Annotated in this window: 182 protein-coding genes, 1 tRNA gene, 1 other RNA gene and 2 pseudogenes (1 of these 186 only partly in view); 81 read left to right on the forward strand and 105 right to left on the reverse strand. The window is 34.2% G+C overall.

Translation table 11 applies throughout. From position 1 onward, the window contains the following. On the forward strand, positions 1-1,158 hold the 3' portion of the coding sequence (locus FA045_RS04555; protein ID WP_136874919.1) for an MATE family efflux transporter. The gene continues 267 nt to the left of window position 1, outside the view; 1,158 of the gene's 1,425 nt are visible here — the last part of the coding sequence; the start codon falls outside the window, past its left edge; its stop codon occupies positions 1,156-1,158. Positions 1,159-1,496: 338 nt separating this feature from the next. Here the strand turns inward: FA045_RS04555 and FA045_RS04560 are convergent, their stop codons facing one another. After that, complete coding sequence (locus FA045_RS04560) at positions 1,497-2,480, reverse strand: D-alanine--D-alanine ligase (RefSeq protein ID WP_136874921.1); 984 nt, start codon at positions 2,478-2,480, stop codon at positions 1,497-1,499. Positions 2,481-2,600: 120 nt separating this feature from the next. Between FA045_RS04560 and FA045_RS04565 the strand changes: the two genes are divergently transcribed. The 6 genes from FA045_RS04565 to FA045_RS04590 all read left to right on the forward strand — a co-directional run bounded on the left by FA045_RS04565 (position 2,601) and on the right by FA045_RS04590 (position 8,160). Beyond that, positions 2,601-3,374, forward strand: coding sequence for a PASTA domain-containing protein (locus FA045_RS04565; protein WP_136874923.1), 774 nt, complete (start codon positions 2,601-2,603; stop codon positions 3,372-3,374). A gap of 9 nt (positions 3,375-3,383) precedes the next feature. Then, positions 3,384-4,439: an endolytic transglycosylase MltG gene (mltG, locus tag FA045_RS04570; protein WP_136874925.1), complete on the forward strand. Its 1,056-nt coding sequence runs from the start codon at positions 3,384-3,386 to the stop codon at positions 4,437-4,439. Next, on the forward strand, positions 4,439-4,849 hold the full coding sequence (locus FA045_RS04575; RefSeq protein ID WP_136874927.1) for an acyl-CoA thioesterase: 411 nt from the start codon (positions 4,439-4,441) through the stop codon (positions 4,847-4,849). The genes mltG and FA045_RS04575 overlap by 1 nt, the downstream gene beginning before the upstream one ends. After that, positions 4,850-5,839, forward strand: a complete 990-nt coding sequence (locus FA045_RS04580; protein WP_136874929.1) for a YihY/virulence factor BrkB family protein — start codon at positions 4,850-4,852, stop codon at positions 5,837-5,839. Between the two features lie 96 nt (positions 5,840-5,935). Next, positions 5,936-6,023 (forward strand) — tRNA-Ser (locus FA045_RS04585). 109 nt (positions 6,024-6,132) lie between these two features. Further along, a complete protein-coding gene (locus FA045_RS04590) occupies positions 6,133-8,160 on the forward strand; it encodes a tetratricopeptide repeat-containing sensor histidine kinase (RefSeq protein ID WP_136874931.1) in 2,028 nt (675 codons plus the stop codon). Between the two features lie 5 nt (positions 8,161-8,165). Here FA045_RS04590 and FA045_RS04595 read toward each other — a convergent pair whose 3' ends face one another. The 5 genes from FA045_RS04595 to rhaT all read right to left on the reverse strand — a co-directional run bounded on the left by FA045_RS04595 (position 8,166) and on the right by rhaT (position 15,456). Then, complete coding sequence (locus tag FA045_RS04595; protein WP_136874933.1) at positions 8,166-9,197, reverse strand: GntR family transcriptional regulator; 1,032 nt, start codon at positions 9,195-9,197, stop codon at positions 8,166-8,168. A 54-nt stretch (positions 9,198-9,251) separates the two neighbouring features. Then, a complete protein-coding gene (locus FA045_RS04600; RefSeq protein WP_136874935.1) occupies positions 9,252-10,631 on the reverse strand; it encodes an FGGY-family carbohydrate kinase in 1,380 nt (459 codons plus the stop codon). A gap of 9 nt (positions 10,632-10,640) precedes the next feature. Further along, entirely contained in the window at positions 10,641-11,924 is a 1,284-nt protein-coding gene (locus FA045_RS04605) for a sugar isomerase (RefSeq protein ID WP_136874937.1), read from the reverse strand. A 297-nt stretch (positions 11,925-12,221) separates the two neighbouring features. Next, positions 12,222-14,342, reverse strand: coding sequence for a bifunctional aldolase/short-chain dehydrogenase (locus FA045_RS04610; RefSeq protein WP_136874939.1), 2,121 nt, complete (start codon positions 14,340-14,342; stop codon positions 12,222-12,224). Positions 14,343-14,361: 19 nt separating this feature from the next. Further along, positions 14,362-15,456: an L-rhamnose/proton symporter RhaT gene (gene rhaT / locus FA045_RS04615; protein ID WP_136874941.1), complete on the reverse strand. Its 1,095-nt coding sequence runs from the start codon at positions 15,454-15,456 to the stop codon at positions 14,362-14,364. 227 nt (positions 15,457-15,683) lie between these two features. On the opposite strand from rhaT, the gene FA045_RS04620 reads away from it, so the two are divergent. The 6 genes from FA045_RS04620 to FA045_RS04645 all read left to right on the forward strand — a co-directional run bounded on the left by FA045_RS04620 (position 15,684) and on the right by FA045_RS04645 (position 21,579). After that, complete coding sequence (locus FA045_RS04620) at positions 15,684-16,442, forward strand: ROK family protein (protein ID WP_136874943.1); 759 nt, start codon at positions 15,684-15,686, stop codon at positions 16,440-16,442. Beyond that, on the forward strand, positions 16,442-17,050 hold the full coding sequence (locus FA045_RS04625) for an HAD-IA family hydrolase (protein ID WP_136874945.1): 609 nt from the start codon (positions 16,442-16,444) through the stop codon (positions 17,048-17,050). The genes FA045_RS04620 and FA045_RS04625 overlap by 1 nt, the downstream gene beginning before the upstream one ends. A 1-nt stretch (position 17,051) precedes the next feature. Then, positions 17,052-18,473 carry an NADP-dependent phosphogluconate dehydrogenase gene (gene gndA / locus FA045_RS04630; protein ID WP_136874947.1) on the forward strand — a complete coding sequence of 474 codons (1,422 nt, stop codon included), beginning with the start codon at positions 17,052-17,054 and terminating at the stop codon, positions 18,471-18,473. 60 nt (positions 18,474-18,533) lie between these two features. Then, a complete protein-coding gene (gene zwf / locus FA045_RS04635; protein WP_136874949.1) occupies positions 18,534-20,048 on the forward strand; it encodes a glucose-6-phosphate dehydrogenase in 1,515 nt (504 codons plus the stop codon). Positions 20,049-20,117: 69 nt separating this feature from the next. After that, positions 20,118-20,840 carry a 6-phosphogluconolactonase gene (pgl, locus tag FA045_RS04640; RefSeq protein ID WP_136874951.1) on the forward strand — a complete coding sequence of 241 codons (723 nt, stop codon included), beginning with the start codon at positions 20,118-20,120 and terminating at the stop codon, positions 20,838-20,840. A 130-nt stretch (positions 20,841-20,970) separates the two neighbouring features. After that, positions 20,971-21,579, forward strand: coding sequence for an alpha-ketoglutarate-dependent dioxygenase AlkB family protein (locus FA045_RS04645; protein WP_136874953.1), 609 nt, complete (start codon positions 20,971-20,973; stop codon positions 21,577-21,579). A gap of 99 nt (positions 21,580-21,678) precedes the next feature. On the opposite strand, the gene FA045_RS04650 is transcribed toward FA045_RS04645, so the two are convergent. From FA045_RS04650 to FA045_RS04660, 3 genes are all read right to left on the reverse strand, one after another. Then, complete coding sequence (locus tag FA045_RS04650) at positions 21,679-22,560, reverse strand: Ppx/GppA phosphatase family protein (protein WP_136874955.1); 882 nt, start codon at positions 22,558-22,560, stop codon at positions 21,679-21,681. A 2-nt stretch (positions 22,561-22,562) separates the two neighbouring features. Then, complete coding sequence (gene ppk1 / locus FA045_RS04655; RefSeq protein WP_136874957.1) at positions 22,563-24,620, reverse strand: polyphosphate kinase 1; 2,058 nt, start codon at positions 24,618-24,620, stop codon at positions 22,563-22,565. A 106-nt stretch (positions 24,621-24,726) separates the two neighbouring features. After that, the gene (locus FA045_RS04660; RefSeq protein ID WP_136874959.1) at positions 24,727-25,317 is read right to left on the reverse strand and encodes a hypothetical protein; all 591 of its coding nucleotides are present in this window, start codon (positions 25,315-25,317) and stop codon (positions 24,727-24,729) included. A 76-nt stretch (positions 25,318-25,393) separates the two neighbouring features. Between FA045_RS04660 and FA045_RS04665 the strand changes: the two genes are divergently transcribed. After that, positions 25,394-25,885 (forward strand): YajQ family cyclic di-GMP-binding protein, encoded by a 492-nt coding sequence (locus FA045_RS04665; RefSeq protein ID WP_136874961.1) that lies wholly within the window; start codon positions 25,394-25,396, stop codon positions 25,883-25,885. A gap of 113 nt (positions 25,886-25,998) precedes the next feature. Continuing rightward, a complete protein-coding gene (locus FA045_RS04670) occupies positions 25,999-26,436 on the forward strand; it encodes a GNAT family N-acetyltransferase (protein ID WP_136874963.1) in 438 nt (145 codons plus the stop codon). A 53-nt stretch (positions 26,437-26,489) separates the two neighbouring features. On the opposite strand, the gene FA045_RS04675 is transcribed toward FA045_RS04670, so the two are convergent. The 4 genes from FA045_RS04675 to FA045_RS04690 all read right to left on the reverse strand — a co-directional run bounded on the left by FA045_RS04675 (position 26,490) and on the right by FA045_RS04690 (position 30,466). After that, positions 26,490-27,452 carry a glycoside hydrolase family 43 protein gene (locus tag FA045_RS04675; RefSeq protein WP_136874965.1) on the reverse strand — a complete coding sequence of 321 codons (963 nt, stop codon included), beginning with the start codon at positions 27,450-27,452 and terminating at the stop codon, positions 26,490-26,492. A gap of 131 nt (positions 27,453-27,583) precedes the next feature. Beyond that, positions 27,584-28,540, reverse strand: coding sequence for a 23S rRNA (adenine(1618)-N(6))-methyltransferase RlmF (gene rlmF / locus FA045_RS04680; protein ID WP_136874967.1), 957 nt, complete (start codon positions 28,538-28,540; stop codon positions 27,584-27,586). Further along, complete coding sequence (locus tag FA045_RS04685; RefSeq protein WP_136874969.1) at positions 28,540-29,853, reverse strand: nicotinamide mononucleotide adenylyltransferase; 1,314 nt, start codon at positions 29,851-29,853, stop codon at positions 28,540-28,542. The genes rlmF and FA045_RS04685 overlap by 1 nt, the downstream gene beginning before the upstream one ends. 181 nt (positions 29,854-30,034) lie before the next feature. Continuing rightward, positions 30,035-30,466: an Hsp20/alpha crystallin family protein gene (locus FA045_RS04690; RefSeq protein WP_136874971.1), complete on the reverse strand. Its 432-nt coding sequence runs from the start codon at positions 30,464-30,466 to the stop codon at positions 30,035-30,037. A 76-nt stretch (positions 30,467-30,542) separates the two neighbouring features. Here FA045_RS04690 and FA045_RS04695 point away from each other — a divergent pair, with 76 nt between their 5' ends. After that, positions 30,543-31,028: an acyl-CoA thioesterase gene (locus FA045_RS04695; RefSeq protein WP_136874973.1), complete on the forward strand. Its 486-nt coding sequence runs from the start codon at positions 30,543-30,545 to the stop codon at positions 31,026-31,028. Here the strand turns inward: FA045_RS04695 and FA045_RS04700 are convergent. Further along, positions 31,025-31,384 (reverse strand): dihydroneopterin aldolase, encoded by a 360-nt coding sequence (locus FA045_RS04700; protein ID WP_136874975.1) that lies wholly within the window; start codon positions 31,382-31,384, stop codon positions 31,025-31,027. The genes FA045_RS04695 and FA045_RS04700 overlap by 4 nt on opposite strands. Before the next feature lie 125 nt (positions 31,385-31,509). On the opposite strand from FA045_RS04700, the gene FA045_RS04705 reads away from it, so the two are divergent. Genes FA045_RS04705 through FA045_RS04725 form a run of 5 tightly spaced genes read left to right on the forward strand, consistent with a single transcriptional unit; the run spans position 31,510 to position 34,530 of the window. Continuing rightward, the gene (locus tag FA045_RS04705) at positions 31,510-32,700 is read left to right on the forward strand and encodes an acyl-CoA dehydrogenase family protein (RefSeq protein WP_136874977.1); all 1,191 of its coding nucleotides are present in this window, start codon (positions 31,510-31,512) and stop codon (positions 32,698-32,700) included. A 6-nt stretch (positions 32,701-32,706) separates the two neighbouring features. After that, positions 32,707-33,093 (forward strand): SRPBCC domain-containing protein, encoded by a 387-nt coding sequence (locus FA045_RS04710; RefSeq protein ID WP_136874979.1) that lies wholly within the window; start codon positions 32,707-32,709, stop codon positions 33,091-33,093. After that, positions 33,093-33,449 (forward strand): DUF1801 domain-containing protein, encoded by a 357-nt coding sequence (locus FA045_RS04715; RefSeq protein ID WP_136874981.1) that lies wholly within the window; start codon positions 33,093-33,095, stop codon positions 33,447-33,449. Before FA045_RS04710 ends, FA045_RS04715 begins: the two co-directional genes overlap by 1 nt. 10 nt (positions 33,450-33,459) lie before the next feature. Beyond that, a complete protein-coding gene (locus FA045_RS04720) occupies positions 33,460-34,257 on the forward strand; it encodes a putative periplasmic lipoprotein (protein ID WP_136874983.1) in 798 nt (265 codons plus the stop codon). A gap of 57 nt (positions 34,258-34,314) precedes the next feature. Continuing rightward, on the forward strand, positions 34,315-34,530 hold the full coding sequence (locus tag FA045_RS04725) for a hypothetical protein (protein WP_136874986.1): 216 nt from the start codon (positions 34,315-34,317) through the stop codon (positions 34,528-34,530). 25 nt (positions 34,531-34,555) lie between these two features. Here FA045_RS04725 and FA045_RS04730 read toward each other — a convergent pair whose 3' ends face one another. The 3 genes from FA045_RS04730 to FA045_RS04740 form a co-directional block, all read right to left on the reverse strand. After that, positions 34,556-35,563: a glycosyltransferase gene (locus FA045_RS04730; protein WP_136874988.1), complete on the reverse strand. Its 1,008-nt coding sequence runs from the start codon at positions 35,561-35,563 to the stop codon at positions 34,556-34,558. After that, positions 35,544-36,707, reverse strand: a complete 1,164-nt coding sequence (gene lysA, locus FA045_RS04735) for a diaminopimelate decarboxylase (protein WP_136874990.1) — start codon at positions 36,705-36,707, stop codon at positions 35,544-35,546. Before lysA ends, FA045_RS04730 begins: the two co-directional genes overlap by 20 nt. Positions 36,708-36,885: 178 nt before the next feature. Beyond that, complete coding sequence (locus tag FA045_RS04740; protein ID WP_136874992.1) at positions 36,886-38,199, reverse strand: aspartate kinase; 1,314 nt, start codon at positions 38,197-38,199, stop codon at positions 36,886-36,888. A gap of 173 nt (positions 38,200-38,372) precedes the next feature. On the opposite strand from FA045_RS04740, the gene FA045_RS04745 reads away from it, so the two are divergent. The 12 genes from FA045_RS04745 (at position 38,373) to FA045_RS04800 (ending at position 48,723) form a co-directional block, all read left to right on the forward strand. Next, positions 38,373-40,106 carry a phospho-sugar mutase gene (locus FA045_RS04745; protein ID WP_136874994.1) on the forward strand — a complete coding sequence of 578 codons (1,734 nt, stop codon included), beginning with the start codon at positions 38,373-38,375 and terminating at the stop codon, positions 40,104-40,106. Positions 40,107-40,228: 122 nt separating this feature from the next. Then, a complete protein-coding gene (locus FA045_RS04750) occupies positions 40,229-40,624 on the forward strand; it encodes a hypothetical protein (protein ID WP_136874996.1) in 396 nt (131 codons plus the stop codon). A gap of 387 nt (positions 40,625-41,011) precedes the next feature. Beyond that, positions 41,012-41,851: an MbnP family protein gene (locus FA045_RS04755; protein WP_136874998.1), complete on the forward strand. Its 840-nt coding sequence runs from the start codon at positions 41,012-41,014 to the stop codon at positions 41,849-41,851. 5 nt (positions 41,852-41,856) lie between these two features. Beyond that, positions 41,857-42,900, forward strand: a complete 1,044-nt coding sequence (locus tag FA045_RS04760; RefSeq protein WP_136875000.1) for a cytochrome-c peroxidase — start codon at positions 41,857-41,859, stop codon at positions 42,898-42,900. A 1-nt stretch (position 42,901) separates the two neighbouring features. After that, positions 42,902-43,825 carry a transporter gene (locus FA045_RS04765; protein WP_136875002.1) on the forward strand — a complete coding sequence of 308 codons (924 nt, stop codon included), beginning with the start codon at positions 42,902-42,904 and terminating at the stop codon, positions 43,823-43,825. A gap of 9 nt (positions 43,826-43,834) precedes the next feature. Then, positions 43,835-44,272 (forward strand): hypothetical protein, encoded by a 438-nt coding sequence (locus FA045_RS04770; RefSeq protein WP_225871279.1) that lies wholly within the window; start codon positions 43,835-43,837, stop codon positions 44,270-44,272. After that, positions 44,269-44,898 (forward strand): SCO family protein, encoded by a 630-nt coding sequence (locus FA045_RS04775; protein WP_136875004.1) that lies wholly within the window; start codon positions 44,269-44,271, stop codon positions 44,896-44,898. Before FA045_RS04770 ends, FA045_RS04775 begins: the two co-directional genes overlap by 4 nt. A 203-nt stretch (positions 44,899-45,101) precedes the next feature. Further along, on the forward strand, positions 45,102-45,356 hold the full coding sequence (locus FA045_RS04780) for a YHS domain-containing protein (RefSeq protein WP_136875006.1): 255 nt from the start codon (positions 45,102-45,104) through the stop codon (positions 45,354-45,356). A gap of 87 nt (positions 45,357-45,443) precedes the next feature. Then, positions 45,444-46,091, forward strand: a complete 648-nt coding sequence (locus tag FA045_RS04785; protein ID WP_136875008.1) for an SCO family protein — start codon at positions 45,444-45,446, stop codon at positions 46,089-46,091. 1 nt (position 46,092) lies between these two features. Beyond that, positions 46,093-46,515, forward strand: a complete 423-nt coding sequence (locus FA045_RS04790; protein WP_136875010.1) for a c-type cytochrome — start codon at positions 46,093-46,095, stop codon at positions 46,513-46,515. Positions 46,516-46,634: 119 nt separating this feature from the next. Further along, positions 46,635-47,011: RNase P RNA component class A (rnpB, locus tag FA045_RS04795), an RNA gene on the forward strand. A 314-nt stretch (positions 47,012-47,325) separates the two neighbouring features. After that, entirely contained in the window at positions 47,326-48,723 is a 1,398-nt protein-coding gene (locus FA045_RS04800) for a sigma-54-dependent transcriptional regulator (RefSeq protein WP_136875012.1), read from the forward strand. Positions 48,724-48,815: 92 nt separating this feature from the next. Here the strand turns inward: FA045_RS04800 and FA045_RS04805 are convergent, their stop codons facing one another. From FA045_RS04805 to hxlB, 4 genes are all read right to left on the reverse strand, one after another. After that, positions 48,816-50,606: a chloride channel protein gene (locus FA045_RS04805; protein WP_136875014.1), complete on the reverse strand. Its 1,791-nt coding sequence runs from the start codon at positions 50,604-50,606 to the stop codon at positions 48,816-48,818. Between the two features lie 38 nt (positions 50,607-50,644). Beyond that, a complete protein-coding gene (locus FA045_RS04810; protein ID WP_136875016.1) occupies positions 50,645-51,367 on the reverse strand; it encodes an RluA family pseudouridine synthase in 723 nt (240 codons plus the stop codon). Between the two features lie 329 nt (positions 51,368-51,696). After that, complete coding sequence (gene hxlA / locus FA045_RS04815; protein WP_136875018.1) at positions 51,697-52,329, reverse strand: 3-hexulose-6-phosphate synthase; 633 nt, start codon at positions 52,327-52,329, stop codon at positions 51,697-51,699. Between the two features lie 19 nt (positions 52,330-52,348). After that, positions 52,349-52,978: a 6-phospho-3-hexuloisomerase gene (gene hxlB / locus FA045_RS04820; protein WP_136875020.1), complete on the reverse strand. Its 630-nt coding sequence runs from the start codon at positions 52,976-52,978 to the stop codon at positions 52,349-52,351. 201 nt (positions 52,979-53,179) lie between these two features. Here hxlB and FA045_RS04825 point away from each other — a divergent pair, with 201 nt between their 5' ends. Then, a complete protein-coding gene (locus FA045_RS04825) occupies positions 53,180-54,040 on the forward strand; it encodes a helix-turn-helix domain-containing protein (protein ID WP_136875022.1) in 861 nt (286 codons plus the stop codon). Positions 54,041-54,148: 108 nt separating this feature from the next. Here FA045_RS04825 and FA045_RS04830 read toward each other — a convergent pair whose 3' ends face one another. The 3 genes from FA045_RS04830 to gatB form a co-directional block, all read right to left on the reverse strand. Beyond that, on the reverse strand, positions 54,149-54,838 hold the full coding sequence (locus FA045_RS04830; protein ID WP_136875024.1) for a response regulator transcription factor: 690 nt from the start codon (positions 54,836-54,838) through the stop codon (positions 54,149-54,151). 104 nt (positions 54,839-54,942) lie between these two features. Continuing rightward, on the reverse strand, positions 54,943-56,049 hold the full coding sequence (locus tag FA045_RS04835; RefSeq protein WP_136875026.1) for a TlpA disulfide reductase family protein: 1,107 nt from the start codon (positions 56,047-56,049) through the stop codon (positions 54,943-54,945). A gap of 33 nt (positions 56,050-56,082) precedes the next feature. Next, on the reverse strand, positions 56,083-57,540 hold the full coding sequence (gene gatB / locus FA045_RS04840) for an Asp-tRNA(Asn)/Glu-tRNA(Gln) amidotransferase subunit GatB (protein WP_136875028.1): 1,458 nt from the start codon (positions 57,538-57,540) through the stop codon (positions 56,083-56,085). 146 nt (positions 57,541-57,686) lie between these two features. Here gatB and FA045_RS04845 point away from each other — a divergent pair, with 146 nt between their 5' ends. Further along, positions 57,687-58,052: a hypothetical protein gene (locus FA045_RS04845; RefSeq protein WP_136875030.1), complete on the forward strand. Its 366-nt coding sequence runs from the start codon at positions 57,687-57,689 to the stop codon at positions 58,050-58,052. Between the two features lie 20 nt (positions 58,053-58,072). Continuing rightward, positions 58,073-58,579 carry a hypothetical protein gene (locus FA045_RS04850; protein WP_136875032.1) on the forward strand — a complete coding sequence of 169 codons (507 nt, stop codon included), beginning with the start codon at positions 58,073-58,075 and terminating at the stop codon, positions 58,577-58,579. Positions 58,580-58,657: 78 nt separating this feature from the next. On the opposite strand, the gene FA045_RS04855 is transcribed toward FA045_RS04850, so the two are convergent. Together FA045_RS04855 and alaS are read right to left on the reverse strand one after the other, a co-directional pair. Beyond that, positions 58,658-59,845 carry an ATP-binding protein gene (locus FA045_RS04855; protein WP_136875034.1) on the reverse strand — a complete coding sequence of 396 codons (1,188 nt, stop codon included), beginning with the start codon at positions 59,843-59,845 and terminating at the stop codon, positions 58,658-58,660. A 251-nt stretch (positions 59,846-60,096) separates the two neighbouring features. Then, positions 60,097-63,042 (reverse strand): alanine--tRNA ligase, encoded by a 2,946-nt coding sequence (alaS, locus tag FA045_RS19035; RefSeq protein ID WP_225871280.1) that lies wholly within the window; start codon positions 63,040-63,042, stop codon positions 60,097-60,099. Positions 63,043-63,281: 239 nt separating this feature from the next. On the opposite strand from alaS, the gene FA045_RS04865 reads away from it, so the two are divergent. Next, entirely contained in the window at positions 63,282-63,617 is a 336-nt protein-coding gene (locus FA045_RS04865) for a MerR family transcriptional regulator (RefSeq protein ID WP_136875036.1), read from the forward strand. Between the two features lie 83 nt (positions 63,618-63,700). Here FA045_RS04865 and FA045_RS04870 read toward each other — a convergent pair whose 3' ends face one another. The 3 genes from FA045_RS04870 to FA045_RS04880 form a co-directional block, all read right to left on the reverse strand. Continuing rightward, complete coding sequence (locus tag FA045_RS04870; RefSeq protein ID WP_136875038.1) at positions 63,701-63,892, reverse strand: hypothetical protein; 192 nt, start codon at positions 63,890-63,892, stop codon at positions 63,701-63,703. 146 nt (positions 63,893-64,038) lie between these two features. Beyond that, positions 64,039-64,272: a M18 family aminopeptidase gene (locus tag FA045_RS04875; RefSeq protein WP_136875040.1), complete on the reverse strand. Its 234-nt coding sequence runs from the start codon at positions 64,270-64,272 to the stop codon at positions 64,039-64,041. A 67-nt stretch (positions 64,273-64,339) separates the two neighbouring features. Further along, positions 64,340-64,573, reverse strand: a complete 234-nt coding sequence (locus FA045_RS04880) for a hypothetical protein (protein ID WP_136875042.1) — start codon at positions 64,571-64,573, stop codon at positions 64,340-64,342. A gap of 171 nt (positions 64,574-64,744) precedes the next feature. Between FA045_RS04880 and FA045_RS04885 the strand changes: the two genes are divergently transcribed. After that, entirely contained in the window at positions 64,745-65,380 is a 636-nt protein-coding gene (locus FA045_RS04885; protein ID WP_136875043.1) for a DUF4142 domain-containing protein, read from the forward strand. Positions 65,381-65,453: 73 nt separating this feature from the next. On the opposite strand, the gene FA045_RS04890 is transcribed toward FA045_RS04885, so the two are convergent. The 3 genes from FA045_RS04890 to cmoA are packed head-to-tail and all read right to left on the reverse strand — an operon-like array spanning position 65,454 to position 67,818. Continuing rightward, positions 65,454-66,308, reverse strand: coding sequence for an NAD(P)-dependent oxidoreductase (locus FA045_RS04890; RefSeq protein WP_136875045.1), 855 nt, complete (start codon positions 66,306-66,308; stop codon positions 65,454-65,456). 41 nt (positions 66,309-66,349) lie between these two features. Continuing rightward, complete coding sequence (locus tag FA045_RS04895) at positions 66,350-67,072, reverse strand: methyltransferase family protein (RefSeq protein WP_136875047.1); 723 nt, start codon at positions 67,070-67,072, stop codon at positions 66,350-66,352. Between the two features lie 2 nt (positions 67,073-67,074). Further along, the gene (gene cmoA / locus FA045_RS04900) at positions 67,075-67,818 is read right to left on the reverse strand and encodes a carboxy-S-adenosyl-L-methionine synthase CmoA (protein WP_136875049.1); all 744 of its coding nucleotides are present in this window, start codon (positions 67,816-67,818) and stop codon (positions 67,075-67,077) included. 159 nt (positions 67,819-67,977) lie between these two features. Here cmoA and FA045_RS04905 point away from each other — a divergent pair, with 159 nt between their 5' ends. Beyond that, positions 67,978-68,358, forward strand: a complete 381-nt coding sequence (locus FA045_RS04905) for a YtxH domain-containing protein (protein WP_136875051.1) — start codon at positions 67,978-67,980, stop codon at positions 68,356-68,358. Positions 68,359-68,365: 7 nt separating this feature from the next. Here FA045_RS04905 and FA045_RS04910 read toward each other — a convergent pair whose 3' ends face one another. From FA045_RS04910 to FA045_RS04925, 4 genes are all read right to left on the reverse strand, one after another. Next, entirely contained in the window at positions 68,366-68,677 is a 312-nt protein-coding gene (locus FA045_RS04910) for a hypothetical protein (protein WP_136875053.1), read from the reverse strand. A gap of 174 nt (positions 68,678-68,851) precedes the next feature. Beyond that, on the reverse strand, positions 68,852-69,241 hold the full coding sequence (locus tag FA045_RS04915) for a response regulator (protein ID WP_136875055.1): 390 nt from the start codon (positions 69,239-69,241) through the stop codon (positions 68,852-68,854). Positions 69,242-69,512: 271 nt separating this feature from the next. Then, positions 69,513-69,890: a YchJ family protein gene (locus tag FA045_RS04920; protein ID WP_136875057.1), complete on the reverse strand. Its 378-nt coding sequence runs from the start codon at positions 69,888-69,890 to the stop codon at positions 69,513-69,515. Then, the gene (locus FA045_RS04925) at positions 69,890-70,339 is read right to left on the reverse strand and encodes a hypothetical protein (RefSeq protein ID WP_136875059.1); all 450 of its coding nucleotides are present in this window, start codon (positions 70,337-70,339) and stop codon (positions 69,890-69,892) included. The genes FA045_RS04920 and FA045_RS04925 overlap by 1 nt, the downstream gene beginning before the upstream one ends. A 152-nt stretch (positions 70,340-70,491) precedes the next feature. Here FA045_RS04925 and FA045_RS04930 point away from each other — a divergent pair, with 152 nt between their 5' ends. After that, on the forward strand, positions 70,492-71,286 hold the full coding sequence (locus FA045_RS04930) for a DUF3050 domain-containing protein (RefSeq protein ID WP_136875061.1): 795 nt from the start codon (positions 70,492-70,494) through the stop codon (positions 71,284-71,286). Positions 71,287-71,588: 302 nt separating this feature from the next. Here the strand turns inward: FA045_RS04930 and FA045_RS04935 are convergent, their stop codons facing one another. From FA045_RS04935 to FA045_RS04950, 4 genes are all read right to left on the reverse strand, one after another. Then, positions 71,589-71,780 (reverse strand): cold-shock protein, encoded by a 192-nt coding sequence (locus FA045_RS04935; protein WP_136875063.1) that lies wholly within the window; start codon positions 71,778-71,780, stop codon positions 71,589-71,591. A gap of 93 nt (positions 71,781-71,873) precedes the next feature. Then, positions 71,874-72,920 (reverse strand): endonuclease/exonuclease/phosphatase family protein, encoded by a 1,047-nt coding sequence (locus FA045_RS04940; protein ID WP_136875065.1) that lies wholly within the window; start codon positions 72,918-72,920, stop codon positions 71,874-71,876. Between the two features lie 10 nt (positions 72,921-72,930). After that, positions 72,931-74,169 (reverse strand): cation:proton antiporter, encoded by a 1,239-nt coding sequence (locus tag FA045_RS04945; RefSeq protein ID WP_136875067.1) that lies wholly within the window; start codon positions 74,167-74,169, stop codon positions 72,931-72,933. An 80-nt stretch (positions 74,170-74,249) separates the two neighbouring features. Next, positions 74,250-76,232 carry an ATP-binding protein gene (locus FA045_RS04950; RefSeq protein WP_136875069.1) on the reverse strand — a complete coding sequence of 661 codons (1,983 nt, stop codon included), beginning with the start codon at positions 76,230-76,232 and terminating at the stop codon, positions 74,250-74,252. A 178-nt stretch (positions 76,233-76,410) separates the two neighbouring features. On the opposite strand from FA045_RS04950, the gene FA045_RS04955 reads away from it, so the two are divergent. Continuing rightward, positions 76,411-76,773, forward strand: a complete 363-nt coding sequence (locus tag FA045_RS04955) for a response regulator transcription factor (protein ID WP_136875071.1) — start codon at positions 76,411-76,413, stop codon at positions 76,771-76,773. Between the two features lie 54 nt (positions 76,774-76,827). Further along, positions 76,828-77,007, forward strand: coding sequence for a hypothetical protein (locus FA045_RS04960; RefSeq protein WP_136875073.1), 180 nt, complete (start codon positions 76,828-76,830; stop codon positions 77,005-77,007). Between the two features lie 4 nt (positions 77,008-77,011). On the opposite strand, the gene FA045_RS04965 is transcribed toward FA045_RS04960, so the two are convergent. Together FA045_RS04965 and FA045_RS04970 are read right to left on the reverse strand one after the other, a co-directional pair. Beyond that, positions 77,012-77,695, reverse strand: coding sequence for a peptidylprolyl isomerase (locus tag FA045_RS04965; protein ID WP_136875075.1), 684 nt, complete (start codon positions 77,693-77,695; stop codon positions 77,012-77,014). A gap of 2 nt (positions 77,696-77,697) precedes the next feature. Further along, entirely contained in the window at positions 77,698-78,033 is a 336-nt protein-coding gene (locus FA045_RS04970; RefSeq protein ID WP_136875077.1) for a HopJ type III effector protein, read from the reverse strand. 70 nt (positions 78,034-78,103) lie between these two features. Here FA045_RS04970 and FA045_RS04975 point away from each other — a divergent pair, with 70 nt between their 5' ends. After that, complete coding sequence (locus FA045_RS04975) at positions 78,104-78,718, forward strand: hypothetical protein (RefSeq protein ID WP_136875079.1); 615 nt, start codon at positions 78,104-78,106, stop codon at positions 78,716-78,718. A gap of 279 nt (positions 78,719-78,997) precedes the next feature. On the opposite strand, the gene FA045_RS04980 is transcribed toward FA045_RS04975, so the two are convergent. Continuing rightward, positions 78,998-80,083 (reverse strand): AI-2E family transporter, encoded by a 1,086-nt coding sequence (locus tag FA045_RS04980; protein WP_136875081.1) that lies wholly within the window; start codon positions 80,081-80,083, stop codon positions 78,998-79,000. 240 nt (positions 80,084-80,323) lie between these two features. Between FA045_RS04980 and FA045_RS04985 the strand changes: the two genes are divergently transcribed. Then, positions 80,324-80,704 carry a response regulator transcription factor gene (locus FA045_RS04985; protein WP_136875083.1) on the forward strand — a complete coding sequence of 127 codons (381 nt, stop codon included), beginning with the start codon at positions 80,324-80,326 and terminating at the stop codon, positions 80,702-80,704. 80 nt (positions 80,705-80,784) lie between these two features. Here FA045_RS04985 and FA045_RS04990 read toward each other — a convergent pair whose 3' ends face one another. From FA045_RS04990 to FA045_RS05015, 6 genes are all read right to left on the reverse strand, one after another. After that, complete coding sequence (locus FA045_RS04990; protein WP_136875085.1) at positions 80,785-82,401, reverse strand: PAS domain-containing sensor histidine kinase; 1,617 nt, start codon at positions 82,399-82,401, stop codon at positions 80,785-80,787. A gap of 114 nt (positions 82,402-82,515) precedes the next feature. Beyond that, complete coding sequence (locus FA045_RS04995; RefSeq protein WP_136875086.1) at positions 82,516-82,821, reverse strand: hypothetical protein; 306 nt, start codon at positions 82,819-82,821, stop codon at positions 82,516-82,518. 382 nt (positions 82,822-83,203) lie between these two features. Next, positions 83,204-83,677, reverse strand: coding sequence for a hypothetical protein (locus tag FA045_RS05000; RefSeq protein WP_136875088.1), 474 nt, complete (start codon positions 83,675-83,677; stop codon positions 83,204-83,206). Between the two features lie 2 nt (positions 83,678-83,679). Further along, positions 83,680-84,285: a Panacea domain-containing protein gene (locus tag FA045_RS05005; protein WP_136875090.1), complete on the reverse strand. Its 606-nt coding sequence runs from the start codon at positions 84,283-84,285 to the stop codon at positions 83,680-83,682. Positions 84,286-84,353: 68 nt separating this feature from the next. Next, entirely contained in the window at positions 84,354-84,791 is a 438-nt protein-coding gene (locus FA045_RS05010) for a hypothetical protein (RefSeq protein ID WP_136875092.1), read from the reverse strand. Continuing rightward, positions 84,791-85,060: an ECs_2282 family putative zinc-binding protein gene (locus tag FA045_RS05015; RefSeq protein WP_136875094.1), complete on the reverse strand. Its 270-nt coding sequence runs from the start codon at positions 85,058-85,060 to the stop codon at positions 84,791-84,793. The genes FA045_RS05010 and FA045_RS05015 overlap by 1 nt, the downstream gene beginning before the upstream one ends. Before the next feature lie 90 nt (positions 85,061-85,150). Here FA045_RS05015 and FA045_RS05020 point away from each other — a divergent pair, with 90 nt between their 5' ends. Continuing rightward, positions 85,151-86,158: a helix-turn-helix transcriptional regulator gene (locus FA045_RS05020; protein ID WP_136875096.1), complete on the forward strand. Its 1,008-nt coding sequence runs from the start codon at positions 85,151-85,153 to the stop codon at positions 86,156-86,158. Positions 86,159-86,270: 112 nt separating this feature from the next. Here the strand turns inward: FA045_RS05020 and FA045_RS05025 are convergent, their stop codons facing one another. The 5 genes from FA045_RS05025 to FA045_RS05045 form a co-directional block, all read right to left on the reverse strand. Then, positions 86,271-86,921 carry a DUF4468 domain-containing protein gene (locus FA045_RS05025; RefSeq protein WP_136875098.1) on the reverse strand — a complete coding sequence of 217 codons (651 nt, stop codon included), beginning with the start codon at positions 86,919-86,921 and terminating at the stop codon, positions 86,271-86,273. A 714-nt stretch (positions 86,922-87,635) separates the two neighbouring features. Further along, positions 87,636-88,811: a DUF4236 domain-containing protein gene (locus FA045_RS05030; RefSeq protein WP_136875100.1), complete on the reverse strand. Its 1,176-nt coding sequence runs from the start codon at positions 88,809-88,811 to the stop codon at positions 87,636-87,638. Between the two features lie 711 nt (positions 88,812-89,522). Next, positions 89,523-89,888: a hypothetical protein gene (locus tag FA045_RS05035; protein WP_136875102.1), complete on the reverse strand. Its 366-nt coding sequence runs from the start codon at positions 89,886-89,888 to the stop codon at positions 89,523-89,525. Between the two features lie 689 nt (positions 89,889-90,577). Then, complete coding sequence (locus tag FA045_RS05040; RefSeq protein WP_136875104.1) at positions 90,578-91,465, reverse strand: helix-turn-helix domain-containing protein; 888 nt, start codon at positions 91,463-91,465, stop codon at positions 90,578-90,580. A gap of 8 nt (positions 91,466-91,473) precedes the next feature. Continuing rightward, positions 91,474-92,478, reverse strand: coding sequence for an aldo/keto reductase (locus FA045_RS05045; protein WP_136875106.1), 1,005 nt, complete (start codon positions 92,476-92,478; stop codon positions 91,474-91,476). A gap of 580 nt (positions 92,479-93,058) precedes the next feature. Between FA045_RS05045 and FA045_RS05050 the strand changes: the two genes are divergently transcribed. Further along, a complete protein-coding gene (locus FA045_RS05050) occupies positions 93,059-94,687 on the forward strand; it encodes an amidase (protein WP_136875108.1) in 1,629 nt (542 codons plus the stop codon). A 244-nt stretch (positions 94,688-94,931) separates the two neighbouring features. On the opposite strand, the gene FA045_RS05055 is transcribed toward FA045_RS05050, so the two are convergent. Further along, positions 94,932-95,222, reverse strand: coding sequence for a hypothetical protein (locus tag FA045_RS05055; protein WP_136875110.1), 291 nt, complete (start codon positions 95,220-95,222; stop codon positions 94,932-94,934). A gap of 221 nt (positions 95,223-95,443) precedes the next feature. Further along, positions 95,444-95,851: a methylmalonyl-CoA epimerase gene (gene mce, locus FA045_RS05060; protein ID WP_136875112.1), complete on the reverse strand. Its 408-nt coding sequence runs from the start codon at positions 95,849-95,851 to the stop codon at positions 95,444-95,446. A gap of 208 nt (positions 95,852-96,059) precedes the next feature. On the opposite strand from mce, the gene FA045_RS05065 reads away from it, so the two are divergent. The 3 genes from FA045_RS05065 to FA045_RS05075 all read left to right on the forward strand — a co-directional run bounded on the left by FA045_RS05065 (position 96,060) and on the right by FA045_RS05075 (position 98,206). Continuing rightward, positions 96,060-97,271 carry an IscS subfamily cysteine desulfurase gene (locus FA045_RS05065; protein WP_136875114.1) on the forward strand — a complete coding sequence of 404 codons (1,212 nt, stop codon included), beginning with the start codon at positions 96,060-96,062 and terminating at the stop codon, positions 97,269-97,271. Between the two features lie 108 nt (positions 97,272-97,379). Then, positions 97,380-97,793, forward strand: a complete 414-nt coding sequence (gene iscU / locus FA045_RS05070; RefSeq protein ID WP_136875116.1) for a Fe-S cluster assembly scaffold IscU — start codon at positions 97,380-97,382, stop codon at positions 97,791-97,793. Between the two features lie 86 nt (positions 97,794-97,879). Further along, positions 97,880-98,206, forward strand: a complete 327-nt coding sequence (locus tag FA045_RS05075) for a HesB/IscA family protein (protein ID WP_136875118.1) — start codon at positions 97,880-97,882, stop codon at positions 98,204-98,206. Positions 98,207-98,270: 64 nt separating this feature from the next. Here the strand turns inward: FA045_RS05075 and FA045_RS05080 are convergent, their stop codons facing one another. After that, positions 98,271-98,666 carry an MmpS family transport accessory protein gene (locus FA045_RS05080; RefSeq protein WP_169305016.1) on the reverse strand — a complete coding sequence of 132 codons (396 nt, stop codon included), beginning with the start codon at positions 98,664-98,666 and terminating at the stop codon, positions 98,271-98,273. Between the two features lie 192 nt (positions 98,667-98,858). On the opposite strand from FA045_RS05080, the gene FA045_RS05085 reads away from it, so the two are divergent. From FA045_RS05085 to FA045_RS05095, 3 genes are all read left to right on the forward strand, one after another. After that, positions 98,859-100,769 (forward strand): AMP-dependent synthetase/ligase, encoded by a 1,911-nt coding sequence (locus FA045_RS05085; RefSeq protein ID WP_136875122.1) that lies wholly within the window; start codon positions 98,859-98,861, stop codon positions 100,767-100,769. Positions 100,770-101,234: 465 nt separating this feature from the next. Continuing rightward, positions 101,235-102,944 (forward strand): lysine--tRNA ligase, encoded by a 1,710-nt coding sequence (gene lysS, locus FA045_RS05090; RefSeq protein WP_136875124.1) that lies wholly within the window; start codon positions 101,235-101,237, stop codon positions 102,942-102,944. A gap of 184 nt (positions 102,945-103,128) precedes the next feature. Next, the gene (locus FA045_RS05095; protein ID WP_136875127.1) at positions 103,129-103,341 is read left to right on the forward strand and encodes a hypothetical protein; all 213 of its coding nucleotides are present in this window, start codon (positions 103,129-103,131) and stop codon (positions 103,339-103,341) included. A 112-nt stretch (positions 103,342-103,453) separates the two neighbouring features. Here FA045_RS05095 and FA045_RS05100 read toward each other — a convergent pair whose 3' ends face one another. Continuing rightward, positions 103,454-103,996 carry a DUF2892 domain-containing protein gene (locus FA045_RS05100; RefSeq protein ID WP_136875129.1) on the reverse strand — a complete coding sequence of 181 codons (543 nt, stop codon included), beginning with the start codon at positions 103,994-103,996 and terminating at the stop codon, positions 103,454-103,456. 117 nt (positions 103,997-104,113) lie between these two features. On the opposite strand from FA045_RS05100, the gene FA045_RS05105 reads away from it, so the two are divergent. The 3 genes from FA045_RS05105 to FA045_RS05115 all read left to right on the forward strand — a co-directional run bounded on the left by FA045_RS05105 (position 104,114) and on the right by FA045_RS05115 (position 105,985). Continuing rightward, complete coding sequence (locus FA045_RS05105) at positions 104,114-104,656, forward strand: thioredoxin family protein (protein WP_136875131.1); 543 nt, start codon at positions 104,114-104,116, stop codon at positions 104,654-104,656. A 1-nt stretch (position 104,657) separates the two neighbouring features. Beyond that, the gene (gene ung, locus FA045_RS05110) at positions 104,658-105,335 is read left to right on the forward strand and encodes a uracil-DNA glycosylase (RefSeq protein ID WP_136875133.1); all 678 of its coding nucleotides are present in this window, start codon (positions 104,658-104,660) and stop codon (positions 105,333-105,335) included. A 239-nt stretch (positions 105,336-105,574) separates the two neighbouring features. Then, positions 105,575-105,985, forward strand: a complete 411-nt coding sequence (locus FA045_RS05115) for a GxxExxY protein (protein WP_136875135.1) — start codon at positions 105,575-105,577, stop codon at positions 105,983-105,985. Positions 105,986-106,029: 44 nt separating this feature from the next. Here FA045_RS05115 and FA045_RS05120 read toward each other — a convergent pair whose 3' ends face one another. Beyond that, positions 106,030-106,500, reverse strand: coding sequence for an Lrp/AsnC family transcriptional regulator (locus FA045_RS05120; protein ID WP_136875138.1), 471 nt, complete (start codon positions 106,498-106,500; stop codon positions 106,030-106,032). A gap of 136 nt (positions 106,501-106,636) precedes the next feature. Between FA045_RS05120 and FA045_RS05125 the strand changes: the two genes are divergently transcribed. Together FA045_RS05125 and FA045_RS05130 are read left to right on the forward strand one after the other, a co-directional pair. Next, positions 106,637-107,287 (forward strand): metal-dependent transcriptional regulator, encoded by a 651-nt coding sequence (locus FA045_RS05125; RefSeq protein WP_136875140.1) that lies wholly within the window; start codon positions 106,637-106,639, stop codon positions 107,285-107,287. Between the two features lie 2 nt (positions 107,288-107,289). Continuing rightward, positions 107,290-109,149 (forward strand): Nramp family divalent metal transporter, encoded by a 1,860-nt coding sequence (locus FA045_RS05130; RefSeq protein ID WP_136875142.1) that lies wholly within the window; start codon positions 107,290-107,292, stop codon positions 109,147-109,149. Positions 109,150-109,164: 15 nt separating this feature from the next. Here FA045_RS05130 and FA045_RS05135 read toward each other — a convergent pair whose 3' ends face one another. Then, positions 109,165-111,447: a TonB-dependent receptor gene (locus FA045_RS05135; RefSeq protein WP_136875144.1), complete on the reverse strand. Its 2,283-nt coding sequence runs from the start codon at positions 111,445-111,447 to the stop codon at positions 109,165-109,167. A 155-nt stretch (positions 111,448-111,602) separates the two neighbouring features. On the opposite strand from FA045_RS05135, the gene smpB reads away from it, so the two are divergent. Continuing rightward, the gene (gene smpB, locus FA045_RS05140; protein WP_205943097.1) at positions 111,603-112,052 is read left to right on the forward strand and encodes an SsrA-binding protein; all 450 of its coding nucleotides are present in this window, start codon (positions 111,603-111,605) and stop codon (positions 112,050-112,052) included. A gap of 66 nt (positions 112,053-112,118) precedes the next feature. Here the strand turns inward: smpB and FA045_RS05145 are convergent, their stop codons facing one another. Next, a complete protein-coding gene (locus FA045_RS05145; RefSeq protein WP_136875149.1) occupies positions 112,119-112,775 on the reverse strand; it encodes a protein-L-isoaspartate(D-aspartate) O-methyltransferase in 657 nt (218 codons plus the stop codon). Positions 112,776-112,995: 220 nt separating this feature from the next. Between FA045_RS05145 and FA045_RS05150 the strand changes: the two genes are divergently transcribed. After that, positions 112,996-113,676 carry a hypothetical protein gene (locus FA045_RS05150; protein WP_136875151.1) on the forward strand — a complete coding sequence of 227 codons (681 nt, stop codon included), beginning with the start codon at positions 112,996-112,998 and terminating at the stop codon, positions 113,674-113,676. Here the strand turns inward: FA045_RS05150 and priA are convergent. Both priA and FA045_RS05160 read right to left on the reverse strand, forming a co-directional pair. Further along, positions 113,673-116,150 (reverse strand): replication restart helicase PriA, encoded by a 2,478-nt coding sequence (priA, locus tag FA045_RS05155; RefSeq protein WP_136875153.1) that lies wholly within the window; start codon positions 116,148-116,150, stop codon positions 113,673-113,675. The genes FA045_RS05150 and priA overlap by 4 nt on opposite strands. Continuing rightward, complete coding sequence (locus FA045_RS05160; protein WP_136875155.1) at positions 116,150-116,536, reverse strand: DUF423 domain-containing protein; 387 nt, start codon at positions 116,534-116,536, stop codon at positions 116,150-116,152. The genes priA and FA045_RS05160 overlap by 1 nt, the downstream gene beginning before the upstream one ends. Positions 116,537-116,624: 88 nt before the next feature. Between FA045_RS05160 and FA045_RS05165 the strand changes: the two genes are divergently transcribed. Both FA045_RS05165 and FA045_RS05170 read left to right on the forward strand, forming a co-directional pair. Next, positions 116,625-118,199 (forward strand): hypothetical protein, encoded by a 1,575-nt coding sequence (locus FA045_RS05165; RefSeq protein WP_136875157.1) that lies wholly within the window; start codon positions 116,625-116,627, stop codon positions 118,197-118,199. Positions 118,200-118,207: 8 nt separating this feature from the next. Further along, positions 118,208-119,626 (forward strand): DUF5723 family protein, encoded by a 1,419-nt coding sequence (locus FA045_RS05170; RefSeq protein WP_136875159.1) that lies wholly within the window; start codon positions 118,208-118,210, stop codon positions 119,624-119,626. Positions 119,627-119,635: 9 nt separating this feature from the next. Here FA045_RS05170 and FA045_RS05175 read toward each other — a convergent pair whose 3' ends face one another. The 5 genes from FA045_RS05175 to FA045_RS05195 all read right to left on the reverse strand — a co-directional run bounded on the left by FA045_RS05175 (position 119,636) and on the right by FA045_RS05195 (position 125,379). After that, the gene (locus FA045_RS05175) at positions 119,636-120,298 is read right to left on the reverse strand and encodes a 3-oxoacid CoA-transferase subunit B (protein WP_136875161.1); all 663 of its coding nucleotides are present in this window, start codon (positions 120,296-120,298) and stop codon (positions 119,636-119,638) included. 119 nt (positions 120,299-120,417) lie between these two features. Then, positions 120,418-121,119 (reverse strand): CoA transferase subunit A, encoded by a 702-nt coding sequence (locus FA045_RS05180; protein WP_136875163.1) that lies wholly within the window; start codon positions 121,117-121,119, stop codon positions 120,418-120,420. A 154-nt stretch (positions 121,120-121,273) separates the two neighbouring features. Continuing rightward, positions 121,274-122,356: a PQQ-dependent sugar dehydrogenase gene (locus FA045_RS05185; protein ID WP_136875165.1), complete on the reverse strand. Its 1,083-nt coding sequence runs from the start codon at positions 122,354-122,356 to the stop codon at positions 121,274-121,276. Positions 122,357-122,400: 44 nt separating this feature from the next. Continuing rightward, the gene (locus FA045_RS05190; RefSeq protein ID WP_136875167.1) at positions 122,401-124,770 is read right to left on the reverse strand and encodes an endonuclease MutS2; all 2,370 of its coding nucleotides are present in this window, start codon (positions 124,768-124,770) and stop codon (positions 122,401-122,403) included. 6 nt (positions 124,771-124,776) lie between these two features. Next, complete coding sequence (locus tag FA045_RS05195; RefSeq protein WP_136875169.1) at positions 124,777-125,379, reverse strand: DUF4296 domain-containing protein; 603 nt, start codon at positions 125,377-125,379, stop codon at positions 124,777-124,779. 72 nt (positions 125,380-125,451) lie between these two features. Between FA045_RS05195 and FA045_RS05200 the strand changes: the two genes are divergently transcribed. Genes FA045_RS05200 through FA045_RS05220 form a run of 5 tightly spaced genes read left to right on the forward strand, consistent with a single transcriptional unit; the run spans position 125,452 to position 129,948 of the window. Beyond that, positions 125,452-126,141, forward strand: coding sequence for a YggS family pyridoxal phosphate-dependent enzyme (locus FA045_RS05200; RefSeq protein WP_136875171.1), 690 nt, complete (start codon positions 125,452-125,454; stop codon positions 126,139-126,141). Positions 126,142-126,201: 60 nt separating this feature from the next. Next, the gene (locus FA045_RS05205) at positions 126,202-126,672 is read left to right on the forward strand and encodes a GNAT family N-acetyltransferase (RefSeq protein ID WP_136875173.1); all 471 of its coding nucleotides are present in this window, start codon (positions 126,202-126,204) and stop codon (positions 126,670-126,672) included. Then, a complete protein-coding gene (locus FA045_RS05210; RefSeq protein WP_136875175.1) occupies positions 126,669-127,475 on the forward strand; it encodes a DUF3298 and DUF4163 domain-containing protein in 807 nt (268 codons plus the stop codon). The genes FA045_RS05205 and FA045_RS05210 overlap by 4 nt, the downstream gene beginning before the upstream one ends. Next, the gene (locus FA045_RS05215; protein ID WP_136875177.1) at positions 127,475-128,749 is read left to right on the forward strand and encodes an aspartate kinase; all 1,275 of its coding nucleotides are present in this window, start codon (positions 127,475-127,477) and stop codon (positions 128,747-128,749) included. Before FA045_RS05210 ends, FA045_RS05215 begins: the two co-directional genes overlap by 1 nt. Positions 128,750-128,769: 20 nt before the next feature. Then, complete coding sequence (locus FA045_RS05220) at positions 128,770-129,948, forward strand: class I SAM-dependent RNA methyltransferase (RefSeq protein WP_136875179.1); 1,179 nt, start codon at positions 128,770-128,772, stop codon at positions 129,946-129,948. Between the two features lie 212 nt (positions 129,949-130,160). Here the strand turns inward: FA045_RS05220 and FA045_RS05225 are convergent, their stop codons facing one another. The 5 genes from FA045_RS05225 to FA045_RS05245 all read right to left on the reverse strand — a co-directional run bounded on the left by FA045_RS05225 (position 130,161) and on the right by FA045_RS05245 (position 133,779). Beyond that, positions 130,161-130,358 (reverse strand): cold-shock protein, encoded by a 198-nt coding sequence (locus tag FA045_RS05225; protein ID WP_136875181.1) that lies wholly within the window; start codon positions 130,356-130,358, stop codon positions 130,161-130,163. An 88-nt stretch (positions 130,359-130,446) separates the two neighbouring features. Continuing rightward, positions 130,447-131,082, reverse strand: a complete 636-nt coding sequence (locus FA045_RS05230; RefSeq protein ID WP_136875183.1) for a peroxiredoxin — start codon at positions 131,080-131,082, stop codon at positions 130,447-130,449. A 46-nt stretch (positions 131,083-131,128) separates the two neighbouring features. Then, positions 131,129-132,052 carry a DUF72 domain-containing protein gene (locus FA045_RS05235; RefSeq protein WP_136875185.1) on the reverse strand — a complete coding sequence of 308 codons (924 nt, stop codon included), beginning with the start codon at positions 132,050-132,052 and terminating at the stop codon, positions 131,129-131,131. A 70-nt stretch (positions 132,053-132,122) separates the two neighbouring features. Beyond that, positions 132,123-133,211 carry a S1C family serine protease gene (locus FA045_RS05240; protein WP_136875187.1) on the reverse strand — a complete coding sequence of 363 codons (1,089 nt, stop codon included), beginning with the start codon at positions 133,209-133,211 and terminating at the stop codon, positions 132,123-132,125. A 1-nt stretch (position 133,212) separates the two neighbouring features. Then, a complete protein-coding gene (locus tag FA045_RS05245; protein WP_136875190.1) occupies positions 133,213-133,779 on the reverse strand; it encodes an RNA polymerase sigma factor in 567 nt (188 codons plus the stop codon). A 394-nt stretch (positions 133,780-134,173) separates the two neighbouring features. Here FA045_RS05245 and FA045_RS05250 point away from each other — a divergent pair, with 394 nt between their 5' ends. The 5 genes from FA045_RS05250 (at position 134,174) to FA045_RS05270 (ending at position 138,294) form a co-directional block, all read left to right on the forward strand. Then, positions 134,174-134,377 carry a hypothetical protein gene (locus FA045_RS05250; protein ID WP_136875192.1) on the forward strand — a complete coding sequence of 68 codons (204 nt, stop codon included), beginning with the start codon at positions 134,174-134,176 and terminating at the stop codon, positions 134,375-134,377. 96 nt (positions 134,378-134,473) lie between these two features. Continuing rightward, positions 134,474-134,668, forward strand: coding sequence for a hypothetical protein (locus FA045_RS05255; RefSeq protein WP_136875194.1), 195 nt, complete (start codon positions 134,474-134,476; stop codon positions 134,666-134,668). A 136-nt stretch (positions 134,669-134,804) separates the two neighbouring features. Next, complete coding sequence (purB, locus tag FA045_RS05260; protein WP_136875196.1) at positions 134,805-136,151, forward strand: adenylosuccinate lyase; 1,347 nt, start codon at positions 134,805-134,807, stop codon at positions 136,149-136,151. 153 nt (positions 136,152-136,304) lie between these two features. Beyond that, positions 136,305-136,856, forward strand: a complete 552-nt coding sequence (locus FA045_RS05265) for a NifU family protein (RefSeq protein WP_136875198.1) — start codon at positions 136,305-136,307, stop codon at positions 136,854-136,856. 172 nt (positions 136,857-137,028) lie between these two features. Beyond that, entirely contained in the window at positions 137,029-138,294 is a 1,266-nt protein-coding gene (locus FA045_RS05270; protein ID WP_136875200.1) for an Hsp70 family protein, read from the forward strand. Here the strand turns inward: FA045_RS05270 and FA045_RS05275 are convergent. The 3 genes from FA045_RS05275 to mtaB all read right to left on the reverse strand — a co-directional run bounded on the left by FA045_RS05275 (position 138,291) and on the right by mtaB (position 141,774). After that, positions 138,291-139,079 (reverse strand): inositol monophosphatase family protein, encoded by a 789-nt coding sequence (locus FA045_RS05275; RefSeq protein ID WP_136875202.1) that lies wholly within the window; start codon positions 139,077-139,079, stop codon positions 138,291-138,293. The two genes, FA045_RS05270 and FA045_RS05275, sit on opposite strands and share 4 nt — an antisense overlap. 2 nt (positions 139,080-139,081) lie before the next feature. Continuing rightward, positions 139,082-140,236 (reverse strand): prolipoprotein diacylglyceryl transferase, encoded by a 1,155-nt coding sequence (locus FA045_RS05280; RefSeq protein ID WP_136875204.1) that lies wholly within the window; start codon positions 140,234-140,236, stop codon positions 139,082-139,084. Positions 140,237-140,454: 218 nt separating this feature from the next. After that, positions 140,455-141,774 (reverse strand): tRNA (N(6)-L-threonylcarbamoyladenosine(37)-C(2))-methylthiotransferase MtaB, encoded by a 1,320-nt coding sequence (mtaB, locus tag FA045_RS05285; RefSeq protein ID WP_136875206.1) that lies wholly within the window; start codon positions 141,772-141,774, stop codon positions 140,455-140,457. 170 nt (positions 141,775-141,944) lie between these two features. On the opposite strand from mtaB, the gene FA045_RS05290 reads away from it, so the two are divergent. Both FA045_RS05290 and FA045_RS05295 read left to right on the forward strand, forming a co-directional pair. Further along, positions 141,945-142,292, forward strand: a complete 348-nt coding sequence (locus FA045_RS05290; protein ID WP_205943098.1) for a type II toxin-antitoxin system RelE/ParE family toxin — start codon at positions 141,945-141,947, stop codon at positions 142,290-142,292. After that, positions 142,276-142,581: a helix-turn-helix domain-containing protein gene (locus tag FA045_RS05295; protein ID WP_136875208.1), complete on the forward strand. Its 306-nt coding sequence runs from the start codon at positions 142,276-142,278 to the stop codon at positions 142,579-142,581. The genes FA045_RS05290 and FA045_RS05295 overlap by 17 nt, the downstream gene beginning before the upstream one ends. Positions 142,582-142,643: 62 nt before the next feature. On the opposite strand, the gene FA045_RS05300 is transcribed toward FA045_RS05295, so the two are convergent. The 21 genes from FA045_RS05300 to FA045_RS05400 all read right to left on the reverse strand — a co-directional run bounded on the left by FA045_RS05300 (position 142,644) and on the right by FA045_RS05400 (position 172,566). Next, positions 142,644-143,213 carry a UbiX family flavin prenyltransferase gene (locus FA045_RS05300; RefSeq protein ID WP_136875210.1) on the reverse strand — a complete coding sequence of 190 codons (570 nt, stop codon included), beginning with the start codon at positions 143,211-143,213 and terminating at the stop codon, positions 142,644-142,646. Positions 143,214-143,523: 310 nt separating this feature from the next. Beyond that, entirely contained in the window at positions 143,524-143,898 is a 375-nt protein-coding gene (locus FA045_RS05305) for a type II toxin-antitoxin system HicB family antitoxin (protein WP_136875212.1), read from the reverse strand. Between the two features lie 441 nt (positions 143,899-144,339). Beyond that, entirely contained in the window at positions 144,340-145,965 is a 1,626-nt protein-coding gene (locus tag FA045_RS05310; RefSeq protein WP_136875214.1) for an NADP-dependent glyceraldehyde-3-phosphate dehydrogenase, read from the reverse strand. Between the two features lie 3 nt (positions 145,966-145,968). After that, entirely contained in the window at positions 145,969-147,543 is a 1,575-nt protein-coding gene (locus tag FA045_RS05315; protein WP_136875216.1) for an MFS transporter, read from the reverse strand. Between the two features lie 98 nt (positions 147,544-147,641). Continuing rightward, positions 147,642-148,310 carry a beta/alpha barrel domain-containing protein gene (locus FA045_RS05320; protein WP_136875218.1) on the reverse strand — a complete coding sequence of 223 codons (669 nt, stop codon included), beginning with the start codon at positions 148,308-148,310 and terminating at the stop codon, positions 147,642-147,644. Next, the gene (locus tag FA045_RS05325) at positions 148,303-149,319 is read right to left on the reverse strand and encodes a sugar kinase (RefSeq protein ID WP_136875219.1); all 1,017 of its coding nucleotides are present in this window, start codon (positions 149,317-149,319) and stop codon (positions 148,303-148,305) included. The genes FA045_RS05320 and FA045_RS05325 overlap by 8 nt, the downstream gene beginning before the upstream one ends. Positions 149,320-149,322: 3 nt before the next feature. Next, positions 149,323-150,723: a glucuronate isomerase gene (gene uxaC / locus FA045_RS05330; RefSeq protein ID WP_136875221.1), complete on the reverse strand. Its 1,401-nt coding sequence runs from the start codon at positions 150,721-150,723 to the stop codon at positions 149,323-149,325. A 70-nt stretch (positions 150,724-150,793) separates the two neighbouring features. Then, entirely contained in the window at positions 150,794-151,609 is an 816-nt protein-coding gene (locus FA045_RS05335) for an SDR family oxidoreductase (protein WP_136875223.1), read from the reverse strand. A gap of 152 nt (positions 151,610-151,761) precedes the next feature. Next, on the reverse strand, positions 151,762-152,592 hold the full coding sequence (kduI, locus tag FA045_RS05340) for a 5-dehydro-4-deoxy-D-glucuronate isomerase (protein WP_136875225.1): 831 nt from the start codon (positions 152,590-152,592) through the stop codon (positions 151,762-151,764). A gap of 76 nt (positions 152,593-152,668) precedes the next feature. Then, a complete protein-coding gene (locus tag FA045_RS05345; RefSeq protein ID WP_136875227.1) occupies positions 152,669-154,312 on the reverse strand; it encodes a UxaA family hydrolase in 1,644 nt (547 codons plus the stop codon). An 8-nt stretch (positions 154,313-154,320) separates the two neighbouring features. Then, on the reverse strand, positions 154,321-155,817 hold the full coding sequence (locus FA045_RS05350; protein WP_136875229.1) for a tagaturonate reductase: 1,497 nt from the start codon (positions 155,815-155,817) through the stop codon (positions 154,321-154,323). 274 nt (positions 155,818-156,091) lie between these two features. Next, positions 156,092-157,129: a pectate lyase gene (pelA, locus tag FA045_RS05355; RefSeq protein WP_136875232.1), complete on the reverse strand. Its 1,038-nt coding sequence runs from the start codon at positions 157,127-157,129 to the stop codon at positions 156,092-156,094. 182 nt (positions 157,130-157,311) lie between these two features. Then, on the reverse strand, positions 157,312-159,237 hold the full coding sequence (locus FA045_RS05360) for a glycoside hydrolase family 88 protein (protein WP_136875234.1): 1,926 nt from the start codon (positions 159,235-159,237) through the stop codon (positions 157,312-157,314). Between the two features lies 1 nt (position 159,238). Then, the gene (locus FA045_RS05365) at positions 159,239-160,909 is read right to left on the reverse strand and encodes a glycoside hydrolase family 28 protein (protein WP_136875236.1); all 1,671 of its coding nucleotides are present in this window, start codon (positions 160,907-160,909) and stop codon (positions 159,239-159,241) included. A 212-nt stretch (positions 160,910-161,121) separates the two neighbouring features. Next, a complete protein-coding gene (locus FA045_RS05370) occupies positions 161,122-162,738 on the reverse strand; it encodes a glycoside hydrolase family 43 protein (RefSeq protein ID WP_136875238.1) in 1,617 nt (538 codons plus the stop codon). Positions 162,739-162,833: 95 nt separating this feature from the next. Continuing rightward, positions 162,834-163,787: a pectinesterase family protein gene (locus FA045_RS05375; RefSeq protein WP_136875240.1), complete on the reverse strand. Its 954-nt coding sequence runs from the start codon at positions 163,785-163,787 to the stop codon at positions 162,834-162,836. Between the two features lie 173 nt (positions 163,788-163,960). Beyond that, entirely contained in the window at positions 163,961-164,956 is a 996-nt protein-coding gene (locus tag FA045_RS05380) for a pectinesterase family protein (protein WP_136875242.1), read from the reverse strand. A 2-nt stretch (positions 164,957-164,958) separates the two neighbouring features. Then, on the reverse strand, positions 164,959-165,732 hold the full coding sequence (locus FA045_RS05385) for a rhamnogalacturonan acetylesterase (RefSeq protein ID WP_136875244.1): 774 nt from the start codon (positions 165,730-165,732) through the stop codon (positions 164,959-164,961). A 55-nt stretch (positions 165,733-165,787) separates the two neighbouring features. Next, on the reverse strand, positions 165,788-167,467 hold the full coding sequence (locus tag FA045_RS05390) for a DUF4957 domain-containing protein (RefSeq protein ID WP_136875246.1): 1,680 nt from the start codon (positions 167,465-167,467) through the stop codon (positions 165,788-165,790). Between the two features lie 12 nt (positions 167,468-167,479). Next, positions 167,480-169,318 (reverse strand): RagB/SusD family nutrient uptake outer membrane protein, encoded by a 1,839-nt coding sequence (locus tag FA045_RS05395; protein WP_205943099.1) that lies wholly within the window; start codon positions 169,316-169,318, stop codon positions 167,480-167,482. A gap of 11 nt (positions 169,319-169,329) precedes the next feature. Continuing rightward, a complete protein-coding gene (locus FA045_RS05400) occupies positions 169,330-172,566 on the reverse strand; it encodes a SusC/RagA family TonB-linked outer membrane protein (RefSeq protein WP_136875248.1) in 3,237 nt (1,078 codons plus the stop codon). A 228-nt stretch (positions 172,567-172,794) separates the two neighbouring features. On the opposite strand from FA045_RS05400, the gene FA045_RS05405 reads away from it, so the two are divergent. Continuing rightward, positions 172,795-173,796 (forward strand): LacI family DNA-binding transcriptional regulator, encoded by a 1,002-nt coding sequence (locus tag FA045_RS05405; protein ID WP_136875250.1) that lies wholly within the window; start codon positions 172,795-172,797, stop codon positions 173,794-173,796. Between the two features lie 98 nt (positions 173,797-173,894). Here the strand turns inward: FA045_RS05405 and FA045_RS05410 are convergent, their stop codons facing one another. The 3 genes from FA045_RS05410 to FA045_RS05420 all read right to left on the reverse strand — a co-directional run bounded on the left by FA045_RS05410 (position 173,895) and on the right by FA045_RS05420 (position 175,861). After that, a complete protein-coding gene (locus tag FA045_RS05410) occupies positions 173,895-174,131 on the reverse strand; it encodes a hypothetical protein (protein ID WP_136875252.1) in 237 nt (78 codons plus the stop codon). A gap of 158 nt (positions 174,132-174,289) precedes the next feature. Beyond that, a complete protein-coding gene (locus FA045_RS05415) occupies positions 174,290-174,718 on the reverse strand; it encodes a nuclear transport factor 2 family protein (protein ID WP_136875254.1) in 429 nt (142 codons plus the stop codon). A 57-nt stretch (positions 174,719-174,775) separates the two neighbouring features. Next, positions 174,776-175,861 carry an acyltransferase family protein gene (locus tag FA045_RS05420; RefSeq protein ID WP_136875256.1) on the reverse strand — a complete coding sequence of 362 codons (1,086 nt, stop codon included), beginning with the start codon at positions 175,859-175,861 and terminating at the stop codon, positions 174,776-174,778. 415 nt (positions 175,862-176,276) lie between these two features. Between FA045_RS05420 and FA045_RS05425 the strand changes: the two genes are divergently transcribed. From FA045_RS05425 to FA045_RS05440, 6 genes and pseudogenes are all read left to right on the forward strand, one after another. Beyond that, on the forward strand, positions 176,277-177,344 hold the full coding sequence (locus FA045_RS05425; RefSeq protein WP_136875258.1) for an endo-1,4-beta-xylanase: 1,068 nt from the start codon (positions 176,277-176,279) through the stop codon (positions 177,342-177,344). 2 nt (positions 177,345-177,346) lie between these two features. Further along, on the forward strand, positions 177,347-177,484 hold the full coding sequence (locus tag FA045_RS18815; RefSeq protein ID WP_169305017.1) for a hypothetical protein: 138 nt from the start codon (positions 177,347-177,349) through the stop codon (positions 177,482-177,484). Further along, positions 177,484-178,320: a sialate O-acetylesterase gene (locus FA045_RS05430; RefSeq protein WP_136875260.1), complete on the forward strand. Its 837-nt coding sequence runs from the start codon at positions 177,484-177,486 to the stop codon at positions 178,318-178,320. The genes FA045_RS18815 and FA045_RS05430 overlap by 1 nt, the downstream gene beginning before the upstream one ends. A 421-nt stretch (positions 178,321-178,741) precedes the next feature. Next, positions 178,742-179,931 (forward strand): annotated as a pseudogene (locus tag FA045_RS19040) (glycosyl hydrolase 115 family protein); the annotation flags it as partial. Between the two features lie 861 nt (positions 179,932-180,792). Continuing rightward, entirely contained in the window at positions 180,793-181,293 is a 501-nt protein-coding gene (locus tag FA045_RS19045) for a hypothetical protein (protein WP_262709606.1), read from the forward strand. Between the two features lie 13 nt (positions 181,294-181,306). Continuing rightward, positions 181,307-182,416, forward strand: coding sequence for a glycoside hydrolase family 43 protein (locus FA045_RS05440; protein ID WP_136875262.1), 1,110 nt, complete (start codon positions 181,307-181,309; stop codon positions 182,414-182,416). Positions 182,417-182,597: 181 nt separating this feature from the next. Here the strand turns inward: FA045_RS05440 and FA045_RS05445 are convergent, their stop codons facing one another. The 5 genes from FA045_RS05445 to FA045_RS05465 form a co-directional block, all read right to left on the reverse strand. Further along, entirely contained in the window at positions 182,598-183,629 is a 1,032-nt protein-coding gene (locus FA045_RS05445; RefSeq protein WP_136875264.1) for a LacI family DNA-binding transcriptional regulator, read from the reverse strand. A gap of 70 nt (positions 183,630-183,699) precedes the next feature. Continuing rightward, the gene (locus FA045_RS05450) at positions 183,700-185,382 is read right to left on the reverse strand and encodes a sodium:solute symporter family transporter (RefSeq protein WP_136875266.1); all 1,683 of its coding nucleotides are present in this window, start codon (positions 185,380-185,382) and stop codon (positions 183,700-183,702) included. 79 nt (positions 185,383-185,461) lie between these two features. Further along, the gene (xylA, locus tag FA045_RS05455) at positions 185,462-186,793 is read right to left on the reverse strand and encodes a xylose isomerase (protein WP_136875268.1); all 1,332 of its coding nucleotides are present in this window, start codon (positions 186,791-186,793) and stop codon (positions 185,462-185,464) included. Between the two features lie 126 nt (positions 186,794-186,919). After that, on the reverse strand, positions 186,920-188,401 hold the full coding sequence (locus FA045_RS05460; protein ID WP_136875270.1) for a xylulokinase: 1,482 nt from the start codon (positions 188,399-188,401) through the stop codon (positions 186,920-186,922). Positions 188,402-188,408: 7 nt separating this feature from the next. Further along, positions 188,409-190,064, reverse strand: a complete 1,656-nt coding sequence (locus FA045_RS05465; RefSeq protein ID WP_136875272.1) for a glycoside hydrolase family 43 protein — start codon at positions 190,062-190,064, stop codon at positions 188,409-188,411. Between the two features lie 189 nt (positions 190,065-190,253). Here FA045_RS05465 and FA045_RS05470 point away from each other — a divergent pair. After that, positions 190,254-190,997: pseudogene (locus FA045_RS05470) on the forward strand (transketolase); the annotation flags it as partial.

A 190,997-nucleotide genomic window follows, 5' to 3' on the forward strand; every position in this document is an offset into this window, starting at 1 on the left:
GCTATCGGTATGAGTATGGCTGCAACTGCAGTAGTAGCTCGTAGAATCGGAGAAAAAAACCCAGAAGCAGCAGCAAAAGCTGGAATGCAAGCCATTTTAATTGCTGTTGTTGTAAATGTAATTATCAGCATTGCTGGATTTATTTACGCAAAGGAAATTTTATTAATAATGGGTGCAACTGAAACTACGGCTGTACAAGGAACAACCTTTGTACAAATTATGATGGGCAGTAGCGTAATCATCATGCTCCTATTTTTAATTAATGGCATTTTTAGAGGTGCAGGCAATGCATCTATCGCCATGCAAAGTTTAATTATAGCAAATGTAGCCAACTGCATTTTATGCCCAATTTTTATTAGAGGTTTTGGTTTTATACCAGCCTATGGTTTAACTGGGGCGGCTATAGCTACCACAATTGGTAGGGGTCTAGGGGTTTGTTATCAACTATTTCATTTGGTGAGAGGTAATAGTGCCTTAAAAATTAAATTATCATATTTTAAACCTCACTTTGAGCAGATTAAAGCAATTTTAAAAATTGCTGCACCAGCTATTTTGCAATTTGTAATTGCCTCTTGTAGTTGGATATTTTTAGCAGAGTTAGTTGCCACAACTGGCGGAGATCATGGTTCGGCAGGCTACCAAACGGCATTGCGTTTAATGATGTTTTTTATGTTGCCTGCTTGGGGCTTAAGTAATGCTGCTGCAACATTAGTTGGACAAAATATGGGCGCTGGCCACATGGATAGAGCTGAACAATCTGTTTATACTACAATGAAATTCTCCGTAATTTTTATGGCATTGGTTACAATTCTATTTTTAACCTGCGGTAAATATTTTGCAGCCTTTTTTACTACTGATGAGCAAATTAAAGCGGTTGCTGTAGAAGCTTTACGAATTTTAAGTTATGGTTTTGTGTTATATGGCATTGGGATGGTTTTGGTTAGTGCCTTTAACGGTGCTGGAGATACTTTAACACCAACAAAAATTAACATTATTGCGTTTTGGCTATTTCAAATTCCATTTGCTTACTTTTTAGCTAAGTATTTAAATATGGGGCCAACAGGTGTGTTTATTGCCATCCCAGTTGCTGAAGTAGGCATAACCATTGCCTCTTTTATTTTATTTAAACGCGGTGGCTGGAAGAAAAAAGTGGTGTAAAGATAAACACAGATTTTAAGAACCTTGATGAGTTATCATCAAAAAATCTTCACAAAAAAGTCTCAAGAATATCACTTGAGACTTTTTAATTTAAAACTATTTGTAGGCGCTTTAAAAGCCAAAGAACCACTTGCTTTGTACTATAAACCCGATTGAAGTGGATGCCAACCCGATTTTATCGGGATTATTGGCAGAAACAAAAAGCGGGACTTCAAAAGCCAAGAATTACAGACCTTGTTTTACAAAAATTAAGAAATTGTTTAAAAATAATTCATAAAAGTAACTGTCAGTCTGAGCGCCTCACTAAGAAAGTTATTCGATTGAAATTTAAACAGATTCTAAATCGTCTCTTCGATTACTTGCGTATAAAAATCTTTTAATTCCATACCCATTGCCGCTACTTGTTGTGGTATAAAACTAGTAGCCGTTTGACCCGGAATGGTATTGATTTCGATAAAATAGAAATTACTGGTTTCTTTCTCTAAAAAATAGTCGATACGTACAATACCGTTGCAATTTAGTTTCTCATAAACATCGGCAACAACTTGCTCTACCTTATTTTTCTCTTCATCAGACATTCTGCCAGGTGTAATTTCTTCGGTAGCACCAGGCGTATATTTCGCTTCAAAATCAAAAAATTCATTTGCCGGAATTACCTCCGTTGCTGGCAAAACCACAATTTTGCCTTTTGTTTTAAATACACCTACCGAAAACTCTCTACCTTCTACAAATTCTTCAATCAAAACCTGGGTATCTTCCTTAAAAGCTTTATCTAACGCACTTTGTAAATCATCTGCATGTTTAACCTTGCTCATGCCAATGCTACTGCCACCATTATTTGGTTTAACAAAATAAGGTAATTTCAGTTCTGCTTTAATATCATCAACAGAAAAAGTAGTGTTTTTAAAAATTTGAACAGACTTGGCAACATTTAAATTTTTAATACCGTGTACAATAGCTTTAGTGTAGCCTTTGTTCATGGTAATGGCCGATGTTAATGCACTGCAAGTGGTATACGGAATGCCTAACATATCAAAATAGCCTTGCAATTTACCATCTTCGCCTGGCGAACCATGGATTGCAATAAAAACGCCATCAAATTTTATTTTTCTTCCATTTAACGTTAATGAGAAATCATTTTTGTCGATATCAATTTTAACAGAATCAGCAGGTTCATAAAACCAGCCATTTTCTGTAAGCATAATTTTATAAACATCGTACTTTGTAGTATCTAAGTTTTGAGCTATGGTAGCTGCGCTTTTAACTGAAACCACCCACTCGCCTGTGGTGCCACCTGTTAATAATGCGATCGTTTTCTTCATGGAGATAAATTTTTAAATCCAAAAATATAAATTTTGTTGATGCAGATTTGATTTTAATTGAGATAAAATATTTTTTTAACCTAAATTTGAACGCTTAACATCAATCCTAAAAGAAAATAAATGAGCAAATTTATTGCATATCTTAAAACAAAATCTTTCAGAAACAACCTTATTGCAGCTATTTGTACCGTTGCTGCAATTTTACTGATTGCTTTTTTTAGTTTACGTTATTATACAAAACATGGCGAAGGCTTAAATGTACCAGAACTAAAAGGACTAACACTTTCTCAAGCTGTTAGCAAACTAGAGGAACTTGGCTTGAGGTATGAGATTGATTCTGTTTTTATTATGGATAAACCGCCTGGAATTGTTACAGATCAAGATCCTGATGCGAATACATTTGTTAAAGACAATAGAACAATTTATTTAACAATAAACACATCTCAGGCGCCAAATGTAAATTTCCCTGATATTGAAAATAAATCGTTAAGAGAAGCTGTAGCAATTTTAGAAAGTTATCGTTTAAAGCTTGGGGACACTACGTACAAACCAGATGTTGCAAAAGATGTGGTATTAGAAACCTATTTTGGCGGACAATTGATTAGAACAGGAGAAGTGTTACCAACTGGGTCGAGAATAAACTTAACCTTAGGTGATGGAAGAGGAAATGAAGATGTTGAGTTGCCAAACTTGGTGGGCCTACCTTTAGATGAAGCTAAATTTTCATTAAGAGGAGCTATGCTTACTTTAGGCACCATTAATTACGAAGGGGAAATTACTGATACCGCTAATGCAGTTATTGTAGCACAGTTTCCCTTAGCAGCCGATAGCGTTGTAAAAGTTAAAATAGGTACACCAGTAAATATTACTTTAACCAATAAACCAAAAAATTAGATTGTAGAGATGACTGAATTGAATAAAAAAACCACTTCGAAAAGCACAAAAATTGTTTTAGTAATTGCTATAATAGTTTTAGCAATTGGCGGATATTTTGGTTTAAATATCTATAGAACATATTTGGCGGCAAATATTACTGGCAACCAAAAATACATTTATATAAAAACTGGTACAACCTATGATGAGTTTTTGAATTACTTAGAAACAAAAGATGCTTTAAATAGCATGGTTACTTTTAAAGAAGCCGCCGGAAAAATGAATTTGGCGAAAAGTTTAAAACCTGGTCGCTATGCAATAAAAGTAGGTATGAACAATAGAACTTTGGTAAATAAGCTAAAATCTGGCAATCAAGATGCTGTTCAACTGAAATTTCAGAACATTAGAAAAAAAGAAAACTTTGCAGCCTATTTAGCTAAAAACGTAGAAGCTGACTCTACTTCATTTATGCAGGTTTTAGATTCTGCTGCATTGATAGAAAAATATGGTTTCGACAAGGAAACGGTTTACACTATGTTTATTCCTAATACATACGAACTTTATTGGAATACTAGTCCGCTTGATTTTTTTGAGAAGATGCAAAAAGAATACAGCAAATTTTGGAATGCAGAACGTAAACAAAAAGCTGCTGCTTTAAACCTTACCCCTATTCAAGTTACTATTTTAGCTTCGATTGTTGATTCTGAGGCTTTGTACGATAAAGAAATGCCAACTATTGCTGGTTTATACCTTAATCGTTTAAACCGAGGTATTTTATTACAGGCAGATCCTACAGTAATTTTCGCAAATGATGATTTTACAATTAAGAGAGTGCTTAATTCGCATTTAGCCAAAAACTCTAAATACAATACTTACAAGTACGCTGGCCTGCCTCCTGGACCAATTATGATGCCGAGCATAAATGCTATTGATGCAGTACTTAACCCTGATGATAACAATTACATCTACATGTGTGCAAAAGAAGATTTCTCTGGCTACCATGCCTTTGCAGAAACTAGAGAACAACATGAGATTAATGCAAATAAATATAGAGCAGCAATGAACAAGCGTAACATTTACAAATAATGTTTGTATACGAAAGCAAAGTAAAAGTTAGGTATGTAGAGACCGATCAAATGGGCGTGGTACACCATAGTAACTATGCACAATATTATGAATTAGCCCGAACAGAATGTTTTGAAGCATGCTCTGGTATGAGTTACCAAACAATGGAAGATGAAGGTGTAATGTTGCCCATTTTAGAAATGCAATCTAAATTTTTAAAGCCAGCGCACTATAACCAAACCTTAACCATTAAATCTATTGTAAAAGAATTACCAGCAGTTAGACTTACCGTAGATTATGAAATATATAACGAAGCAGAACAATTAATAAATATTGGAAAGACTGTGTTGGTATTTGTAAACAGACAAACACGTAGACCATGCCAACCCCCAGAAAATTTCATGAAACAGGTTCGTCAATACTTTAAATAAATGAATTGGGTACATCAACAGTTATTGCGGTTAGCACCTTATCGGTTGTTCATAAAGTGGACTAAAGCTTGCGTATTACCTGGTTTTAGCCCATTACCTTTATATACTGTAGCCACTTTCTTTTTTAAAGAGATTGGAAAAGAAACTTTGGTAAACAAAGCATCTTCTTTGGCTTACAATTTCATGTTGGCAATATTTCCTGCTATCATATTTCTATTTACGCTTATCCCCTACATCCCTAAAAGTATTGGCTTTCAAAAAACATTGATGGATTTGTTGGCTTTGGTTTTACCAAATACTGCTTATTTAGCTTTTGAAACCACTATTAACGAAATTGTAAACATCCAAAATGGCAGTTTATTATCTGTTGGTTTTATACTTTCTATATTTTTCTCAACCAATGGCGTTCATAAATTGATGATTGCTTTTAATAAATCATCGCTAATTGTAGAAACCAGAACTTGGCTAAAACAGCGTTTGGTAGCTATGGTATTAACTTTCATTATAGCTGTATCTGTTGTTGTTTGTATTGCAGCAATGGCCATAGGCGAAATCTTATTAACTTATTTGCAAAATGAACTCGACTACAAAGGCGGGGTTACTTTATTTGCCATACAACTTACCAAATGGGCTTTACTGGGCATACTATATTTCATAACAGTATCAATTTTATACAGATATGGTCCGGCTCATGCCAAAAAATGGAAATTCTTTAGTGCTGGCTCTTGGTTAGCTACCATTTTAGCTTTTGTAACCATTTGGGGATTTTCGTTTTACATTAACAATTTCGGATCTTACAATAAACTTTACGGTTCTATTGGAACTTTAATTGTGGTGATGATTTGGCTATACCTTAATTCACTAATTTTATTGATTGGTTTTGAGTTAAATGCTAGTGTAGATTTATCGAAAAGGAGCGTAAAAATCATCCGTCCTAACTTCAATCTGTTCAAAAAACCACTTCCAACAGAAGAAAAACTAAAGAAATAAAAATTTTTATTCCTCTGTTTAAGGCGCTTAGCATATTTTTTGAAAAAAGATGCATTCACAGTTTGCAGATTTAATCAGAGTTCGTACTTTTGTCGCGGAGAGCTGGCAGAGTGGTCGAATGCGGCAGTCTTGAAAACTGTTGACTGTTATAGGTCCGGGGGTTCGAATCCCTCGCTCTCCGCCACTCAAAAAAATGCTACTAATTAGATATTAGTAGCATTTTTTATTTAATTATTTCTTTATAATTAAATCATTTAAAAAATCATTAACTTTCAATATTATTATCCCTGTTAATGAAGCTTAATTTAAATCTTCTAGCTATTTTCTGCTGTATTTTTTTGTTTTCATGTAATTCTGAAAGCGATGATAAAAAACACGCAGCATATATTGACAGTATTAAAAGCATAGCAGACCCAAAACTTCGTATTAATTTCGATAAAGGTTCAAAATATTACGATTCGGCTTACCGTGCTTATCCTAATTTAAAAGAACATGATGTTTTTAAAAAAGAATTTTTAATGGCATCTGTTAAATTACTTACTTACGACAGTCCTGATAGCGCACTAATGTTTATCAATAGTGCAATTGATCATTTAGATCAAAATAAATATCAAATCGATTTGATGAGAGCTTACATGCTAAAGGCAAATATTTTAATGGCTCAAGAAAATTATGGAGAAGCTTTTAATTATTTTTTCTTAGCAAAAACAATCTCTGAAAAAGAAAAAGCGGATTATAAGCAAAGAGCATGGTTAAGTGTAAGCCTAGCAAATATATTATTCAATCAGAAAAAGTATAATGAGGCTATAAAATATTATACCAACGCTTATCAACTTTATAGCAAAATTGAAACCAATAAGATTACTGAACGCCATGTTCCTTTACAGCAAAATTTAAATAATATTGCTTTAAGCTACGAAAGAATTAATAAAATTGATAGTGCAGAAAAATGGTATAAAAAAGCTATTAAGCTAATTGATGATGCTAATTTTCCAAATGATGAAAAAATTCTAACCAGGTTTAAATCGATAGTTTTAGGAAATCTTGGGTTTGTATACTATAAAAAGGGAGAATATGCACTTGCCGAAAAAACCCTTAAACAAAGTTTAGCGCTAAACAAATACGAAAAAGAAGATGAGTTTTTTACAAAAATAAAATTAGCTACACTTTACGCCAAGCAAAATAGAAATACAGAAATTGAAAGTTTGATTAAACAGGTTGAGACAGATAAACGCTTTAACCGTAAATCTTTTCACGAAGGAAGAAAAAGACTGTATGAACTTGCTTATAACCATTTTGAAAGAGTTGATAATTTAACTCGTGCCTATGGATACTATAAAAGGTTTCACTATATTAAAGACTCTCTAGATATTGCTAGTAGCCTATTGGCAAATAAAGATATCAATAGAGAATTCCTAAAGTTGTCTCAAAAAGTTGAAATTGAATCGCTAAAGAAAAAGCATGAACTAAAATCTCTTTATTTAGTTTTAACTGTAAGCCTTACCTTTCTCTCATTATTAAGCATATTTTTAATTCTTAGAAATATGAAAATCAACAAAGTGCACATTAAAAAACTAACTATTTTAAATGCTAAAATAAGTGGGCATAATGAAATGATGCAAAAAACTTTAGAAGCTTTAGAACAAAGTCAAGAAGAAAATACTAGGATTATGCAAGTTGTTGCTCATGATATGCGAACACCAATTGCAGGTGTTATTGGGCTAACATCATTAATGTTAGAAGAAGGTGATTTAAATGAAGAGCAACGCGAAATTATTACCATGATAAACACCTCTGGTGGTGATACGCTAAACTTTATTAATGATTTATTACAAGTACAATACGGCAAAAGCAATTTAATAAAAGAACCTGTTGCGTTACATACATTATTAAAATATTGCATTACTTTATTAGATAGCAAAGCAAAAGAAAAACAACAGCAAATTAAAATTATAAGTACCCCTATTACTTTAAAAATAAATAGAGAAAAAATTTGGCGAGTAATGAGCAATCTTATTTCTAACGCAATAAAATTTAGTGCTAAAGGAACAGAAATTAACGTAATTATGGAAGAGAAACCCTCAAGCGCATTAATTAAAATTAAAGATAATGGCATAGGTATACCAGCAAACATAGCTGATAAATTATTTACCATGAATGCTGAAATACAACGTGATGGCACAAGTGGAGAGAAAAGCTTCGGACTTGGGTTATCTATTTGCAAACAAATTGTAGAAGCTCATAATGGTTCAATCTGGTTTGAAAGTATACCAGGAAATGGCACAACTTTTTACGTCGAACTTCCTTTAACCGAAAATTAAGCTTGTTAAAGTGACTTTCTTAGTGTTAAATAAAATGGAATTTGTAGCTTGTCTGTTTTATTTTCTGTAATTAGTTCTGCTGCTTTTTTACCCAATTCATTAAAATCTGTAGAAATGGTGGTAATACCATTTAAAATAAATCGCTTTAATGGAGTTTCATTGTAGGAGATAATACCAACATCTTTTCCAATTATCAAATCTAAGGCAATTAAACGTTCAATTAAAATCACCAAATCATCTTCCATTAAATTGATGTAAACTTCACCTGCATTAATTTCTTCGGTTTTGATGTTGTGAATCACTTTGTGATTAAATGCATATTGCTGGCAAAAGCGATAAAAACCAGTTAATATTTCTTGCGGAAAATAACTGTCTTTCGGAAAGATGATTTTAAGTGTATCGTAATTCGCTAATCTCTCTAAAGCCTGCTCCAAAGCATTATAAATATCTTGTGTAAAATTTTCATAAGCAGCAGCATAATCCCCTGTTATGCCAGGCAAAAGCTTATCTAAAACAATCAACTTTTCTTTTGGTATGGTATTGATAATTTCATGTGCATTTTCGCCACCATCATTAAAATGAGGAATAATTACAAAATGGCTATAATCATCCTTTTTATTAATCAGGATTTTCTTGAATAATGCAAAATCATTATTGTAGATATAAAAATCAATCATCGCTTGCTCGCCAATTGATTTTACAAACGAATCGTAAATGATTTTTTTGTGTGTACTTAATTTATTGAAAAGCAAACAAATTTTAAGTTTACGAGCAAAATCTACATTTACAATAAAAAAACCCTTACCAGGAACTGATTCTACAACTCCCAATTTACGCAAATGTCGATACCCCTTTTCTGCGGTATCCCTAGAAATCTCTAACTTAAAGCTAAGCTCATTTATTGATGGCAGAAGACTATTTTTTTTTAATTTACCACTAGATATAGCCGATAAAATAGCATTTGTAAGTTGCTTATACTTAGGAGTTGATGAATATTCATCAACAACAATATGTGCTATTAAATCTTTAGGTTTCAATATAATTAATTATTAACAATGATGAAGATAGGATTTTTTTACTGAAATTAATCTTTACACTGTACGCTGTATTGCCGAAAAATACTTTAACTCGATAATATCTGTTGGCACAGGATTATTATTCCAAGCATCGTTAATTGCTAAAGCAGTACCTATTGCAGTTGCCTGTGATACCGATGAGGCATAAACTTCTATTTGTGGTAATGAAATAGCCAATAAATGCATATAAATTGCATTTTTTCCAAAACCTCCATCCACAAAAATTCGTGTTACACCAGTATTTAAGATTAATTTTAAGGAATAAACTTGCTGTTTTACTAAGTCGTAAATTAATTGATGATATGCTTCTTCAGCAGTTTTAAACATGGATAAATCACGATTTGCAAAAGCTGATACTGCTGTAAACGCTTTAACAGACTCTGCATTTTCTGGTACTTTAGCGGCTAATTTTAAAAACAAACCCGCATTAAATTTTAAATGTTTGAATATATAAGCGGCTCTATCAAAATAATCGGCAATTCGCTTTAATTGCTGTTCATGTTCATTGCCAGCAAAAATTCTAGATGCTTTTACAGCTTTGCCTTTAAAATGCATGTAACACAAACAATCTTGCTTTAGTTCTGCTTGTGTTAAAGGTTCTTGATTATACGGATTTAAAGCAATACACCAAGTACCAGTAGACAACAATACAAAAGGCGTGTTAAAGTTCTCGAGATAAGGAATTAGCGCTGCCGAACTATCATGTAAACCTACACCAACTTTATATTTTTTACCTTCATAGTCAATATCCAAACTAGTATCTGCGGCTGTAAACTCACCTAATTTTTCAATCAAACCCTCTTCTTTTACCCAATGGTGATAATCATTTTTATTAAAATCCCACAGTTGAGTATGACAGCCAATACTGGTAATATCTGCCAATGCCTTACCTGTAATTAAAAAACTTAAGTATTGTGGCAAATGAAGTGCGTATTTAACCTTAGCAAAAATTGCCGGATTTTCTTTTTTTAATCGATAAAGCTGCAAGCCAGAATTTAAACTCCCTAAAATTGGCGAAGCGGTTTCTTGTGCAATTTTATCTTCTCCACCATATTTAGCATAAAACTCTTTACTCAGCTCTGCTGGATATGCCTTTAAATAATTATAAAGTGGTGTTAAAGGCTTTCCATTTGCATCTAAATAAACAAAACTTGCTCCGTAAGTAGAAAAGTTAATTGCTTTAATTTCAAACTCCTCCATCTTTTGTACTTGATGTAATGAATCATAAACCGAAGAAATTAAACTTTCTAAGTTTTCGCAAGGCTCGCCATCTTCATCTAAAGTTTCAACAAATTTTGCAGATCTTTCGTAAACAATTTTATATTCTTCGTCAATTAAGAACAATTTTTTATTGGTTTTTCCAACATCAAATATGGCAATTACAGGTTTTGGCATAGCAAACAATTATAATCCTGTAGCTACAGTATTAGATCCACGTTGTGTTATTAATGTTTTTCTGCAAGCTAAATCTCTGTATAAGTTTAATGGCGCTAATGCTGCCCCAGCTCTCAATCTGGCTTCTGCAACAATAGCTCTTAAATCGCTTCGAAAAGTGTGTTGTAAAATTTCCTGACAAGCAACCACGTCATTGTTTTCTTGAGCTTTTACCAAAGCTTTTCTATCAACCAATAAAGCTTGTGCGTAAGCAATCATAATCGCTTCTATAGATTGCAATAAATCTTCTAAAGGATCTTTCACATTGTGAGATGCATCAATCATCCAGCCCAAACCTGTTGCATGATCCATTCCTTTTGCATCCATACCTTCAACCAATTCATTAAAAATTAAAAATAATTGATAAGGTTTGATACTTCCAGTAGTTAAATCATCATCTCCATATTTCGAATCGTTGAAGTGGAAACCACCCAATTTTCCTTCCATCAATAACAATGAAACGATCTGTTCGATGTTCGCATTTGGCAAGTGGTGACCTAAATCTACCAATGTATAAGCTTGTTTACCTAATTTATTAGCGTAAAGTAACGATTGACCCCAATCTCCAACAGTTGTTGAATAAAAATTAGGCTCGAAAGCTTTGTACTCTACAAACATTTTCCAATTTGCTGGCAAGGCCGAATAAATTTCTTGCAAACTGCTCAAGGTGTTTTCAAAAGCTGTTCTAAAGTTTAATTGACCCGGAAAACATGATCCATCTGCCAACCAAACCGTTAATGATTCTGAACCTAAAGCAACACCTTGTTTAATTACTTCGATATTGTGCTCAATTGCCTGTTTACGTACCGCTTTGTTTACATGTTGCAACGAACCAAATTTATAACTTACGGGCGCACCTGGCTGATCTTGAAAAGTATTTGAGTTCACTGCATCGAATTTTAAACCGTAACCCGCGGCTAAACTTTTAATCTGCTCATGATTTTGTGGAATATCCCAAGGAATGTGTAAAGAAATTGCACCACTTGAGTTGTTTAGTGCATGTAATAACCCTACATCCTCTATCTTTTGTTCCAAATTAGTTGGTTCTCCACCAGCTGTTGCAAAACGGCCAAAACGTGTTCCGCCGGTACCTAAAGCCCAACTTGGTATCGCTATTTGAAAATCTACCAATTTTTTAATCACAGATTCTAAATCGATGTGCGACCATTCGCTTTTTAAGTAATTTAGTTTTTGTTGGTGCTTGCTTATTAGCGTATCGTTATGTTGTGCTATTTGGTTTTTCTCGATGTTCATGAGTATTTGGTTAGGTTTTTAAAAAATATCGTCATTTCGACAAAGCGCAGCGACGAGAAATCTGTTCATTTTAATACCTTGTCAAACTTTTAGCAGCCTTTTCTGTAGTTTAACAAAGTTAAAATAGTTAAGCAATAAACTTTGTCAAACCAAAAGCAAGGTGTTTTAAAGGTTTGACAAAGTAACACCGTCATTTCGACAGAGCGCAGCGACGAGAAATCTGTTTATTTTACCGCTAGTCTGTGGCATAAGTTACAGATTTCTCCTCGTACCTCGTTCGAAATGACGGATTACATATTATCTTGCAAACGCCATGGCAACTCCACCATCAACATTTAGCATATTACCAGTTGATTTACTTAACAAGCCACCAACAAAGGCGAAACAGGCATTTGCAATATCATCTGGCAAAATAATTTGATTAAGCAAGGTACGTTTTGCATAATAAGCAGGCAACTCTGCAACGGTAACTCCGTAGGCTTTTGCTCTACCTTCGGCCCAACCGCCAGCCCAAATATTGCTATCGCTAATTACCGCATCAGGGTTTACAACGTTAACACGAATATTATCTGCACCAAGTTCTGCGGCATTTAATCTACTCAAATGCAACTGAGCAGCTTTTGCACTACCATAGCCAGCATTATTTGGACCGCTTACTAATGCGTTTTTACTTACAATGTTAATGATATCTCCACCAATTTCTTGCTTTTTCATGGTTGCTGCTGCAGCTTGCGTAATAAAGAATTGGCCTTTTACCAAAACATCGTATAACAAATCCCAATCTTTTTCGCCATGATCGGCAATGGTTTTAGAGATTGATAAACCTGCATTATTAATCACAATGTCTATCCCTCCAAAAGCTAATGCAGCACTATCAAATGCCGAGTTAATATCAGTAGCGCTTGTAACATCTAAAATAGCAGTGCTATAAGCATCTTTACCATATAATTTTTTAAACTCCTCTCCTGCTTCAGCTAAACGCTCAGCATTCATGTCGTTTAATATCACTACACCACCTTCGGCAACAAACTTTTTAGCAATTGCTTTACCAATACCACCTGCACTACCTGTAATTAAGGCAATTTTACCTGTTAATGGTTTAGGTTTAGGCATTCGTTGTAATTTTGCTTCTTCTAACAACCAATATTCAATGTTAAATGCTTCTTGGTGCGGTAATGAAGTGTATTCAGAAATTGCTTCAGCACCTTTCATTACATTAATTGCATTGATGTAAAACTCTGACGCCACCCTTGCCGTTTGTTTATCTTTAGAAAAAGTAAACATTCCGATACCAGGATATAAAATTACCACCGGATTTGCATCGCGAATTGCCGGACTATTCTCATGCTTGCAAGCTTCGTAATATTCGGTATACATTTGTCGGTAAGCTTCAAAAGCTGGTGTTAATTTTTCTTTTAAAGCAGCAACATCTGTTAAATCGGCATCAATTGCCAAGTCTAAAACCAAAGGTGAAATTTTGGTACGCAGGAAATGATCTGGACAACTAGTACCCATTGGTGCTAAACGACTTAAATCGTTTGAATTAATGAATTCCAGTACCCTTGTATCATCAGTAAAATGACCAATCATGTGTTGTTTAGATGAACATAAGCCTCGTAAAACTGGCGCTAAAGCAGCTGCTTGTTTCTTACGTAAATCTTCAGCTGCACTTTCTAATTTTTGTCCGCCAAAAACAGGACCTTTTTTAGCATAATTTGCGTTTAGATATTCAGAGCAAATCTCAATCACATCTAACGTATTTAAATAACTTTCGTAAGCGGTATTGCCCCAAGTAAATAAACCATGTGAACCTAACATTATCCCCCTAATACCCGGATTTTCATCTAAGCATTTCTTTAAAGATAAACCTAGTTCAAAACCAGGTTTCTTCCACTCAACCCAGCCAATTGTACCACCAAACAACTCTTGTGTAATTTTCTTTCCATCTTTAGCTGCCGCGATGGCAATAGCCGCATCTGGATGCAAATGATCGATGTGAGCAAACGGCAAAAAGCCATGCAGCGGTGTATCAATTGATGGTGCTTTAGAGCTTAAATCGTAAATGCAATGGTTAAATAACTCCACCATTTCATCCTCATGCTCAACACCACGGTAAATATTTTTTAAACTTCTTAATCTATCAACATAAAGTGCAGCTAATCCATTTTTTTTCAAAGTTCCTAAATCTCCACCAGAACCTTTAACCCACATTACTTCAGTTTCTGAACCAGTTAATGGATCTTTCTCCATTAATTTACACGAAGTATTTCCTCCACCATAATTGGTTAAACGTAAATCAGCCCCTAATAAATTTGAACGATAAATTAATAAGGCGACTTCATCTCCAGCTAATTTGGCAGCCTCTGCATCATCCCACAAGTAACTAACGTATTTATAACTCTTTGTATCGATTGACATTTGTATCTATTTTAATTTTTTAAACTTTAATTGAATTTCCGTACCCTACAATAAGTACAGATAATATGATGGTTGCAATACCGATAATAATTGTTCTGAGCGTGGCTTTCGAAACACCTTTCCATTCGTTTAGCACCAAACCCCAAACATTGGCAATTAATATAATAAACGCCATGTGTAAAATCCAAGAGCTTGCACCATTGCCCATTTTACTCTCGCCCATACCATAAAAGAAGAACTGTAAAAACCAAGTTGTTCCGGCAAATGCCGAAAAAATATAATTTTTTAGCAAAGGTGTTTTTGCATTGGTATAATCGCCAAATGTTTTGTTTCTGGCATTTAAAATCATGCACCAAATGAAATTAGTTGTTAAACCACCCCACAAAACAATTACATAAGTTACATTATTAGAGAAAAGAAAGTTTCCAGTTTCTGTCGGATTTAAGGTTTTCCAAGCTGCATTTGCTACATCAGCCATTGGTTTACCTGCCTCTATACCGAAATTAAAACAAGCACTTAACACTCCAGAAACTATACCAACAAATAGCCCTAAGCCAAATTTGTATTCAGTTTTAATTACCTCGCCATGCGGATCTTTAGCGTCTAATTTCAATTGTTTTTCCTTCATCATTCCGGCTTTGCCGCAAATCACAATACCAATTACACAAACAATTAAGCCTAAAAGTACCATTCGGCCCCAATCGGTAGTTAAAAACATAGTGAAAGTATCTTTACCTTCTTTAGGGTATACATCAAAATAAATGGAAGGCAAGATGGAACCTAAAACCATGCAAAGCCCTAAAATAATTGAACTACCTAAAGATACGCCCAAATACCGAACACCTAAACCGTATGTTAAACCGCCAATACCCCATAAAACACCAAAAAAATAGGTTAAGGTTAAAATGCTACCAGTTGTAGTTGCAATAATATCTGCAAAATTTGGTATGGTTAAAAAAGCTGCCAAAGGCGGAACAATTAGCCAAGAAAAAATACCTCCTACTATCCAATAACTTTCCCAAGCCCAACCTTTTACTTTTTTGTAAGGAATATAAAAACTACCAGAAGCAAAACCACCGATAAAATGAAAGATAACGCCTAAAAATGCTTGCATACAGTATATATTTGGTTCACTAAAATAGAAATTGCTTGAAAAATAACTGTTATGAACTGTTATGCAATAAATATAACAATTGTATCAGCGGCTTTTTACCAACACAAAAATGCCTTTGTTGAAAATTAACAACAATTAATTACATTAAAAATACCCTTAAGCCAACTTAATCCTTGTATTTTTGTTTAATTGATGAACATCATCATTCATCATAAAAAATAAAGCTTATGCCCGTAAAAACTAAGGTTCCACAAGGTGATATTTTATCAATCGATATTGGTGGCACTAACATAAAATCATGCTTATTAAGTCCGAAAGGCAAATTACTAACTGATTTTAAAAAAATACCTACACCAAAAAACTCAACTCCTGAAGAAGTATTAAAAGTGATTAAAAAGCTTTGTACCGATTTTAAAAAATTTGAAAAGGTTTCAATCGGTTTTCCGGGTTATGTAAAAAAGGGAATTGTACAAACTGCACCAAATTTAGCCGAAAACAAATGGTTAAATGTAGATTTAGCGCAGCAAGTTGCTGATATGTTTGGCAAACCCGTACGCTTAATTAACGATGCTGACCAGCAAGGTTTAGGTATTGTGAGTGGCAAAGGTTTCGAAATTGTTTTTACGCTTGGTACTGGCTTTGGTACTGCACTTTTGTTTGATGGCGAACTTTTGCCTCATTTAGAACTGGCACATTTACCAGTAAGTAAAACTGAAGATTTTGATGAATACATTGGAGATAGAGGTTTTCATAAAGTTGGTAAAAAGAAGTGGAATGAGCGTTTAAAGTATATTATTGAAATTTATAAAACCGTTTTTAATTACGATAAACTTTTCATTGGTGGAGGTAATTCTAATGAAATTAATTTCGATTTAGATAAAAACATCAAATTAGTATCTAATAAAGATGGTATAAAAGGTGGTGCCAAATTATGGCTTGCTAAAGAGAAATACCATGTCTTTACCACATATCCAAAGAAAAAATAATGAACAATATTAAACTACTTTTTTTAGATATTGGCGGCGTTTTATTGAGTGATGGTTGGAACCACGCCTCGAGATTAGAAGCCATACAAAAATTTGATTTAGACCCTATTCCATTTCAAAAAGATCACGCAACGGCATTTCCACTATTCGAAAACGGCAAATTAACATTAGATGAATACTTAGAATGTGTTGTATTTAATGTAAAAAGAGATTTCTCAAAAGCTGAATTTTCTGAATTTATGTTCTCGAGAACTAGCCAATTGCCAGATTTTTTACCTTGGTTAATTAATTGGAAGAAAGAAACGGGTATTAAAATCTTCTCCATCAATAACGAGGGAAAAGAGTTTAATGACTACAGAATTAAAACATTCGAATTGCATCGCGTTTTTGACGCATTTGTATCTTCTTGCGAGATTGGTTTTTCAAAACCCGATCCATCAATTTTTAAATTGGCACTCGGCATTGCGCAAGAAGAACCTCAAAACTGTCTTTATTTTGATGATAGAGCAATCCACGTTTCTATCGCTAAACACATCGGCTTAAATGCACACATTCACGAAAGTTTCGAAAAAAGTAAATCAATTTTAGAAAGTTTAAATAAACCATAAAATGAATAACGACAATAAAGCAAAATATGCCTTTGGCATGGTAGGTTTAGGTACCATGGGAAGAAATTTATTGCTAAATATGGCCGATAACGGTTTTGCAGTTACTGGTTATGATAAAAGTGAAAAAATGCTTCAATTTTTTGAAGAAGAAGGCAAAAAACATGACCTAAAAGGATTTGCCGACATTGAACAATTTGTGGGGAGTCTTCAATCGCCACGCACAATTATCCTTTTAGTTCCGGCTGGAGCAATAGTTGATAGTGTAATTTTAGAATTGCAACCACTTTTAGCCAAAGGCGATATCATTATTGATAGTGGAAATTCTCATTTTACAGATACAAGTAGAAGATATTTAGAATTAAAAGAAAAAGGCATACATTTCTTCGGAATGGGAATTTCTGGTGGCGAAGAAGGTGCTCGTTTTGGACCAAGCATGATGCCTGGTGGAGATAAAGAAGCTTATGCTGTTGTAAAAGATATGCTTGAAGCTGTTTCTGCCAAAGTAAATGGCGATCCATGTGTAACGTATATTGGAGCAGGAGCTTCAGGCCATTTCGTAAAAATGACACATAACGGTATCGAATACGCTATTATGCAGTTATTAGCCGAAGCTTATGATATCATGAAAAATGGGTTGGGTTATGATAATAATCAAATTCAACAGGTTTTCGAAAAGTGGAATAACGGTCGTTTAAAATCATTTTTGATGGAAATTACTAAAGATGTGTTTTTAGTAAAAGATGATAAAACTGATGCTTTTTTAATAGACGTAATTAAAGACGAAGCCAAATCTAAAGGTACAGGAAAATGGACGTCGCAGGTAGCAATGGATGTAGAAATGCCAATACCAACTATTGATGCAGCCGTTACTACCAGAAATTTATCTAAACTCAAAAATCTTAGGGTTGAGTTAAACGAAGCTTTTGGTGAAACAGAAAAAATTAAAGCTGATGCAGATTTTATTGAGGATTTAGAAGAAGCATTTTATTTTGCTATGGCAAACGCTTATGCACAAGGAATGCATTTGTTATGGAAAGCTTCGATTGATTTTGAATATGGTTTAAACATGGCAGAAATTGCCAAAATTTGGCGTGGAGGATGTATCATTAGAGCAGAATTTTTAGAAGATATTTATCAAGCTTATCAAAAACAACCTGATTTACAGCATCTTTTCTCTGATAAGAATGTACAGGCCAAAATTAAGAAAAGTTTAAAAGGGACTAGAAATGTGGTAACATCGGGAATAAATGCAGGTTTGGGCATCCCTTGCTTTACAGCTGCTTTAACTTATTTCGATACTTTAAAAACGGGAAGAATGGCCTCTAATTTAACGCAAGCTCAAAGAGATTTCTTTGGTGCGCATACTTTTGAGCGTATAGATAGTGAAGGAATTTTTCATGCCGATTGGAATAAAAATTTATAATTTATAATATACCCTATTACACTGAGCTTAGCTCAACAAATGAATACAAATTCATAAATCATGAAAAAAAAGAGTAATCTTCATCCTACTATTTTTGTAATTTTTGGCGGTACAGGCGACTTAAACAAAAGAAAACTAGCACCAGCTTTATATAACTTATATACAGAAGGTTATATGCCAGAAAAATATTCAATTATTGGTACGGGAAGAACTTCGTTTACGGATAAAAAATACCAAGAAGAAATTTTAAATAGTGTTAACCAATTCTCTAGAAACGGAAAAGTAAAAAAAGAACAATGGGCTGAATTTGAACCTAATGTACATTATTGCTCTGTTGATATTAGTGAAGAAAAAACATTCGAGAACCTAAAAAAAGAGATAGAAAAATACCAAAAAGAATTTGAAGAGAAAACACAAGTTGTCTTCTATTTAGCAGTAGCGCCAAATTTTTTCCCTTTAATTGCCGAGTGTCTTAAAAAATACAAGCTTACTGAAGATGAAGACAATTGCCGTATTGTTATCGAAAAACCTTTTGGGCATGATTTAGAAACTGCAAAAGAGCTTAATCAGTTATTGAGTAGAATTTTTACTGAGAAACAAATCTATCGTATCGATCATTATTTAGGTAAAGAAACCGTACAAAACATGATGGCCTTCCGCTTTGCGAACTCTTTATTTGAGCCATTGTGGAATAGAAACCACATCGAACATGTGCAAATTTCGGTTACAGAACAGTTAGGCGTTGGCGATAGAGGTGGTTATTATGAAGGTGCTGGAGCATTGAGAGATATGATCCAAAATCACCTATTGCAATTGTTATGTTTGGTTGGCATGGAAACTCCAATAAACTACGATGCAGATGAAATTAGACATCGGAAAGTTGAGGTTTTAAAGGCAATGCGTCCTTTTAAGCCAGAAGAAATAAGTACTAATGCCGTTCGTGGACAATATAGTAAAGGTTGGGTTGAAGGCAAAGAAGTACCAAGCTACCGTACAGAAAAAGGAGTAGATAAAAACTCTAATACTGAGACTTTTGCGGCAGTTAAATTTTTTATAGACAATTGGCGCTGGCAAGGTGTTCCGTTCTACTTAAGAACAGGAAAAAGATTAAATCAAACCTCATCAATTATTACCATCCAATTTAAAGATGTGCCGCATCATATTTTCTCAGCTGGTGCTACGGAAACCTGGACACAAAATCGTTTAATCATCAGCATACAGCCAGAAATGAGTATTCGTTTGCAAGTTCAGGCCAAAAGACCTGGTTTAAAAATGGTGCTAAACCCTGTTGATATGGTTTTTGATTATAAAGGAACTTACGATACAGATACGCCAGAAGCCTATGAAACTTTGCTTTTAGATGTGATGAACGGCGACCAAACATTATTTATGCGAGGAGACCAAGTTGAGGCGGCATGGGAATTGGTAATGCCAATCATCAATACTTGGGAAAGTAAAAAATCATTAAACTTCCCTAATTACCCAGCAGATAGTTGGGGACCAGAAGAAGCCGAAGCTTTGATCGCTAGAGATGGTTTTCATTGGTTTACATTGCCATTAAAGGATAAAGAATAATTTTGTTAATAGTCCATGGCTAATGGTTTATTGGCCATGGACTATCAACTACTAACTATCAACAATAACATGAACTTACTCGTATATAAAACACTTGATGAACTCAATAAAGATTTAGCAGACTATATCATCAAAATAGCAGAAATGTCTATAGAAGAAGATGATAAATTTGATTTTGTGCTTACTGGCGGAAGTTCTCCTAAAGCTTTGTATCAATATTTAGCTACCGAGTGCCAACATCGAATTGATTGGGGAAAAGTTTATTTTTTCTTCGGTGATGAAAGAAATGTAGCTTCAACTGATGAAAATTACAATGGTTTAATGGCTAAAAAAACGCTATTAGATCCCTTGAATATTAAAGAAGATCATATTTTTTATGTAAACACTTCTTTAGCTCCAGAAGACGCGGCTGCTGATTATAAAAAAGCTTTAGATAAACACTTTAAAAATCAAGAAATTAACTTCGATTTGGTTTTATTGGGCATGGGCGATGATGCACACACAGCTTCAATTTTTCCGGGTACTGATTTGGTAGAGAATAATAAAGCTACAGTTGCTGCTGTTTATGTAGAAAAGTTAAACACGCATCGCATTAGCTTAACCGCACCATTAATTAACCAAGCAGATCATGTTGCATTTTTAGTTTTTGGCGAAAATAAAGCAGAAGCGATTAAACATGTAATTGGCGATGAAGAAAAAGATTTTAGCAAATATCCTTCGCAACTGATTAACCCTGTGGATGGAAAATTAACTTGGTTTACAGATGAGGCAACAACAAGTTTGCTAACATAATTATAAATTAGCTTTGTCGATTGATGTAGCAAACTTTATGAAATTGGTAGAGCTAAAAATTAAACTTTTTTTATTATCATCCATTACTAACATACAATATTGTTGTTTAGTAACAAAAGATTAAATTCCTTTGGATTTGTTCAACTCGGCTCCTTCTCAAAGTATCAATCTACTTCCATTTGATGGAAAGGTGAATTACTATGGAAAGCTTATGCCACAAGAATTAGCTAACGAATTTTATAATTGCCTCCTGAATAATATTGAATGGAAAAATGATGAGGCCGTAATTTTTGGCAAACACATTATTACCAAACGCAAAGTTGCTTGGTATGGAGATCAAGCATTTGAATATACCTACTCTAACATCACAAAAAGCGCACTACCTTGGACTAAAGAATTATTAGATTTAAAAGCTCTAGCAGAACAAAATTCTGGAGAAACTTATAACTCTTGTTTATTAAACCTTTACCATAACGGCGATGAAGGTATGGCATGGCATAGTGATGGAGAAAAAGACTTAAAAAAAAATGGTGCTATTGCCTCTTTAAGTTTTGGCGCAGAGCGAAAATTTGCCTTTAAACACAAGGAGACCAAGCAAACAGTATCCCTACTATTAGAAAATGGTAGTTTATTGATAATGAAAGATGAAACGCAAACTCATTGGCTGCATCGTTTACCTCCAACAAAGTTGATAAACAAGCCTAGAATAAATTTAACTTTTAGAACGATTATTAAATAGTTTTTTGAGCGTCATTGCCAGCTTGACTGGCAATCGCAATGCTATAAAAATGCTGTTCCTATTCGCTTTACGATTCCCGTTTTCACGGGAATGACGAAACTATCCCTCCAAATTCTCCTCAATCAATAAATTAATAATCCCATCAACCATTCCAACTTTTGGGACATAAATTTGCTTAATTCCTGTCCATTTCATTAAGGTTAAATAAATTTCGCAGGCCGGAATAATTACATCTGCCCTATCTTGGTTCAATTTCATTAAGGTGATACGCTCTTTTAAAGAATAAGAATTTAGCTCATTGTACATCGCATTTAGCTTTGCGAAATTTAATGGCATATCTTCTTTCTCGCCAGACATACGGAACAATTTATTGATATTTCCGCCAGTTCCAATCCCAGCTAAATGCTTTAAATCTTTGGTGTAAGTTTTAACCCAATCTCTCATTTCGTCCCAAGTTTCATCTTTATCTTGGTTATCTAAAATCCGGATGGTACCGATATTAAAAGATTTTGATGCTAAAGGTTGTTTATTTACAAAAACAGAAAGTTCTGTGCTACCGCCACCCACATCAATGTATAAATAACTTTTGTTGGCATCTAAATTTTGTTCAATATGGTTAGAGTAGATGATATTTGCCTCACGCTGCCCTTCAATTATTTCTAAATCAATATTGGCTAGCTTTTTCAGCTTTTTAATAATCTCTTTTCCATTCTCTGCTTCACGCATAGCGGATGTAGCGCAAGCCAAATAATGCGTAACCTGATAAACATCCATTAAATTTCTAAAGGCTGTCATGGTTTTCACCAAATCTTCTATCTTTTTTGGCGAAATTTTATGGTCTAAAAATGCATCATCTCCTAATCTTAAAGGCACACGAACCAAGGTGTTTTTCTTAAATCCGTAACCTTTATCGTTATGTGTAATGTCGGCAATTAATAATCGAACGGCGTTAGAGCCTACATCTATGGCAGCGTATCTCATCGTTATTGATGTTTATTTTTTAAGTAATTATAAGTTTGTACTTGTGCTCTAACTTTAGTTCCTAATCTATTTTTGTGGTATTTATTATTATTTAGCTGATTAATGTCTCTAGCTTTTATATTGTCTTGTAGCTGAAAATCGATAATATCCTTAATCTCTTGCCTAACCTCATCATCTAAAACTGGGAAACCAACTTCCACCCTGTGTTCAAAATTTCGGCTCATTAAATCTGCCGATGAAAGGAACATTTCTTCTTTGCCATTATTGCCAAAAATAAATACCCTTGCATGCTCCAAAAATTTATCGATGATACTAATTACTGTTATATTTTCACTAAAACCAACAACACCAGGAACTAAGCAGCAAATTCCTCGAACAATTAACTTAATTTTTACACCTGCATTGCTTGCATCGTACAATTTCTCTACAATACCTTCATCAGCCAAGCTGTTTACCTTTAAAATCATGTAGGCGGGTTTACCACTTTTAGCAAACTTAATTTCACGATCTATTAACCCATAAATTTTATTTCTTGATTCTAGTGGCGATACAATTAAATGTTTAAAGCCCTTAACGACTGTTCTTTTATTGAGTGCGTTAAAGAGTTTCAATAAATCTGCGGTTATTTCTTTTTTAGCCGTAAAAATGCTATGATCGCAATAAATTCTGGCAGTTTTTTCATTAAAATTACCTGTTGCCAAATTAGCGTAATACACCGCTTTTCTTCTTTCAATTCGCTTAACCAAACAAATTTTTGAGTGAACTTTATAATCAGTTAATCCATAGTTTACGTTTACCCCTTCTTCCATTAATCTGTTCGTCCAAAAAATATTCGCTTGCTCATCAAACCGGGCTTTCAGTTCTACTACGCAATTTACTTTTTTACCATTTTTAACAGCGTTGATTAAGGCATTAACTACTTTAGAATTTTCGGCTAAGCGATAAAGTGTGATGTTGATTTCGGTAACTTTAGGATCAATTGCTGCTTCGCGTAAAAATAAAATAATGTAATCGTAAGATTGATAAGGTAAATTAACCAGATAATCTTTTTCAGCTAACTTATTGAAAATACTTTCTGTTCTATGCAAACCACGAACTTTTAAAGGCACATTTGGCGCATATTCTAAATCTTTACTGCCCACATTTGGAAATGCAATAAAATCGCCAAAACGATGATACCTATTTCCTGCAATCAAACCCTCTGCTTCTATTTTAAGCTTAGTTACTAAAACCCCCAACATCTCAAAAGGCATGGCAGTATCATACAATAAACGCATTGGTTTACCCTTTTTACGCTTATCTAAACTGGTTTTTAGTTCTTCAATAAATTTGTCGCTTACATTTTTATCAATATCCAGCTCGGCATCTCTAGTTAATTGAATAGAAAATGCTTCAATCTGATCGTAATTAAAAACGTAAAAAATATCATCTAAGCAATATTTGATAATATCTTCGGCCAAAATGATAAATTTTAGCTCATTTGTTTCTGGCAAAACCAAAAACCTAGGCAAAAGCACAGGCAATTCAACAAGTGCAAACTTTTCAGTCTTTTTATTCCCATTTTTTGATAATCGAACAAAGAAATATAATCTCCTGTCTTTTAGCTCAGGAAAAGGTTTATCCAAATCAATAAGAATTGGAACCAGATTAGATAAAATTTTATCTCTAAAATGTTCTCTTACAAACTCACCACGAGCAACGTTAAGCTGTGTATCATTTAAAATAAATATTTTGTTTTTCGCTAAGCCATTAATAAAAATATCCTGAAAAAGACTTTCGAATTTGCGCTCGTGCTTTACAACAATATTTTTGATTTCGTTGAGCACTTTTTTGGCATTAAAGCCTAACAACTCTTTAGTTTTATCATTTAGGTTTACCAACCTACTCAAAGTTGCTACCCTTACCCTATAAAATTCTTCTAAATTTGATGAAAAGATAGATAAAAACTTAATGCGCTCTATCAATGGCACGCTTTCATCTGCAGCTTCCTGCAAAACACGTTCATTAAAATATAGCCAGCTTAATTCTCTATTTAAAAATGGAAGTTTTTTCTTCGGCATGTAGTAAAATCAAAAAAATCCTCCATTGGGAGGATTTTCAAATCTGCAAATTTTAAAGTTAAATTAGTGTTAAATAAAAGCTAATTCAATTAAAAATTTAATATAATTATTTCTTTGTAGTAGTGCTTGTTTTTGTAACTGGTGCTGCTTTCTTTACAACAGCTTTAGGTGTTGCTTTTACAGCTTCTTTTTTAACTGCAGTAACAGCTTTTGTAGTTGCAGATACTGCTTTTGTGGCTGCTGTATTCGCTTTTACAGCAACCTTTTTAACAGGTGCCTTTGTTGCCAAAACAGTAGCTTTAACGGCTGCAGCTGGTTCTACCTTAACACTTGTTGCAACCGGCTTTGCTTTTTTAACTGCCTTTTTTACAACCTTTGTAACCGATTTATCTACTTTTTTCATCAGTTTAGAAGCATCTTTTTTAGCCAATTTTAACTTTTTAGGCGCCTCTTTTTTAGCCGATGACGTTACATCTTCAATTTTATACTCTACAGCAGATTTAACTTCTTGAAATTTCTTAGAAAGTTTCTTTGCTGCAGATTTACTCATTTTAGCAATATCATCTGCAATTACTTCGGCATTATGGCCTAAACCTTTAACTGCCTCTAAAAATTTATCGGTTAAACTTTGTTCTATTTGTTTTTTAACCGCTTTTTTAGTGGTTTTCTTTGTTACTTTACTTTTATTGGTTTTCATAATTATTTTAGCGTTTTTTGTAATGGTAATTATATTTTACTAAATCTATTAATTTTTAATCATTTAACTAAACATCATGCCATCTTTCGATATTGTAAGCAAAGTAGATGCCCAAACTTTAGATAATGCCATCAACAATGCAAAAAAAGAAATTTTAAATCGTTTTGATTTTAATAGCTCTAAAAGCACAATAGAATTGGATAAAAAGACAAATTCTATCACTATTGTAACTGAAGATGATATGCGTTTAAAAGCAATTACCGATTCAATTATTTCTCGTATGATGAAACAAAATTTAGACCCTAAAAGTTTGGATTTCGGAAAAGAACATGCAGCATCTGGCAACATGATTAGAAAAGAAATCAATATTAAAGAGGGTATTGAAAAAGAAGCTGCTAAAAAAATAGTCGCAAAAATTAAAGACAGTAAAATCAAAGTTCAAGCATCAATGATGGATGATCAAGTTCGTGTAACCAGCAAAAACATAGATGATTTACAAAAAGTAATTTCTTTATGCAGAGGCGAAGATTTTGGTCAGCCTTTGCAGTTTATAAATATGAGGAATTAATAATGAATGAATTTTGAATGATTGAAGGATTGAATAACCCGCTACCCCAACTTCTTGCATTTGCATTCTGTTAATTCTCTCATTCAAAATTCAATCATTGAAAATTATAAACTATGGAAATAAACGACAACGGTTTCATTTTTTCTGACGATGTAAATTTAGTTGATGTAAAAGCAGTACATCACTATTTAAGTACTCAATCTTATTGGGCGAAGGGAATTCCTAAAGAAACTGTACAGAAATCGATTGCCAATTCACTTTGTTTTGGCATTTATAAAGATGGTAAACAAGCAGGTTTTGCTCGTTGGGTAACAGACAGAGCTACTTTTGCCTACCTGTGCGATGTGTATATAGAAAATGATTTTAGAGGATTAGGTTTATCCAAAAAACTAATGTCATTAATGCTTTTTCATCCAGACTTGCAAGGTTTAAGAACTTATTGCTTGGCAACTTTAGATGCACATCAATTATATGCACAATTTGGTTTTAAAGCAGTTGCTAACCCAGAAAAGCTAATGGAAATTCGTATTAAGGATATCTATCACAAATAAAAAAGGGAAAATATATAATTTACATTTTCCCTTTTCCATCTTACTTTTTACCTCTACAACTTATTCTTCTTCACCCCTTCTTTTGTAATCTTAACAGGATTGATCAATCCATCTTTGTCAAAAGTCATCATATCTATACAAGTTACGCGATGATTACCATCTTTCTCTCCGATTGGTCTGCGGTGGTAAACGATGTACCACAAATCTTTTTTTGCATCGTTTATCACAGAGTGATGACCTGCACCTCTTGCAATTTCTGGATCTTGAGTTAATATTCTTCCAATTCTTTTAAACGGACCTAAAGGCGAATCAGCAATGGCATAAGCTACATAATAATTCGGGCCAGTCCAACCACCTTCACTCCACATAAAATAATATTTACCATTCTTCATAAACATAAAAGAGCCTTCTGTGTATCCTTCAGGCGTAATTTCCTTAAATGTTGATCCATCTTCAAATGGCACAAACCCAGTAAAATCATTGTTCAATTTTGCAATGTTACAATGAGACCAACCCCCATAAATTAGATAGTAAGATCCGTCTTTGTCTTTAAAAACGTACTGATCTATCGGCTGTGCCTTATTATAAAATTTATCAACTAAAGGTTTACCTAAATGATCTTTAAACGGACCTTGGGGTTTGTCTGAAACTGCTACGCCAATACCACCAACTTCATTATCGCTTTGTATATCATTGGCGCCAAAAAACAAATAATATTTACCATCTTTTTGAGTAATTGATGGTGCCCACATCGCTTTATTTGCCCACTTTATTGATGCTGTATCAATAATTCGTTCATGTTTTTTCCAAGTAATTAAATCTTTTGATGAAAAGGCATCCATAAAAACCTGCTCTCTATACTTTGCAGAATAGGTAGGATAAACCCAATAAGTTTTACTGAAAATTTGCGCTTCTGGATCTGCGTACCAACCTGGAAAAATTGGATTACCCGAAGTTTGTGCTTGCGATAGCATCGGAAACATCAATAAGAGATAGATAAATCGTTTTAGTTTCATAATGCAAGATAATAAAATGATTTAATAAATATAAACCTCATTGCTGAGGAACGAAGCAATCCTACAACTATCGCTATTTTTTTACATACCGCTTTTGGTGTACTTAGTTACATGAATGATTAAAAATTAAACTACCAACCCTTAACCCAATCTTCTTGCTGTTTTGCATTTAAGAAAGTCCAAGCTACAATACGTGTAATTTTGTTACCAGTTCTCATTTCACTTGTTCTAATTTCAGCTACTTCTGCCCTATCTAGCATAGCATAAATACCACCTAAGTTTTCGCTTTTTGAAACCAAACTAGTAAACCATAAACACTGATTTTTAAATAATTTACTTTCTGCAATCAATTGTCCAATAAAAGCCACTTCGCCACCTTTAGTCCATAACTCTGTATTTTTACCACCAAAGTTTAACACTGTGTTAGCGTAATTTTTATTTCCTAAATTTCTATTTTTTCTTTGCGAACCTGCACTTGCTTCTTCTGCTGATGCATGGAAGGGAGGATTGCAGATCGTTAAATCAAACTTTTCTTCTTTATGGATGATATGATTAAAAACCGCAGATTTTGATATTTGTAACCTAATCTCCACATTGTTTTTCAATGCTGAATTTATTTCAACAATGTTTTTAGCTGATTGCACTGCAATACTATCAATTTCTGAACCAACAAATTGCCAACCATATTCTTTGCAACCAATAATTGGGTATACACAATTTGCACCAACTCCAATATCTAAAACTTTAATCTTTTTCCCATTTGGGATATTTTGGGCATTACAAGATGCCAACAAATCAGCAGCATAGTGGATGTAATCGGCCCTGCCCGGAATTGGTGGACACAAATATCCTTCTGGGATATCCCAAAAATCAATTTGATAAAAATGTTTTAAAAGTGCTTTATTTAAGGTTTTTACTGCAGCAGGATTGGCAAAATCAATAGATTCATCATCATATTTATTTACAGAAACATATTGGGCTAGTTCAGTACATGATAAAACTAAAGTCTTAAAATCATACCTAGATTTATGTTTATTCCTTAGGTGTAAGCTGCTTTTTTCTGCTTCAAAGTTTTTCTTCTTCTCCATTAGGCAGTTTTTACATCATCTTCACTGTAATCTTTAATATCGGTAATGTATCCATTTAACAAAAGAAAATCGAACAATGGTTTTGCATCATCAGTAACAGGCATATTTGCTGTAGAAACCACTGTGTTTGTTTTTTTATCTAAAAACGGATAAGCAAAAAGTTTTACGTTTTGTGTAAACATATCACTTACATAAGCCAATAGCTGACTTGTATAATTTTCTCCAAAATTTTTGGAATTAAAAACGAACTTTAAGTTGTTAATATTTGTAGAAATGCCCACACTTTTAGGCTTGCATCTACTTAAATATTTTGCCAATCTATTGTGGCGGGTAAAATTAGAAACAATAACCAAGTTACCTGTTGCACACATTTCTTCTGCTCTTAAAGCAACTGCTTCCAAATCAATATCATCAGGAGTTTCTTGATCGTCTGTTAATACATTGGTTAGCAAAACTTCAATCATAACAGCCAAATTACCATCTTGAACTTGGTTGGTGCGCTTAAACTGATCTGTCGCTTTATTAAACAAATTAAAGTTTGGCAATGATTTCTGACCATATTTGGTACGCAAAATCATGATGTCTTTTTTGTAAAGTAAATCTTTCGCTTGTCTCGGGTGACTATCCTCATCAAATATTGCAGCTGCTGAAAAATCTTTCATGATTAAATAAAGATTAAGCAACATATTATTTACTCCTTCAAAAGCTGGTCCTTTAACTGATATCAAATCAATCTCAACCGAGCCTACAGTTAAATTATCAACCAACGATTCTATCATCACCTTTGGTTCGTGATAATGATAAAAGGCGGCATAAACCAAATTTACACCAATAATTCCCAGCACACGTTGTTGCATGTTTACATCGGTATCAAACAACCTTACATGAAAAAATATTTCGTTTGGCAAACCTCCAGGTTCTGTTTTAAAACAAATACCAACCCAACCATGTGGTTCATTTGTACGCTTAAAATTTAGAGTAGTTACGGTATTTGCGAATGCAAAAAATGTACGATGATCGTATTTTTCGCCAAGCAAGCGTTCGTTTAATAAGCTAAACTCATGCTCTAACATCCTTAAAAGCCTATTCTGACTTACATATCTACCAGAAGCTTCTGCTCCGTAAATGGCATCACTAAAAGTCATATCATAAGCCGACATGGTTTTAGCAACGGTACCTGCGGCTGCTCCAGCTGTAAAAAAGTTACGAGCTACTTCTTGCCCAGCTCCTATTTCTGCAAATGTGCCATAAATTTTTTCGTTCAAATTTATCTTTAACGCCTTACGCTTGGTATCAAGGATTTCTCTTTCCATACTGCAAAAGTAACAAATTGGTTCATTAGTTCATTGTTTCATTAGTTCATTTGTACGATTAGTTAGTCTGTTTACCCATTCAACCCAGTGAACAAATGACACCAATGAACTTGATAAAAAAGAAAAGGCGACACCTTTCGATATCGCCCTCTCAACCTTAAACTTAAATTAAACTATTGTGTTATGAAACTACAATTTCTTTATGCGTGTTTTTTGCTTCATCTTGCTTTCCAATGGTGATGGTTAAAATTCCGTTCACATATTCCGCACTAATTTTTTCTGCATCAACTCCTTCTGGTAAAATAAATGATCTTGCAAATGAATTGTACTCAAATTCTTTACGCGTATAATCTTTCTTTAAATCAGCTTCAATTTTTTTCTCGGCCCAAACAGAAAGATTGTCTTTTTTTAAATCTATTTTAAAATCCTCTTTATTTAAGCCAGGTGCCGCTAATTCAATTTTATACTCATTTTCATTTTCACAAATATTTACGTTTGGTATTTTATTTATGCCCTGATTTTTATTTAATGCATCACTAAACAAAGAATCAAATACATTGTTAAAGTATGGTGCGGTGTTTCTGGTTTTGTTGTTAAATTTTACTAAAGTCATTTTAATATCCTCCGTTATTTTATTTTTTTTAAGTTATAATTGTTCCTATTCAAACCCTATTCCAAACCTAAAATATATGTTTTTCAAGTCATTTTGGCGCACAAAAGAAAAATCAGCAGACAAAAAGTCAGTTGAACTAAGTAATAAAGACAGTTTTAAATACAAAACTAGTTTAGAGACAAGGTTTGCAGACTTTGATATGATGGGACATGTGAATAATGCCGTTTACTTTACTTACATGGAAATAGGCAGAACAAAATATTGGAGCCACGCCATTAAATGGGATTGGCAAAAGACTGGAGTAGTAATAGGAAATGCATCTATAGATTATATTGCGCCAATATTCATCAATGATAAAATTCATATTTATGTGAAAACTTCGAGAATTGGAACAAAAAGTTTTGATTTGGAGTATTTGATTGTTAAAGAACAAAATGGAACTGAAATAATTTGTAGTAGAGGCAAAACAGTTTGTGTTGCTTATGATTATGCTACTAAAAAACCTGCTCCCATTCCAGATAAGGAAAGAGAGAAAATGGTAAATTTTGAACAGCTACCTTAAATTGCCTTAAAACTTAATTGTACAAATGAACACCCAACTTCACCAGGCATTGGCGGATTCATTTTTTTAATACCTACCGTAGCAGTTTGTATAAATGGATATTTTTGAATGATATGATCAATAATTATTTTCACAACCGTTTCTAGTAATTTTTGGGTTTGCTTCATCGCATTAGTCAGTATTGCGTTGATTTCTTCATAATTTACAGTAACATTCAAATTCTCAGTATCGATATTTGGTGTAAAAGTAACTTCTACATCTACCAAAAAATGGCTGCCAATGAGTTGTTCTTCTGGATAAAAACCATGAAAAGCTTTAAATTTTACATCTCTTAAGGCTACAGTTTGTACAAACATTGTGTTTAAATTATTTAATTGATGTTTCTAGGGTAAAATTTAATTTTACCTCATTTTGATTGGTGATTACACTAAATTATTAACTTTGGAACAATCACTCTACTTAACCAAATATAGTGTAAAACATGAATAAATCAGCTAAAAAAGACCTTTACGACGCTCCAGATTATTACCAATTAGACGAACTTTTATCAGAAGAACATCTACTAATCCGTTCTACGGTAAGAGATTGGGTAAAAAAAGAAGTTAGTCCAATAATTGAAGATTATGCACAAAGAGCAGAATTTCCTAAGCATTTAATTAAAGGATTAGGAGAAATTGGTGCTTTCGGACCAACTATACCAGTTGAATATGGTGGTGCTGGCTTAGATTACACAGCTTATGGTATCATTATGCAGGAGATTGAACGTGGTGACTCTGGAATTAGATCTACTGCTTCTGTACAAGGCTCATTGGTGATGTACCCAATTTACGCTTACGGAACTGAAGAACAACGCAAGAAATATTTACCAAAATTAGCCACAGGCGAAATGATGGGATGTTTTGGTTTAACAGAACCAGATCATGGATCAAACCCTGGTGGAATGGTTACCAACATTAAAGACAAAGGCGATCATTATCTGTTAAACGGTGCCAAAATGTGGATCTCAAACGCTCCATTTGCAGATATCGCAGTAGTATGGGCAAAAGATGAAGAGGGAAAAATACGCGGGCTAATTGTAGAACGTGGCATGGAAGGTTTTACCACTCCAGAAACCCATGGCAAATGGAGCTTACGTGCATCGGCTACCGGAGAATTGGTTTTCGACAACGTTAAAGTGCCTAAGGAAAATATTTTCCCTGACATTAAAGGCTTAAAAGGACCTCTAGGTTGTTTAAACCAGGCTCGTTATGGTATTGCATGGGGTGCTTTAGGTGCAGCTATGGATTGTTACGATACTGCACTACGCTATTCTAAAGAGCGCATTCAATTTGGTAAGCCAATCGGCGGATTTCAATTACAACAGAAGAAATTGGCAGAAATGGTAACTGAAATTACTAAAGGACAATTGTTAGTTTGGCGTTTAGGTGTATTAAAAAGCGAAAACAGAGCAACAGCAGAACAAATTTCCATGGCAAAACGTAACAGTGTTGAAATTGCTTTAGATATTGCTCGTAATGCCCGCCAAATGTTAGGCGGAATGGGTATTACAGGTGAATATTCAATTATGCGCCACATGATGAACTTAGAATCTGTTGTAACTTATGAAGGTACGCATGACGTTCATTTATTAATTACTGGTATGGATGTAACTGGATTAAACGCATTTAAGTAAACTCTGATGAAATCGTTTAAAAAATACTTACCCCTACCAGCACCACCCGAAGAAGTGTATTTGGCCTTAACAAAAGCACAAAGCATACAATTATGGACAGGCGCAGAAGTTGAATTTACAGAAGAACCAGGAACTGAGTTTTCTTACTGGGATGGAGATATAGTTGGAAAAAACATAGAATTTGAGCCTAATAAAAAAATTGTTCAACAATGGTATTTTGGCGAGGATGGAGAACCTTCGATTGTCACCATCAAATTACATGAGGACAAAAAAGGAACATCTTTAGAATTTCAACAGACCAATATTCCGGACGAAGACTACAAAGACTTTACCGAAGGCATTGAAGAATATTTTTTAGGTGGCTTAGCCGATTTCTTCGAAATTGAACTGTAATGATTAGTGAATTAAATCAATTTTATTTAAAGTTTGAGGAACCTACTCAAAGTTGCTTATTAGCTTTAAGAAATTTGATTTTAAAACATGATGTAAATATTACTGCAGAATGGAAGTACAAACTTCCATTTTTTTATTTTAAAGGCAAAATGCTTTGTTACCTCTGGATACACAAAAAATACAAGCAACCTTACATTGGTTTTGTTGATGGAGGCTTAATTGATCATCCAGATTTACTACAAGAAAAAAGAGCTCGAATGAAAATTTTATTGATCAACGAAAATGATGATTTGCCAATTGAAAAAATTAAGGCTATCTTAACTTCAGCAATATATTTTTGTATTAAAAAGAAATAAATTTCCGCTCATGAAAAAAACCTTAATCTTATGCATTGTTGCAATTTTACTTACAGGATGTAGCATTACAAATGCACCTAATTCTTTACCAGTTTTCTATTCTTCTCCTATTGCTTCTAATGATATTTCCTACTTACCAAAACCATTAAGTACAGATAGTACCAAAACTCAAAATTATTTAAGCGCTAGCTTTGCATCTTCTTCATTACCATTAGAAATAGGAACTTTTACAATGGGTTACTTAAATTACAATAGGTCGCACACCTTTAAAAATTTCAATTTCGCATATGGAGCTTTCGGGTTTTATGGAGGTACTGATGATGATGGCTACAACAATGCAATTAGACCATTAGATAAAAATTTTAGTGGTAAAGAATTTTATGGAGGCGGATTGAGATCATCAATAGGTGTTTTTGAAACTTCAGGAAATACAGAATTTAGAATTTTAAACTGGGAAAACACTTTAAGTTTTGAAGGTGGTTCTTATGCGTATTTGAGAAAAAAGTTAAGAAACGATAGTGAACCACTCTCTATAGGTTCAGATAAAACTGTACTTTTTACTACTGGTGGTTCTACCGAAATAATCTGGCGTGGAAGCAAAAACACAAATAGAAACTATGGCTTTAGACTTTTTGTTGGAGCAACAACAGGACTTAAACAAAATATTAATTATACTGAGAATAAACTAAGTGGATTAGCCACAGATTTCTCGTTCTTTTTAAAAATAAAACGTGCTTATGGGGTGTTTAGTCAAGGTTCAAATCTTAGACAATACGGTGGAAAAATTACACTTGGGTACTCTTTATAATCCCGTCTAAAACTTTACATCCAATTTTTTGTTCTAAACCCAACTAAACTAAATATTATGGGCAAATCATTTGGAATTGGATTAATTGTACTTGGAGTAGTATTGTTAATCTGGACAGGCTTTACTTACACCAAAAAAGAAAAAGTTATTGATGCTGGTCCTATTCAGATTTCTGCTGATAGAGAAAAATCTGTAAACTGGCCGCCTTATGTTGGTGGAATTGTCTTAATTGCAGGCGTAATTGTTTTTATAGGCTATAATAAGAAAAAATAGTGTTCTTGATTTGATAAATAAGAATCTAGGGAGTATAAGGTAAATATCTTGTCGTTATATTTTCTTTAAGCTGAGGTGAGGAAAAGTTTAAAACCTCACCATTTAAAACCTTTTCATAAAGTAATAGATAATTCTCTGTCATGTTTTGAGCTGAAAAACTACTTTGCGCAAGATCATGGCAATCTTGTTTATTAAATTGATTTGAGTTTTGAATAGCACTTGCCAACTCACTCCCATTGTTAGATAAAAAACCAACTTTTTCGTTAACTAACTCTGGTAAAGAACCATACGTTGTTGCAAAAACCGGACAACCAAAATATAAACTTTCTATAACCGCTAAGCCAAAAGGTTCATGCCATAACACAGGAAAAATTAATCCATTTGATTGGTTAAGAAATGTTGATTTTTTAAAGTTATCAACCATTCCTCTAAAACGGACGTGGGCATCTAAAGTAAAACGCCATCCCATTTTAAAGTTAAACCGATAGCCACCTAAAACATTTAAATGTTGATTGGATTTTTTGGTAATAGCAATGGCGCCTTTCAAATTTTTCACTTTCCATGCCGCATTAGCTAAAAAATGAAATCCTTTTCGTTGCTTTTTCAAATCTGGCTTTGGATAATTATTCCAGTCTAATCCATTATAAACAAAAGTTTGTGAACCATATCTATTTGCATGATTTTCACTCAAAAAAACACTTTGTTGATCTTGAACATCGCCAAAAGGTACGTTGCCATGAATGGTTACTATATATGGTTTTTTAATCGGCTGGTGTGGGCTAAAGTTAAAATGAACCAAATCTATATCATCAGGTATCTGCTCATTAAACTCCTTATTAGGATCGAAATTTAAGATATTTGCAAAATCACAATACGAACCTTCTTTTACTAAAAAGCTAACTTTATAACCTGCATTAGCTAAAGTTTTACCTAAATCCCAAATCACCCTTTCGGTACCACCATAAAGTAATGCCGGTATTTTAAATGGGGCAACTATTAAAATATGTAGCTTTTTATTCTTCAGAATAAGCATACCGCAAAGTTTCTCTCAAATTATAGTTTGATGCCATCACTTCTCCATAAGCGCCAGTGCTTCTAATTGCAATTAAATCGTTTCTAAATGTTTCTGACAACTCAACTTCTTTTCCAAAGCAATCCGTGCTCTCGCAAATAGGACCAACTACATCGTATTTTGTTGAGCGTTCGGCGTTTGGGGTTTGGGGTTGACTTATATTTTCTATTTTATGATAGGCTTGATATAAAGCTGGTCTCATCAACTCTGTCATCCCTACATCTAATATTAAGAAATTTTTCTTCTTCCCGTTTTTAACATATAAAACTCTACTTATTAACGATGAACATTGCCCAACTAATGCTCTACCCAATTCAAAATGAACTTCTTGATATGGTTTAATCGTTAAAAAATCAGCAAATATTTTAAAATAAGCGTCAAAATTTGGTATTTGTTGGTTCGGATTATGATAATCAATTCCTAAACCACCACCAACATTTAAAACAGTAACTTTAAAGCCATGGTCTTCGAACCAAGCGGCAAATTCATTAACGCGAACACAAAGGTTCTTATAAACATCTAAATTGGTAATTTGAGAACCAATATGAAAGTGGATACCAATAAATTCAAGGTTTGCAGATACCTTCAATACATCGGCACACGCCTGCATATCCCAAGAGTTTACGCCAAATTTATTTTCATCTAAACCAGTGGTGATGTTTGCATGGGTATGTGCATCAACATTTGGATTAATTCTAATGGCAACCTTAGCTATTTTATGCTTTTTTTCTGCTAATTCGTTTATTACCGATAGCTCTTGAACAGATTCTACGTTAAAACAAAAAATATCTTTATCTAAAGCATCATTAATTTCTTTGTCTGATTTACCAACACCAGCAAAAACCACCTTTTCATTTTTAAAGCCTACTTCAATCGCTTTATTTACCTCGCCACCACTAACACAATCAGCACCAAAACCAGCAGCTTCAATTTTAGCTAAAACCTTCGAGTTAAAATTTGCTTTCATGGCATAGTGTACATGAAATTGATGAACATCTGCAGCCTTTTTACAAGCATTTAATGTACTTTTAAGCAAATTTAAATCGTAATAATAAAATGGAGTTTCTAATTTAGAAAAATGTGCTATATCTTTATCGGAAAACATACTCTTGAAATTTCTATTAATAATTTTTTTGGTCTTTATAACCGTTGTTTATATTGGCAATTATCTCGACTACAGAAAAGGTAATATTACTCGTGCAGAATTTGAACGCAGAATAAGATTTACAATTATTTTAGCGCTAATTATCATCTTTCTTTATTTCTTCTTTCGGAAAAAATAATTATTCGAATATTCTGTTGTGTAAACTTCTTAAAGCCTCTACTTTATGATCTGTGTTTACCAATAAAGATATATTGTAAGCGCTCCCACCATAAGAAATCATCCTAATGGGAATGTGCTTAATCGAATCTAAAACTTTAGCGGCATAGCCATGTTTTTCTGCTCCAAAATCGCCCACTACACAAACAATAGATTGGTTTTTATCAATCTCTACACTTCCAAACGAGTTCAGTTCTTTTACAATTTCATCTAAATTATCAGTAAAATCAATGGTTAAAGAAACTGCAACTTCAGAAGTGGTAATCATATCAATAGGCGTTTTATACCTTTCGAAAATTTCAAAAATCCTCCTTAAAAAACCATAGGCCAACAGCATTCGGCTCGATTGAATTTTAATCGCAATAATACCATCTTTAGCCGCAATAGATTTTATTTTACCTTTTTCGCTTTCGGTGCTAATTACCGTACCTAAAGCTTTTGGCTCCATCGTATTTAGCAAACGAACCGGAATTTTATATTTCTGTGCTGGAAAAACAGATTGTGGATGCAAAATTTTAGCTCCAAAATAAGCTAGCTCGGCAGCTTCATCAAAAGATAAATGAGAAATTGGCTTAGTACCTTTTACTATTCTCGGATCGTTGTTGTGCATTCCATCAATATCAGTCCAAATCTGAACTTCTTCTGCTAAAATTGCTGCACCTAATAATGAAGCAGTGTAATCACTTCCGCCTCTGCGTAAATTATCTACTTCTCCAAAACTATTTCTACAAATAAAACCTTGGGTAATAAATAAATTATTGCCTTTATGTTGGTCTAAAATTGGTTGTAAATGTTTAGTTGTAAATGGAATATCTGGTTCGTTATCCTCATCAATTTTCATAAAATCTAAAGCTGGTAAAAGTACCGAAGGCACTCCTATCGATTTTAAATAAATATGATATAACGTTGTTGATAACAATTCGCCTTGTGCTAAAACCACTTTATCTTCAATGTGCGTAAACATATCATTTGCCAAAGTAGCCAAGAAATTAAAATGATAGTCAACAACTTCTTGCCCTTGAGCTCTAAAATCGCCTTCTGGCAATAACTCAATTACAAAATCATTATACTTTTGGTGTAACGCCTTAATTAATGAGGTAGCCTCCTGCTTTTCTTCTTTTAATAATTTTGAAGAAATTTCTACTAAACTATTTGTTGTACCAGACACAGCTGATAAAACTACAATTTGCTCTTCTGCCGGATTGATGATATCCAACAATTTTTTCATGCGTTCTGGGCTACCTACAGATGTACCACCAAATTTTAATATCTTCATTTTATTTTTAGAATGCGTTTTTTTCTTATTATTGTATTGGGGCGTGAAAATAGTGAAAAGACCGCTAAATTTAGCCTAAATGACAAAATAAAATTCTGATAACGTTATCGTAAATTGATGTGAACAATTTTAATTTTGTTTTGTAGTATATATAAAAATCAATCAAACACTGTATGCAACTAGAAAAATCTACCTTAGACACTATAAATGTGTGGCTTAATGGCAATTACGACCAAAACACGAAAGATGAAATTCAATCTTTAATAGACAAAGAAGCAACTACCGAATTAACAGATGCTTTTTATAGAAGTTTAGAGTTTGGAACTGGTGGTTTACGCGGAATTATGGGTGCAGGCTCTAACCGAATTAACAAATACACCATCGGTACTGCCACGCAAGGTTTAGCCAATTACCTTAATAAAAAATATAGTGGCGAAGAAATTAGCGTAGCAATTGCACACGATAGCAGAAATAATTCTGATGTTTTTGCCAATATTACAGCCGATGTTTTTGCTGCTAACGGCATTAAAGTATATTTTTTTACTGCTTTAAGACCAACTCCAGAGCTTTCTTTTGCGATTAGAGAATTAGGCTGTAAAAGTGGCGTAATGCTTACAGCATCTCACAATCCGAAAGAGTACAATGGTTATAAAGCCTACGGAAGTGATGGCGGTCAGTTCACTTCGCCAGATGATAAAATGGTGATGGATGAAGTAGCCGCAATTAAAAGCATTGATGAAGTAAAATTTGATAGAATAGACAGTAATGTAGAAAGCATTGGCGAAAATATTGATCAACTTTATTTAGATAAAATTACAGAACTTTCGGTTTCTCCTGATGCAATTGCTCGTGAGCACGATTTGAAAATTGTGTTCTCTCCTATTCATGGTACAGGCATTACTTTAGTACCACAAGCTTTAGCTCAATTTGGTTTTACAAATGTTAACATAGTTGAAGAACAAAGTGAGCCTGATGGCAACTTCCCAACGGTTGTTTATCCTAATCCAGAAGAAAAAGAAGCTTTAACATTAGCTTTAAAAAAAGCTGCAGCTATTGATGCTGACTTGGTTTTAGCTACAGACCCTGATGCCGATAGAGTTGGTATTGCAGTTAAAAATAACGATGGAGAATTTGTATTGCTAAACGGTAACCAAACTGGTAGTTTATTAATTAATTATTTATTAACCGCTTGGGAAGAAAAAGAAAAACTAACTGGTAACGAATACGTGGTTTCTACCATTGTAACCACAAGTTTAATCAAAGCCATTTGCGATGCTAAGGGAGTTGAGTATTTTAATACCTTAACAGGATTTAAGTGGATTGGACAAGTAATGACCCAAAATGAAGGTAAAAAAACCTTTATTGCTGGTGGCGAAGAAAGTTATGGTTATTTAATTGGCGATTTAGTACGTGATAAAGATGCGGTAATTTCATGTGCATTTATAGCAGAGATGACTGCTTTTTACAAAGACAAAGGCAGCAGTTTATACCAAGCCATGATTGATATGTACGTTACTTATGGCATGTACAAAGAAGATTTAGTATCGATTACCAAAAAAGGTAAAACTGGAGCTGAAGAAATTAAAGCAATGATGGAGCAGTTCAGAAATAACCCTCCTGCAAAATTAGGCGGTTCTGATGTGGTTACCTTAAAGGATTACGAATTAAATAAAGAAACCGACATTAAAGCTGGTACAAGCAAAGAATTGGGTTTCCCTAAATCTGATGTTTTGCAATTTATAACTGAAGATGGCAGTATCATTTCTGCTCGCCCAAGTGGTACAGAACCAAAAATTAAATTCTATTGCAGTGTAAATACACCTTTGGCAGCTGCCGAAGATTTTAAAGCAACAGAAGAAAAATTAGCTGATAAGATTAAAAAGATTATGGAAGATTTGCAAGCATAATTAATATGTCAGTCTGAGCGTAGTCGAAGACTTATAATTAAGGTTGGTGCCAAAAGCATCAACCTTTTTTATGTCAGCCAAAACACAGGTTTTTAAATTTTAATATACAAAAACTAATTCCATTGTCTACATTTGCAGCAATGACAGCGTTTAGAAAAATTATTGCGATTTTTTTATTACTTGGAATTGTAACCTCAAGTTTCAATCAATGGTTGTTATTTTCTACTTATTCGCTAAATAAAGAATACATCTCTACCGTTTTATGTACCAATAAAGACAAACCTCACTTACATTGTGATGGTAAATGTTTTTTAGACATTAAACTAAAGGAATTAGAACAAAAAAACAATCAACATCAAGATACTTTAAAAAGAATAGTAGAAACATTAGCGCCAGCTTATGCAAATTTGCTACCTCAAGTTTTTGAAACGTATCTTGAAAATATACCAACTCCTTATTTACTACCACAACCACAGGGTAAAGTAGTGTCTATTTTTCAACCGCCAAAAACGGTTTAACATTTATTTCTTGCTATTAATTTTTCTGTTTTCAGCTTTGCTGGATATTTAAAGAATTTTCGTCATTGCAAACCAATTTTTTTTAAATCGGGAGCGGCAATTTCCTTTCAATTTATTTAACAATTTGGAAAGACACCGCTTCGCTTTAAAGTAATGAAGATGAATGATCATCATTTAATAATGAGCTTAATTCTTTGTTTGAACACCATCAGATACAAATAGCCATTCTTAAAACTGTCTTTAGCAAGAAATAATCTGCTGTTTATTTAGCGTGTGCTAAATCCATATAATGATTGAATGAAAAAATCATCAATCAACATTAAACACGAATTAAATTAAAACTTACCAATAAAAATTGATGGTAAGTGCATTCCTATATTTCAAAAAATGAAAAAATTATTATCTATTATATCATTAGCCGCTGCATTATTAATTTCTTGTTCAAAAGAAAACGAAACAACTCCAACATTCGATGAGAAAAATCTGGCTCCTTTTTCTATCGAGTTTGATAACATTGTTGGCGAAAGAACTTTTTCTATCAACAATACTGCTAGTTTGTATACCAATGCAGCTGGCGAGAAATTTTCTATCTCAAGGCTGCAATATTTTATTAGCAACATTAAGGTGGCAACCGCCGATGGTAAAACCTATGCCGTACCCCAAGAAAAAAGTTATTTTTTGATTAATGGAGCAGATAAAACTACCCGTTTCGCAAAAGTAGAGGTTCCTGTAGCCGATTATACCAAAATATCATTTACCCTCGGTGTTGATAGTTTGCGCAGTACGATGGATTTATCAAAACGCACAGGTGTTTTAGATCCGGCAACTGGTGGCGGACATGATGGCGGTGGAATGTATTGGGGATGGAACTCTGGCTATATTTTTTTCAAGTTCGAGGGTAACTCAAATGCAATCTCTGACGATGTAAATGGTGATCCCACTGGTAAAAAACAATTCAAATACCACATTGGTGGATTTGGAGGTTACTCTGCTCCTACCATCAATAACATCAAAACAATTACGGTCGATTTAACAACGGCTGGTATTGCAAAAGTTAGAAAAGATAGGCAAAGTAATGTGCATCTTTTTGTAGATGTGATGAAGGTTTTTAACGGAAAAAATACTGTCAGCCTTGCTGCAAACCCAAATGTCATGTTTAGCCGATACAGCACAAAAGTTGCTGCAAATTTAACTGAAATATTTAAACACGATCATACAGAAAACTAATCATCATGAATAAAAAACACTTTACAGTTTTATTTGTGATGGCCATAATTGTGTTCGCTTGTAAAAAAGGTGAACCAATTGTTACTCAAATTGAAGCATTTATCGGTTTCCAAAAGCCGGCTAATTTTCCTGATCCGGTTTACAACTTTGCCAATAACAAAGTAACCAAAGAAGGTTTTGAATTGGGGCGATCGCTGTTTTACGAGCCAAGGTTATCACGCAACAATACCATCACCTGTGGTTCGTGCCACATTCAATCATCTGCATTTACGCAGCATGGGCATGATGTAAGCCATGGTATTGACGACCGTTTAGGAACCAGAAACTCACCTCCTATTATGAATTTAGCTTGGAACAAAGCTTTTAATTGGGGCGGTGGTGTTTTTGATTTAGATCTACAGCCCATAATCCCAATAACCACACACGAAGAAATGGACGAAAACCTGGAGAATGTGTACAATAAGTTAAGAGCAATGCCAAAATACACCAACATGTTTAAGGCGGCATTTGGCACAGAAGAAATCAACACTGCTCGCTTTATGAAAGCACTTTCTCAATTTATGTTAATGTGTATCAGCAGTAATGCTAAATATGATAAGGTTTTAAGGAAAGAACCCGGCTTTTCATTTACAACAGAAGAATTAGAAGGTTATACCATTTTTAAAGACAAATGCGGCTCTTGCCACAAAGAACCTTTATTCACTGATGGCTCTTTCAGAAACAATGGCTTAGGTATTAGTCCTGTAAATGACAAAGGTTTGTATGCAGCAACATTGGTTGAAACTGATAAATATAAATTCAAAGTTCCATCCTTAAGAAACCTAAAATATACAGCTCCATTTATGCACGATGGTAGATTTTTAAGTTTAAATGCCGTTTTAGAACATTACAATTCGGAGATTGTTGCCACCCAAAACCTTGATCCATTACTAAATCGAAGCAAGTTAGGTATTGCTTTAAGTGCAAACGACAAAACAAAAATTATCGCCTTTTTAAATACACTTAACGATGAAAATTTCATCAATAACAAGCTTTTAGCAGAACAATAAAATGAAAATAAAATTAATCATCGCATTAGCCATTATATGCTTCAGTTTTACTGTAAAAGCATGTGATATTTGTGGCTGTGGCGTAGGCAGTTACTACATCGGCATTTTGCCCGAATACAATAAGCGTTTTATAGGTTTAAGGTATCAATACAAAACATTGCAAACCCACTTAGGGCCAGCTGGACAACGAACACCAATTTCTACTGATGAAACTTATCAAAGTGCCGAACTTTGGGGTGGATGGAATTTCGGCAAGAAATTAAGGGTTTTGGTATTTGTACCCTATAACTTCAATGAGCGTGTAAATCAGGATGAGCGTGGCACTAAAAATGGCTTGGGCGATATTGCCTTGATGGGTTATTACAATCTTTTCAATAAAAGTGTCACCTTAGGCAGTAAACTTTTAGTACAATCTTTATGGATCGGTGCAGGTGTAAAAGCACCAACAGGCAAGTATGAACCGAATGAAAGATTAGCATTGCAAGATTCACCAAATAATTTTCAGTTGGGTACAGCTAGTACAGATTTTACATTTAATGCAGCTTATGATATCCGACTAAACGATTTGGGTGTAAATGCCAATGTGAATTACAAGGTAAATACCGAAAACAAATTTGACTACCGCTATGGCAACAAACTGACTACTAACCTACTAGCTTACTATAAATTTAGATTGTTTCATCGTTTTACTGTAGCACCAAATGCTGGAATTTTGTACGAAAAATCTGCAAAAGATGTAGAGCATAGTAAATATGAAGTTGAGGTTTCTGGAGGGCATTCTTTAGCAGCTATTGCCGGAGTAGAATTTGCCTTAAAAGGAGTTTCTTTTGGCGCTAATTATCAAAATATCAGGTCTCAAAATTTAGCTAGCGGAAGAGCTTTTGCTGGCAATAGACTAATGACACACGTTTCAATTCCATTTTAATTAAATAATATGAAAACACTAATTATAATTGCTGCGATTGCATTTTTTGCTGTTGCCTGTAAGCCAAAAGCTGATGTAAATACGATTAAAGATGAAACCATGAAATTACATGATGTGGTAATGGCAAATCATAGTAAAATCATCGGCCATCAAATGAAAATAGATACACTACTGAAAAATTTGGTCGATTTAAAGACCAAATTCCCCTCAATTGATACCGCTGCAGAAAAATTAGAAATGCAAAAACTAATGATAGATTTAGTAAAAGCTGAAGAAAGCATGAACGACTGGATGCATAATTTTAATGGAGATTTTAAAAATGAAGCCGATACTGCCGTTTATAATTACTACAAAAAGGAGCATGATAAAATTGCTAAAGTAGATGAATTGTACAAATCAGAAATCAAAAAATCGGATACTTACCTTGCCAAATTTAAAAAACAATGAAAATAGCAAAATTGATAATATTAGCTGTTGTAGTTGTAATTACTGCATGTAGCAAACCAGAAAAACTCCCTTACTTACAAATGGAAGTTGTTGCCAAAGAGGTTGATGGGAAAATAGTTGAAGACACAACTTTTAGAACCATACCTGATTTTAAGTTGTACAATCAGGATAGCGCCGTGGTAACTTTAAAAGATTTCGACAATAGTATTTATGTGGCTGATTTCTTCTTCACATCTTGCCCAACCATTTGCCCAACTATGCATAGGAATTTATTTAAGGTATATAAAAAGTTCGAAAATAATCCAGAGGTAAAATATGCTTCGCATACCATTGATGTAAAATACGACAAACCATCCGTAATGAAAGCATACGCCAAAAAAATAGGTATTAAAGGAAAAAATTGGCAGTTTTTATGGGGAACCAGAGATGAAATTTATGCATTGGCAGAAAGGAATTACATGGTTTATACCAAAGAAGACAATAAAGCACCTGGAGGTTTTGCACATCAAGGCTATTTGATTTTGGTAGATAAACAAAAAAGAATTCGTGGCGCTTATGATGGTACTGTAGATGAAGAAGTGAAAAAATTAATGGCAGATATGGAAATCTTGCTTAAAGAAAAATAAAAGATTAAAGGGTAATACTAATACGTTGGTGAGGACGCCAACGTTGGAATGTTTTTTACTTCAATTAACTAATCCCTTATTGGCGTCCCCGCCAACAATATCATATCATCAAAATATGCGTTAGCGGGAACGCCATCGTTGGAGTAATAAGTAAATATCCCTCTCCCTTGTTGGCGTAATAAGTAAATATTAAATTAAACAACATGAAAAAAGCAGTATTAATTTTAGCACTAGGCTTGGCATTTTTGCAAGCGTTTAGTGCCAATGAACAAACAGAAATTAAACAACAAAAAGCAGCGGTAGATACTTTAAAAAAAGATGGCATCGATCCTATTTGCAAAATGAAAGTTAAAGCTGGTAACACCAAAACAATAGTTTTTGAAAAGGTAACTTATGGTTTCTGTTCAGAAAGTTGTAAGAAAACCTTTACAGCTAATCCTAAAAAATATATTAAATAACACTAACTCAATTATTTTACGCAAGGATGCTTTTATAATCAATTCATCAGCTAATTTTAATTTAACTTTGTAGCATAAAATCAAGTTATGAAACAAATCAGATCAACAATTTTGCTTTTAGTTATTTCGGTAATAATGGTTGCTTGCAACAGCGGAAACAAAACGTTACCTATTTATGGCGAACGTGAAGCTGTAATTACTAAAGACAAAGCTGGTATTGAAAGAGTTGATACACTTTATCAAACTATACCAAACTTTTCTTTTTTAAATCAAGATAGCGTAATGATTACTCAAGATTTATTTAAAGGTAAAGTTTATGTTGCTGATTTTTTCTTTACCTCATGCACCACCATTTGTCCGGCAATGCACAGAAATTTAAAAGAGATTTACGAAGATTATAAAAGCAATCCTGAGGTAATGTACTTATCACATAGCATCGATTTTAAATACGACAAACCATCTGTACTTAAAAACTATGCTACCAAACTTGGTGTTGATACCAAAAAATGGCAATTTGTTTATGGCAGCAAAGACGATATTTACAAATTGGCCGAAAAAAGCTATTTAACGGTTGTTGCAGAAGACAATGATTCGCCTGATGGCTACATGCACCAAGGTTGGTTAGTATTAATAGACAAACAAAAAAGAATGCGTGGTGCTTACGATGGCACAAAAACAGAGCAAGTTGCCATGCTAAAAAAAGATTTAGCAACCTTGTTAGCTGAGGGAAACTAACATGCGTAAATACATTCTATTTTCTATCTACCTTACAACAATTTGCTCCATAATTTACTCTTGCCAAAGCTCGGATGAAATTGAATTTGCAGCTTACAAAAGCAATGGAAAAGATATTTATGTCAAATATTGCCAAAATTGCCATGGTGCAAATGGCGAAGGTTTAGGCGAACTAGCACCTCCATTAACTGATAGTGTATTTTTAAAAGAAAACAAACAACAATTGGCTTGTTTCATAAAAAACGGAGCAAACCAACCTATGGTTGTTAATGGCAAAACGTATCACGAAAAAATGCCCACTTTTAATCAATTAGAAAACATAGATATTGCGCAGGTAATTACTTATGTTACCAATACTTTTGGCAACAACCAAGGTATGTATAAGCAAGAAACTGTAGAAAATGATTTAAAGAATTGCAAATAATTTAAGTCAATAGTCTATAGACCATCGTCCATGAACTATTAACCTTATTAACTTTAAAATAGCCAAGCTTCTTTACGCTTTAGTCTTTAAGCTTTCAGCTTTTTCTTATCTTTACAAAAAATGCAAGCCGTTCTATCGCTGTCCCGATTTATCGAGAGAGAGGAAAGTCCGGGCAACATAGAGCATCTCGCTTCCTAACGGGAAGGCGTTTAGGATTGAATGCCTAAACGACAGAAAGTGCCACAGAAAATATACCGTCCCGACTTTAAGTTGGGATAAGGGTGAAAACGTGAGGTAAGAGCTCACGATCTCGCTAAGTGATTAGCGATTTGGTAAACCTCGGGAGTTGAAAGACCAAATAGGCTAACGCATGTAGGGCGGCTCGTTCGATGTTAGTGGGTAGGTCGTTAGAGCTAAACGGCAACGTTTAGACTGGATTAATGATAGAATTCCGATTTATCGGAAACAGAACCCGGCTTACAGGCTTGTATTTTTTATTTTCTTTTTAAAATCATTATCTTTTTTGAAGCGAAACTGTCTTACAGCTATGATCCTTTTGTCCCGCTGTTCGCTTTATTTCGTCCCAACCTAAAGGTCGGGACTACATGTTCGCTACCATCGGGGCTAAAAACATCAGCTTCTGCAAGTAAAGCCCCTCATAGTAGCAAAAACCTGCGTAAAATAAATCAGCTTAAGGCTCGATAATGTAAGTCTCATTTCTCACATCTATTTAAATAAAAACTGTATAAAAAACTATACATTTAACAAAAAATAATATATTAGCACTCTTATACATATTAATACCCAAAAATGGCTAAACTACTTATAATTGATGACGAAAGAGCGATAAGAAGTACTTTACGAGAGATTTTAGAATACGAAAGTTACGATGTTGATGACATTGATAATGGTATCGATGGATTAGAACTCATTAAGAAAAACAATTACGATTTAGTATTGTGTGATATCAAGATGAATAAAATGGATGGTATGGAAGTGCTAGAAAATGCACAAATCCTAAAACCAGATCTTCCTTTCATCATGATTTCTGGTCATGGTACTGTAGAAACCGCAATCGAAGCCAGCAAAAAAGGAGCTTTTGATTTTGTATCTAAACCGCCTGATTTAAATCGTTTGTTAATTACGGTTCGTAATGCATTAGATAGAGGTAACTTAGTAACCGAAACTAAGGTTTTAAAACGCAGGGTTAGCAAAACTCGCCATATTTTAGGCGAATCTGATAGCATAAGTAAAATAAAGGAGACCATAGATCGCGTTGCACCAACAGAAGCTCGTGTATTAATTACCGGTGCAAATGGTAGTGGTAAAGAATTGGTTGCCCGTTGGATACACGAAAAATCTAACAGAGCAGATGCGCCTTTAATTGAGGTAAATTGTGCTGCAATTCCATCAGAACTTATTGAAAGTGAATTATTTGGCCACGAAAAAGGTTCATTTACTTCGGCAGTTAAACAACGTATTGGTAAATTTGAGTTAGCCAATGGCGGAACCCTATTTTTAGATGAGATTGGCGACATGAGCCTTTCTGCACAAGCAAAAGTTTTGAGAGCTTTACAAGAACATAAAATTACACGTGTTGGTGGAGAAAAGGAATTGGATGTAAACGTTAGGGTTTTAGCTGCTACTAATAAAGATTTACTTAAAGAGATTGAAGATGGTAATTTTAGAATGGATCTTTACCACCGCTTAAACGTAATTAATATTCACGTACCTCACTTAACCGAAAGAACGGATGATATTCCGGTAATTGCACAACAATTTTTAGAAGAGATTTGTGGCGATTACGGCATGCCAGTTAAAAAGATTAATGATAATGCTATGGAGGCATTAAAAGCATTACCATGGACGGGTAACGTGCGTGAGCTACATAACATGATTGAGCGTTTGATAATTTTAAGCGACAAAAGTATAACCGAAAATGATGTAATTGCTTTTGCTAATCCAACCGGAGGAACAAACATTGGCACAGGTAATAGCAATGGTGCAGTTGCCCAAAGCGGAGCAACTATTGCCTACGATAAATTTTCTAACTTTCAGGATTATAAAGACTTTGCTGAAAAAGAATTTATCAAATTTAAGTTAGAGAAAAACAATTGGAATGTATCTAAAACTGCAGATGACATAGAAATACAACGAAGTCACTTATACAGTAAAATAGAAAAATTCGGTTTAAAAAGATCTGAATAACGAAACTGGAGAGTTGGGAAGTTGAATAGTGGGGAAGTTTGAAGGTTGTAAAGTTTAAATGTTGGAATGTTTAAATTTTACAACCTTTTATTTTAATCCATATACTGAGCCTGCCTTACTAACATTGCTCTGTATTTATTAAATATTGCTGTTTTTGAAATAAAACCCTTAAATCTATTCTCCTGATCTAAAACTGGTAATATCCACACATTTTCGGCTTCCATTTTTTGCAAAACATCCTTTAGTTCTGCATTAATGTTTACAACTATTGGCGCATCTTTCATTAACTCTTTTACCGTAAACTCGCTGTCATTATTCAAGGAAATTGATTTTTTTAAAATCTCCTCTACATACAATAGCCCTTTAAAAAGTCCTAACTCATTCACAATCGGAAATATATTTCGTTTGGATTGGAGTATATCAGTTAATCGATTTTTAATCACATCATTTTCATTCAGAATGAGATCATCTTTCTCTATCAAATACTTGAGCTTCATCATGTTTAAAACTGTTGTATCTTTATCTTCATGATGTGAAAGCTCTCCCTTATCAGCCAAAGGTTTGGTATAAATAGAATATTTATTTACGCTTCTGTTAATTAAATAAGCAATGGCCGTGGTAATCATTAACGGCACCATTAAAACATATCCGCCAGTAATTTCTGCAATTAAAAATATGCCCGTTAAGGGTGCATGCATAATTGAACCTAAAGATGCCGCCATGCCTGCCACTATAAAATTTGCAGTGTTTACTTGTGCAATGCCTAACGTATTAATAGTAAAAGCAACTGTAAAACCCAATAAACCTCCAATAATTAAACTTGGCGCAAAAATACCGCCATTACCACCAGCACCCAAGGTAACCAAAGTAGCTATTGATTTTGCAAAAACCGTTACCAATGTAAATACTATAATTAAAGCCGGAAATGTACTGTATGATGAAAATATACTATTGGTAATTACAGCAGTGTGATCTCCTTTTAGCAAATTTTTAATGGTGATATAACCCTCGCCGTATAAAGTTGGAAAAAGAAAAACCAAAACGCCTAACATTAAACCACCTAAAATTACTTTTTTATAGGGATGATTGATTTGGTAGAAATAATTTTTAATGGCATAATTAACCTTTGTAAAGTAAATAGAAAATAGCCCAATAACAGCTGCCAGTAAAATATAATAGCCTAAAGATGAAGTAACCCAACCTTCTGTTGCTAAAAAGAATAACTGTTCATTATAAAAAAAACGAGCTACAACTGCCGCCGTTGCTGAGGCCAGCAATAGAGGAATAAAGGCTGGTATAGTAAATTCTGGAAGCAAAATTTCGATAGCAAAAACAATTCCTGCTATCGGACTATTAAATGCTCCGGCAATACCTCCAGCTGCACCACATGCTAATAATAGGGTAATTTCACGCTGTGATAACCCTAAAAACCGACCAACTGTTGATCCGATAGAAGAACCACTAGTTACAATTGGTGCTTCTAATCCGGTAGAACCACCAAAGCCAACTGTTAACGCTGATGTAATAATTTGAGAATAAATATTATGCGTCTCTACATGGCTCGATTTTTTAGAAATGGTGTAAAGTAATGGAGTTAAACCAGTTTCAAATTTTCCTTTTCGTATAAACCTTCTTACATAAAGCACAGATAAGAAAATACCAATCATAGGAAAAAGCAAGTATAAATAATACTTGTATTGCCAATTTAAGTCAGTTTGTAAAAAACTTTCAATGTGATGGGTGATTGTTTTTAACAAAGATGCAGCAAGCCCAGCAAAAACCCCAACCAATACAGCCGCAACAACGAGAAAATTTCTATTCGATATTTTAGATTTTCGGTACGAATTAAGTTGATCAACTAAGCCTACAAACCGTATAAACATTTTTTATTTTTTAGCTTTAAAGAAAAAGAGCGTTTTCTTTAGGCATCAAATTTATCTAGCAATTTAATTAGTGTTGTAAAATCTTTAGGATATGGCGCTTCAATATGTATATCCTGGTCATCTAAACCTTTAAACGTAATTTCTTTAGCGTGTAAGGCAAAACGTTTCATTATTGGTTGTTCTTCCTCGTCTTTTGATAAACGATATCCTTTTTTAATGGCTGATAAAAAAACTGGTTTACCTTTATACATGCTATCGCCACAAATAGCAGCACGTTGCGTAGCTAAATGAATTCTGATTTGGTGCATTCTACCAGTTACTGGCTTACATTCTACCAATGTATAATGTTTATAATATTTTAAAGATGTAAAATAAGTTTCTGCCCTTTTGCCTTCTGCCCTATCGATGGTTACGTTTTTATTGCCATCATTTAATATGGGTAAATCAACAAATAGGTTATCAAATTGATATTGCCCATCTACCACAGCGTGATAAATCTTTTTCACCTTTCTGCGTTCAAACTGCATTGATAAATGACGATAAGCTTCTGGATTTTTAGCAATTACAATTGCCCCGGAAGTTTCCTTATCTAATCTATGACAAACTTGTGCATCATCTGTATATTGCCTTGCTAAACGTAAAATATTTACTTCGCCAGCAGCACTTCGCTCATCTAAAGAAGCTACAAATGGCGGTTTATTTACTACGATATAGTCATCGCTTTCGAATAGGATAAGATCTTTAAAATTTGGATACTTCACACTGTATTTTTATATAATTACAAAAGTACTAAAATAGAGTTGAAATGCGGCTAGGATTGGGATTATACTTATAGCGATGAGAATATTACTTGTTAATTTTGTTATGTTGAACTTGTCGAACACTTCAATCAGTTAGAAGCAAAATCCTTCGATTTCACTACTAAACAGTCTTAGCCAGATGCTAAGGTTAGCTTTAAACGCAATGATAAAAATGTAAAAAAAAACAAATCATCAATAATATCAATCAAAAAATAATATCTCCTTTAAAAACAAAAAAGCAACTGATATCTTATACATCAGTTGCTTTTTATAAAACCTAATTTTAGGCACTAAACTGCATCAATGGCTTCACGAAGTGCTTTAGCTGCTGCCGCAGGGTCTTCTGCACCATAAATTGCTGCTCCAGCAACTACCACTATTGCACCAGATTTAACAACATCAGTTACATTTTCAAGATTTACTCCACCTGCTATAGAAACTGGAACACCTACTCTTGCTGCTTCATCTAATAATACATTTATTGAATAACCTTCAGTCCATTGCTCATCAAGACCCGCATGTAATTCTACAAATTCTACACCTAAAGCAATAACTTCTTGTGCTCTTTTTACTCTATCTGGGTATCCGATAGTATCAACCACAACCCCTTTGTTGTGTGCTTTTGCAGCTTTAACTGCACCAATAATTGTTGCATTTCCTGCTGCACCCATAACGGTAACTAAATCCGCCCCAGCTTTAAAAGCGATATCAGCTTCAAGCTCACCAGCATCTGCAGTTTTTAAATCGGCAAATACCAACTTATCTGGATGAGCATTTTTCATTGCCGTAATAACAGTTGATCCCATATTTTTGATCAACGGAGTTCCTAATTCTATAATATCAACATAAGGAGCCACTTTTGCAGCTAATGTCAATGCATCTTCAGTTGTTAGTAAGTCTATTGCTACTTGTAATTTTACCATAATTATATATTTAATTTATTTATTCGAGATTGGTGTGTTTTTTCCAAAGTTCTTCGGCAGGTTTAGCGCTAAGTTTCCATAGCGATTGGAATACTGCATCTAAAAGCAGTAAAAGAAATTGCTCAAACAGGCTGCCCGCATACTGAGCAGATATTCTATTACTATGGTCTTGTTTCTCTGCAGCGGGCACCAAAACCACATGGCTCGCCAACTTAGCAAGTATCGAATCTGTATTAGTAGTTAGTGCAACCACCTTTGCGCCTACCGATAATGATTTTTCTGCAGCTTTAATAATCGAACTCGTTGTTCCAGAGCCAGAAGAAACTATTAATAAGTCTCCTGCTGTTATGGCAGGGGTAATGGTTTCTCCAACAAAATAAACATTTAAACCAAGATGCATTAGGCGCATTGCTGCAGAACGCATAGCGAAACCAGATCTACCCGAAGCTGCAACAAATATGGTTTTAGCTTCTTGAATACCATATATCAGAGGGAATAGCTGTTGTAAATCTATCCTTTGTGCCAAACTCGTATTTTCTTTAATGATGGTATCTAAATTAGTCCCCAGATCCCAAAACAGTTGCTGATCTTCTGTGGCATTTGTGATCGATTGATTATGTATAGAATCAATTATTATTTCCTTGTCCATTTTTCTTTTTAACCTATCGTCAAAGGTATAACCAACGTGGCTGTATCTGCTTAGATATTTTGCTAGATATATGGGACTATTTGGAAATAAAACTGTATAAATGTCATAAAATAGCAACAATAAAAACACAGTTTCCGAATAGTCCACCATAGTTATCTCTTTATCCAATATCAATTATTTAAAGTATTTATCTTCGTAAGTATGAGTTTAGAAACTATTTCCAATCTGGAGAAATCCATCATTTATATTCGCAACCTTAATAATTGTCCGCCTAGCTATTTGAATGACCCAAATAGAAAAGAGTTTTTTGAAATTGTTTGGTTAAAGAACGAGGAACCATTGCACAGCCTTCAAGATTCTAGTTTTGATACCAAGGCAGATTGGATTTACTTAATTCCTCCTTATAGAGTTCATCAATTGAATAAAGCAGGAAAAAATGGCGAACTGATATCATTTAAAAGATCAGTTCTTGAAGGTGAGGATAAAGAATTTTTATTAGATCTATTTAAAATATTTAATGTGCAGGGCGAATTTTCTTGCTTACGTTTAGCTAAAGAAACATCCGCCGAGCTGGGTAATATCTATAAATTGATTGAGGATGAATATCAAAAACAAGGAAATAACTTCATCATCACTAAAGCATTGCTAAAAGTATTTTTGTTAAAACTGATACAAGTTAAAGAACATGAGTTTACCAGTCATGATATACAACAGAAAAGAGTTTATGAATTTTTAATGCTCTTAGAGAGCAATTACCAGCAAGTTAGAAACACAGATTTTTACGCTGGTAAATTAGGTGTAAGTTCTAAGCGCCTAAATCAGATATTGAAAGAAAAACTAGACAAAACAGGAATGCAATTGATACATGATCGGATTATCTTAGAATCTAAAAGAATGATCATACATAGTGAACGCACAATTAAAGAAATTGCTTATGAACTTGGTTTTTCTGACCGCCCCTATTTTAGTCGCTTTTTTAAAAAACAGACTAAACTAACACCAGAAGAATTTCAGAAGCAGGCAAAAAATCATATCGAATCAAAATTTAATACGCTTATTTAAATCATGATTTATGCTAAAAAAAAAGTCTTAGCAAAACGCCAAGACTAATTAATTATATTTTATGATACTCGAAATCTACTCCAACTTCTCAACTCATCATCTTCCCTACTAACTCAATTCAAACTTATAACCTACACCTTTTACAGTTGCTACATAGTTTTCGCCAAGTTTTTCGCGGAGTTTACGAATATGTACATCAATGGTACGATTGGTAACTACCACAGAATCTTCCCAAATATTTTTAAGAATTGATTCTCTAGTGTATACTTTGCCAGGTTTAGATGCCAATAGATACAATAATTCGAATTCCTTTTTAGCTAAAACCACTTTCGATCCACTTTGGTAAACCAAATAAGCTTCTCTATCAATCACTAAATCGCCAACCTCTACTTTATTGTCCGAAACTTCTTCGCCACTGGCATTTCTACGTAAAATGGCGTTTATTCTGCTTACTAAAGCTCTTGGTTTAATTGGTTTAGCAATATAATCATCGGCACCAACGTTAAAACCAGCAATTTCAGAATATTCTTCACTTCTAGCAGTTAAAAAAACCATGAAAGTATTTTTAAACTCTGGTATGGCTCTCATTAAACGGCAGGCTTCAATTCCGTCCATCTTAGGCATCATGATATCTAAAATGATTAAATCTGGATGTACTTTTTTGGCTAACGCAATTCCTTCTTGACCATTACTGGCTAAAAACACTTGATAACCTTCTTTTTTTAAGTTGTACTCAATCAGCTCTAAAATATCTGGCTCGTCATCAACAATTAATATTTTCTGTTTGGCTGTACTCATCGTTTAATTTATTTATTACGAAAGTAAGTATACAAATGCATTATTGAGTTAAAAGTAGGTTAACAAATTGTTAAACTACTCTTTATTTTAACATTGACTTAGGCTTAAGGTAAAGTTTTGTTTAAAAAGGCATCCAAATCTTCGCCACGTAGGTTCCTTGCAATAATTTTTCCGCTAGGATCTACCACAAAAGATGCTGGTATAGCTTCAACCTGATACAACTTAACTGTTGAACCTTCAAAATCTGCCAATTCACTAGCATGATCCCAAGTTAAATTGTCTTGTTTAATGGCCTGTTGCCAAGCAGCTTTATCTTTATCTAAAGAAATACCCAATATAGTAAAGTTTCTATTTTTAAAAGTATTGTAAGCTTTTACCACGTTAGGGTTCTCTGTTCTACATGGTCCACACCACGATGCCCAAAAATCAATCAATACATATTTACCTTTGTAATCTGATAGTTTAATAGGTGTACCACCTAACGAATTAATGGTAAAATCTGGTGCTGGCTGACCAACCTGTACCGCTTTTAACTTCATCACTTTATCAACAAAGGTTTTAACAGCAGCATTTTTCTTCAAATTTTCATCAACTTTTTCGGCGTAAGTTACCATAGCAGCTTCATTACCCATTGGGTTAACCAAACTAATGGCATAAAAACTCACTAAATATTTAGCATTGTCATGCGCAAACTTGATAATGGCCGAGTTTAAACTTTCTGAAGCTTTGGTATAAGTTGGCGTAAATTTCTCAATCAAAGCATCTCTATTATCAGGATTAGCAGCAGCTTCATTTTCAAATGCTGTTTTTACAGAATCTAACGCTGCACTATATTTAAATTTCAAGGCATTAAATTCTGCTAATTTATCAGCATCATCCGCTCCACTAATTTTATAACTGTGGTTTTTATCCAAAATATCAGCTTCAATTTTAACTACATCTCCATTTTTGGCAATTACCATGTACTCGCTTGCGCCAATATTTACCCTAAAAAAATCTGTTTCTGGCGATACACGATCAAATTTAAATTCTCCTTTTTCTGATAAGGTGGTCGAATCTAAAACCGTCATTCCTTTATCAGACATTCCGTATAAGAATATCTTTTTTTCTGCTCCTGGGTTTTCAAATTTACCCTCAATTACAAATTTGGTTTTATCTTTACAAGCAGCAAATACAGCTACCAAACCCAGCATCAATATTAATTTTTTCATTATTATTTTGTTTTAATGATGATGAATAATCACCTATTTCAATTTTTCTATTATTAAGTCACTCACTTTTTTAGCATCAGCTTTGCCTTTTGCCAACTTCATCACTTCGCCAACAAACAAACCTAAAACGCCTTTTTTACCGGTTTTGTATGCCTGTACTTGCGGCTGATATTTTGCCAACACTTCTGTTATATACGATGAAAGCTCATCGCTGTCTTCAACAATCAATAAATTAAGGTCGTTTGCCAACGCTAATACATCTTTACCAGCTTTTAAATTAGGTAATAAATTTTGCAAGGCACTTTGCTGACTTATCTTCTTCTCATCAACCAAGTTAATTAATGTAGCCAGTTGTTTAGGCGAAACCTCAAACTGCGCAATGCTGATATTTTGCTCATTTAGCAAAGCTCTAATAGAACCTAACAACCAATTAACCAAGCTCTTTTGATTATTAACTTCAAGTTTTGCCTCATTAAAATAATTGTATAAATCGGTATCTTCTGCTAGCAAATTTGCTTCTGTTTTACTCACTCCAAATGCTGCAATCAATTGTTTAGCAATTTCTTTTGGTAAAGCTGGCATGGCCGATTGAATAGCATTTAGCCACTCATCAGAAATAGCAATAGGTTGCAAATCTGGATCTGGGAAATAGCGATAATCGTTTGCCTCTTCTTTGGCACGCATAGGCGAAGTAGTGCCTTTATCTGCATCGAAATTTAAGGTACTTTGAATAATACGCTCTCCCTTACTAGTAACTTCAACCTGACGGTTAAATTCAAAATCCATCGCCCTGCGTACATTACGAATAGAGTTTAAGTTTTTTACTTCGCAACGCGTTCCAAATGATGTAGTTCCTTTTTCACGAATAGAGATATTGGCATCGCAACGCAAAGAGCCTTCTTCCATATTGCCATCACTCACATTTAAATGGCGCACCAATTGCCTAATTTCGGTAAGCAAAGCTGATGCCTCTTCGGCACTGCGAATGTCTGGTTCGGTTACAATTTCGATGAGTGGTACACCTGCCCTATTTAAATCTACATAAGAATATTGTGGATTTTGGTCATGCAAACTTTTACCTGCATCTTCTTCTAAATGAATGCGATTTATGCCAATACGCTTTTCATCGCCATTGGGCAATATCACATTAATGAAACCGTTTTTACAAATCGGGCTGTTGTCTTGTGTAATCTGGTATCCCTTTGGTAAATCGGCATAAAAATAATTTTTACGATCGAAAAAATTATGTTGGTTAATTTCGCAGTTTAATGCCAAACCAATTCTGATCGCTTTTTCGATTACTTCTTTATTTAATTTAGGCAAAGCACCAGGCAAAGCTAAAGAAACGGCAGAAATGTGTTCGTTGGGTTTAGCTCCAAAAGTGGCACTATCCGACGAAAATATCTTAGAATGTGTATTTAACTGTACATGTATTTCTAATCCAGAAACCAATTCGAATTGATCACTTTCAATTGTATTAATTGTACTCATTAACGCGTAATATCTTGTAAAATGGTCATTTATGACGCTTCAAAGATAAGTAATAATGTATCAATTCTATTGCTATTAGAGGTAACATTATATTTATGGCATAAAAATGGAGTTTAAATAGATACACACAAATAAAATCATGTCTTATGAAAAAATTTATCTTAATGGCATTAGTAGCAGGTGCTGCCGCCATTTATCAACCAGCAAAAGCGCAAGTAAGCCTCAACATTAATATTGGCTCACAGCCGAGGTACGGATTTTACAATGATTATTACGCAACACCCGTTGTGCACCGCACTTATTATGCGCCTGCATCAAGAGTAGTTTATGTAAAACACAATAATGCTAATAACCGTAGATATTACACACCAGGCAGAAGAGTGATTAATAGAAGTTATAACAGGCCGTCGACCCGCTATTACAACGTAAAACAAGTTCATTATAAAAATAACAAACGTGCCTATAAACATGGCAAAGGGCACGGCAAAGGCCATGGAAAAGGTAGAAGATAATTAACTTAAATAATCATAAAATGAAAAAATTAATTTGTTTATCGCTGCTTAGTTTAGCATCGTTATTTTACAGTACTGTTAATGCACAAATAAATATCAATATTTCTTCTCAACCATTATGGGGACCAGTTGGTTACGATCGTGTAGAGAATTATTATCTGCCAGATATTGAAACTTATTATAATGTACCTAACAGGCAGTTTATGTATTTAAATAATGGTAATTGGGTTACAACCAATACCCTACCTGCACGTTATAGCAATTACAACTTATATAATGGATATAAGGCTGTGGTAAGTGGCAATAGACCATATCAGAACTTTAACAGCCACAAATCTCAGTTTGGTAAATATAAAAATTGGGCTGGTAAACAAATGGCCATAAGAAATAGTAGAGATAGTAGATATTATGTGATTAAAGGTCATCCGCATGGTATGCCACCCGGACAAGCCAAAAAAATAATGGGCAAACCAGGGAAAGGAAATAATGGAAAAGGGAATAACGGCAAGGGAAAAGGCCGAAATTAACATCAAAAAAATCCGCTAGTTTAATTTGCTAGCGGATTTTTTTATGGAATTTATGGAAGCAATTTTTAAACCATATATCTAAAACAAACTATTTGGTGAAATTCGTAAAAAATCTTGCCATGGCATACCTCCAGCACCGATTAAAAACACTTTGCTTGGTCTAAAAGTATTATTAAAAGCATCCATGCCAGAAGTTTTTAGAATATTGCCAATGCTCTTAACTTCTAATCCAATAACCTTTCCTCTTTTTTCTATCACAAAATCAACCTCATCATTTCTGTTTCTCCAATAGAAAACTTTATATCCTTCTATTAATGAACTATTTAGAAGATGAGCACCAATTGCAGACTCTACAATTCTGCCCCAAGCGGCTGGTTGGTTGGTTATTTCATTAAAAAGCTCATTACTCTGAGCACTAATTAAAGCATTATTGTGTACCTGAAATTTTGGGCTAGATGATCTTTTTCTAATGATATCTGCTGCAAATTTTTCAATTCCACCGAGTAAACCTGCGGTATCTAATAATTGTAAATAATGTGATAATGTAGTGGTATTTCCTGCATCAGCAAGCTGTCCTTGTATTTTGGTATAGGAAAGTATTTGACCAGAATATAAACAGCCCAACTCAAATAATCGCTTCATTAATGCAGGTTTATCTACCCTAGTTAACATTAATATGTCTTTTGAAATACTAGTTTCAATTAATGCATTTGAAACATAATTTTTCCAACGTTCTTCATCATTTATTAAATGCGCAGAACCAGGATAGCCCCCAAACCATGCATATTGTTCAGCTGAGAAGCCAAAGGCTTTCTCCATTTCTGTAAAGCTCCAATGCCCAAGATAAGTCATTTCAAATCTTCCGGCCAAAGATTCTGTTAAACCTTGCTGAATTAACAATCTTGACGAACCTAATAAAATAACTTTTATATTAACACCCAATCTAACATCCTCATCCCATAATCGTTTTACTATTTCGCTCCAATTATCAATTTTCTGTATTTCATCAATTACAAGAAGATATTCTTTTTTTGAAGACGCTGATAACAATTGCCTGGCGTTATTCCAAATTTGCGATACCCAAACCTGATCTGATGCAGCAATTGCATCAGCAGATTCAAATGTATTTGGGATATCAATTTTTTTTATCAATTGGTTAATAAGTGTTGTTTTACCTACTTGCCGAGGACCAACTAACACCTGAATGAACTTCTTTGGCTCATTCAATACGCTCATAACTTTCTGTAATTCAAATCTTTCAATCATATTTTACAAATTACTCAATATGTTGAGTAAAATTACTCAATATATTGAGTAAAAAAAAATATGGTATAAAAAAAGAGAAATTTGAATATTTTCCCTTTTTAGTTTCCTATACAATTAGCTTAAAATCTTCTACCAATGGTGATACCAATCCTTGGATAAGCTCCTAAATTATTATCGCCGAAAATTCTTCCAACGCCAAAATATGCTTCACCAATAAAGCCACTTTTGATTAAAAATGCTATAGTTAAATTTTAGCTAATGAATTGTTTTGCCTTCTCTAACACACTTGCCAATCCTGCGGCATTTTTACCTCCAGCAGTTGCATAAAACGGCTGTCCGCCACCACCACCTTGAATTTCTTTACCTAACTCCCTTACAATTTTAGCTGCATTTAAAGTATCTGAAACAATATTTTCTGCAATCATTACCGTAATACCCGGTTTATCGTCAATTAATGTGGTAAACACCAAATACAAATCAGGCACCAAAGCTTTAACTTCAAAAGCTAGATTTTTAACTGCATCAGCATTTGGTAAATCTACCTGTGTAGCAATAAAATTAATCCCGTTGATGTTTGTTGCTTTAGCGGCTATATCTTGTTTCATATCGCCAGCTTTAGCCAAAATACTTTTTTCTACTTCTTTTTTCAGTTTAGCATTTTCATCAATCAGTGTTTGTACAGCAGCGCTGATGTTTTGCGTTCCTTTTAATAAAGACTTTAACTGACTAAGCTCTTTACTCTGATTAGCAATGAATTGCTCTGCTTTGTCTGCTGTTATCGCTTCAATTCTACGCACCCCTGCAGCAACAGCACTTTCAGAAATGATTTTAAAATAGCCGATTTGGCCTGTTGCTTTTACGTGAGTACCACCGCAAAGCTCTTTACTAAAATGATCATCAAAAGTAATTACACGAACAAAATCTCCGTACTTTTCGCCAAATAAAGCAGTTACCCCAGAGTTGATTGCTTCATCATAAGGCACATTGCGTTGCTCTTTTAATTTGATGTTTTCTCTTATTTTCTGATTTACCAAACGTTCAATCTCCAATAAATCTTCTTCACTAATTTTAGCAAAATGCGAAAAATCGAAACGTAAATTATCAGCGTTCACTAAACTTCCCTTTTGGTTTACATGTGTACCCAAAACCTTTTTTAGAGCAGCATGCAATAAGTGTGTGGCTGAGTGATTGTCTTCTGTTAAAATCCTTTTGTCTTCATCAATTACTGCCCAAAACTTACCATCTACATCTGTTGGCAAGGTATCTGTGTAATGTACAATTACCCCATTTTCTTTTTTGGTATCGGTAATCTCCACCAAAAATTGTCTTCTATGGTCTTCTAAACGACCGGTATCGCCTACTTGTCCACCGCTTTCTGCATAAAAAGGGGTTTGGCGTAACACGATTTGGTATTGTTCTTTGCCTTTTGCACTTACTTTGCGGTATTTTAAAATCTCGGTTTCAATTTCAGTTAAATCGTAACCTACAAATTCGGTATCATTATCTTGATTTACGATGATCCAATCGCCAGTATCAACAGCTGTTGCCGCACGAGAACGGTTTTTTTGTTCCTTCAAAGCTTTTTCATACTGCTCTTCTTCAATAATGAATCCATTTTCACGACCCATCAATTCAGTCAAATCTTTAGGAAAACCATAGGTGTCCTGAAGCTTAAACACCAATTCTCCAGGTATTTTAAAATTTTCAGAAACTTTATCTAACCATTTTTGAGTTTGATTTACTTTATCTATAACTGAAGCTATCGACGAAGTTTTTGGAAGAGATTTTTTTAATTTATCAAAAGTTATTATAGAATTTTTTACACTATTAAATGTTTTAAGGGAATTTTCGATTTTACTAACCTTATCTATTGAATTTTGTATTTCAATAAGTCTATCAAGCGAATCATGTATCTTCTTAAATGCGCTTATGTATTCATTATTTTTTGTTTGTAAAATTTCTTGGATGTTTATTGTAGGGATTTTATCGACTGATTTTAAACTTTTCTCAATGGTATTTCCAATAGTATCATAAAAAATATCTGTACCAATAGCCAAAGTTCTCAAAAACGAAACTTCTTCTTCTAAAACAACTTTTTGTACGAAATCTTTCTGCAAATACAATTCATCAAAAACACCATTAAATTGATCTGCCAATACTGGGACCAACTGATTTAGGAATGGTTCTTTTAGGTTTAAGAAGGTATAAGCATAACGTACCGCTCTGCGTAAAATACGCCGAATTACGTAACCTGCTTTATTATTAGATGGCAATTGTCCATCTGCAATTACAAATGAAATGGCTCTAATGTGATCGGCCATTACACGCATCGCTACGGCTTCATTCCAGCCTTTATCGCCAGGTTCGGCACTACTTACATATTCAAATCCAGATTTTTCTGAAATAAACTGAATTAAGGGTTGAAAAACATCACTATCATAATTAGAAGTTTTGCCTTGCAATACACGCACCAAACGCTCAAAACCCATACCTGTATCTACATGTTGCGCAGGCAAAGGTTTTAAAGAGCCATCTTTTACGCGATTAAACTGCATAAATACATTGTTCCAAATCTCAATTACTTGAGGATGATCTGCATTTACTAAACTCTTACCGCTTACCGCCAAGCGCTCAGCTAAAGGCCTACAATCTACATGGATCTCAGAACATGGCCCACACGGACCAGTATCGCCCATTTCCCAAAAATTATCCTTTTTATTACCTAAAATGATACGGTCTTCATCTACAAATTGTTTCCAAAGTTCAAAAGCTTCGGTATCTCTTGGCAAACCTTCTTTTTCATCGCCCTCAAAAATAGAAACGTACAATTGATCTTTCGGAATTTTATAAACTTCAGTTAACAACTCCCAGCTCCACTCAATGGCTTCTTTTTTAAAGTAATCGCCGAAACTCCAGTTCCCCAACATCTCGAACATGGTGTGGTGATAAGTATCTATGCCTACTTCCTCCAAATCATTGTGTTTACCCGAAACACGCAAACAACGTTGGGTATCGGCAACACGAGGATATTTAATGGCAGCCTCACCTAAAAACAAATCTTTAAATTGGTTCATCCCAGCATTGGTAAACATCAAAGTTGGGTCGTTTTTTACCACAATTGGTGCAGATGCCACAATGTGATGTTGTTTACTTTTAAAAAAATCTAAATAGGTTTGTCTTATTTCTTTAGCTGTCATTTTATAGAATAGTTGTAATGTTGGAATGTTTTAAAGTTGAAAAGTTTTTTATAAGTATTAAAAAAATCCTTGATCCTAAAACCCTAAACCTGTAAATAATATCCCTTTGTGTTCTTGTGTCTCCGCGGTTATTTTATCACTGAACAAAATTAAAATTTTATTGCGGTATTCTACTAAAATCAACTTACATTTGAATACTTTAAGTAAAAGCTACAACCAATTCATAATCAGTTATTACCATGCCATACAAAGAGAGAGAGATTAATAAAATGTACTACACCATGGGTGAAGTAACCGAAATGTTTGGTGTAAATGCTTCGCAAATTAGATTTTACGAAAAGGAATTCGATGTACTACAACCGAAGAAAAACAAAAAAGGAAACCGACTGTTTACGCCAGAAGACATCGAGAATTTAAAAATCATTTTTCATTTAGTGGATGAAAAAGGCTTTACGCTAAAGGGTGCAAAAGAACATTTAAAGAATAACTCTGGCGAAGTGAAAGAAAACCAGAAAGTAATTGCTTCTTTAGAAAAACTGAAAGATTTTTTATTGAAATTGAGTGATCAAATTTAGTCTTTGTAAACTTAGCTAACAAAAAAGCAACTGTAATTTTTTTTACAATTGCTTTATATAACTAACTCACTAACTATTTAAAATTATTGAACGCCAGTAGTATCTGGTATTTTGGTAGTGTCTGGCATACTGTTCATGGTATCTCTCATAATCGAATCTCTTCTCATGCTATCAACTGCCGATGAATCCATAGCGCCACCATCTGTTTTACTTGAGCTACAACTTGCCATTGCCATACCGACAACCGCAAGCATCATTAAAAATTTTAATTTCATTATTTTCTCTTTTAGTTAAACTTTAGTTTTTAAATCTCTCATAGAAAGAACTATCTAATAAAGAAAAACGAAAGAAAAAAGTTTTCTATAAGTTTAAAATATTCCTCAAACAAGGCTTAAAATCAACAACTTATAGTTGTATCCTGTTATTGATTAGACGAAAAAGTATCGCATAAATTGCCATCAGCATCAACTATGTTAATTTTTACAATCGTCAATTCGTCGATAATTTTCACTAAATCGTCTTGTAATTTTTGAGCAAAATCTGCTGTCTTAACATCACGATTAAGCGTTATAGAGATTTCTACCTTACCTACTTTTTGAATATGATTAATCTCGCCCTCGTATTTTTGGTTGATTTGTTGAATAATATTTTCCATGGTTTGATTTTATCAGAAGCAACCCCAGATGCAATGTTATTGTTTAAAATAAATGAAATCAGTAAAACTAATTAGTAGCTAAACACTCGTGCTCAATTACCTCACCCATTTTATTGATAAATTCATCAGACATTTTGCTACCGCCTATTTGTTGCCAACCGTCGGTAACTTTATTAATGGTACCCACCAATTGATCGCCAACGCAGATGTAAAACAATTCTTTGCTATCGCCTTGCATTAATGTAAATAACAAAGGCAATTGATTTTCAAAAATATCGTACAAATAATCAATCTTAACCATGATATTGAAATTAACTAATAGATGAATGTTTGTTTCGAATAAAAACCAAAAAATTCAGCAAATGTTTTGAATAAAGAAGAGGAATATTTGGTTCTTTAAGTATCAATGTGAATTTACAAAAAATTTGCTAAACATATATGCAACATACTTGTTAAGATTAAAAAATGTCCTATGAAAAAATACATATTATACCTTTTCCCGCTTGTTTTTGCAGCCTGTAGCAACGATAAAGCTAATGAAAATAAGACGAGTGAAAATACGCTAACAGCCCGTGCAGATACACTCTTGATTAAAAATGATGAGGCAACTGATTTAGATACAGGTAGTCGCTTCTTTTTAGAACGAGCGGCATACGCAAACATGATTCAGATTGAAAGCAGCAATAGAATTGCCAGTAAAACTACCAATAACGAGCTTAAAACTTATGCCGAAATGCTAATTACTGATCACAAAGCAGTAAATACGCAATTAACTCAGCTTGCCCAAAGCAAGGGTTATGAGCTGCCTTCGCTATTACCAGATAGCAAAATGCAGTTAATTGATAAAATGGATGAATTAAAAGATGAAGGCAGAAACGAATATTATGTAAGACTAATGATCAACGAACAGCAACATGCCATTGATGCTTTTGCCTTAGGTAGCAGATCTGAAGATAAAGAGATAAATAATTTTGCCACTGGCAGTTTACCGAAGTTAAAACAGCACTATCAGCAGGTGTTAAAAATTGATACTGCTCTACAAGTGCCTAAAGCTAACCAAGGTGATGATCCACTAAAAATTAGTAACCGTAACAAACAGGCGGGATAAAAAGTTAATTTGATAATTAAAAATCCGATGAAGGTGTTAATCGCTCATCGGATTTTTTGTTTTAAACCTCCAATTACAAACTTAACTTCTTGTAAATTGAAATAATATCTTCCTCTCCTAATTCACTTTGTGCATTTGTAAAGGCTTGTAAAGCAGTATTGGCCAGCGGACTATTGATACCTGCATCTTTAGCTAATTGCAAATCTTTTACAATATGCTTTAGTGCAAAAACAGCATCATAATTATCTTGAAGTATGGCATCTCCTTTAATTTTCATAAATGGATTACCCAAAGCACTATTGTTAATGAGTTCTAACAAGGTTGAAGGTTCAATTCCTTTCTCCGTAGCAAATTTAATAGCCTCTGCTAAGCCTAAAGCATGAAAACTTAATAGTGCATTAATGGCTAATTTAGCCGAATTGCCAGCTCCTATTTCTCCAACTCTTAAAGCTAGCTTGCCTAAACAATTAAAAATCGGAATTAGTTGATCAAAAACTTCTGCATTGCCACCAGCCATAATTACCAAAGTACCTTCGGTTGCTTGTTTTAAACTGCCAGAAACTGGTGCATCAATGTATTCATTTCCATTTTCATTTAGTAAGGCAGCCATTTTTCTGCTAATTTCTGCAGAAACAGTACTCATGTTAATAACGATTTTTCCTTTTGCTTCTGCACTCAACAATCCATTCTCACCACAAAATACTTCATTAACCGCTTGGTCATCAGAAATCATTACAATAACTACTTCGCAGGCTGTTAGTAACGCTTTTGGGGTATCAAAAATAGTTACTTTTCTATCTTCAAAATTTGCAAGTGCTTTTTTGCTCCGGTTATATAAAGATAAATCAAAATTTGCATTAAGTAAGTTTTGAGCCATCGGAACGCCCATTTTACCTAAACCAATCCACCCAATTTTAGTTAAATTCATGCTCCAAAGTTAAATAAAATTATGCTAGGCTTTTTGGGCTACTAACCTTTCCATTTACCGCTTTTCTTTAAATATCTTATGATAAAATAATAAGCTGCCAACACAACCAAAGCTGTTATGCCAATTTGATCTCTTAAAACATTATCGCCCTTAGTTAGCTGAGGATAATAGAATAGCAAAATTACAATAATGCCCAATAACCAAACGGTTTGTGTATTATACTCTTTAATTAACCAACGTTTGCCATTAAATGCCATGCTACCGATGGTTTTATGAATGCCACTAAAGTTTATCCACCAGCGGTTTACTCTTGCGCAATAAGCATCAAATTGAGCGCCAAATTTGTTTCTTAAAAAATTTTCTTCTGCTAATACAATAGCTTGATAAATAAATAGAAAAAGCGGAATAAAAATACACATGAAAACCACAGAATTCATCAGTATGCCTACACCTACCAACATCAAAATATTACCCACATACAATGGGTTCCGTCCGTGGTTAAAAAAACCTTCCGTTACTAAATCATCGGCATAAACGGTTTTATCTCTACCGCCTCTAACAATATAGGCCAAAGAAATGGCTACTCCGCGTATCAACTGACCAAAAATAGTAATAAAGAGACCTATGATTAGTGGATAAAGATAGTAATGTTCGCCAATTGTGCTTTCTCTAAAAATTTGAGGAGATGGAATAAAAAGAGCGAGATACAAAAATATAAACAAGAAATTTCTGTATTTGAAAAAGAAGTTACCTATAGCAATCATATTTAGTTTTTTACAGCAATAAAGCCAGAGAAATTATACCATTTAAAAAATGTTTCTACCAAAGGGAAACCAGCTTCTCTGAGCATTTTAAAGTTCTCGCTAAGCTTGTAAGGGATCAGCACATTTTCTAGTGCTTCTCTTTTTTGAGAAATTTCCATTTCGCTGTATTGGTTTCTGCGTTTGTAATCATAATAATATTTGATGAAATTTCTATTAAACATACTGTCTTCTGCCAATATCTTTTCAGAAATAATCAATACGCCACCAGGTACCAAGCCATCATAAATCTTTTTTAATAAGCGCTCGCGGTAAATTGGTCTAACAAATTGTAAGGTTAAACACAAAATCACAACAGATGCATTTTCAATTTTAACATCTTCATGTAAATCACCAGTTACCAATTCGTAAGGTCGTTTAAAATCTGCTTCCTTAAGTTTAACATCGCACTTTTTCAGCATTTCTGTAGAGTCATCTAAACCAATAAATTTAATGTTATCGGCTACAAGAGGATTTAATCCTATCATTGTAGTGCCTGTACTACAACCCAAATCAACCACATTTGTATTTGGCAAAGCATGTTCTGCCGCCAATTCAATAATCATCCGTTGTATTTCATTATAAAAAGGAACAGATCGTTCCACCATATCATCAAAGGCATTGGCAACAGTTGCGCCAAATTTAAAGTCAGAAGGTTTTTTAATCTCCTCCTTAAAAACATGATCAAGATTATTTTTTTTTTCGTTCATTGCTAATTTAAACAGTAATGTAAAAGGTAAAATTCGACCACCTAAATTAGCAATAGTTTAGTTAAAAAAAATATTTATTAAACGGGTTAAGTTGATCTTTCTCTACTTAGTGTAAACAATTAACTATCAGATTGGTTAATCCTACTAAACATTTACAATATGAGATATCAAGATATTATAAAAAGCACCTTGGCAAATAAAAGAAATACAAACATGGCTACAGTGGCTATTATTGGCGGAGTAGCTGTAGGCTTGGCCTTAGGTGCATTATTTGCAACCAAAAAAGGAAAATCAGCACAAAAGCAATTGACTAATTTTTTAGCTAAAGTTGCTGGAAGAAAATCTGAAAAAAATGCCCATCAAAAATTGTCGAGCGTAATTTCGGATGTAAGAAGTCATGTAAAGCAAAATGCTGAGGGATTATTGAGTGCAAAGCAACAAACGAACGCACCTGCAGAAATTAAACTAGAAAACGTAACTAACAACTGGAAGAAACCACAGGAACATCAGCTCTTTCCAAACGAACCTAGTAGAAGCTAAAGGAAAATTAATTTTTTCCTTTTAGCATGTTAACGGTGGTTGTTTTCCATACAATGTAACCTTTTAAAGCACAAATGTGAGCAACCTCTTTTTCAATATAATCTGGAACATCATTTGCGATGCGCCACCTTACCGTATACTTTAAATTATAGCTAATATATACCACTATATCGCCATCCATAGGAGGCATAGATGTTAGTGGTTTTAAACTTACATCTTGCAATTCTGATGCTAAGCGAATTAGTCTTTCCTTTAAAACCTTTGCTAAAGGCGCATGTGGATTAAATTCATCAAAAATGGCAACTACTGTAACGATCATGTATAAAATTTTGCTATTATTTTTAGCAAATGTATACAATAATTAGCACATCTTAATAAAATAATCGGCCATTTTTATGCAAGAAACGCTATTTAGCTAACTTTGAGCTTGTTAAATTGCAAAAATATTTATGATTGAGGTATTGCTAATGCTATAAAGAACTTTGATTAATGATTATGCTAGTAAAAGCATGTGAATAAAATCCTGAAACTTTTTAATATTTAAGGGTTTTTTCAGCAAATAATCGATACCAATATCTTTTTTAAGTTCATCCTCAGGGATATCTGTAGTGGAAATTACGATAATTGGTGTATCTATAGAAATTGATTTTATGCGCTTTGAAGCTTCAAAACCATCCATTTCTGGCAGGTATAAGTCCATTATCACCAAGTCTGCCTTTTGTTTCTCAAATTTCTCAACAGCATCTAATCCATTAACCGCAATAACCAATTGAAATTGATAAGGGGCGAGTATTTTTTTAATTACCATGATACTCATTGGCTCATCCTCTACAATAAGGATTTTCTTTTTTACTTCTTCAGGTTTTTTGAAAGAGAATTTCACAATAGCTTTGTTTGTTAGGGATAGTGTAAATATAAATAATGAAATAGAACTTTTAACATTTCTTTTCACAATGAAACGAAAGTGATTTTCACAAATAAGAATAAAAAAGAAATTACCTGTTATTCATAAAATTGCTTTTAGCTCTACATCAGGCATATATTTTTTTTGCCTTTAATTAAACTTAGCTATTATTTCTTATAACCAATTCTCAAAATTTTCTTAACAGTTAAAATTGTTACACAAAACAAAGCACATTTAAATATTATAAAGGTCAAAAATATTCGCCATCTAAATAAAACCATTTTTGCTTATAAACTAAAAAAGTTGATCGTTCATGATGAACTTGCATACTGTTTTGATGTAGATAATAGGCCTTAAATTCAACAATGTTATTTTCTGCGGCACAAATTTCTAGTTTAAGCCAACTGTTTGCTTTTGCCCATGCCAGTATGGTTTCTTTTTGATGCAAATGTCTTAAATTAGGATGGGTTGTTAGCACAATATAATCGGCTAAATGTAAAGCATAAGCACAATACCTCGATCGCATTAAGGCTTCTGGTGTTTTTGCATCAGCCTGCAATTGATGATAAGATTTACAGCAATCTACATACTTTAAACCAGAGCAACACCTACATAATTCTGTTTCCATTAGTGTTTGCAAACTGTTCTTTCAAAAACAAATCTACCTTTGTCATAATCTACAGGCACACCTTCTTTAAATACACCAGAACCCCATACCATCACAATTTCACCAACTCCCATTATTAATTTATTATCCTTTTTTAAAAACGAAACTGGGTTTCGATACCACTTATCTACCTTATTTACTTTAAAATCATAATTCGCATTTAAGGTATCGTTTTTAATATCTCCTTTTATTTCACCTTGGTACTTCTTTTTACCTCCATAACTCATGGTAAATAATCCCTTAATTTTGCGGTCGCTTGTATCAATAGCTAACCAGGCAGTATCGCCTTTATTTATAGCAATATAACAAGTAAATTTTGATGGATCTAGTGGTTCATCTTTACCAAAAAAAACACAACTGCTCGCGGCTATGCTAATCAGTAGCATCAAAAATAATTTTGCCTGTTTCATTTTATAAAATTAGGTTTTCTATCTCAACCCTTAAAATTAATTACAGCATAAATTTTCAAAGCTCACAACTGTTGGAGATCAAAAAAAATAAATGACTTTTCACAGAAAATGCTTGATGTGACAACATCTATATTTGCTTAAAAATAAAGATAATGTTGCACCACTTAACAAAAATACAAGAAGAAATAGCACCTTTAAAAGCGCAAATTGTAAATCATAAGGTTTATGATGTAATTGAAACTATAGCAGACTTGCGCATTTTTATGCAATATCATGTGTACGCCGTATGGGATTTTATGTCGTTGCTTAAAAGCCTTCAGCTTAATTTAACCTGTGTGCAAACTCCTTGGTTTCCGGTAGGTGATGCCAATACCAGATCATTAATTAATGAGATTGTAGCTGGAGAAGAATCTGATATTGATGCCAATGGCGATAAAAAAAGTCATTTTGAGATGTATGTTGAGGCGATGTTGCAATGTGGTGCCGATATATCGGGAATTAACAAATTTATTGAAAGCTTAAAAAGCAACGGAGATTTTGCTGCTGCTTATAAAATAGCCCAAACACCTAAAGCTGCACAAGAATTTGTAAATTTTACTTTCGAAATTATCAATAACAACAAAGCTCACTTACAATCGAGCATTTTTACTTTTGGCAGAGAAGATCTTATACCGAGTATGTTTTTAACGATTGTGAATGACCTAAGCAAGAAATTCCCAGCGCAAATTTCTTTATTTAAATATTATTTAGATAGGCATATTGAAGTTGATGGCGACCATCACAGCAACCTATCTTTAGAGATGACAGCAATTTTATGTGAGGGCAATGCCGATTATTTACTTACAGCCCAACAGGCAACCCAAATTGCGTTACAAAAAAGAATTGAATTGTGGGATGGTGCTTACGAAGAGATTATTGCTGTAAGAGCCGAAATTGCTTACAGCTAATGTATTAGGGTTTTATTTTATCCTTTTTAAATATAGAATAGAAAACTAGTAATCCGCCTAAACAAGAAACAATACCACATATCAACGAGGTTCTATCATCCATAACAAACAGTTAAAAAAGGTCGGCATAAATTAGTCGACCTTTAATGTTAACGAAAAATGAACAATAGCCTGCGCTAATAACTCGTTTTATTCCTTCAGGCTCTGCTTATTGTTAAAGATTGCTAGATTTAAAAATTTAGGCAAAAAAAAAACATCCGCCTTATTAGACGGATGCTTCTCAATTTATGAAGGATAATCTCTTAGTCTATCTTAACATTAACTGCGTTAAGGCCTTTTTTGCCTTGCTCGATATCATAACTAACTGAATCATTCTCACGAATTTGATCAATTAAGCCTGATACATGGACAAAAATTTCGCTATCACCATTTGCTGGTACGATAAATCCAAAACCTTTTGTCTCATTGAAAAATTTTACTGTTCCTTGTTGCATTATATTGTAATTAATTAAGTTGTAAAGGTAAATTAAATAATTGAGAATAACGAATTGTTGCTAAAATAGATAGGATTGCTACGCTGAAAGTGATTATGTAGCTGCATTTATTTTTTCATTGGCTAATTCCAAATCTTCCCTATCAGCTTCGGGTTCTTCGTTTAATTCATCAGCTGGCGGATCAAATTGTAAGTTTACACACATCGGAAAATGATCCGATCCGCAGCTTTGCATTCTATTTATTCCTGTTAAGGTAAAATTAGCAGAGCAGAAAATATGATCTAATGGAAAACGCAAGAAAAAATATTTGGCATTAAAACTATTGAAAAACCCTCTACCCCTTCTCGGATCTAATAATCCACTTACTTTACCAAATAGCTGTGTAGTATAACTCCAAGCTACATCATTCAAATCGCCCATTACAATTACAGGAAGCTTACATTCTTTCGCCTTTTTTGCCACCATTAATATTTCTTTATCTCGCTCAGTTGAGCGTGGATTTTCTTGTGGAACAGGTGGTTGTGGATGTAAACAATATAATTTAACCCATTGTCCGGATCTCAATTGAACATCAACTTCAATTGATGGGATATCTTCTTCAACTAAGTAGTTGATGCTCCCATCTTTCAATTCCAATTTAGAATAAAATATCATTCCATAAGTATTCTCCAAAGGGATTTTTAATTGATGCGGATAACGTTCACCAATTACATCTATTTGCTGTTGCCACCATAAATTGGTTTCTACCATCAAAATCACATCAGCATCACATTCTGTTATCAAATTAAGGTAAGCTTTACTGTTCTTATTATCTTGATAAACATTGGCAATAAGCAAGGAAATATTTTTATCCCCACTGGGAAACCTACTTTTTATAATTTGTTGCTTACCAAACCTGGTAAATGGAAACACTTGATAAATAAGGTAGGCTAAATTTAGGGTTAATAATACGATGAATACCCAATTTGTTGTAGTATGGGCATAAAAGATTAAACCTGCAGCCAACAGCAATACATTAAGTGTAAGTTTTTGTAAACGCGGATATTCGAATACGCGAAAAACCCACGAATCATGCCTAATTAAGGGCACTAGGGTAGCTATTATGAGTAGAGCAGTTGCAAAACAGTAACTATAATACATTTATTTAAAATTATTTTTCTGACCTTGTTTCAACCTTCAAGTATTTTAAAATTCTATCGGCGGTTGCACCATGTATAAATATTGATATTAAAATAGTAAAGGCAACAATGGCCCATAATTCCTTTTCTTGCGTAAAGGTAGTGGTTACCAGAGCGAAAGATAAATAAAAAATTGAACCCATACCTCTAATTCCAAAAAAGCCTATTGCAATTTTATCTTTGAATGAAATTTTTCTTCCCAATAAAGAGATGTAGGCAGACAAAGGTCTAATAATCAGCACAAAAACAAAACAGAATATCACCATTTTAATATCGAGTACTTCCAATATTCCACTTACTATTGCCCCTCCAAAAAATAGCAGTAATACAGCCAATAACAAACGTTCAATTTGTTCTGTAAAATCATGTAACTCTAAATGAAAATCGTGCTCTTTCTCTGAATGCCTAAGTACTAAGGCACTTACAAAAACAGCAATAAATCCATATCCATGTGCAATTTCGGTGATGGCGTAAACACACAAGGTTAATGATATGGCCAAAAAACCTTGCGTTGGCTTTAGTACTTTGTATTTTTTTGACAGTTTAAAAATCAAAAAACCTACGGCTTTGCCAGCTAAATAACCAATTAAACCACCGGTAATGATTTTATAAATTAAATGATAGCCGATCCAATTGAGGATACTTGCCTCTTTTTGCTGGGCTATTAATGAAAATGTAATGGCTAACCAAACAAATGGAAAGGCCATTCCATCATTTAATCCAGCTTCTGAAGTTAGCGAAAACTTGGTTTCTGATTTTGTTTGATCGTTTGGCGGACCAACCTGTACATCTGAGGCTAAAACCGGATCTGTTGGAGCCAGCACCGCACCCAATAAAATTGCACTTGGTAATGTGAGCGAAAGAAAGCCAAGGCCCAATAAAAAACAGGCTGCAATACAAAGCAGCATTGCAAAAGAAATTAACCTTAGCGGTGTATTCCATTTTTTAAAAGAAAAATCGCGGTCTATTTTGATGCCTGTACCCATTAAAGAAATAATAACAATGAGTTCGGTAAGATGTAAGGTAAGCTCTGGATTTGAACTTGGCAATGGAGAGGGTAATGCCGATCCAAAAATAGCATATAAAACAACTCCAATAATTACATAAATAATAGAATACGAAATGCCAATTTTTTTAGAAACGGCAGGCATAAATACCATGAGAAGCGTAGATAACCCGATAAGTAAAATAATGGAAATATATGATGTCATTAAATGCTAGCTAACTGAGATGAATTGTTTGATGATAACAAACCAAAGCGAGCTATGTTCTTTCGTAAGAAAATAAAATATCAATTAACTGGTAAGGTGAAACAAAAGGTTGAGCCTTTGCCCAGTTCGCTTTCTGCCCAAATTTTACCGCTATGCCTATTGATTACTTCTGAGCTGAGATACAAGCCTATACCAAACCCAGAAATCTGACTTTTACTTTCAACGCGGTAGTAACGATCGAACAAATGTTCGATGTGCTCGTTAGAAATACCTATTCCTTCATCGATAACACAGATTTTAACTTCTTTTTCAGTTGTTTCGCAGGTTACTTTTACCAGTTTGGCATGAGGCGAATATTTTACCGCATTGCTTAGTAAATTACTTAGTACACTGCCTATTTTTAATCGATCGGCAAATAAATTTACTGAACAAGATTGATTGAGCTCAATTATATGCGTAGAATCAATCATCCTCGATTCATTAACTATTTCGGTAATCAATTCATCTAATTTGAAATCAGTTTTATCTAAAACAACTTTCCCCGATTCGAGCCTAGAAAGATCTAAAAAGCCATTGATCATTTCATTCATTCGCTGCAATTGCCTTACGGCAGAACCAGTAATATCTGCAATAGAGGTATTCCCCTCCTTTTTGGCCAAACGTTGTACCAATTGTATGTAACCGTTAATTGAGGTAAGTGGCGTTTTTAATTCGTGACTAACAATACCAATAAAATCATTTTTACGCTGCTCGTCTTTTTTTGCTTGCGTAACATCCATCACAAAGCCCGAAAATAAAGTCTCTCCATTAACCTTGTTAATTTTACCGAACGAGCGTAACCAAATTATCTCTCCATCGTTAAATCTTTGCTGCGTAAAGGTTACATCATACATACCACCTTCATGAATTGCCTTCTCAATTTCTTTGGTTAAAGGCTCTCTAAATTCATCAGAAACTTGCCCCATGGCATCCTCAAAAGTCATTTCGGTATCCTTGTCGTAACCATACATACGAGCTAATGCAGCATTATAACGTAGTTTTTTAGTTGTTGGATGAATGAGCCACGAACCCAGATTGGAAGCATCAATTGCCATGTCCATCATCTCTTGAGTGCGCTGTAAGGCTAACCTTGCTTCTACCTGAGTGGTAACATCTGTTACAACCTGCAAAACGCCTTTATTTTCACCTTTGGCACCTTTAATCGTTTTACATACAAAATTATAATAGCCATCTCTTAACTCGCCATTGCGCATTACCATGGCCCTGGTTTCTTGTGCAGCATAAGGAATTCCAGTGATCAAAACATTTCTAATAATGTCTTCAAAAGGCTGACCATCTAATTCTGGTAATGCTCTTGATAATGGCAATCCTAAAACATTTTTATCTTTACCCCATATCGCAAGCATCTCTGCATTCACAATATCAACTTTCAAATCTAAGCCATCAAAAACAGCAATAGCAAAAGGTGCCTGCTCAACTAATCTTTTAAACTGCTCGGCATTTTCTAAAGCTTCTTTAGAGATTAATTGAACTTGAGATTCGAGTTCGAATTTTTCTGAAGTGAGAATTAAATTATTAGCCTGCTCCTCTTCTAATGCCTTGGCATTTTTAATTGCCTCATCTATTAGTTTTTGATTTTGTACGCGTTCGGTTACATCTACCGCCGAATTTATGATGCAATACACTTCATTGTTTTCATTTTTCATTGGTCTGTACTCAAAATCGAAATAAAAAGTACTCAGTTTTCCATCAACCAACAAATCTGCAGGCGTAGATGTACCTTCGTGGGTAAAACCTTCTCTCCAAACTTTAGCTAACAATTCGCCGAAAGGTTGACCATCTAATTCTGGCAATGCTTGGTGTAATAACAAACCTACTATTGAGCGGTCTTTACCCCAAACATTTAACATGGCATCATTTGCAAATTGGATAGATGCTTGTTCACCCACATAAATAGCCGTAGGTGTTTTACTGGTATTTAATACATCAATAAGTTGCTGCTGATTTAATAATGGGACTTGCTGATGGATCATTTTTTTGCCTAATATATGAATGGATAACATTAGATGAATGGAATTTGTTTGGTGAAAACAATTTCAAAACTCAGTAAATACGCTTTTTAAAGCTCAAATTGGTCACATTTTTAGCAAGTAGGTGGATAACTTATGTAAAGTGGATAATTTACCTAAACTTCTGTAAATCAATTACGTTTTGTAGTTGAACCTTAAAATAACATGAGTTATGAAAAAATGCATATATGTGGTAGAGGACAATGCGGCTATTAGAGAAATGATCTCATTTTTAATTACGGAAGAAGATTATGAGGTTAGGGCCTGCCAAAATGGGCGTGATTTTTGGCAAGAAATGCAACATCAACAACCTGATTTGGTGGTATTAGATGTGATGTTACCAGATGCTAACGGAATTGAAATTTGCGCTAAACTGAAACAAAATGCAAAAACCTATCATATTCCAATCATGATGATGTCTGCAGGAAATACTTTAAACCAAGTAAAATCTAAATGTAGTGCCGAAGATTTTATCAATAAACCTTTTGATATTAATGATTTTGTAAACCGGGTAGAGCGATACGCACCCATGTAATTGGTTTTTATTTAAACCATCTACCTAAAATAAATGTTAATAAAAGAAAACCTTATGGAAAATTCGCAAAAAGATAAGCAGAACGAACAAGAAGAGGCTGCAAAAGTTAACACAGCCAAAACCAAAAATAACCAATACACTGCCGAAGAGAAAAAATTTGCCGATGGCGAAGGCACAAAACTAGATAAAGCTATTGACAGCGATGCCGCAAACCCAGCAACAAGGGGCGATTAATTGTTTATTTTATCAAACCAAGCTGAGTTGCAGCTTTTTTATTTAAAACGGAGATTTTTAAAGGGATAGCCATCAAAGGCTGATCGGCTTTATTTTTAGTTGTTGATGCAATTTGATCTAGCACTTCCCAACCTATTACCAACTGCCCAAAAATGGTATAATTTTGGTCTAAATGTGGCACGCCTCCAGTTTCTTTATATATTTTTCTAGCTTGTTCGCTAAACTTAAATCCTTTACCCAATCTTTTTTCTACAGCATCTAGCTGGATATCCGTATACTTCTTTCCATCAACTACATAAAATTGTCCAGGAAAAGATTTCTTTTCTTTATTATCGTCTCTACCAGCGGCTAAAGCACCTTTTTGATGAATTAAATTAGCGTGAAATTCTGGCGCTAGGTATTTTACAGCAGAAGAATCTTTCTTTAACATTTCGGCATAGGCCGAATCGGTTTCACCTCCTTGTATCACAAAACCTTTAATCACTCTGTTAAATGTATAGGCATTAAAATAACCCTTTTTAGCTAAGCGGATAAAATGCTGACTGTGTTTGGGAGTTTCTTTCGCCAAACTGAAAATCATCGCACCTAAATTGGTTTCAATTTTAACGTAGGTATTCGCTTTTTGAGCATTGGTTATACCGATAAATATGAATATACAACCTAATAGAAGTGTCAATTTTTTCATCATCGTTAACTTAGTGGCTTTCCTTCAAAACTTATTCCTGCCCAACCATGTTGCATAAATTGTCTAATGTTTTGATGATTTGTGCCTTTTGGATCTGCTAAAACAGCTTGGTAATGTTCGGCAAATAAAAGTAAGGTTTCAGCCTCGCTTAAATTGTGAAGTTTTGCATAAGTAAACACCTTAGCACTGCCTTGGTTCTCATTAGCCTCGTTGTAAACATCCCCGTTTTTAAATGCAGTTGGCTGATGTGTATATTCTTTTTCAATCTGTTCTATTACAGAAGTAAATGATACAGTGGCTGATTTTAAATCATTTAACAAATTAGTAAGGGTAGTGTTCATTTGTATTTATTTTAGGCTGAAAGTAGAATTAAATGTTGGATTTTAAAAATGGTTATTTCAATTTTTGAGGTTGATGAAATTAAAACGAAAGGTTGTATGGCTATATTATTGTACCATTAAACTTATGAAAAAGCTGATCATCCCTTTCCTATCAATCCTATTAATAAGCTGTACCAACAATGAAAAACAGCAGACTGTTGTAGCCGAAGAAAAAGCAATTGAGACCATAAAATCAGGTACTAAGGTAATTGAACTGGCAACTGATCCCATTGATAATATTAAACAAAAGGTAGCTGAAATTAATACGATTCAATTAGATCAAAAGCATTTCGAATTTACATGTGATGAGCTGACTAAAATTGATTATTACTACAATAATGGCAAGCTAGTTAAAATTTCGATTGATTTTGGTACCGTTGGCGATGCTTATGCTAAGGAAGATTATTATTATGAAGAGGGAAAGCTAATTTTTAAATATGAATTTGTTGAAGGTGGCCCTGCCTGCGAAGGTTGCATTACTAAAAATGAATACCGGTCTTATATTTTAAACAACAAAGTGATTAAATATTTAAAGAATAAAGATGCTGCAGCATGTAGAAAATGTGAATTTACTGCCAATTCAAAAGAATTGCGTTTAATTGAAACAATGAATGTGGCTGGAATTAAAGGGGTGTTATGTAGGTAATTGTAATGATCAATCAACATATCACCTTCCGCGTCATCCCGCACTTGATGCGGGATCGTAATGCACTCGCTATTCCCTTACTTTATCACAAACTCCATCATCCCTCATATCAATTTCATTAAGTTGAGCTTATTGCGAGGGAAGCGCAGCGACAGCCTGACCCGACTTTCGGGAAAGCAATCTTTCATATAGGTTAAAGAGCAGAGCCTAAATACAGGAAAGATTGCTTCGCCCTGTAAAAAACAGAGGCTCTCTAAAATAAGTAATATTCCTTAACAACTAAGTCTTTTTAACAAACCATTTTTTAAAATAATCGATAACTGATGTTTTGGGTTGTTTTGGATTTTCTGGTCCGATGAGGTAACCATAAGGTTGTAATTCTGGATAGCTATCACAGATAATTTTTAACATTCCGAGCAATGGTATGGCTAAAATCATACCTGCAATGCCCCATACCAATTCGCCCAAAACAAGCGCCATAATGGTAAATAAGGGATTTATATTTACCTGTTCGCCTACAATTAGTGGCTCTAAAATGTAAGTTTGGATGAATTGAACCAAAAAATAAGTTACCAAAACGCCAATAATCATTTTCCCATCTCCACCTTGTGCAGTAACTGCTAAAACTGTTATTCCGGTACCAGTAAGGTTACCTACAAAAGGAATGATTTCTAATAAACCACACAGTACCGCAAAAAACAAGGCACTTTCTACACCAACAATGCTAAAGCCTACGCCATACATTATCCATAAAACCACAATCATTGTAGCCAATCCGCTCAGGTATTTCTGAGAAACTTTACCTGTTTGATGTATCACTTCTGTGGTATCTGCACCTTCTTTTTTAGGCACCAATTTTAAAATAAACTTTTTTATATGGCCTCGCATCGAAAGGAAAAGATACATGTATACTAAAACAAGTATGGTATTTACCATTATGCCCATTAAACCCGCAGCAAAAGTTAATATCATGCCTCCAGACTTTCCATTTGTGCTTTCTTTGATGAGCTTATTTTGTTCCGCTTTTTTTATCCCTACTGTTTCATTAACCCATTGCTTCATCGATTCGAGCATGGCAACTAACCTTCGTTCCATGCCATCAATGTTTTCGGCCAAACTACCTAATTGTATAGATAACAGGGTGATAATAACTGCAACCGCCACTACAAAAAGCAAAATACAATACAATGTGGCATAAGCTCTGCCCACACCTTTACTTTCTATGAGGTTGCTTAACCTGATAAACAACATGGCCAACACCGCAGCCAAAGTAAGTGGAATTAGGTACTCGGCAGCAAAATAAAGTCCTGCAAAAGCAAGACTAAAAAACAACAATAAATTTACAGTTTGGCTAAGTTTAAACATATGCTTAGCAAACATAAAATACCACCAAAAGTTTTGATTGTTGTGATGCTTAAAATAATTAACCTAAGCTCATCTAATCGTAAAAAATCCAGTTTAATCAGTAATACGTATGAATAATTACTATAGCTGTTAATAATTGATAGTTTGAAACCTTTTTCCTTAAAAAATAAAAGCACTTTAATTGATATTTAAACAAACAAAAGAAATTTAATTTGGTTATAAAAGCACACACAATGAAAAATGAACAATCAAAAAAAAGAGATATATATTCTTGAAGATAATCAAGACTTAAGAGAACTTTACCAATACATATTAGAAGCGGAAGATTATAACATCACCACATTTGCCTCCATTACGGCATTTATGGAGCAATCTACCCATGTGCCAGATTTGTATTTGTTAGATGTAATGTTGCCTGATGGTAATGGCATAGACTTATGTAAAGAGTTAAAAAACAAATTATCTACCGCCAAAGTTCCTGTGATTTTAATATCTGCACATACACAATTGCATGAAGTAAAAGCTGCCTGCCCTACTGCAGATTTTATTCCGAAGCCTTTTGATATTGATTTTTTAATCAGCAGAATTTCATCTAATTTAAAAACTGGACAGCTTAATTAATTATGAGTTTTTATTACGCATAACAGTCAACTTAGCTTCAAAAGATGATCTAAATAAATAATGGGTTGTATTTTTTGAGTTTACTGATTTATTGCTAAGCTAAAAAAGAAAGTTGAACCTTTACCAATAGTGCTTTCTACCCATATATGCCCCCCATGTAAGCGAATAATCTCTGCACTAAGGTATAAACCAATGCCAAAGCCCGATATATTTTTAGTTTCCTTTCTGGCTACCCTATAATAGCGCTCAAAAATTCGTGGTAAATCATGCTTTTCTATTCCTATACCACTGTCTTTTACCGAAAATATAAGTTCATTCGCATCGCATTTGCAATTCATTTCTATTTTTCCGCCAGTTGGCGAATATTTGATCGCATTTGCCATTAAATTGGTTAAAACGGAAAAGATTTTGTCTTTGTCGGCATTTACTACAATCGCGTCTCGGCAAGGTAAGCCAAGTTCATACCCTGTAGAACAGAGTTCCAACTCTTCCATCACATCTATAACCACTTCTGTAAAATTAAATGTTGTTTTTTCAAGATGTATTTGGCCAGATTCTATTCTCGATACATTTAAAAAAGCATTGATCATAGCCGTCATTCGCTTGAGTTGCATACCTGCCCTATCCATGGCATTCATCAAAAATTCATCTTGATTTGTCGTTTTACGAAGACGAGCGCCCGTAAGCTGTACAATAGCATTTAGTGAGGTTAATGGGGTTTTAAGTTCGTGACTGGCAATGCCGATAAAATCATTTTTCCGCATTTCTTCTCGCTTACGCTCGGTAACTTCGATGGCAAAAACTAAAATTCCAATTACTTCTCGATCTAAATTATACCTAGCCTGATAAGTGAGGTCGAAAAAGCGTTCCTCAATTTCTCCGCCCTGCGTTCGAGCCATCGGTATGAACTCATCAGTTCCGAAATACGTTTTACCCGTTTGCATCACCTGAGTAAGCCTTTCAATGATGGGATCGTTAAGGAGTTCGGGGATAGCCTCAGTTACTTTAAGGCCTAATAATGCCCTGCCCGGAAATAATTGTTGGTACAATGGGTTAACCATTTGAAAAACAAAATCTTTACCTTCCAAAATGCATACCCCTGCGGGTATTTGCATAAAGAATTGCATTAAACGATCACGTTCTTCCTCGGTATGTATTTGGGCTGCCTTAAGTTTTGCTTGAGTTTTGGCTAAAGCCCTAAAGGTTTTAACCTTATCTGAAGTTTCGAGCACATTGGTAAGTACACCACAAATGGTACCGCTTTCATCAAAAATTGGACTATATGAAAAATCAAAAAAACATTCTTCGCGATAACCATTGCGTTCGAGAAACAATTGAAAATCGCTAATTCGTACTGGTTTACCCTGCATAACGCCATCAAACATTGGCCCTATGGTATCCCAGATTTCTGGAAAGGATTGTTTAATAGACAAACCCAAAGCACCAGGATGTTTTATAGCACCAAGTACAGGACGGTAACCATCGTTGTAAAGCTGTATATAATCGTTACCCCATGTGATGTGCATCGGAAACGGCGAGTTTAACATAAGACTAACTGAAATTTTTAAAGCAGTTGGCCAATTTGTAGGACATCCTAATTCAGTTTGCTCCCAAGGATAATTCCGAATGAGCTCGCCCATACTTCCTCCACCTTCTAAAAAGGGGTGTTGGTTAACCGACGATATTAGTATGTTCATAATTGTATGGTTACATTGAACTTATTTAACCAGTTTTAATTGTAATTGTTTGAATTATGTTTTTTACCGATGCTTTAACAAGGCAACTATTTTTTAACCGCTAAATGCTGCTGTTTAAATAGAAGTTTTACCTGCTTTGTCTTCATCTGCATCACTACCTTTAAATTGATCATCTTTTTTATCCATTAATTGATCGCTATCCGCATCTGAACCTTCTGGACCTTTATTATCTATTGAGGGTAATTGATCTTCGCTTGAAGAAGTGTTATTACCACCATCTGTACCGTGACTTGGACGTTGCTGAGCTGGATTACCCTCTTTAACTTCCATTTTTTCATTTTGAGAATCTGCCTTAGGTACATCAGCGCCTTTTGATGAGTTTGCTGATCCATTTTGTGGTTTTTTATTGTCGTTTTCCATATTGGGTAGTTTTTATATTTAAACTAACCTTTACTTAATATTTTTGTTTAAGATTTGTGTTTTTTATCAGCTAGACTTCTGCGTATTTAAGCTAATTTATTTTTCACAAAATCCGACTTTTCTTTAAGGAAAGAAGAGTTTCAAAATTTGTACATAACTATTGGCACGAACGTTAAAATTTACCGCCAGAAAAAGAGATGGTCACAAAAAGGAACTCGCTAGCCATTTGTATCGTCAACCGTGCTAAAATTTTCAGAATAGAGAATGCTAGAAAAGATTATATGCTATCAACTCATTTAGAATTGTGTAAAAAGTTAGAGCAACTATCTTTAAGATAGAAGCAAATAATTACATTTATTACTAATAATTAGCTGATAATAGCCTAAACGATCTCAAAAACATCTGGGAAACTTCTTTTAGCAGATCGATCTGCCATACGACCGTTTTGTTTGATGCATTTTTTGAGCCTTAAAAATTCAGTATCATGCATTTCACAAACCAGCTCAGCTGTTTGTTCATATTTTTGGATAAAAGGAACAGTTTCTACCTCTTTAATGTTATTACGAAACAATACAAAAGTGTGTAATGGAAATGAAAACTCTTGGGCATTAAGAGAACCCATGCATCTATCTTTTTCAAACATAAAATAATGCAGACCGTTTTCAGGTTCATTACGGCAACCATGCATCATTTTGTCTTCCGGCACTTTCACTTTAGAAGTAGTAAGCACACGTAAGAAGAGTGCCTTTTCATTCGCAATGGCTATTACGATCAGGTATTTATCTCGTGTTTCGGCTCCATTTTCGAAATCAAAACTAGGTATACGCAAAATATTTCCTGGTACTAGCGCAATCATAGCTAAATCAATTCGTTTTGCATTAAGTAAGATTGATAGGCTACCTCAAATGCTGATTTTTTATAATCTGTATCCAATAATTCTGTTAATTCTATAATATAATCGGAGCGATTATCTTTCAACTCAAATTGTTGTTCCAAATTATTAGCAGCTACTAATTTGTGCCACAATGTACCTTCTTGATGAAGTAATTCAATTATTTTATCAGAATTATATTTACCATACTGCTTGATCACGGCATCTAATATCTCGATATCATAATCAGAAAACTGTGCATCATCAAAAGCTTTGGCTGGTTTTAACAATATCCCATCTCTTAGAGGCTCTGGTGGTGTAGAAACTTCCAAATGTTGAAGCGCATTACTACCGTTACCTTTTTGATGCTGATGATGAGCGAATTTTACTTTTTGATAAATATCTTCTGGTACTGGCCCAAGTTTCCAAACTTTATAATTGAGCCAGGTTACTGGCACACCAGTTTGTTTAATTGCCATTTCATCTGCTAAATAAAGTAATTTAATGGCTTTGGTAAGGTATAAGGGCTTTATCCTTTCGGCAAAATAAACAAGTGCATTAAAGGCTTTATCTAGTGCTAATGTAGTTTCCATATACCCGTATTCTTTTAATTACTTTACAAATATAAATGCGCTAAGGTAATATACAACATTTGTTGCAATTAGAGGGTTAACATTTGCTGATGGGTGTTCTGTTCTTGAAATTCATCATCCCAACGCAACTCAATTAATAATTTATCGGGTGAACCTACATAAGAAAACAAGTTCATCTCAGTTCCTTCCTGTGGATTTAAAAATTCAAAGGGGAAAGGATTGCTACCTATCATTATTTCTTGATCACCTATAAATTTTAAATGGATATTTTTTGCAACAGCTTTCCCTGCATTAAATACTTTAATTGTAATTCTACCTTTATCTCCACGAATAACATTTGCTCTTATAACTGCTTTTTGTAAATCAACTTTTTCTTCTTCATATTTTTGCAATTGGTAAGTATTCAACAACCCCTCTTGCTTCTTTAACCTACGATCATGTACCAAATAAGTAATGGCAGAAAATACAAATGCTACAATCGCTACAATTAAACTAATTATTTCCATTATTTAAATTTGATAAATTTATTACCTCTAAATGCATCCTTTAATGATTTTGTAATTTCTTCTTTTAATTCTTTGCCAATCTGTTGTTTGGTCTTGTTCACAACTGCATTAATTTGCGCTTGGTTAAATTCTACCAACTCATCATAACCACCAAGGTATTCTCGGTTACAGGTTTTACATTTTACATAACTTCTATCCTCATTAAATTCAAAGTCTGCAGCACCGCACGTTGCACAGCTTAATGACACTGTAATTTTTCTATCTTTCATAACCGTTGTTTTAATACTCACAAATTTGCTATTCATCTATGCAATGTATTTGCACAACTAATTTTTATCTTTAGCTATCTAAAAAAATTCATGGCCTCTAACAAACATGCATCCATCCGTTACCGTGTGCTCGACAAGTGCTTTGCCAATCCGGTAAAGAAGTATTTTATAGCTGATTTGATTGCAGTTTGTACCGCAGCACTAAAAGAAATTGATCCGGATAGTGAGGGTATCAGCTTGCGAACCATTCAGAACGATATTATACACATGGAGAGTGCGGAAGGGTTTAATGCACCAATTGGCAGGCATAAAGACGGCAAAAAGGTTTATTATAGATATGAAGAAAAAGACTTTTCTATAGACAAACAACCTTTAAACCAGGCCGAACTGGAACAAATTAAAGCGGCAATGCAAGTGTTATCTCACTTTAAAGGGATGCCGCAATTTGAATGGTTAAATGACTTAAAGCCTAAAATGGAAAATGCTTTGTTATTAGAGCAACATAACTCCCCTATTATTAGTTTTGACACCAATCAATACCTCACTGGCATAGAGCACCTAAGCGAATTGTTTTATGCCATTTTATATAAAAAACCACTGTGCATTAGCTACCAGTCTTATAAAAATGAAGAGCCCACTAAACAATTATTACATCCCTATCATTTAAAACAATACAATAACCGCTGGTTTCTGTTAGGTTTAAATCATACCTACAATACAATAACTAATTTAGCATTAGATAGAATAAAATCAATTGAAGAAGAGCCTATCCCTTATGTAGCCACTGATATCAATTTTGAGGAATACTTTGACGATATTATTGGGGTGAGTTTATTAGATGGCAAAAACAAGGAAAAAATCATTCTAAAATTCTCACCCTCTTCTGCTCCTTATGTTTTATCAAAACCTTTACACCACTCGCAAAAGAAAATAAGCTATATTGATGGGGAATTAATCATTTCTATCGAAGTAATCCCAAATTATGAATTGGAAAGTTTGATTCTTTCTTTTGGGGAAAGAGTGGAGGTGTTAACGCCAAATGGTTTTAGAGATAAGATTGCCGAACGCTTGGAAATGAATACGGCTATTTATAAATAAACGCTATTGACTATCATTATTATCAATTTTAATAACTTACACAAATAGGATAGCTAATGATGTTGCAAGAATTAAGACTGTACCAAATAACTAATACAGTCTTAATTAACAATTAAAAATCGTTATCTAATTTTTTACTCATTTCCTTTTGAACAAGATTAAAAGTAACAAGCATTTTATCGTTTAAAGTTTTAAGCACTCTCATGCGCTGGCGTTTGTTTCCTTGTCTACTGTTAGCTAAAGTGGAAACTGGAACTGCGCTACCTTGAAAGTCTGAATAGGTTTTATACCTCGAAGCCTGCCCATAGGAGTATTGAGGCACTTCCATTTTAATTTTATACTTGCCATCTTTTACAATAATGGATAGTAGTGCATTAAAATTATATTGATCTGTAACAGGATTATTTGTAGCTAAGGCACTAAAAGCTGTCATATCACTGATATCGTAAAAATTATTTATACTGCAGATACCCGACTCAGCATCATAATTTGAAGTACCCATCTTACTGTTTGTGAAGGTTTTCTGAATAGCAAGCTTTGCTCTTGAGAAAAGTTCCTTTTGATTTACATTTGGTATTTCTATCACCGTTTCTACATAAACTACGCCGTCTTTAAGAGGTAAGTAATCACCTAAAGCAACAGTATCAGCTACCTTTGCTCCATTACGTTGTGTACTCCAAGTAATGGCATCCTGTGCAGATACCTGAAGACTAAAAAATAAGGCTCCAAGAGCTAAAGAGAACATTAATTTTGATTTTTTCATTTTTATTTATTAGTGAATTGGTTTATTTTTTAATGCTTGGGTAAAATCCAATTAACATCCATCATGTAAATATTTATATTATGGACAATTCAGAATATTGATTAAAAAGAATATCATTCTCATGATATTTAATGAATTGGTAGGATGAATAACATTGGAATAAATTAAAACATTTATTTCTTAAAAGTAGATTATCCTCCTCATCTATTTGGATGAGGAATGATTTTCTTAGCAGATGAGACATGTATAGCGTTAAATTATTGATTTGCTTAATTGGTTAAATCTAAGACCTTAATTTACATGCAAGTTAGTTATTATAATTAAATGATATTTACGGTTTCCCGGAAAGCATAAAATAAATTTGAATCATAATATTTTAGTAAAAGAAATATTATCAAATAATAAAGTATATAAAACGAACTTAATATAAATTATGCCACCCCTTGCTTGTACAAATGTTCCTGAAGGCTTTTTTCCTTTTTCCGTTAGCATCATCTATATCTTTCGCATATATGCTATTACGTTGGAAAGCACCTGAAATACTCATGTACCATAATTAATTTTCTATAAACTTATTTTTCATTATTGAGAGGGTTAAAAAACTAAGGTATAGTTAGAAATTATGATATATTTAAAAAAAAGAATACTTTGAAAAAGTTACAGAGAATAGTTTTACATTTTTAGAAATCATCTTCTTAAATATTTGCCAGCGATTTAATTCAAGGCTGGCACATAATCCAGTTTGATCAAGCTAATTTGATATTCTAAAAACGCTAGGTTAAAATTGTTGGTGCTTTGGTCATTGCTAAAAGCATAACGCTCGTTTAAACCCATTTTAGTTTTTAACTCAATGTTTCCATAGGCTACTATCGGAATTTGGTAGTTATCTTTAAATCGAAGATCAGGCTGTCCGTTTTTATTAACTTTATTCCAGGTTTTGTCAATAATAATCGTGTCGCTTGGTACGCGTTCATCCTCAATAAAACGAGATGTATTATAGTTACAGTCAAGCTCATCGTAACCAACAATGGCAAATTGGCTTTTACTATTCCACACAACTATAAAATTAGGGTAAAAATAGAGGTCAGCACCATTGGCATTTTGCCAAATCATTGCAGGGGTTGGAGAAGAAATATCAGCTAACTCACCTATCCTGAACCCTACAGGCAACCTACTAACTACCGCAGTTGCAGATGAACGGGTAGTAAATCTATCGTTTGTGTATGATGAAGTAACGTCCCAAATTTTTTCTGATTTGCACAATTGCTCAAAAGCATTAAACAATTTCTGGTATTTTGTGAGCATCTCTTCATCAAAATTAAAATCGAGTTCTACTGTACTACTTTTTAATTGTTCGTCTATGGCTGCCAACGTTTCCTTTTGTAGTGCAATATCTGCTTTCAAGGCTAGGGTCAGTTTTTTAAATAGGAAACCATAAATTAGCCAATAGCTTAAACTCAAACGTTGCTCATTTCTTTTCCATTGCAAAAAGACAGAAATCCTGTCCAATGCTAATTCGCTACGTTGCTGATGTGCTAGCAAAATTGCATCCTTAATCCCCTGCATATCATTCGAAGTGATTTGGTTTGCATCCAAACTAAAAATATTGCCCCTAATTACAGGAATTTCTTGTAAACTTGATTTTGGTAAGGCTGGTATTTGCTGTTTCGGCAAAGTAGCTGGTTGTGAAATTGGTGTACTTGTGCCACCAAAGATTTGCTGACGATTGGAAATACCAGTTCCGGGCATCCCTGTATTAAGATACCCTCCTCTACTACTTAAATTAACACTTGCACCCCTCACACCTATTGTTGTGCTAATACCACGCTTACTAATATTGAGGTGAATACCAGGGATAATTTTAATTCGTTTTCTAAAACTCCATGCCATATCTGTTTTTTAATAAGTTGTCAATAGAACGCATTTACAAAGGTTATGATTAGAACTTAAATGTTATTACGGTTTCCCGTAAACCCACAATTTAACCTTGCTTTGCTCTGCTAATCCCTCCCAAAAAAGCTTGTAGGCTTACTGTATTTGAGTTTTTTCGAAGTGTAGTGATGGCGCATTATGGCAGTATAAACTCGTACCTTTGATAGGTAAGGCTCTAAACCCAAAGCCTCAGATTTTTTACCTGAAACAGTGCAATTTAACTTATGCTCCCTCCCATATCCCTTGCTTTGCTATTGCTTGATACTTGCTTGGTACTTGGGTATAACTACGGTAAAATAGCGTTTTAAGCGAACTATACCGAGACCTTATAGGTAAACAAGGGCTCTTGAAGGGATTTGCTGAGGAGTTACTAAGGATAATTAAGTATGTCGATTTGTATAACTTAACTTCCTATGCTGGCAATCAAACTACATCTGCTTCATCTACAACGAGATTAATCTTGCAAATACCCTGTTTAAAAATTGATATTAAGAATCATAGGTATAACCTAATCTTATCAAATGCAATATTGCGGGTATCTTAACTATTGAATCTTCTTTGAAAGCTACTCAATCTAAGGGGGTTATTTAGGCGAAATTAAATAAAACATTCTCATTATAATCAATTACTATGAATACTAATCAAAACTGTAATTGAAAATTGAGGTAATTAATTACAATCACATTTATAATCAATAATGTACTTATGAAATCTTTCACCATAAGAAGTAGGAATTCCGTAACCTCCGTATTGAAAAGATTGCCAGTTTGAATTGGGTATTCCGCAAAAAAGATATGATTTAGTTTTAAAACTATATTCACTTTCTTTAATGTCTGCAACTACGTATACTTTATAATCGTAAGTGTAGGCAGTAACTTTGGAAAGCCAAGAAGATCCTAAAGTAAAACTGGTAAAGGTTGCTTTTTTATAACCTTTAGTAATAATAAAATCTAAAAGATCATTACATTTTACTGTTTGGGATATAGCAACCGTAACCACAAATTGCATCAAAATCACTAATAAGAGCTTTTTCATTTGAGAACATTTAATAAGTTACAATAATATATAAATGTTTGAACATTAAATTACGATTTCCCATAAACCAGAAAATTTCCTTTGTTTTTCTCTTTTGACCCCTCCGTCTAATCTTGTAAGTTCACTAAATTTAACCTATTGCCAAGGGTGAAAATGGGATTTACATTTTATGAGTTAAAAATTTTTCACCCATAAACTACCGAGATAATTACATCGAGATTGTAGAAAGTTGTTTCAACTTCTTGGGCTTTAGCTCCATTGCACCATGTAAAGGAGTATGTCGGAATTTCCGACTAACTATATCTTTATCTATCATTCTTTTATTTTACAGTTTCACTTAAACCAGTAGACTTCTACTGCTTATTAGGTTTCACCCTCCTCCCCTTAAATCCCTCTCTTCTGGAGAGGGAGCCGAAAAACCTGAGTTCCACCACCAACTTTGATAGGGTGAGGAGCAAAATTTATTTCCACATAAATAGATGGAACTAGTTATTGAAGTGATGAAAATTCTATTGATGAATCTATAGAAAAAACGTATGCCCAACTTTAGCTCGAATATAGTTAATGATGATGAAATCAAGGCTGTAGACACACTTGGTTATGCTATCAGTCATGGAAAAAACCCTTTGAAGGATTGTTTCAAAACAAATTTCAAGGTCTTAACCACATAAATAAAGTACAGCTTTTAATCAGTTAAAAGCCTGACGGAACTCTAGCGGCGATAAATTTGTTTTCTTCTTGAAAAGTGTGCTAAAGGATTGCGCATGCTCAAAGCCCAACCCATAAGCTATTTCGCTAACCGAAAGACTGGTTGTGGTAAGTTTTTCTTTGGCTTTTTCGATCAGTTTCTCATGGATATGCTGCTGGGTGTTTTGCCCAGTATGAACGCGGAGCAGGTCGCTCAGGTAATTTGGCGACAGGTTCATCTGAGCAGCCATGTATTGTACAGTAAGTAAGCTTTGAATATCAGTCTTAAAGTAGTCATCAATCAATTGCTCAAATCTGGTTAGCAAGGCTGAATTATTGTTCTTGCGGGTAAAAAACTGCCGTTCGTAAAAACGGTTGGAGTATTTTAATAGGCTCTCTATATGCGTGAGCATAATCTCTTGGGTATGTTTATCTATATGACGGCACTCCCTGTCAATTTTATGGAGGATCGTGATTAGGTCATCTTCTTCCTCGGCCGATAAGTGTAGTGCTTCGTTGACCGCATAATCAAAAAAACCGTATTGGTGAATGCTAGTGGCTAGCGAATGCTGTAAAAGAAAATCGGGGTGAAATATCAAGAGATAACCAGACCCACACTCCATATTTTGCAGGTCTAGTTGTTGCACTTGATTGGGAGCTGTAAAACTCAACACGCCTTTATCGTAATCATAGTGTTGCTGCCCATACTTGATTTTGCCTTTAGCATCACGTTTGAGCGCCACACAGTAAAATCGGTTAATGAAACCTTTCCAGATCTCGTCTTCCAAAAAAACACTTTCTGCCAGATTGATGACGCTTACCAATGGGTGGTGAGGAGCATCTAAGGAAAGCAAACGGTGAAATTGGGCGATGGAGTTAATAGAGTTCATTAACAAAACTAATCAATTAAACCCATACTGAACTCATCATAAGGTGCACCCGTATCCGTACCTAAAGGTACAATGCTTTCTAGTCGGTCTAGATCCGCCTGGCTTAATGTAAGGGTTGTTGCTGCCATGTTCTGCTCAAGGTATTTTCGGCGTTTGGTACCTGGGATTGGAAGTATGCCTTTGCTCATGATCCATGCCAATGCAAGCTGAGAAGAAGTAACATTTTTTGCTGTGGCCATTGTTTCGATAGCCTTCACTAGTTCTATATTTTTCTCAAACTGTGCGCCCTGAAAACGAGGGATTGCTCTGCGAAAATCGTGCTCAGGAAGGTCATCAATATTTTTGATTTGTCCGGATAAAAAACCTCGTCCCAGAGGTGAATAAGCTACAAAACCAATACCTAGTTCCTTTAAAGTTTTTAAAACCCTACGTTCTTCTACCGTCCGCTCAAATAAGGAATACTCACTTTGCACGGCAGTGATTGGGTGCACAGCATGGGCTCGCTTAACCGTTTCAGACGAAACTTCCGACAGGCCAATATAACCTACCTTACCTTCTTTAACCAACTCGGCCATTGCCTGAACTGTTTCCTCTATTGGCGTATTCTTGTCTAAACGGTGTAGGTAATACAGATCAATGTAATCTGTATTCAAATTTTTAAGCGAACGCTCTAAAGATTTCTTTACGTATGCTTTCCGCCCATTAATGGCCCAGGTTACTTTATTGTTATCATCAATTTCCCAACCGAACTTGCTGGCCAGTATATATTGCTCACGCTTTCCACCAATCGCTTTGGCAATCAGCTGCTCATTCTTAAACGGCCCGTACAGGTCTGCAGTATCCAAAAAATTACCACCCAACTCCAGTGAGCGATGGATGGTAGCTATGGCTTCTTGCTCATCGGCTGGCCCGTACATGTCAGCCTTTTCAAAACCTGTCATCCCCATACAGCCCAACCCTATACGTGGTACAACCAAACCCTGATTGCCCAATTCTATTTGTTTTATTTCCATAATCCAAAGATCGATCAGCCAAACTCTTCGCATGTATGCAAACCCCTTATAATTGTAAGCAAATGAAGGATTAATTTTCAGGCTAATGACAACGATTTACTTTTTTAGGAGAGTAGACCTTTGATTAGAAATTCGAGATACCTTGCAGAATAGCTCAAAAATCTAGAGATTTCAAGATGTCTCGCAGCATAGCTGGAACAGCTGTTAACTAATGGTTAAAATTAATTAATCATTTACAGGTCAAACATCCGCTATCCATAGCTCAAGTATAGATGAAGCATAGATCAAGTATGGATGAAGTATAGTTGAAGCACTATTGGGTTTATTCACTAAGTACGCTCATTGCAATTTAAAAGCATATTATTAAAATTAATTGCTACTTAAATCAAGATAAGCTTAACAAGCAATATTTGCTTTTCAATTAATTAATCGTTTGGGTTACTTCCTTCAAACGCCTAAGCTACAATTAGCTGTCTTAGATGTGAAAAAGATTAACTCCCAAATAACCAACTAACCACATCTAACCTTCTTCCAACTCTCCCAACTTTTATCTATATTTAAACTTCAATCTCCCCAACAAATGAATAGAAGAAATTTTCTTAAAAGCGGCACTGCTGCTGGTTTCATCTCAACTTTAGGTATCGGCACGGCAAGTGCAATCAACAATCATCCTAATCAGTTAGTAGAAACTAGTTTCAACGATAAATTTGACCTAAACGAAGTTACCGTACTGCAATTACAAGAGCTGATGCAAAATGGTAAACAAACCGCCAAATCGCTTACCAAAATGTATTTGAAAAGGATTGAGGAGATTGATCAAAAAGGACCAAAATTAAATGCGGTAATTGAACTCAACCCCGAGGCGATTGTTATTGCAACAGCTTTAGATGCAGAACGTAAAGCTGGTAAAATTCGTGGCCCTTTGCATGGCATACCCATCTTAATAAAAGATAACATCAATACGGCAGATCAAATGCAAACTACTGCTGGCGCTTTAGCATTAGCAGGCAATATCGCATCGGCGGATGCCTTTATTGTAAAACAATTACGTGCCGCTGGAGCAGTAATTTTAGGCAAAACCAATTTAAGTGAATGGGCAAACTTTAGGTCAACACGCTCTTGTAGTGGCTGGAGCAGCCGTGGTGGACAAACCAAAAATCCTTTTATTTTAGACCGCAGTCCGAGTGGTTCTAGTTCAGGTTCTGGAGCAGCAGTTTCAGCAAATTTATGCGCCATAGCCATTGGTACAGAAACAAATGGTTCTATCATTGCACCATCATCTTATAGTGGTGTCGTAGGTTTTAAACCTACAGTTGGCTTAGTGAGCAGATCGGGCATTATTCCAATATCAAAAACACAAGATACCGCCGGACCAATGACCCGAAATGTTACCGATGCAGCAATTTTACTTACCGTAATGGCAGGTGTTGATTTTGATGATGAAATTACTAAAACTAGTGTTGGCAGAACTCAAAAAGATTATACTACATTTTTGAAAGAAGGTGATTTAAAAGGTAAACGGATTGGTGTAGAAAAAAGCTTTTTAAATGGCCACGAAGGTGTAGTTGGCTTGTATCAAAATGCTATTGCGAAGTTAAAAGAGTTGGGTGCAGAAATTATCGAAATCAGCTTATTAGCAGAAATGCGAAGTATTGGAGGGGCAAGTACGGTAGTTTTACAAAGTGAATTTAAAGATGGTGTAAATGCTTATTTGGCTAAAGCGAATGCCAAGGTTAAAACGTTAACGGAAGTCATCGCCTTTAACAAAGCAAACCTTACATCGGCCATGCCTTATTTTAAACAAGAAACCCTAGAGGCAAGTGATAAAGCAGCAGATTTAAATAGTCAAACGTATAAAGATGCAGTTGCAAAAACCCTTTCTTCGCAAAAAATAATTAACGATTTAATGGAGAAAAATAAATTAGATGTGATTGTAGGCACTAGTTTTGGCATCCCCTCATTAATTGATTTATTTAATGGAGATTACAGTGGTGGATTTTACTTTGCCTCGCCAGCAGCGATGGCTGGATTTCCGCATATTACCGTGCCAATGGGATTTATAAATGAGTTACCAGTGGGATTATCTTTTATAGCAAGCGCATACCAAGAACCCGTAGTTTTAAGCATTGCTTATATTTACGAGCAAGCCACAAAACATCGCAAAGCACCAAAATTTATTAAAAACTCTAATTTTTCGTCAGGGGTTTAGCTATTCATCTAAAGGAATGAAAAACTTTTTATTTTAGTCTTTAACCCCTAACCATCTAAACCTTAAACCAAATTAAAACCACCAAAGCTTTAGTCTTTCGTTTTAGCCTTTAAGCATCTTCTAAACCTTAACCTTCTAAACCCTAAACCACCTAAAAAACCCAAAATAACCAAACACTTAGCGCCAGATTTTGGACTTGCCGACTACCCCACCTAACCCTCTAACCAACTCTCCACCTAACCACCTAACCACCACTATATTTCTTCCAAGTCTCCACTTTTGCTTTTTGTCTATCAATGTAGGCATCGGCAATAATTTCGGCTGTGCTTTTACCTTCTGTATTTTCTAGTAAATCTTTTAGTTTATACTGATCTACATCTGCACGATATAAAACCTGCAATAATTTCGGAAAATCATCATCCACCAAATATTCAAAAGTTTTAACCAATACATCCCGAAGATGAGATTCAGTTATATTTTCTGGCACCTCAAAATGTTTGGAAATTAGTTTAATTAACGAGTTTGTATCCGTCATTTTTTTTCTAATAAATTCAACACAGAGAACAATGCGTATTCCACAGAGAATGCTGAGTTTAGTTTATTTTATTTAATTTTCTACTTATTCATTAACCGCAAAGAAGGAAGAATGCTAAGTTTTTATATGTATTTCTTTGGTCTTTCAGTTCTAACCTACCAACCCTCTTACCGCCTAACCCCTAACCAACTAACCGTCTAACCATCTTACTCCTCACCCTCTTAAACCCATTTAATCTCCTGACAAAGTTCTATCAGCACTCCATTGGCATCTTTTGGATGAACAAAACAAATCATTTTATTATCAGCCCCTCGCTTTGGCGCATCGTTTAATAAAGTAAAACCTTCACTTTTTAGCCTTTCCATTTCCACTAAAATATCATCAACCAAAAAAGCAATATGATGTATCCCCTCTCCTTTTTTTTCTAAAAATTTGGCTACCGTACTATCTAAACTTGTAGCCGAAAGTAATTCGATTTTGTTTTCGCCAGTTTTAAAAAACGCAGTATTTACATTTTCTGTAGCCACCAATTCTGTTTTATAACAATCGGTATTTAGCAACCGCTGATATAAATCTATTGAACTTTCTAAGTTTTTTACTGCAATGCCAATGTGTTCAATCTTATTCATGCCTGTTATAGTTATGTGAATGTAAAAATGCATGTTTTACCAATAGGTTCATAGTTAATATCTATTATTGTTAGGAAAGTTTTTTTGTATCTTTGTGTTATAATAAAGCAAAAAGGTGAAAGCCTAAAGCTAAAAGCATGGTTCTCGATAAATTAGCTTTTAGTTTTGGTCATTAGTCTTTAAGCTCATTTTTAAAAACAACATTAGAATGGAACTTCCGATTTACTTAGATAATAATGCCACAACACCTTTAGATCCAAGAGTGTTAGAGGCGATGCTACCATATTTTACCAGCAAATTTGGCAATGCTGCAAGCCGTAACCATGCTTTTGGTTGGGTAGCAGAAGAAGGTGTAGATTACGCTCGTGAACAGGTGGCTAAGTTAATTGGCTGCACCGAAAAAGAAATTATTTTCACCTCTGGTGCAACAGAAGGTGATAATTTAGCAATAAAAGGTGTTTTTGAAATGTATGCTGATAAAGGCAATCACATTATTACTGCTACTACAGAGCACAAAGCTGTTTTAGATACTTGTAAACACTTAGAAAAACAAGGCGCTAGAGTAACTTATTTAAAAGTTAAAGAAGATGGTTTAATTGATTTAGCAGAATTAGAAGCTGCAATGACACCAGAAACCATATTAGTAAGCATTATGTACGGCAATAATGAGATCGGCGTTGTGCAACCTATTAAAGAAATATCAGCAATTGCTCATAAACATGGTGCTTTGTTCTTTTCTGATGCTACACAAGCAGTTGGTAAAATTCCGGTTGATGTAAATACAGATGGAATTGACTTAATGGCTTTTACTGCGCATAAAATGTACGGACCAAAAGGTGTTGGTGCTTTATATGTTCGTCGTAAAAACCCAAGAGTAAAAGTAACTTCACAAATGGATGGCGGTGGCCATGAGCGTGGTATGCGTTCGGGTACATTAAACGTACCTGGTATTGTTGGTTTAGGTAAAGCTTGCGAGCTTTGTCGTTTAGAAATGGAATCTGAAGCGCAACGTTTATCCGCTTTGCGTGATAAATTAGAAGCTGCATTAACTACAATGGAAGAAAGTTATGTAAATGGTAATACACAACACCGTTTACCACACGTAGCAAATATTTCATTTAAATATGTTGAGGGTGAAGGTTTAATGATGGCGATGAAAGATTTAGCAGTTTCTTCTGGATCTGCCTGTACATCAGCTTCATTAGAACCAAGTTATGTATTAAAAAGCTTAGGTTTATCTGATGATTTAGCACATTCTTCTATTCGTTTTGGCTTAGGTCGTTTTACTACTGAAGCAGAAGTTGATTATGCGATAGAAAATACTAAAAATGCTGTAAATCACTTAAGAAACCTTTCTCCACTTTGGGAAATGTTTAAAGAAGGAATTGATTTGAGCAAAATTGAGTGGGCAGAACACTAAAACAATTTGCAGTTTTCAATTTGCGGTTTATAATAACTTTCCAATACTGAAAACTGATAACTAATTAATAATATATCTTCGGGAGGAGATTTAAAAAGAAATAAAGCTATGGCATATTCAGAAAAAGTAATGGAACATTATACCAACCCTCGCAACGTTGGTACTTTAAATAAAGATAATAAAAATGTAGGTACTGGATTAGTTGGTGCTCCAGAGTGCGGTGACGTAATGCGTTTACAGATTGAAGTTAATGATGATAACGTAATTACTGACGCTAAATTTAAAACATTTGGTTGCGGTAGTGCAATTGCTTCTTCATCTTTAGCTACAGAATGGTTAAAAGGCAAATCAATTGATGAGGCTTTAGCGATTGATAACATGGACATTGTTGAAGAATTGGCTTTACCTCCAGTTAAAATTCACTGTTCTGTTTTAGCAGAAGATGCCATCAAATCTGCAATTAACGATTACCGCGTTAAAAACGGAATGGAAGCATTAGCAATGCCTAAATCGCACCACTAAAATTAGATGTGAGAAAATAGATGTGAGATATGAGATTAGATTACTCAGTCTCAGATCTGAAATCTCAAATCTCAAATCTTTCTAAAATGATAACAATAACCGATAAAGCAAAAAGCAAAATTGACACCCTAATGCAGGATTCTGAAATGGGTTCTGATTATTTTTTACGTGTTTCTGTAAAAGGTGGCGGTTGTTCGGGCTTATCTTATAATTTAGATTTTGATAACGAAGAACAAAAAAGTGATCAATTTTTTGAAGACCGTGGAATTAAAATAGCCTTAGATATGAAATCTTTTTTATACCTAGCTGGTACTGAATTAGATTTTACTGACGGCTTAAATGGTAAAGGTTTTGCCTTTAATAATCCAAATGCAAGCCGCTCATGTGGCTGCGGAGAAAGTTTTTCTGTTTAATAAATTAATATATATTTTTCCTAAAGCCATTTAGCAAACCTAAATGGCTTTTGTTTTAAAAAACTTAGTTGAAGAGATAATCTAATTCCAATACAAAATCCCCATTAGCATTTGTTGTCGCATTTATAGAACGCTCTTCTACTCCGTCTACAAATATTTTTGCTGTAACTATAGCATTTGGAGTGCCCTTTTCGCCAGCAACTATTAAACCTACACTTGCATTGGTAGGGTTAGGTATTACAATTTTTTGCCAAGGGAGTTCTACATTCTCTACTACATTAGCTAAAGTTCCTCCTGTTGGTGTATATTTTACTGTAACATTTTTACCAAAACTACCACTAAGTTGATAGGTAATTTCTTTTGTTATAATTTCCTCTTTTTTACAGGAAACCAAAGAAAAGAAAATTAAAAGTGTAAATATTGACTTATTAAATAGAATTGATGGTCTTAAAATTTTCATAGGTAGATATAGGTCACACACAAAATCCAATATCCGTGCCATAAAATTTAAAATCATAGAGATTTAAATGAAATCTAAGGATTCTGATTTGGTTAAATCAAAAAGATCAGGAGAATTGTTAATATTCATACCTTGCATTTTTAATGCTAAAAGATTATCATTGTTAGCTAAATACAAACCAAATATTGTACCATGGTATCATTTAACGAATTTTCTACAGTGCCGAGTTTACTACGCAATGTGGTAGAAAATATTCATAAACCAGAAGAAACTTTTTTAATTCATAAGAAAAAAACAACTTGGGAAGAAATATCTTTTAAAGAGACTTTACAAAAAGCCGATTCGATTTCTGCCTACTTTTTAGAAAAAGGAATTACCAAAGGTGATAGATTAGGCTTAATGATTGAAAATTCGCCAGAATATGTTTTTTTTGACCAAGGCATACAACAAATTGGTGCGATTAACACTTCCATATATCCTACCCTATCAGAATATGAAGTAGAGTACATTATCAATGACTCTGGGATCAAGGCTATTTTAATTGGCAATCCTTTTTTACTAAAGAAAATTCTAAAAATTGCCAATAACTGCGCTGAGCTGAAATACATTATTCCTGCTTTTGAAGGATATGAAAAAATAGCTGTTCCGGCAGATTTACAAGCACAAATTATTAGTTACGAAGTACTGCTATCAAAATCTGTAAGTGCAGCAGAACAACAACAAATTAACCTACGCCGACGAGAAGTTTTGCCAAGTGATGTTTCTTCATTAATATATACTTCTGGCACAACAGGTACGCCAAAAGGCGTAATGTTAACCCATTATAATTTCGTAAAAAATGTAGAGGTTTGTTTACAACAGATCCCTGTGATAGATGAAACTGAGACTTTTCTATCATTTCTACCTTTATCACACGTTTTTGAGCGTACAGCAACTTACCATGTATGTTGTGCGCAAGGTTGTAAAATGGCTTTTGCACAAAGTTTAGAACTGTTAGCAAAAAATATGGGTGAAGTTAGACCTACAGTAATGTCATGTGTGCCTCGTTTGTTAGAACGTATACATGATAAAGCGATTAAATCTGGTACAGCTGGCGGCGGAACAAAAGCTAAAATATTTACTTGGGCATTGGCTACTGGAAACGATTATCGTGTTAAAAAAGAGGCAGGTGAAAATCCGGGCTTAATTTTAGGCGCTAAAAAAGCAATTGCCGAGAAGCTTGTTTTTAGCAAGATAAAGGAAAAAACAGGTGGCAGATTGAAATTTATGTTATCTGGTGGCGCTGCCTTACCTAAAAATGTAGGCGAATTTTTTGGCGATTTGGGCATCAAGGTTTTAGAAGGTTTTGGTTTAACAGAAACTTCTCCAGTTATGTCGGTAACCGAATACCACCGACAAGTTTATGGTACGGTTGGTAGAGTTATACCAGGTATTGAAGTGGGTATACAAAATTACGATACCAAAGAAATTTTAGCCATTCAAACTCACGAAAACTTTAATGAAAATTTTGAGAGTGAAGAAGGAGAATTAATTGTACGTGGCCATTGTGTGATGAAAGGCTATTACAATAAACCAGCAGAAACTGCTGAAGTTATTGACAGAGATAAATGGTTTCATACCGGAGATATTGCTCGTTTTTACAAAGGAAATTTGCAAATTACCGATCGTTTGAAAAACATGATTGTTAATGCTTACGGTAAAAATGTATATCCCACACCAGTAGAAAATATCTACTTAAAAAGTCCGAAAATTGAGCAACTGTTTTTAATTGGCGATAAACGCGAATTTATTACGGCGATTATTATTCCTAACAGAGAAGCCCTGCAAGAAACTTTTAACCTTACGGATGCATTTTTTCAAGAAAAAGATGATTTTATAGAAAATGCAGAAATTAAGGAATGGTTCGAAAAAGACATTAAAAAGATTTCTAACGAATTGGCCAAGTTTGAGCGGATCAAAAACTTTAAAATTAAACGTAATCCTTTTAGCATGGATGAAGGCGAAATTACCCCAACTATGAAGGTAAAACGTAGAATTGTAGAGAAAAAATACGCTGATGCAATTAATGCTATGTACGAAGAAGGCGTTGAGGCAGAATCATAGTTTGTCATTCCGAGGAACTAGGAATCTCATTTGTAAACTGCCTTAGAGATCCTTCGCTACGCTCTGGATGACAAATCAAATATTTTCTCCTCGGCTGGTGTCCTCACCAGCCTAAAATTAGTTAAAATTTAAAATTAGGCGAATTGACCTATTTACTTTAACATTAGCAGTAGCTTTCGTAGCTAAACGGGATAGCAGCGAAAATACTTTTTGCTTAAGGTAAAACCTCGTAGTTTTCTTAGACATATAGCATAGGAACACCTACGAGGTTTAGTGTTGGATACAAAAAGATTGTAGCGTAGAGCCCGACCTACCTAAATAGTAGTAGAAATTTGCTTTTCTAAAACTTAATATGCTCTACTAATTAAGCAGATGCTGAAATAAATTCAGCATGACGCCATTTTAAAAGACTGTACAAATGGCAATGACGGAAGAATTTACTACTTTTGCAGAAATATACAATTCATGAGTACAGAATTATCAGAGCTTGAGTTATTACGTCGCGAATCTTTAAAACAACTTCGCGAATTGGGTATTAACCCTTACCCTGCAGAGGCTTACGAAATTAACGCCAATGCAGCAGACATTTTAGCGAACTACGAAAAAGATAAAACAGCCTATAAGACCATCAGCATTGCTGGAAGAATTATGGGCCGTAATATAATGGGTGCAGCATCTTTTGCTGAACTACAGGATGCAACTGGCCGTATTCAGATTTATTTGAAACGTGATGAACTTTGTCCGGGTGAGGACAAAACACTTTACAATACTGTATTTAAGAAATTATTAGATATTGGTGATTTTATTGGTATTGAAGGATATGTTTTTACCACGCAAACAGGCGAAATTTCTATTCATGTTACCAAATTCACGGTACTGTCAAAATCTATTCGTCCGTTACCAATTGTAAAACGTGATGATGAAGGTAATGTTTACGATGGTTTTACCAATCCAGAGTTGCGCTATAGAATGCGTTATGTAGATTTAACGGTTAACCCAGATTACAAACAGATTTTTATTAATCGCTCTAAAGTGATTAATACCATGCGTAATTACTTCGATAGCCAAGGTTGGATGGAAGTTGAAACGCCAATTTTACAGGCGGTTCATGGTGGTGCAGCAGCTCGTCCGTTTGCCACACACCACAATACTTTAGATATGCCTTTGTTTTTGCGCATTGCGAATGAATTATATTTAAAAAGACTAATCGTAGCAGGTTTTGATGGTGTTTACGAAATCGGTAAAATGTTTCGTAATGAGGGGATGGACCGTACGCATAATCCTGAGTTTACATCGATGGAAATCTATGTGGCTTACAAAGATTATGTTTGGATGATGGGCATGGTAGAAGAATGTTTAGAGAAAATAGCTGTGGCTATTCATGGTTCTCCAGTAGTTAAAGTTGGCGAACATGATATTAACTTTGCTGGTCCGTATGAGAAGTTAACCATGTACGAATCAATTCAAAAATATACTGGTATTGATGTTTCTGAAATGACTGAAGCTGAATTGGTACAAACTTGTAAGGATTTAGGCATCCCTACAGATGATACCATGGGTCGCGGTAAATTGGTTGATGAACTTTTCAGCGAAAAAGTAGAGGCTAATTTAATTCAACCTACATATATTACCGATTACCCAATCGAAATGACACCTCTAGCAAAAAAACACCGCACTAAGGAAGGTCTAGTAGAGCGTTTCGAGTTATTTGTAATGGGTAAAGAAATTGGAAATGCTTATACAGAATTGAATGACCCGATTGACCAAAGAGAACGATTTGAAGATCAATTGAAATTAGCTGATAGAGGTGATGATGAAGCAATGGCGATGGACGATGATTTTATCCGTTCGTTAGAATATGGTATGCCTCCAACTTCTGGTTTAGGTATTGGTATAGATCGTTTGGTGATGCTGATGACTAATCAATCTACTATTCAAGAAGTTTTATTCTTCCCGCAGATGCGACCTGAGAAAAAGAAAATTGAATTGAATGCTGATGAAGCACAGTTATTTGCTTTGTTTAAAGACGGAGAGCAGCTATTACTAAGTGATGTAAAATCGCAATTGGCAGATTGGAGCAATAAAAAATGGGATACTACCCTTAAAGGTTTAACTGGTAAAAGTGTTTTAAAGGTGAGTAAAACTGATGAAGGTTTGTTTTTATCGCTTAAATAAAATTGAACGTCAAATTTTACATAGTTTAAAACTTTATCATAAAAAATTATGAAGCTTTAAGATTGCTTCGTTCCTCGCAATGACGATATATAGTTAACACAATCATAACAAAAACTTAAAGGCTTGGTGTAGTAAAATACGCTAAGCCTTTTTTACTTTTAACCACTCACAAAATCAATATGTTATGAATAGCTCAAGCTTAGAAATTACCGAGAACCAATACTGCATTAAATTAAGTAAAGACACTTTCGATTTATCTCTTGTTCGTCAGTTGATTAAGCGAATACAAGCTGAAGAGTTATTTTTTAACCGCAGAAACGAAAGTTTAGATGATGATATTATCAGCAGAAATTCATCTGAATACGATGAGAACTTTGACAGATTAGAAGAGAAGTAGAATAGTTGGGTAGTTGGGAAGACGGGAAATAGAAAGATATAGAAGCGAAAAAGTCCGAAAGTTAAAGGTTAGCTAAACCTTATACTTCCGGACTTTTCTAACTTTAAAACAATTATCTAGAATATCTAACTTGTTGTTGTTTGTCCAACATCCCCATCTGATCCTTCATTTGTTTAATCTGATCGGCCAATAATTTATTTTTATCCGCTTTTTTAGCCTCAGCAAGATACATTGTGGCTTCACGCTTATTTCTTTTACCCATGGCAATACCCGCTAAACTTAATTTAGCTAATGCCACATTATGATCCATGTGTAAACCTAAACTTAAAGCCAATTTGAAATATTTTTCAGATTTCATTGGTGCTTTTCTAGACTCTATTAATCCGATTAAGAGGTTATAATAACCGTGTTGCATTCTATTCAATTCCTTTTCATAACTCTTAATCTTACCCAAAGCTTTTTCTGCTTTTGGCATATTGTCTTTACGCAAGTGCCATTGAGCAATTAACATATTTTCGTTATAGAAATAAGTAACAAAAATTAAAATACTTAGAAAGATCAATAAGCTTCCCCATCCCCAAAAACTGAAAAACATAAGTGCAACTGCAGCACCCACAAAAGCGAACCCAATAATAAGACGTACTAAATTTGGCATAGTTTTATAATATTTGTGCAAATATCGTGTTTATATACCAAAAAATAGATTTAAAATTTATAATTTCATCAAATATTCTACTAAATTAGTAGCTTAAATAAAGAAACAAACATCAAAATGAAAAACATATTTACAGCTCTTATCCTATTTTTAGCAATAGGTGCAAACGCTCAAGATTTAAATAAAACAATTGAAGACCCAAATAGACACAAACAAGTGATGTTAAATTTATGTACTAGAGATAGTGTTACATCTTTCCCAGAATTTAAAGCCAGCTACGATGCTAATTACAGTAACTACAAAGTAGATTCTACTGTTATAAATGAGCTAAGTAAACTGATGAAAGGCAAAAAAGTTACTATTGTTTTAGGCACATGGTGTGGAGATAGTAAATATCAAGTTCCTAATTTTTTAAAAATTATGGATGCAGCTAAAATTAACAATGAAAGCTTAAAATTTATTGGTGTTGATGGAATGAAAAAAGCTGAGAATGGATTAATTGATAGCTTGAACATTACGCGTGTTCCTACATTTATTTTTACAGATAAAAAAGGTAAAGAAGTGGCTAGAATTACCGAAAGACCAACCGAGACTTTAGAAAAAGACATGCTTAAATTGCTTGTAGTACAACCTAAAAAGGTTGCTGCAAAAACTAAATAGTATGGCCGTAGCTTTAGAACCTAGCTGGTTAAATGTTTTAGGCAACGAATTAGAAAAAACGTACATGAAAGAGTTGAAATCCTTTTTGCTGGAAGAAAAGCAGAAAGGATTTACTGTTTTTCCTAAAGGCACAGACATTTTTAACGCCTTTAATCACACGCCATTTGATAAAGTAAAGGTGGTAATTTTGGGCCAAGATCCCTATCACGGACAAGGGCAAGCACATGGTTTATCTTTTTCTGTACAAAAAGGCATTACAGTTCCTCCATCGTTAAAAAATATGTACAAGGAATTGGTAGATGAATTTCCTGATTTCAAAATTCCTAATCATGGCGAGTTAACTGCGTGGGCAGACCAAGGTGTTTTACTTTTAAATGCAACTTTAACGGTTAGGGCACATGAAGCGGGTTCGCACCAAAAACGTGGCTGGGAAATTTTTACCGACTTTGTTATTTCATCACTTTCTGAACAAAGAAGCGGAATAGTATTTTTGCTATGGGGCAAATTTGCTCAGCAGAAAGAAGTGTTAATTAACACCAATAAGCATTTTGTGTTAAAAGCAGCTCACCCCTCTCCTTTTTCTGCTTACAATGGATTTTTTGGATGTAAGCATTTTAAAACTGCTAATGAAATTTTAGCTAAACAAGGGATGGGAGAGATTAATTGGCAGATAATGTAATTCTATTGAACCACCAAAGAAACCAAAAAGCACCTAAGGAATATATCATAATAAATTCTTAAGTTAAATATCACTATAAATCAGATTTAAATTTAGAAGAGCAAGGGCTGAACGAGGTTACTTTGCAGATAGCGTAATTCTTTTGAACCACCAAAGAAAACAAAAAGTGCCTAAGTAATAATTCATAATAAATTCTTAAGTTAGTATATCTCTATTGATCACATTTAAATATAATTAATATGATTGATAAAAATTATTTGAGAAATTTAGAATACCAAATTACTGGAGCTTGTATCGAAGTTCATAAAATTCTTGGACCTGGACTATTGGAGAGTATTTACCATAAATGTCTTTGTAAAGAACTAAGCTTAAGAGGAATCTCTTATCTATCAGAAATGGTTATAGGAGTTGAATACAAAGGTTCAACAATTGACACCGAATTAAGGGCTGATTTGTTTATAGAACAATGTATTGTTTTAGAACTTAAAGCAATCGAAACTACCTTACCAATTCACGAAGCTCAAATCCTCACTTATATGAAAATCTTGGAAGCGCCCAAAGGAATACTAATAAATTTTAATTGCATAAATCTAATAAATGACGGAAAAAAATCATTCGTTAATTCATTTTATCGCGATTTATTAGATTAGAATTTGCTTTGGTTTTCTTAGGTTTCTTTGGTGGTAGAAAAAACCTAGTACTCCAAAGGCACTATCGGCTCTTTCTTAGTTGTAGACATGATCATCATGGTCTGAAAAGTTTTAACAACAGAGATCTTACTGATTTTATCCATTATTAAACGCTCATAAGATTTAATGTCATTTACATAAACCTTAAGCAAAAAATCTGCCTGACCAGTAACGTGATGGCATTCGGTAACCTCTTTAATTTGGTTAACCTCATCTAAAAAGATTTGAATGGTATTATTTTTATGAAAATCTAATTGAACTTGAATAAAAGTTTTAATACCTAAACCTAATTTCTCTTCATCAACTAATGCATGGTAACTTTTTATAAAACCAGACATCTCTAACTTACGAACTCTTTCTAAAGTTGGTGCTGGTGATAGTCCAATTTCTTGAGATAATAGCAGATTAGTAATTCTACCGTTTTCTTGTAAAAGTTTAAGAATTTTGAAATCGATTTTATCTAGTTCTGATGCCATAATATTTGATTATAACCAAAGGTAGCACACAAACATTCGCTAACCAAATTTTATTCTAAAAAATCACAAAAAAAATACTTTTTATTTTACTATAAAAAATTTAGATTTGTCTAAATATTAAATTAGATAACTAAAAATGCAATCTTACACCGAAGAGAATTATTTAAAGATCATTTATCACTTATCAGCAGTAAACAATCCGGTGCAAACCAATGCAATTGCAGAACGGATGCAAACTAAAGCGGCATCTGTTACCGATATGCTGAAAAAGCTTTCTGAAAAGGAACTGGTTGATTATGTGAAGTATCAAGGTGTAACTTTAACAGAAAAAGGAAAACTTACTGCAATTAATATTGTTAGAAAACATCGCCTTTGGGAAGTTTTTTTAGTAGAAAAGTTAAATTTTAAATGGGATGAAGTGCATGAAGTTGCAGAAGAACTAGAACACATTAAATCAACTTTGTTGGTAGAAAGATTAGATGAATTTTTAGATTTCCCGAAAGTAGACCCACATGGAGATCCAATACCAGACCAACACGGTAATTTTGCAGATTTATCATTTATTAAATTGAGTAAGCTAAAGGTTAATGAAAAAGGTACAATTACTGGTGTAAGTGAACACTCCTCTCCTTTCCTAAAACACTTAGAAAAACTTGGATTAACCCTAGGAAAGAAAATTGAAGTGTCAGAAATTATTGACTTTGATGGTTCTGTTGAACTTTTAATTGACAGTGAAAAATTAAATATTAGTAGAGAAGTTGCAAAACATATATTAATTAGCAAATAGTTATGCAGGATAAACAATCGTTAAGTGAGGTACACCAAAGTGTTGCAACCAACAAACGAAAAGGCTGGAGAAGAATTTTAGCTTTTATTGGTCCGGCTTATTTAGTTAGTGTAGGATACATGGATCCAGGAAACTGGGCTACAGACATAGCTGGTGGTAGTAAATTTGGCTACCAACTGATTTGGGTTTTGCTAATGTCTAACCTAATTGCGCTTTTATTACAATCTTTGAGTGCCCGTTTAGGAATTGTTAGAGGATTAGATTTAGCTCAAGCATCTCGAAATGCGTATCCAAAATGGGTTAATTTTCCATTATTTATTTTAGCGCAAACTGCAATTATAGCTTGCGATTTAGCCGAAATTATTGGAATGGCCATTGGTTTAAACCTACTTTTTGGTTTACCATTAATTTGGGGAATATCCATTACCATTTTCGACACTGTGCTTTTACTTTTTCTTTTAAATAAAGGAATGCGTAAAATGGAAGCTTTTATTGTTTCGATGGTGTTTATTGTAGGCTTATCCTTTTTGGTAGAAATGTTTATTGTAGAACCTTCCTTAAAAGAAATTGCAAAAGGTTTTGAACCATCAATGTTATCTGGCGAAGCTTTGTACATTGCTATAGGAATTATTGGCGCAACGGTAATGCCGCACAATCTTTATTTACATTCATCGCTGGTACAAACCAGAAAGTTTGAGAGAGACAATAAAGGAATTAAGGAAGCCATTAAGTTTAATTTTATTGACACTGCTGTAGCGTTAAATTTAGCCTTTTTTGTAAATGCAGCCATACTTATTCTGGCGGCAGCAGCTTTTTTTACCAATGGTTTTCATGAAGTTGCAGAGATCCAAGATGCACACTTATTGCTAAGTAACATTTTTGGTCCTGTAGCACCTGCGCTATTTGCCATTGCGTTAATCGCTGCCGGACAAAGCTCTACTGTAACAGGAACATTGGCTGGTCAAATTATAATGGAAGGACATTTAAATTTAAGAATACAGCCATGGATGAGACGCTTGATTACAAGATTGCTTGCCATTGTACCTGCTTTTTTTACCATACTTTATTTTGGTGAAGATGCTTTAGGAGGTTTATTAATCCTCAGTCAAGTGGTGTTGAGTTTACAATTGGGTTTTGCCATCATTCCGCTAATTCACCTAACTTCTGATAAAAAAGAAATGAAAGACTTTACCATTAAAACATGGGTAAAAGTTTTAGCTTGGATGAGTGCCGTTGTGATTGTGAGTTTAAATATCAAATTGGTAATTGAAGAAATTACTGGCTGGATTGCAGCTGCAGATGGTTGGTATATTTATGTAATCATTATTCCGTCGGCAATTTTAATCGGCTTGTTATTGGTTTTTATATTTTTATATCCATTATTGAGCAAAAAACAAAGAATTGGTAATGTACCACATGGTGATGCTTTAGCAATAGAGCCTATAGAAAAAATTAATTACAAACAAATAGGTATAACTGTAGATTTTTCTAAAAACGATAGAAATACCATCCGCCATGCGCTAATTCAGGGAGGCAAGTCAGCACATTACCATATCATACACGTTGTGGAAACTGCCGCAGCAAGGTATCATGGAACAACTACAATGGACCATGAAACACAAAGTGATACAGAGAATTTGGAACGTTACAAAATAAATTTATCTGATTTGGGCTATGATGCAACTATTCACATTGGTTTTGGCACTGCCGCTAAAGCAATTGCTGAAATAAGCATTAAAACAGAAATTGAGTTACTAGTAATGGGAGCTCATGGACACAAAGGTTTAAAAGATTTAATTTTTGGTACAACAGTAGATTCAGTTAGGCATAAAGTAGCTATACCAGTATTAATTGTGAGGTAACGATTAACAACTTGTTTATTTAATATTTACCCTAACTCCTATAAAACCTCTTATCCCTTGATTTGGTGCATAAACATAATTTGGATCAAATGTTAAACCATAAGGATTATCTGGCGTAACCAAAACCTGTCCGTTGGGTGCAAACTGTACATTTTTATCAAATGGATCATTTGAGCGAGCAATAATAAATGGAGTTCCTTTGTTTGGTGTAAAGTTGAGCAGGTTTTTTACGCCTCCATAAATTTCAATATTTTTAAATCCATCATACACTAACTGAATATTTTGGATACTCCAAGTTGGCGAAAATGGTCTTCTGGGATCTAAATCGCCTAATAAGGGTAAACGCATTGGGCTGTAAACATTACCTGTATAATCTATACCCAAATTTAACTTTCTAAGTTTATAAGAAATTGCCCAAGTTCCAGAAAACTTTTCAGTTAAAATCTGTTGTTGTTTGATACCATTTTCTGTAAAACTCACATCCTGATAAGTAGCTCCTAAAATAAATTTTAAACCAGAGCTAAAAGTCATATCAACATTAGCCGTTAAACCTTTGCTAACTGCATGGCCATTTAAATTATCGTAAATGATTTGGTTCGGATTTGTATCAAAGTCTCCGATAATCCTATTGTTAAAATAGGTATAAAAAGCAGATAAATCTAAACCTAAAAACGACCCATCTTTTAAATAAACCTTTTTTATATAGTTTAAATTAATGTTATAGGTACGTTCTGGTTTTAAATCATTGTTTATAATCACATCTCTTGCTCCAGTTAAAGCAGCGTGATCTTCTGTAAAAATATTTACAACTCTAAAGCCAGTACCAGCGTTAATTCTAATGATATTTTTTTCATTTAAACTTAGCTTATAAGCTAATCGTGGCGTAATAATACTGCCATGAATTGAATTGTAATCATACCTTAAGCCAGTCAAAAAAGAATGTGTCTTGTTTAATTTAATTTCATCTTGTACAAATAAACCTGGTAATAGAATTTTTTCTGGTTGGTTAACAGCGTTGATAATTGAACTACTAGATGTGGCTGGAGTATTATCATCGTAAAATGTATATCGTAATGCTGCACCAAAAAGTAAATCATTTTTACCTATCTTTTTATCCCATGTTAATTGAGAAAACGCAATTTGCTGCTTAGCAATATAAGATGTGGTTCCGTATCTACTATCTTGATCGTGATTGGTTAGTGAAAATGCCACAAACATTTTCTCTTTAACAGGAAGCTGATAATTACCAATAAATTCTAATCTTTTAGTGTAAATACTCTCTCCATACACCTCATTTCCACCTCTAAAAGATTTATTCCAGCTCATTTCTCCTCCCCACCTATCTTCATATAAATATCTTGCTGCAACAGAAAAAATCCTATTTTCTTTTCTCATTATATTCCATTTTTGGAAAACAGAAACCCTATCTTGTAAGGTAACATCAGTAAATCCATCGTGATTATGATCTACTTTGTTGCCATATTTAAAATAATTTATACCTGTTAAAACCGATACTTTAGGACTAACATTAAATTTGAAGCCAATATCTGTGTTAAATTCTTTATAATCTGTAGCCATAAAATCTGCCGAAAAAGCTGCAGCATTTTGAACTTTTTTAGTAATGATATTAATTAAGCCACCAACTGCCTCGCTACCGTATAATGATGATGCAGGACCTTTTACTACTTCTATACGTTCTACTAAATCATTAGGAATACCTGATAAACCATAAACTGTTGATAAACTACTTACAATAGGCATTCCATCTATTAAAACCATTGTATACGGGCCTTCGAGGCCATTAATATGGATATCACCAGTATTACAGATATTGCAGTTAAGTTGGGGCCTAACACCATTAACATTTTGTAAAGCTTCAAATATGCTTGGTGTTGGATTTTTTCTGAAAAATGTAGCTGTAAAAATCTCAACAGGAACTGGGCTTTCTAATCTATTTACTTCTTTTTGAGTACCCGTTACTACCACTTCGTTTAATTTCTCATCAAGCGACTCTAATTTAATATTAGTCAAAACAGTATCTTTCTTCAGTTCTATTTTTACATAAACTGTTCGATAACCAATGGCACTAATTTTTAAATTATAAGTTGCTGATTTTAATCGATTAAACTCAAAATTACTTAAACTATCAGTTAAGGTTTGTTTTTTGGCTTCTATCAATAAAACCGAAACCTTCAGGTTTTGATTATCAGATATTACATTGCCTTGTATTGAATAATCTTGTGCGTTAACACTATGATAACATAAAATTGAAACGATAAATAAGAATAATTTTTGCATGACTAAGGATTAGTTGCACAAAAATATAAATTTAGATTAATCTAAAAAATATTTTAGATATATATTTTAAATTAATTTTAACCAACAAAAAAGCAACTACATTTGTTATGGTACAAAATTTTAAATAAGAAATAACGATATTTGCCATTATAACTATGAAGAACGATATTCAAATAAAAAATAAAAGGGCATATTTCGACTACCATATTTTAGATAGTTATGTTGCAGGCATTGCTTTGCTAGGCACAGAAATTAAGGCAATTAGACAAGGTAAAGCGAATATGACTGATGCATTTTGTATGTTTATTGGTGATGTACTTTACGTAAGAAATCTACATATCTCAGAATACAGTCATAGTTCTTTTCACCATCATGATATTAAAAGAGATCGTGTTTTATTATTGCACAAAAAAGAACTTAAAAAGCTAAAAATTAAAGGCGAAGAAAAAGGTTTTACTATTGTACCGTTAAGAATTTTTACCAACGAGCGTGGTTTTGCCAAAATGGAAATTGCAATAGCTCAAGGTAAAAAAGAATTTGATAAACGAGACAGTATAAAAGACAGAGAAAGTAAACGTGAAATGGATAGAGCAATGAAAGTATAATCAGTTTTCAATTTTCGGTTTACAGTTTTCAAACTGAGAATTGCTAACTAAAAACTGCTAACTGGGCTACCAAGCCTGATCGCCAACCAAAGGCACAAACCTAAAAGTATCTAATTCAATTCTATCAAAATCGTTTTCGTTAACACGAATTACTGTTATCATTTTTTGAGATTTTTCATCTCCTACTGGGATAACCAAAATACCGCCAATTTTAAGTTGCTTTAATAAAATTTCTGGCACAAATGGAGCACCTGCTGTAACTATTATTTTGTGATATGGGGCGTGTGCTGCAATCCCTTTTGATCCATCTCCTAAAAAGAAATTAGCTTTGTAACCCATGCCCGGCAAAACTTTGATGGTATGGTTATAAATATTCTGCTGGCGCTCTATGGTGTAAACATTTGCTCCAACTTCCATTAAAACACAAGTTTGGTATCCAGAGCCAGTGCCAATTTCTAACACTTTATCGCCTTTTTGAATGTGTAAAAGCTCTGTTTGATAAGCAACCGTATAAGGTTGAGAAATTGTTTGTCCATCACCAATAGGGAAGGCAATATCTTTATAAGCTTGGTTCCAAAAAGTTTCGTCGAAAAAAAAGTGACGAGGAACTTTAGCGATTGCTTTTAAAACTTTTTCATCACTAATTCCCTTATCTTTTAAAATTTCAACAAGCTTCTTTCTTGCTCCTCTTTCTCTATAATTATCAACAAATTTATATGCCATTTCATTTCAAAAATACCCTTTTGAATGGAATTTTGTTTAAAAACTTATCATTTTAAAACAGCTAAATTGTAAGTAACACAAAATCAAGTTTAAATAATTATTTAGCTAAAAATGAATGATCAATGTTAAGTTTAATTAAGCATCTGTGCTAATTGAAATCAATTTGCTTTTAATGGTAAATAATTTCTACTTTTGAACTCGTTAATTTTTCAAAAAACCTATGAAAAAATTATTATTAAGTATTATTTGTTTATCTATTTACATTAGTGCGTTTTCTCAATCTGAGGGCAACTATAATTACAGCATTGGTGTCCGTGGCTACAGTTTAATGCAATTTCCAAAAATACTAAATCAAGTAAATTCGCAAGATTATGTTAATGCCTACCTAAATGGCTTAATGATTAAATTTAATGATAATCAGATAAGTTATAGGATTAATGGTAATTATTTTAGAAAAGATATCAGCTTTGCTAACCAATGTAACAACTGCGAAATAGCCGAAGGAACCGTTACTGATTATAGTTTTAAAATCGGTTTTGAAAAAAGCATTAACTATGCAAAAGTACAACCTTATTTTGGTGCAGATATGGGTTTTAGGTCGAGCTCATTTATTGGCGAAATTAACACCAACAACCCAATTAGCTTACAAAAACCATATAATGTTGATACTGACAAAAATGGTTTTGTAATAGCCCCAATTATTGGTTTAAAGATAAATCCTGTTAAAAATGTTTCGTTTTTTGCAGAAACTAGTTTAGACTTTTACTATTCTTACGAGCGACAAGAAACTATACAGCAAAACGCAGATAATACCAGAACTTTTGCCAAATACAATAAATGGGAATTTCTACTTAACCCAATTTCTGTTGGTATACAAATACATTTAATTAATAGAAATTAATAAGGATCTACATCAATCTGAGTAATTACACTTTTAAATTCCTTTTGTGCATTAAACGCCTTAATGGTATCTTTTAAAACCAATTTTACCTTTTTAATGTCGGCGTTTTTCTCTGTTTTAATGATAATTTGTTTAATATAATAGTTTCTAATTCTAGCTATTAAAGGTTGTTCTGGACCAAGTATGCGATTACCTAATTGTGCTCTTAAAGCGTTTGCTAATTGCATAGCCGCATGATTTAAAACATTGGCATCTTTGTGTTTAACGTTAATGAAAATTAATCGAGTAAATGGCGGATAATTGAATTGTTTACGTTCTGCCAATTCATCTGTATACATTTGGGCATAATCATTGGCAATTACTTGTTTTATTATGCGATGCGTATCATTGTAAGCTTGAATGCATACCTTACCCTGCTTATCTCTTCTTCCGGCTCTGCCTGCAACTTGAGCCAATAATTGGTAACTGCGCTCAAAAGCTCTAAAATCTGGATAATTTAATAAAGTATCTGCATTTATTACACCAATTAAACTTACATTATCAAAATCTAAACCCTTGGCTACCATTTGTGTACCAATTAAAATCTGAGTTTTTTTATCCTGAAAATCTGATATAATTTGTTGCATTCCGTTTTTTGTTCGGGTACTATCTAAATCTAATCGAGCAATTTTAACATCAGGAAAAATCAAGCTAAGTTCTTCTTCAATTCTCTCCGTTCCAAAACCTTTTTGTTCGATATGAACCGATCCACAAGCCGGACAAATAGTTAAACTATTTTGATGATAACCACAATAATGACAATGTAATTTGCCACTGGTTTTATGAAAGGTTAAACTTACATCGCAATTAACACATTTTGGCGCATAACCACACGTGGCACAAATTAATATAGTTGCATATCCTCTTCTATTTTGAAATAAAATGATTTGTTCTTTGTTTTCAAGTGCTGCAGACATATCATCTATCAAAACACTAGTAAAATACGAAGTCATTTTTTTGCGTTTAGTTTCTTCAGCTATGCTTACCACTTCTTGCAAAGGCAATTGAACACCGCCAAAACGTTCGTTTAAAGTAACAAATCCATATTTGCCATTTTCTGCATTATAAAAACTTTCAATTGAAGGAGTTGCAGAGCCTAAAACAACTTTAGCTTGATGAAAGTGTGCCAAAACAATAGCCGCATCTCTTGCTTGATAACGGGGAGCTGGTTCATGTTGCTTGTAAGAAGATTCATGCTCTTCATCAACAACAATTAGTTTTAGATTAATAAAAGGTAAAAATACCGCTGAACGTGCGCCAAGAACAACTTGGTAAGCGCCATTTAATACTTTATTCCAAATCTCTACCCGTTCATTATCATTAAACTTACTATGATATACTCCAATTTTATCGCCAAAATAACGTTTAATTCGTTCTACAATTTGCGTAGTTAAAGCTATTTCTGGCAAAAGAAACAAAACTTGTCCACCATTGGCTATTGCCTTTTCAATTAACTTAATGTACAATTGAGTTTTACCAGAAGCGGTAATACCATGTAATAAAACTACATCTTTTTCTATAAATTGGGTGTTAATTGCATTAAAAGCCACTTCTTGTGCAGTGCTAAGTGCAAAATTAACTTCAAATTCATCTTCTCCATCTAACAACCTACTCACTTGCATTTTTTGCTGTATGAATATGTCTTTTTCAATAAGTGATTTAAAGGCTGCTTGCCCACTTCCACTTTCTTCCAACAGTTGTTGTTTGGCTATAGATGGATTTAATTTAGCTAGTTTTAAATACGCTAATAACGCATCTAACTGTTTAGGAGCCTTTTCTAATGCTGCAAAAAGCTGTCTTAAATTCTCTTGCTCTTTATATAATGGATTTAGGGTTATAAATGATTTGAGTAAAGGTTTATATTTTTCAATTACTTCTTCGGCAATATAAATTACTTCTTTACCAATTAATGAGTTAATAATTGGATAAACCGTTTTTTGCCCAAGTAGTTCTACAACCTCATCAATAGCCATACGTGGCTTTTTATGCAAAAACTCAACTATCAAAGTTTCTTTGGTAGTTAAATTTAATTCATTTGGTAATTCGTCTCGTAAAACGATAATGGTTTCACTTGCCAACTTTAACCCAGTTGGTAAGGCGGCAGCCATTACATCTCCCTCATTGCATAAATAATAACTCGTTATCCAATTCCAAAACTGAAATTGCTTTTCGGTTAATACCGGATTTTCATCAACAACATCAATTATATACTTCGCTTCGTAAAACTCCGGAGGTTGCTTGGTAATATTTTTTACTAAGGCAGTATAAATTTTATGCTTACCAAACTGCACCACTACTCTTTTACCAATAGCAACTCTTTCATTTAATTCAAAAGGTATGCGATAAGTATAATTAATAGCTAATGAAAGTGGTAAAATCACTTCAACAAAAAGGGTTTCTCTTTCTTCGAAATTTAGTGATGGCGCAAACTGCATTATTTATCTTTTAGTGCTGCTAAAAACAAACAAACCCAACCTATAACAAAACATAAACCACCTAATGGAGTTACTGGACCAACATATTGCGCAATTGAAGATGTAAAAACATCTTTTAAAGCCAATAAATACAACGAGCCCGAAAATAGCAATATTCCAGCAGTAAAAAATGTAAATGCCAATACGATTAATTTATTTTTATACCTGGCAAAGGTTGATAAATAAAGTAGGGCAAAAGTATGATAGAATTGATATTCGACACCCTTTTGCCAAATAGATAATGAATAAGTATCAACAAGGTTTTTTAAACTATGTGCACCAAATGCACCAAGTATAACGGCTAAAGCTCCAAAGAAAGCGGCAGTAAGAATTATCTTTTTATTCATTGATATCGGCTTGTATACTGCTAAATTAAGAAAATGCCCTTATAATCTCTGTAATCATAAAATTAAATTAAATTTGTTGTACATAACCATGAGAAAAATTTACATCACATTAGTAGTTTTATTGTTAGCTATGGTTGGAATGGCCTATTTGTACTTTTCCAATCTTAATAAAGAAACCAGCACTAACAACTTATCACTCAATGCGGCATCATTTAATGCAACAATTGTATTTGGTTTCGAGAACAACAAAAGTTTTTATGATATTTTAAATGGTCAAGATCTTTTTGAGCGTGTATTAGGAGAAGAAAAGTCGGTGGATTTTAAAAATTTAAAAGAGCTATTATTAGCAAATGAAATTGACGCCTCCATGGCTAATCAAAAAGTATACATTAGCATTTTACCAGGCTTAAATAACAAAGTTGATTACCTGATTAGCACACAAGTAAAAGAGGATACAGATGTAAATAAGCTGATGAATGGTTTTGGCAAAAGTGTTAAGATTGATAAAATTAATAACTTATATAAACTATCATTTGCAGATACAACAAGCGTATTTGTAGGCATTAAAGATCAATTGATTTTGATAGCTAATACAGAAAAACCAATAAACGATGTATTAAAATTAGCATTAATAGAGAATTCTACATTTGCAAATTATATCTCAAAAAACAGTCAATATAATAAGAATGTATTGGCTAGTTTGTATTTAAATTTTAACAATTCGCCAAAATTGTTAAAAAACATACTGAACAGTAATTTAATAGGAGAACTTAGTGTTTTTAACAAACAAAACACATTTGCTACATTAAGCTATAATTTTAGTACAGAGAAACTGTTATTTAACGGCTCTACAGAAATAATTGATGAAAAGAGTTATTACAATTTGTTTGCTAAAATGCCAGAACAAAAAATAACCATTAACTCAATTTTACCAGATAAAACTGCAAACTACGTTTTTTACAGCTTCACAAATTATGCAAGTTGGTATAAAGGATTAACAAATTGGTTTAATTTAAATGGAGAAAGTGAAAAAATCAGATCAGCATTAAATGTGATAAAAGATAAATACCGTGTTGATTTACCAAAAAGTTTACCTCAATATTTTACAAATCAGTTGGTTACATTTGAGCTCAATAGCGGCGAAAAATTTGGTGCAATAGCCTTAAATAATGGCGAAAAATTAAACCAATTGTTAATAGATTTAAGTGCTGAATACGCAACAGATATTAGGATTTTTAAAGACCCTAATATTCCATATTACTTTTTTGGAGAGCCATTTAAAAAATTTGAAAGACCTTTTTACACCATTATTGATAATTATTTAGTGATGGCAAATAATGCGAGCAGCATACAATCATTTTTAAATAGTTACAGCAAAAATGAGTTACTTGTTAATGCTGAGCATTACATTAAATTCAGGGATCAAATTTCGTCATCGGCTACCATTTGTTTTTATGTTAACAGTAAAAATTCTAGCGATATTTTTGGCAGGAACCTTAAATCACCCTACTATAAGCAATTTCAATCTAGCAAAGGTTTAAAAGATTTTGATGCCTTTTGCTATCAGTTATCTGGTGATAATGATAAATTTTTATCAAATTTAGTATTGGATAAAAAAGTTGACAAAAAAGACGCACTAGACACTTTAAACATAAATCCGTAGTTTACCTAATGATGAAAAAAATCTACCTTTTAATTCTTTGCATTTCACTTTTTACAACACATTTAAATGCGCAAAATTATGCTTTGTACAACACCAGAACATTGTTTGATGCATTAGAAAACCCAGCAGTTAAAGCTTTTACGTTAGATAGCTCTAGCAAATTTGCATCAAATTTATTTCTACCAAACTTTAGCATTAATTCGGCTCATAAAGGCGATGCGCAATCTGTGCTAAGAACGCTTATAAATGAGAGCAAGTTAAATACGCAGACTTTACCAATTGGTACTGGAAGCCTAAATAAAGCATTTGCCAACGCAAATATCCACATATTAAATTTTCGCATTTTTAGTTCACATCAAAATAATCAAGAAATTGGATTTGGTTGGCAACTAAGATCTGATGCCTATGCTACCTATACCAACGAAAGTTTAGCCATTTTTGATAGTTACCGAAGGTTTGAAGAAGAAACCCCTTATACAGATATTTTTAATGATAATGCATATCAGCAATCTTATCACCAATTTAGTGTGAGCATTAGAGAGAATTGGGACAAAAGATTAGCTTTTGGGGCAAAACTTAGTTTATTAAGCGGTATAGCTTATAACTCTTTAAAAATAAATAACTCCTATTTTTTTGCTGATTCACCTAATGACAGATTAGATGTTGGCTTAAATGGTACCTATAGAGGTAGTTTTATAAGAGCCAATGAATTAGAAACAAAAACACTATTGCCAACATTTAATAACCCAGGCTTATCGGTAAGCTTCGGTACAACGTATGCTTCCAAAAGTGGTTATTTCATGATGGGAAATATTAAAGATTTAGGTTTTATTAGATGGAGCAAAAAATCTCATACGGCAAACTTAAATACATTAGAAAGTATTTATAATGTTTCTACTAAAAGAAATAGTGAAATAGAAAATGAAATAACAGATGTTGCTTATGATGCTGATATTCAGCAGGCTTTTACAACGCCAACTAATGCCCGAGCAGATTTCTTAATTTCGAGAACTTTCGGTTTTTATAAGCCAAGTATTATTGTTTCCAAAAATCTTTTTCACTCAGGAGGAGATCTGGCTTTCGTTAATACCTTTACTATCGAAAAGATTTCGGCAAGTGTAACCCCTATTTATAATTTCAATAACATTATCATGATTGGCGTACAAGGAATGTATAAAACACCAAATTTCGAGTTCTTTTTAGGAAGTGACAATATTGGTAAATCTATTTCTTTAGCTAAAGGAATAAGTCAAAATGATGGCACTATTGGCACAGGTTACAACGCAGGATCATTTTACATGGGTTTGGGTATTAAATTTGGTAAAACAGTTGAGCACCCAATGAATTTAAGTACCATGCCTGGTGTAAATGGCGAAAAACCTTACCGAGGATTTTTTAGAAGCATGTTTAATTTCTTTAAAAAATAGCTACACCTATTAATCTAAAATCATTTCTGGTACATTTTCATTAGCATAAAGTTTACCTAATGTAGCTTGCTTAATAAAATCTACACTTACGCCAGGTGCACGTTCTAGTAACTTAAAACCGCCTTCTGGCAAAACATCCAGCACCGCCAATTCAGTTACAATTTTTTTAATACACTTAACACCTGTTAATGGTAAACTACATGATGGAAGTAATTTACTTTCGCCAGCTTTGTTTACGTGTTGCATAGCCACGATGATATTTTTTGCAGAGGCCACTAAATCCATAGCACCTCCCATACCTTTCACCATTTTACCAGGGATTTTCCAATTAGCGATATCACCGTTTTCAGAAACCTCCATTGCACCTAATATGGTTAAATCTATTTTTTGAGCTCTTATCATTCCAAAACTCAAAGCAGAATCAAAAATTGACGAACCTGCTAAAGTTGTGATTGTTTGTTTGCCAGCGTTAATTAAGTCTGCGTCTTCTTCTCCCTCAAAAGGAAAAGGTCCCATGCCTAACAATCCATTTTCTGATTGTAAAACCACATTTATCCCTATCGGGATATAATTTGCAACCAACGTTGGAATACCAATACCAAGGTTTACATAATATCCATCTTTTATTTCTTTAGCGATACGTTTCGCTATTCCGTCTTTTGATAGTGCCATATAATTATGAATGAGAGCGTTAGGAATGAATGAGTGAATTTTGAATGAGTGAATGAACTAATGAACCATTGAACAAATGTTGAGCAAAGCGAAATCCCGAATCTCGGGAAACTAATTTTCTATTCTTTCATCCTTACCGTTCTTTGCTCAATTCGTTTTTCGTAATCCTTGCCCTGAAAAATACGATGAACAAAAACGCCAGAAGTGTGAATGTGGTCTGGATCTAATTCTCCAGCCTCAACCAATATTTCAACCTCAGCAATTGTGGTTTTTCCGGCCATTGCCATTACTGGGTTAAAATTTCTGCTGGTAGAACGAAAAATAAGGTTCCCGGCAGTATCACCTTTCCACGCTTTTACCAATGCGAAATCTGCATCAAAAGCATATTCCATCAAATAATCTTTACCATCAAAATTTCTTATTTCTTTACCTTCTGCAACTTCTGTACCTACACCAGCCGGCGTAAAAATTGCTGGCATCCCATAACCTGCTGCCATGCATCTAGTTGCTAAAGTTCCTTGAGGTATTAATTCTACTTCTAACTCGCCACTTAAAAGCTGTCTTTCAAATTCAGCATTTTCACCTACATAAGATGAAATCATCTTTTTAACTTGTCTGGTTTTCAACATTAATCCAATACCAAAATCATCTACGCCAGCATTATTTGATATGCAGGTTAGTTCTTTAACGCCTTTTTTTACCAATGCAGTAATACAGTTTTCAGGTATTCCGCATAAGCCAAAACCACCAAGCATTAATGTATCACCATCATGGATATCTTTTATTGCTTCATCTGCACCTGCAACAACTTTATTGATCATTTTATTTTTGTTTTCGGCCTAAATTAGAAAGATATTGATGCCTTTGCAAATTTGATTTGAGATTACATGAATGTAAATCATACACTAAGTAAAAACAAAAAGCAGCTTAAGTAATGTATTAAAGCTGCTTTTTATAATTAATTAGATTAAAATTTTATTTTGAAATTTCTATAATTCGATCAGCGTTTCCGTTACTTGTACAAATGTAAATCTTGCCTTCTGGCGATTGGCATACTGCTCTCAATCGCCCAAATTCTTTCACAAAAAAATTAGTAGTCGATTCTATTTTAGTTTGATCTTCATTTAATTTCAGCTGCATTAACTTACTATCCTTTAATAAAGCTAACAAAAGCGAATTTCTGAATTGAGGAATGTAAGTAGAGTTATAATAAGTTAAACCAGCTGGAGCTATAGTTGGCGTCCATGCAATTAAAGGTTCGGTAATGTTATTTGCAGCACAAAAAGCTTGTTCTGTTGTGGTATTACAAAAACCTGCAACATTTGGCCATCCGTAGTTTTTACCTTTATCTATTAAGTTAATTTCATCATCTGATGAGGGGCCATGTTCTGATGCAAACATTTTACTGCCTACAAAAACCAAACCTTGGGCGTTTCTATGCCCGAAAGACCAAACAGGACTATTTGGAAAAGGATTATCGGCAGGGATGCTTCCATCTAAATTAAGTCTTAATATTTTACCAGCTAAAGAATTGATATTTTGTGGACTAGACAAATCATTAGCATCACCTGTGGTAATAAAAATTTTATTGTTATTGATTACCAACCTCGAGCCGTTATGGATGGAAGAAGCCGGAATTTGATCTAATAATATTTGTGGATTAATTAATGAACCATTGTTATAGCTATATCTAACAACCTTGGCCATATAGTTAGCACCATAACAGTAAACAACATAAACAAATGGATTATTGTTAAAATCTGGATGTAAAACCATGCCCAACAAACCTCCTTCGCCATTACTACGGACTTCATTAATAGTAATAAGTATCGTAATTTGTCCGCTTACAGGATCAACTCGGCTTATTTTACCAGACTTTTCTGTAACCCAAATAAAATTATCTGGACCGTAAATAATTTCCCAAGGATTGATAAGATTCGCTGTTACTGTTCTTGTCTTTAAATCTACTTCTTGCAGGTTTTCATCATTGTTGGTAGATTTCTTTTTGCAACTTGTGAAAAACAACACAAGCAAAATGCAGGTTAAGATTGATTTCATGGTCGTAACGTTTTAAAAATAACAATGTTACGACTTAGATGGTTTTAATTAAAATATACATAAGTAATTCCATCGCCACCCCTATCTGCATGTTCATCTTCTAAACGCGTAACTTCTTTGTACTTTTTAAGGTGCTCTCTAAGCAACTTTCTTAAAATCCCATCACCTTTTCCATGTATCAATTTTATGGAAGGAAAACTTAACATCATGGCCTTATCCATGTAATTTTCAAGCTCTTGCAATGCATTTTCACCACGCATCCCTCGTAAATCTAACTCAGGCCTAAAGTTCATAATGGCTTCAGAAATTCTGCCAGAAAAAGAGTTACTTTGTGCCACTTTTTTAGCTTGTTTGTTGCTAATTTTTTGCACTCTGTTTCTTTTAACCACCGAACGCAAATCACCAAGTGCCAATACTAAATTTCCTCTATTAATTTCTAACACTTGTCCACTAGTTTCGGTATTTATTAATTGTACCCAATCGCCTACTGCAATTTCGGTATCATCAAATTTAACAACAGGTTTTTTTTCTTCTTTTACTTCGTTTTTAACTAAGCTTTTTTGCAAGTTTTGTCTAAGCTCTTTAGTTACCACTTTATCAGCTTGTTTTTCTTTTATTTCTGCTATGGTATTCTCAACCAATTTATTCGCATCGCGGATAATAGTTTGGGCTTCGAGCTTAGCCTCTTTAATGAGCACTTTTTTGTTTTCTTCTAAAAACAACTTCAGTTTTTCATTTTCGCTAACTAAATTTTTAACCTTATTTTGCTGATTTGCTAAATTGATTTTAGTTTCATGAATTTGCCTTTTCTCTTTCTCTAAATCTACTAGCAAGCTATCAATACTATTTTGATTGGTTCCTGTTTTTTGCTTTGCTAATTCGAGTACTTCTTTTTGCAAACCTATATTTTGAGCAATTTCAAAGGCATAAGAACTACCAGGTTTACCAATATCTAAAATGTACAATGGTTTCATTTTACTATTATCAAATAGCATTGATGCATTTTCTAAACCATCTGTATCGCCAGCAAAAAGTTTAAGGTTTGAGTAATGCGTGGTAATTACACCTCTAACTTTTTTATTATTAAGCACCTCCAAAACAGCTTCGGCCATTGGTCCGCCAAATTGCGGATCGGTACCTGTACCGAACTCATCTATTAAAACTAAAGTTTTTGGCGTAGCGTGAGCCACAAAATAACGCATTTTAGTTAAATGGGCACTATAGGTACTTAAATCTGATTCGATAGATTGATCGTCTCCAATATCTGCAAAAATCTGATCAAAAATACCCATTTCGCTAGCTTCATCAACCGGCACTAATAAGCCTGTTTGCAGCATCATTTGTAATAAACCCACCGTTTTCATACAAACAGATTTACCACCTGCGTTTGGCCCAGAAACCAAAACTACTCGTAAATTTTCATTGATGTGAATATTTAATGGCACAACCGTTTTTTTCTCGGCAGCAAAAGACAATAACAACAATGGGTGTTTTGCATTAATCAGCTTGGTTTTGGCTTCTTTTAACAAAATAGGCATATTGGCCTGAATATCAATAGCAAACAATGCTTTAGCTCTAACAAAATCTAACTTTGTTAGAAATCCATGGTATGATAAAAGCAGCGGAGTATAAGGTCTCAATTCACTCGTTAATGCAATTAAAATCTTGATAATTTCTCTTCGTTTATCAAATTCTAAATCGCGAAGTTTATTATTTAAAGTAAAAACCTCTTCTGGTTCTAAGTAAACAGTTTGTCCGCTAGCAGATTCATCATGTATAAAGCCTTTCAATTTTCTTTTATTTTCAGCCAAAATAGGAATACACATTCTCCCATCACGAATGGTTAAGCTACCATCGGCAACCCAGTTTTTTCCCAAAGCCATTTTGTAAATCGAATCCATTCTTTTACGAACTTCTTGCTCACCTTTGGCAATTGACGAGGTTATTTCTTGCAATTCGGCCGAAGCATTAGGTTTCATTTTTCCCTTAGCATCTAAAACTCGCTCTATTTTTTGTAGAATATTTTTTTCGATGGGTAAATGTTCAAAAAGTGCTTCTAAATTTGGGTAGATTTCTTTTCGCTCATCAAAAAAACGAAGTACAGAAAATACGGTTTGTAATGATGAATAAATCTGAAATAACTCATCTTCCATCAAATAAGTACCTTCTACCCTAATTTTATCCGCCAGTATTTTAATATCAAAAAAAGCACTAATCTGTAGCGGCTCTTGGTTTTCAAGAATGCTTTTAAACTCGTTTGTTTGGCGTAAAAACTTGTTAATCTGGTCATACTTAGTCATTACTTGCATTTTTGCAACCAAAGCTTGACCCATTGTACTTAAACAATGTTGATGAACCATTTGCCTCACCTCATTAAACCCTAATCTTTCTTGGCAATTATCTGGATATAACATAGAATTTTACTGTTGTGTTTTTTGCACTTCTTGAACTGGAGCTGCGATAGTTTGGGGCTGATTAACAGGGGGAGCTGCACCCGAAATTGGCACTTGCTCACTTGCTGGTGCAACAGTTGGCTGACCAATAACTGGCTGATTACCAAAATTAGCATAAACATTCTTTTTTAGCATTGGAATATTATACTTTTTATTCAAATTACGATCTAAAAGAAGTGTATCAGATTTATCAATTGAAAAAACACCTTTGAAGCTGATGCTCAAAGGATCAATCACTAATGCGGCATTTTTATCTTTTAGTATAGATAGTTTTACAGAGATACTATCGTACATCTTTTTCATCAAATCTGGATGTTTGTAATAATAATTGATACTCGTATTGTATAGCGCCGAGTCGATATCAAATTTTTTGTAAATACCTTTATAAAATGATGAACCGACTTTTTTGGCGGTATCCAAACTCGGCAAAGTAGAAATATATCCATCTACTAAATGAATATCTATTAAAACTTGCTGCATTTTATCAGGCTGTATAATATCTTTCGGGATGCCTGGTTTACAAGCATAAAAGGAGATAGATATGATGATGAAATAAAAAATTCTGTTCATTATTTGTAATAACCTTCTTATTTCTTAGCCAAATTAAGCTAAGGTTGTTAATTTTACCAAAAATACTGATAAATGAGCATTACAGATAACTTATTAAAATATAAAAATGAATTAGACTTAGCTGGAGTAAAGTTAGTAGCTGTGTCTAAAAATCATCCGGCAGATGCCGCATTACAAGCTTACAATGCCGGACAACGCATTTTTGGTGAAAACTTAGTGCAAGAAATGGTTGAAAAACAAGCTCAACTACCCAAAGATATCGAATGGCATTTGATTGGTCATTTACAAACAAACAAAGTTAAATACATAGCTCCTTTTGTAAAACTAATCGAATCGGTAGATAGCATTAAATTACTTAAAGAAATTGATAAACAGGCAGCCAAAAACAACAGAGTGATTGATTGTTTATTACAAATTTATATTGCAGATGAAGATACAAAGTTCGGTTTAGGATATGATGAAGCAATTGAATTGTTGAGATCTGAAGAATTTGCTGCGCTAAAAAACATAAGAATAGTTGGTTTAATGGGTATTGCCACAAATACTGCATCAGAATTACAAACTAAAGCCGAATTTCAGGAATTGAAGGTTTTATTTGATGGTATAAAATTGAGTTTTTTTAGAAAAGAAGATAGCTTTAAAGAAATCTCAATGGGCATGTCTGCAGATTATAAATTGGCAATAGCCGAAGGTAGTACAATGGTTAGAATTGGCAGCAGCATTTTTGGTAAAAGGGTAATTAAGCATTGGAAAGAAGATTAAAGACTAAAGACCAAAGCTGAAAGACTAAACTTTAAAGTTAAAGAACTAAAAAAGAGATAAATGAACATAAATATAAGGGTTGCCATTAAAGATGATTGTAGTAGGTTATTGGAATTAATTAATGAACTAGCTGTTTATGAAAAAGCTCCGGAAGAAGTTACAGTTACTTTGGCAGAATTTGTTGATGCTGGCTTTGGCAAAAATCCTGTTTGGAAAGCTTTTGTTGCCGAAGAAAATAACGAGATTTTAGGCTTTGCTTTATTTTACACCAGATACTCTACTTGGAAAGGCAGACGTTTATACTTAGAAGATTTTATTGTAACAGAAGCAGCTAGAGGAAAAGGAATTGGTAAAATACTTTTTGAAAAAGTTATTAATGAAGCCAATACCGGTGATTACAATGGCATGTGTTGGCAAGTTTTAGATTGGAATGCACCTGCAATTAATTTTTACAATAAATATAGTGCTGCCATTGAAAGTGGTTGGTTAAACGCTTCATTTTCAAAAGAAAAAACACATCAACTGGTATGAAAAAATTAATTATCCTACTCATTGGAATTGCTCTTTTTGCATCATGTAGCAATGAAAAAAAAGCAGAAAACTCATCAAGTATTGAAGCTAAAATAGATACGCTAACTTATATTTACGACTCCGTTAAAGTTTACAGCAAAAATATTGCTAAAGCCGAAACAGCGTTTAAAGACACCGCAAAAGCAACCATTAAATATCCGGTTTTTAAGAATGAAGCGCTAAATAAACACATCCAACGCCAGGTTTTAAATTATTTTTCTGATGAAGATCCTTCAATCATCTCTTATCAAGAAATTGCAAATAGTTTTATTAGAGGTTATGATAGTTTTTTTAAGGATAACCAAAACACCCCACAATCGTGGTTTTTAATTATTGATGTTCGTGTTTTACAACAAAGTTCAAACTACATCGCACTGAAATACCTCCATGGCGATTATGCAGGCGGTGCTCACCCTAATTCGAGCATTACTTTTATTAATTTTAATCCTAAAACTAACCAACCATTAACATTAGATTCGTTAATTGAAAATGATCAAAAACCTAAACTATTAGCAGTTGCAGAAACAATTTTCCGTAAGAACGAAAAGTTGACCCCAACCGAGCCTTTAGCTGATAAATATTTCTTTGATCAAGGAAAATTTGCATTAGCTCAAAGTTTCTATGTTAACGATAAAGGATTAGTTTTTCTATATAATCCTTATGAAATTAAAGCTTATGCTTACGGAACTACAGAACTCATTATCCCTTTTAATCAACTACAAGGAATAGCAAAACCCAACACAATTTTATCAGAAAACAATTAATGCAAGTATTTAAGTTCGGCGGCGCATCAGTTAAAGATGCAAACGGTATAAAAAACATCACAAATATTATTCAAAAATATCCATCTACAAACTTGTTGATTGTGATTTCTGCCATGGGAAAAATAACCAACAAGTTAGAAGAATTAACTTGGGCTCATGTAAAAGGTAGCGAAAGCGCACAGGAAATTTTTGAAGAGATTAAAGCCTTTCATTTTAATATTTTAAATGAACTTTTTAAAGATCATAACAATCCTATTTTTGATGAGGTAGCCAATACTTTTGTTGAAATTGAATGGCTTTTAGAAGATGAAGCAAGTGATGGTGCGGCATATTTATACGATCAAATTGTTTCTATTGGCGAACTGGTATCAACCAAAATTGTTGCAGCTTACCTTAATCAAATGGGCACTTTTACCGTTTGGACTGATGCTCGAAATTACATCAAAACAGATAATAACTACAGAGAAGCTAATGTAATTTGGGATAAAACCGAACAAGAAGTACAAAAACATTTACCTAGCTTTTTGGATAAAGGTGTTGTAGTTACCCAAGGTTTTATTGGCGCAACCAGCGAAAATTTCACTAGTACACTTGGTAGAGACGGCTCTGATTATTCGGCTGCTATTTTTTGCGCTTGCTTAAATGCAGAATCGATGACGATCTGGAAAGATGTTCCGGGTGTTTTAAATGCCGACCCAAAATGGTTTGATGAAACTGAAAAGATTGAAGAACTCTCCTATCACGATGCGATAGAACTTACCTATTATGGCGCAAATGTTATTCACCCTAAAACCATTAAACCCATACAAAATAAAGGAATTACGCTGTATGTTAAATCTTTTTTAAATCCAGATGAACCTGGAACAGCCATTACCAATACAAAAACACCTTTACCTGTGGCTTCTTTTATTTTTAAAGTTAATCAGGTACTTATTTCTATTTTTCCGAAAGATTTTTCTTTTATCATCGAAGAAAATTTAAGTCAAATATTCAATATTCTTCACAAAAACAAGGTAAAAGTTAACACGATGCTCAATTCTGCCATTAGTTTTTCTGTTAGTGTAGACAATGATGAAGAAAAAATAAAACAACTGATTGTGGATTTAAGCGAAACATTTAAAGTTAAATATAACGCTGGATTAGAATTGGTAACCATTCGTTATTACAACCAACAAACTATTGATAGGGTTATTATCAATAAAAATGTTTTGTTAGAAGTAAAAAGTAGGCACACTTGTCAAATAGTAATGAAAGATAAAACCCCAAACCCCTAAAGGGGCTTTTATTCTCTAACATGAATCGAAATATTTTAAATGACGAGGTACAGCAATACATTAGTGAGCATATCAATGCCGATACAAATCAAATTGCCTTAGCTAAACCTATCTTCCAAAATATTTCTTCAGCAGAGTTGGCGGGACAAATTGCAGCAAAAAAAAAATCAAAAACCAAGTTACCAACTTGGTTTAATAGCGAAAATATTTATTACCCAGCTTTATTATCTATAGAGCAATGTTCATCAGAACCAACAGCTAGCTATAAAAGTAATTTAGCAAAAGGCAATTCTTTAATTGATTTAACATCGGGTTTTGGGGTTGATAGTTTCTTCTTCGCTAAAAAAACTAAGAACATCTATAGCTGTGAAATTAATGAAGAATTAGCCGTACTATCAGCTCATAACGCGAAGCAATTTGGCGCAAATAATATTCAAGTTTTAGCTCAGGATGGGATTACTTTTTTGCAAAACACCACAAAACATTTCGGCACGATTTATATTGATCCCGCTAGGAGAAACCAGAGCAATAAGGTTTTTAAACTTAAAGACTGCACACCAGATGTAACCGAACACTTAAACTTGTTTTTAAGCAAAGCTGATAGAATAATTATAAAAACAGCGCCATTATTAGATATTTCCGCTGGTTTATTAGAGTTAAAAAATGTAAGCGAAATACATATCGTAAGTTTAAAAAATGAATGTAAAGAGTTGCTATGGATTATAGACAAAGATTTTAGTGAAAGTACAACTGTAGTTTGCGCTACTTTAAACGAAAGTTTAAAAACATTCAAATTCGCTATTGAGGATTTAAAATTAGCTACAAAAATAGCTCAGATAGAACCTACAGGATACTTATATGAACCAGATGTTGCACTTTTAAAAAGTGGTGCTTTTAATTTAATAGCCGAAAGATTTGATTTAAAAAAGTTGCATCAACAAACGCAATTGTATTTTAGTAATGATATTAAAACGGATTTTTTAGGGCGAATATTTGAAATAGAAAAACTGCTCACTTTAAACGAACTAAAAAAAGAGAAGAATTTAACTGGCAATGTTATCGTTAGAAATTTTCCTGAAAGAGCAGAAAATTTAGTTAAGAAATATAAGATTATTCCAAATCATGATGATTTTATAATTTTTACACAAACAATAAATGGTTACATCGCAATTAAGGCAAAAATAATTCAGCATTATTAAAAATAAATTTTTGTTTTCTATAGATTTCTTAGTCATTACGAATGCTATTTTTTACAGCATTTAAGAATCTATTTTATTACTTTACTTTTGAGAGGAGATTGCTTCGTCGTTCCTCTCCGATAAATCGGAGCAAGCTATTGCAAAACGAGCTACTGAATAAAAAAAGTCTGTTTTGGTTAGAAACAGACTTTTATAAATTATTAAGATTTTAATTAAGCTTTACTCACATTTACTGCTTGCAATCCTTTTTTTCCTTCAGCTATTTCAAATTCAACCTCATCATTTTCTTTAATGGCATCAATTCCACCATTAACATCTTTAAAATGAACAAAAATCTCCTTATTGCTGTCATAAACAATAAAACCATAGCCTTTTTCGGTGTTAAACCATTTTACTTTTCCGGTATTCATAAAATTGCAATTGTATTTATAATTTTTTTAGTTTTAGTTAATCTAAAGTTAATTATAAATCCTCAAAATCAATAAATAGTTTTAAAAATTATTTATTTGGTTGTGATGTTGTTCTTAAATATGGTTTAATCACTTGATGTCCCTTCGGAAACTTAGCTGGGATATCTTCTGTTTTAATGCTATTCATCACAATTACATCTTCTCCATCTTTCCAATCTGCTGGTGTTGCTACGCTATATTCTGCAGTTAATTGTAATGAATCGATTACTCTTAAAACTTCAGTAAAATTTCTGCCTGTAGAAGCCGGATAAACGATCATCAGTTTCACTTTTTTATCTGGCGAAATCACAAAAAGTGAACGAACGGTCATCGTTTCACTCGCATTAGGATGAATCATGTCATACAAATCTGCAATAGATTTATCCTGATCTGCAATAATCGGGAAATCAACAGTAGTCTGTTGCGTTTCATTGATATCCTTTATCCAACCATTGTGCGATTCTGGAGAATCTACACTAAGTGCTAAAACTTTTACATTTCTTTTATCAAATTCTGGTTTTAATGAAGCCGTTCTGCCCAATTCGGTAGTACAAACTGGTGTATAATCTGCCGGATGAGAAAATAGTACTCCCCAACTATCACCTAAATATTCGTAAAAATCAATATCGCCAATAGATGTTTTGGCTTTAAAATTTGGTGCGGTATCTCCTATTCTTAAACTCATTTTCTTTTAAATTAATTTACAATATTTTAAAGTTACAAAAAGCCTATCAAAACAGTAGACTATTTTTGTCAATAAAATTTATCCGTGACAAATCACTACCCAAATGTTTGTTGAATTGCTCAATCGTATAATCTGCAATCAATGGTGTATCTGCTTCATCATGCTGGTGCAAAAAGAAATAAACTTGCTGCAAGCCATTAGCTAACCATCCTTTAATTCTTACCACCCATTCATCAACCCTAGCCTTGTCAGAATCTAAATACTTTCCTCCATTGCCTACAAATCTTATAAATGCTTCGGGTGTAGGCAATTCCATGTGTAAACAATCTCTTCTTCCACTTGCATCTGTTATTGCAGCACCTTTTTGTAATTTAGCCAACATGCTAAACAATTGTTTTTTAGCATCTCCATTAAACCAATCCTTATGTCTTACTTCCACAAACACCTTTAAGTCTTTGGGTAATTTATTCAGGTAGTTTTCCAAAACCTCAATATTATTAGGTCCGAAATTATCGCTCACTTGTAAAAAGCAAGGACCTAAATACGGACCAAAAGAAGAAATAGCCTTAATGTACTCATCAGTTAAAAAATCAGTATCCTTTAACCTTTTAATGTGGGTTATCGATCTAGAGAACTTAGGGAAAAATAAAAACTCTCCATCAGTATTTGCAGCAACTTGCGCTCGCCACTTTAAAATTTGCTCTTCTTTAGGGATGCTGTAAAACACAGCGTTCAATTCAATCGAGTTAAAATGCTTTACATATTCCCCTAAAAAATCTGCTTCTTTTGTTTTTTTAGGATAAATCAAATCTTTCCATTCTTTTCTCCCCCATTTAGCACACCCCACATAAAACAATGGTTTTGCAATTTTTTTCCCCTTGCTTAAAGTTAAAGTAGTTTGCTCGCCGTCTGGTGGCAAAGTAAAATTTATTTCCGCAATTTCTTCTGGTGCTACTCTTCCAAATTCCATAATTAACTATATAAATAAAAACCCCGAACTCAACTAAAAGTTCGGGGTTTGTAAATTAAATATTTTTAGCTTAGTTATACACTTTAACCATAAAAACAAAATCTTGTATTTTTTGTACCTGTTGGTTACGCTTTAAACCTTGTAAAGCACTTCTTTTACCAAAAGCAACACGTTTACTAAGCGAATCTTGCGGAATAGCGTTTAATGCCTCCATAATATATTTAGATTTTACAGCAAAAGCTGCTCCATCAGTTTTATGCTCCTTTCCATTAATTACACCAACCACATTACCATTGTTATCTAATAATGGGCCACCACTATTACCCGGATTTACCGGAATAGCAACTTGGTAAGCTAAAGTATCGCCATTTAAACCAGTTTTAGAACTTACATAACCATCTCCTAAAACTACATCATCTTTAGGGTAACCCAAAGTATAAACCTGCTCGCCAATACCTGCCGAAGATTTTTTAATACTGTAAGGTAAAGTTCCTAAATTTTCGAAACCCAAATCGTTAATTTTTAAAATTGCAATATCATTAATTGGATCAGTATAATAAGCTTTAACTTTAAATGAAACACCTTTACTATTTTGCACATATAAAGAGTCTGCGCCTTTAATTACATGGTAATTTGTTAAGATATAACCATTACTAGAAATTGCAAAACCAGAACCGCCAAATTTAGCAGGTGCAACTGCATTAGCCTGTACTTTAGTATTAATATTTCTTATTAAATTATTTTGTGAGCTTTTAATTTGTCTAACTTCTCTATTTAAAGCTTCAAAACTACCAACTTGTTTCGACTGGTTTTGTATGGAAATAACCATAACCATTGCCAAAATTAAAAATGAAGCAGCAACGGCAATTGCCGATCTGTTGTTTCTCCAAATTCTAACAATTCTAGATGGATGAGGCCTAACCTGATCGCTCAAAGCAGCTATATCAATACCATGATGAGCAGCGTCCATACGTTCTTTAAGCAATAAAATATCAGCATATTGCTGCATCGATTCTAAAAAAACCTTATGCGCAACAACCTTATGATCAACAATTGGATCGTTGGCACGCAACTGCTCAAATGCTTTATGCTCATCGGCAGTAAGTTTACCTTTTAAGTAATCTTCAATAATCGCTTCTAATTCTATCTCGTTCCTCATTTTATGATTGAAAAAATAACTTTTTTAGTCGTTGTAAACATTTATACTTCTGTGTTTTGGCATTATCTGTATTGGTATAACCAAATTTCTCACATATATCTTGCATCGATAAATTGTGGATATAAAAATCCTCGATAATCGTTTTGCAAGGTTCGCCTAAACTTTCAAGCGCAACTTTCATTTTGTCAAATTGCATGTCCTTGTGTTCATGCGCTTCAATATCTTCATCAATTGCTAAAACATCTTCAAAATCGGCTATGTTATTCGTTTTTTTACTCATCTGTGTAAGTTTTTTCAACCAAATGCGTCGGCTAACCGAATACAAATAAGTTTTTAACTTACTACTGAGCTCAAAATTGCCGCTCTTAATTTTGTTATATAAAACAATAATCGCTTCCTGATACACATCTTTCGCATCATCTTCATCGCCATTATTGTTCAAAATAAATTGTAAAACCATCGGAAAATACCCCGTATACAACTTATTTAGCGCTTCTTCTGAGTTGTTAAGTATACCTAATACTACCTCTCTATCTGTTGGAACTGAACTGCTTAACTTAATACTCACCAATTAATACTTTTAAACGTGAATGGTAACCCAATGATAGGCAAAAAAAATATTTTTCGCTGCAAAATGACAATTTTTTAGCCTTAAAGCCATAATTAGAAAAGCAAAAACAGTAGCGTTTATTAATGTCAGTCCTGCTTTCCGTTTCAATCTTTTTGTGTTTTATTTTAGCAAAAATAAATTAGCTAAAATTCTACACCACAAAAAGTATTTACACTTCAATCAGGTTTAAACACACATTTCATTGCAAAAAACTCACAACCGTTAATACAAAAAACAAGCAATGGTAACCCCAAAAATTAAAAAATATATTTTCACAATTTTAAGGTCACCTTTTAAAAAGTTTGGCATTAACTGTAAATCAATTTATCAACCAAAATTAAAAAAAGAAACAATGAAAAACGTATTAAAATTAGGCGCATGTGTCATCGCAATTGTTATATCAGTAAGTTCGTGTGATTATTTTAGCACAAGTCAAAAAAATAATTCAAATGATACTACACAAATCGACACATCTACCATCAACACCAATAAAATAGACACTGCTAAAATAAATTCTAATCAAAAAAATGCCATTTTAGATACTTTAAAGCAATAAATAAAAATAATTTAATTTTTTATCACTTTACAGGGTTACCTTTTAAAGTTTAGGGTATTAACAGTAAATTAATTAATTATTTAAATAGAAATTAAAATGAAAAACTTATTCAAATTTGGCTTTTTAGCTTTAGCATTATCTTTATCAGTTGTAGCTTGTAATTCAGAAAACAAATCTGAAACTACTGATACTGTAGGTTCAGATACTACTTTAACTGACACTACAATCACTGATACAGTTGTAACTACTACTACTGATACTGCTGTTGTTGATTCTACTGCTAAAAACTAGTATTTAGTCAAAACATAAAAAAGGCTTGAGCAATTTGCTTAAGCCTTTTTTGATTCTAGGGCATTTTATAATGCTGCTATTCTATAAAATACCTTATAAATGTTAACTTTGCGGGCATATCAATTTTTTCAATCCAATGAATTTATCTCCGCTTCAAGCCATTTCACCAGTAGATGGTCGCTACAGAAAAACAACCGCTAAACTTGCCGATTACTTTTCTGAATCTGCACTTATCAAATACAGAATTTTTGTAGAAATTGAATACTTTATTGCGTTGTGTGATGCCAAAATACCAGGATTAGAAAATTTTGATTCTAACCTATATCCTCAATTAAAAAATATTTATTTAAATTTTAATGATGTAGATGCGCAAACTGTTAAAGACACAGAAAGCATTACCAATCATGATGTAAAAGCAGTTGAATACTTCATTAAAACAAAATTTGATGAATTAAACTTACAACCTTACAAAGAGTTTATCCATTTCGGCTTAACCTCTCAAGATATTAACAATACCGCAATTCCTTATACTTTTAAGCTAGGCTTAACTGAGGTCTATTATCCAGCAGTTGCTGAATTGGTTGAAAAAATTAGTGCTTTAGCCAAAGAATGGGAAAACGTTCCTTTATTGGCTCACACGCATGGGCAACCAGCTTCACCAACTAAATTAGGTAAAGAGTTTATGGTGTTTGCAGAGCGTTTAAACGTTCAGCTGGCTAATTTAAAAACAATACCAAACAGCGCTAAATTTGGCGGAGCAACTGGTAACTTTAATGCACATCATATTGCCTATCCAAAAACAAATTGGGTAGATTTTTCTAATAATTTCGTGAACAATGTTTTGGGCTTAAAAAGAGCTCAATACACTACTCAAATAGAACATTACGATCAATTTGCAGCACAATGTGATGCTTTAAAACGTATTAACAACATCATTATCGATTTAGACAGAGATATTTGGGCTTACATTTCTAAAAATTACTTTAAGCAAAAAATTAAAGAAGGTGAAGTGGGTTCATCGGCAATGCCACACAAAGTAAACCCAATTGATTTTGAAAATGCCGAAGGAAACGCTGGTTTGGCTAATGCATTGTTTGAGTTTTTCGCAGCAAAATTACCTATTTCACGTTTGCAAAGAGATTTAACCGACTCTACCGTTTTAAGAAATGTAGGTGTACCAATGGCGCATACTTTAATTGCAATTTCATCTACCCTAAAAGGATTAAATAAAATAATTTTAAATGAGGATGCCATCAATGCTGATTTAGAAAATAATTGGGCTGTTGTTGCAGAGGCTATACAAACTGTTTTAAGAAGAGAAGCTTATCCAAATCCGTATGAAGCTTTAAAAGCTTTAACACGTACCAATCAGAAAATAACTGCGCAAACTATGGCCGTTTTTATTGATGAGTTGGATGTGAATGATCAAATTAAAGCAGAACTGAAATTGATTACTCCTTTTAATTACACTGGAATATTCTAATGAGAGAATGATAGAATTAGAGAATGATAGAATTAATTCACTCATTCAAAATTCAATCATTCTAAATTTTCGTTTTTAATGACCTAAAATAGACAACAACTATCTGCTATTTAGAATTAGAATTAATTATTTTTGTAGCATAATTTTAAAGACATGACTATTAACGTATATACAGAGCAAACACCAAATCCGGCTACCATGAAGTTTATGGTAAATAAGCTTTTAATAAATGGTAGTGAGGATTTTGCAACAAAAGAAAGTGCAGAAGCATCTCCTTTTGCTAAAGAATTATATAAATTTAACTTTGTTAACGGTGTATTTTTTGCAAGTAATTTTGTTACCGTTACCAAAACAGAAGATGCAGAATGGGCTGATATCGAAGCTATTTTAAAAGAATTCGTTAAAGGAGCTGTAGAATCTGAACTAAAAATTAAGGATGCAACGGCAGATGAAGCACCTGCATTTGAAGGTAGCGATTTAGAGATTAAAATTCAGCAAATCTTGCATGATTATGTTCGCCCTGCGGTAGAACAAGATGGTGGTGCAATTAGCTATAAATCATTTGATGAAGGTGTAGTTACAGTAGAATTAAGAGGAAGTTGCAGTGGTTGTCCATCAAGTACGATTACTTTAAAATCTGGTATTCAAAATTTATTACAACGTATGGTTCCTGAGGTTAAGGAAGTAGTTTCGATGGCTTTATAACCCCAAACCTCCCGATAAATCGGGACAAGCTCTAAAGGGGCTTATAATTAATTGAAAAAAAAGAGTTCAGACTTAAAGTTTGAACTCTTTTTTTATGAAAAAACTATTGAAAATATTATTTAAGAGATAATTTTCTTACTTTCGCCGCCCCACTTAGCAAAACCTTATCGCAATGAAAAAGTATCTGTACGGAATAGATTTCGGCACAACCAATTCTGCATTAGCCATTTTTGATGAAGAAAAGAAAGAAATTGTTGACACCATCATCATCCCTTCATTAATTTATTTTCCTTCAATTTCACATCCCAACCAAGAGAAATATGTAATTGGCGAAACTGCAATATCTTCTTACTTGAGCGATAACATGCAAGGCAGATTTATTAAATCTATCAAACAGATTTTATCTCGTAGTAGTTTTATAGAAACTCGCATACAGAATAAAAGGTACAATGCATCTGATTTGGTAGCCTTAATTTTAAAAGAGCTGAAACAAAGAGCAGATGAAATAATTGGCTACGATTGTAAAAAAGCGGTTATCGGCAGACCAGTATTTTTTGATGATGATAATACTTTAAAGGATACCTTGGCACAAACTCGTTTAAACAAGGCAGCACAGATTGCTGGTTTTACAGAAGTACGTTTTCAGTTTGAACCCATTGGTGCCGCATTTGCGTATGAAAAAACCATCGAACAAAAAGAAAGAGTTTTAGTGGGCGATTTGGGTGGAGGAACAACAGATTTTACTTACTTGATTTTAGATCCTGCAAAAGTTGCTAATAAAGATCGAAGAGGCGATATGATGGCCACAGGAGGTGTTTATGTAGGTGGAGATAGTTTTGATTCGGCTTTTATGTGGGAGAAAGGGACACCTTATTTTGGCAAAAACACCATTTACGAAGCCACGCCTGGCAAACCATTGAACGTTCCCAAATCATTATTCGCCAATATCTGTACTTGGGATAAAATGAACTTTTTTAATGGTTTAAGAATACAAAAAGACATTGAAGATTATTATTACTATTCTGGCAATGATCCACTTTTTAAAAACTTGATTACTTTAATTGATCAAAATTTGGGTTATTCTGTATTTCAAGCGATTGAAAAAACTAAAATTGAATTATCTAATAAGGATAAAATCGATTTTGTATATCAAAAATCAGGTATTGATATTAATGAAGAAGTTTCAATTGAAACTTATGGCGAGATCATTTCGAAAGATGTGACCAGAATTAGCAATTACTTAGATGAATTTTTAGCTACCAATAACTTAGATCCAAAAAATATTGATAGTTTATTTTTAACTGGCGGAACTTCGATGGTAAAAGCAATACAAGATTTATTTAAGTCTCGTTTTCCGCATTTAAAAATAAATTCTGGCGATAACTTTAAAAGTGTGGCAAAAGGATTGGCTTACAGCGGATATTTATTTGAAGATTAAAAATGCTTTTTAATGGTAGCCAAAATCTCTTCGGTTACCATTCCATTGGTTGCCAACATTTCTCTGGTTTCTAAAAATTCAGCGCCACCACTAAAGTTCATTACTTTTCCGCCAGCTTGTTGAACCAAATAAGCACCAGCTGCAACATCATAAGAATTGAGATTATATTCAAAAAAAGCATCGAACCTACCGCAAGCTACATAAGCTAAATCTACAGCTGCAGAACCAATACGCCTTAAACCATGGCATTTTTGCATCATTTCTGTAAAAAGCTGCATGTATTGTGGCTGTTTATCAAACTGATAATAGGGAAAACCAGTAGCCAACAAACTTTGAGTTAAATTTGCATTTTTTGAAACGTGAATGGGTTTGTTGTTTAAAAATGCAGCCCCCCCTTTAAAAGTAGAAAACATTTCTCCCCTGTTTATTTCGTAAACTACACCAATAACAGGTTCATTTTCCTCGTACAAAGCAACACTTACCGCATAAGTTGGTATGCCGTGAATAAAATTTGTTGTACCATCCAAAGGATCAATGATCCAAGTATATGTTTTGTCGGTAATGTTTTCGGTATCTTCTTCGGTAATAAATCCAGACCCTGGAAGTATTTTAGATAAATTTCTTACCAATTGTTTCTCTGCATTTTTATCTACATAAGAAACCATATCGTTTAAACCTTTATATTCTATTGCATTCGCATCAAAAGCCATGGCTTCTTTACGGATAAAATTACCCGTTAAGCGTGTTGTAGCAATAACTTTGGTACAAAGCAATTCGTAGTTCATAATTAATAATTTACGTGTTTTTCTTTATTTTTAATTGAATACCCCACTAAAATACAGCCAGAAATAAACAGTATCGAAGAAATTAATTCTGCCTGAGTAAATGAAATACCTGCTACTGTATATTTAGAATTCACACGAATTAATTCGATAAAGAAGCGCTCTAAACCGTTAAACATTAAATAAATACCGAACATCATTCCCGGCAGGTTAATTTTTTTACGGATATTCCATAAAATTAAAAAGATGATAAAAGCCAATATTACTTCATAAATTGGCGTAGGATAAACAGGTTGAGCTAACTCATTACAATATTTACCAACGCATCCCGCAATCGGATTACCCTCGTTTGCCACGTTATTTGGGTAGGTATATGCCCAAAGCCAATCTGGCAACCAAGTAAATGGTTTAGGATTTAAGTTTGGTATTCCCCAATCGCCATCTCCAGATAAGTGACAACCAATTCTACCAACACTGTAAGCCAACATCATTCCTGGTCCGCCCACATCAAGCATGTGTAAGGGTTTTATCCCATTTTTATACGCGATATATAAAACAGCAGCCCCACCACAAATTAAACCTCCGTAAAATGTTAAACCACTGAAAGATAAAAGTCCGCCGATTGGATCTTGAATAAAAGTATCCCAATGCTCTAAATTATCGAATATTTTAGCGCCTAAAAAACCCCAAACTGCTGCCCAAACAATCATATTGCTCATCAGCTCATGCGGACGAACCGTTACTTCAACCGTTTTTGGTTTAGGCAATTTTGCTTTTTCCTTCTCCTTATAATCCCAATAGGTAAATAATGCAGCCAATGCCAAACCACCTAAAATATTCCCTTTAAACGATAGAATTACTGTTTGCGCATCGCTTACAAACAATTGGTAGTTTAGTAAGGCATAAATCAATTTATAGCCAATAATAAAGCCGAAAAATGCATTTGATGCCAATTCGCCAAAAGATGCTGGCTCGCCAATGGTAATTGTTCTTTTTGTAGGTTTAAGAATTCCTAAGGCTTCTTTACGTTGTAATTCTTTACTAAATGCCCAATAACCAGCTACGAAAGCCAATGCTACAAATACGCCAAAAGTATTAAATGGAAGTGGTACATCTATACCAAATAAGTAGTTTAAAAAGTGCGAAACGGTAGGAAACATATTTATAAGTTTAGGCGAAGATAATAAAGAAAGCTGAAAGACTAAAGCTTAAAGACTAAAGGTGAAAGTTGGGTAGTTTGGGAAGTTAGAAAGTTGGGTAGTTGGGAAGGTAGAAAGTCGAGAAGTTGGAAAGATTTGAAGTTGCGAAATTAATGACCAAATACCTAAGAAAAAAAACTAAAGTCTAAAGCTTTAAATTAAACGAAAAACAATTTAAACTAATGACTATAAACCGTTTCCAATTCAGCCACTTCAACTTCTCCATCAGCCAGTAATTCTACTAACTTCACGTTTTTAAGCTCGTTTACCATTATAGGATCGTATTTAGCTTTCACTTTTACATAATTTTTAGTGAAACCATGCATAAATCCATTTTTTTGGTCGTCTTCAAAAAGCACTTGTGCTGTAGAACCTATTTGAGATTGATAAAAAGCTCTTCTTTTTTTATCAGATAAGATGTGCAGCATTTTATTTCTTTCGAAACGCGTACTTCCAGCAACTTTACCTTTCATTACAGCAGCTTCTGTTTGCTCACGTTCTGAATAGGTAAATACGTGTAAATAAGAAATAGCTAACTCGTTTAAAAACTGATAAGTATCTAAAAAATCTTCTTGGGTTTCGCCAGGAAAACCTACAATAACATCAACACCAATACAGCAATTTGGCATTACCTCTTTTATTTTTGCCACACGTTCGGTGTACAGTTCACGTTGGTAACGTCTTTTCATCAAGCCTAAAATTTTATTAGAACCTGATTGTAATGGAATATGAAAATGAGGAACAAAGCGTTTTGAAGTAGCCACAAATTCAATGATTTCGTTGCTCAATAAATTCGGTTCTATAGATGAGATACGAATACGTTCAATTCCTTCAACTTCATCTAAAGCTTTAACCAAATCGAAAAATTTATCTTCACGCTGTCCATCTCTAATACCAAAATCGCCCAAATTAACACCCGTTAACACGATTTCCTTAACACCACTTGCTGCAATCTGTGTAGCACGATTAACCACGTTTTCGATGGTATCACTCCTACTTCCACCACGTGCCAATGGGATTGTACAATAGGTACAAGGATAATCACAACCATCTTGTACTTTTAGAAAAGTTCTAGTTCTATCACCAATAGAATAGGCTGCAACAAAATTATGGTTAACTTTTTCTATATTTTGTTGGTGAACAACTGCCTTCGGATTTTTAGTCAAATCTGAAATAAATTCAACAATTCTGAATTTCTCTGCAGCACCTAAAACCATATCAACACCTTCAATTTCGGCTATTTCTGTAGGTTTTAATTGTGCATAACACCCAACAATGGTTACATAAGCATTCGGCGAATATTTAAGTGCTTCTTTAACAACTTTTCTGCATTTTTTATCAGCATGATCGGTTACAGAACACGTATTGATTACATAAACATCTGCACCTGCTGTAAAATCTACCACAGCATAACCTGCATCGGTAAACAAACGACCAATTGAGGAGGTTTCTGAGAAATTTAGCTTACAGCCAAGTGTATAAAATGCAACTTTTTTCATTGAGGTTGCAAAGATAAGAATTAGATGTGAGTAATAAGATATGTGATTTGAGACTGAAGAGAAACCTTACAATTAAATGTGAGATTTTAGAAGGTTTATTTTTCTTAGTTGAACAACGAATTATTTCATATATTTGTTTCACTTTAGTGAAACTTTATCAATTTTGCATTGTGGCTAAAATTCAAAAATATAGAAAGATAATATTTTTCAGAAGTTACTTTCAAGATTTCTTCGACAAACAAACATCAAAAGTAAAAGCTAAAATTGTTTGGACTTTTGAATTAGTTGAAGATTTACAAAGAGTTCCAGAAAATTATCTTAAACATATTGAGAACACAGATGGACTTTATGAAATCCGTGTGCAAATAGGAAGCAACATTTTTAGAATTTTCTGTTTTTTTGAACAAGGCCAACTAATTGTGTTGGCACAAGGATTTCAAAAGAAAACACAGAAAACACCAAAGAAAGAAATTGAAATGGCCTTAAAAATTAAAAGAGAATATGAAAACAGTAAATAAAAATCTGACAACCCTTGAAGAATTTAAAGAAAAAAATTACGGAAAGATCGGCACAAAAGAACGTGATGAACTTGAAACTGGCTATGAAAATTTCAAAATTGGTGCTCTAATTCAAGATACGCGATTGGAAATGGGAATGACACAAGAACAACTTGCACAAAAAGCAGGAACTTCAAAATCTTATATCTCAAAAATTGAGAATAACATAAAGGAAGCTAGAATTTCGACACTACAAAAAATTATCGAGCTTGGTTTTGGCGGACGCTTAGAATTAAATATTAAAATCTAACAAACTTAATTCTGATATTTTAGTTAACACCCAATGAACTAATGAGCGATTGAACAAACGAACTACTCTTCATTCCAACGGTAGCTATCTTGTTCTAAACCTGCTAAATCAATAACTCTACTAATTACCGTATAAGCAACATCTTCAATTGTTTTGGGTAAACTGTAAAATGATGGACTAGCTGGGCAGATAATTCCACCAGCTTCGGTAACCGTTTTTAGGTTGTTGATATGAATTAAAGAGTAGGGCGTATCTCTTACCACTGCAATCAATTTTCTTCTTTCTTTTAAAATTACGTCTGAGGCACGCGAAATTAAATCGTTAGAAATTCCATGGGCGATGCGACCTAAAGTACCCATAGAACAAGGTACAATAATCATCGTGTCATATTTGGCAGAGCCGGATGCAAACGGAGCATTAAAATCCATTTTATGGTAAAAATTGAATGGATAGTTATCATAATCTTCGTTACCTAACTCAAAACGCCATACTTCTTTCGCGTTATCAGACATTACAACACCAACTTTTTCAATTTGATCTGATAGTTTAACCAAATTATCAAACAAAACTTTTGCATAAACAGAACCACTGGCTCCGGTAATGGCAACGATGATTTTTTTCTTCCTATTCATAATGTTTGTTCAAATATACGATAGAAAAAGAAGATTGGATTAATCTATCCATCTCTGAAATAAATGAAAATTAGCAATTATTTTTTACCCAATTCCTAAAATCATCTGCAGAAACAGACATGGTATCTAAATTAGTTTTTACATGCGCAAAAGGAATTTCTTTCTCAGAACCACGGAATGTAATTGACATTATACAACCTGGACAGCGCCATTTATCGTGAGATGTTCCCTTTTTTGATTTAAAAGTACATCCTTTCGACTTGAGAAACTTTTCCCAGCACTTAACTCGTATTGGACGATCGCCACCCATCTAAACTTCAACTAACTTCTCCGTTACCTTCGTACTACTTGAAAGATTAAAGTTTTTTAGTATACCATAAGTATCAATATGCACATCATTACTAAGTTCCTTTGGATATATACTGCTTTTTGACCAACCAAGATTTTTTAGATAATCGAAAATTACTTTTTCAGACTGCTCAAATAAATTTTCAAAAAAATCTTCGAGTATAACATCTCCCATCATCTTTTGAGCTTCATCAGCAGTATTGCCATAAGAAGATAATTTTAATGATGGAATATAAACTATATGATGTCCGTGATCTTCAAACTCTAAAATTCTAAAAACACCTTTTCCACGTTTATGCTTATAGTCTATTTTTAGGTTTTCTTTTATTTCTCTCACTATTATGATTAAAAAGATTGATTTGCAAACAGATATTTAAATAACAACATTAAATATAGCAATGTTTAACTATACTCAAATGTATATACAAAATTTGTTTCACACAATACCTTTAAATAATTTAACAATTCTTTTACTAGCTTAAATATTTTAGTTTATCAAATTAATATAATAAAATACATGCTTAATTTGATGAAATACTTAAGCAACAAAATTGAGATTACTCGCAAGCTCGGAATGATAATAAATGTTAAAACAAAAAAGGGCCTGAAACAAGTTTCAGACCCTACATCTACCTATGAAAAACATACCCCCGAAAGGGTAAGCCCAAATGTAACTAATTTTATAATTAAAAAGAAAGTTTAAACATTCTTTTTTTTATATAGTGTAATTGTGACACAACTTGGGTGTTTAAAATTGATTGTATCCTTTAAATTAACACTAAAACAAATATTTTGTACTTAAAAAATTAGAGCTATTGCTATCTATAATTTCGTTTAACAAATGTTTATTATTCTCATTTAACTTTGTAGCAACTAAAGATCTGATCGAAAAAGAACGTAAGGCATCTACTACAGAAAGCGTTCCTTCGGCACTGTCTTTTCTACCTGTAAAAGGAAAAACATCTGGTCCGCGTTGGCATTGGCAATTTATATTTACTCTACTCACTTGGTTTACCAAAGGATCAATTAATGCTGCCACTTCTTGGTCATCATTACTAAAAATACTTACTTGCTGTCCGTGAGTTGAATCAATTAAATATTGGATAGTTTCTTCCAAATCATCAAATGGCACAACAGGCACAACTGGCCCGAACTGCTCTTCAGTGTACAATTTCATTTGTGAATTAACTGGATATACTACTGCCGGAAAAACAAATGATTCGTTAGTAGCGCCACCGTTTTCATTCATTACCTTCGCCCCTTTTGCAATTGCATCATCAATTACTTCTTTTAAATAAGCAGGTTTGTGAGGCTCTGGTAATGGCGTTAAAGATACACCATCAACCCAAGGCATGCCAAATTTTAACTGATTTACCGCTGCAGAAAGTTGTGTTAAAAACTCATCAGCTAAACTACGGTGTACAAAAATAATTTTTAGCGCTGTACATCTTTGTCCGTTAAATGATAGGGAACCTAACACCGTTTCTTGTACTGCTAATTTTAAATCGGCCTTTGCTGTAATTATTGCTGCATTTTTTGCATCTAAACCCAAAATAGCACGTAAACGATTTACTTTAGGGTGCATTTTTTTCAGCTCATTAGCCACTTTACTAGAACCAATAAGTGTTAAAACATTTATTTTACCCGATTCCATTAAGCCTGGAATAATTTTATTTCCACGACCGTAAATGGTATTTACTACTCCTTTCGGAAAACAATCTTTAAAAGCTTGCAGCAATGGATAAAACAACAAAGTGCCATGTTTAGGTGGTTTAAATAAAATAGTGTTTCCCATAATTAATGCGGGGATTAATGTTGTAAAAGTTTCATTTAGTGGATAATTGAATGGACCCATACATAAAACAACCCCCAATGGCGAGCGGCGAACTTGTGCTACAATACCTTGTTCCATTGTAAAACCAGACGACTGACGATCTAAATCTTTTAATGCATCAATTGTAGCTTGGATATATTCAATGGTACGGTCGAATTCTTTTGTAGAATCAGCAAAAGTTTTACCAATTTCCCACATGATTAACTTTACTACTTCTTGCTTTTTCTCTATAATAGCATGGGTAAACTTTTCAACGCACTCAATTCGTTTTGCAACACTCATGGTTGGCCATTCTCCCCTACCATTGTTGTAAGCTGTAACTGCGGCATCAAGTGCTGCTGTTGCTTCTTTTGCATCGCAAAGCGGATAAGTACCAATCACTTTTCTTTCTAATCCATTAGCAGTTTTAATGCAAATTGGAGAAAGTACGGTGTGCACATCACCAGTCCAAGGCAACATTTCTCCATTAGATAAATATTCGCGTTGGTTAACTTCGGCTGCCAAATTAAAGGCAGTAGGAATCTGCTCTTCTGTTAAAAAGAGTGCATCCAATTGTTCTTGAAAGTTCATAATTTATAGATCTGTAATCTTTTTATATTTTGGAACCAATAATTTCATAACCGACCATGCAATTAAATAAGCCACTGCACAAAATGCAAACATGATGGTATAAGCAACAGTCATATTAGATTGAACAAGAGGCTTTTGTATCTCTAACAATTGATTAAATAAATTTAAATCGATAGCTTTTAATCGCTCTGCAACTTCTACAGGCAATTTATTAAGCGCCATAATATTTAAATTTACTTTATCGCCATATTTGCTCGCTAGATCTAATGAAGTAATTTGACTTACGAAAGCATTATTACCAAGCTCATTAAACTTTGCGAATGACTCTGAAATACCTTTGTTGGCATAACTATCAAAAATATAACCACCTATTTTAGTAATTAAAACACCTCCAAGGCCACCTGCCATACCACCAATACCTACCACAGAACCAATTGCTCTTTTTGGGAACATATCTGAAACCGTAGTGAAAATATTTGCAGACCAAGCTTGGTGAGCAGATGCACCTACTCCAATTAAAACTACAGGAATCCAAAATGAAATATCGCCCAATGGCTGAGCTAACAACACCACTAAAGGGAACAGCGCAATTAAAAACATCGCTTTCATTCTGCCGTCATAAACTGCATAACCTCTATCGGCAAAATATTTAGGCAACCAACCACCACCAATACTTCCAATCATGGTCATACTATATAAAACCGAAAGTGGTAACATGATATCAGAACCCGTCATACCGTACTGATCTTTTAAATAACCTGGCAACCAGAATAAGAAAAACCACCAAACTCCATCGGTCATAAATTTACCAAAAGTGAAGGCCCAAGTTTGTCTGTAACCCAATAATTTAAACCAAGCAACTTTATCAACATTCGCTTTATCAGCTACTTCATCTTCATCACTATTGATGTACGCTAATTCGGCAGCTTTTAGTCTTTTTTGTTTCTCTGGTGATTCATAAAATATCAACCAAAAGAATAACCAAATAAATCCGATAGCACCAACCAATTCAAAAGCTCGCTCCCAACCCCAATGCTCGGCAATGTAAGGCACAGTTAAAGGAGCCAAAATAGCCCCAACATTTGCACCAGAGTTAAAAATACCAGTTGCAAATGAACGTTCTTTTTTAGGGTGATATTCTGCTGTTGCCTTAATGGCTGCTGGAAAATTCCCTGATTCGCCTATGGCTAAAACAGCTCGAGAGAACATAAAACCCAAAATAGAAACTGGCAATGCTACAATACCAAAATTTGTTAAAACAGATGCAATACCCGTACCTATTGATATTGAATAAGCATGGATTATTGCTCCAATAGACCAAATAATTATAGCAATACCGTAACCCCATTTTGTACCTAACTTATCTACAAAACGGCCAGCGAAAAGCATTGCTATTGCATAAGTAAACTGAAAAACAGCAGCAATGTCTGCATAATCACTATTAGACCAGCCGAACTGTTCTTCTAAAGTGGGTTTTAGTAAACTCAGCACCTGCCTATCGAGATAGTTAACTGTTGTAGCAAAAAACAAAAGGGCGCATATGGTCCATCTGTAATTGCCGATTTTGGTTTGGTTCATAGTTTTTAATTTAACCCCAATATCCCACAAAGGGATTGGTTTAGTTTAAATATTTGGTTGATTCCTACTTAATTCTCCCCAAAGGGAAAATCAATATTTTATTTTGGTTTTACTTTATTGATGATTTCAAATGCCTTCGTGGTTAGCGAATACAATTCATCATAATCTTTATTTTCTAATATTTTTTTACTTACCAATTTACTACCCATTCCAACTGCACAAACACCAGCTTTAAACCAATTATCGATATTGGTTTCATCAATTTCTACTCCGCCTGTTGGCACAAATAACTGACCTTGAAAAAGTTCTTTGATCGATGATAAATACTCTGGGCCTAAAATATTTGCAGGGAAAAGCTTAATAATTCCAGCTCCCATTTGATGTGCAACATTAATTTCGGTTGGTGTCATACAACCTGGAATCCAAAGTTTATCTGCTGCGTGAGTTATTTTTCCTACTTCAGCATCAACTACCGGACAAACAATAAAATCTGCATCGGCAGCTAAAAAATCTGCTAATTCTGATTTATTTTTAATCGTACCAATACCTAAAAACAAATCTTGCATTTCGGTTTTTAAAGCATTTTTTAAAAACTTGAAATTTTCAAGCGCAGCTTTACCTCTGTTGGTATATTCGAAAACACGAACACCGCCTTTGTATAAAGCACGAACAATTTCTAAACTTACTTGCTGATCTTCGTAATAAAACAAAGGCAACATACCTTGATTTTTAATTGCCGCTATCGTGGTTTCCTTATTCTTAGTCATTTTCTGCTAATGTTTTTTCAATATCTGCAACGGTAGCTGTTGTTGCATCACTTGGTATGTATAATTTGTTATAAGCTGCTGCAGTAGCAAAGTTTAGCGTATCTAACGGATTGTTATTTTGATAAAACCCATAAATTAAACCGGCCATAAAACAATCGCCACTACCTACTTTATCTAATATTTTTTCTGAAAGATATTCTTTAGAAACCAAAAGTTCATTTTCAGAATAAAGTGCGGTGTAATATCTAATTCCTTGTTTGTAATCGAAGCGGAAGGTATTAGCCACCCATTTACAGCTAGGGTATTGTTTAATAATTTCTTCTGAGGTTTTTTTGGCTTGCTCAAGATAAGTATTTTTATCATCAGCTTCTACAATACCTACTGCAACCGGGAAATTTAACATTTTTTCGGCTGCCCAGATGTTGCCCATTATCAAATCGCAGTATTGTGCTAATTGAGGAACAATTTCTGAAGGCTGTTTACCGTATTGCCATAATTTGGCACGGAAATTTAAATCGATAGAAACAGTAATTCCTTTTGCTTTAGCAGCTTTAACAGCTTCTAAACAAACATCTGCAGCTGCCTGATTTAAAGCCGGACAAATAGCGCTAAAATGAAACCAAGTTATGCCATCTAATACTTTATCCCAATCTATAGTTTCTGTTTGTAACATCGCAAAAGCAGAATTTGCTCTATCGTAAATTACACCAGCATTTTTTAAGTCTTTTCCTTTTGGCAAATAATATAAACCTATTCTATCTCCGCTGTGATGGATTTTTGATGTATCAATTTTACGATCATCAATATAACCGATGATTTGCTCAGACATAAAATTTTCTGGCAAAGCTGTAAAATAAGCTGATGGAATATCCCATAAAGCCAATGCGGTTGCTACATTTAATTCTGCACCACCCACATAAAAAGGCAATTTATTTTCCGCTAACCATTCGCCATCCCCATCCGGACAAATACGCAATAAAAGCTCCCCAAAACTTAAAACTTTACCCATATTTTAGAAATTGAAATAAGTTTTAGCATTGTGATAACAGATATTCTGGATCACTTGACCTAGCCATTCTTTATTGTATGGCAATTCTCCATTTTCTACATCAGTTCCAAACAAATCGCATAAAATACGTCTAAAATATTCGTGGCGAGGATAAGATAAGAAACTTCTAGAATCTGTTAACATCCCTACAAATTGGCTCAATAATCCTAAGTTAGATAAAGCGTTGATTTGATTGATCATTCCTTGTTTTTGGTCTAAAAACCACCAACCCGATCCCCATTGCACTTTACCGGCTACGGTTCCATCTTGGTAATTACCAATCATTGTTGCCATTAACTCATTATCTGCCGGATTTAAGTTATATAAAATGGTTTTTGCCAATTTATTATTCAAATCCAGTTTGTTTAAAAACTTAGATAAAGCCTTTCCTTGCGGGAAATCTCCGATAGAATCAAATCCTGTATCTGGTCCTAAAGATGCTAACAAACGATCGTTATTGTTTCTTAAAGCACCCAAATGGAATTGTTGAACCCATCCTTTTTCGTGATCCCAAAGTGCAAATTGAAATAGCATAGCCGATTTGAATTTCAAATTCTCTGCTAAACTTATCGCCTCGTAGCTTCTAATTTTCAAGAAAATAGCTTTGATTTCTTCTTCCGTATAATCTTCGGCATAAATTTGCTCTAAACCGTGGTCAGAAACTGAAGCGCCATTTGCTGCAAAATAATCGTGACGAGATTTTAAAGCCGACAAATAGGTTTCATAACTATAAATCGCAGCGCCTGTCAAATCTGCCAATTTATCAATGTAAGTATTTAAACCAGCAATATCATCAGCATTCATTGCTTTATCTGGCCTAAAAGCAGGTAAAACTACAACCTCAGCATTGCTATTTTTTATTTGTTGATGGTATTCTAAACTATCCAAAGGATCGTCGGTTGTGCATAATGTTTTCACATTCATTTTACGCAACAAACCTTGTACGCTGTACTCTTTAGTTTGTAATTTAGCATTACATTCATCGTATATTTTTTTCGCATTGGCGGAAGATAAGACTTCGTGGATATCGAAATAACGTTGCAATTCTAAATGAGTCCAGTGATATAGTGGGTTTCTCAAAGTGTAAGGAACAGTTTCTGCCCATTTTTCAAATTTCTCCCAATCTGATGCCGCACCAGTAATATAATATTCATCAACACCGTTTGAGCGCATTGCTCTCCATTTGTAATGATCGCCGTACAACCAAACTTGAGTGATGTTTTCGAAGTTTTTGTCTTGCGCAATTTGATCTGGCATTAAGTGATTGTGGTAATCAATTATCGGCATATCTTTCGCAAACTCATGATACAACGTTTGTGCTGTTTCAGTTTGCAATAAAAAGTTTTCGTCTAAAAAGTTTTTCACTGGGTGATATATTTTTAATATTATATTATTTTAACAGATCCTGAAATAAATTCAGGATGATGCGACTGACTTAAACCCCACTAAAAATAGAGAAGCCCCCATCTACACAAATCATTGCACCAGTTACAAACTGCGATGCATCGCTCAATAACCAAACTAAAGCACCTTTTAATTCATCTGGATCACCGAAACGTTTAAAAGGAGTTTGTTTAATTACCGACTGACCGCGAGGTGTAAAACCACCATCTGGCGTAGTTAATAAGTTTCTGTTTTGTTCGGTTAAGAAAAAGCCTGGTGCCAAAGCATTCATACGGATTTTATCGCCATAACGGTTGGCCAATTCTACTGCAAACCATTGGGTATAGCAATCTACCGCAGCTTTACCCATATTGTAGCCCAATACTTTGGTAACTGCTTTTTTAGAATTCATCGAAGAAATATTTACAATACTTCCTCTTCCTGTTTGTGCAATAGCTTCTCCAAAAACTTGAGTTGGAATTAATGTTCCCCACAAATTTAGGTCGAGCACTTTTTTCATTCCATCCATTTTCATGGCAAAAACGCTTTCTTCTGGTTGCAAAACACCATCTGGCATATTACCACCTGCTGCATTTACCAAACCATCAATTTTACCGAAAGCGGCGATAATTTTTTCTCTGGCCGCAATTAATTGTGCTTCATCCATTGCATCGGCAATTAAAGCAATTGCTTTACCGCCATTTTTATTGATTGCATCTGCTCTTTCGTTTGCGATGGCTTCATTTCTACCTAAAATACCAACTGCACCGCCAGCTTCTACAATTGCGTTAACGAAAGAATTTCCTAAAATACCTGTTCCGCCAGTTACTACGATTACTTTACCTTCTAAAGAAAATGATTGTTCCATTGTTATTGTTTAATCAGCCCCACCCCAACCCTCCCCAGAAGGGAGGGAGTACAAGGAGGTTAGCCTTTCTATTGTTTACTTTTATGCTTTGGTTCGTGTCTCCACGAACCATAATTATTTCGGTTCGTGAGGACACAAACCGAGGCCATAACCTATTTTAATTCTTTTACTCCAAATGTATCCATATCGGCATAATCTAAATTTTCGCCTGCCATACCCCAAATAAAACTGTAATTTTTTGTTCCGCTACCTGCGTGTATGCTCCAAGTTGGAGATAAAACTGCCTCGTGGTTAGCTACAATAATGTGACGAGTTTCTTGTGGTTCGCCCATATAATGGAAAACTCTATGTTCTTCATCAACATCAAAATAGAAATATACTTCCATTCTTCTGTCGTGTGTATGAGGCGGAATGGTATTCCAAACACTTCCTGTAGAAAGAATAGTTAGGCCCATTACCAATTGGCAACTTTGTATCCCATCTTTATGGATGTAACGCATAATTTTACGCTCGTTAGCCGTTTCAACACTTCCTAACTGTGCAGAAAAAGCATCTGCATTTTGCAAATAAGTAGTTGGATAAGTTGCGTGAGCTGGAGCTGATAAAATATAGAACACCGCTGGATTATTAGCATCAGCACTGCTAAAACTTACATCTTTTACACCTTTGCCCATGTATAAACAATCTAGTTTTGCTAAATTGTAAGTAGTGCCATCGGCGATAATAGAACCTGCACCGCCAACATTGATCACACCCATTTCTCTACGTTCTAAAAAGAATTCGGCACGTAAAATATCATAAGTCCCTAAAGGTACAACTTGGTTGGTTGGCGTAATTAAGCCAGTAACCATTCTATCGTAATGCGAATAAACAAAGTTTGCTTTGTCTTTTTCCTTTAAATCATCTAATAAAAAACGTTCTCTGATTTTATCAGTTCCGTAAGTTTTAAAATCTTCTGAGTGTACGTGTTGTATAATTTTCATATTTATTAGTTTGGCGTTTGGCGTTTAGGGTAAGGCGTTTGGTAGGCTTAACTCTATACGCTAAACGCAATTCGTTTTATAAAGAAACCCCTCTTTTCCAAGGGATAAAATCATCTTGGTTTAGTAAAACTGATTTTGGGATTATTTCGCCACTGGCAGCTTTAATACAATATTCTAAAATATCTTCGCCCATTTCTTCAATGGTTTTTTCACCTTCAATTACTGGTCCGGTGTTGATATCGATGATATCTCCCATTCTTTTAGTTAAAGCATTGTTGGTAGAAACCTTAATTACCGGACAAACTGGATTACCTGTTGGTGTACCCAAACCTGTAGTAAATAAAATTAAAGTTGCTCCACTTGCAGCTTTACCAGTTGTGGCTTCTACATCGTTACCGGGAGTACAAACTAGGTTTAAACCGTGTTTTGTACTTGGTTCGGTATAATCTAACACATCTTCAACTGGCGATGTTCCGCCTTTTTTTGCTGCGCCGTTACTTTTAATGGCATCGGTAATTAAACCATCTTTAATGTTGCCTGGCGATGGGTTCATGTGGAAACCAGAACCTGCATTTTCTGCTGCCTGACTGTAGGCTCCCATTAAACTGATGAATTTTTTAGCGGCAACTTCGTCTTTTGTACGGTCTATTAAATCTTGCTCGGCTCCACATAATTCTGGAAACTCTGCCAATAAAACTGTAGCACCTAGACCAACCAATAAATCTGAACAATAGCCCACTGCCGGATTTGCAGAAATACCACTAAATCCATCGCTACCACCACATTTTACCCCAACATTCATTTTGCTCAAAGGTGCAGGTTGACGTTCAATTTTGTTAGCTTCAACCAACCCTTCGAAAGTTTTTTTGATAGCCAAGGCAATCATATTTTCTTCGCTTTGCGATTGCTGTTGCTCAAAAATGAACATCGGTTTATCGAAATTCGGATTTCTATCTTTTAAATCTTTGGTAAAATCTTGAACTTGTAAATTCTGACATCCCAAGCTTAAAACCGTAACACCCGCAACGTTTGGATGATCTGCATAAGCAGCTAATAATTTGCTAAGCACAGCTGCATCTTGTCTAATTCCACCGCATCCACCTTGATGGTTTAAAAATTTAATCCCATCAATATTTTTAAATGGTCTGTCTGTTGTAGTTCCTTCAAAAGAAAGTGGAGCTTCTAACGATGAAATATCAACACCATGTTTATAAGCTTCAACCAAATGTTTAGTATAACTTTTATATTTTGCGGTTACCGCATAACCCAATTCATTATGTAAAGCTTCTCTAATTACATCTAAATTGCGGTTTTCGCAAAAAACTGTTGGAATAAACAACCAATAGTTTGCTGTACCAACTTTACCGTCTGCACGGTGGTAGCCATTAAATGTTCTGCCTACAAATTTAGAAACGTCTGGCGCTTGCCAACTATAGCGATATGGGCGGTATTCATAAGGTGCAGCAGCATGTTTTAAATTATCGGTGTTCATTACCGAACCTGCACGAACTGTAAATTGTACTTTACCAACTAAGGTTCCATACATATTTACTTCATCGCCAGCATTCATATCAGTCATGTAAAACTTATGCTTTGCGTCAATATCATCAACCAAAACATAATCTACACCCTGATAAGTTACGGTTTGACCAGCCTTTAAATCGGTTAAAGCAACCAATACATTATCTTGTGGATGAACTTTTAAAACTTGTTGTTTCATCGGTATATTTAAATTAATTGAGTAGAATTTTGAGCTTTTAAAGCGACTTCTATACCACTTTCAGCTATCAAATTATATTTTTCTATTACTGTTGCTGTAAAACCAGGCAAAAGCATTAAATCAGTTTTCCAAAAATCAGCATCTTTAAGCACAGCTGATGGATAATTTTCTTTAGCAATCTTGTTGAAATAGTTTGCACTATCATCTGTAATCAGATATTCGTTTCCTTTATGTGAGCCATAATATTTACCATCTTTTTCATTAGCCACATTCATAAAAGTTAAATAAGCAGCAAAGCCAAAGGCGATGTTTTCTGGAACGTTGTTAAATAATTTATAGTGATTAAGCAATAATGGTAAAATACGAATTTTCATCTTCATACTGTACTGGAAAGTGATATTTAACCACAAATGCTCAATAGATGGATTAGCGAAACGGTCTTTTACAGTACCAGCAAATTTTGTTGTTTCGGCTTCGGTAACTTTATACGGAATAGCAGGAGCAATTTCGGTTGCCATTAAGCTATCAATGTAAGCTTTAATTTCTGCGTTTTGCATCGCATCTTTAACCAAATTGATACCCGATAAATAAGCAATACCAGAAGTTAAGGTGTGTGTGCCATTTAACAAACGAACTTTTAGCTCTCTATAAATTTCAATGTCTTCGGCAATTACTACGCCTTCATCTACTTTAGCAAAACTTAAAACCTCGGCAACTTTAGCATCTCCCTCAATAGCCCAAAGACTATAAGGTTCGCTCATCGATAACAAATGATCTTCATAACCCAAGTCATCTTGTAATTTAGCTAAATTTGCTGCATCGGGTTTACCCGGAACAATTCTATCTACAAGAGAGTTACAAAATCTATTTTCGCTTTGTAACCAAGCAATAAAATCGTCTGATAAATTATTGAATGTAGCTAATTCTAAAATTATCGAGCCTAATTTTTTACCGTTTTCTGGTATCAACTCTGTTGCGATGATGACTAAACCAGTTGCAGTTGAACCTAAAATTTGGAAACGCTTATGTAAAACAGCCAACACTTTTGCAGGAAACGATAAAGGCGGATTTTGATCAATACTTTCCTCAACCAATTGAATACCAACTTCAGTTGTGTTAGAAACGATGATTTCTAAATCTTTAGACTTTGCTATTTCGAGGATAGCATTCCAATCTTCGTTAGCCGAAATTACTCTGCTTATGGCCGATGAAATGATGTTTTCTGAAACAAATTCGCCATTAGAGATCCCTCTGATGCAAAGCGTATATAAATTATCTTGTGCATCAAATTCTGAAGTTGATCCGCTGGTAGATTTAACAACAGCAACTCTCCCATTAAAAATGCCTTGTCTGTTGGCTTTATCGATAAAATAATCTGGCAAACCACGTAATAAAACGCCAGTTCCGAATTGCAATACTTTCTCTGGAAGTTCAAATATGTTAGGTTGTGGCACAATCACATCAGCCTTATTGATAAGGTTTAGATTTGCTTGAGATAAAATCATTTTTATGAATACAGGTTACAATTTATAATAGTTGTAAAGCATACCAAGCACACTTTGCAACATTTGGTTATAGCAATAATACCTATTTTTGATGGGTTTAAAAGCGATTTGAGTGCAAATATTTGCGCAATCGTTCCCGAGTTTAGTTGACAGTTTTCAGTTTGCGGTTATCGGTTTCCAATTAGCAGTTTTCATTTGGCAACTTGCAGTTCATGGTTTTATTTAAAGCTACTATTGGCACTTTAAATTTTGTTAACTGTAAAATGCAAACTGTTTACTGGTTAGCTTTTTGCCATTTTGGATATTCTTTTTGAATAAGGCTGTTTGCCCATGTGCCATACCATGAATAGCCTTTTCTTCTTTCGAAACTAATATCAGCTACATTATACTTGATAGAATTGTCGCGATCGCCAAAAATAGGTTTGTTGGTTTCAAATTCATAAAACCTTGCCCATATAATTGAGTTAGGATCAGCAATTAGACCGCGATCTTTCCCGTCTGGAAATTGATCGAATTTATAGCCAACAATTTTTGAGTTATCGAACCAAATAATAGCATTATTAATTGCAGATTTTACTTCATCAGAGGGATTTTCAATTTTTATTAAAAACTTAACAATACCAGCAGATTCTGCAGTGCTCAGCGAAGCTGGTTCAAAAGCTCTAGCTTTTGCAGGCTTTAGGGTAAGATGATCATACTGAGCAGCCCAAATACTTGGTTTACCGTTTTGTAATACTTGCGATTTAACAATACAATCCACTCCTTTTGTTACAGCCGCTGTAGCTTTATTGGCTAATTTTGGATTTACAATTTCGAAATCGTTTGTTTTATTACTGATATTTAACATGATGTTTAATACATTGATCATGGCATCATCATTAAAAGTAATTTCGGCTCGGTAACTGCTATTATCTGGATAATATTGAGGCCAGCCCCCGTTTGCATATTGCGCTTCAAGCAAATATTCAATCCCTTTTTCTGCCGCTTTTAAATAGGCTGGGTTTGAGGTGTTTTTAAATGCTTTTACTAAAGCTGTAATTTCTCTACTTGTTGCCTTATTGTCAATTGTTGCATGTTTAGCAGGAGTTGATTTAATTTTAGCCAACAAATCTGCATCGATAGGCTTTTCATAAGATACCACGCTTTTATCTACCAACTGCTTCGGCCAACCACCATTTGATAGTTGATAAACTAAAATTTTTTCGGCAGTTTCATCAACCTTATAGCTAATTTGAGGTGGTTTTTGTGCAGTTGCACAAGAAGCTAAACTCAAGTAAATTATCGTAAAAAGTATTTTAACTGTGTTTTTCATTTGCCTCACCCCCTGCCTACCGTCAGGCAGGCAACCCTCTCCAAAAGAGAGGGAGTTATTTTAATTCGTAATTGAAATATGTATTATTTAACCGCAAAGACACGAAGAACGAAAAGGTTATAGTTTTTAAAGCTTTGCATTTGCTTAGCGACTTACCGAATTTCACCTCCACAACTTCCCGACTATTTCGCCTTTTCATTTAACCAATCTACCAAATCATTTAAGCCTTTGTAATTATCGTACATCGCAGGTAATTTTCTTCCATCAACATACTCATTATATAACCATGGATCACCAATTACAAAAACCGTTCCTTTACCATATTTCGTAACTGCAATTACATCTGCACCATCCGCATCTTTTAAAATTGGTTTGGCATCGCCTGATAATTTTAAACTGCTGTATTCTTTAATAAAGAGATTTTTAGCTGATTTAAAAATTCCATTCCCGCTAGGCACCACCACTTTCGCAGTTTCAAATACACCAGCAACAGGAACCTTACCTTTGGTATCGCCGTTAAAATGAACACCAAATTTATTGGCTAATTTATTAAAGTGTTCTAATTCTACATTCGGTCCATCGTTGCCCAACAATACTAAAACACCACCGTTTTTAACCCAATTTGTGATATTGTTAATGTCTTTCTCTTGTATAAAATTAGGTTTTGGCGTTTCTTTTTCATTATCAGGATCTACAATTAAATAAACCGAAGTGCCTTTTAAATTTGCAGCAGTTGGCGCTTGATACAAAGTTTTAGTTGTAAAACCTTTGCGTTCAAAAGCTTCGCCTAAGAAGGTAAAACCATTATTTCCTCTTTCGTCAAATTTGTAATGCCAAATTAAATCGTTGCCGCTTTGGTCTTTTTTAACCTCATTATTAAAATATGAATCTAAGGTTAAAGTTTTGCCTAATGCTGGCTTTGGTAATGCTGCCAATTCCATTTCGTTAGCTGCCAAAATAAAAGAGCCTATGCCTTTTGCATCATTGGTAATTACTTTCTCTTTCATGTAATATTCGTAACTACCATCGCGATATGGTTTGCCACCTAAACCAGAAACTGTAACCGTTCCTTTTAAGTTTACTAAACCTGGAGCAGCTTGTTCTATAAATTCAGAATTAATGCCTTTATAACCTTTATCCGCTACTGCGAAATAAGATTTAGGCAAATAACCCATTCTAACTGCTTTTGCGATTGCATACACAAACATGCTCGAAGCTGATGACTCGAAATAATTGCCTTTGCCTTGTGGTTTATCTAAAATATCGTACCATAAGCCAGTTTTTGCATCTTGTACTTTTTGTGTAGCTAACGCAAAGCGATTTAAAATAGCAATCAATTCTTTACGTTTTGGATGTGTTTTAGGAAAATTATCTAACACATCTACCAAAGCCATTCCGTACCAACCCATTGCTCTTGCCCAAAAATTTGGCGATCTGCCGGTAGTTTTATCAGCCCATTGCTCGGTTTTAGATTCATCCCAACCGTGGTACAATAAGCCAGTTTTATTATCACGAGAATTTTTCTCCATCCAAATAAACTGATTGGCAATATCATCAAATACAGATTGATCATTAATTAACATCGCATATTCCGCATAAAACGGTTGTCCCATGTACAAACCATCTAACCACATTTGGTTTGGATAGATTTTTTTATGCCAAAAGCCACCCTCTTTAGTACGTGGATGCTTTTTCAACTGCTCCCATAAAATTGTAGCCGCTTTAAAATATTTTGGCTGATTGGTTACTTTGTAAAGTGTTAATAACGTTCTGCCATTTTTAATGTTATCAATATTGTAATCCTCTTGTTTGTACATTTTAATTGTACCTTCTTTGGTTACATAATTGTCCATGCAAGCTTGCATGTAATCAAAGTATTTGGTATCTGCGGTATTTCTCCAAACACCATCAATTCCTTCAAGCATTACACCTTGATCGTACGACCATTTTACAGGTCTGAAATGATTGGTTGCAGCATTTGCTGAATCTTTAGATAAGGCTAAAACCTGATCTGACATTTGCTGTGATAAAGGTTTTTCTTGGGCGTTAACCTGAAATGTAAAACTTGCTAAAGCTGTGAATGCTAAATATCTAAGCGATTTTTTCATGTTATTTATTGATCTGTAATGATTTTTCTGTTGCACCTGCGGTAAATTCTGATTTTGTTGTGGCTTTTGCCGCATCTAAACCAGAAGTTTTAATTTCGCTATTGTTAGCTCCGCTAATGCGGAAAAGCAATTGTGCAGCATTATAATTTATGTTTTTAAAGTTGATTACATTTCCATTTTGGACACTAATTAATGGATTTGAGGTTGCAGCATTGATGTTGATATTAGTTAAGTTGATGTTTTTTGCCTCCTGAATATCGATACCTTCTTTTGATTTGATATTTAAGTTATTGATAGAAATATTGCTGATGCTTAACTCAGGTAAACCTCTAATAAACAATGCTTTCGAAGCACCATCACACACTACATCACTAATCTGAAAATCTCTAAAAACTGGTGTTTCTTCTGTTACTGGTAACAATTCTACCTTAATCGCTTCCCTTTTATCTCCTTTTAAAGGTATCGGATCTACCGCTGCATAATACATATCAAACAAAATTGCTTCGCCAACAATACCCGTCATGTTGATGTTTTTGATAAAGATTTTCTCTACTACACCGCCTCTTCCGCGGGTTGTTTTAAAACGGAGACCGATGTCTGTACCGATAAATGAGCAATCTGAAACGAAGATATTTTTTGCACCGCCAGACATTTCGCTACCAATTACAAATCCACCATGTGCATGATAAACCGTACTATTTCGAATAATTACATTTTCTGTTGGCATGCCGCGTTTTCTACCTGCTGCATCTCTGCCAGATTTGATGCAAATTCCATCATCACCAACATCAAAAGTACTGCCTTCTATCAACACGTTTTTGCATGATTCTAAATCTATACCATCGCCATTTTGGGCATACCATGGGTTTTTAGCATAAACATTTCTAACGGTTAAATCTTCACACATTAGTGGATGAATATTCCAAGCTGGCGAATTTTGAAAAGTAACGCCTTCTAATAAAATCTTTTTGCATGAAGTGAAAACTAACAAATTTGGTCGTAAAAAATCTTTAATTGAAGCAAAAAACGCAGGAGTTTTATCTTTAGTAATCTCACCAGGATTTTTCATTTTCGAAGCATCTAAAGATTGCTGTGTAGGATACCAAGTTTTTTTATCATCACTTAACACACCACCTGTAGCTACTAAAGCTGCCCATTGACTTTCGTTTAATTTACTTTTTTTAACCATTCGCCAAGCATCACCAGCACCATCAATAATTCCAAATCCGGTTACTGCAATATTGGTTTGGTTTGTTGCCCATAACGGCGATTGATTTCGCATTTGTGGCAAACCTTCCCAATTACTTTCAACCAATGGATATTGACTAAAATCTCTCGTAAATTGCAAAATCGCATTCTTTTGCAAATGCAAATTTACATTGCTTTTCAATTCTATCGGACCAGTGATCCACATTCCACTAGGAACCAACACAACACCGCCACCTTTTTTATTGCAGGCAATAATGGCATCGTTAATTGCTTTGGTATTGAGTAAAAAACCATCATTTTTTGCGCCATATTTAACAATGCTAATGGTATCTGCTTTAAATGAAGTTTGAGCAATTACAGGAAGGTTAGTCCATGAATATTCTGGCTGTTTAGCTTTTTGAGCATAAACACTTGATGAGGCGATAAAAATTAATGTAAAGATAGTTGAGACTATTTTTTTCATTCGGAGTTACGATTTATAATTGGTTAAAACTGTATTCATTCAATTCGTTGATTTGGTAAAAAACGATGAATTGAGCACGTTTATTCTAACAAGTCTACACAGATTAATGCATTAATGAAACAAAAACGGCATAAATAACTATGCAATCGTTATCAGTTTGCAGTTTTAAGTTGAGAGTTTACAGTTTTGGATGCCGAATAAAACGATGTCATTTACTTCTCAATTCTAAAAAAATCAAAATCGGCATAACCTGCATCGTTGGTTTGCTGATCGCGAACTGCGAACAAGCCAACTTTTGCACCTATCCACTTGCCCGGTTCTGCTTCAAAAACATTGTTTATATTGGTGTATTTATCTCCATCTAAACTATAAGAGAATTGGCATTTGGCGCCTTCACTTACGGTTACTGCCAAATAAATGGTGTTAGTTGAAAGCTTAATGATAGTTTCTTCTTTCTCTTGTTTGCCTTTATCTGCAGCTTTGCAAACCGTATAAACTAAATAATTTCCATCCTTTTTACTTTTAACCGCCAAGTTTGCGTAACTCAAGCCAGCGATGATTAAACCAGCTTTTTCGTTTTCTAATTTGGTATTTGGTGTAAAAGCTAGTTTAGTCACTACGTTAAATCGTTCTGTTGGGAATTTTTGTAAGAGTAAATTTGGTACCTCCCAAAAGTTCTTTGCACTGTCGGGCATTTTTACAGAGTACAATCTTAGCATCCCCTTTGTAGGGTTTAAAAACGACCAAGTAGCTTGCGGATTTGCCTGCCATTGCCATTGTAAACCTAAATTTACACCATTAAACTCATCGCTTTCTGCTGGTGTTGCAATAGGTGTAGGTTTTGTGATGTTTGGTTTTTTGTAAACTAAAACTGGTTCTCCTATGCCATCGCCATCTTTGTCTATTCCAATTACCGGCCAATTATTAATCCATTTCATCGGCTGCAAATGAACTACTCTACCATAAGCTCCTTTATCTTGAAAGTGCAAAAACCAGTCTTCTCCAGTTTGTGTGGTAACCCAAGCTCCTTGATGTGGGCCATTAATTTTAGTTTTACCTTGATCTATCGCAACTTTACGTTCATACGGTCCGTAAACATTTTTTGATCTTAAAATGGTTTGCCAACCTGTAGCTACTCCTCCGCCAGGTGCAAAAATATAATAGAAACCATTTCTCTTATAAAATTTAGGGCCTTCAATGGTTGGATCCAACTCGTGACCATCGTAAACTAATTTGCCTTCATCAATTACTTTATCGCCTTTGGCATTCATTTGTTTAACCACGATGATGCTTTTGATCCCTGCTCTACTACCTGCGTAAGCATGTGTGAGGTAAACTTTTCCATCTTCATCCCACAGCGGACAAGGATCAATTAAACCTTTACCAGCTTCTACCAAAACAGGATTTGACCATGGACCAGCAGCATTTTTAGCCTTAGTTAAGTAAATACCAAAATCTGGATCTGGATAATAAAGGTAAAACTCGCCATTGTGGAAACGGATAGATGGTGCCCAAACTCCATTGCCATGTTGGGTTTTAGCAAAATGCTCAAAAGGTGGTTGTCTTTTTAAGGCATGGCCGATGATTGTCCAGTTAACTAAATCTTTTGAGTGCAAAATTGGCAAGCCTGGAACAGCATCAAAACTTGAGGATACCATGTAAAAATCTTCTCCAACTCTAATGGCATCCGGATCTGAATAATCTGCATCCAATACTGGGTTTTTATAAGTTCCATTACCTAAATCGGCCACCCAAACTTTAGAAACTTGTTTTTGGGCAAAGGCAGTAGCGGAAAATAAGAGTAGGAAGGTTAGGGTTTTTAATTTCATTTTGTGTCTTTGATTTCTGTCATCCTGAGCTTGTCGAAGGATTTTGAAGGCGCTTCAACTACCAGCCTCGGCAGGCAGGCGCTTAGTGTGATAAACTATTTACTTGGCAACCAAGCTGATGTGCCTGCAAAAATGTTTTTTAACGTGTATTGTTTAGCTTCTTTTTTGGTTAATTGTTTAGACCAACTTACTCTACTTTCTTTTACAAAACCTGGCCCTGTTGAGCCGTATTCTGCATAAAAAGTAGTTTTATGGTTATCATTGTTGTTCCAAACATGCCATCCCTCTGGTAAAATATGTTTACCCATTTCTGTATTAATAAAAACAGTTTTGGCATTTGCACGCCATGGGCGACCTAAATAAACTTTTTGAGCACTTTCACTAGCGGTTAGTTTGCAGTTCAGAAAAACAAATCCGTAAGGTCTATCTTTTATAGTTGATGCTGCTGTGATGTACGAATTCTTTTTACTATGAATGGTGCAATTTTCGAAAACTGCCGTTGCTGCACCAAAAATAAAATCGGTTGTACCTTCGATATAACAATCAACATAGTATTGTCGGCTGGTATCTGTTGTTGGAAATAAGGTATCTTGATTACCTAAAATTCTACAATTTTTGATGATTACTTTATCGGCTTCAACATGTAATGCTACTGCTTGACCAACCGATCCAGCAGAGTTTTCGAAAGTTAAATTTTCTGCCTTAAACTCATTTCCTTTTACTAAAACGGTGTAAGATGTGTAGGTAGTTAATCCATTTTTACCCGAATAATCATCAAAAGTAATCATCGTTTCGGCTGCACTTTCTCCAATTAAAGTTATTCGAGTTTTTTGAGATGGAATAACTAACTTTTCTTTATAAATTCCTTTTTTAATATAGATAGGCACTTGCACTTCAGACCAATCGCGGACTGCCATAACAGCTTCTTGTATGGTTTTAAAATCTCCGCTACCATCTTTAGCTACAGTAAATGAGGTTGGAAAGGTTTGTATTTGCGCAATAGCGGATAAAGAAACGAAGAGGAAGATGCTTGATAATAGGGTTTTCATATCTTATTTGTCATTCTGACGAAGGAAGAATCTCAACATCAATTATTTTAAAAAATTTATCTTATTAGAAGTTATTACGTTAATGATTGTAGTTTATTCCTAGCTATAAAAAATTCATTTTAAGAGATCCTTCACTGCGTTCTGGATGACAAGATCATCATAAAAATTTTAATTTACTCCTTCGGGTTCCAGCCGTTAAAAATATTAGTTAATGTATATGCTTTAACGCTTGTTTCATTTAATTGGTGCGACCAATTTACACGAGCTTTTGCATTTGCACCAGACCCTTTGCTATTGTACTCTGCATAAAATGCGGTTTTCTCATTGCTTTCTTTGCCCCAATTGTTCCATCCTTCTGCTTTAATCATTTTACCTAAATCGCAGTTGATAAAAACTGATTTGGCATACGGACGCCATGGCCTACCTAAATAAAAAGAGTTTTCTGGTGCATCACCGATTATTTTACTATTGATAAAAACATAACCATATTTGGCTGTATCTGGAGATGATGATGCGGTGATATAACCTGCTTTTTTACAGAAAATTTCACAATCCTCGAATACTGCAGTTGATGAACCGAATATAAAATCTACTGTACCTTCGATATAACATTTGTAGTAATATTGCCTGCTGCCATGACCGTATGTGTATAAAGTATCTTGAAAACCCAACATTCGGCAGTTAGTAAATTTTGCTTTATCACCTGCAACAAATAAGGCCACCGCTTGGCCAACTGGTCCAGCAGAATTTTGAAAAGTGATGTTCTCTGCAACAAAACCATCGCCATAAATATAAAAACTAGCAGAACCTGAAGTTCCTTTTTCTTCACCAAAAGTATTTTTCTTTTGTGCCCAATCATCAAAAGTCAAAATTGTTTTTTCTACACTTTCGCCAATTAGCTTTACCAATTTTTTAGAGGCTGATAAATTAATTTTCTCTTTGTAAGTACCATTTTTTATGAAGATTGTAGTTGGTACTTTTCTGAAATCTGGCACCGAATTGATCGCTTCTTGTACAGTTTTAAAATTCCCAGAACCGTCTGCAGCGACTACGAAATCGTAGGGAGATATTTGATGTGAGATATGAGATTTGATACTGGATGCTTGAGCAAAAGAGCAATTCAGTAATATAACAATCGAACAATAAAACAATCCTTTAAAAACCTTCATATTTATAAATTCTTCAATGCATTAAAAACCAATTGCGCTACAGCTACAGCACCTTCTTTTTGAAAATGAGTATTGTCTTTTTGTCCATCGGGATAAGCTTTGTAAAGTCCTTTATCAAAATTCATAAAGTAGTTTTTAGTTACGTAATCTTGTCCTTTAGCCGTAAAGTTATCGATTGAAAGTTGAGTTAAATCAATCAATTTCACATTTAACTCTTTTGCTACTTCTTTAACAGCATTCGGATATTCGCCATGCACATTAGCCAATTTACCGTCTTTCCAAGGATAATTTCTATTTACTGGCGTAATTAAGATTGGTATTGCACCTTTTTCTCGAGCTTGGTTAACATATAACCTCAAAAACTCTTTATATCCGATTAGGTTTACATAACGCTCAGGTTTATCAACCGCAGCATCGTTATGTCCAAACTGCATCATTACAATATCGTTCTTTTTTAAGGCTTTGTAAACTTCTGCCCAACGGCCTTCTTCAAAAAAAGTACGGGTACTTCTTCCACCTTTGGCTTTATCAATAACTAAAACATTATCTGTTTTAATCAAATTTTTTAAAGCTTTTAAACTATCTTTTGTAAAATAGGATTGAAAAACTTGACCCCATCCATTTAATGGAAATCTTTTCTCTTGATAATCATTTTCTAAAGAATAATCTGCTACTGTAGAATCGCCAATTAAAAAAATGTTGGTTGTTTTTTGCGCAGGGCGAAAAGCGAACATTGAAAAAATAATGATTGAAATAGATAGGTAGATTTTCACCATAAAATTTTATTCATTAAAAAGACGAAGCAAAATACTTCGTCTTTTTATTTCATTTTTAATAAGTCCAACGCGGATCTCCGATAGCCGAACTTGTGTTACTTGCCGTTCTTAATGGAGAATTATCAGGTAGTTGAAAAGCTGGAGCTACTGTATTGGCTGTCCACCCTAATTCTATACTTTGATTGGCAGTTTGCGTAACTGTAGCAGGAAAAGTTAATGGTGTAGTGCCCGTACTAAACAAGTTAAACATATTGGTATAAGATATAGTTGATGTAGAACCTGTACCTGTTGAGCGAATTGCCGCTGCAACAACAGTACCCGATTTTGGGGTGTTTGCCACAATACTATTGGTTAAACTAAATCTCATAGGATTTGCATTTGCATCTAAAATGGCATACCTGGCATTACCACCGAAACCATTAATGGTACAATTGCTAATATTAATTGTAGGAATAACTGACGCTGCAACAACTGTACTAGCTGTAACTAAACCAGGACCCGAATTATATAAGGTAGATTTTGTAATGTTTAGGTTGGCGAAATCTAATTTATTTAAATGGAAAGTATGGTATGACGATGAACCATTTGATCCCATGTCATATAATATAGAGTTATTAACTGTTATGTTACCAATTTTAAATGAAGTAGCATTTGAACCTCTATCAGCTCTTAAAAATGAAGTAGCTGCATTACGAACAATACAATTATCAACCACTACATTGGTAAACACTGCTGATGAACCAGTACTAGCTTGTGAGCCTATAAAATTTAAAAAATAGAGTGCAGATGCAGTTGCTCCATCAAACTCAATACCTGATAAAGTTACTCCAGCACCCGTGCCTTCAATTACTATTTCTTTATAATTTATTTTGGTATCTGTTGCACTACCCGAAGTAGATTTAAGTGTTATAGTTTTACCTGTAATAAATGTGTTAGCAGCAGTTGCAGCATAAGTACCAGGATTTAAGCCAATAACGGCACCGTTTGCAGCAGCTGCAACAACTGCGTTTAAATCATCAGATGGGTTAATAATTCTCGTGTAAACGGTTACAGGCAAAGTTGCAAAAGTTAAAATCCCTCTGCTTCTTGTACCATTAAAAAGTTCTGCTGTATAAGTAACTCCACCAGTTAAACCAGTAATGGCTTTTATACCTGTAGACACGCCACCAACTAAACCGCCAGCTGTTAAATCTGCCGTTGTTAACACTACGTTAATCGGGCTACCAGTTGCGGGTGTTAATCTGATACTACTTAATCCTGTTTCAGTTCTAAAACGAAGAGAAACTGAAGTTTCTCTAATTTCTGGTTCCCTAACTCCTAAAAACAATTGAATGCCTGTTAAAGAAAAAGCAGTACTTACAACGTACTTAGATTCTGGCTGATTTTCGAAAGCATTAGCTTTGATACGAGCAAAATAAGGTGTACGAATTGCAATATTATCTTCAGTAACTACAATTCCAGCAGTATCAACAACTTTGGTATAGGCGATAGTTGCAAAATCTGCAGATGTAGAGAAGTCTACCGTATAAGTTAATGGTTTGCCAGCAGAAAATAATGGAATAGCCCATTTAATGGCAGCAGAAGTTTGTCCGGCGGTAATTGCAATATCACTTGCTTTAAATAAACGAGGCGGATCTAAATTTTCTTCCTCTTCTTTTTTACAAGATGAGATGAGCACTATTGCTGTAAATAACAACAATAAATATTTGCTAGATGTATTAATAAACAATTTCATATCTGATATTTTTTAATAACCAAAGTTTTGAACCATGTTTGTATTTTCATTCAAGGCAGTTTTTGGATACGGTAATAATTCTTTTTTATTTGCCTCAAAATAGAAAGCAAAACCTGTAGAAATACTGGTAATTTGATTTTCTGTAGTTAAAGCTCTTCTCCAGTTTTTAACAGTATATCCCGCAGGTGCGGTAGTAGAGTTTAAACCTGGAGCAAACAATACGTTATTTGGAGCCCCGCCGAAAAGATCTAACGTAGCAACTTCGGTAACACTAGGTGTTAAATTGTAATTAGCTTCTTTAGCGTAAACATAATTAGGCACGTTTACATAAGGGCCTGTTCCGTCAATTAACTGCTGTAGTTTAGTTCTGGTTTCAATAAATTTACTGTTAATTAAATTCCAACGGATCAAATCAAATTTTCTAATTGCTTCGCCACCAAACTCTAATAATCTTTCTTTAACAATTGCATTAAAGAAATCTATTTTGTTAGTTGGTGTAACTGGAATACTACCTTCGAAACCTACATAAGCACGTTTTTGTACCAATTGCAAACCTTCTGCAGCCGTTGCCGATGGACCATTACCTATTTCGTTATCAGCTTCTGCATACATTAATAAAATATCTGCATACCTTAAAATTGGCCAGTTTACTGCAAATTGTTGCGATGATGATCTTCCATCAAAATTTGTCCACGATTTACGGAATTTTGCATCAGTAAAGTTGTTTAACGTATTAATTATTTTTTTAGAAGTGGCCGTAATCTCGAAAATACCCAAGGTTACATCTCTTCTACAATCTTTACTCGGATCAAACTCATAAAAATAAGTAGCAATGGCATTCATACCGCCACCTCCAGTACCATAAGTTGAGGCTGCATTAAAACGAATCCCGTTGTAATAACCCAATTTACTATCGGTGTTTGCATTTGCACCAAAGGCAGCAACTTCTAACATTAATTCGTTTTCGTTATCAGCTCTCGTACCATGTAAACTTTTAAAGATATTTTCGTAAACCGGATTTAAACGGTGTGAACCGTTGTCCATAATCGCTTTACATTCGTCTTTGGCAATCTGATAATATTTCAAATAATCAGCGCTTCTTTCCATGGTATTGGTTTTTGTTCTTAAAGAATATCCACCTCGAGCCAAAGCAATTCTAGCCCTTAAACCTTTAATTGCACCTTTTGTAAAACGAAAACTACCATACTCTGCAATTTCTGATCTCCAAGGCACTAAATCTGATGCAATTGCCAAATCTGCTATAATCTGATCGTAAGTTAAATCTCTATCAGCATTTGCTGGAAAAAGATTTTCTGCATCGGCAGCTGGCACAAAACGTTGTGGTACATCGCCCCAATTGCGGATTAACTCATAATAAAATTGTGCTCTTAAAGCTAAGGCTTCGCCATGGTAACGTTTCATTAAAGCTTGCTCTGTTGCCGAACCACTGGTGTATAATTTAGATTGAGGAATGAATTTGATGCATAAATTTGCTCTTTCGATACCAGAATACAATTGTGCAAATGGTTGAATTATATCCGTATTGTCAGAACTTGCGCCATACATGCTAATTCCTCTCCTGTCTGATGGGCTATAACTTCCTGATGTTTTAAAATCATCGGCTGTAATGCCAAACAAAGTTGATAAACGGCTACCATAACCGTTATCGCCAACTAACCTATTGTACACACCAACTAAAGCTGTATTTGTTGTGGCTGTAGATTCAAATACTACTGCTTCTGATGAAGTAGAAGGCGATTCGAAATCTAAAAACTTTTTGCAAGATGGTGTAATCATTATCGCTCCTATAGCAAAAACTAGAGTTGCGTATTTAATAATTCTATTTTTCATATCAATTAAGATTAAAATGTCATGTTTAAACCGGCTAAAATATATCTGCTACGTGGATAAGCAGCATAATCTATACCTGGTGTTAAAGGATTAGATCTACGTGTATTAGCTTCTGGATCATAACCTGTATAACCCGTGAAACTATGCAAGTTGTTTACAGTAGCATAAACTCTTAATCTCGAAATAAATTTACTACGTTGAACAAATTGAGTTGGTAGTGTATAACCTAAAGTGATGTTGTTTACACGTAAAAAAGATCCATCCTCAACAGCATAAGATGTTAAAGTATAATTACCTGGAGATGGTGTCCATAAGGTAGTGTTCGCATTTAATGCTGCTAAAACTGCAGGATCTGTTACTCTTACTCCATTGGCATCAAAGTTTTTCCACCTGTTGTTCATTGTTGCCAATAAGTTATTGTCTCTAACGTTAAACTGCGATGAAAACTCGATGGTGTTTGCATTATAAACTTCGTTACCAACGGTGAAGTTCATGAAAACGCTTAAATCGAAGTTTTTATAAGCAAACTGATTGGTGAAACCACCGGTAAATTTAGGTTGAGATGTACCTAAAACTGTTTTATCATCATCGCCAATTAACATACTGGTAGAGTTAGAAAGCTTTTTAACCTTCATATCTCCTGGTTGAGGTTCTCTGTTACCAATTAACACTCTGCTGTTTGCAATACCTGGCTTTAAAACATAAGTATAGGCCAATGTAGTTGTGTTTTGAGTTACATTAAAATCATCCAAATTATAACGACCATCAGATACGAAACCATAAAACTGACCAACTGGTTTACCAACTTCTACTTTGAAATCGGCCAAACTATTAACCCAACCTGATTGAACTACGTAAGATTGTACGCCGTTTTGCAGTTCTAAAATTTTGTTTTTGTTGAAAGAAATATTGAAACCAGCATTGTAACTGAAATCTTTAGATTTAACAACAGCTCCATTTAACTGTAATTCGATACCTCTATTTTGAGTTTTCCCAACATTTTGTTGTTGCGTATTGTAACCGTTAATTGGCGGAATGTTTGCATTTAACAATAAATCACGAGTTCTGTTATCATATAAATCTAAAGCAATTGAAACTCTATTTTTTAACAATTCGATATCGAAACCAATGTTTGCTGAAATATTTTTTTCCCAAGTAATGTTACTATTTGCCAATACGTTACCAGCAATTAAACCAGTGGTTACAGAACCATCATTGCTGGCATATCCACCTTGTGTAGAATTAGCAGAAAACAGAGTTCTAAATAAATCTTGTCCAATTCTATTGTTACCAGCTAAACCATAACTTGCTCTAATTTTAAATTGATCGATCCATTTCAAATCCATTTTTTTAAAGAAGTCTTCTTCAGATAATCTCCAAGCAATTTGTGCTGATGGAAAATCGCCCCATCTGTTTCCTTCTGCAAAGAAAGATGAGCCATCTCTACGGTAATTTATGGTAGCTAAATATTTTCCTTTGTAGTTGTAAGATGCTCTGGCAAAAAACGAAAACTGACGTGAACCTGATTGAAATGAAGTTGGTTTATCTTGAACTGAACCCGCTGTTGGTGGTTCTGCTTTTTGTATCCCTGCAAATGCTTCATCGGCTGTAATATTAATTGGAAACCATCTAATGGTGCTGCTGTTAGATTTTACATCAATTTTATTTAACTCCTGACCCGCTAATAAATCTAAACTATGATCGCTACCCAAATTTGGTTTGTAATTGATAATGTTGGTATTAATTAAAGTTGTACCGTTAGAATTGTCTAAAACCACAACTGGTAAACCTGCACTATTTCTGGCAATACCACTTAATGGACCGTTAAAGCCGTTAACCTTTCTGTCTGCAAAAGTTAAACCTACAGTAGATCTTATGCTTAAATTTTTAAGGATTTGATAGCTTAAATAGCCACTGCTAATTAAATCATTTCTATTGTCGTACTTTAATTCTTGTTGTGCTAACGATATTGGGTTAGACAATTGTGTAGTTAAAAAATCGGCATCGAATAAATCGCCAGCATCGCCACCGCCAGAATATGGCTGGTAACGTACCGAGTTTCTTAAACGGTTGGTACCTTGTGAACCCGTACTTGTTGTACCAACACCTTCAACAGTTTGGCGGCTGTAACGCACATTAATACCTGTTCTTAATTTTTCTGAAATTTTATGATCGAAACGGAAAGAAGCAAAAGTACGGCGAAAGCCAGACTCTAACATAATTCCATCTTCGTTGGTATTGTTAACTGTAAAATTATAAGTTGTGGTTTTTGTACCACCAGATAAATTTAAAATTTGTGTATTTGAAAAAGCTTGGCGACCAAATACGCGATCTTGCCAATCGATGTTTGGAATGTTTTTATAGATTTCTAAATCCTCAAAAGTGCCGTATTTTTTGGTAAACGCATCTCTAACATCTTGTGCGGTATTGTTATTGTACAACTCGTATTGATAAGTTACAAACTCAAATGGGTTCATCACATCTAGTTTGTTTACAATTTGCCTAACACCTGCAAAAGCATCAAAAGAAACAACTGTTTTACCGTCTCTACCGCTTTTAGTTGTAATAATTACTACCCCATTTGCACCTCTACTACCATAAATAGAAGTTGATGCAACATCTTTTAACACATCTATACTTTGAATTTCATTTGGCGATAAAATAGATAATGCGTTATCAACCTGAATACCATCCACAATATACAAAGGCGAGTTATCTCCTGTTAAAGAACTTCCACCCCTAACCCTAATTTGTATTTCGGCACCTGGGCTACCTTCGGTTGTTGTTGCAGTTACACCAGCCAATTTACCTGCTAATGCTTCAGCAACTGTTCCTACCGGAAAATCTACTAAATCCTTTGCTCCCAGCGATGACACCGAACCTGTAACTGCTTCTTTGCGAACAGTGCCATAACCAATGTTTACAATGTTAACTTCATTAAGTGTGGTAGAATTTTCTTCTAAAGCGGCATTAACTTGAGTTTTTGTACCAACCTCAACTTCTAATTCATTAAAACCAACAGACTTAAATACTAAGATTACAGAACCAGTTGACGGAATTCCAATTTTATAAGCACCTTTATCATCGGTACTAACGGCAATTTTGGTTCCTTTTATTAATACGCCCACACCTGGCAGCGGAGCGTTGTTACCTTTTTCGGTAACCTTACCAGTAATTTGTCTGGTTTGTGCAATTGCTAAATTTATACCAATAGCAAGCACACAAAGGAGCAGTAAAATTTTTTTCATACATTTTAATATTTGGTTTAGAAATGCCTTTTTAGAGGCTTCTATTTAAACAAGTCTACATTGTTTTTTTTATAAAGCATAACAGTACAGGACACTAAATTTGTGTAATCGTTCCCGACAACGTTGCCAAAAGTGATACAGAATTTTTATATTCAAGCCTCAGAAAAAAATCGTATCATTATAGATTGATTTTAACACTTCAATTAATAGCGAATTATTGCTTAAAATATGTTCGAGCCCGTTACTATAAAAGATATTGCAAAGGCCTTAGGCTTATCTACTTCTACCGTTTCGAGAGCGTTAAGAGATACACATGAAATTAGTGCTGCAACAAAAAAAATTGTACTTGCTTACGCTAAAGAAATCAATTATCAGCCCAACCCTATTGCTTTAAGTTTAAAAGAACGTAGAAGTAAATCTATTGGTGTGGTAGTGAGCGAAGTGGCAAATAGTTTCTTCTCACAAGCTATCAACGGTATCGAATCTATTGCTTATGATAGAGGTTACCACGTTATCATTTCTCAAACACATGAATCTTATGACCGAGAAGTCATCAACGTACAACATTTGGCATCAAGATCTGTAGATGGTTTATTGGTTTCCTTATCATCGCAAACAACAGATATTTCGCACTTAACTTCATTACACGAAAGAGGCTTGCCAATTGTTTTTTTTGATCGCGTAGCGGATGAAATTGATACACATAAAGTAATTGCTAATAATGAAAAAGGGGCTTTTGAAGCCACAGATCATCTAATTAAATCTGGTTATAAACGTATTGCGCATTTAACAAGTTCTAGCTATTTATCCATAAGTATTGAACGTTTATCTGGTTATGAGGCTGCATTAAAAGCGAATGGATTAAGTGTAAATCAAAATTACATTAAACATTGTTTGCATGGCGGTATGTTGTACGAAGAAACAGAAAATTCAATAAAAGAATTAATGGCTTTGCCAGAAAAACCAGATGCTATTTTTGTTGCTGGAGATAGATTAAGTACTGGCTGTTTAAGCGTTTTAAAAAACCTTAATATGTCAATTCCTGTTGCGGGTTTTAGTAATTCTGATGTGTTAGATCTTTTCAATCCATCATTAACTTCGGTTAGGCAACCAGCCTTCGAAATCGGCCAGTTGGCCACTCAAATGCTTTTACAATTAATAGAAGCTAAATATCCGATAGAAGAGTTTGAGAAGAAAATTTTAGAAACTGAGTTGTGTGTGAGAAGTTAAGTTGGTATAATGGTTATAGGACTAGGTGGTAAGTTTAGTTCATAAAAAAAGTTCAACAATCTGCTGAACTTTTTAAAATAAGACCTGAAAATTTTTATCTACCTATATTCTGTTTCAAAACCTGTTGCTAATTGTTGCAACTCCTCGTTAGAAATCAACTTTGGATCGTTGTATTGCTTCTCTAACATAGAAAGCGCCACTTTAATATGACCTGTTGTTGTATTAATTAAACACTCGCCACCCTCTATAGTTGCTGAGATGTACTTACCTATTCCACGGTTAACATCCGCAAAACGAAGCACTAATTCATGGAAAATAAACACTGGATAATTCATTTGTTAAAAGTAGAGGGCTAATGTTAAGCTAATATGAAGTTAGTGTTATTTTTTGTTAACATTTAGTTAACATTGACTTGAGCAAAATCACCTAATATCTATTTAAATTAAAATATCGAATAAAATTGCTTAACAATAAGTTAACCAACACCACCTCATTAAACAGGTAGTTTAAATGCTTGTCTACCCAATAACTTCCATGTTTTTCCTTGCTTTTGCCATACCAACATTACTCCAATGTGTGCTTCTCCAGGTTTACCACCATCATTGGTAACCGCATGTAGCTCATGCCTAACAATTGCTGTTTTACCACTTATTTTAACCGTTTGATTTTTAAATTCAACACTTACAAAATCTGAAGAACCATTAGCTATTGCCTCAACAAAAGCTGCTTTTTCTTGTATCTTTCCGCTTGAATGACCGTAACTTAAGTCTGTCGCTGCAACATTTTCTAATGCAGTTTTTTCGCCACTTATTAATGCCAAACGCATATTTTCTACAGCAGCTAAAACTTCGTTTTCATCTCTAGATTGAGCCTTAACCATCATACTTAAACTTAAAACCAACAATAAAATAATCTTTTTCATAATTTTTTTTTCAAAAATAAAGCTACAATAATATATTTTATACAAACAACATTTAAATTATTTAGCCAACTTCTTCTTCCATTTAGTACTTAAATATTTTCTCAACGGAATATCATAAAAAACCATTACTAAATGTGCAAACCCTAAAAGTAAAATTAGCGCTCCTAAAATGATAAAGGCAAGTTGCATTGTATTGGGTTTGTGTATTGTATAAAAATTGCCAAACATCCATAAAAACGCATAATGTGTCATGTACAAAGGATAAGATATTTTTCCTGAAAATTGGCATAGTTTTTTTAAACCAAAATTTAGATTTGCACCCGCTCCTAAAGCAATTAGGAATGGGAAATACAAAATCACAACAAAAGGTTCGGTTATCCAATTCCACTTTGTAAAAGGCATTACAAAGGCTAATAACAGCAATAAGGAAAGACCAAAAAATCCTAATTTATTTTTAATAATCCAATTTGATCGATAGATGAGCAAACCTGCCAAAAACGAATAGGCTATTCTTGCTCCTCCATCCCAAAAAGTAGGCCCACTCCATCCACCTAATAAATTACCAGCCCTACTTGCTACAAAACCTATGGCTAGTGCCGATATAATAGTTAATAAAAATAGATAGCCTCGTTTTACTCTACAAAGCACCAAAACATAAGCTAAATTGGCTACGTATTCCCAAAACAATGACCATGATGGCGCATTAAAACTGAAGAGATTAAATGCTCTATCTGCAATAATGGGTAAAGGAATGAGTAATATAGCGCATATAAAGGCCAATGTAATTTTGCCTGCACCGTATAATTCTGGGTGGCCACCAAAGGGATCAAATAAAAATGCCAATAAACCAAATACTGAACCGGCAACAACCAGTGGATGCAATCTTATAAATCTTGTTTTAAGAAATTCCCAAACACCCATTTTCGCAATCCGATCATCGTAAGCATAACCCATTACAAACCCAGAAAGGCAGAAAAAAAAATCAACTGCTAAAAAACCATGACCAATTATATTTTTGCTAAAATCAGTATAAGCCCATTCCATAAAATGAAATATCACAACTGCTATTGCAGCAACACCTCTTAATCCATCTAAAATTTCAAAATGTTTTTTCGGTTGAAGGTTGGTAACAGCTGTATTCATTTACTTAATGTTGTTTTAATACTAAATTTTGATTGACATTTAGTTTTCACCATATTTTGTAAGGTATTTAAAACATTGCTTATAAGTTACAAAATTTAAATGTTTTTAATTTTCCCAACTAAACACATGGCTTTAGGTTTTTATTAAAGAAAAATCAGAAATATTAAAAATTTAATCTACTTAAGGATTAATCACTCAAAAAATTATCTCTTGTTCAAATTAAATTAAATCTTATAAACTTATTTGTCCTATTAATTTTAGGTTTTGGTCATTATTAGCCTCTAACATGCATAAGTCTTATTAAATATTCAAATGTGATAGTAAAAATGACGAAATAAACTATTAGAACCCTACCGATGTTGATAATTTAGCAGCTAAGATGAGCTGGTCATCTAACCAAATTATGTATGTAAAGATGAATAAATTAAAACCTGCACTGCTATTAGTTTCTATTGGCACCTGTTTACTATTTTCTTTCAATAAATCAAAAGGTTTAAAAGATTACTATAATAATTATTTCCCGATAGGTGTTGCGGTAACACCAAACGATATTAGAGGTAATGAAAAATCATTAATACTTGAACATTTTAATAGCATCACTGCAGAAAATGCCATGAAAATGGGACCATTGCAGCCAGGTGAAAATAAATATTTTTGGTCTAATGCCGATTCTATTGTAGAATTTGGTGTAAAAAATAAGTTAAAAGTTAGAGGGCATTGTTTGGTATGGCATACCCAAACCCCGAGATGGCTTTTTAAAGATAGCGCAGGTAAAACAATTTCTAAAGAAGTACTGCTTACGCGTATCAAAAACCATATCAACACCGTTGTACCTCGTTACAAGGGCAAAATTTACGCATGGGATGTTGTTAACGAAGTAATTGCCGATGATACTTCATACTTCAGAAAATCTCCGTTGTACAATATTGCTGGTGAAGATTTTGTAGAGCAAGCTTTTAGATATGCGCATGCTGCCGACCCTAAAGCGATACTTTTTTATAATGATTACAATACGGAAACTCCTGCAAAAAGAGATAAAATTTTTAAAATGTTAAAAGGCCTTTTAGCTAAAGGTGTACCAATACATGGGGTCGGTCTGCAAGCGCATTGGTCAATCAACAATCCTAGTCGCGAAGAATTAGAGAAATCTATTGAAATGTTCTCATCATTAGGTCTCCAAATTCAATTTACTGAGCTTGATATTTCAGTTTACACTGGCAGACAAGGCGGACAACTAATTGCTGGCGAAAAAGCCAAAGAGCCAGCCGTATTTACACCCGAAATGGAACAGAAGCAGTTAGAAAAATATAAAATGATTTTTGATGTATTTAGAAAGCATAAAAAACACATCACTGGCGTAACTTTTTGGAACCTTTCTGATAAATATACATGGCTTGATGGCAGAGGCCGAAAAAACTTTCCCCTACTTTTTGATACAGAATTAAAGCCTAAAAAGGCGTATTACGAAGTAATTAAATTTTAATTATGCGCATCAAATCTATTTTCACTATCGTTTTATTGACATTTTTATTCGGCACCCAATTTAATGTTTTAGCCGATGAGGTGATTGAAGAAATTGCAGTACTGGTGGAAATTTACAACACTATAAAACAGATTAACTAATGAACAAACTACGGTCATTTTTAACTTGCACAGCATTACTATTGGCAAGTTTACCTTCATTTTCTCAGGATCCTAATTTTTATATTTTCTTGGCCTTCGGGCAGTCGAACATGGAAGGTGCCGCTAAATTCGAAGCACAAGATACTTTATCAGTTGATGAAAGATTTCGTGTTTTAGAAGCCGTTAATTGTACTGAATTAAATCGTAAAAAAGGCAACTGGTATACTGCTGTTCCGCCATTAACCCGTTGTAAAACAGGATTAGGTCCAGTAGATTATTTTGGCAGAACGCTTGTTGCAAATCTGCCTGCTAACGTAAAAGTTGGAGTAATCAATGTTGCTGTAGGCGGCTGTAAAATTGAGCTTTTTGATAAAGATAATTATCAATCTTATACAGCAACTGCTCCAGATTGGATGAAAGGTATGCTGGCAGATTATGATGGAAATCCTTATGCTCGTTTGGTAGAGATGGCAAAAATTGCTCAGAAAAGTGGTGTAATTAAAGGTATTTTAATGCACCAAGGCGAATCAAATACTGGTGATAAAACTTGGCCAACAAAGGTTAAAGGTGTGTACGAGAATTTATTAACAGACCTTAATTTAACAGCAAAAAACACACCTTTATTAGCTGGTGAAGTAGTAAATGCAGATCAAGGTGGCGTTTGTGCCAGCATGAATCCTATTATTGCGACTTTACCAGATACTATTCCTACTGCTCATGTAATCTCATCGGCTGGATGCCCAGATGGACCTGATAACCTACATTTTTCTGCCGAAGGCTATCGAATGCTGGGCAAACGATATGGCGAAAAAATGCTATCTCTACTAAAAAACTAATACTTGTGGACTAGAAGATTTTATAAAAATTGTTTTCTAGTGTTGTTGCCTTGCGCAAAAAAAAATTGTTAAAGACATGAAGCACTAAAACCTATTGGCAGGTAATTAATTTTAAAAATAAATGAAGAAACTAACTTTACTTTTATCAATTATTATAGCTAGTATTGGTTTAAACGCTGCCGGCCTTGATCCAATTACTATAAATTCCTACGTCCCTGGAAGTTTTCCATTGGTTAGTAAGGGTAAAGTTGCATCAATATTAGTAAGCCAAAATGAATGGTCTGGAACTATTTTGGCAGCTAAAAATCTACAAATTGATATTGAAAAAGTAAGTGGAGTTGCTCCTGCTTTTTTAATTGAGGAAACCAAAGGAATGCCTATTATTATAGGAACAATAGGTAAAAGCAAAATCATTGATGAAATGATTAGCAACCGCCGCATCAATGTGAGTGATATTGCTGGGCATTGGGAAGCAACATTAATCCAAGTGGTAAAAAATCCTGTTAAGGGAATAGATTCTGCATTGGTAATTGTTGGCAGCGACAAAAGAGGTACCATTTACGGCGTTTACGAATTAGCTTATCAAATTGGCGTTTCTCCGTGGTATTATTGGGCAGATGTTCCCGTAAAAAAAAATAATTCAATTTTTGTAATTGCAGGTCGACATGTAATTTCTTCTCCGGCAGTAAAATACCGAGGTATATTTTTAAATGATGAAGCCCCTGCCCTTTCTGGCTGGAGCAAAAAACAATTTGGCGGTTTCAATAGCAAATTTTACGAAAAGGTTTTCGAATTAATTCTGCGCCTGAAAGGAAATTATCTGTGGCCTGCCATGTGGGGCAATGCATTTAATGATGATGACAAACTAAATCCGATATTAGCGGACGAATATGGAGTAGTAATTGGCACATCGCACCATGAACCTTTAACCCGTGCGCACGATGAATGGAGAAGATACAAAGGTGGTAAATGGAACTACGAACAAAACCCCCAACAACTCCGTGATTTTTGGAAAACTGGTTTACAACGAGTGACTGATAAAGAACAGATTATTACCATTGGGATGCGTGGTGATGGCGATGAACCAATGTCTGCAGGGACAGCTACTGCCCTACTCGAAAAAATTGTAAAAGATCAACGAGAAATTATTGAAAAAGTAAGTCAAAAACCCGCTTCAGAAACACCTCAATTGTGGGCGCTTTACAAAGAAGTACAAGATTATTATGATAAAGGGATGCGGGTACCCGATGATGTTACCCTACTTTTATGCGACGATAATTGGGGAAACCTTAGAAAACTACCAAAAGTTGGCGAAGCACCTAGAAAAGGTGGCTACGGCATATATTATCATTTTGATTATGTTGGTGGTCCAAGAAATTATAAATGGGTAAATACCAATCCCATTCAAAAAATTTGGGAGCAAATGCGATTGGCTTATGAGTATGATGCCAATCAGATTTGGATTGTTAATGTTGGCGATTTAAAACCTATGGAATTTCCGATAGAGTTCTTTTAGATTATGCTTGGGCTCCAGATGCCATCCCAGCAGAAAAATTGATGCACTACACCGAAAAATGGGCTAATAAGCAATTCGGAACCACACATGCTACCTCAATTGCAAGTTTTATAGATACTTATTTAAAATACGCAGGGCGGATAAAACCAGAATTGCTAAACGGCAACACTTACAGCTTAGTAAACTATAGCGAATTTGAGAAGGTTACAACAGATTTTAAAGCATTAAAGGAACAAGCAAATGCAGTTTATTTACAACTTAATATCAATCAAAAAGATGCATACTATCAGTTGGTATTACACCCAATTGAAGCTTTAGCTAATCTTTACGAAATGTATTTAGCGGTAGCCAAAAATAAACTTTACGCAAAACAAGGCCGTTTATCAGCTAATTTTTTTTCCGAACAAGTAGATACGCTCTTTAAAAGAGATGCTGCTATAACTACTTACTATAATAAAACAATGGCTGGCGGAAAATGGGATCACATGATGGATCAAACACACATCGGCTATACTTCTTGGCAACAGCCAGATCAAAATATCATTCCTAAAACTATAAAAATAGCTAATAAAAATACCGCATTAGCTTTGATGATTGAAGGTGATGAAACTGCTCTTACTGGTAAAATTAAATCCATCAAATCTTTACCAACTTTTTCATCATTAACTCAAAAATCACATTATTTCGAAATTTTTAAAACGGGTGTTGATGAAATCAATTACCACATTAAAGCTCCAGAATACATTATACTAAGTCACAAAAAAGGTTCCCTAAATCAAGATGAGAAAGTTGAGCTTAGCATAGATTGGACAAAAGCACCAAAAGGAAATAAGTTAAACGAAATAACCGTAACTGGTAGTGAAGGATCAGCAATCAGTTTTATGATTAAAACCGAAAACTTAACAGCAGAAAGTTTAACTAAGAATCTGTTTTTACCTGAAAATGGCTATATCTCTATGGAAGCACCAAGTTTTAGCCTTGCGGTAAATAACCGACCTATATTTTGGAAAACCATACCTAATTATGGCAAAACAAAAGGTGGAGTGATAGCTATCCCCCTAACAGTTGCTGTTCAACAACCTAAACATGGTTCGCCTCATTTAGAATATAATATTTATCTAAGTGAAGCAGGAAATTTCACTTTACATACTTTCGTTTCTCCTACTATAGATTTTACTGGAACCGATGGGTTGAAGTTTGCGGTATCTATAGATAATGAAATGCCAATAACGGTAAACATTAGCAGCAATTATGCTAATGAAGGTGCCTGGGAACAATCTGTTGCCAACGCCATTAAAATATTTAAAATACCATTTTCTTTTGATAAACCGGGTAAGCATACCATTAAATATTGGATGATTAACCCAGGCATAGTATTACAAAAATTAGTACTTGATTTAGGGGGACTAAAGCCAAGTTTTTTAGGCCCACCAGAAAGCACGATAAGCACAAAATAATTTAAAACCATATATGAAAAAGATGATTAAAGAACTTACAAAAATAACCTTATTTACCTCTATAATGGGTTTAGGTTTAGCCAGCTCTTGCCAGCAATCAAACAACAAAACTGTTGAAACAAAAGCTGATACCATTAAGAAGTCGAAATACCTTTCAGCTCCACTAATTTCCGAAATTTACACAGCCGATCCTTCTGCACGTGTGTTCGATGGCAAAATTTATATCTATCCATCTCACGATGTGGAAGCTGGCACTCCAGAAAATGATAACGGTGATCATTTTGACATGAGAGATTACCATATTTTAAGTATGGATAGCATTGGCGGAAAAGTTACTAAACATGAGGTTGCTTTAAGTGTTAAAGATATTCCTTGGGCAGGCCGCCAACTTTGGGCACCAGATGCTGCCTATAAAAATGGCACATATTACCTTTATTTCCCTGTAAAGGACAAAGAAGATATTTTTAGAATTGGTGTAGCAACTTCTAAAAATCCAGTCGGTCCATTTAAAGCAGAAAAAGAGCCAATTAAAGGAAGTTTGAGTATTGATCCAGCTATGTTTACGGATACAGATGGTAGCACTTACATGTACTTTGGTGGTATTTGGGGCGGACAACTACAACGTTGGAAAGATGGAAAATACGATGCCAATGGTTCTAAAACCGATTCGCAAAAAGAAAACGAACCTGCTTTAAATGCAAAAGTGGCTAAAATGAGTGGCGATATGTTATCATTTGACGGTGAAGTTAAAGATGTTCAAATAGTAGATAAACAAGGAAAACCATTATTAACTAAAGACCACGATAGACGTTTTTTTGAAGGGGCTTGGATGCATAAATATAATGGTAAATATTACTTCACTTATTCAACAGGCGATACGCACTATTTAGCTTATGCCATTGGCGATAATCCCTTTGGGCCATTTACTTATCAAGGTACTTTTATGAATCCAGTGCAAGGATGGACCACACATCATTCTATTTTAGAAATAAAAGGCAAATGGTATATTTTTTATCATGATACCCAATTATCTGGAAAAACCCACTTGAGAAATGTAAAAGTAACCGAGCTTGTACGTAACAGCGATGGAAGTATACAACTAATTGAACCAATGGTTAAATAATGCTTTAAAAATTACCATAAGCAATAAAACCTAAAATTTAATTCTGAGCATGGTAGAACGAAAAATTTTTGTTATAGAAATCAAAAATATCATTTCCACTGTGCTCAGACTTAAAGTTGATTAATTTAGAGCTTCATAGTAATGCTATCTTGAAAAGTAATGGTATTATCAGCAAGCGCTTTTAAACCGTCTTCTCTAAATATGTACCTGTAGATTGCCGATCTACAATTGTAGGTTCTATTACAATATTCGAGATTTTATCGTAAGGATTGTTTTGTTTAATCATGTCTAAAAACAGCTTCGCACAGGCTTTGCCAATTAGATTCGGATGCTGATCTACTGTAGATAAGCTTGGTGTTACATAAGGAGAAAAAACTTCGTTGGCAAAACCCATTACCCCAATAACTGGTGGTGCTAAGTTTACTTCCTTTAGTTTTTTAATTATGCCTAATGCGGTAAAGTCATCTCCTGCAATAATGGCATCTGGCCGATTTTCATTGCGCAACAATTTACTAATGCCAAAACGACCATCTTTAATAGACAAGCCACCCAAAATAATATCCTCTTCTAAAACAGGTAGATTATTTAATTTAAGTGCTTGTTTATAACCTTCCAATCGTTCGCTAAATATTTTAATTTTATGGCTTGTGGTAACAAAAGCTATTTTTTTATAGCCCCGTTCTATCAAATGGTTTGCGGCTATAAAACCTGCTTTAAAATCGTTTAACGTAACAGAAGGCACTTTTAAACTTTCATCTACCCTATCAAAAAGAATGAGTGGTTTGTTTTGATTAATTACCTCTCTAAAATGAGATACATCTTCAGTTTCTAAAGCGAGTGATGCCATAATACCGTCAACCTGAGCTTCTAACAATGTGGTTACACCTTTAATTTCTTTAGCTACAGATTCACTGGATTGATATACAATGATGCTATAACCACTATCTTTTAATTCATCCTCAATACTATGAATAATGGATGCAAAAAAATGAGCTTGAATACTTGGCACAATTACCCCTATGATATATGTTTTTCCTGATTTTAAAGCCGATGCTAATTTATTTGGCCGATAATCGAGCTTTGCAGCCATTTCAATTACTGCCTTTTTGGTAGCATCACTAATTCCAGGAAAATTGCTCAATGCCCTTGACACGGTAGAAACCGTTACATCAAGCGCATTGGCAATATCATAGATGGTAGTCCTTTTTTTCAAGATAATTTTAAAAATTGTTCTATCGCAAGTTTACGTAAAATAATTATGATCGTTTAATGATGCTATTAAATTACCAAAAATAAGCATAAAGACCAGTAAGAATTACAATAACAACTGCTGAACCTAAAGCAAAACTGTTGCTCACTTTAAACATGCTGCTATCAATTTCTAATCCTTTGGCTTTTGTGCCTCTTTTATGGTCAATTAAACTGATAATTACCATACCAATTACAGCAATAACGAACACAAAGCCCATTCTGTCTAAAAATGGTATTTCGTATAACGATGTACCATCAGGCTGAACAACTAATGAAGAAAAACCGGATGAGGCTAAAAATTCTAAATCCATTAAGCGAGGTAAAAATTTAAATAGTACCGATAAAGCAAAACCACCTACCGTAGCAAACATTGCTGCATTTGAACTTGTCTTTTTCCAGAAGAAACCTAAAATAAACATGGCAAAAATACCCGGACTAACAAACCCAGTATATTCTTGTATAAATTCAAATCCACCTTTTTTATCAATACCTAAAAATGGCGCAATAACTACCGCTGCAGCCATTGCTACAACTACCACTATTTTACCAACTTTTACCAATTTCTGCTCACTAGCGCCTAAATCAATTTTCTTTTTAAAGATGTCTAACGTAAATATGGTAGCAATGCTGTTCACCTTACCCGCCAACGAAGCTACAATTGCTGCTGTTAATGCTGCAAATGATAAACCTTTTAATCCGGCAGGTAAAAGATTTAATAAAACTGGATAGGCCTTATCAGGATTTAGTTCTCCATTTTGGAGCATTTCGGTTTGTAAACCACCTTTCATGTGGATTACATAAGCCGCAATACCTGGTAATACCACAATAACTGGCATTAATAATTTTAAAAATGCCGCGAATAAAATACCGCTTCTTGCAGTTTTTAAATCGGCACCCAAAGCACGTTGGGTAATGTATTGGTTACAGCCCCAATAATTTAAATTTACAATCCACATACCACCAAATAACACCGTTAAACCTGGCAAACTCGGGAAATTGGGATTATCCTTCTTTAATATCATGTGAAAATGATCATCAGATTGGCTCATCATATAGTTAAAACCATCTATTACACCAGCTTGACCATTCAATTCTGCCACTCTGCCTAAAGCTAAATAGGTGGTAACCAATCCGCCCAAAATCAAAAATATGACCTGTATTACATCGGTATAACCAATTACTTTCATCCCGCCTAATGCGATGATAATTGAAAAAGCTGCTAAAGCATACATGCATAAAGTGGTATCGATACCCGAAATACCATTGATGGCAAGTGCACCCAAATAAAGGATAGAAGTTAGGTTTACTACAACATATAATAAAAGCCAAAAAACAGCCATTATCATAGCTACCGTTTCATTATAACGCTGCTGCAAAAATTGCGGCATGGTATAAATTTTATTCTTAAGGTAAACCGGAATAAAAAATACAGCAACAATAATTAATGTTAAAGCCGCCATCCACTCGTAGGTGGCAATGGCTAAACCCATTTTAAATCCATTACCACTCATGGCAATAAATTGTTCTGATGAAATATTTGAGGCAATTAACGATGTTCCAATAGCCCACCAGGTTAATGAACCTTCAGCTAAAAAATAATCGTGAGAAGCCGAAACCGACTTTTTCTTTTTACGGTAAATCCACCATCCGTATGCGGCAACAATTACAAAGTATATCAGAAATACGATGTAATCTTTAATAGCTAAACTGTTCATTTTGGTTTTTGGTTAGAGTTTTATTTTTAAAAGTAAAATGCTCAAACCGCTTTAAACGTGTTTGAGCATTTACTGTTTTTTAAATGTGTCTGTTAATGATGTTTTCTAAATATTCTTGTTTACCACTTAAAGTTTGTGGTTCGCCATTTTCGGCAGCATAGTTTCTTAAATCCTCGAGCGTTAATTTTCCTTGCTCAAATTCTGCACCTTTTCCGCTATCAAATGAAGCATATCTATCAGCACGTACTTTTTTATAATCAGATTTTTGAAGAATAGAATCTGCAGTAATTAAAGCACGAGCAAATAAATCCATTCCACCTACGTGTGCATAAAATAAATCTGCTTGGTCTGTAGAGTTTCTACGGATTTTAGCATCAAAGTTTACACCACCACCTTGCAAACCACCACCTTCTAAAATAATCAACATTGCTTCTGTTAATTCATTAATATCGTTAGGGAACTGATCTGTATCCCATCCATTTTGGTAATCGCCACGGTTGGCATCAATAGAACCCAATAAACCGTTATCAACTGCTACTTGCAATTCATGTTGAAAAGTATGACCGGCTAACGTTGCATGGTTTACCTCTAAGTTTAATTTAAAATCTTCTAATAAATCGTATTGTTGCAAGAAACTTTTAACCGTTGCTGCATCGTAATCATATTGGTGTTTAGATGGCTCGCATGGTTTAGGTTCGATAAAGAAAGTACCTTTAAAGCCTTGTTTACGAGCATAATCTTTAGCTGTGTGTAAAAATTTAGCCAAATGCTCTTGCTCACGTTTCATGTTGGTATTTAGCAAACTCATGTAACCTTCTCTTCCACCCCAAAATACGTAATTTTCTCCGCCAAGGGCGATGGTTGCATCTAAAGCAGCTTTAACTTGTGCAGCGCCATGTGCCAATACTTGAAAATCTGGATTGGTAGATGCGCCATTCATGTATCGTCTGTGACTAAACAAATTTGCTGTTCCCCAAAGTAATTTTACCCCACTATCGGCTTGTTTTTGTTTTGCATATTCCACTAATGCTTGCAATCTTCTTTCGTTATCGCCAACATCGTCAGTATAATCTACCACATCCACATCGTGAAAACAATAATAAGGCAATTGCATTTTGGTGATAAACTCAAAAGCAGCATCCATTTTGTCTTTCGCACGCTCTACTGCATCTTTCTTTTCATCCCATGGAAAAATATGCGTAGCGCCACCAAATGGATCTGCTCCGTTACCATTAAATGAATGCCAATAAGCACATGCAAATTTAAAATGCTCTGTCATGGTTTTACCTGCCACTACTTTGTTGGCATCATACCATCTAAATGCCATTGGGTTATCGCTTTGCAAACCTTCAAATTTAATTTGCTCGATACCTTTAAAAAATTCTTTTTCTCCTGTTACTACTTTTGTCATTGTATTTGTTTTTTAATTTGGTCGATGGTTGATAGATTGTGGTTGATTGATCATAGTTGATAGTCGATAGTCTTTTTTCAATTAAACGAATTATTAACCATATACCATCAACTGCTAAATCAACTATTAACCATTTAATTGTCTAATTAATATTTCTTTCCAATCTTGATAAATAGGCTCATAAGCCTGGGTATTTTTTGGTTCGAGGTAATTCAAAACCTTGTGTTGTGTAAAAGCATCTTCGGTATTTTTAAAAATGCCCGCTCCAATGCCTGCACCTAGTGCCGCACCCACACTACCATCATTTTCATATAACTCTACTGGTACGCCAGTTACGTCTACAAAAGTTTGCGCAAATACTTCACTTAAAAATAAATTTGCTTTACCTGCTCTAATTACTTTTGGGTTCATGCCATTTTCACGCATGATATCTAAGCCATATCTAAATGCAAATGCGATGCTTTCTTGTACCGCTCTAAAAATCTCAGCCTGGCCGTGGGTATTTAAATCAATTCCTGTTAATTGAGCACCAGTAAACTTGTTGTTTAACATCCTTTCCGCTCCATTTCCGAAAGGAAAAACCCTTAAGCCCTTGCTACCAATTGGTGCTTGAGCTGCTATTAAATTTAGTTCTGGATACGATAAATAAGGGGCGAAAGTATGTTTAGCCCACCGATACATGCTACCAGTACCATTAATACACAACAATACTCCAGTATGTTTATGCTCAGCACTGTAAGTAACGTGAGCAAAAGTATTTACCCTCGATTGCTGATCGTAAGTTAATTCATCACTCACACCATAAATAACTCCAGATGTACCGGCTGTTGCCGCCACTTCTCCGGGTTTAAGAACATTTAATGATAAAGCGTTGTTGGGCTGGTCGCCAGATTTATAGGCCACAGGAGTACCTGCTGTTAAACCCAACAATTTAGCTACTCCCTCTTTTAAATGGCCATGTGATGAAAATAAGGGTTGTACTTGCGGAATTAAATCGGCAGCAAAACCATAGTAATTCATTACATCTGCCGAGATTTCATCCTTCTTAAAATCCCAAAAAACACCTTCTGAAAGTGCCGAAATACTTGTAGTGATTTCTCCTGTTAGCTTCATGGCAATAAAATCACCAGGCAACATTACCTTGTCTATTTTTTCGTAAATAGCTGGCTCATTGTTTTTTACCCAAGCTAATTTTGAAGCAGTAAAATTTCCTGGAGAGTTTAACAAGCTAGCCAAAGATTGCTCATGACCAATGGCATCAAAGGCTTGCTCTCCTAGCTCAACGGCTCTACTGTCGCACCAAATAATGCTATCCCGTAAAACTTCTTGATTTTTATCAACAACTACCAAACCATGCATTTGGTAGGCAATGCCGATGGCTTTAATTTCTTTGGGATCAAATAAATTGAGTGAATTAACCTTTAAAATGGCCTGTTGTACATTATGCCACCAATCCATAGGGGCTTGTTCGGCCCAACCAGATTGTACAGACTTTATTTCAGCCTCATCTTCTGGAAACTGTACTGCAACCACACTTTTTTGAGTATTTACATCTACTACAGCAACCTTAATAGAAGAGGTTCCAACATCAATACCTAATAGATACATTTATATTTTATTTTTTAACGTGAACGGCATCATTACCACTATAATCTAACCATTTAAACATGGCTTTATTTTGAGAGACTTCGCCTGATGAAGTAGCGTAAAGCGCATAGAGTGAGCCAACAAATCCGCCAGCAGTTTGTGTGCTTACCAATTTTCCATCTACTTTATCTTTTAATAATTTCCAATTGCCTTGCGTATCGGTATAGTAAAAACTGTAAAACTCACGTTGAGCTTCTATTTTAAATTGAACTTTTTTTACATCTAATGCCACTTCAGTCATTAAATCCATCGTTTTTGTTTTCGGATTTCCTTTATAAAGCTGCACAACTTGCTTTCCGTCTTTTACTGATTGGCAGATATAATAAAAGTTATATTCGCCCTGAAAAATTAACATCCCAGCTTTTTCATTTTCCTTTTTTGCCTCAAAAACCATTTCTGTAGTTGCCGAACCTGTTAAATGCTGTTGGCGTTTACCAATAAATGCCGGATTGCCTAAACCCATACAAGTTTCTGGCAACAATTTCATGGTTAAACCATTTTTCTTATCCAACTTATACCAACTGGTATCGTTGGTTCTTAAAAAAAGCAAGGATTGGTCTAATTTTCTATCAAATTTTGTTCTGTAAGCAAAATTTCCACTTTGTGGTGGTGCTTTTTGTTTTACTTCTTTATAATCAAAGGTGTAGCTGTATTGAATTTCTTTTACATCAGGATTGATAATTGGCCATTCATCTACCCATTTTACCGGGGCGATAAAAGTCTCTCTACCTGTGTTGTAGTGATTACCTTCATAAGGCCTAACTGCTAAAAAAACAGCATAAGTTTTACCATCTGGCCCCTCAACCAATTCTGCATGACCAGCAGAAGTGATTGGATCTTTACGATTTGGATCTAAATCACGTTGTGTTAAAATTGGGTTTTTATCATAAGGGATATATAGACCAGTTGCATTTTTACTCCTTAAAATTACCTGAGAGTGATTTACCGAAGTACCTCCTTCTGCTGCACATAAGTAATACCAATCTCCACGTTTAAAAATATGTGGCCCTTCTATCCAAACAGGTTTTTTGCTCAAATCAACACCACCATTAACCAATTGGATTTCTTCGCCAATAACTGTCATTTTAACTGGATCAAACTCGTAAGTACGAATAGTTCGGTGACCAGAATACAGCGGTTTATTGTTTGGCGCATCGCTGTTGTAAACAATATATGCTTTATCTGTATCAAAAAACAAGGATGGATCTATCCCTCTTACTTTTGGTAACCAGATCGGATCGCTCCATGGCCCAGCCGGATCTTTAGCAGTCATCACAAAATTTCCATTTTTATCAATGTTAGTACAAGTCATATAATATGTACCCTTAAAATAATTAATAGATGGTGCAAACAAACCTCTTGAAGTTTGATCGCCAAAAAACGTCATTTGTGATGGCCTATCAATTACACTCCCTAGTTGTTTCCAATTTTTTAAATCTCTACTATGAAAAACAGGAATACCAGGAAAGTAGGCAAATGTAGAATTGACTAAATAATAATCTTTACCTACTCTTGTGATACTCGGATCTGGATAAAAACCAGACATAATTGGATTTTTTATTGTTACCTGAGCGTTGCAGAACCCTGCGAACAATCCGATTAAAATAAATATAATTTTTTTCATAAAATTTAAAAAAAGATCAACTTACATTTTGGTTTAGTGCTGATTAAAAAATAAAATTAAAAATAAAAAACAATAAAAACAACCGATTGCATAAAAATAATAATTTTCACAAAAATTAAAATTCAACCGATTGCATAAATAAAATTATTTTATTAATTTGGGCTCATTAAACAGATTAAAATTACATTAATGAAACATACAATTAGCGAGTTAGAAGATATCGCCTCACAGGTGCGAAGAGATTGTTTGAGAATGGTACACGCCGTACAATCGGGCCACCCAGGTGCATCTTTGGGCTGTGCAGATTTTTTTACTGCATTATATTTCGAGGTTTTAAACCACAATCCGGACTTTAAAATGGAAGGTGTTGGCGAAGACCTATTCTTCCTTTCAAACGGACACATCTCTCCAGTTTGGTACAGCGTGTTGGCAAGATCTGGGTATTTTGAAGTAAGCGAACTTAAAACTTTCAGAAAATTAGATTCTCGTTTACAAGGTCACCCAACAACGCATGAAGGTTTACCTGGTGTTCGTATCGCCTCTGGTTCATTAGGTCAGGGACTTTCAGTAGCCATCGGAGCAGCTTTAGCTAAAAGAATGGACGGAGATAAATCTTTAGTTTATGCTTTAATGGGCGATGGAGAATTACAAGAAGGCCAAAACTGGGAAGCGTTAATGTTTGCCCCTTTCCACAAAGTGGATAACCTAATTGCAAGTGTAGATTACAACGGTCAGCAAATTGATGGTCCGACTGAAAAGGTGCTATCACTTGAAAATTTACAAGCAAAATTTGAGGCATTTGGCTGGCATGTAATTACCTCTGATGGAAACGACATGGCCGAAATTGTAAAAGCTTTACATTATGCAAAATCTTTAACAGGTAAGGCAAACCAATTTTAAACTTAATGAGCACCCAAATGGGCTACGGCGTTG

The sequence above is a fragment of the Pedobacter cryotolerans genome, from assembly GCF_005116475.1.
In the GTDB taxonomy this organism is placed as follows: Bacteria; Bacteroidota; Bacteroidia; order Sphingobacteriales; family Sphingobacteriaceae; genus Pedobacter; species Pedobacter cryotolerans.

Excerpts from the sequence above, each read along its gene's own strand:
- FA045_RS04560 (WP_136874921.1), bottom strand. The coding sequence starts at position 2,480 with ATGAAGAAAACGATCGCATTATTAACAGGTGGCACCACAGGCGAGTGG.
- FA045_RS04565 (WP_136874923.1), top strand. The coding sequence starts at position 2,601 with ATGAGCAAATTTATTGCATATCTTAAAACAAAATCTTTCAGAAACAAC.
- mltG (WP_136874925.1), top strand. The coding sequence starts at position 3,384 with ATGACTGAATTGAATAAAAAAACCACTTCGAAAAGCACAAAAATTGTT.
- FA045_RS04575 (WP_136874927.1), top strand. The coding sequence starts at position 4,439 with ATGTTTGTATACGAAAGCAAAGTAAAAGTTAGGTATGTAGAGACCGAT.
- FA045_RS04580 (WP_136874929.1), top strand. The coding sequence starts at position 4,850 with ATGAATTGGGTACATCAACAGTTATTGCGGTTAGCACCTTATCGGTTG.
- FA045_RS04590 (WP_136874931.1), top strand. The coding sequence starts at position 6,133 with ATGAAGCTTAATTTAAATCTTCTAGCTATTTTCTGCTGTATTTTTTTG.
- FA045_RS04600 (WP_136874935.1), bottom strand. The coding sequence starts at position 10,631 with ATGCCAAAACCTGTAATTGCCATATTTGATGTTGGAAAAACCAATAAA.
- FA045_RS04605 (WP_136874937.1), bottom strand. The coding sequence starts at position 11,924 with ATGAACATCGAGAAAAACCAAATAGCACAACATAACGATACGCTAATA.
- FA045_RS04610 (WP_136874939.1), bottom strand. The coding sequence starts at position 14,342 with ATGTCAATCGATACAAAGAGTTATAAATACGTTAGTTACTTGTGGGAT.
- rhaT (WP_136874941.1), bottom strand. The coding sequence starts at position 15,456 with ATGCAAGCATTTTTAGGCGTTATCTTTCATTTTATCGGTGGTTTTGCT.
- FA045_RS04620 (WP_136874943.1), top strand. The coding sequence starts at position 15,684 with ATGCCCGTAAAAACTAAGGTTCCACAAGGTGATATTTTATCAATCGAT.
- FA045_RS04625 (WP_136874945.1), top strand. The coding sequence starts at position 16,442 with ATGAACAATATTAAACTACTTTTTTTAGATATTGGCGGCGTTTTATTG.
- gndA (WP_136874947.1), top strand. The coding sequence starts at position 17,052 with ATGAATAACGACAATAAAGCAAAATATGCCTTTGGCATGGTAGGTTTA.
- zwf (WP_136874949.1), top strand. The coding sequence starts at position 18,534 with ATGAAAAAAAAGAGTAATCTTCATCCTACTATTTTTGTAATTTTTGGC.
- pgl (WP_136874951.1), top strand. The coding sequence starts at position 20,118 with ATGAACTTACTCGTATATAAAACACTTGATGAACTCAATAAAGATTTA.
- FA045_RS04650 (WP_136874955.1), bottom strand. The coding sequence starts at position 22,560 with ATGAGATACGCTGCCATAGATGTAGGCTCTAACGCCGTTCGATTATTA.
- ppk1 (WP_136874957.1), bottom strand. The coding sequence starts at position 24,620 with ATGCCGAAGAAAAAACTTCCATTTTTAAATAGAGAATTAAGCTGGCTA.
- FA045_RS04660 (WP_136874959.1), bottom strand. The coding sequence starts at position 25,317 with ATGAAAACCAATAAAAGTAAAGTAACAAAGAAAACCACTAAAAAAGCG.
- FA045_RS04665 (WP_136874961.1), top strand. The coding sequence starts at position 25,394 with ATGCCATCTTTCGATATTGTAAGCAAAGTAGATGCCCAAACTTTAGAT.
- FA045_RS04670 (WP_136874963.1), top strand. The coding sequence starts at position 25,999 with ATGGAAATAAACGACAACGGTTTCATTTTTTCTGACGATGTAAATTTA.
- FA045_RS04675 (WP_136874965.1), bottom strand. The coding sequence starts at position 27,452 with ATGAAACTAAAACGATTTATCTATCTCTTATTGATGTTTCCGATGCTA.
- rlmF (WP_136874967.1), bottom strand. The coding sequence starts at position 28,540 with ATGGAGAAGAAGAAAAACTTTGAAGCAGAAAAAAGCAGCTTACACCTA.
- FA045_RS04685 (WP_136874969.1), bottom strand. The coding sequence starts at position 29,853 with ATGGAAAGAGAAATCCTTGATACCAAGCGTAAGGCGTTAAAGATAAAT.
- FA045_RS04690 (WP_136874971.1), bottom strand. The coding sequence starts at position 30,466 with ATGACTTTAGTAAAATTTAACAACAAAACCAGAAACACCGCACCATAC.
- FA045_RS04695 (WP_136874973.1), top strand. The coding sequence starts at position 30,543 with ATGTTTTTCAAGTCATTTTGGCGCACAAAAGAAAAATCAGCAGACAAA.
- FA045_RS04700 (WP_136874975.1), bottom strand. The coding sequence starts at position 31,384 with ATGTTTGTACAAACTGTAGCCTTAAGAGATGTAAAATTTAAAGCTTTT.
- FA045_RS04705 (WP_136874977.1), top strand. The coding sequence starts at position 31,510 with ATGAATAAATCAGCTAAAAAAGACCTTTACGACGCTCCAGATTATTAC.
- FA045_RS04710 (WP_136874979.1), top strand. The coding sequence starts at position 32,707 with ATGAAATCGTTTAAAAAATACTTACCCCTACCAGCACCACCCGAAGAA.
- FA045_RS04715 (WP_136874981.1), top strand. The coding sequence starts at position 33,093 with ATGATTAGTGAATTAAATCAATTTTATTTAAAGTTTGAGGAACCTACT.
- FA045_RS04720 (WP_136874983.1), top strand. The coding sequence starts at position 33,460 with ATGAAAAAAACCTTAATCTTATGCATTGTTGCAATTTTACTTACAGGA.
- FA045_RS04725 (WP_136874986.1), top strand. The coding sequence starts at position 34,315 with ATGGGCAAATCATTTGGAATTGGATTAATTGTACTTGGAGTAGTATTG.
- FA045_RS04730 (WP_136874988.1), bottom strand. The coding sequence starts at position 35,563 with ATGCTTATTCTGAAGAATAAAAAGCTACATATTTTAATAGTTGCCCCA.
- lysA (WP_136874990.1), bottom strand. The coding sequence starts at position 36,707 with ATGTTTTCCGATAAAGATATAGCACATTTTTCTAAATTAGAAACTCCA.
- FA045_RS04740 (WP_136874992.1), bottom strand. The coding sequence starts at position 38,199 with ATGAAGATATTAAAATTTGGTGGTACATCTGTAGGTAGCCCAGAACGC.
- FA045_RS04745 (WP_136874994.1), top strand. The coding sequence starts at position 38,373 with ATGCAACTAGAAAAATCTACCTTAGACACTATAAATGTGTGGCTTAAT.
- FA045_RS04755 (WP_136874998.1), top strand. The coding sequence starts at position 41,012 with ATGAAAAAATTATTATCTATTATATCATTAGCCGCTGCATTATTAATT.
- FA045_RS04760 (WP_136875000.1), top strand. The coding sequence starts at position 41,857 with ATGAATAAAAAACACTTTACAGTTTTATTTGTGATGGCCATAATTGTG.
- FA045_RS04765 (WP_136875002.1), top strand. The coding sequence starts at position 42,902 with ATGAAAATAAAATTAATCATCGCATTAGCCATTATATGCTTCAGTTTT.
- FA045_RS04770 (WP_225871279.1), top strand. The coding sequence starts at position 43,835 with ATGAAAACACTAATTATAATTGCTGCGATTGCATTTTTTGCTGTTGCC.
- FA045_RS04775 (WP_136875004.1), top strand. The coding sequence starts at position 44,269 with ATGAAAATAGCAAAATTGATAATATTAGCTGTTGTAGTTGTAATTACT.
- FA045_RS04780 (WP_136875006.1), top strand. The coding sequence starts at position 45,102 with ATGAAAAAAGCAGTATTAATTTTAGCACTAGGCTTGGCATTTTTGCAA.
- FA045_RS04785 (WP_136875008.1), top strand. The coding sequence starts at position 45,444 with ATGAAACAAATCAGATCAACAATTTTGCTTTTAGTTATTTCGGTAATA.
- FA045_RS04790 (WP_136875010.1), top strand. The coding sequence starts at position 46,093 with ATGCGTAAATACATTCTATTTTCTATCTACCTTACAACAATTTGCTCC.
- FA045_RS04800 (WP_136875012.1), top strand. The coding sequence starts at position 47,326 with ATGGCTAAACTACTTATAATTGATGACGAAAGAGCGATAAGAAGTACT.
- FA045_RS04805 (WP_136875014.1), bottom strand. The coding sequence starts at position 50,606 with ATGTTTATACGGTTTGTAGGCTTAGTTGATCAACTTAATTCGTACCGA.
- hxlA (WP_136875018.1), bottom strand. The coding sequence starts at position 52,329 with ATGGTAAAATTACAAGTAGCAATAGACTTACTAACAACTGAAGATGCA.
- hxlB (WP_136875020.1), bottom strand. The coding sequence starts at position 52,978 with ATGGACAAGGAAATAATAATTGATTCTATACATAATCAATCGATCACA.
- FA045_RS04825 (WP_136875022.1), top strand. The coding sequence starts at position 53,180 with ATGAGTTTAGAAACTATTTCCAATCTGGAGAAATCCATCATTTATATT.
- FA045_RS04830 (WP_136875024.1), bottom strand. The coding sequence starts at position 54,838 with ATGAGTACAGCCAAACAGAAAATATTAATTGTTGATGACGAGCCAGAT.
- FA045_RS04835 (WP_136875026.1), bottom strand. The coding sequence starts at position 56,049 with ATGAAAAAATTAATATTGATGCTGGGTTTGGTAGCTGTATTTGCTGCT.
- gatB (WP_136875028.1), bottom strand. The coding sequence starts at position 57,540 with ATGAGTACAATTAATACAATTGAAAGTGATCAATTCGAATTGGTTTCT.
- FA045_RS04845 (WP_136875030.1), top strand. The coding sequence starts at position 57,687 with ATGAAAAAATTTATCTTAATGGCATTAGTAGCAGGTGCTGCCGCCATT.
- FA045_RS04850 (WP_136875032.1), top strand. The coding sequence starts at position 58,073 with ATGAAAAAATTAATTTGTTTATCGCTGCTTAGTTTAGCATCGTTATTT.
- FA045_RS04855 (WP_136875034.1), bottom strand. The coding sequence starts at position 59,845 with ATGATTGAAAGATTTGAATTACAGAAAGTTATGAGCGTATTGAATGAG.
- alaS (WP_225871280.1), bottom strand. The coding sequence starts at position 63,042 with ATGACAGCTAAAGAAATAAGACAAACCTATTTAGATTTTTTTAAAAGT.
- FA045_RS04865 (WP_136875036.1), top strand. The coding sequence starts at position 63,282 with ATGCCATACAAAGAGAGAGAGATTAATAAAATGTACTACACCATGGGT.
- FA045_RS04870 (WP_136875038.1), bottom strand. The coding sequence starts at position 63,892 with ATGAAATTAAAATTTTTAATGATGCTTGCGGTTGTCGGTATGGCAATG.
- FA045_RS04875 (WP_136875040.1), bottom strand. The coding sequence starts at position 64,272 with ATGGAAAATATTATTCAACAAATCAACCAAAAATACGAGGGCGAGATT.
- FA045_RS04880 (WP_136875042.1), bottom strand. The coding sequence starts at position 64,573 with ATGGTTAAGATTGATTATTTGTACGATATTTTTGAAAATCAATTGCCT.
- FA045_RS04885 (WP_136875043.1), top strand. The coding sequence starts at position 64,745 with ATGAAAAAATACATATTATACCTTTTCCCGCTTGTTTTTGCAGCCTGT.
- FA045_RS04890 (WP_136875045.1), bottom strand. The coding sequence starts at position 66,308 with ATGAATTTAACTAAAATTGGGTGGATTGGTTTAGGTAAAATGGGCGTT.
- FA045_RS04895 (WP_136875047.1), bottom strand. The coding sequence starts at position 67,072 with ATGATTGCTATAGGTAACTTCTTTTTCAAATACAGAAATTTCTTGTTT.
- cmoA (WP_136875049.1), bottom strand. The coding sequence starts at position 67,818 with ATGAACGAAAAAAAAAATAATCTTGATCATGTTTTTAAGGAGGAGATT.
- FA045_RS04905 (WP_136875051.1), top strand. The coding sequence starts at position 67,978 with ATGAGATATCAAGATATTATAAAAAGCACCTTGGCAAATAAAAGAAAT.
- FA045_RS04910 (WP_136875053.1), bottom strand. The coding sequence starts at position 68,677 with ATGATCGTTACAGTAGTTGCCATTTTTGATGAATTTAATCCACATGCG.
- FA045_RS04920 (WP_136875057.1), bottom strand. The coding sequence starts at position 69,890 with ATGGAAACAGAATTATGTAGGTGTTGCTCTGGTTTAAAGTATGTAGAT.
- FA045_RS04925 (WP_136875059.1), bottom strand. The coding sequence starts at position 70,339 with ATGAAACAGGCAAAATTATTTTTGATGCTACTGATTAGCATAGCCGCG.
- FA045_RS04930 (WP_136875061.1), top strand. The coding sequence starts at position 70,492 with ATGTTGCACCACTTAACAAAAATACAAGAAGAAATAGCACCTTTAAAA.
- FA045_RS04935 (WP_136875063.1), bottom strand. The coding sequence starts at position 71,780 with ATGCAACAAGGAACAGTAAAATTTTTCAATGAGACAAAAGGTTTTGGA.
- FA045_RS04940 (WP_136875065.1), bottom strand. The coding sequence starts at position 72,920 with ATGTATTATAGTTACTGTTTTGCAACTGCTCTACTCATAATAGCTACC.
- FA045_RS04945 (WP_136875067.1), bottom strand. The coding sequence starts at position 74,169 with ATGACATCATATATTTCCATTATTTTACTTATCGGGTTATCTACGCTT.
- FA045_RS04950 (WP_136875069.1), bottom strand. The coding sequence starts at position 76,232 with ATGTTATCCATTCATATATTAGGCAAAAAAATGATCCATCAGCAAGTC.
- FA045_RS04955 (WP_136875071.1), top strand. The coding sequence starts at position 76,411 with ATGAAAAAATGCATATATGTGGTAGAGGACAATGCGGCTATTAGAGAA.
- FA045_RS04960 (WP_136875073.1), top strand. The coding sequence starts at position 76,828 with ATGGAAAATTCGCAAAAAGATAAGCAGAACGAACAAGAAGAGGCTGCA.
- FA045_RS04965 (WP_136875075.1), bottom strand. The coding sequence starts at position 77,695 with ATGATGAAAAAATTGACACTTCTATTAGGTTGTATATTCATATTTATC.
- FA045_RS04970 (WP_136875077.1), bottom strand. The coding sequence starts at position 78,033 with ATGAACACTACCCTTACTAATTTGTTAAATGATTTAAAATCAGCCACT.
- FA045_RS04980 (WP_136875081.1), bottom strand. The coding sequence starts at position 80,083 with ATGTTTAAACTTAGCCAAACTGTAAATTTATTGTTGTTTTTTAGTCTT.
- FA045_RS04985 (WP_136875083.1), top strand. The coding sequence starts at position 80,324 with ATGAACAATCAAAAAAAAGAGATATATATTCTTGAAGATAATCAAGAC.
- FA045_RS04990 (WP_136875085.1), bottom strand. The coding sequence starts at position 82,401 with ATGAACATACTAATATCGTCGGTTAACCAACACCCCTTTTTAGAAGGT.
- FA045_RS04995 (WP_136875086.1), bottom strand. The coding sequence starts at position 82,821 with ATGGAAAACGACAATAAAAAACCACAAAATGGATCAGCAAACTCATCA.
- FA045_RS05000 (WP_136875088.1), bottom strand. The coding sequence starts at position 83,677 with ATGATTGCGCTAGTACCAGGAAATATTTTGCGTATACCTAGTTTTGAT.
- FA045_RS05005 (WP_136875090.1), bottom strand. The coding sequence starts at position 84,285 with ATGGAAACTACATTAGCACTAGATAAAGCCTTTAATGCACTTGTTTAT.
- FA045_RS05010 (WP_136875092.1), bottom strand. The coding sequence starts at position 84,791 with ATGGAAATAATTAGTTTAATTGTAGCGATTGTAGCATTTGTATTTTCT.
- FA045_RS05015 (WP_136875094.1), bottom strand. The coding sequence starts at position 85,060 with ATGAAAGATAGAAAAATTACAGTGTCATTAAGCTGTGCAACGTGCGGT.
- FA045_RS05020 (WP_136875096.1), top strand. The coding sequence starts at position 85,151 with ATGGCCTCTAACAAACATGCATCCATCCGTTACCGTGTGCTCGACAAG.
- FA045_RS05025 (WP_136875098.1), bottom strand. The coding sequence starts at position 86,921 with ATGAAAAAATCAAAATTAATGTTCTCTTTAGCTCTTGGAGCCTTATTT.
- FA045_RS05030 (WP_136875100.1), bottom strand. The coding sequence starts at position 88,811 with ATGGCATGGAGTTTTAGAAAACGAATTAAAATTATCCCTGGTATTCAC.
- FA045_RS05035 (WP_136875102.1), bottom strand. The coding sequence starts at position 89,888 with ATGAAAAAGCTCTTATTAGTGATTTTGATGCAATTTGTGGTTACGGTT.
- FA045_RS05040 (WP_136875104.1), bottom strand. The coding sequence starts at position 91,465 with ATGAACTCTATTAACTCCATCGCCCAATTTCACCGTTTGCTTTCCTTA.
- FA045_RS05045 (WP_136875106.1), bottom strand. The coding sequence starts at position 92,478 with ATGGAAATAAAACAAATAGAATTGGGCAATCAGGGTTTGGTTGTACCA.
- FA045_RS05050 (WP_136875108.1), top strand. The coding sequence starts at position 93,059 with ATGAATAGAAGAAATTTTCTTAAAAGCGGCACTGCTGCTGGTTTCATC.
- FA045_RS05055 (WP_136875110.1), bottom strand. The coding sequence starts at position 95,222 with ATGACGGATACAAACTCGTTAATTAAACTAATTTCCAAACATTTTGAG.
- mce (WP_136875112.1), bottom strand. The coding sequence starts at position 95,851 with ATGAATAAGATTGAACACATTGGCATTGCAGTAAAAAACTTAGAAAGT.
- FA045_RS05065 (WP_136875114.1), top strand. The coding sequence starts at position 96,060 with ATGGAACTTCCGATTTACTTAGATAATAATGCCACAACACCTTTAGAT.
- iscU (WP_136875116.1), top strand. The coding sequence starts at position 97,380 with ATGGCATATTCAGAAAAAGTAATGGAACATTATACCAACCCTCGCAAC.
- FA045_RS05075 (WP_136875118.1), top strand. The coding sequence starts at position 97,880 with ATGATAACAATAACCGATAAAGCAAAAAGCAAAATTGACACCCTAATG.
- FA045_RS05080 (WP_169305016.1), bottom strand. The coding sequence starts at position 98,666 with ATGAAAATTTTAAGACCATCAATTCTATTTAATAAGTCAATATTTACA.
- FA045_RS05085 (WP_136875122.1), top strand. The coding sequence starts at position 98,859 with ATGGTATCATTTAACGAATTTTCTACAGTGCCGAGTTTACTACGCAAT.
- lysS (WP_136875124.1), top strand. The coding sequence starts at position 101,235 with ATGAGTACAGAATTATCAGAGCTTGAGTTATTACGTCGCGAATCTTTA.
- FA045_RS05095 (WP_136875127.1), top strand. The coding sequence starts at position 103,129 with ATGAATAGCTCAAGCTTAGAAATTACCGAGAACCAATACTGCATTAAA.
- FA045_RS05100 (WP_136875129.1), bottom strand. The coding sequence starts at position 103,996 with ATGCCAAATTTAGTACGTCTTATTATTGGGTTCGCTTTTGTGGGTGCT.
- FA045_RS05105 (WP_136875131.1), top strand. The coding sequence starts at position 104,114 with ATGAAAAACATATTTACAGCTCTTATCCTATTTTTAGCAATAGGTGCA.
- ung (WP_136875133.1), top strand. The coding sequence starts at position 104,658 with ATGGCCGTAGCTTTAGAACCTAGCTGGTTAAATGTTTTAGGCAACGAA.
- FA045_RS05115 (WP_136875135.1), top strand. The coding sequence starts at position 105,575 with ATGATTGATAAAAATTATTTGAGAAATTTAGAATACCAAATTACTGGA.
- FA045_RS05120 (WP_136875138.1), bottom strand. The coding sequence starts at position 106,500 with ATGGCATCAGAACTAGATAAAATCGATTTCAAAATTCTTAAACTTTTA.
- FA045_RS05125 (WP_136875140.1), top strand. The coding sequence starts at position 106,637 with ATGCAATCTTACACCGAAGAGAATTATTTAAAGATCATTTATCACTTA.
- FA045_RS05130 (WP_136875142.1), top strand. The coding sequence starts at position 107,290 with ATGCAGGATAAACAATCGTTAAGTGAGGTACACCAAAGTGTTGCAACC.
- FA045_RS05135 (WP_136875144.1), bottom strand. The coding sequence starts at position 111,447 with ATGCAAAAATTATTCTTATTTATCGTTTCAATTTTATGTTATCATAGT.
- smpB (WP_205943097.1), top strand. The coding sequence starts at position 111,603 with ATGAAGAACGATATTCAAATAAAAAATAAAAGGGCATATTTCGACTAC.
- FA045_RS05145 (WP_136875149.1), bottom strand. The coding sequence starts at position 112,775 with ATGGCATATAAATTTGTTGATAATTATAGAGAAAGAGGAGCAAGAAAG.
- FA045_RS05150 (WP_136875151.1), top strand. The coding sequence starts at position 112,996 with ATGAAAAAATTATTATTAAGTATTATTTGTTTATCTATTTACATTAGT.
- priA (WP_136875153.1), bottom strand. The coding sequence starts at position 116,150 with ATGCAGTTTGCGCCATCACTAAATTTCGAAGAAAGAGAAACCCTTTTT.
- FA045_RS05160 (WP_136875155.1), bottom strand. The coding sequence starts at position 116,536 with ATGAATAAAAAGATAATTCTTACTGCCGCTTTCTTTGGAGCTTTAGCC.
- FA045_RS05165 (WP_136875157.1), top strand. The coding sequence starts at position 116,625 with ATGAGAAAAATTTACATCACATTAGTAGTTTTATTGTTAGCTATGGTT.
- FA045_RS05170 (WP_136875159.1), top strand. The coding sequence starts at position 118,208 with ATGATGAAAAAAATCTACCTTTTAATTCTTTGCATTTCACTTTTTACA.
- FA045_RS05175 (WP_136875161.1), bottom strand. The coding sequence starts at position 120,298 with ATGGCACTATCAAAAGACGGAATAGCGAAACGTATCGCTAAAGAAATA.
- FA045_RS05180 (WP_136875163.1), bottom strand. The coding sequence starts at position 121,119 with ATGATCAATAAAGTTGTTGCAGGTGCAGATGAAGCAATAAAAGATATC.
- FA045_RS05185 (WP_136875165.1), bottom strand. The coding sequence starts at position 122,356 with ATGAAATCAATCTTAACCTGCATTTTGCTTGTGTTGTTTTTCACAAGT.
- FA045_RS05190 (WP_136875167.1), bottom strand. The coding sequence starts at position 124,770 with ATGTTATATCCAGATAATTGCCAAGAAAGATTAGGGTTTAATGAGGTG.
- FA045_RS05195 (WP_136875169.1), bottom strand. The coding sequence starts at position 125,379 with ATGAACAGAATTTTTTATTTCATCATCATATCTATCTCCTTTTATGCT.
- FA045_RS05200 (WP_136875171.1), top strand. The coding sequence starts at position 125,452 with ATGAGCATTACAGATAACTTATTAAAATATAAAAATGAATTAGACTTA.
- FA045_RS05205 (WP_136875173.1), top strand. The coding sequence starts at position 126,202 with ATGAACATAAATATAAGGGTTGCCATTAAAGATGATTGTAGTAGGTTA.
- FA045_RS05210 (WP_136875175.1), top strand. The coding sequence starts at position 126,669 with ATGAAAAAATTAATTATCCTACTCATTGGAATTGCTCTTTTTGCATCA.
- FA045_RS05215 (WP_136875177.1), top strand. The coding sequence starts at position 127,475 with ATGCAAGTATTTAAGTTCGGCGGCGCATCAGTTAAAGATGCAAACGGT.
- FA045_RS05220 (WP_136875179.1), top strand. The coding sequence starts at position 128,770 with ATGAATCGAAATATTTTAAATGACGAGGTACAGCAATACATTAGTGAG.
- FA045_RS05225 (WP_136875181.1), bottom strand. The coding sequence starts at position 130,358 with ATGAATACCGGAAAAGTAAAATGGTTTAACACCGAAAAAGGCTATGGT.
- FA045_RS05230 (WP_136875183.1), bottom strand. The coding sequence starts at position 131,082 with ATGAGTTTAAGAATAGGAGATACCGCACCAAATTTTAAAGCCAAAACA.
- FA045_RS05235 (WP_136875185.1), bottom strand. The coding sequence starts at position 132,052 with ATGGAATTTGGAAGAGTAGCACCAGAAGAAATTGCGGAAATAAATTTT.
- FA045_RS05240 (WP_136875187.1), bottom strand. The coding sequence starts at position 133,211 with ATGAGGAACGAGATAGAATTAGAAGCGATTATTGAAGATTACTTAAAA.
- FA045_RS05250 (WP_136875192.1), top strand. The coding sequence starts at position 134,174 with ATGAAAAACGTATTAAAATTAGGCGCATGTGTCATCGCAATTGTTATA.
- FA045_RS05255 (WP_136875194.1), top strand. The coding sequence starts at position 134,474 with ATGAAAAACTTATTCAAATTTGGCTTTTTAGCTTTAGCATTATCTTTA.
- purB (WP_136875196.1), top strand. The coding sequence starts at position 134,805 with ATGAATTTATCTCCGCTTCAAGCCATTTCACCAGTAGATGGTCGCTAC.
- FA045_RS05265 (WP_136875198.1), top strand. The coding sequence starts at position 136,305 with ATGACTATTAACGTATATACAGAGCAAACACCAAATCCGGCTACCATG.
- FA045_RS05270 (WP_136875200.1), top strand. The coding sequence starts at position 137,029 with ATGAAAAAGTATCTGTACGGAATAGATTTCGGCACAACCAATTCTGCA.
- FA045_RS05275 (WP_136875202.1), bottom strand. The coding sequence starts at position 139,079 with ATGAACTACGAATTGCTTTGTACCAAAGTTATTGCTACAACACGCTTA.
- FA045_RS05280 (WP_136875204.1), bottom strand. The coding sequence starts at position 140,236 with ATGTTTCCTACCGTTTCGCACTTTTTAAACTACTTATTTGGTATAGAT.
- mtaB (WP_136875206.1), bottom strand. The coding sequence starts at position 141,774 with ATGAAAAAAGTTGCATTTTATACACTTGGCTGTAAGCTAAATTTCTCA.
- FA045_RS05295 (WP_136875208.1), top strand. The coding sequence starts at position 142,276 with ATGAAAACAGTAAATAAAAATCTGACAACCCTTGAAGAATTTAAAGAA.
- FA045_RS05300 (WP_136875210.1), bottom strand. The coding sequence starts at position 143,213 with ATGAATAGGAAGAAAAAAATCATCGTTGCCATTACCGGAGCCAGTGGT.
- FA045_RS05310 (WP_136875214.1), bottom strand. The coding sequence starts at position 145,965 with ATGAACTTTCAAGAACAATTGGATGCACTCTTTTTAACAGAAGAGCAG.
- FA045_RS05315 (WP_136875216.1), bottom strand. The coding sequence starts at position 147,543 with ATGAACCAAACCAAAATCGGCAATTACAGATGGACCATATGCGCCCTT.
- FA045_RS05320 (WP_136875218.1), bottom strand. The coding sequence starts at position 148,310 with ATGACTAAGAATAAGGAAACCACGATAGCGGCAATTAAAAATCAAGGT.
- FA045_RS05325 (WP_136875219.1), bottom strand. The coding sequence starts at position 149,319 with ATGGGTAAAGTTTTAAGTTTTGGGGAGCTTTTATTGCGTATTTGTCCG.
- FA045_RS05335 (WP_136875223.1), bottom strand. The coding sequence starts at position 151,609 with ATGGAACAATCATTTTCTTTAGAAGGTAAAGTAATCGTAGTAACTGGC.
- kduI (WP_136875225.1), bottom strand. The coding sequence starts at position 152,592 with ATGAAAATTATACAACACGTACACTCAGAAGATTTTAAAACTTACGGA.
- FA045_RS05345 (WP_136875227.1), bottom strand. The coding sequence starts at position 154,312 with ATGAAACAACAAGTTTTAAAAGTTCATCCACAAGATAATGTATTGGTT.
- FA045_RS05350 (WP_136875229.1), bottom strand. The coding sequence starts at position 155,817 with ATGATTTTATCTCAAGCAAATCTAAACCTTATCAATAAGGCTGATGTG.
- pelA (WP_136875232.1), bottom strand. The coding sequence starts at position 157,129 with ATGAAAAACACAGTTAAAATACTTTTTACGATAATTTACTTGAGTTTA.
- FA045_RS05360 (WP_136875234.1), bottom strand. The coding sequence starts at position 159,237 with ATGAAAAAATCGCTTAGATATTTAGCATTCACAGCTTTAGCAAGTTTT.
- FA045_RS05365 (WP_136875236.1), bottom strand. The coding sequence starts at position 160,909 with ATGAAAAAAATAGTCTCAACTATCTTTACATTAATTTTTATCGCCTCA.
- FA045_RS05370 (WP_136875238.1), bottom strand. The coding sequence starts at position 162,738 with ATGAAATTAAAAACCCTAACCTTCCTACTCTTATTTTCCGCTACTGCC.
- FA045_RS05375 (WP_136875240.1), bottom strand. The coding sequence starts at position 163,787 with ATGAAAACCCTATTATCAAGCATCTTCCTCTTCGTTTCTTTATCCGCT.
- FA045_RS05380 (WP_136875242.1), bottom strand. The coding sequence starts at position 164,956 with ATGAAGGTTTTTAAAGGATTGTTTTATTGTTCGATTGTTATATTACTG.
- FA045_RS05385 (WP_136875244.1), bottom strand. The coding sequence starts at position 165,732 with ATGGTGAAAATCTACCTATCTATTTCAATCATTATTTTTTCAATGTTC.
- FA045_RS05390 (WP_136875246.1), bottom strand. The coding sequence starts at position 167,467 with ATGAAATTGTTTATTAATACATCTAGCAAATATTTATTGTTGTTATTT.
- FA045_RS05395 (WP_205943099.1), bottom strand. The coding sequence starts at position 169,318 with ATGAAAAATAGAATTATTAAATACGCAACTCTAGTTTTTGCTATAGGA.
- FA045_RS05400 (WP_136875248.1), bottom strand. The coding sequence starts at position 172,566 with ATGAAAAAAATTTTACTGCTCCTTTGTGTGCTTGCTATTGGTATAAAT.
- FA045_RS05405 (WP_136875250.1), top strand. The coding sequence starts at position 172,795 with ATGTTCGAGCCCGTTACTATAAAAGATATTGCAAAGGCCTTAGGCTTA.
- FA045_RS05410 (WP_136875252.1), bottom strand. The coding sequence starts at position 174,131 with ATGAATTATCCAGTGTTTATTTTCCATGAATTAGTGCTTCGTTTTGCG.
- FA045_RS05415 (WP_136875254.1), bottom strand. The coding sequence starts at position 174,718 with ATGAAAAAGATTATTTTATTGTTGGTTTTAAGTTTAAGTATGATGGTT.
- FA045_RS05420 (WP_136875256.1), bottom strand. The coding sequence starts at position 175,861 with ATGAATACAGCTGTTACCAACCTTCAACCGAAAAAACATTTTGAAATT.
- FA045_RS05425 (WP_136875258.1), top strand. The coding sequence starts at position 176,277 with ATGAATAAATTAAAACCTGCACTGCTATTAGTTTCTATTGGCACCTGT.
- FA045_RS18815 (WP_169305017.1), top strand. The coding sequence starts at position 177,347 with ATGCGCATCAAATCTATTTTCACTATCGTTTTATTGACATTTTTATTC.
- FA045_RS05430 (WP_136875260.1), top strand. The coding sequence starts at position 177,484 with ATGAACAAACTACGGTCATTTTTAACTTGCACAGCATTACTATTGGCA.
- FA045_RS19045 (WP_262709606.1), top strand. The coding sequence starts at position 180,793 with ATGGAAGCACCAAGTTTTAGCCTTGCGGTAAATAACCGACCTATATTT.
- FA045_RS05440 (WP_136875262.1), top strand. The coding sequence starts at position 181,307 with ATGAAAAAGATGATTAAAGAACTTACAAAAATAACCTTATTTACCTCT.
- FA045_RS05450 (WP_136875266.1), bottom strand. The coding sequence starts at position 185,382 with ATGAACAGTTTAGCTATTAAAGATTACATCGTATTTCTGATATACTTT.
- xylA (WP_136875268.1), bottom strand. The coding sequence starts at position 186,793 with ATGACAAAAGTAGTAACAGGAGAAAAAGAATTTTTTAAAGGTATCGAG.
- FA045_RS05460 (WP_136875270.1), bottom strand. The coding sequence starts at position 188,401 with ATGTATCTATTAGGTATTGATGTTGGAACCTCTTCTATTAAGGTTGCT.
- FA045_RS05465 (WP_136875272.1), bottom strand. The coding sequence starts at position 190,064 with ATGAAAAAAATTATATTTATTTTAATCGGATTGTTCGCAGGGTTCTGC.